Below are 230,686 nucleotides of genomic sequence, written 5' to 3' on the forward strand. Positions count from 1 at the left end.
AGATTACCCTTCCATAAAGTGGTTATGTAATTAAATGCTTTTACCGCTGATGGTATAGCAATTAAAAGCGTTGTAAATGTAAATACAGATCCTAAAAATGGATTCATTCCTGAAATAAACATATGGTGACCCCAAACAATTGTAGATAAAAATGCAATTGCTAAAATTGAAGCTACCATTGCACGATAACCAAAAATAGGCTTACGTGAGTTGGTTGCGATAATTTCTGAAGTAATACCTAATGCTGGTAATAATACAATATATACTTCTGGGTGACCTAAGAACCAAAATAGGTGCTCAAATAAAACAGGAGAACCACCTTGGTAATGTAATACTTCACCTTGAATAAATATATCTGATAAGAAGAATGATGTACCAAAACTTCTATCCATTATCAATAATAATGCTGCAGATAGTAATACTGGGAATGAAATAACACCAATTATTGCTGTTACAAAAAATGCCCAAATTGTTAAAGGTAATCTTGTCATAGACATACCCTTAGTACGTAAATTAATAACTGTAACTACATAATTTAAAGAACCTAATAAAGAAGAAGCGATAAATATAGCCATAGAAACTAACCACATTGTCATACCTAATCCAGAACCTCCTTGAGCCATTGGCAGTGCACTTAAAGGTGGGTAAATTGTCCATCCTGCTGCAGCTGGTCCAGCTTCAACAAAGAAAGAACATACCATAATAACACTTGAAGTAAAGAATAACCAATATGAAACCATGTTTAAAAAACCTGATGCCATATCTCTTGCTCCAATTTGCAATGGAATAAGTAAATTACTAAAAGTACCACTAAGTCCTGCTGTAAGTACAAAGAAAACCATTATAGTACCATGGATAGTTACTAATGCAAGATAAATATCCGCACTCATTACACCATCTGGAGCCCATTTACCTAATAAAGCTTTAAATAATGGATTTGATTCTTCAGGCCAAGCAATTTGCATACGCATCATGATTGACATTACTACTGCTATGATTCCCATGATAAGCCCAGTAATAAGATACTGCTTGGCAATCATTTTATGATCTTGACTAAATATATACTTAGTTATGAATGTTTCTTTATGATGATGACCATGATCGTCATGTCCATGTTCTTCTACGTGTGCTGACATAATCTAAAATCTTTAAATTTAATTTCTTGTTATTTAATTTTTTACTAATGAATCTACAAAAAGCTTTTGCTCTTTCATCCACTCATCATACTCCTCTTGTGTTTCCACTATAATTTTCATTTGCATGTTATAGTGAGACGTTCCACAAATCTTGTTACATAATAGTAAATAATCAAACTCATAAGGCTCTAAACCTTCTTTACCCTCAGCAATTAAAGATTGACTCTTCTCTGTTCTGATTTTGTTGATATTAGCTACTTTATCTTGAATTTCTTGCGTTTCACGCATTTCAGCAGTAGTTTTAGAAGGAGTAAAACCAAACTGAGTAATCATACCAGGAACACAGTTCATCTGAGCTCTAAAGTGAGGCATGTAAGCAGAGTGTAATACATCTTGAGAACGCATTTTAAATAAAACAGGTTTTCCTACTACTAAATGTAACTCTTTAACAATTACATCATCTTGAGCATTAGGGTCAGACTCATCCACACCTAATTCATTAGCCCTATTAATATCAATCAATCTAACATTAGCTTTACCTAAAGCATTATCAGGACCAGAATATCTAGCTTTCCAATTAAACTGTTGCGCGTATAATTCAACAATCATAGGGTCTGATTCTTCATCAATATTCATGATACTTGTCCAAGTAAATAATCCTTGAATAATTAAACCTGCCAATACAATTACAGGTATAATAGTCCATATAGCCTCTAATTTATTATTGTCAGCATAAAACAAAGCTTTTTTACCTTTTTCACCTCTGTATTTAAAAGCGAAATAATGAAGCAAAAACTGAGTAATTGTTTGAACAAAGAAGATAACAATCATAGAAATGATCATTAAGCTATCAATACCAGGTCCATGCTCTGAGGCAGAATTAGACATTAAAGGTAAGTCTCCCCATTTAACAAAACATACTATTGTAATAACATAAATGAAGATTAAAAAACCTATCATTAAGTAACCGTTTATACGGTTATCGTTATCATTTGCTACTTGATTATTATCGTTTGTTTTACCTGCTTGCGTCAAATCAAAGATTTTAACCATTTGCCAGATTGCAACGAAAATAAATACTAAAACTAAAATTGATAAGAAAGTCGTCATTGTTATCGTTCTTCTTTATTTTATTTTTTATTAATAATGGAAATGTTCACTCTCTTTGATGAACGGATTTCCTTTAGCGATTAGAGGTTGTTTAGATATTGCATAAAACACAATAAACATAAATAAACCAGCGAACAATAAAATTGCTCCTATTTCAGGCATACCAATAAACCATCTGTCTCCAACCGTAGCTGGCATAATCATGTTGAATATATCAATATAGTGTCCTGCTAAAATTACAACTCCAGCCATAATTACAAACCAAGGAATACGCTTATAGTCACTATTCATTAATAGTAAAAGAGGGAATAGGAAATTCATAGCTATCATTCCGAAGAAAGGAAGGTTATAATCTTCAATTCTAGTTACAAAGTAAGTTACTTCTTCTGGAATGTTTGAGTACCAAATTAACATAAATTGAGAAAACCATAGGTATGTCCAGAAAATACTAAACCCAAACATAAACTTAGCTAAATCATGAATATGACTATCGTTAACTTGTTGTAATAATCCTTTAGATTTTAAGTAGATAGTAATCATTGCCATAACTGTAACAGCACAAACCATCATTCCTGCGAATACATACCATCCAAATAATGTTGAGAACCAGTGAGGATCTACACTCATAATCCAATCCCATGACATCATCGACTCAGTATAAATAAAGAATACTAAAAATGCTGCAGCAATACGAAATGATTTTTTAAAGTTACTTCTATCACCTTCAGGAGCTTGATCTTGCGCTAATGAAAATTTACGAGCAAAAAATCTATATAGAGACCATCCACCAATAAAAACCAAAGCTCTAATAACAAAACCTGTTGTATTTAACCAAGCTGACTTACCAGCTACTAATTTATCAAACTTATCGCTCTCTGGATTCACCATTTCCGGATCCATCCAAATAAATATATGATCACCAGCCCAAACAGCTATAGCAACAACAATTAATGCTCCAGGTAATACATAGTAAGTAATACCTTCCATTACTCTAAATAATAAAGGAGACCAACCTGCTTGTGCAGCAAACTGAATTGCATAAAATGCTAGAGCACCTAAAGCAATCATCATAAAGAAAAATGCAGCAACATAAAGCGCTGAATAAGGTCTATTATGAATTTGATGCATTACATGTTCTGCATGCTCATCTCCATGATGTGCATCTGCTTCAGCATGCGAAGCCTCTTCACCATGAGCATCTGTATTAACGTGAGCCTCAACTTCATGAGTATCAGTAATGGTTGCATGGCTATCACCATGAGAACCATGACTTGCTTCTTCTGCTAGCATCGTTTTAACGTTATCTAAAGTAACGTGATGAGACGAGTAATAACCTGTTCCCCATAATCCCGCTCCTACAATGATTAGGATTAGTGAAACTAATTTTAGTCTATTTGAAAGTGTGTACATATCTATATATAAACTTTATCTAAATCTTATTTTTCTAAGTCTGCCTTTAATTTCTCAACATAGGCAACAACTTGCCAACGTTCTTCCTCGCTTAAAAAGTTAGCGTAAGATCCCATTGAGTTTTTACCATAATACATTACATGATAAATACTACCTGTATTAATAGCTCTACCTACATCGTCATAACTTGGTACTCCAAGAATTTTCTCTCTTTTAACCAAATTACCTTTACCGTCACCTTTGTTACCATGACATATACCACAATAAATGTTGTATAATTCTTTAGCTCTTGGCTCATCAAATTGAGTAGAATCTAAAGGCGATTTAAGTTCAGCTTTAGCTAAATCATAACCAGCAATGTCATTTGTATACTCAAAAGGTGTATAACCTCTAGGTATAGTACCATCTACAGGTAATTGGGCTTCAACTCCGTTTGCAAAAGCATCTGACTCTTGGTAAGCATCGTACGCCACAGACTCATACATGTTTGGCATGTATTGATAATTTGGACGAGAACTCTTATTACAAGAAGTAAACGAGATTGCAATTAAGGCTATTATTGATATTTTAATTAAATGTTTCATTCTATCTAATTAATGTGCTTTATCTACTACGTTAATTTCAACTGCTCCTGTTTGTGATAATAGACTTTGCAATTCAACTTCATTGTTATGAATCGGAAGTTCCATTAAGAAATGGTCATCAGTTGTTCTAGGATCTGGATTTTCAGCTTTTTTAAAAGGCCACATTTTACTTCTTAAATAAAACGTTATAACCATTAAATGGGCTGCAAAAAACACTGTAAGCTCAAACATAATTGGTACAAAAGCTGGCATGTTTTCTAGGTAACTAAAACTAGGTTTTCCACCAATATCTTGAGGCCAATCTTCAATCATAATGAAATTCATCATTAAAACTGCTACTGTTAAACCAACACAACCGTACAAAAATGCACATATAGCTAAACGTGTTGGTGCTAATCCCATCGCCTTATCAAGTCCATGGACAGGAAAAGGTGTATATATTTCTTCGATTTGATGTTTTGCAGCTTTAACTTTTTTAACTGCATTCATTAACACATCGTCATCGTTATAAATAGCGTGAATTACTTTTGAAGCTTCCATATGCTACTTTAAGTTTTTTGATTCGTTATTATTAACCTCAGAAGTTCTGGCATCTGATCCAGTACCTACTAAGCTATCTCCTCTTTCTCTGATGTTTTTGTAACGTTGCCCAGAAGATTTCAATATAGTTTTAACTTCTGCTTGAGCTATTACTGGGAATGTTCTAGAATACAATAAGAAAAGTACGAAGAAGAAACCAATTGTTCCAATAAAAATTCCAATATCGACAAATGTTGGTGAGAACATCGTCCAAGAAGAAGGTAAATAATCCCTGTGTAAAGATGTTACGATAATTACAAAACGTTCAAACCACATACCTATGTTTACTACAATCGAGATAAAGAAAGAAAACATGATACTTGTACGTAGTTTTTTAAACCACATAAACTGTGGTGAAAATACGTTACAGCTCATCATCATCCAATAGGCCCAAGCATAAGGACCAGTTGCTCTGTTCAAGAATGCATATTGTTCATATTCTACACCAGAATACCAAGCAACAAACAACTCAGTTATGTAAGCCACACCCACGATAGATCCTGTAAGCATGATTACAATATTCATTAACTCTATATGTTGCACTGTAATGTAGTCTTCTAAGTTACATACCTTTCTCATGATGATAAGTAAAGTGTTTACCATAGCAAATCCTGAGAAAATCGCTCCTGCCACAAAATATGGAGGAAAGATTGTTGTATGCCAACCAGGTATAACAGATGTTGCAAAGTCAAAAGATACAATAGTGTGTACTGAAAGTACTAAAGGAGTTGCTAAACCAGCAAGTACAAGAGAAACCTCTTCAAAACGTTGCCAATCTTTAGCACGACCTGTCCAACCAAAACTTAATAAGCTATAAATTTTCTTTTGGAAAGGTTTGATAGCTCTATCACGTAACATTGCAAAATCAGGTAATAATCCAGTCCACCAGAAAACCAATGAAACCGATAAATACGTTGAAATCGCAAATACATCCCAAAGCAATGGTGAGTTAAAGTTTACCCATAACGAACCAAATTGATTAGGAATAGGTAACACCCAATACGCTAACCATGGACGACCCATGTGGATGATTGGAAATAAACCAGCTTGAACTACCGAGAAAATTGTCATTGCTTCTGCAGAACGGTTAATTGCCATTCTCCATTTTTGACGGAATAATAAAAGTACTGCAGAAATTAATGTTCCTGCGTGACCAATACCAACCCACCAAACGAAGTTAGTAATATCCCAAGCCCAGTTTACTGTTCTGTTTAGACCCCAAGTTCCGATTCCAGTAGAAACGGTGTATATAATACAACCTATTCCCCAAAGAAAAGCTACAAGTGCGATAGAGAATACAATCCACCACTGTTTGTTAGCCTTACCCTCTACAGGTGCTGCGATATCTACAGTTACATCGTGGTAAGATTTCTCACCTGTAACCAAAGGTCTTCTAATAGGTGCTTCGTAATGAGACGCCATAATCCTTTATAATTGTTTATTAATTAATCTTTTTATGCTTCTTTCGTGTTTCTCACTTTAGTATGATACTGAACATTAGGTTTAGTACCAACACTTTCTAATAAGTGATACATACGATCGTCTTTTAAAAGTTTTGCAACTTTACTTTCCTTATCGTTAATATCTCCAAATATCATTGCTCCACTACTACATGCAGCTGAACAAGCTGTTTGGAATTCTCCGTCTTTAATCTCACGTCCATCGCGCTTAGCGTCAAGAATAGTCTTTTGTGTTTTTTGAATACACATAGAACATTTTTCCATTACACCACGAGAACGAACAGTAACATCAGGATTAATTACCATACGACCTAAGTCATTATTCATGTGGTAATCAAACTCGTCATTTCCGTTATATAAGAACCAGTTAAAACGTCTTACTTTATACGGACAGTTGTTTGCACAATATCTTGTACCCACACATCTGTTGTATGCCATATGGTTTTGACCTTGTCTACCGTGTGCTGTAGCAGCAACAGGACATACAGTCTCACATGGAGCATGATTACAATGTTGACACATTACTGGTTGGAATGCTACTTGTGGATTATCTGCAGGATCTTCTAATTCTCCAAAACCTCCTAAAGAACCATTATCTCCAAATAAACCAGAGAATCCTTCTTTTTTAGCATCATCTTCAGCAAATGTATCTTCTGATGAGTAATATCTATCAATACGTAACCAATGCATATCACGACTACGTCTAATTTCTTCTTTACCAACTACTGGTACGTTGTTTTCAGCATGACATGCAATAACACATGCTCCACAACCTGTACAAGCATTTAAGTCAATTGATAGATTAAAATGATGTCCAATTGAACGGTCAAATTCATCCCATAAATCAACCTCAGGAGATGTAACCGGAGTTTCTTGGTGATTTAAAGATACCATAGGAACTTCATTCCAATAGTGCTTATCTTTAGTATTAAAAATCTCTAATGTCGTTTCTTTTATGATATCACCACGACCCATCAATGTGTTTTGTAACTGTACACATGCAAATTCATGCATTCCAGTTGCAGGCTCAATAGATACGCTTTGAACAGTATTAAATTCTTTATAAAGTGTAAAAGCATTTACACCTGTTTTCATTTCATCTTTAAGACCAGCAGATCTACCATATCCAAATGCTAAACCAACAGATCCCTTTGCTTGTCCTGGTTGAATGATTACTGGAACATTAGATAAAGTAGTACTACCTAACTTAAGGTTAACGTAGCTACCATTTAAAGCTCCTGTAGAATCATTTTCATTGATAATATTCCAAGCTTGAGCATCAGATTTAGAAACCGTTAAATAGTTATCCCATGATGTTCTAGTAATTGGATCAGGAAACTCTTGTAACCAAGGGTTGTTGGCCTGTTGACCATCACCCATTCCAACTTTAGAATATAATGTTAATTCTGTACCACTAGTTTTTACACTTGAAGCTAATGCTCTTGCTGCATCGCTAGCAGGTAATTCATCCTGAGCAATCTCTTCAGTTACTTCTTCAACAACTGGCATTGAACTAACAAATGACCCATCATGTAAAGCTTGGTTATAAGAACTACCATTAAGAATAGTCTCTTTCCAAGTTGCTTTAATATAATCATTTAATGAACTACTATTGTCGTTCCATTTTAATAAAATATCTTGAAATTGTCTTGTATCAAATAAAGGTCTGATTGTTGGTTGCATTAACGCAAAGTGACCCTTCTTTAATTCAACATCACCCCAAGACTCTAAATAATGAGGCGTTGCTGCTATATATTGTGCAACTGAAGCAGACTCATCTTCTTTAGAAGTGAAAGCAACAGATAAACTTGTATTTTTAATTCCCTCTGCAAATTCAGAAGCGTTAGCTAAAGTATACATTGGGTTAACACCACTCATAATAATAGCACCAACCTTACCTGCTTTCATGTCAGATATTAAAGTTTGTACTGATTTATTATTTCCTTGTCGTGTTTTTATAGGTGTTTTAGGATCAAAAGCCTTACTACCTAGTTTTTTATTAATTTCTAAAGCAACAGTTTGAGCATTCACATCTTGAATACCTGTAACTAATACACCATTGCTACCAGCTTTAATTAACTCAGAAGCTGCTTTTTGAACTGCTTCTTTAATCTTAGCAGGTAAAGCGTTAGCATTTACAGATCCACCAACGATTAAACTGTGCAATTGTGCCAAAGCAAGTTTTTGCTGAGAAGGTGTTAAAGGTACACGCTTATCTGCATTAGCACCAGAAAGAGACATATTAGCCTCAAACTGAATATGACGAGACATTTTACCATCTAGTGGTATACGTCCTTTAGCATAAGCAGAGTCAAAACCTCCACCTTGCCAATCACCTAGAAAATCTGCTCCTACTGAAACAATAGTCATTGCTTTAGAGAAGTCATAATTAGCTAAACCACGCTCACCATACATTGCTTGGTAAGCATCTAAAGCTGCTGACTCTGAAATAGCATCATAAACGACATGATTTATGTTACCATATTTTTCAGTAAATTCTGCAACTAATTTTGAGGTTGAAGGACTTGCATACGTTTGAGTTAACAAAACAATTTGCTTTCCAGAATTCTTTATATTATTTAATGCTGTTGTCGTTTCAGATTCGAAATCTGACCAAGAAATAGAGGCACCACCTTTTTTTGGTCCTTGCACTCTAGTACTATCATATAAGTCTAAAACCGAAGCATTAACTCTAGCATTGGCACTACCATTAGTAGCAGCTAAAGTATTGTTTTCAATCTTAATTGGACGACCTTCTCGAGTCTTAACTAAAACACTTGCAAAATCAAAACCATTAGCAATAGTTGTTGCGTAATAATTAGCAACACCAGGAACAATTCTGTCTGGTTGTACTACATAAGGTATTGACTTAACGACTGGTCCTTCACAGGCTGCTAAAGAAGCAGCTGCTGTACTAAAACCAACATACTTTAAGAAATCACGACGTGTTGTTGAAGAAGCCTCTAATGTATCCTTATCACCTAAGAACTCATCAGTAGGAATTTCTTGAACAAATTCGTTTTGTTTTAGCGTCTCAACAATAGAGCTATCTTTTAGCTCCTCAACACTTTTCCAGTATTTCTTGTTTGATGACATATTATATAATTGAATTTATTTCTTTATTAATTATTTTAAGGTTTTCCATTTTAAAGGAAAATAAAAATCTTGTTTTTAGTAATGACACTTACCACATTCTAAACCTCCCATTTGAGCTGCAGTAAAATTATCCTTACCATACTTTTTGTATAGTTGCTCATGGATTTTAGTGTAATATGCATTGTCTTTAACTTTCACATCTGTTTCTCTGTGGCAGTTAATACACCATCCCATTGTTAAAGGTGCATGTTGATACATAATTTCCATTTCTTCAACAGGTCCATGACATGTTTGACACTCAACACCTCCTACAACTACGTGTTGTGAGTGATTAAAATAAGCGAAGTCTGGTAATTTATGAATTTGGATCCATTTTACTGGAGCTGTTTTTCCTGTGTACTTTTGTTCTGCATCATCCCAACCAACTGCATTATAAAGTTTTTTGATTTCAGCATTGTAATCCACTCCATATTCTGACAATCCTTCAGCTTGCGTTTCGGCAGCAACTTCATAAATAGATTTATGACAATTCATACAAACATTTAATGAAGGTATACCTGAATGCTTACTAACTCTAGCAGAAGAGTGACAGTATTTACAATCAATACCATTTTCACCTGCGTGAATTCTATGTGAATAATGTATAGGCTGAATTGGCTCATATCCTTGATTAACTCCAACTTGCATAAAGAAACCGTAAACAAAATAAGCACTAGATAACAATAATACGACTACTGAAACTAAAACTAAAAATTGATTTTGAACAAATGCCTTCCAAATTGGTGTACGCTTTGTAGTCTCAGACAACTCAACACCTTTTGCCTCAGCAAAATTACGAAGTGTCTTGTTAACTAAAAATAAAGCACCAGCTAACAATGCGAATAAAACACCTAATGCTCCTAAAATTATTTTATTAGAAATACCTCCTTCAGAAGTCGCATTAGACGATCCAGAAACAGTAGGGTCACCTGCAGCCACAGGAGCAGCAGTTGGCTCTGTAGCAGTATACGCTAAGATATTATCAATGTCAGCATTAGTAAGAGTAGGAAACGCACTCATTGCAGCACCATTGTACTCATTATAAATCTTGTTTGCATACGCATCTCCAGATTTAATAAGTCCTGCACTATTTTTTATCCATTTGTACAACCATTCTCTATCTAAACCTTCAGTTTCAGCTAAACGAGATTCCACTTTACGTAAAGCAGGACCAGTCATTTTTTTGTCTAGCTTATGACAAGCTATACAATTGGCGTTAAATAAAGATTTACCTGCAACTGCGTCGCCTTCTTGAGCGAACATTGAGGTTGAGAATGCTAGTAAAAAAATTAAGCTTAAACGAAGATAGTTACTACTTAACTTACGGTGAATCACCTGTTTCATATTATATATTGAATTTACTTCTAAACTTTGGTATGATTTTTTCATTGCTGCATATTGAATACAGTTAGAAAAACGTTACGCAAAAGTAATACTTAAAGTCGATTTTTAAAATCTTAAAGAAGTCTTAATTGCTAATTTAGATAAATTCTAAATAATAAATTGAGTTACTTTTTAGTTTAATACATTTACATTTGCAATAAATACTATTAAAAATGAAAAAAACACAATTTAAAGCCATTTGCTTAACTTCCTTAATTACAATATGTTTTTCAGCATTTAGTATGGCACAAAGCGGAACAGTAGTCCTTAATGAAGATCCTGCTATCTCTAAATTATTAGATATAAAAAAGGAAATGAATAAAGATGATAAAAATAGTGATCGCTATAAAATACAGATATATTCAGGAAATTTAGGTAGTGCAGAAAGCATGAGATCTAAGTTTGGAAATAGCAATGGAAACATAAGTTCTCAACTTGTTTTTGAGACTCCTAACTATAAAGTATGGGTAGGTAGTTTTAGAACACGTCTAGAAGCAGAAAGAGCTTTAGTAGATGTACAGAAGAAATTTAGTGATGCCTTTATATTTAAACCAAAAAAAGAAAAGGACTAAAATTAGTTAGTTTTAAAACATAAAAAAAGCGATTCAAATGAATCGCTTTTTTTTATAACTAAACTTAAATTTATTTAAGTTTTTTCTTAACTTCTACTTCATGGAAAGCTTCAATAACATCTCCAATGTTAATGTCATTGTAGTTCTTAATTTGCATACCACAATCGTATCCTTTAGAGACTTCTTTGGCATCATCTTTAAATCGCTTAAGCGAGTCTAAAACACCTGTGTAAGTTACAACTCCATCGCGTATTAAACGTATTTGAGAGTTTCTAAATATTTTACCATTCATTACCATACAACCTGCAATAGTACCAACTTTAGAAACTTTAAATATTTCTCTAATTTCAGCAGTACCTGTAATCTCTTCTTTAACCTCTGGAGATAACATACCTTCCATTGCGTCTTTAAGATCATTTATGGCGTCATAAATAATAGAATATGTTCTAATATCGACTTCTTCTCTATCTGCAATCGTACGTGCATTTCCAACAGGACGCACGTTAAATCCAATAATAATGGCATCTGAAGCTGTTGCAAGTAATACATCACTTTCAGTAATAGCACCTACACCTTTATGCAGAATATTTACTTGAATTTCTTCTGTAGACAGCTTCTGGAACGAGTCAGTTAATGCTTCAACAGAACCATCCACATCTCCTTTAAGGATAATATTAAGCTCTTTAAACGTACCTAAAGCAATACGACGTCCAATTTCGGCTAGCGTTAATGTTTTAGTTGTTCTTACATCTTGTTCACGTTGTAATTGTGTACGCTTAGTTGCAATTTGCTTAGCTTCACGCTCATCTGCAAATACGTTAAACTTATCACCTGCTTGAGGTGCTCCGTCTAAACCTAATACAGATACTGGTGTTGATGGTCCAGCTTCCTGTACATCATGACCACGCTCATCTTGCATCGCTTTAACTTTACCACTATTTTTACCTGCAAGTACATAATCACCTACACGCAAAGTACCAGCTTGAACTAATACTGTAGATACATAACCTCTACCTTTATCTAAAAAGGCCTCAACTACGGTTCCTACTGCTGGTTTATTTGGATTAGCTTTAAGCTCTAATAATTCTGCCTCAAGTAATACCTTTTCTAATAATTCTTTAACACCTGTACCTACTTTTGCAGAGATATCATGAGACTGGATTTTTCCACCCCAATCTTCTACAAGTAAATTCATTTGTGCTAAACCTTCTTTAATTTTTTCTGGATTAGCGTGTGGCTTATCAATCTTGTTTATGGCAAACACAATTGGTACACCTGCTGCTTGTGCATGAGATATTGCTTCTTTTGTTTGAGGCATAATATCATCATCCGCTGCTGCTACAATAATAGCAATATCTGTAACTTGAGCACCACGAGCACGCATCGCTGTAAAGGCTTCGTGACCTGGTGTATCTAAGAATGCTATTTTTTGACCATTATCTAATTGTACACCGTAAGCACCAATATGCTGCGTAATACCTCCAGACTCTCCTGCAATTACATTTTCTTTACGAATGTAATCTAATAGAGACGTTTTACCATGATCTACGTGTCCCATAACGGTTACGATTGGTGCACGTGGCTCTAAATCTTCTGGCTTATCTGCAACGTCTTCTATTGAAACATCAATATCAGCAGTAACAAATTCTGTTTTATATCCAAACTCTTCTGCAACGATCGCAATAGTTTCAGCATCTAAACGCTGATTCATTGTTACCATCATCCCTAAAGACATACACGCTGAGATAATTTGTGTTACTTGAACATCCATCATCGTAGCTATTTCGTTTGCTGTAACAAACTCTGTAACTTTAAGTATTTTGCTTTCTGCAGCTTCTATTTGTTGATCAATTTCTGATTGCTCTCTATGTTGATCTCTTTTCTCTCTTCTGTACTTAGCACCTTTACCTTTAGAAGATTTACCTTGTAATTTTTCTAAAGTTTCACGTACTTGTCTTTGTACTTCTTCCTCACTTGGTTCTGCCTTTACAACAGGACCTCCTGATTTACGACCACCTGGTTTTTTACCTTTGTATCTGTCGTTACCACCTCTTGAAGGTGATGAAGACGTTCTATTATCTCCTGGTTTAGATATACGACGACGCTTCTTTTTATTTGCGTTATCATCTTTTTTAGGATCTTCTTTTTTCTTTTTAGGCTTGTTAAACTGAGATAAATCAATTTTCTCTCCTGCAATTTTAGGACCAGAAAGTTTAGTATACTTAGTTTTTAAAGTCTCTTCAACAGGCTCTTGAGGTTTCTCTTCTTCCTGTGGCTTAGCGACTTCCTTTTTAGGCGTAATAGCAGGCTTAGCTACTACTTTAGAATCCGGTTTAGATTCTGTCTTAGCTTCAACTTTAGTTTCTACCTTAGGCGTTTCTTTAGCTTCTGGAGTTTTCTCAACTTTAACAGGCTCTTTTTTAGGCTCAGGAACTACTTCTTCCTTTTTAGCTACTTTTTTACCCGAATCTAAATCTATTTTGCCAACAGTTTTAGGTCCAGAAAGCGCCTTAGAAGCTTTGATAACTTCTTCCTCTTTTTTGAGCTGAGCAGCTTTAGCTGCCTTAACAGCTTCTTCTGCTTTTTGCTTTTCTTCTAACTCCTTTTCGCGTTTGATACGCAGCTCTTCTTTTTCTTTATTCTTTGCTTCGTTAACTTCTTGAGACGCCATTTTTTTGCTAGCATCTTTTTGAAATTCATTTGAAAGAATACTGTACGTTTCCTCTGAAATTTTGGTAGTCGGACGCTTCTCAACCTCTACACCCTTAGAATCTAAAAATTCTACAGCGCGATCAAGAGAGATGTTAAGCTCACGTAATACCTTATTTAATCTAATTGTTTCAGCCATAAATTGCCTTTAACCTAATTTCTTTTTTTCAAATATATGTTAATCTTCGAACTCTTCCTTAAGAATTCTAATAACATCTAAAATTGTTTCTTCTTCTAAGTCAGTTCTTTTGACTAGATCTGCCACATCTTGCTCTAAAATACTTTTTGCTGTATCTAGACCTGCTTTACTAAATTCTTTGATAATCCAATCCTCTATTTCATCAGAGAATTCTCTTAACTCTACATCTTCCTCAGCTCCTTCTCTTAACACGTCAATTTCGTAACCTGTTAATTGACCAGCTAATCTAATGTTATGTCCACCTCTACCAATTGCTTTACTTACTTCTTCTGGCTTTAAGATTGCTTCTGCACGTTTGTTTTCTTCATCAATCTTGATTGAAGTTACTCTTGCAGGACTTAAAGCTCTGGTAATATACAATTGTAAGTTGTTAGTGTAATTGATTACATCAATGTTTTCATTACCTAATTCACGAACAATACCATGTATACGCGATCCTTTCATTCCGACACATGCTCCAACAGGATCAATTCTATCGTCGTAAGAGTCAACCGCTACTTTAGCTTTTTCTCCAGGAATACGAACTACATTTTTAATTGTAATTAAACCATCAAATACTTCTGGTATTTCTGATTCAAAAAGTTTTTCTAAGAACTTTGGTGATGTTCTGGACATTATAATTGTTGGCTTATTACCTTTAAGCTCAACACTATCAATAACACCTTTTACATTATCTCCTTTTCTAAAAAAGTCAGAAGGAATTTGCTTATCTTTTGGTAATATGATTTCGTTTCCTTCATCATCTAACAAAATTACAGCTCTGTGACGAATATGATGTACTTCTGCTGTATATAAATCTCCAACTAATTCTTGGAACTGCTTAAATACGTTAGTATTATCGTGTTCATGAATTTTAGAAATTAAATTTTGACGCAATGCTAAAATTGCACGACGACCTAAATCTATTAATTTAACCTCTTCAGACACATCCTCTCCAACTTCAAAATCTGGCTCGATTTTTCTTGCTGCTGTTAACGAGATTTCTTGATTAGGTTCTTCAACTTCACCATCTGCAACAACAACACGATTTCTCCAAATCTCTAAATCTCCTTTATCTGGGTTTATAATAATATCAAAATTATCGTCATCTCCAAATTTTTTCTTCAATGCATTTCTAAATACATCTTCCAAAATAGCCATTAAGGTGACACGATCTATTAATTTATCGTCTTTGAATTCTGAAAAAGATTCAATTAACGCTATATTTTCCATAACTCTATTTGAATTAAAATTTTATTATAACTTTTGCTTCTACAATATCTTTGTAAGCAATATTTTCTTTTTTGTTTACTGTAACCTTACCCTTACCTACTGGTTTTGGCTCTCTAGCCTTCCATTCTAAAGTAATTTCATCCTCATTAGCTTCGGTTAAAACACCTTCAATATTTCCAGTACTTGTCTTAACACCTAAAGTTCTTCCAACATGTTTTGGATATTGTCTTGGTAATGTTAAAGGAGCAGCTGCACCAGACGACATAACCTCTAATGCAAAGTCATGTTCTTCTCTATCAATATTATGCTCGATAGCGCGACTAACAAACATGCAATCTTCAACTTTAACACCTTGATCTCCATCAATAATAATATTAATAGCATTCTCTCCATTAACACTAAAATCTATTAAAAATAAATCTTTGCGCTCTGTTAAGGCCTCCTCTAGTAAACTTTTGACTGTATTTATAAACATTTTTAAGTATAAAAAGAGGGGACTTTTAGTCCCCTCAATTTCAGTTTTTCTCTTGCAACGCTGCAAAGATACATAATTTTATTGATTTTCATAACTTTTTAAAAGTCATTTTTTATTACTAACTTTATAATAAGTTCTTTATTAACCATCTAAATCAACATTATGAAAAAACTATTAGTCCCAACTGACTTCTCCACTGAAGCAGAAAATGCAGTTAAAGTTGCTGCTCAATTAGCAAAAAAACATAATTGCGAATTAATATTATTACATATGCTAGAGCTTCCTTTAAACCAATTAAGCACTAATGGTGGTACTCCTGCTGATCTACCTGAGGCTGTTTTTTTTATGAAATTAGCACATAAAGAATTTGAAAAAATACTTGATAAAGACTATTTAAAAGGCATAACGGTTCATGAAGCAGTAGATTTTAATGAAATTTCTAAGGGTATTCTTGAAACCTGTAAAAATCATGATGTCGATTTAATTGTCATGGGATCTCATGGTGCAGAAGGACTTAAAGAACTTTTTATTGGATCTACCACAGAAAAAGTTGTTAGAACCTCCAACACACCTGTTCTGGTTATTAAAAACGAACATGACAATTTTGATATAAAAGAATTTGTGTTTGCTTCAGATTTTAAAAATGACAACAAAGAAACTTATGTACAAGCGGTAAAACTAGCTAACCTTTTTGAGGCTAAAATCCACTTACTTAATGTTAATACACCAAGTAACTTTACCACAACAGCAGCCTCCAAAGTTAGAATGAGAGATTTTATAGCCAATTCAACTTTTGATAATTACACGATAAACATATATAACGACGAAACAATTGAAAAAGGTATATTAAATTTTTCTAGAATAATAGATGCCGATTTAATAGGAATTAGCACACATGGACGACAAGGTATTGCTCACTTTTTAAACGGTAGCATCAGCGAAGATTTAGTCAATCATGCTAAACGACCAGTCATTACTTTTAAGATATAAACAAAAAGGTATTAAATAAAAAAGCTTCCTAAAAAAGGAAGCTTTTTTTTGTTGGCCCACTAGGTTTCGAACCTAGACTCTTTGGTACCAAAAACCAACGTGTTACCAGTTACACCATAGGCCAATCTCGTAATGAGGATGCAAATTTAATACAATTATTTATTCACGCAAACATTTTTTAAAAAAAATTTAAATTAAAACTTAACGTTAACTTAAAAACCGTGTCCGTTTGATAATAATTACTAAATTCGCAACACATAATAAACCTATAATTTATGATGACTTTTAACTTTAAAAAATGGAACTTAATACTTAGTTGGTTCGCTTTTTTAATTGCTCTTATCACTTACACGCTTACTGTGGAACCTACCGTAAGTTATTGGGATGCTGGAGAATATATCTTAACCTCTTCAAAATTACAGGTTGGACATCCACCAGGAGCACCACTATTTCAAATGTTTGGAGCGGTGTTTTCAGTGTTTGCTTTAGACCCTTCACAAATTGGTTATTTAATGAATATGATGAGCGCTGTTTCTAGTGCTTTTGCTATTTTATTTATGTTCTGGACAATTATTTTATTGTTAGAAAAAATAATTGGACAACCAGAAAAACTTGAAAAAGGACAACAATTTGCCATTTTGGGTAGTGCTTTTGTAGGAAGTTTAGCTTTTGCCTTCACGGATTCATTTTGGTTTAACGCTGTAGAAACCGAAGTTTATGCTATGGCTACTTTAATAATGACTGTCATGTTTTACTTAGGTTTACGCTGGGAAAAAGACATGCATAAACCTAGAGGTAATCGCTGGCTAATACTAATAGCCTTTGTTGTAGGTCTTTCTTTTGGAATTCACTTTATGGGATTATTAACCATTCCTGCGATTGGCTTAATCTATTATTTCAAAAACTATAAAACAATAACAATTAAAAATTTTATAATAGCCAATATTGTATCGGTTGCTGTATTGTTATTTGTATTTAAATTAATGTTTCCAAATGTATTAAGATACTTTAGTGCGTTAGAATTGTTTTTTGTTAATCAAATAGGATTGCCTTTTAATTCTGGCTCAATAATAGCAGGAATATTGCTTATTGCAGCATTTTACTACGGACTAAAATATACACGAGCTAAAAAATTATATCATATAAATACAGGTATTATATGCTTACTATTTGTATTAATAGGCTCTTCAACTTGGTTAATGTTACCTATTAGAGCAAATGCAAATGTTGTTATTAATGAAAACAACCCTTCTAGTGCCAGAGAACTTTTGGCTTATTATAATCTAGAACAGTATCCAGAAACACATTTATTTTACGGACCATTATTTACTGACCAATACACTGGTTTAGATGAAAACGAACCGTATGTAGATGATAAACCTAAATACGAAAAAGACGAAACAGCAGGTAAATACATTATTGTTAACGATTATAAACGTGCTAAACAAAACTTTAACTCTAAACAAGCTGCTATTTTACCAAGAATGTGGAGTGGAGAAAATGCTGAAAACTACATGCTGTTTACTGGCTTTTTGGAATTTAGTCTTAAACCAGAATACCAAGGGGAAGATCGATTAGTACAATCTATGATTGACTTTAAAAGTGATGTTGCTAAAGGTGCAATTGATTATGAAGATTATCATAACTTTTTAAAACAATTTGGACAATTTATCAATATTGAAAAACCATCATTAGCTAGCAATATCTCTTACCTATTTGAATACCAACTAGGTTATATGTATTGGAGATATTTTATGTGGAATTTTACTGGTAGACAAGATGACTTACAAGGTCGCTATGACCAACATGGTAATTGGATTAGTGGTATTAAATTTATTGATGAGTGGCATTTAGGACAATCTCAAGACAATCTACCAAGTGATGTTGCCGATAATAAAGGTCGCAATACGTATTTTTTCTTCCCATTAATTTTAGGATTAATAGGCTTATTTTTCTTATTCAATAAAGACAAAAAATTATTTTGGGTTACCTTGGTATTTTTCTTATTTACAGGATTAGCAATACAAGTATATACCAACGTTAGACCTTTTGAACCGAGAGAACGTGATTACTCAGTCGTAGGATCGTTTTATGTATTTGCAATATGGATCGGACTTGGTGTCTATGCTATTTTTGATTTATTAAAAAAATACGTATCAAACAAAGTATTAGCTCCAACTATTACTTTAGCGTGCTTACTATTAGTCCCTGTTATAATGGCGTCTCAAAACTGGGATGACCATGATAGATCAGGTAAGTATACAGCTTTAGCTATGGCTAAAAAATACTTAGATTCTTGTGGAGAAAATGGTATATTATTCTCCATTGGTGACAATGATACATTTGCCTTATGGTATGCCCAAGAGATTGAAAACTATCGTACAGATGTACGTGTAGTAAACACTAGTTTATTTCAAACGGATTGGTATATAGATCAAATGAAGCGTAAAGCTTATAAGAGTGATCCTATTCCTTCTAGCTTAACCCACGATAAATATAAGCATGGAACAAGAGAATATTTAATGAAACGTTTACGATCTAAAGACACTTTAGACATTGCTACATTTATGAATTTTATAACTAGTGATGATCCAAAGACAAAACTTAAATATGCTTTACAACAAGAAGGAGAAGATTACACACAATATCCTCAGCAATTTTTAAATGCTAACTATTTTCCTGTCGAAAATATCAGAGTACCAGTAGACAAACAATCTGTTTTGGCTAATGGTATTGTAAAAGCAAAAGATAGCGACTTAATAGAAGACTATGTTGACATAACAATAACTGACAATGCCATAACAAAAAACCGTCTATTAATGCTTGATATTGTTGCTAGCAACAATTGGGAACGACCTATATACTTTACAGGTGGAGCTTTTGGAAACGATGACTACATTTGGATGAAAGATTACTTACAACTTGATGGTATGGTGTATAAACTAGTCCCTATAAAAACACCTGTAGCTAGAGCAAATCCATTTGATATGGGACGCTTGGATACAGAGTTTATGTATAATAAGGTTGTTAATTGGGATTGGGGAAATAGTGGCAGTGATCAAATTTACCATGATCCAGAAACTAGAAGAAACTCAATTACATACAGAGGAAACTTAGCAAGATTAATTGAAAATTTAATTAATGAAAATCAATTAGATAAAGCTGAAGAAATAGCAGACATAGCTATGAAAAATATGCCTGTTAATAAGTATGGTCATTACACCTTATTAGAGCCTTATATTAGTGCCTACTATGAAGTTGACAATCAAGATAAAGCCAGACAACTATTTACAGAAGTTGCTACCAAATATCAAGAAAATTTAAAATACTACAGCACCTTAACTAGAAATAATCAAGATAACAACTTTACTGAAATACTTACAGATATTGAGCGATACAAAGCTTTAGTAGATGTTTTAGTTGAATATGACAGAGAATTTGCCAAAGAAGAATCTATGACTTTTACTAACTATCTAGAATTGTTTAAACAATATTATGATAGCGAGCCTGAGCCAGAAACTAATCCTGCACCAACAGACAAAGATTTTTTACAGCAATTAGATACTGTTTTAAAAAGCGAATAGATGCCTGTTTTTCCTGCAAAGACACCAAAATTAATACAACGCCTTTTTCCAAAATACATTTGGAAAAAGGCGTCTTTGTCTAAGACTATTTATTTAACTTTTGATGATGGTCCTACACCTAAAATCACACAATGGACTTTAGATCTTCTAAAAAAATACAATGCAAAAGCAACATTTTTTTGCATTGGAGATAATATAAAAAAGTATCCAAATATTTTTAAATCTGTTCTAAATGACGGTCACACAATAGGCAATCATACCTTTAACCATCTTAAAGGGTGGCATACAGATACTAATAGTTATGTAGAAAATGCTGAAAAAGCGCAACAGTTAATCGATCCAGACAACAAGCATCTGTTTAGACCTCCTTTTGGGAAAATCAAACGTAAACAAGCCAATCAATTAATTAAAAGAGGTTATAAAATAGTAATGTGGAGCGTTATATCTTATGACTGGGAAGTCAAAGTTACACCAGAACAATGCTTACAAAATGTTATAAAAAATAGTACTTCGGGAAGTATTATCGTATTTCATGATAGCATAAAAGCATCAAAAAACATGCAATACGCACTACCTAAAGTTTTAGAGTATTTTAGTAAAAAAGGCTATCAGTTTAAAGCGCTTTAAACAAATTGCTGTACAATACTTATCAAAGTATTAGCATCTTGTTCGCCACTTTGACGCCATTTCATTTCTCCATTTTTATAGATAATTAAAGTTGGCAATCCTTTGACACGTAAAGCTTCGGATAGTTCTTGATTTTTGTCAACATCTATCTTTATTACTTTTGCCTTATCACCTAGTGCTGCAGCTACATCGCGTAAAACTGCGTGCATGGCTTTTGATGGCTCATTCCATTCTGTAAAAAAGTCTAACAGTACAGGAATTTCGACATCTATTAATTCTCCAAATTTTGACATTTGATTTTCAGTTTAGTTCAAACTAGTCACTAAAATATAACATTTAGTTGTAATTAAGCAATTTGCGTCCCTTTTTTAAGTTCTATGACTGTTATTTCTGGCCAAATTCCTACACGTCCAGGATAAGCTAAATAACCAAAACCTCTATTAACATTAATGTATTGGCCTTTTTCTTTATAGATTCCTGCCCAATGTTTATAACGCCATTTAACAGGACTCCATTTAATCCAACCCGGAATTTCTATTCCAAACTGCATGCCATGTGTATGCCCACTTAACGTTAAGTGATAGTGATTACTATGGTCTATTACCTGTTCTGCCCAATGTGAAGGATCATGCGATAGCAATACCTTAAAATCATCTGAGGCAATATTATTTGACGCTTTATCCAAGTCTCCAGCTTTTTTAAAACCACCTATTCCCCAATTCTCTACACCTACTAATGCTATTTTTTGTCCATCTTTTTCAATGTAACGACTTTCATTTAATAATAAATCAAAACCAATCTCTTTCTGGATAGATTTTAATTCATTTAAATTATCATGTTTATCTTGCTCTGTTGCCCAATCTACGTAATCACCATAATCATGATTCCCTAATACAGAAAACACACCATCTTTTGCTGTAAGCTTAGAAAAGGTGTCTTTCCAATCATACATTTCGGATGCTTTATTATTAACCAAATCTCCTGTAAACAATATGACGTCTCCTTGTTGCTTGTTTACTAAATCGACAGCGTAATTAATTTTTTCTTTATTATCAAAACTTCCAGAATGGATATCACTAATATGTGTCATTTTATAGCCATCAAACGCGTCTGGTAAATCTTCAAAATGTAATGTGTATTTTAAAACTTTATAATTGTATCGTCCTTGATACATACCATAAAGCAACGAAGCAAATGGTATTGCTGCCAGACCTAATCCAATTTGACTTATAAATTTACGTCTAGAGGGTAGATAAAAGGATTCTTTAGTAATAAAATATTTATCATATAGGCTTATAAATGATCTAATAATGTCCTCTCCTATTAATATTGGAACAAGCACTAAATTAAAAGCCATAAAGGATAACAAAAAACCAATAGCATAACCTCTACCTCCTGATATCACTCTACCTTCAGATGGTGATGCAAATTGATACACCATATTTAAGGCAACAACAAGTGCTATTGCAAAAAACAAATAATGTACCCAACTTGATTTAAATACTGTCTTAATAGCCTGAAAACCATAAACAGTTAATAATATATATAAAAGTGAAATAATAATTAGACGTGTCATAACTTAGTTTAGACTACAAATTTAACTAATATGACAATCAATTATCTTAGCAATTTGTTAAACGTTTTGATTTTTAATTCTTTATGCCATGTCCTTTTTATTGTTATAAGGTGATTTATTATTTTATTTTTCTGTTTTAATTAAAATTAATGAAGCCTTTAAATCTGTTTATATATTAAGTACAAGTACTGGTCATAGAATTTTTTGAAGCTTCATTTTTAATTATATTAGAGGCTTATAAAAGCTATTCTTTCTAATGAAACTAAAATTAACCGTGTTTTTGATCCTATGTTTTATCATTTCTAGCTGTAATGACAAAACCGAAAATAAAAAACCAACAACTACAGAAAAACCATTAATAGCCTATGTTAATCCTTTTATTGGAACTGGAGGTCATGGTCACACGTATCCAGGAGCAACTATGCCTTTTGGAATGATGCAACTTAGTCCAGACACACGACTAGAAGGTTGGGATGGTTGTTCTGGATACCACTATAGTGATAGTTATATCTATGGTTTTTCGCACACACATTTAAGCGGAACTGGTGTTTCGGATTATGGTGATATTTTAATCATGCCAACCAATAAGGTTAATTTTAACAATGGTGCAGATGGTAAACCTGGTTATCGTGCTTATTTTTCTCATGATAATGAAATCGCTCAACCTGGTTACTACAAAGTCCATTTAGATAGCACCAATATTAATGTAGAATTAACGGTTTCTAAACGTAGTGGCATACACAAATACAGTTTTCCTTCGGCTGAAAATCAAGTTGCAATTGTAGATTTATTGCATCGTGATAAGGTTATAGATGCTAAAATTACAAAGGTTTCGGATACGCAAATTGAAGGCTATCGTTTTTCGGAAGCTTGGGCAAAAGATCAGCGTCTGTATTTTGTTATTAAAACATCACATACTTTTTCAGATGTGCTCCAATCTCCACCTCAACAAGGTCAAAAAGGTGCTCAAAAAATAGCGTTAAAATTCAATAACCCAAACAACCAACCTGTTTATTTAAAAATAGGTATTAGTGCTGTAGATATTGAAGGTGCCAGAAAAAACCTTAAAGAAGAAATAGGAGAACATACTTTTGAAAAGGTAAAAAATACAGCTCAAGATATTTGGGAAAAACAATTAAAAAAAATTGTAATTCAAGATAATGATGTTGATAACAAAACCAACTTTTACACCTCAATGTATCACGTTGCTTTAGCACCTAATTTGTATCAAGATGTCGATGGTCGTTATCGTGGTATGGACATGAAAATTCACACCACTAAAGATTTTGATTATTACACAGTTTTCTCACTTTGGGACACCTATCGTGCAGCACACCCTCTATACACCATCATAAATCAAGACAAAACCAACGATTTTATAAACACCTTTATTGCTAAATATAACGAAGGTGGTATTATGCCAATTTGGGACTTAAGTGCCAATTACACAGGTTGCATGATTGGTTATCACGCAGTACCAGTTATAGCAGATGCCTACTTAAAAGGCATAAATAATTATGATGTCGACAAAGCTTTTGAGGCCATGAAACATAGTACAACAAGAGATAAATTAGGCCTAAAAAGCTATAAGCAATTCGGTTATATTCCTGTGGAAGAAGAAAGCGAATCGGTTTCTAAAACCTTGGAATATGCTTATGACGATTGGACTATTGCTCAAATGGCAAAAAGTTTAGGCAAGTTAGACGATTATAAAACGTATTCGGAAAGAGCACAATATTATAAAAACAGTTTTGATCCCGAAACGCAGTTTATGAGAGGTCGATACAGAAACACCTGGTTTGCACCTTTTGATCCTTACGAAGTCAATTTTAATTACACTGAGGCTAACGCTTGGCAATACAGTTTTTACGTACCACAAGACGTCTCTGGTTTTACGACACTTTTAGGCGGAAAAGACAAACTAGACGCTAATTTAGACAAGCTATTTGTTGCAAAAGACCAAACCTCTGGACGACATCAAGTGGATATTACAGGCTTAATTGGGCAATACGCACATGGCAACGAGCCTAGTCACCACATGGCTTATCTTTATAATTTTGTAAATAAACCACACAAGACTCAAGAAAAAGTCTATCAAATTTTAACAGAATTATACAAAAATAATCCTGACGGAATCTCAGGTAACGAAGATTGTGGTCAAATGAGTGCTTGGTACATTTTTAGTAGCCTAGGTTTTTACCCTGTAACACCTGGTAGTAATGACTATATTATCGGGACACCTCTTTTTGAAAAAGCAACCATTAATTTAGAAAACGGTAAACAATTCACAATTTCGACCGACAATTTAAGTTCTAAAAATATTTATATCGCTTCCGCAGAATTAAATGGCAGTCCGCTAAATCAGTCTTTTATCAATCATTCAGATATTATCAATGGTGGCACACTTCATTTTAAAATGACAGATCAACCCTCTACTTGGGCTTCAAAAGATAACCAAGTACCTAAAACCGAAATTACAGAACACCTCATCACTCCTGCTCCATTTATTGCAAAAGGTGATATAGCCTTTAAAGGCGAAACTGAAGTTGTTTTGAATAATGTAGACAAACAAGTTGCAACTTATTACAGTCTAGACAATCAAAGTTTTAAACCATACCAACAACCCTTTACTATCTCTAAAGCTTCACTGTTGCAAGTCTATTCAGAAAAAAACGGAATTAAAAGTGCCACTATCCAAACCCAATTCTATAAAATAGATCCAAATATTTCAATTAATCTAGAAACCGAATATGCAAATCAATATAATGGTGGCGGAAACAACGCGTTAATAGATGGTATTTACGGAACACAAGATTTTAGAACCGGAACTTGGCAAGGTTATCAAGACAAAGACTTAATAGCAACTGTTGATTTAGGTAGCGCAAAACAAGTAAATCTTGTCACATTAAATTTTTTACAAGAACAACGATCATGGATTTTTTATCCAACCCAAGTGAGTTGTTTTGGCTCGACAGATGGTATTAATTTTAAACCAATAGATACTACTCAATTTGTTAACAACACACAACCTTCTGAAGACACAGAAATAAAAAAGATCTTCTTTAAACAAGTACCAAAACCATATCGTTACATAAAAATCATAGCAAAAAAACTAGGCAAACTTCCAGAATGGCATTTAGGTTACAAGCATAATGGTAGAAGTTGGCTTTTTGTGGACGAAATCACTATCAAATAACATTTATAACTATATTTAGGACAAATTAAAAACCAAACAATGGAAAACCAAAATAACAAATCTGCTTTAACAACCTTAGTTACTGTCTTCTTTTTTTGGGGATTTATAGCTGCTTCAAACAGTGTATTTATCCCTTTTTGTAAAACCTATTTTGATATCGATCAGTTTCAATCGCAATTAGTAGATTTTGCTTTTTATGGTGCGTATTACATTGGCGCCTTACTATTGTTTATAATATCTAGCACAATTAAAAAAGACATCTTAAATGCTTGGGGTTATAAAAACGGAATTATCTATGGATTACTACTTTCTGCAATTGGCGCTTTTGTTATGTATCCTGCAACAGCTGGAGCAGAACAAGGACAAACTAGTATTTTTTATTTTGTATTAATAGCACTTTTTATTGTTGGACTTGGTTTTTCATTACAACAAACCACTGCTAACCCATTTGCTATTGCATTAGGAGACCCTAAAACTGGCTCACACAGATTAAATCTTGCAGGCGGAATCAACTCCTTTGGGACTACCATTGGACCAATTGTAGTTGCATTTATCATTTTTGGTTCTACACCTTTATCTGGTGATGAGTTGGCTGCTATGATTAAAAATAACGAGATTACACTTAACACTGTACAGATGCTATATTTAGGAGTTGGTGTCCTATTTTTATTAGCAGCAGCATTATTTTATTTCTCAAAAAAATTACCAGCTTTAAAATCTGAAACTGCTTTTGAACCAGCTAATAAAGCTAAAAACTTATTAATTGTGTTAACCTTAATAATCATTGGCTGTTTTGGTTACATTTTTAGCACTTATACAGGTAATGAAGTTTCTTCAGAAGGTTTAGAAAATAAACGTTTAGTCTTTTTAATTATCGCATTAGCTGCTGTTGTTGGCTGTTTAGTATTTGCTTATTCTAGTTCTTCTAAAAAATCAGAAGGTTGGGGAGCAATGAAGTATCCTCAGTTAGTTTTAGGGATGCTTGCTATTTTTACATACGTTGGTGTAGAGGTTACTGTTGGTAGTAATTTAGGTGAACTACTAAAAAAAGCAGTAGACGGAACAACCCTAAACGAATTAGGCTTACCAATCCTGAACGATGCACAAATCGCACCTTATATTTCACTGTATTGGGGAGGATTAATGGTTGGTCGTTGGGTTGGAGCTATTACAGTTTTTAACCCAAGTAAAGGCTTAAAAAAATGGCTATTAATTATAGTGCCTTACGTTGCTTTTGGAGTCATATTATTGGTCAATTTTGGAAAATACTCGTCTAACCAAATCTTATTTTTCGCCATATGCGTTGCAGTACAAATTGGAGGTTTCTTTTATGCTAAAGACAATCCAGTTACAACATTAAAAACATTTAGTTTATTGGGTGTTTTAGCTATGGTAATCGGACTATTAACTTCTGGTAACGTCGCATTATTTGCTTTTTTATCTGGAGGATTGTTCTGCTCAATTATGTGGCCTTGTATATTTACTTTAAGTATTGCAGGTTTAGGCAAATACACGTCTCAAGGATCTGCATTTTTAATAATGATGATTTTAGGTGGAGCTATTATTCCGCCTTTACAAGGTAAATTAGCAGATGTTTTTGGTATACAAACGTCCTACATTATGGCTGTATTATGCTTTGGCTATTTATTATTTTATACTTTCAGGACTAAATCTATTTTGGACAAACAAGGTGTAACGTATTAATTTCATAATATGGATAGAAGAAAATTTTTAAAAAACGCATCATTAACCAGTATTGGTCTTGCAGCAGGAAGTTCTGCTCTTGCTTGCGCTAAAATTGATAAAAATTCATCTGATGTAACTCAACAAAAAGAAGACACTACTAGTATTATAGATAACACTAATTTTCCTGTATCCATTTGTACTTGGGGTTTTGTAGATGCCAATGCAAAAGCGGGTCAAACGTTGGAACAAGGTGTAAAAGCTTTAGATGCTGCAATTGCTGGTGTCGCTATCGAGGAAGAAAACCTTACCAATACAACCGTTGGTAATGGTGGTGCACCAGACAGAGATGGTCAAGTAACGCTAGACGCTTGCGTTATGGACAGTTCTGGAGATTGTGGTGCTGTTGTTTGTGTCCAAAACATTATTAATGTTGCGCTTCTTGCTAAAAAAGTAATGACAGAAACACCTCACGTTATCTTAGCTGCAAAAGGTGCCGAAGATTTTGCCTACACACAAGGCTTTAAAAAAGAAAACCTACTTACAGAAGCCTCAAAAAAAGCATGGGAAGACTGGAAAAAAACTTCAGAATACAAGCCTATTATTAACATAGAAAATCATGATACCATTGGTATGTTATGCTTGGATAAAGATGGTGACATTGCAGGAGCTTGTACAACCTCTGGATTATCTTATAAAATGAAAGGACGCGTTGGCGACTCGCCAATCATAGGCTCTGGATTATATGTTGACAATCAAGTTGGTGGTGCAGCTGCTACTGGTTTAGGTGAAGAAATTTTAAAAACCGTAGGAAGCTTTTTAATCGTAGAGCTGATGCGAAACGGAATGCATCCACAACAAGCTTGTGAAGAAGCCATAAACCGTATCGTCAATAAAAACAAAAACCACAAGGATTTTCAAGCAGCCTACATTGCGATTAACAAAGCAGGTCAAACGGGATCTTACTGCATTCATCCTGGATTTGCGTACATGAAATATCAGCATGGTAAAAACGAAAGAATCTTATCTAAAGCATTCTTAAAAGCTTAATCAATAATTTACTGTTTTAAGCACAGAAGTTGTCAAATTTTAAAGCAAACTTGCGTTAAGTTTTGTAGTTTTGGTATTCTATCAAAATTACTATTATGTCAGACAATAAACGCGTCTTTTTAGTCGATGCCTACGCTTTAATTTTTAGAGGTTACTATGCCTTTATAAAAAACCCAAGAATAAACTCTAAAGGTGAAGACACCTCTGCTATTATGGGTTTCATGAATTCGTTATTAGATGTTATAAAACGTGAGCGTCCTGATCATTTAGCAGTTTGTTTTGATAAAGGCGGAAGTGCTGACAGAGTTGAAATGTTTGAAGCCTATAAAGCCAATCGTGACGAAACGCCTGAGGGTATTAAAACTGCTGTACCTTATATCATGGAGATTTTAAAAGCCATGCATATTCCAATTATGGTTAAAGCTGGTTATGAAGCGGATGATGTTATTGGGACTTTAGCTAAACAAGCCGAAAAAGAAGGCTACCAAACCTTTATGGTAACACCTGATAAAGATTTTGCGCAATTAGTTAGCGAAAACATTTTTATGTACAGACCTGTGTTTGGTGGTGGCTATGAAACTTGGGGAATCCCAGAAGTACAGAAAAAATTTGAAGTAACAGACCCTTTACAAGTCATTGACTTTTTAGGAATGATGGGAGACGCTAGTGATAATATTCCTGGTTTACCTGGTGTTGGAGAAAAAACCGCTAAAAAGTTTTTAGCACAATATGGTAGCATGGAAAACCTTTTTGCTAACACACACGAGCTAAAAGGTAAAATGAAAGAGAAGATTGAGGCCAACCAAGAGTTAGGTTTACTTTCTAAAAAACTAGCAACCATTATGTTAGACGTTCCTGTGACGTTTAACGCTAAAGATTTTGAGTTAGACGCTCCAGATATTCCTAAAGTGACTGCCATTTTTCAGGAATTAGAATTTAGACGTCTTATAGATAATTTTACAAAAACCTTTACTTCTGGTGCAGAAGCCACATCGCTTGCTAACAACAACGCTTCGGAAAAAGCAACACCAAAAGTGACGCCTAAAGAGGCTGAAAGTGCTGGAGCTGGTCAATTTAATTTATTTGGAGGCGACCCAAATTCCGCAACAGCGACCTCTGACACAGATAGCTTAGCGCGAAAAACTGCCGAAACTACTGCTCATTTTTACCAAAGTGTAGCCTCAGGAATGGCAACTACATTATTTATTAAAAACTTAATGAATCAGACGTCTGTGTGTTTTGATACCGAAACCACAGGTTTAAATCCATTAACTGCAGAGTTGGTTGGAATTTCATTTTCATGGGAAATTGGTAAAGGCTTTTACCTACCCTTTCCGGAGGACAAAACCGAAGCACAAGCACTAATCGAAACGCTTAGACCATTTTTTGAAAGTGACACCATTCAGAAAATTGGACAAAATTTAAAATACGATATTAAGGTACTAGCCAAATACAATGTACAAGTCAAAGGTCCATTATTTGACACCATGTTAGCGCATTATTTAATTAATCCAGACATGCGTCACAATATGGATGTTTTGGCAGAAACGTACTTAAACTATACACCAATTGCTATCACAGAATTGATTGGTAAAAAAGGAAAAAATCAATTATCCATGCGTGATGTTCCGTTGGAAAAACAAACGGAATATGCGGTTGAGGATGCTGATATTACGCTTCAATTAAAAGAACATTTTGAAAAGGAATTAGGCGAAGCTAACACTCAAAAATTATTTGATGATATTGAGGTGCCTTTACTTCGTGTATTGGCTGCTATGGAATTGGAAGGTATTAATTTGGATGTTGACTTTTTAAATAGCCTATCAGACGATTTAAATAACGATATCAACACTTTAGAAAGCAAAATATATGAGGTTGCTGGAGAGGAGTTTAATATTGCCTCACCAAAACAATTAGGTATTATTTTGTTTGAAAAACTAAAATTGGTTGACAAACCTAAAAAGACAAAAACAGGTCAATATGCAACAGGAGAAGACATACTGTCTTACCTAGCTAAGGATCATGAAATTATTCGCAATATTTTAGATTATCGTGGTTTAGCAAAACTTAAAAGTACCTATGTGGATGCGTTACCACTTCAGGTAGAGCCTGCAACAAGTCGTGTACATACAGATTATATGCAAACCGTTGCTGCCACAGGACGTTTAAGTAGCAATAATCCAAACCTACAGAATATTCCGATACGTACAGAACGTGGACGTCAAGTCCGTAAAGCGTTTGTACCACGTAATGAAGATTACACACTTTTAGCTGCGGATTATAGCCAAATAGAGCTGCGCATTATTGCTGCGTTAAGCGAGGAAGAAACCATGATTGAAGCCTTTAAAAATGGAGAGGACATTCACGCTTCCACTGCATCAAAAGTCTTTAATGTACCTTTAAACGAAGTTACTCGCGAACAACGTAGTAATGCTAAAACCGTAAACTTTGGGATTATCTATGGTGTGTCAGCTTTTGGATTAAGTAACCAAACCGATTTATCGCGTGGTGAAGCCAAAGAACTTATTGATACCTACTACGAAACCTACCCTAAACTTAAAAAATACATGAGTGCACAAGTAGATTATGCACGTGATCATGGATATGTGAAAACTATTTTAGATCGTAGACGTTACTTAAAAGATATAAATAGTCGTAATGCTGTGGTACGTGGTGCAGCAGAGCGTAATGCTGTTAATGCACCAATCCAAGGTAGTGCTGCAGATATTATTAAAATTGCCATGATTAACATTTACAACAAACTAGAGGTTGGTAATTATAAAACTAAAATGTTACTACAAGTGCATGACGAATTGGTTTTTGATGTCTACAAACCTGAACTTGAGAAAATGAAAACCTTAATTAAAACCGAAATGGAACAAGCCTTTAAAATGGAAGTACCTTTAGATGTTGAAGTGGATACTGGTTTGAATTGGTTGGAAGCGCATTAGAAATTTTATTAAATAAATATTAATTATTTCAAAAATGTCCGTAATTTTGTCCGTGTACGTAAAAACGTCCGTGAATAATTATGGCAACAATTAATTTTTATTTAGACAAACCTGACAAAAAAGGGTTTGCACCAATTCATCTTAGAATAAACTGCAACGGAAGTCAAGTTAAGGTTTCTACAGGTCAAAAAATAGAACCAAAAAACTTCAATAAATCCAAACAAAAAGCAATTGGATTAAGCGTTGAATCTCACGAAATCAATCATTATTTAGATTTTCTAAGAGAAAGAGCTGATGAACTTTTACATCATTCTAATAAAAAGACTTTTGTTCAAGACGAAGTAAAAAGTGTATTAAACGAACACATTGAAAATTACAAAGAAAACAGTAATGTAAACATTGTAAAAGAGCAAGTAGCTCTCTATGGAAAGCCTTTCACATTTGTTGATTTATTTGCAGGTGCTGGTGGTTTTAGTGAGGGTTTTCTACAAGCAGAACACAATAATAAATTTTTTGATTTTATTGTAGCTAACGATATAAATGAAAACTGTGAGTTAACACACGTTGTTAGATATAATCATCAATTAGGTTTAGACGCTGAATTTTTACAACAAGATATAACAGAACCAGATTTTCTAGATAATTTATTAGAAAAAATCAAAGGAAAAACAATTGATGTTGTTTGTGGTGGACCACCTTGCCAAAGTTTTAGTCTTGCTGGTAAACGTAAAAAATTTGATAAAAAAGACGACCTTTTTTCTCACTATTTAGAAGTAATCAAGGTATTACAACCTAAATACTTCGTAATGGAAAATGTGAAAGGAATTTTAACTAAAGAGGGTGGAAAAATAAAAGAACTAATTATCAAGGAAATTAATTCTATTGTTGACACAAAAGAAATTCCTTTACTGAATTCTTTTATCAAGAAAATACGAAAAGAATCAAATTCATTTCTCTTTGATAGTATTGTAAAAAGAGTTGAACTTGAAAAACTACTTGAAAAAGATAAAGAATCTGGAAAAGAAGATTTTATAAGGTTTGTAGAAAATAGATTTAAAAAAATAACACCAAAAATCGCTGATTACAAAACAAGTAAAACAGATGAAAATATAAACACGATTCGACACGGATTTAATCTTTTAGCACGTTCTAAAGAATGGGAAAAATTAAAACGTGATATTATTAAAGAAAAAGACTTTTGCAATATTGATAGTGATGATTTTACAAATTCGTTTACAGATTTCTTAACGGAAATAGGTTCTGAAAATGTTATTTCAAAAATTGAGAATTCTTTTAAATCCTTAAAAGTACCAACTGAGTATAAAAAAGATTGTGCCGACATTGTAACTGCGTTAAAAATTTACACAACATCTTTTGATGAATCAATCGAGATATTAAAATCTTATTGTAACACATCACAAAAAAAAGAGTTAAATACCATTCTTGAAAGTATTAGACTTTATAAAATAGAGCAACCTTTTGTTGCTAACGCATCAAATTATGGTGTTCCTCAAAATAGAGAAAGAGTACTTTTCATTGGTTGTAGAAAAGACCAAGAATATATTTCAGAGATTCCAGCAACAGTTTCCGAAGAAGATAAGGTTACAATTTTTGAAGCTTTATACGATTTAGATTTTATCGGTAATAACCAAGAAGCTCATCGTTACGAGCAAGTCGACATTTCGGCTCAATATAATGGAACTGCAAAAAAAATGGCTAAGCTTCTTAAGAAAAGGAGTATTGATGGCAAACCATTATCTAAAGGCGGAAAATCATTTGCAGAATGGTCTAAAAAAGGCAGATTGATTGAACGTATTAAACCTCAAACAAAACCTTTTTATGTAAAAAACACCCAAGGTCTTGAAGATGGAGAAAAGTATTTTGATTTACTCAATAATCATAAAACAAGTAACCAAAATGAAACAGTAATTCAAAGACTTGGTGTCATTTTAAAAAATGGTAATTACAAGGAAGCTCAACCAGAGCTCAAAAAGCTAGGACTTGCAACAAACAAACGCAACTACAACGTTTTAAAACCTGACGAACAAAGTTCTACGATAATGACTATTGCAGATGATTACATTCATTATAATTCGCCAAGGTCTTTAACAGTTAGAGAAATGGCACGCTTACAATCGTTTGACGATTCTTTTGTGTTTCAAGGAAAACGCTCAACAGGAGGAAATAATAGAAAAACAGAAGTTCCACAATATACTTTAGTTGGAAATGCTGTTCCACCATTATTAGCAAGAGCAGTTGCAAGTGAAATTTTAAAACATATCAAGTGAGAAAACTTACAGACGCAGAACAAGAAAAGATAAAATTACTAACTAAAAACCAAGTTTCTCTTACTTTAATTGAACCAACCGAAACAGGATTAAAAAAATCCATAATGGATGCAACTGGTTCTGTCCGTAGTTATTTGAAAAGTGAATATATTCACGATTACGAATTACAAAAACAAGGCACAGAAAGTAAAGTAATGATTCCCGCAGTAATTCATACTGGTTTAAAGACAATAAAATCACAAGCATCTTTATATCGTCCTTCAACGAAAAAAGGAGACCCAAGAATATGGTTTTATAGCTTGACAAAGGCTGCAGCCCCAAATGATATTATTGCAATAACTTACTTTGATAGTCGATTTCAAGTTTTTAACTTGACAAAATTAGATGTCATAGAATTGATAAATTCTTCAATTTTCAATCCGTTTCAAGAGTTAATTAATGCAATTAACACGACAGAAAATGAAATAGCATTTGAACTTTTGGCAATGTTAAGAAAAATAGCAAATGCTGGCCCAATTCCTTCAATGGTTGACGCTGATACTTCTGTTGGTAGAACACTTGAAACTGCACTTGGAATCAATATCAATTCCTCAAAAGAGCCAGATTATAAAGGAATTGAATTAAAATCCTTTAGAAAAAAGAAAACTTCTAGTAGACAGAATAGAAAAAACCTATTTGCTCAAGTTCCTAATTGGAAACTAAGTAAATTCAAAAGTTCAACAGAAATATTAGACAATTTTGGTTACGACCGAGGAGATGATTTTAAGTTATATTGTACAGTTTCTGCAATTACTAGGAATTCACAAGGATTGAATTTGAGAATCGATAACGAAATCAAGCAAGTAATTGAAAACTCTGATAAACCAGAAGTCGGAGATTTTGTAGTCTGGACATTGGACAAACTGCATAATCGTTTAAAATCAAAGCATAAAGAAACGTTTTGGGTTGAAGCTGAAAGCACAAGAGTAAATGGACTAGAACACTTTCAATATAAATTCGTGGAACATACTAGAAAACCAATTACATCACAATTTGATTTATTAATTGAGCAAGGAATAATCACTCTCGACCATTTGATAAAAAGAACAGCTACAGGAAGTGGAAAAGAAAAAGGTCCTTTCTTTAAAATTGAATCGAAAGGAATTGAATTATTGTTTCCGCCAAGTGAAAAATACAATTTACTTGCATAAATTAAACAGAAAACAAATACTTTTATGAATGAATCTGCCCACTCATAATCTCAATAGCTATTTCTTTATCCAAAACAACACCAACTTCACTTAAAGATTCTTCATCACGATAAATTCCATTTTTATCATTCCAACACAACCAATCTATTAACTCTAAGCGAGACCAACTAGTTAATTCAACTAAAAGTTCTTCTTTATCCAATTCCATAATTTTGTAATATGGATGTCTTAGTTTATCTCTTTCAATAAAATTCATAAAATCATATATTTAGCTACTTAAATATATGAAAAAACGAGATTAAAACCTATTAAAAACAATACTTCACACTTTATATTTACGATATTAAAAATCAATCATTACGGTTCAAAACCTATGAGTATTAATTGGAAATTAAATGTACCTATGCCAAATTATTTATGGAAAGATGCTGCAAAACTTTCTATTGGACAAACCCTAACTTGACCTTCCCTCAAAATACTCCATACACTTTATAGCAGGATTTGTTTTTCGGTTTTTAAAGCCATGTGCAGCACTGCTTATAATTAAAATTACAGCAGCAACTAACGCAGTGTAGGCTACAGAAGTATTTACGTTGTTATTAGCCACGTAAATAGCAATTAAAGCCCAAGCACCAACTAGCGCAAACTCGCGCATGTTACGTGTCCAGGTAACCATTAAGTTTATTACTGTGGCTACCCCAATTAATAGTAAGGTCCAAACGGTTGGTGACAACCCAAAACCATCCCAATTATATTTTACTAAAACTGCTGATACATTAGCAATACATGCAACCGTAATCCAACCACTATAAATTACAAATGGCCACCACAAAAACACAATAACAGTGATTGGTGCATCAAACAATTCCATTTTGTTTTTAAGCACTATTTGTAATAACGCGATAAGTATTATAAAAATAAATACAGAGGATAGTACAGTATAACCATAAATCCAAGTGACAATCCAAGCACAATTAGCAATACATGAGATAGTAAACCACCAACCTGTTCTTAGTACAAAGTCGTCATTTCTGACCTTGACAAACAAACTACGTCCTTGATAAACAATAAATCCTGTTAAAAGCAAATAGATGATTCCCCAAATGGAAAACGCATATCCTGCAGGTGTAAATAAGGTATTGTATTGTTTAGAGACTTCGCCAATAGTTGTGTTATTTAATAAACCCGTATTGGATAAATAGTTCATTATAATCACGCAGACAAAAGCAATCCCATTGATTATTTGTAGTTGTTTTTTCATAGTTATAATATACTACATTTAAAACATCTTGAAAAAATTCTACACCAAAAAAAAGTTAATAGATTACTAATTTTTAACGACGTTTATTTTTGCTTTTAAACTTAGCCTTATTCTTACGTTGATTAAACGGAACAGCGTCATTAAAGGTGTTTTTAGCTTCACCTTTAGGTTTGTTTTTTCGCCATTTTTCCTCTTTACCAGGTAACAGCACGTCTAATAAGTCTTGACGTCCTAATTTGTTTAGGGTCTTTTTGATCCACGCTTTGTTTTCGTCTTTATACCAAAAGAAAAAACGGTGTTGTTCGTCTTTCTCTTTTCTAGTAATTGGTGTATTTACTTTTTTAAGCGTGTAAGGATGGTAGCCACTATAATAAATTACAGTAGCCACAGTCATTGGTGTTGGTGTAAAGCCTTGTACTTGCTCTAACTGGAATCCCATGTCTTTGGTTTCGGCAGCTAGATTAGCCATGTCTTCCACCTCACAAGCAGGATGATTAGAAATAAAGTAAGGTATTAATTGAAGTTTTAATCCTTTGGCAATATTAATTTTATCAAAACGCTCTTTGAACTTATGGAAGTATTTAAACGACGGTTTACGCATTAATTTTAACACAGGATCACTAGTATGCTCTGGAGCCACTTTAAGTCGTCCAGAGACGTGCTTAGTCATGACTTCTTCCGTATAAGCATCTAACTCTTTTGGATCTGCATTTTTATTAAATTCCGGGACTAACATATCGTGTCGGATTCCAGAACCTATAAACGATTTTTTAACTTTTGGATGACTATCAACCGCTTGGTACAATTCGGTTAACGGTTTATGTGATGTATCTAAATTACTACATATTACTGGCGAAATACAACTTGGTGCAACACATTTATCGCAAATAGACTGTACTTTACCCTTCATTTGATACATATTTGCACTTGGTCCACCAATATCACTTAAATACCCTTTAAAATCAGGCATATTTGCAACCGTATCAACTTCTTTTAAAATAGATTCCTTACTACGTGAAGCAATAAATTTTCCTTGGTGCGCAGATATGGTACAAAAGCTACAACCACCAAAACAACCTCTATGAATGTTGATGGAAAACTTAATCATCTCGAACGCAGGAATTGGTCCACGCTTATCATACTTTGGATGTGGTAATCGTGTGTATGGTAAATCAAATGACGCATCAATCTCTGCTTCGGTCATTGTTGGATATGGTGGATTAATCATTAACACCTTATCTCCTACTTTTTGGAAAATTCGTCTTGCAGCTAATTTGTTGGACTCTTGCTCGATGACCTTAAAATTAGACGCATATTTTTTCTTATCCTTTAAACAGGTTTCATGCGAAGCGATTTCAATATCTTCCCAATTACTGTTCTTAGGTATTTTTTCGTCTTTATTCATTAATACAGCAGTTTGATTAACTGTATTAATACTACTAAATGGTACGCCTTTTTCTAGCAAACGTATGATTTCTCGCAAGGGCTGTTCTCCCATTCCGTACACCAACATATCTGCTTTAGAAGTTTCTAAAATTGTTGGCATTAATTGATCACTCCAATAATCGTAGTGTGTTACACGTCGTAAAGACCCTTCGATACCACCAATTAACACTGGAGTATCTGGCCATTTTTCTTTTAAAATTTTAGAGTATACAGACGATGCATAATCAGGTCTAAATCCAATATCACCATTTGGCGTGTAGGCATCCTTATCACGTTTCTTTTTATTAGCATTATAATTGCTAATCATGGGATCCATACAACCACCTGTAACACCAAAAAATAATCTTGGTTTACCTAATTTTACAAAGTCCTGAAGATTATCGTTAACATTAGGTTGTGGTACAATAGCGACACGTAAGCCAAAACTTTCTAGCAAACGTCCAATAACTGCTGGACCAAACGTAGGATGATCCACGTAGGCGTCACCACTAAAAAGTATGACGTCTAGCTCTTGCCAACCACGTATCTTAACCTCTTTGTTAGTGGTAGGTAACCAATCTGATAATTTTAATTCTTGCATAACGTTGCAAAAGTATATAAAAAAAGACTGTGATGTATTTATTTTAAAGGGAATAGTTAATCTAGAAGCCTAAACTTTAACATCTAACGCATCGCGTAATGCATTACCAATTAGCATAAAAGCCATTACTAAAAGCATGATGCATAAACCTGGTAAAATAGCTAGATAGGGTTTACCTAAAATAATATAGTTGTAATGATCCTTAATCATTGCTCCCCAACTTGCCATAGGTGGTTGTGCACCAATACCAAGAAAACTAAGTCCAGACTCTATTAATATTGCTGCAGCAAAATTGGCTGCACATATTACAATCACAGGAGCCATAATATTAGGCAATATATGTTTTGTTATTATCCTAAAATCGTTAAATCCTAAAGCTCTAGCTGCTGTCACGTATTGCATTTGTTTTGCACTAATAAGTTGTCCTCTAACAACTCTAGCCACTTCTACCCACATGGTTAAACCTACTGCTATAAATACTTGCCAAAACCCTTTACCTAAGGCTAAAGTAATTGCTATAACCAACAATAACGTTGGAATGGACCAGGTTACATTTATAATCCACATGATTAAAGCGTCTACTTTACCTCCATAATATCCAGCAACACTACCCATAAATATTCCAATTACCAGAGATATAAATACTGCTACAAAGCCAATAAAAAAAGAAATACGTGCACCAACCAATAAACGACTTAATAAATCACGTCCATATTTATCGGTTCCTAGATGGAAGGTTACGTTTTTTATATATTGAGACGCTGAATTTTGAGTGATATAAGACGCATCGATTGTTTTTGTGTCGCCTTCTAAACCATCAGAAGCAAACTCGGTGTACGTTAATTGGTTATTATGTATTGAATAACTTGAAATAGGAATTTCGGAGTCTGTATTGTTTATTCCGAAGAACACTTTTTGAAAAAGTGATTGCTCGTTTTTAATTTGAGAAGGTATGGTCAACATCTTAACATTAAAACCTGGAGGTTTAGAATGAATAGACACATGCATTTGATTGGCATTTTGAGAATTGTCTGGTGCAAATAAATACGCAAATACAGACACTAAGCCAACTAATGCTACAAAACACAAACTAAAAACGCCCCAAAAGTTTTTTTTAAACTTTTGAAGCGCTAATTGTGATAAGGAGTATGTTTTTGTTGTCATTTTATAATTATCAATTCCTAAGTTTTGCAATGCTAAATATACAAATCAAAGGAATGACAAAACTACTAATTTTTTATCGTGGCTACTTTTTTAATTTCGTAAGTCATTTTTAAGTCGTTTAGCACGTTAAGCGCTTCTTCAACATAAACATCTTTACTTAAATTTTCATGCCATCTGTTACGTTTATCACGTAAGGTCGTGTCTTGATCAAACATTCTTTGCTCGTATGGTAACGACTCAAATGTTAAATTAGTTTTATAATCTGAAATCGCATCAAACTGCTTTGCTTCTTCTTCATTTAACTTTAACTCTGCTCTATATTTTTCGTAATTAAGCGAGTAGCTGTTATCATCCATTTTAGTCTTAGCCCATTTAGCACTATTTTCAATTAACTTTAATTGCTCGTTATTAGCCATACGCTCTTTACTATTAGCAATGGTACGATCGTAGTCAAAATAGCTATTCCAAACTTCAAAATCTACAGGTGTGATCTTATCCCAAGCTAATGGATTTTCTTGATCACGCTCACCTATGTCAATAAAACTGTAACGATCCGGAACAACAACATCACTTTTTACACCTTCTAACTGTGTTGATCCACCATTAATACGGTAAAACTTTTGACGCGTTAATTTTAAGGCTCCTAAATCTCCGTGAGAACTATTACGAACCATTCGGTTTAAGTCTAATACATTTTGTACTGTTCCTTTACCATAAGTTTGCTTACTACCAATAATAATAGCACGTTTGTAATCTTGCATTGCTGCAGCTAAAATCTCTGATGCAGATGCAGACAACTCGTTTACCATAATTACTAATGGTCCATCCCAAACAATGGATTTATCAGTATCACGTAACACCTCTTTTGGCTCGTCGGTTGATCTAACTTGTACAATTGGTCCGTCTTTAATAAATAAACCAGCCATATCTACAACGGTTCTTAAAGATCCTCCACCATTATTACGCAGGTCTAAAACAAGACCTTCAATACCAGCTTCTTTTAAACGCTCAATTTCTAATTTAATATCTGTTGCAGCGTTACGGTTATTATAATCTTCAAAATCTACATAAAACTTAGGCAGATTTATTATTCCGTAATTTTTATTGTCTTTTTTAACTATTGAAGACTTAGCATAAGTCTCTTCCAGCTCTACTAAATCTCTAGTCACTGCAATATCTTGGATAGTACCATCCACTTTTTTCATGGTTAAAATAACCTTAGTCCCTTTAGGTCCTTTAATTAATTTAATAGCATCATCAATACGCATTCCAACTACGCTTATTGCTTCTTTTTCTTTGTCCTGACGTACTTTCATTATAACATCACCAACTTCTATCTCTCCATCTCTCCAAGCTGGTCCACCAGAAATAAGTTCTACAATTTTGATGTAGTCCATTTTTTTCTGTAAACGTGCTCCAATACCTTCAAGTTTACCAGACATTTGCTGATCAAATCTATCTTTATCTGTTGGTGCTAAATAAGAGGTGTGTGGATCAAACTCTTCTACAATAGTATTCACATACATACCAAACCAATCCTCACGATCCATATCTTCGATATAGTCTGTAAAATAATTATCTAAAGCTTTAGACGTTTCAGCTCTAGCTTCTGCTTCAATCTCTGTAATAGTTTTTTTAACTACAGGCTCTTTTTCAATAGCTTCAGTGCCTTCCTCGTCTTCCTTTACTTTAGCTGTATCATTTTGCTCATCCATTAAAGTATCGTAACTAGACAACGTATTAAATTTTAACTGTTGTCTCCAACGCTCTTTTAATCCTTTTTTGTTTTTAGCGTATGGTAAGTTTTTATAATCTGTGTTATAATCTTCGTCTTGATTAAAATCAAAAGGCTTTGCTAAAATATCTTTATAATAAGACTTAGCTTCTTCTTGACGTTGCACTAAACGCTCATAAACCAAACTAAAAAATGAAATATCATAAGCTCTTAACTGATCATCAATTTCGGTTTCAAACTTTTTAAAATCGTCAACATCTGACTGCAAGAAGTAACGTTTTAAAGGGTCAACCAACTCTAAATAGTCCGAATAAATTTCTGCAGAAAAAGCATCATTTAATTCTTTTGGTTCAAAATGTAACTGGTCTAAAGCTAAAGTTATGATTTGTATTAAAAGTTTGTCTTTATCTGGATCGTCATCAACTTTAGTGGTAAAACTACAAGAACCAAATGCTAATAATAGTACTAGCAATATTATATTATATTTCCTTTTCATGTGTTCTGTTTAAATTTTTTCGAGAAATTTCTACTAAAGTAAAGAAAAAACCATGCCAATAAAATCTAATCCACCTAATTTTTTGTTAAACTGAAGAAATTGAGTAGATACGGGAGAATTTATGTATTTTAGCTAAGTAATTTAATAGACTACTATGAGTAAAAAACCACTAATTTTAGTGACTAATGATGATGGCATAACTGCACCAGGAATTTTAGCTTTAATTGATGTTATGGAAACCTTAGGTGATGTCGTTGTAGTAGCACCAGATAGTCCGCAAAGCGGAATGGGTCATGCTATTACATTAAACAATGTACTACACTTAGATAAAGTCTCTAAAAAAGGAGACAAAACTTTAAAATACAGCTGTTCTGGGACACCTGCAGATTGTGTTAAAATTGCAATTAACGAGGTTTTAGACAGACGTCCAGATTTGTGCGTATCTGGTATTAATCATGGCTCCAACAGCTCCATCAATGTGATATATTCTGGAACTATGAGTGCTGCTATTGAAGCAGGAATTGAAGGTATACCTGCTATCGGATTTTCTTTGTTGGATTACAAATGGGATGCAGATTTTGAAGCTTCTAAAAAATACATTAAACAAATAGCTAAAAATGCTTTACAACATGGTATTGCTGATGGTATGATACTAAATGTAAACATTCCTGCTTTAAAAAAGAAGGACATAAAAGGCATTAAAGTTTGTAGACAAGCAAGAGCTAATTGGAAAGAAAAATTTGACAAAAGACAAACACCACAAGGTAGAGATTACTACTGGCTAACTGGTGAATTTGTAAATTACGATAAAGGCACAGATACTGACGAATATGCTTTATCTGAAGGTTATGTTTCTGTTGTACCTGTACAATACGATTTAACTGCGCACCATTACATGCAAGAACTAAATACGTGGCAATTTGAATAACAAAAAACACATTATTCTTGGCTTTATTTTAGGTGTGATTTCTACAGGAATTGGTGTATTACTGTACATCGCATTCTTTTCTAGATATGGCATTGAAGAGACTTTTAAAAAAGCCATACAGTTTAAATTTGTTGATAAAATAGTTAGCTTAGGCGCTTTGCTTAACTTAGGTTTGTTTTTTCTATTTTTAAACAGAAAAAAGGATGATTTGGCAAAAGGTGTGCTAATAGCCACACTAATAATTGGATTAATTATTATAATAAATAGATTATAAATTGAAGTATTACATTATTTCTGGCGAAGCTTCTGGCGATTTACATGGCTCTAACCTAATGAAAGCGTTGCAAAAACAAGATGCAACTGCAGATTTTAGGTTTTGGGGAGGCGACTTAATGCAATCTGTTGGTGGCACATTAGTAAAACACTATAAAGCTCTAGCTTTTATGGGATTTTCTGAAGTGATCATGAATTTAAGGACTATTGCCAAAAACTTATCGTTTTGTAAAACAGATATTGCAAACTATAATCCTGACGTGATTATTTTTATTGACTATCCTGGGTTTAATCTACGTATTGCAAAATGGGCTAAGACTAAAAATTTTAAAACACATTATTATATTTCTCCTCAAATTTGGGCTTGGAAAGAAGGTCGTATTAAAGCTATCAAACATGATGTAGACCAAATGTATGTGATCCTACCGTTTGAAAAAGACTTTTACGAAAACAAACATAATTATCCTGTGCATTTTGTTGGACATCCATTAATAGATGCTATTGCAGACAGAACACAAGTGGACGATAAAACGTTTAGAAAAACACATGGTTTAACCGAAAAACCAATTATTGCCCTATTACCAGGAAGTAGAAAGCAAGAAATAACAAAAATGTTATCCGTAATGCTCAGTGTTGTAGATGACTACCCTGACTACCAATTTGTAATTGCAGGTGCACCAAGTCAGGATTACGACTTTTATAAAACTTTTATTAAACAAAGTAATGTCCATTTTATAAGCAACAAAACTTACGATTTACTAAGTCTTGCGACTGCTGCTTTAGTGACCTCTGGAACAGCAACATTAGAAACCGCTTTGTTTAAAGTGCCTCAGGTAGTTTGCTACAAAGGTAGTTGGGTGTCTTACCAAATTGGTAAACGAGTAGTAAACCTAGATTATATTAGCTTAGTAAACTTAATATTGGATAAAGAGGTTGTAACCGAATTAATTCAGGGTGACTTTAACACTAAACGTCTAAAAAAAGAGTTAGATACTATACTAGATAGCTATGAACGTACTAAATATTTTATGAGTTATTATGACTTAGAAAAAAAATTAGGTGGAAAAGGTGCTAGTGAAAACACAGCTAAATTAATATATAATTACATACACGATTAATTATTAAATGAATAAAATTGTCCTACTTTTAATATTAGCAACATTAATGTCTTGCGGAAGCAGTAAAAGCAAGCGTGTTGTCACTACAAAATCTGAATCTGAAGTTATCAGCCAAACCAACAATAAACCTGCTAGACGTGGTCCTGCTAGAAAAACCAGCACAAAATCTACTAGAGACATAGCTACTGATGATCAATTAGAAGATAATCAATCTGTAGAAGCCATAGCTGTTAACAATCCACTAATTGCAAGCATTATTAATAATGCACAAAGTTATGAAGGTGTTAGATACAAATATGGTGGTACTACAAAAAAAGGTATGGATTGCTCTGGATTAATCTATACAGCATTTCAATCTGAAGATATTAGTTTACCACGATCTTCAAGCGCTATGGCTACGCATGGTGACTGGATAGATGTAAAAGAAGTTAGAGAAGGTGACTTACTGTTTTTTGCCACAAAACGGAACAGCAGAACCGTTAACCATGTTGGTTTAGTAACGTCATCTAGATTAGGACGTGTAGAATTTATTCATGCAAGTACAAGTAAAGGTGTAATGACCTCCCTTTTATCTGAACGCTATTGGTACTTTGCTTTTGTCCAAGCACGACGATTATTGTAAGAAATTGACTATATTGAAGTATGAAATTGCTTCATTTTTCAATTATAAAATTCACAATTTGCTTAATAATTGGCATCGTACTTTCTAAGATACTAAGTATTTCGGTACTTTATAGCTGGTTTATAACTATAAGTCTTACAGCGCTTTCCGTTATTTTATATTTTATTTTCAAAAAGAAAAGTAACCACATTTATCTTTTTGGTACTATTATCTACTTAACTTTTGTAGCTTTTGGTCTTTTTATATCTAATAGTAACGAAGATTTAAATAAAACCAATCACTTTAGCAATTATATAAGTAAAGATACCACCACTAGTACTACAACTTTTAGGATTAGAGAATTATTAAAACCTAATGCTTATAGTCAGCGTTATTATATTGACTTGCTTCAGATAAATAACAATAACGTTATAGGCAAAGCATTGCTAAACGTTAAAAAAGACAGTTTACAATCTATATTACCTATAGACGCTATTTATACAACTGCCATACCATTAGTGGACGTTAAAAAGCCTTTAAATCCAGATCAATTTAGTTATAAAAATTATTTAGAAAAACAGCAAGTACACTTTCAGCTATATGCTGATCACACCAATATACTGCAGCTTCAAAATAAAACACATACCCTATTTGGATATGCAGCTAAATTAAGAAATCACATAAATAGCAAATTAGATAAGTATCAATATACAAATGACCAGCTGTCCATTATTAATGCCTTAATATTAGGGCAAAGACAAAATATAACAAAAGCAGTTTATGACAATTACACCAATGCAGGAGCCATACACATATTAGCAGTTTCTGGGTTACATGTTGGTATAATATTGTTAATACTAAATTTGGTATTCAAGCCTGTAGAACGTTTAAAAAACGGGAAGTTTTATAAAACCATAATACTCGTTATTTTATTATGGACCTATGCTTTAATTGCAGGTGGTTCTGCATCTATTATAAGAGCAACAACCATGTTTAGTATTGTTGCTATAGGTATTAACTTAAAACGTCCGACAAACATCTATAACACCTTAGCTGTTTCTGTTTTTATTTTACTATTAATTAAACCTAATTTTTTATTTGATGTAGGTTTTCAGTTAAGTTATGCTGCAGTAATAGCAATCGTTAGTTTTCAGCCTATATTAGAAAAACTTTGGACACCTAAATACAAAATTGTAACGCTGTTATGGCAAACGCTAACAGTAACCGTTTCAGCTCAATTTGGAATTATCCCTATAAGTCTATATTATTTCCATCAATTTCCTAGTTTGTTTTGGCTATCCAATCTAATTGTAATTCCATTTTTAAGTATCATATTAGGTTTAGGTTTACTAGTAATAACATTAGCACTATTTGGTTTACCTAAAACATTTTTGTCAGACACATTTGGAATGGTTATCAATTGGATGAATTCCTTTTTTGAATGGATTTCTAGTCAGGAAGATTTTTTAATAATTGATATTCCATTTACCATCGCTCAGGTGATTATATCCTATATTTTTATATTTTGCCTTTATGCACTTTACCATAATAAGAATTATAGGTGGTTACAATTAACCTTAATTTCGGTCTTGGTTTTACAATTATCCTATACCATTGTCAAATTTAATAGTAAAAGCAATCAGTTTATTGTATTTCATAAAAGTAGAAACACACTATTAGGTAAAAAACATAACAATCAATTAGCAACCTTTTCTACATTAAAAACAGCAGAAACAAATTCTATAATTAGAAGCTATGCAGTCAAAAACGCATTACAAACATCGGCTTCAAAACCTGTAACTAACATATACAAACTGGACAACAAACATGTATTAGTTATTGATAGTTTGTCCGTATTTAATGTAAAAGGAATAACAATAGATTATGTTGTATTAACACAATCTCCAAAATTAAACCTAGAGCGATTAATTGACAGCTTAAAACCAAAGGTTATAATAGCAGATGGAAATAATTATAGATCGTATGTAAATCGTTGGGAAGCTACTTGTTTAAAACAAAAACTCCCGTTTTACCACACAGGTAAAACAGGAGCTTATATTATAAACTATTAAAAACGGTTTAATCGTTTTTAAAGGTTGCTTTAAAGGCTTTGTAATAGGCATCAAAATCTGCTTGAGTTTTCATGTCTTTATGTTTATTAGACTGAAACATTTTTAAATACAACTCTAAAGCTTGTGGTGTTTGATATCCTGTAATTGGAGATATTAATTGCGCATCTTCATCAAAAAATAGCAACGTTGGATAAGCTCTAATCCCTAAACCACGTGAAAGCTCGTGACTAGAATTTCTAGTTTTAGCTTTAGCTGGATTGTAACTCGGGTTTTTATATGTTTTTCCTTTAAAGGTAATTTCTTCATTTCCCTCAGCATTAAACTTCACAGCATAATAATACTTATTTACGTAAGCAATTAGGTCTTTATTAGTAAAAGTTCTAGCATCCAAAAGTTTGCATGGACCACACCAAGCTGTGTAAGCATCCATCATTATTTTTCTAGGTTCTTTTTTTTGAAGCTCAACAGCTTCTTCAAGTGTTACCCAGTTAATTTTGTCTTGTGCAAAACTACTAACTGTTAATAACAATGTTAGGGCTAAAAATATGTTTTTCATGGTATTTATTTTATATCTTTTATAGTCGCAAATAGTGTTCCAAATTTACAAAAAAATAAAACGCCTCATGATAGAGGCGTTTATTTTAATAATATATTAAGTGTTAATTATTGTACACCATGCATCATACGCTTAATCTTACCATTTAATAAAAGCATAATTACACCTGCTCCTATTGGAATTAAAGTAAAGATTAAGAAGAATGTTGATAAACCGTAATCTTCCATAATTGGATCCATGTAACTTGCTGTCCAACCTCCAATTACACCAGCTAAGAAATTTGCAATAAACCAAATACCAAACATCATACTTACTAGTTTTACTGGAGCTAATTTACTAACATAACTTAAACCTACTGGAGACACACAAAGCTCTCCTAAAGTATGCAATAAGAAAGCAATAATTAACCAAATCATACTAACTGAAGCTGACTTTGCGCCATCTGGGATTCCTGAAGCTCCATATGCTAATGCAGCAAAACCTACTCCTACAAGAATTAACCCTAAAGCAAATTTAATTGGTCCTGATGGGTTGTATTTGCTTTCCCATATTTTAGAAAATACTGGTGCAAATAATATAATGAATAATGAATTTAATACAGAGAACCATGATGCTGCAACTTCAGTAGCTTCAGAAGTAAACTCTCTATATAACATCCAAATAACAATCACCCAAATAATTAAAAAACTAAATCCTAAGAAAAAATTTGATAAGGCATACTTTTTAAAAGTTTGCTTAAATAGCATTCCTAATACCCATGTTAACACAAATAAAGGGACTAAAGTAATAATTGAATTAACTATATTAAAAACCGTTGCAGACTCTCCACTTAAAGCACGATCTGTATAATCTGCTGCAAAAATGGTCATAGATCCACCTGCTTGCTCAAATGCCCACCAAAAGAATACTGTAAACAAAGCAAAAATACCAATTACAGTCAAACGGTCTTTTGTAACTTTAGACGACTTAGCATCGTCAATAACATCTTCTACATCATCTCCAATCGCTTCCATTGAATGTTCTAATGTATCGTCAAGGTCCTCACTATTATTTGGAGATAATCCAATATTACCAAATATTTTTTGTGCAAAGTAAAATTGCAACATTCCAAAAAACATAAATACACCAGCTAATCCAAATCCATAATGCCATCCTATTTTCTCACCTATGTAGCCACATAAAAGAATACCTAAAAATGCTCCTGCATTAATTCCCATGTAAAAAATGGTGTAACCAGCATCTTTCTCTTTTCCTTGACCTTTATATAATTGACCAACAATTGAAGAAATATTTGGCTTAAATAAACCGTTCCCTAAAATAAGAAAGACTAATCCAATGTAAAAAAACATATCTGTTAATCCCTCTAAAGCCATAGCAGCATGTCCTAAAGTCATTATTAAAGCACCAATAACAACGGACTTTCTAAAACCTAAAAATTTATCAGCTAAATAACCACCAATTATTGGTGTTAAATAAACCAATCCAATATACCATCCATACATTAAGGTTGCATCTTCACGCTCCCAACCCCATCCTCCTTCAAGGATTGACTTTGTTAAAAACAGTACTAGTAAAGCACGCATCCCATAATAGGAGAATCGTTCCCACATTTCAGTAAAAAAGAGTACAAATAATCCAGACGGATGACCCAAAACGGTCTTTTGATTGGTTTCTGAACCTCCAAATTTAAATTCCATAAGTTATAATATTAGTTAGTTTAATTAAAGTTTATCGCCTAAAGTACGATTGATAAAGTTTGTCATTTTTGTATATAAATGCAATCTTGTATTACCTCCATAAATACCATGGTTTTTGTCTGGATATATCATCCATTCAAATTGCTTATTAGCTTGTACTAAAGCTTCAACCATACGCATTGTATTTTGTACGTGTACGTTATCGTCTCCTGTACCATGTATTAATAAAAAGTCTCCTTCTAATTTATCTACATGATTTATTGGTGAGTTGTTATCGTAACCACTAGCGTTTTCTTGTGGTGTAGTCATATAACGCTCTGTATAAATAGAGTCGTAAAACCTCCAACTAGTTACAGGTGCTACAGCTATTGCCATTTTAAACACATCGTTTCCTTTAAATAACGCATTACTTGACATAAATCCACCATAAGACCATCCCCAAATTCCCATTCTGCTAGAATCAACATATGTTCGTGCTCCTAATAATTTTGCTGCTTCAATTTGGTCTTCAACTTCAAATTTACCTAATTCATTTTGAGTTACTTTTTTAAAATCTGCGCCTTTTAAACCTGTTCCTCTTCCATCAACACAAGCTATAATATAACCTTGTTGCGCCAACATTTGATACCAATAGTCATTTGCACTATGCCATTTATTAGCCACTTGTTGAGATCCTGGACCTGAATATTGAAACATAAACAATGGATATTGTTTGTTAGCATCAAAATTGGCTGGTTTAATCATCCACATATTTAAGTCGTTTCCGTTTACAGAAATAGTAGAAAACTCTTTTTCAGATATTGTATAAGCCTTTAAAGTTTCCTTTAAATCTTTATTATCTTTTATGGTTTTTAAAACTTTTCCTGTACTAGCATCATTTAAAGTGTATAAATATGGCGTTGTCGCACTTGAAAAGGTATTAATAAAGTAAGTGAAGTTAGCACTAAAGTCTGCATTGTTTGTGCCTTCGTTTTGTGTTAATCTTCTTTTTTGAGTTCCGTTTAATTTAATAGAATAAACGTCTCTGTTAATACTACCGTTTTCTACTGACTGATAAAAAATACGATCTGAAGTACTATCATAACCATAATACTCTGTCACTTCCCAATTACCTTTAGTAATCTGGTTAATTAACTTTCCTTTTTTGCTATAATGATACACATGATTGTAACCATCTTTTTCGCTAGTCCAAATAAAGGTTTTGTCCTTTAAAAACGTTAGATTGTCTGTAATATCTATGTAAGCTTTATCCTTTTCTTCAACAACCAAATACGCTTCGTTTTGACTAGCATCAATCATCCATAAATCTAATTCGTTTTGATGACGATTCATATAATTAGCACTTAACATATTAGCGTCATGAGACCATTTAATTCTAGGAATATAAAAGTCGTTGTAAGTTTTATTCACTTTTACTTCTTCTAATTTATTTTTATCTAAATCAAAAAGATGTAAGGACACTACTGCATTACGTTCTCCTGCTTTTGGATACTTAAAAACGGTTTGTGTTTGATATAAATCCTTACCATAAACGTCCATAGAAAACTCAGGTACATCACTTTCGTCAAATCTAATAAATGCTATTTTGTTACTATCTGCATTCCAATCAAATGCTCTAACAAAACCAAATTCCTCCTCATAAACCCAATCCGTAATACCATTAATTACTTTGTTTTTTTTGCCATCAAAAGTTAATTGTGTAACGTCGTTAGTTTCTAAATTTTTAACGTATAAATTATTTTGATAACCGTAAGCTACTTTTTTACCGTCTGGAGAAAAAGTTGGTTCTTGTATTTTATGATTTGCTACACTATGGATAGACTTTTCTGACACATCATACACTACATATTTACCTAACGAAGAACGTCTAAAAATAGATTCTTCTTCAAAAGCTAAAAGTATTTTGTTTTCATCCTTACTAAAGGTATAATCAGAAAAATATTTTAAATCTAAATCCTTAGAGCTAACTAACGTTTTAACCTTTTCTAAAGTCTTATAGTCGTAAATATCGATTGTAGTTGTAGCACTTGCGCGATCAAAGTTTAAAACCGAATATTGTTGACCATTACTCATAGAGTGTAAGGCGTCTAAACCTTCTGTTCTAAAAGTACCACTCCATATTTCATCAAGTGTAAATTCCTTATTTTGAGCAGTTAAAAATGTACTTGCTAAAAAGCAGAATAGGGAAAGGATTCTTAAAATCTTCATTTAAAATTAATTATTTAATAATAGGATGTCAAGTTTACTAAAAAATACCCAAAAAACCGCCAACATTAACAGATAAATCAGCAATATTACGCGTACTACTATAATTTGAAAGTGTATATAGTATCTTTGCATTTCAAAAATAATAACATGAGCACACTCGTTTCTGGATTTTCTAAATTATCAAAAGCTGAAAAGATTAATTGGCTAATTAAAAATCACCTGTCAGCCTATAAAGATGCTGAGACCATCCTAAAGCAATATTGGAATAGTGATCAAAAGCTACAACAGTTGCACGACGAGTTTATTGAAAACACAATAACTAATTATTTTTTACCCTTTGGAATTGCACCAAATTTTGTTATTAATGACAAGATTTACACCATTCCAATGACAATTGAAGAAAGCTCTGTAGTTGCTGCTGCTAGTAAATCTGCAAAATTCTGGCAAACCAGAGGTGGATTTAAAGCAACCGTTTTATCTACTACTAAAATTGGTCAAGTCCACTTTACATATTCCGGAAGTTATAGTGATTTAAAAAACTATTTTGACATTATAAAACAGCAACTTATAACTGACACCAAATCCATTACTAAAAACATGGAAAAACGTGGTGGTGGTATTTTAGATATTGAGTTAAGAGATAAAACCAGCGATTTAGATAATTACTATCAGTTGCATGCTACTTTTGAAACCTTAGATGCAATGGGAGCAAATTTTATAAACTCTTGTTTAGAACAATTTGCTAAAACATTTAAAACCGAAGCTGAACATCACTTACAATTACCAATAAATATTGTCATGAGTATTTTATCTAATTACGTACCTGAGTGCGTAGTTAGAGCTGAAGTAAGTTGTAAAGTTGAAGCTTTAGCTGAAAAAGACATAGATCCAAATACATTTGCCGAAAAATTTGTACAAGCAGTTAATATTGCAGAAATCGAACCTTATAGAGCTGTTACCCATAACAAAGGTATCATGAATGGGATTGATGCTGTTGTGTTGGCTACAGGTAATGATTTTAGAGCTGTAGAAGCTGGTGTACATGCCTACGCTGCAAAAGACGGAAAATATAGTAGCTTAACGCATGCTAAAATTGAAGATGGCATCTTTACTTTTTGGATGGAAATACCCTTAGCTTTAGGTACTGTTGGCGGTTTAACAAGCTTACATCCTTTAGTCAAACTAGCATTACAAATATTAGACCAACCTAATGCAAAACAATTAATGCAAATTGTAGCTGTTGCAGGATTAGCGCAAAATTTTGCGGCTTTAAGAAGCTTAACCACAACTGGTATACAAGAAGGACACATGAAAATGCATTTAATGAATATTTTAAATCAGTTTGAAGCAACACCTTCTGAGAAAGAACAGATTGTAAATCACTTTAAAACTAACGTAGTTACACATAGTGCTGTTGTAAAAGCTATTGAAAATCTAAGACAGTAATGCAAACCTTTTATAGTCACGGAAAATTATTACTTACTGCAGAGTATGTTGTACTTGATGGCGCTAAAGCGTTAGCAGTTCCCACTAAATTTGGTCAACAATTAACAGTGGAGTCTATTGATAAACCTCAAATTACATGGACAAGTTTGGACCACAACAACGCCATTTGGTTTGAAGATATATTTAGTTTAGATGAAATTAAAGACGGTTACCTTTCTCGTAATCCCATCTCTGATAGGCTAATTCAAATCCTAAAGGTTATAAAGCAGTTAAACCCTGAATTTTTAACTTGTAAAACAGGTTTTAAAATAACCACAATACTTGAGTTTCCTAAAAATTGGGGATTGGGTACATCCTCTACTTTAATAAATAATTTAGCGCAATGGGCTAACGTAGATCCATACCAATTATTAAACTTAACCTTTGGAGGTAGTGGTTATGATATTGCTTGTGCACAAAATAGTAAAGCTATAGTTTATCAATTAACGGACAACCTACCTGTAATAAATATATTAGACTTTAAACTTGACTTTTTTGAAAACCTATATTTTATTCATTTAAATAAAAAACAAAATAGTCGTGATGGTATTGCACATTATAAAGCTAACAAACACGACTTAGCAAATACAATAAAAGCTATTAATGCAATAACAAGTAATGTTATTAAAAGCGAAACGCTAGAAGATTTAAAAAATTTAATAGAACAGCACGAAACCATTATAAGTACTATAACACATCAAACTAAAGTTAAGGACAACCTTTTTAGCGATTTTAATGGTAGTATAAAAAGTTTGGGTGCTTGGGGAGGCGATTTTATTTTAGTCGCAAGTAAAACCAATCCAACAGACTATTTTAAAGCTAAAGGTTTTAATACTATATTAAACTATAAAGACATGGTCTTATAAAAATAATGCATAAAAAAAGCCTCTTAATAATTTAAGAGGCTTTTTTTATATGTAAACTATAGTAGTTTATTGTACCGTTTTAGCTCTAAAATCTTCAATCTCTGCAGACTCTTTTAAAGCACTGTATAATCTAGTTTGTACTGCACTTAACTTTTGCGCACTTACTTGATTAGCAAATGGTAAATAGTTTTCTAATTCTACAGCTGGTGTCTTTTTAGTAACCTGTACCATAAACACACCTGTGTTTCCTTTTATTAATTTAGAAGCTACACCTTCTTTTAATCCAAAAGCAGTACCTACAACCATTGGCTCTTTTCCTGCTCCTGCAATTGTTGGGTTTTTCATGTTTATTGCTGAAGATGATTTAACCGTTTGGTTTTCTGCTGCAGCAAAATCTGCTAATGTTGAAGCGTTAACTCTGTCCATTATCATTTTAGCTTTTTTCTCTTTTCTAATTGCTGGTAATGCTGTAACTGAAGCATCTTCAACACTCATTAATCCTTTCTCTTGCTTACCAGTTAATTGTGCAATTACAATTCCTCCTGGTACGTTATCAAAACGCTTGTAGTCTCCAACTGAAGTTGCATCTTCAAAAGCCCAACGTACAATTTGACGTTGATTTCCTAATCCAGGAATACTTTCGTCTAACTCGTTAGCTGTCATTGGACGTACTTCGTAGTTTGCATTTTTAGCTACTTCTGCAAAGTTTCCTTTAGCAATTGCTAATTCAAAATTAGATGCATCAGCAAATATTTTGTCTTCTGTTTTAGAAGAAGGCTCTATTTTTCTAGCAATTGTTGCTAATTTAGCTGCAGTTTCAACATTTTTCTTATCGTCTACTCTAATAATGTGGTAACCAAACTTTGTTAAAACCACGTCTATACTTCCAGTTTCATTAAAAAATAAGAAGTTAGCAAAGTCAGGGTCAAAACTTGCAGGATTATAAGTTGTTAATCTTGTCCAACCAATACTGCCGTCTTTACCTTTAGTTCCGTCAGAGTTAATTTCATTTGCTACTTCTGCAAATTTAGTTTTATCATTTTTTACTAAAGGAAAGATACTATCGATCATTGCTTTAGCTTCTTCTTTAGTTCTAGTAACATCAGCTGCTGCTCTTGTTGTTCCAACAAAGGGAATTACAATATGGCTAGACTCGATTGAATCTGCTAATTTTTTATAATCTAATACTTTAGTTACTTTATAATAGTTACCGTCTTTGTATGGACCGTAAGTTTTTCCAGCTTCTAAATTAAAGATAGTGTCTGCAATTGTTGCTGGTAAGCTAGATTTGTATTGGTACTTGTCTACAAACTTTAAATCATCAGAGTTACTGTTTACAAAACCTTCTACATCTTTAGTATTAACAAAACCTAATTTGTTATCTGTAGCTTTAGTCGCTTCGTTATAAACTTCTTTATCTTTAAGTAAACCATTAAGTTCATTTTTAATTTCGTTTTCATCTTCTAAAGAGGCAACTTCTTTAAAAAATACATATTGAAAATTTCTATTAGCTTCAGTTTGATAAGCTTTTTGATTTTTGTTTATGTAGTTTTTAATATCTGATTGCGATACGTTAACTTCTGTATCTGGAATAGATGTGTAAGGTACTTGCACATAATTAATATCTACTTTTTCTCCTTCTAACTTATGCTCTAACTGTCCTTCTGCTAATGTTGCAGTTGTACCAGCTTTAACCATGTTAAAGTAGTTAGATTGTAAAGCATTATTAGCTAAAGTTTGCTCTGTAGATAACCAATTTTGGTAAGCTTCAGCTGAAGAGCTTTTTAAATTATCTATAAACAACTTTAATTTAGATTCATCAAAAACACCATCTTCGTTTAAAAATGTAGGATCTGTTCCGTAAGATGTTTTGATAAGGTCACGCATCTGCTCAGACTCTACAGTCATTCCTAATTTTTCAATTTGACCGTTCATTACAGCTTCTCTAACTTTAGTCTCAAACACACTATTCATGACTTGACTAGTTGTTGCATTTGGTCCCATTTGTCTTTGTTGAAACTCTACAAGGTTAGAAAACTCTTCTCTTGAAATGTCTTGACCATTGATTGTTGCTACAACATCTGGAGATTTAGAAAATAATGCATCTTTATTATCAAATAAACTTGATAAAATAAAAGCGAATAACGCTAATGCAATAACTAAGATTAATACAACCGTTTTTTGTCTAATTTTATTTAAAATTGCCATTTTTTGTGATAAATTTTGTGAAATATAGTGGGCGAAAATACCATTTTCTATTCAATAATAAAAGCACTTTATTATAATAAATATATTAATTAAAAATACTGTTAGTAAAATAGTTAGTATTTATCTTAAAATATTAGTCTTCTTCTTTAATTTGAAGCTCTACCAAGTCAATTTTGGTGTTTGAAACTTCTAAGATTTTAAAGTTGAATTTTTCTGTCGAAACAATTTCATTTTGCTGCGGAATCTCCTCGGTATGATCTACAATTAGACCTCCTAAGGTTTCGTAGTTTTCTCCTACTGGCAAATTTAACTTGTAAGTTTCGTTTAGATAATCTACTTCTATCCTTGCTGAAAAAACATAGGTTGTTGCATCCTTTTGTTCTTCAATTAAATCAATAGTATCATGCTCATCTTCTATTTCTCCAAACAACTCTTCAACAATATCCTCCACTGTCATTATACCAGAAGTTCCACCATACTCGTCCACTACTACAGCTATACTTTTACGTTTTTTAATTAAAACGTTAAGTATATCTTTAACTAACATAGTTTCCGGAACTAACTCTATTGGCATAATCATAGAACCAATATTTTTTGGTTTTTTAAATAAGTCAAAAGAATGGACATAGCCTAAAACATCGTCTATAGTTTCTTTATATATTAATATTTTAGAACATCCTGTCTCAGTAAACAATGCGCTAAGGTCTTGGATTGTATCTTGAAGCTCTAAGGCTATAATCTCTGTACGAGGCACCATAACCTCTCTTGCTTTAACTTCGGAAAACTCTAAAGCATTTTGAAAAATTTGAATTTCGGAATCTATATCTTCATGTTCCTCGATGCTTTCCATCTGCTCACTAATATAGTGACCTAACTCTACTTTTGTAAAGGCAAGTTGTACTTGGTCGCCTTCTGTTTTAAAGAATTTTTTTAAAACCACATCACTGATCCAAATAACAAAGTCGGACACCCAACTAAACATCACATAAAAAATATAAGCTGGAAAGGCTAGTACTTTTAAGAGTGTATTAGAATATATCTGAAAAAATACTTTTGGTAAAAACTCGGCAGTAAATAAAATTAATAAAGTGGATAATATGGTTTGAGACAATAAACTTAAATCTACCAACATGTAGGAGGCAAAAGCATTGTCTGTTGGCAACATACTTTGAAACCAACCCATAAGCAAATCACCCATAAAAAAACCATAAATAACCAATGCTATGTTGTTACCTATAAGCATTGTTGCAATAAATTTTGATGGTTTAGCTGTTATTTTAGATAAAATTTTAGCTAAAAAACCATCTTGCTTTTTTTCTATTTCGATATGGATTTTATTGGACGATACATATGCGATCTCCATTCCTGAAAAAAAAGCTGACAATAATAAGCACGTAACAATTATAAGTATTGAGCTAAGCATTTACTTACGATCTTGATTTTCGAACTTTTTATTAAATCTTTTTTTGAAAAAGAACATAAACACTGCTGTTACACCTAATAAAAGAGACATATATGCTCTGGTTTCTCCCCAACTTGCAATTGCATCGTAAAGAAAAAGTACTGCAAATACTAAATAAGCGTATTGAAAAAATTTAAAAGTTTTCATTTAAATATAAATTGATAAGTAAAGATACTAAAAAAGTATTCTTTTTATTAGAAAGGAAATATTATTCTTGAACAGCAAATTGACCTGTAACACCTAAAACTTCTGCTTTTTTGAAGTCTCTGTCCGAATCAAATCCCATTCCGCTAGTTACATATCCTTTGGCTCTGTATGTTGCTGGCAGATTAGTAAATAACCATTGCTTACTTTGATCGTAATATAGTTGCTCTGCAAACAAGGTGTCATTTGTTGAAGTAGCTGCAATAACATGACCTCTTAAATCAATAAGATTAGTGTTGTCATAAAGTATTGCGTAATCTGATATAATAGTAGTCTTAGCTCTGTTTTTATCATACAAATGCAAAATAACACCTTCCGGAAACTCAGAGTAAGCAAAAGCCCTATTGCTAAAATCATACATTTTAGGACTAACCAAATTTGCTGCTAGACGACCTGAGTCTGTATATTTAACATTAATACTGTCTGAGACACCTACTGGATCATTAGCAGACATACCCATTTTTTTTACATCGTCTAAATTGTTTTTACATGCAAAAAACAAAGTCATAGCTAATGCTATGACTGAGTTTTTTATTATATGTAATTTAATGTTTAGCATTATAGGTTTGGTACTGTTACACTTCTACCTATCCAACATCCAATTTTAATACTTTGACCAGCATTACCTTCAGCAAATATTTCTGATTTGGTAGGAGCTTTAGCGTTATAGCTTTCTACATATTTAGATCCTGCTCCTCCAGCTTTAGCAGCTTCGTTAGCAGCTAACCAGAACACAGCTCTTTTGTTAAAGTTTGTATCACCACAACTGTTTGCACTACTTGCATACATTGATGCTATCTGTAAGTGAGGGTTTTTGTTAGATGGGTTAAGGTTTAAAGACTCTTGGTAATATTGTCTTGCCTTACCATAACTACCACTCTTTTTAAAGTCAGAAGCAGCTTTGTAATATAATTTAGCCTTTTTAAATGGATCTGTTTCTAAGTCCATAGTTTGGTCTAAATACTTTTGCTCTCCTGTAATAACATATAAGTAATAAGAAGTACTAGCATCTGGTTGTATTGTATTTTTTTGCTTTACAATGGTAACAAACATTGGATCTTCTTTACATCCTTTTTCATATAACTTGTTCATTGCACGTTGTAACCAAACTGCATTAGTTTTGTTTGCTTCGTAATTTTTTTGGTATAATGGAATTAAGTTTTCACAGTTAGCTCTATCTCCTAATTCTTTATCAACACCAAGTTGTACATTATCAAAAGCATCTACCATAGCACCATAATATGTTTTCCATTGACCATCCTTTTTAGTTAAGGCCACACCAGAGTCTTCCTTATTGATTAACTCATTAAGTTTTTTAGCGTTAAATGCAGTTTCTTCTTCAATTTTTTCGGCTACATCATCATACTTATCAAATAAGTCTTGTGCAGTTTTGTTTCCAGAATCATATAAGCTAACCATTAACTTAAAGTAAACATATAAACTCTTAGCACTTTTAAAGCTATCCTTATCTGCTTTATAAGCAGCATCAAAACAATCAAAAACATCTTGATCTGTTAAACCTAAAGCTTCTTTGTTATCATACTTAAGTTGACATTGCTCTGATTGGTACTCTCCAACAGGAGAAATACTTGCAAAGTTTGCCATTCTTTCATCAAACATTAAAATTAAATCATTTACATAACCTAATTTTTCTGCTCCAGTAGATTTTTTTATGTAATGATTTAGTATTTTTTCTCCATATACGTAAATCGCTTTGTTATATTTTGGACAGTCTTTTCTTAACTCCATAAAATATGGGTAAGCTGCTTCATAATTTTTAGCTTTTGAAGCCTCAGTCATTAACGACAATTTAGTCATACATTCTTGCTCATCTTGAGCAAATCCGACTGACAGACCCAAAAACAGGGCTATTAATAAAGTGATTTTAGTTTTCATAATCTTTAATTTTATGCTGTTAGTTATATTTCTTTTTATTAAACCATCTATCATTTAGTGATAAACTTAATTGGAAGTTAACAAAGTTTTCTTTTACTAAATTAGCAGTGGTTGTACCTCTTTGTCCAAACTCTACTCCTAAATTAGCATTAGAGAACCAAACTCCAACTGGTATTCCTACTCCAAAAGACATGCCAAACTCTTTTATCGACTCATCATTTATAATTAACCCTGTGTTCTCAAAACGCATACCTGCACGATAAGTAACTCTTTTCCAACCGCTTGAAAACGAATTATACTCAGGAATATAAAACCCTCCTAAAGATAATTTTGATGCATCTTCAAACGTTGCTCCAACATTATCATACAAAGGATTAAAAAATTCGCTTGTATTTTGCGAAGTATATTCTAAACCAGCAAACCACTTTCTAGGCTGACCAATACCAGATCCAATAGTAAATTTAGAAGGCAAAGTTAATTCTGTTTCTTTTAAATTAGTTGCAGATAAGTCTACATCAATTTGATTTGTTAAACCAGAAGAGACATCAATTGTAGATATTGAGCGTTGGTTTTGAGACGTCAATTTAATCTCTGGTGTGTAAGTCATAGACCCTTGATACTCTAATTTAGGCGAAATCATTTTTTGGTAATGCACTCCTAAATTAAAATTTAAACCACTTAAATCTGATCTATTACTCTCTTCTGAGTAATATTGTAGTGGCTCATCAGCGTCATTATACAATACATTAATTGTATTGTTTTGGATGTTACCAAAATCATAATCCATCTGTACACCTACACTAAGACTTTTGTTAACTTGATATCCTAAAGCTAAAAAAGCCTTATTTAGACCTCCTTCTCCTGCATATCTGTAATCAACCATATCATTAGCATTACGAGTTTCTAACTCATACCCAACAGAGGAGTAAGGTAGTAGTCCAAAACCAAAACCAAATTTCCCTACAGGAAAAGCTAAAGCTAAGTAATCAAAAGTAGTACTTGTAGCACTATCACTTCCATTATCAGATTTTAGATCAGTAGTTGTATGGCTTCCTCCAACTGTAAATTTTACTGGTCTTGTTTCATTATTAAAAGTTGCAAGATTGTTACCACCATAAGTTGCTGGATTTGAAAAATTAATATGAATACTATCTTTGTAAACACCTAACCCTCCCATGCTACGATTTTCAACCGATCCTTTAAATTTTAAGCTTCCTATACCATAAAAAGAATATGGTGAAGCTGTTCCCTCCTGTCCGTAACTTTGAATTGCAAAAACTGCAATAAAAACTAATACAAGTTTTTTTATCATCCGTTTGTGTTGTATTGTAATATGAAATTCAAACCTTCTAAAAGAAAATTTGAGTTGGCAAATATGCTACTTTTTAATTGTTTAGACAAAAAATTAGTATCTCCTCCTGTTAAAATTATTGTTAAATCTGAATAATCAGCACTATAACGTTCTATTATTCCATCTATTTCACTTAAAACACCATAAACAATTCCGCTATTTATTGCGTTTATTGTCGAGTTTCCTATAAAATGTTCCGGAAACTGTGTTTCTAACAATGGTAATTTAGCGGTTTGGTAATGTAATGCTTTATAACGCATTCTTATTCCCGGAGAAATTGAACCTCCCAAATAATCATTTGTATTAGTTATAAAATCATACGTAATACAAGTACCTGCATCAATTATTAAAACATTTTTATTAGCAAATTGTTGTACAGAGGCACAAACTAATGCTATTCTATCAATACCTAATGTTTTTGGAGTCGAATACAAATTATTAAATGGTAAAGGCGTTTCATGACTTAGTACCAATAAATTAAAATGTAGGCTCAAATAATTAACAACAGCTTGATCCATAATTCCAACCGATGATACAATTGCTAAATGCAATTGGTTATAAGACTTTCTTAATTCTTTTATACCATCCAAAACTTCTGACTGCTCAACAATAACAACAGTTATAATGTTGTTTTTATCAAATACAGCTAGTTTAGTTCGGGTATTTCCTACATCTATCACTAAATTCATTCTACATTTAAAAATGGTAAATCTACAAAACCATTGTATTAAAAAGTATTAATAATATTATAATATTATAATATTGAAATTGAGACAAATAAGCCTTCAAAAGAAACAAAAGTAAAAAAACATTGTAATTTTTTTGATTTTTTGTTTGGTAGTTCTAAAATTGAAACTATATTTGCACTCGCAATTTATTGCTACTGGTGCCTTAGCTCAGTTGGTAGAGCAAAGGACTGAAAATCCTTGTGTCCCTGGTTCGATTCCTGGAGGCACCACCACTAAAAACCCGATTCATCTGAATCGGGTTTTTTGGTTTAAAGAACTAAACCAAAGATTAATAATTCACTATAAAAAAGTAGTATATTAGCTAATGCTACATTTTTCAACTTAAAAATTTAAATTATAGTATGAGCAATAAAGATCAATTTATGAAAGAAGCTGTAAACGCAGCTTTAAAAGGAATGAACAACAACGAAGGTGGACCATTTGGTTGTGTCGTTGTTAAGGATGGAAAAATTGTAGGACGCGGAAACAATAAAGTAACCTCTACTAACGACCCAACTGCACATGCAGAAGTAACTGCTATTAGAGATGCTTGTAAAAATTTAGACTCGTTTCAATTAGATGGGTGCGAAATATACACCTCTTGCGAACCTTGCCCAATGTGCTTAGGCGCGATTTACTGGGCTAGACCTGACAAAGTATATTACGGAAGTAATCAAGTAGATGCTGCCAATATTGGTTTTGATGACGAATTTATTTACAAAGAAATCCCATTACCATACGCAGAAAGAAGTATCCCATTTGAGCAATTAGCGCGCGAAATAGCTTTAGAGCCTTTTCAAGAATGGACTAAGAAAATTGATAAGACAGAATACTAAATAAATAATGACGTCAGTTCGAGTGTTTCGGTTTTTTACCGAAATGTATCGAGAACCTTTAAAAAAAAGCTTCTCAATACAAAATTCCAAAAAAGGAATTGCACTCGAAGTGACGACATCATTACATTTTTAATTCATTTATAATTAAAAAATCAATTAAACGTACAACATGATAACCTTCATCCTAAATAACAAAACCATAAAAACCTCGGAACATTCCGGAACCACTTTATTGGATTTTGTGCGTTATCAACAACGCTTAACAGGGACAAAGATTGGTTGTCGCGAAGGAGATTGTGGCGCCTGTACCCTTTTAGTAGGAACACACAATGGTAACACAATGGAATACCAGAGTATTACCTCATGCATTTCTCCTTTAGGAAATGCACATGGCAAGCACATTGTTACCGTTGAAGGTACAAATCTTAAAGACAAATTAACCACTGCCCAAGAAGCCATGAAAGCAAATTACGCCACACAATGTGGATTTTGCACACCTGGTTTTGTGGTTGCCTTGACAGGATTTGCATTATCAAATTCGGATAAAAATTACACTAATGCAATTGACGCTATAAGCGGAAACATTTGCAGGTGCACAGGATATAAAGCAATTGAAAAAGCAGCACATCAAGTTGTAAAAAAACTAGACAACAACACTAACACCACGTTTGATTGGTTAATTGAAAACCAATTTATTCCTGAATATTTTAAAAGCATCCCACAACGTTTAAAAGATATTGAAACTAAAGATTTAAATCAACCAAAAGGGAAATTTGTTTCTGGAGGTACGGATTTATATGTCCAAAAAGCGGATTATTTAGCAGATAACGCTGTACATCTAATAGCCGAAAAGGAGTATTTAAAAGGAATTACTATTGAAAATGGTATTTGCACGATTGGAACCAACGCAACAGTTTCAGATTTATGGAATCATACGGAATTAAATAGTATTTTACCAAACTTAAGAAACCACTTAAAGTTAGTTTCTTCAGAACAAATTAGAAACATGGCTTCGCTTGGAGGGAATTTAGTAAACGCCTCGCCTATTGGAGACATGACTATCTTTTTTCTCTCGCTTGATAGTAATATTACAATATTAAATTCCGAAGAAAAAGAAAGAACCATTGCACTCAAAAACTTTTACAAAGGGTACAAAACTTACGATTTAAAAGACGACGAACTTTTAAAGCGCATTCAATTTAAATTACCAACAGAACAGTCATTTTTCAATTTTGAAAAAGTGTGTAAACGGACACATTTAGATATTGCTAGTGTCAATTCTGCAATACATCTTTCAGTTGAAAACGAAACGATATCAGAAGCGCATGTTTCCATTGGAGGTGTTGCTGCCATTCCAAAATACTTGCATGAGACCTCAGCCTTTTTAGTTGATAAACCATTGACTTTAGACACTATAATTGAAGCTAATCAAATACTTCAAAATGAAATCAGTCCAATTAGTGATGTGCGTGGGACAACTGACTACAAACGTTTGTTAGGACGACAATTATTTTTTGCTCATTTTACAACGTTATTCCCAAAGCAATTCACCTTAAACGATTTTGTACAGCATGCATAAAAACAAGCCAAATAAAGTATTAGACACTAAATTAGATGCTGTTTCAAAATCATTAAAACAAAGCATCAAAAACTTAGACTCTTACACGCATGTCCGTGGAGAATCATTGTATGTTGACGATGTTAATATTAGACAAGGGACATTTCATGCGGTTGTGTTTGATTCGCCAAAAGCGCACGGAAAAATAAAAAGTATTGATTATTCTAAAGCAGAAGCACTAGAAGGTGTACAACGTATTTTTACTTATAAAGATGTTCCTGGAGAAAATGAAATTGGTGGTATTATTCCAGACGAACCTTTATTTGCAGAACACGACGTCCATTTCTGGGGAATGCCCATTGCGTTAATTGTTGCAGAGTCAGAATTTATTGCTCGAAAAGCACGAGATTTAATTAACATTGAAATAGAAGACTTACCAGTCATTACTACAGCAAAAGAAGCCAAAGCGAAAGGCAGCTTTATTAATGCACCACGTTCTTTTAGCTTAGGAGATACAGAAAAAGCATTTGCAAATTGCGACTATATTTTTGAAGGTGAAACATTCTCTAACGGACAAGAGCATTTATATATCGAAGCACAAGGTGCTTATGCAGAACCTTTAGAAAACGGAAACATAAAAGTAACATCATCTACACAAGGTCCAACTGCTGTGCAAAAAACAATTGCTAAAGTTTTGGGCATTGCAATGCATAAAATTGAAGTTGATGTAACACGACTTGGAGGTGGATTTGGTGGAAAAGAAGATCAAGCAACACCTTGGGCTGTAATGGCAGCTTTGGCTGCGCACCATTTAAACCAATCTGTAAAACTGATTTTAAATCGTCATGACGATTTACGCATGACAGGAAAACGTCATCCTTATGAAAGCACATATAAAATTGGACTCTCAAAAGACTTAAGAATTATAGCGTATCAAACCGAGTTTTTGCAAAACTCTGGTGCAGCTGCAGATTTATCTCCTGCAATTGCAGAGCGCACTTTGTTTCATGCCACCAACAGTTATTACATACCTAATGTAACAACAAAAGTGTTGAGTTGTAAAACCAACTTACCGCCAAACACAGCATTTAGAGGATTTGGAGGTCCACAAGGTATGTTTGTAATCGAATCTGCTATTGCAAAAGCTGCTAATGAAATAGGTGTACCAACACGAACAATTCAAGAAGCAAATTTGTTAGATGAAAACGACACGTTTTCTTATGGACAAATTGCAAAAAAAGTAGAAGCCAAAAACACATGGCATTCTGCTAAAAACATATTTAATATTGAAGCTTTAGAACAAGCGGTTGAAGACTTCAATAATAACAATACAAGTTTCAAAAAAGGAATAGCGTTTATGCCCATTACTTTTGGTATTTCGTTTACAAACACACCAATGAATCATGCACGTGCATTGGTTCATATTTATTTAGACGGAAGCGTTGGTATTAGTACTGCTGCTGTAGAAATGGGACAAGGTGTAAACACCAAAATGATGCAAATTGCTGCGGATGTGTTTTCTATTCCTATTGAAAAAATCAAAATAGAAACCACCAATACAACGCGTGTTGCCAATACGTCGCCTTCTGCTGCAAGTTCTACCGCAGATTTAAACGGAAAAGCAACCTTGATGGCTTGTAATGCTTTAGTTGAAAGATTAAAAATTGTGGCTTCGGAAGACTTAAAAGCTCCAATAAAAGACATTACTTTAAATGAAGAATCTGTTTATATCAACAATAAAAAATCAGCTTTAACTTGGACAGAGCTAGTCAGCAAAGCCATGTTAAAACGTGTTGCTTTAACTGAAAACGCACATTATGCGACTCCCGAAATTCACTTTGACAAAACCAAAGAAAAGGGTCACCCTTTTGCTTATCATGTTTACGGAACCGCAATTACAACAACCACTATAGATTGTATGCGTGGTACTTATGAGTTTGACAGTGTGAAAATTGTACATGATTACGGAAAAAGCATGAGTGAAGGTATTGATTTAGGTCAAGTAGAAGGCGCCTTAATACAAGGTATTGGCTGGATGACAATGGAAGAAATTGCTTATAATAAAGAAGGGAAATTATTATCAAATGCACTTTCCACCTATAAAATTCCTGATATCTTTTCTGTACCAAAAACAGTAGAAGTGATTCCTGTAGAAACTGAAGGAAACGACATGGCTATATTAAAATCTAAAGCTGTTGGAGAACCTCCTTTAATGTATGGGATTGGTGCTTATTTTGCACTTCAGAATGCTATAAAAGCGTTTAATCCAAACTATAATTTAAAATTTCATGCACCAATGACTCCTGAAAAGGTATTAACTGGTTTATACCAAAAATAATTAAGCCTTATCGCACTACATTACAAAACACAAAACATCTTAAAAGGCGCACTAATTTATAGTGCTGGAGACACAATAGCAGCTTTAATTGTTGACGAATTTTCATGGCACAGATTACTAGGAATGGCATTTGTTGGCGCCACTTTTTACGCGTTTGAAATCCCTAACTATTTTGATTGGATAGTAAAAAAAACTAAAGATTTAAAAGGTGCACGCGCTGTATTATCTAAAACGGGTTTAGCCATAGCATACTTTAATCCACTTTGGGTTGCAAGACACTTATTGTTTATCAAATTGTTTTCGGCTCAATTTAATGCCATTGGATTTAACCTTATCCAAATTGCCTTTTGGTCCTTTTTGGTAAATATTCCTATTTCGTTTTTAGCAAATTACTTGATTCAAAATAGATTTAAGTTAAAATGGCGTTTTTTAGGAAGCGCAATATACTCGGCAATAATGGCGATTTATTACGCTTTAGGCGAAACTATTTTTAGTTAGATTAAATGTTCTAAATCTTCTGTAGTCAGAATAGAACATTCAGTTATCCCATAATGCTCCAAAACAGCATCCAACAAATAATCTCTGACTACCAAAATAAGATGTGTGTTATCTTTAGATTTAAACTGAGAAATCAAAGCTTTGTTTGAGACATGCAAGCCTTCATTTTTTAATTCTAACTTTCCAATTTCATCAATAATTAAATATTGACGTTCTGTTTTAGAAGCTTCTAGAATCAAATAGTCATTAGCTTCATTAAAAGCCGATTGCAAAAATTTAAAATTCCCTATTGCAACAATAGCTTCGGTTTCAGCTTCAGCTTCAAGCTTAAAAGTCGATTTACTTTTTAATTTCAGAAAATAGCGTTTACCGTTAATATCATCGGGACACAATAATCCATCAACATCATTCTTGTTATTAGACCAATCTAACAACGCTGTAGTCTTCCCTGATCGTATTGCTCCCGTGAGGATATAAATCATTCCGTAGGCGTTTTAAAATGAATACAGTTAGAAATACTATTCGCCATAAAAAACTTAAATCGGTTAAAACCTTTTAAATGCTGCGTTTGTTTCCAAGTATAAGAAATAATCTGCCTAAAATAAGGAAACAAATCCATCGCGTTTGTTATTTCTTGTTGATATTTAGATTCTTTTTTACTTAAGTATTTCTGAACCACTTTTAATAAAAAAGGACCAATTACTAGATACCAAAGCATTAAAATAAGAAAACTACGAAACACGATATAAATAGCCTTTTGCCACCCAAAAAGAGGACCTCCAAATATTGAAAACCCTAAAACAATTAGGCCAACCGTAATTAGCCACACCCAAACAACTTTGGTTTTAAAGGGTAATTTTCGTTTAGTGTTCTCCGATGCTTTTGGCATTGTATCTAAATAAAAATCAACCTCCGGTTTTCTTGATATTATCTTAATAATACTTTTAATAAATAAACCGGCTAATAGTCCACAAACTCCATATATCAGAAGATATAACGTCACTAAAAAAGATGTGGTAGACGTTTCTGAGACAAAGTCTAACTTTTTCTGAACCCATGAGCCATAAATATTAATAGCTTCCCAAAGACCAGTACCATAAACCACTGTTAGCACTATTAGTTTTTGCAATGCGGACTCTAAAAAAGTCACCATTCCTAAAACCAAAATCACAACACCTTTCCAAGAAAAGTTAGAAAATAAAAACGCACCAAAAAGCGCTTGAAAACTGACTGCAACATAAGCTCCGAATGGAGAATATGGACTTACTGCCATTTTAATAATCAAGACAATAACCAATGCTTTTAAAATAGCTTGCCATTTATTTTTAGCATAAAAAGCAATTAAGCTAATTAACAATATTGAAACACCACCAACAATCAAACCTGTGAATGGCGAATTAAACACATGCAAAAAACCACCCAAACCAGACTCATTTAAAGCCCAAAGCGCAGTTAATTTATCTATGATTGATTTGTTTTTTTTCATCTTTAATTGCTGCAATAATAGCCATTCTTTTACTTACAAGACACTTCGTAATCTCATAGAGGGAATATTATCATCAAATCTTAGTATTAATTAGCTAAGCTTTTATAATGCACTTGTAGTAATTGTGCAACAACACTTATAGCAATTTCTTTTGGTGTATCACCTCCAATGTCTAAACCAATAGGGCAAACGACATTAGTCATACCTTCAGGAATATTCATCTCTTTAATAAGCATATTGTTAAATCTGACTTTTTTAGTTTTACTGCCAATCAACCCCAAAAATTTAGTTTGATTTTGTAACGCCATTGCTATAACATCAAAGTCAATTGCATGATTATGTGTTAACACTAAAACGTAGCTGTTACTACCCCATTTTACAACCTCCTTAAACGTTTTGAAATCAGTTTCGTTAGTTTGATGTATTGTAATACTTGCGTCTAAATCTAAATTAGAAAACCAGTCGTCTCGAGAATCTATAAGATTAACTTTAAAAGGCGTGTCTACTAAAAGTTTGCAGATTTCTACTCCAATATGTCCTGCTCCGAATAAAAATAACTCTGGCGATTGATTCATAGGTTCTATAATAAATTCGACTTTCCCGCCACAGCACTGCTCAAACTCCGGTCCTAATGTGTAACTAGATTCTATAATTCTGTTGTCATTAATAGCAATTAATGCTTCGTCAATAGCTTTAAACTCTAGCTTCCCTCCGCCTATGGTTCCGTAAATCTGTTTGTCTTTAGTGACTATCATTCTAGAACCAACAACGCAAGGTGTTGACCCTAGACATTTGGAAACAGTAATAAAAGCAATAGGTTGTTGTTTTGCCTTAAAATCAGATAATAGACTAATCCAGTTTTGCATAAAGGCTATTTAATTTCTAGTTTTTTAACCAATTTACCAACGGTCATTCCTTGTATTAATATAGAAAAGACAACCACAACATAAGTAATTACCAAAATTAAATCACGCTCCATAACTTCTGTAAGACCTAAAGCCAACGCTATAGATATTCCACCGCGTAATCCTCCCCAAGTCATAATTAGGTTGGTTTTTGGCACAAAGTCTAACTTGTTTTCAAAGAATTTTATTGGTATTAACAACGAAATATATCTACAAACCAACACTAAAGGAATGGCTAATAAACCAGCAGTCAAATACTCAAATTTAAAGGTTAGCACTAACATTTCCATTCCTATTAAAACAAACAGAATGGTATTTAAAAGAATATCCAATAACTCCCAAAACTTATCGACATAGGTTTCTGTTGTTTTCGACATTGCACTATCTCTAACCGTATCATTCCCAACCACCAAACCAGCGGTCACCATTGCTAAAGGCGCTGATATATGCAGCTTTTGTGCTAAAACAGTTCCTCCCATAACAGCAGCTAGGGTTATAATAACTTCAATATCATAATCGTCAATAGACTTCATTAATCTATACGTAATCCAGCCCAAAATCAAACCTAATGCAATCCCTCCAAGCACCTCAACACCAAACAGCTCCACAACTTCTAAAGCACTAACATTTTCAATACCTAAATCGGCAATTTTAAAAATGGTTAAAAATATAACAACACCAACACCATCGTTAAAAAGGGATTCTCCAACAATTTTAGTTTCTAATTTTTTAGGCACACCTGCCTTTTTTAATATACCCAAAACAGCAATTGGATCTGTTGGCGAAATTAATGCACCAAACAATAAACAGTATATAAAATCTATATGTAAGCCTATAATTGGCAATGCATAAAACATAGCACCACCAACTAAAAATGTCGAAATCAAAACACCAAAGGTCGCAAATGCAAAAACAGGCCAACGCTGTACTTTAAGCTGCTCAAAATTAGTATGTAAAGCACCTGCAAACAGCAAAAAACTTAGCATTACGTCTAATAGAACACTTTTAAAATCTATTTGTGTAATTATAAACTTCTCTGCGTTTAGTAAAGTATCATCAAAATAACTTAATGCAAAAACCCCTAATGTAAACACAATGGTAATTAACATTAAACCAATGGTATTAGGCATTTTTAAAAACCGCACATTTATATACCCAAAAATGGCAGAAATAAGTACTAATATTGATGCAATCACAAAATAATCCATAGAAATATATTTATTGCTAAATTAAAATATTTAACATAAAAATCTGTTATTTGGCAAAATTTAGATTATTATACGTGTTATGAAAAACCTATGCATACTAGTTATTGTATTAACCTTTTTTTCCAGTCCAGCTCAAAACATGAAAACTTACACCTACGCCACAAAAGGATTAGACACACTTAAATTAGATGTTTACACGCCAGAAAACATTAAACCAACAGATAGCTTACCTGTTGTCATTTGGATGCATGGTGGCGGATTTTCTAGTGGTGGACGTAATGGTATTGACGAGTTGAATATCGTTAATGCTGCCAATAAAAATGGGTATATTGGAGTATCGATAACATATAGATTATTAAGAAAAGGAACAGATACTGGCTTTAGTTGCAATTGTAGTAAAGAAGACAAGATGTTCACCTTTAATCAGGCAGTTATCGACTTTTTAGATGCTACTAATTTTATCTATCAAAATAGCAAGATGCTACAAGTAGATACAACAAAAATTATTGCAGCAGGAAGCAGTTCTGGAGCAGAGACAGCACTACATGCAGCATTTATGCGACGTTTTTTTATTTCAGATTTAAGCATGTATCAAGACATTAAATTTGCAGGAGTAATTGGTTTTTCTGGTGCATTTCTGGACATAGACCACTTGACTATTGACAATGCAATACCAGTAGCACTTACACACGGTACGGAGGATCAAGCTGTACCCTTTGGCAGTGCTCCACACCACCACTGTAAACCAACAAAACCTGGTTATATTATGTTACATGGTGCCAAAACTATTACCGAAAAATTAGACACTTTAGAAAGTTCCTACTATTTAAATCTTGTCAAAAATGGAACTCATGATGCAGCTAATGTACATCCTGAAGATCTTGACGATATCTTTTATTTTTTGAATAAAACAGTCCTTAAAAACGAAGTTATTCAAACCAAAAAATACACCTTACCAAAACCTACTATCTATTAATTTATCATAAATAACAGTACTTTTGTTAGTACTACTAAAACTTTACGACAAAACGGTTTTAGATTTATATCTTTAAAAAAAATCATGATGGCAAAAACATATTACGATCCAGCGGATCTAAGAAAATTCGGAAAAATAACAGAATGGAATGAAGAACTTGGAAACAAGTTTTTTGACTATTACGGAAAAGTATTTGAAGAAGGCGCTTTAACTGCTCGCGAAAAATCATTAATAGCATTAGCTGTTGCACATACTGAGCAATGCCCATATTGCATTGATGCTTATACCAAAGATACCTTACAACGTGGTATCACAAAGGAGCAAATGATGGAAGCCATACACGTTGGTGCAGCTATAAAAAGTGGTGCAACTTTAGTTCATGGTGTACAAATGATGAATAAAGTAAACAAATTAGACGGTTAAAATAAAACCAATTTGGTATTACTTACGTAAGAATTACAAACAAGACAAATTGATTAATGGCAACAAAATCCCTTAAAAAATTAGGTAGCGATTTAGCAAAAAGCAATAAACAACTAGAGATATTATCTGGCGGAATTTTTGCTGATGGCGAATTACCAACTTTCAAAGATAAAATTTCTGAAACTAGTCAATTTCCGCTTAAAGCGAAAAAACTAGAAATACTTCAAATTAACGTTGGTTACATGTGTAATCAAGTGTGCGAGCATTGTCACGTAGATGCAGGTCCAGACCGAAAGGAAATTATGACCCAAGAGACTATGCAACAAATATTGGATGTTATTAAAACGACAGGTGCACATACTTTAGATCTTACAGGAGGTGCTCCAGAAATGAACCCAAATTTTAGATGGTTTGTAGAAGAAGCTTCAAAAATTGGAATTAAAGATTTTATTGTACGTTCTAATTTGACCATTATTCGTGCTAACAAAAAGTATTACGATTTACCACAGTTTTTCAAAAAGCATAATATTCATGTTATAAGCTCAATGCCACATTGGACAAGAGGAAAAACGGACAAACAACGTGGGGAAGGTGTGTTTGACATGTCTATAAAAGCATTGCAAGAATTAAATGCTGTTGGTTATGGTATGCCAGGAAGCGATTTAAAATTGGACTTGGTTTACAATCCTTCAGGAGCCTTTTTACCTGGCGACCAAATGGCTATGGAAAAAGATTTCAAAAAAGCTTTGATGGAAGATTTTAGCATTCAGTTTCATAACTTATTTGCAATTACAAACCTACCAATTGCTAGATTTTTGGACTTTTTAATAGCTTCAGAAAACTACGAAGATTATATGTACTCTTTAGTCGAAGCTTATAATCCTGCTGCAGTAGCAAACGTCATGTGTACTAATACATTGTCTGTAAGTTGGGATGGTTATTTATTTGATTGCGATTTTAACCAAATGCTAGAATTGCCTGTAAACAGTAAATCTAAACACATATCAGACTATAAAACCGAATTACTTGAAGGTAGAAACATTGTAATTTCACAACATTGTTATGGTTGCACTGCAGGAGCAGGAAGTAGCTGTCAAGGTGTTGTTGCTTAATATAAAACTAACTTTTTTCGCTGTCGCGGAAATCCATAAATGAAGACTAAAACTGCCATTTTAATTTTTTCTAATTCTGCTAAAGAGGATGCTAAACGCAAATCTTTTGCTGATAGTCGGTTGTTTGAAACACTTACAAACGAGACTATTAAAAAAGTTAAAAAAACAGGATTACCGTTTTTTCATTTTACCGAAACAGAGCAACAAGGTTTAAACTTTGGTGATCGTTTTACAAATGCTATTCAATCGGTTTTTGATAGAGGTTTTACTAATGTTATTTCTATAGGAAACGACACACCACATCTAAAAACCAAGCACATAAATGATGCTTACCAAAAACTAAACAACAATCAGTTGGTTTTTGGACCATCAAAAGATGGCGGATTTTATTTAATGGGTTTAACCAAAAACCTATTTAATGCTAAGCAGTTTAAAAATTTACCTTGGCAAACTTCAGCTTTAAAAAGCACTACATTACAATTCTTATCTTCGACTAAAATCACTTTTAGTACGCTTGAAACCTTAGACGACATCGATTCGTTTAAAGACTTAAAAGCTATTTTAAATAGTTATAAAACGGTTTCAAAAACACTAAAAACTATAATACTACAGCTTTGTATTTCCGCGAAAGCGATACTTAAACACATAGCATTACAATACCTATTATTACCACAACAATTACCTTTTAACAAAGGGTCTCCTAAATTAGTTTACACCAACCACTAGTGGCTTTTAGCCAATTTTATACTGAAACTAATTTAATTTAAATGAAACACATTTACTTATGTGCTTTGCTTCTTGTTTGTACATTTAGCGTTGCACAAACTACAATTACTGGTACTGTAACAAGTGCACAAGATGGACAAACTTTAGCATACGTTAATATTTTAGCAGACCAAAATAACGGAACAATATCCGATAACAGCGGTTATTATTCTATTACAATTTCTGAGAAAACGGAAACCTTAACATTCTCATTTATTGGTTACCAAACACAACAAATTGCAATTAATAATCAATCGGTTGTTAATGTTATTTTAGAAGAAGACACCTCTAATTTAGACGAAGTGGTTATAACTGCTTTGGGTCTAGAACGAGATACAAAAGAACTTGGATATGTGGTACAATCTTTAAAAAGTGAAGGTTTAACCGAAGTCAAAACGGTTAACTTTATTGATAATCTTGCTGGTAAACTTGCAGGTGTTACAGTCTCTCAAGGTGCGACAGGTGTTGGATCGTCTTCAAAAATAACGATTCGTGGTGAAGCCTCATTTTCTAACAATAATCCTTTATTTGTAGTGGATGGTGTACCAATTAACAACAATACTGTTTTTAATTTTACTAACGAAGCTGCTGCTGGTTTTCAGGAAATAGATTTTGGAAATGGAGCTATGGAAGTTAATGCAGACGATATCCAAGAGGTTTCTGTATTAAAAGGTCCGAGTGCTGCTGCTTTATATGGTACGCGTGCATCCAACGGAGTGATTGTTATTAAAACCAAAGATGGTAAAAAAACCAAAGGTTTAGGGATTAGCATTAACACGTCGTTATTTGTTGACAATGCGTTTAGATTACCAAAATTTCAAAATAGTTACGGACAAGGTAATTCTGGACAATTTGAATATGTTGATGGTCTTGGAGGCGGAATTAATGATAACATTACCTATTCTTGGGGACCACAATTGGATGCTGGTATTTACCTTCCGCAGTTTAATAGTCCGGTGACATTAGCAAACGGAACTATTGTACGTGGTGGAGATACTGCTTTATATTCTGGTGACGCTATTACACCAACCTTATTCCTGTCCAATCCTGATAACTTAAAAGATTTTTATCAAACAGGAATTACTACCATTAATAATATTGCTATTTCTAGTGGTTTTGATACTGGTGATTATAGATTATCGTTTACAGATTTAAGAAGCGAATCTATTATTCCTGGTGTAAATTTAGACCGACAAACTTTTGCTGCAAAACTAAATTTTGAGCCCACAGAAAAAACGACTATTTCAACCTCATTATCTTACACCAATTCTTCAAGTGATAACAGACCATCTAACGGTTATGGTAGCGAAAATGTAAATTACAGTTTGGTAGCTTGGGGACCACGAAGTCTTGATATTAATAGTTTAAAAAACTATTGGCAACCAGGTTTAGAAGGTGTACAACAATATAGTTTTAACTATACGTTTTTTGATAATCCTTATTTTATTTTATACGAAAACACAAATAGTTTTAATCGTGATCGTGTCTTCGGAAACGTTGCTATTACACATAAATTTACAGACCATTTAAATCTTCAGGTTAGAACAGGAATGGATTATTCGTCTGAAAAAAGAGTACTAAAACGTGCGTATTCTAGTAATCGTTTTCAAAATGGTGCTTACGCAGAACATGATGTGTTTTACAGAGAAGTTAATACCGATTTTCTATTAAATTACAATAATACGTTTGGCGATTTTAAATTAGATGCATCCATTGGTGGAAACCGATTAAACCAAACAGCATCAACCAAGCAATCACAAACGGTTAGTTTGGCACAACCTGGAATTTTTAATTTAAATAATGCTGCATCACCTATTGAAGTGTTTCAGTTTGAATCTAAAAAACGTATTAATTCCTTTTATGGAATTGCAAAACTGGGCTATAAAGATTTTCTGTTTTTAGACATTACTGGTCGTAATGATTGGTCGAGTGCTTTAGCAACACCTTTTTCGATGGATGGCACTTCTTTTTTCTATCCTTCGGCTTCAGCCAGTTTTATTTTATCTAATGTTACAGAGCTTCCTGAAGCTGTATCTTTTGCAAAAATAAGAGCCAGTGTGGCACAAGTTGGTAACGATACTAATCCATATCAAACTTCCGGAGCTTTTGTATCACAAACACCTTTTAATAGTCAACCTACTTTTAGTAATCAGGATTTTATTCCTAATTCAGAATTAAAACCAGAAAGCACCACTAATTACGAATTTGGTGCAGATTTACGTTTCTTGAAAGATCGTATTCGTTTTGACTTTACCTATTATAATGCCATAACTAAAGATCAAATAATTTCATTACCAATACCAATTTCATCCGGTTATGAACAACAAGTTGTAAATGGTGGAAAAGTAAAATCGACTGGTATCGAAATTATTGCTGGCTTAACTCCTATTAAGACGTCTAATTTTAAATGGAATACAACCTTCAATTTTGCTAAAAACAAAGCAACTATTGAAGAGTTACCTCAAGAAGATGGACGTTTAACTTTGGCTTACAGCCGAATTTATGATAGTGCCAATCAAACGGTTTGGTTTCAAGTTGAAGAAGGTGGACAGATTGGAGATATTTATGGTACAGGTTATAGTGTTAACCCAACTGGAGAATTTGTTTTAGATGACCAAGGTAATTACATCAGCAATAGTTTTTTGCAGAAACTTGGAAATTATAATCCAGATTTCACATTAGGTTGGAACAATGACTTTAGCTATAAAAATTGGACTGCAAGCTTTTTATTTGACTGGAGGCAAGGTGGCGAAATTGTATCAAGAACTAGCGCATTAGGTAATGTTGGAGGACAATTAGCCGAAACAGAATACAGACCTGACGAAGGTATTGTAGCAGAAGGAGTTAATGTTAATACAGGTTTACCAAATACTGTAGCTATATCTGCAGAAAGCTATTACAGACAATTTTATGACAGAAATCAAGAGCAAAATAACATCTACGATGCGTCTTACCTAAAATTGAGACAATTTTCTATTGGTTACAATTTTAAATTAAAAGAAGGCTTTTTAGGCTTAAAAGAAGGTGGAGACATTGCAGTGTCTTTAATTGGTAAAAACCTATTTGTTATTACTGAAAACCCACACTTTGACCCAGAACAATTAGCAGTACAAGGTAACGGTTTTGTTAGTGGTGTAGAAGATATGAGTTATGCCACATCACGCAGTTTTGGACTAAAAGCAAGTTTAAATTTTTAATAGACACATCATGAAAAACACATTATACATATTAAGCTTTTTTACGCTTCTTTTAATGACAAGTTGCACTAAAGACTTTGAAGACATAAATACTAATCCTAATACGCCAAACACAGTACAACCTAGTTTGTTGCTGCGTCAAGTTATTTATGATTTTGGAGAACAAATGAGTTATGAAGGTTTTGTTGCTGGAGATTTATTATCGCAACACAGGACTGCCTTAGATTTCAATTTATTTGACAGACACGCCTTAAAATCGCCACAATTAGGTGGAAATCCTTGGCCAATATTTTACACCAATTTACGTGATAACGAGATTATATTAACACAATCCAAAACCACCTCAACCTTTAAAGTCTATGAAGGTCCTGCTTTAATTTTAAAAGCATATATGGCAGCAGGATTAACAGATTTGTTTGGTGATGTGCCCTATTTTGAAGCCTTTAATGGAATAGAGGGAACCGTTACACCAAGTTATGACAGTCAAGAATCTATTTATTTAAATGAAGACGGGATATTAGATAACCTTGATAAAGGGATTGAAGCTATTACCAATTACGATTTAGCGATTCCGTTGGAAGGAGATATTTTATTTAATGGAGATTTAGACGCTTGGGTAAAATTTGCAAATAGTTTAAAATTGAAATATTTACTTCGTATTTCCGATCAAGTGGATGTTTCAACTGAATTACAAACCATATATAATGAAGATAATTATATTTCAGCTACAGCTGAAAATGCTATTTTCAACTTTACAAACACAGATCCAAACAGCTTTAGATTGGCTCAATTAAGAATAGGAGATTTTAATAATTTTGTTCTATCAGAAACCATGGAAAATATTTTAATTGACCTAAATGATGATAGAATAAGCACGTTTTTCAAACCTTTTGAAAACTCGTCTTCCAATCAATTTAATGGATTGATTAATGGTATTGATGCTTCATCAACATCAATTGCTTTGGCAGATTATTCGTTAGCTGGAAGTGCATTTAGAGAAGACACTTCGGTTTTAGATGCTAATTTTATAACCTCGTGGGAAGTTCATTTTATATTAGCTGAAGCTGCCTTAAAAGGGTTAATTAGTGCCAATGCACAAGAATTATATGAAACAGGAGTCGCACAAGCTTATGAGTATTGGCAAACCGATTTACCTGCAACGTACCTAACAACCAATGCTGCTTATAATGCACCTGGAACAACGCCTTTACAACAAATTATCACCCAAAAATGGATTGCTAATCTTATAAATGGCTATGAAGGTTGGGTAGACTACAGACGCACAGGTTTCCCTGAGTTTAATGCAATATCTGCAAGTTTAAACAATGGATTAATACCTGTAAGAATGCCTTATCCTGCAGAAGAAGAAGCTTTAAATGCCATAAACTATAATCAAGCAGCAAGTGCAACTAATGGTAACGATATTAACTTCCCAGTTTGGTGGGACCAAAACTAAAAAATGAGTACAGAAATTTGGCAATGGATTTTAGTAATAGCTTCAAGTTTAATCTTGTTTGCCTTATCACCTTATGCAAAAACCACTGCATCTTTTTTTAAAGCCAATCACAACAAAAAGTCGCCAAATGTTTTAGTCCTAACTGGTAGTTTAATAATCTCTTGGATTTTTGCTAAAAGCATTACTAATGCTGCTAATTTAGGATTAGATTTTGGTCTAGTTGGAGGTGTCGCTTATGCTGGATATTATTTAAGTTTTGCGGTTGCAGGATTACTAATTTATCAATTACGTACCAAAGGTGGATATACAAGTATTCATGAATTTTTAACTAGTAAATTTGGGAAAAAAGCGGTTGCTATTTTCACGTTTTTAATCATTATTAGATTATTTAATGAGGTTTGGAGTAATACCATGGTTATTGGCTCTTACTTTGGTGAAACCGGAAGTTCTAGCTATTACACTGCCATCATTGTATTTACATTACTAACATTAAGCTATGCTATAAAAGGTGGTTTGAGTAGCTCAATATTTACAGATGTGATACAAATGGTCTTATTTTCTGTACTATTAATCATTATTTTATATACTATTTTTTCAGTTGAAAATTTTAATACAAAAGACATTGTAAACTCTGGAACTTGGAGTTTTGAACTAGGTTTAAACCTGTTTTTTGCAGCCATAATACAATCTTTTAGCTATCCTTTTCATGATCCTGTACTAACTGACAGAGCTTTTATTAGTTCGCCAAAAGTGACTAGAAAAAGCTTTTTATGGGCTAGTTTATTAGGTGCTATTTGCATCATACTTTTTAGTTTAATTGGTGTGTATGCACAAACTCAAGGTTTAAAAGGACAAGCAGCTGTAGAGGTTGGAAAAGCATTTGGAGTTGTGGTATTATTAGTCATTAATTTTATTATGATTACCTCAGCAGCATCAACCTTAGATTCAACGTTTTCATCGTTTTCAAAATTATTAGCTGTCGATTTGGGATTAGGTAAAAGTCTAACATTTGGTAGACTAGCAATGGTAGCCATTGCTGTACTTGGTACAATCCCAATCTTTTTTAATGCCGAAATCCTTTCTGCCACCACAATATCTGGAACTATGGTCATTGGTTTAACACCAATATTTGTATTTTGGAATTATAAAGTGCCAAAAATCAGCTTCTATTTAAGTATTGGTTGTGGTATCCTTTTTGGATTTTTATTAGTATTCAAAGTGTTCCCAGAAGCTTTAATTTTTACAAAGGGTCGTTATTCAGATTTACTTTGGGTAAATGTTTGGGGCATTTTTAGTTGTAACCTTTTATATTTCGTTCCTAGATGGATAAAACAATAAATAATATAGGCACATTATCTGGTAAAGTCTTACTTTTTGGAGGCGTTTACAGTAATCTTCAAGCCTTAGAAGCACTTAAAGCTATTGCTGAACAGCAAAATATAGCTCCAGAGAACTGTATTTGCACAGGAGACGTTGTTGGCTATTGCGCACAACCAGAAGAAACGGTTCAGCTTTTAAAAATCTGGAATGCTAAAAGCATTTTAGGTAATGTAGAAATCCAATTAACTGAAGGTGAAGCAGATTGTGGTTGCGATTTTACAGAAGGCTCACGATGTGATGGATTTTCTAAACTTTGGTATCCTTATGCACAAAGCAAACTAAGTAAAAACTCGATAGCGTATTTAGCAACGTTTCCGGATCATATCTATTTTAATTATGCTAATAAAAAAGTAACCGTTGTCCATGGTGATTATTTTAATGTATCAGAATTTGTTTTTAAATCTACAGACTGGAATATTAAGGCAAAAACGATAGACGCAACCAAAAGCGATGTTATTATTGCTGGACATTGTGGGTTACCTTTTAGTCATGAGCAAGACAACAAATTATGGCTAAATCCAGGTGTTATTGGTATGCCTGCTAATGATGGAACGCCACAAGTTTGGTATGCCATTTTAGAAGAAATTAACGGTGAAATGAAATTTACCCATCATACGCTCGACTATAATTACAAGTTAACCAATAGCTTAATGAAAAATGGATTATTGCCAGAAGAATATGCAAGAACCATTATTACAGGAATTTGGGATAACACCGAGATTTTACCAGCTATTGAAAGTGGATTACAAGGTTTTGGACTTAATTTATAAATCACATGAAAACAGTATTATTAATTTTTATCAGTCTATTTACAGCACAAATATTTGCTCAAGACACTTTAGATGAGCTTTTAAAAAAACACAATAAAAATAGCGTTCCCTACATTACCGTTCAAGAATTGGCAATGCCAAAAACTGACGCTATTATATTAGACGCAAGAGAACCTAAAGAATTTGAAGTCAGTCACATTAAAAATGCGACGTTAGTTGGCTATGACTTTTTTGACATTAAAACAGTCACAGAACAATACACTAACAAAGATCAAAAAATAGTAGTCTATTGCTCACTTGGAATACGATCAGAAACGATTGCAAAAAAGCTAAAAGACGAAGGTTACACCAATGTACTTAATCTGTATGGTGGCATTTTCGAATGGAAAAACAACGATTTTATTGTAGTAGATTCCGAAGAAAAAGAAACAGAACAAGTCCATACCTTTAATGAAGAGTGGAGTAAATGGTTGACAAAAGGAGAACAAGTATTTGAAGTAAAACCTACAAAAAAGAACACTAAATAATGGCTCATAATAACCTAATAATAACCTTCACCAGAAACCCTGAGTTAGGAAAAGTAAAAACAAGATTAGCTAAGACTATTGGCAATATTTCCGCTTTAGCGATATATAAAAAATTATTAGAGCATACTGAAAGCGTTTTACAACAAATAGACTGTGACAAGGCAGTATATTACTCGGTTAAAATTAGAGAGAACGACCTTTGGAATACTGATATTTACCAAAAACACCAACAAATTGGTGACCACTTAGGTGTAAGAATGTCTAATGCATTTAAAACTGGTTTTAATTCTGGCTATACTAAAATAGTTATTGTTGGTAGCGATTTATATGATCTAAAACCCAAACATATTAATCAAGCTTTTGACGCTTTAGATAATAATGATGCAGTGATTGGACCTGCAATAGATGGTGGCTATTATCTTTTAGGAATGAAACAATTGCATCCAGCAATTTTTGAAAATAAATCTTGGGGAACCGAAACAGTTTTTGAAGACACCATGAAAGATTTAGTTAAGGAAAACGTATTTTTGTTAGAACCATTAAATGATGTTGACACATACGAAGATATGTCCAACAACCAAACCTTAAAAGCCTTAATTGAACATGATAAAGCAAATAAATAAAACCGTAGAATACCTAAAAGAAAAAGGATTTGATCAACCAGAAGTTGGTATTATTTTAGGTACTGGATTAGGAAAACTAACCGATGAACTTGAAGTTATCCAAGAGGTAAGTTATAATCACATTCCTAATTTCCCTACTGCGACTGTCGAGTTTCATAAAGGAAAATTAATTTACGGAACCTTAGCTGGAAAAAAAGTAATTGTAATGCAAGGTCGTTTTCATGTTTATGAAGGTTACAGCTTACAAGATGTTACTTACCCAGTTAGAATTATGGAAAAATTGGGCATCAAAACACTACTGGTATCTAATGCTTCTGGTGCTATTAATTTAAACTTTAAGAAAGGTGAATTAATGCTTATTGACGATCATATTAACCTACAAGGAAGTTCTCCTTTAGCTTTTAAAGGTGTTGCTGAGCTTGGTGAGCGTTTTGCAGACATGAGTGCGCCTTATGATTTAGACATAAATGCAAAAATTAAAGCTATAGCAAAAGCTAATAATATAAAATTACATGAAGGTGTTTACGCTAGTGTTGTTGGACCACAATTAGAAACTAGAGCAGAATACCGAATGCTTAAAATTATTGGTGCAGATGCAGTAGGCATGAGTACTGTCCCAGAAGTAATTGTAGCTAATCATTTAAATTTAAAGGTAGCTGCAGTGTCAGTTTTAACAGACGAATGCGACCCAAGTAATCTAAAACCTGTAGATATTGGTGAGATTATAGCTATGGCTAATCAAGCAGAACCAGATATGATTACGCTATTTAAAGGGTTGATAGAAAAACTATAACACGATGTAACTTTAGTTACATCAAAAAAGTAACTAAAAGGCTAATTTAGCCAGCTATGGAAAAGTATTTAGAAATAATAAAAAACGCCTACTTTGGCTATTGGAACTATTTAAAACACCAGATTATATTCCCAAATAATTGGGACAACTATTTTTATGGATTAATCATAATATCATTAGTTATTTGGGGTTTAGAAATTGTGTTTCCTTGGCGTAAAAAGCAATCTATTTTCCGTAAGGATTTTTGGTTGGATACGTTTTACATGTTTTTTAATTTCTTTTTACTAAATCTTATTGTATTAATAGCTTTATCTAATACTGCTGCAAGTTTTTTTGATGATATTTTAGGTGTTGTTGGATTATCAATTTCAAGTTTTCAACTGTTTGATGTAGATAATTTACCATTGTGGTTAGGACTATTTATTTTCTTTATAATTTCTGATTTTACACAATGGATAACTCACAATTTATTACATCGTTTTGAGTTTTTATGGAACTTCCATAAAGTACATCACAGTGTTAAAGAAATGGGATTTGCTGCTCATTTACGCTACCATTGGATGGAACCGGTTTTATATAAATCCATGTTATACATACCAATTGCCATAATTGGCGGTTTTGATGCGCAACACGTTGCAATAGTCCACTTTTTTGCAATAACTGTTGGACACTTAAATCATGCTAATTTAGGTTGGGATTATGGTGTTTTAAAATATGTATTTAACAATCCAAAAATGCACATTTGGCATCATGTAAAACACTTGCCAGAACACACAAAGTTTGGTGTTAATTTTGGTATAACGTTAAGTATTTGGGATTATATTTTTAAAACCAATTACATTCCGCATGATGGTCGTGATATCGAGTTAGGTTTTGAAGGCGACGAAACGTTTCCAAAAGATTTTATTAGTCAAGAATTATATCCTTTAAAAAAATGAAACAACTTTTAGCCTTAGCATTATTAGTCTTGTTTTGCGCTTGTAAAAGCACAAAACAAACTGTACCAAATACTCAAATAGCAACTAATACAATTAAAAAAGAAGCTATAGCTGAAATTAAAATGGATACTATCAACAAAACAAATGATAGTAGTTACATAATTAAAAAAGCAAAATACTTAATAACTGAAGATGTAAAAATTGCTGAATATGATCTTGTTGATAAACGACAAAAATTTATATCAAACAAAAAAGATTCAATTCCTAAAAATAACGAATTCAATCAGATTCTTACGAAAACAGAGCATTCTAACATTCATTTTTTATGGAATGAATTATTACAAAAACATGTTTCAGCTAACGGAAATGTAAATTATAAATCATTTAAAACAGATTATAAAAAATTACTAGAATACATAAATATTCTCGCGATACTAAAGTCTAAACCTGAATTTGATTCTATTTCCAGAGAAGAAAAACTAGCCTTTTGGATCAACGCTTATAATGCTTTAACAATAGATTTAATTATAAAAAATTATCCTGTAAAAAGCATAAAAGACATTAAAGACCCTTGGGAACAACGCTTATGGCAATTTGGTGACAAATGGTATAATCTTGAAGATATAGAGCATAAAATACTACGTAAAATGGACGAACCACGCATACATTTTGCTATTGTTTGCGCCTCTTACTCTTGCCCTAAATTACAAAACTCTGCATTTACAGCAGATAATTTAGAACAACAATTAACCTTGGCTACTCAAGAGTTTTTAAGTGATACAAACCGAAATGAAATCTCTGAAAACGCTTTAAAATTATCAAAAATATTTAAATGGTTTGATAAGGATTTTGAGCAAAACGGAAGTTTGATTGACTTTTTAAACAAGTACACAGCTATAACTATTTCAGCGAAAGCTAAAATTAGCTACAAAGATTACAACTGGGACTTAAATGACTAAAACCAACCTAATAAAACTTACGTAAATACAGCATGATAAGTATTATTATTCCGGTTTTAAACGAAGCTAAACATATTACAGAGGTATTGTATCATTTAATTGACAATGCCTCATTAAACACCATCCAAGAGATTATAGTTGTGGATGGTGGCAGTACTGATAATACTGTTTCAGTTATCCAAGCATTAGGTTTAAATATTAAAGTTTTACATTCTGAAAAAGGTCGTGCTAAACAAATGAATCTTGGTGCCAAAGCTTCAAAAGGAGATATCCTTTATTTTTTACACGCAGATTCTTTTCCGCCTAACAGATATGACCAATTAATTTTAGATGAAATTAAAAAAGGTAATAATGCAGGTTGTTTTAGATTACAATTTGATAGTAACCATTGGTGGTTACGTTTTACTAGTTGGTTAACTCAGTTTTCTTGGCGAGCAAGTCGTGGTGGTGATCAAAGTCAGTTTATAACCAAAGCGTTATTTAATGATATTGGAGGTTACGACGAAAATTATATTATTTACGAAGACAATATTTTAATTAACGAACTATATAAACGTAAAGAATTTGTTGTGATTAATCAAAAACTTAAAACCTCAGCTAGGTTATATCAAAAACATGGTGTTTGGACACTACAATATCATTACTTAGTCATTTATATAAAAAAATGGTTTGGTGCTTCTGCAAAAGAGTTGCATAATTATTATTTAAATAAAATCTGTAAGCGTTAAAAACCTTTAATTTTATTTAGAAGAATTATAAGACGTACTATTTCGTCCTGTTTCGTTTGGATATAGCTTAGGCAAATTATCGCTTTGAAAAACGGTTTTGTCATCAATATTTACATCTGAAACTTTACCAGTAAATGCAGCTCCTGTATCAATATTCCATACATTAATGGCTTGCATAGGTTGATCGAAGTTAAACCTAATCGTTGGTGTATGACCTATATAAATTTCGTGATAGTGTTTTAAACGTTTAGGATATAATACAGAGTCTTTTTTCACTCTTTTATCCATAGTTACTGCCATTTCCCAAAGGGTTCTGTCAAAATATAAAGTCTCAGGATGCACTTCATTCTCTACGCCATGCATTGATGTAAATCCAGCATGTAAAAACAGTTGATTATTAGTGTTAAGATGATACAATTTCATTTGCTTAAAAAACTGTAAATGTATGGCTTTGTCTTCGTCTGAAAACGGATTATAACTTGCTATTGTACCTTCGCCTCCATTAACAAACCAAGCTTGATTTACGGTTTTATCTTCTAACCATTGTTCACACCAAACATCATGATTTCCTTTTATAAAAATACAATTGTATTGCTTAGAAAACTCAATTAAAAACTGTATAACCTGTGCAGATTCGCTCCAACCATCTACATAATCTCCTAGAAAAATAAAACTATCATCTTCAGTCAAACCAATACGCTCTAACAATTGCTTTAACCCTTTTAGTCCTCCATGAATATCACCAATTACAAAGTTTCTGTTTAATGTCATATATTACTTTAATATTTAATTAAATTAAGACTGTTATTAAAAATATTGACCGATACCAAAGACCAAGCCTTGACCATCCTTTTCTGAAATTCCGTAACCATAATCTATTCTAAAAATAGCATTAAAAATAGATTTGTGTATAAAACGCAAGCCTACACCAGGAAACACTCGTAAGTTATCAGCATCACCAAAATCACCTAAATCTCCACCAGGATTTCGCCAACTTCCTGCATCTACAAACGCATTACCCTGTAGTGCAAACCAACCTTTTTCATATAACGTGTGTCTATACTCCGTGTTTATAACGACTGCTCCTGTACCTCTATCAATCGTATTACCAACACCTCTAATATTTAAATTATTATCCACTGAAAATGGTGCAAAAGGGGTCTCGTCATTACTGGATAAACCTAATCTAACACGTGTTGCCCAATTCCCTCTTTGCCCTACTCTTTTGTAATAATTAAAATCATTCCATCCAATTAAAAATTCAGGTAAATCATCACTAGTAGACGTTACATATTGTACATTTAATTGACTTTTAAAACCCGAAACGTATTGGTAATTGTAATCTAGATTATTGTATTCGTAGATGGCTTTATACAGTAATTTATTAACACTTAATACTTGAGGAACATCAGGATTTGTTGCTCCTGACTGATATTCATATTCTTCTAAAAAAGAATTAATACCAAACTCAAAACGGTTATTAAAGTTAGGCTGATACAATCCTAAAACTTCAAAAGATTTATTTCTGTATCTATAATCTGAAGTGGTATTATCAAAAAAAACAGGTTCTAAGGTTTGTAAATCCTGATGATTAATTGCCAAACCAAACTGACGACTAAACAAATAAGGTGCTCTAAAATTTATACCATAAGAACTGAATATGTCTTTTTGATAAAATCCACCAAAAATCATATTTTGACCTAAAAGATTAAACTCATACACTCCAAGTCTATAAGCAAACTCGCCATCATTTGAAGTATACACATTAAAAGAAGGTATTATTGTAAAATTTTCTTCGATATTATAAAATACATTATAATCTCCATTTTCCGAAGGAAACACTTGATAATACGCATGAGAAACTGAAGGTAATCGTTTTAACAACTTAATATCTTCGTCCAACTGGATACTATCTAAAACTGCACCAGGCTTAGCATTAGCTACTTTTTTGACAAAACTAGATTTTAGCTTTTTATTGCCTTGTATTTTTAAATCAGTAATGTTTTGCGATTGCGCAATTGTAACTCCAAAAAAGGTTAAAACAAATAATAAATACTTCATTTAATTTACTTTATAATGTTCTTTAATAAGGGTTTCTGCAGGTTTATTTTGTGGTGTAAAACGGTTATTATCCACACCTCCAACTTTGTCATGATTTATAAACCATTTCCAGACAAAACCTCCTGCAAACCAGTCTTCTTTCCAGAAAGCTTCAAATAAAGCTTTGGTAGTATTAACCTGTGCCTCTAGATTTACTTTTTCTTCAATTCTATCTACAGTCCATGGTGCTTTACCTGCATAATCTACACTACGGTAACCAAACTCGGTAAACAAAATTGGTTTATTATATTTTTCAGTAAACTCTACTATTGTTTTTTTATGCTTTATCCAGCCCTTTAAACACTCTTCTACAGTAGGTGTTTTACTATCACTAACCGGAAAATAGGCATCAATACCAATATAATCTAATTGTTCCCAGAAAGGTGTTTTTGTGTACTCATTCCAATTAGCTGCGTAAGTTAATTTACCTTTATAAATAGCTCTGACCTTAGTAATTAAATTAATCCAATAGTCTGGTCGCTGTTCCACAAAGTTCTCTAATTCTGTACCAATACAAAAAATTTCTGCTTTTGTATCTTGAGCCACTTGAGCAAAATCTAGAATATATTTAGTGTAAGTTTCTTCTAAGATTTTCCAATCCGCTTCGGTTTTCATTGTTATAAAACCAGTAAACTCGCCATGCCAAACCCAAAGTTGCGGTTTAAGCATGATTTTAATGTTATCTTTTTTTAAGGCATTTACATACTGTTTGCCACCTATTTTAGTCTCACCAAACCATTGTCTTTCGGCTCCATAACTAACCTCAGGATGAGCTAAATCTTTAATAACACCAAAAGGCATAATGGCAGCATAATTGGCATTAACATTTAAAAGTGGATTGATATTTTGCTGAGTAATACTATCTCTGTGCGCCACAAAACTTACTCCGTTTATTTTTTTGTCTTGTGCTGTACAAGATTGAAGTAAAATTGCAATAAGTAAAAGCTGAATAAAGCGCATCATGTTTTTTTACTAAATATAAATAAATCCCGCTTTTCAGCAGGATATATTTACTTTTAAATTACTATTTAATTATTAAAACAAGGCTCTTAAACCAATATTAAAAGATTGTCCTAAACCAGTATTGCTTCCTCTAACAAATTTAGAGTATAAAGTTTCAATATTTAACACATCACTAATTTGGTATTTTGCTCCTCCTCCAACTGCAGTAAAATCTTGTTCAAAATCATTACCTGTATCTATACGTTGTGAGTGTTGTACTAATCCTAAAACGGTAAATTTAGAACTCGGGAAATAACTTAAAAACAAACCTGGTGTTAAGCTTAAACTGTTATTAGCAAAACTATCTTCTTTTTTACCAAAGTGATATTCTGTATTAAGCTCTGTAAATAATTGCCATTTAGAGTTAAAATTATAATCATAAAAAAAACGATTTTGAAACGTAAACCCTTTTTGGTCTAAAAACACTCCGTTTTCACTTTCGTTATCTACTAAAGGAATATGAAACGCGGTCTGGATAGTAAAATTACTAACACTTTTAATAGGATTAAATTTAACGGCAGGCGCAAAAGAGGTAAAACCAGAACGTGCAGTATTTGTTTCGCCATCAAATTTAAATACATCTAAAGCATCACGATCTCCAATAACATTAGACCTAAACTCTAATAATAAACCAACATTAAAGCGGTTGTTAGCACTAATACCTGTAAACACATCTACGGTTGAAGTAAAATAAGTCTCTCTAGCTTCTGTACTTGATGTAAACGTACTTTCTGTTTGCGTATATAGGTTATTAAAAAATTTAATATCCCATTGTCCTTGGCTTAATAATTTAGAAGGTGTGTAGGTTTGAATGTTACTTCCTGAAGTGTCATCATCTTGAGAAAAACCAGTTATTGAGGTTGTAATAGCTAATAGTAGTAAAGTTAGTTTTTTCATGCTTTTTTTTGTTTTGCTTTCCGCGAAAGCGGTATATTTTTTTTTATTGTTTGTTAAGTTTCCAGTTATAAGAAAAGTACTTTAACTTATAATTTTCAGGTATTGTATTAGTTCTGTATTTATTTATAAATTCAATTTCAGTCATACCGTTTTGCACAAAATCTTCATTGTACCATTTCATGATTTCAGAAGCTTCAACCGTTTTCTTTTTATCATCAACTTTCACAAAATAATCACCATTTAACGCTAATTTTGTTTGCTGCTCTAATTGCGCATCAAGTGTTTTTGACAAATAAGCTTTAGCAATTAAAGGCGGACAACCATTGGCACCACAAACAAGTACAAAATGAAATCTTGCATCATTAAACTTGGCTCTTAACAATTCATTTTCAATGGTGTTTAATGTCACCTTTTGTCCTGCTAAACTGTACGTTGTTTTATCAAAAAAACCAGCTTTATCCAATGGTGAAGCTATCGGATAATTATCAACAATCCCTTTAATAACAGACAAATTATAAGCATTAATCCAAAAAGCTTGATAGTTTTTAGCATCTGTTTGGTCTACAATAATATGATCTGCAATAGTTAAAATTGTGTTTAAACTAACCACGTTTTCCTTAACTGCTATATAATCTACTTTACCTTTAACCACGTAGGATTTTAAAAAGGCGTCTGTTTGTGTAAAAAAGTCGTTAAGGGTTTGCGCTTTCGCGGAAAATAATCCGCTGACAACAAGGACTATTATTAGGCTATTTTTAATCATTATATTGGTTTTTAAATCTTTGTAACATTAATTAAGTCTTAACATTTAACAAAAACTTTCAAAAAAATAAAAAAAAAATTGACGTCTCAATGTTTTTCAAAACCTTACAAACACGAGTAATTTAAACCCATTCTAAACTACTAAACCAATTAAGTTTTTAACTTTAAAAACGACAGACTATCTAACAATCTCAATTTATGGAACACATCGTCATTATAGGAAACGGAATTTCTGGAGTCACTCTAGCAAGACACGTCAGAAAATTATCAGATAAAAAAATTACTATTGTTTCTGCTGAAACGGATTACTTTTTTTCACGTACAGCCTTAATGTATGTGTACATGGGTCACATGAAGTTTGAACACACTCAACCTTACGAAAATTGGTTTTGGGAGAAAAACCGTATTGAGCTTAAAAAAGGTTATGTCAATGCTATAGATACTGATAAAAAAACACTCCACTTTACTGAAGGTGATGCAATGTCGTATGATAAATTAGTAATTGCCACAGGAAGTAAACCTAATAAATTTGGTTGGCCAGGACAAGATCTAAAAGGTGTACAAGGCTTATACAGTAAACAAGATTTAGATAACATGCAGCAAACTGCACCAGATAACAAAACTTGTAAACATGCTGTAATTGTTGGTGGAGGATTAATTGGTATTGAAATGGCAGAAATGCTAAATTCAAGAGACATACCAGTTACTTTTTTAGTTAGAGAGACTAGTTTTTGGAATGGTGTTTTACCTGAAGGCGAAAGTCAAATGATTAACAGACACATTAAAAATCATCATATTGATTTAAGATTAAACACTAATCTAAAAGAAATCAAATCGGACGAAAACGGAAACGTAAAATCCATAATTATTGAAGAAACTGGAGAAGAAATAGCCTGTAACCTAGTTGGGCTGACTGCTGGAGTATCTCCAAACATTTCATTTTTAAAAGACTCTAAAATTGAAACCAAACGAGGTGTACTAGTCAATCGTTATTTAGAAACTAACATCAAAGATGTATATGCAATTGGAGATTGCGCTGAGCAACACGAAGCTATTGGTAACAGACGTCCTATTGAAGCGGTTTGGTACACAGGACGTATGATGGGAGAGACTTTAGCACAAACCATTTGCGGAAATAAACTACAATACAAACCAGGACATTGGTTTAATAGTGCAAAATTTTTAGATATCGAATACCAAACTTACGGTTGGGTTTTTGGAGAGCGTGGACGTCCTGAATATGAAAAACATTTCCATTGGAAACATGAGGATGACACCAAATGTATAACCGTAGCTTACAATAAAGACACCAGGACTTTTTTAGGCATTAACACTTTTGGTATCCGAATGCGACACGAAACTTTTGATACTTGGTTGACAGAACAACGTGATGTGGATTACGTAATAAAAAACTTAAAAGAGGCCAATTTTGATCCAGAATTTTACAAACATTTTGAGCAGGATATCCTAAAGGCATACAACAAACAACTACAAACAGTATAACAACATCCCAATATGAGTAATAAATTAAATCATAGTATGTCATTAGCATCACCAGATGCGTTTCATATATCAACAAAACAAAAATTTGCTTTAGGTATTGGTCTTGTTGGACTATTAATTTTGGCATTAGCCTTATTTAACGTCAATCTACCAAATACAGCATTATTTTTAACGCTAGCATTAGGATTGATTACAGTTGGTGTTATTATATATTCTAGAGAAGCGTATTTAACCAAATTAGAAGGTATAAAAAATGACGGAGTTTGGTATAAATCTATTTCATCCAGAGGATTTTGGGGTTGGGCTTTAGGTATCATACTAACCAGTTTTTATATTGTATTATACTTTTTTCCTGAATATTTAGGTTTAGGTAAAGATGGTGCAGCAAACACTGGTTTAATTAGATTATTCGACCCTTTAAGCAATTTATTAAGTGGTAGAAATGCTAGTCAATGGTTTGTCTATGGTACATTATATACCATTGCCATTTTAGCATTTGGTTACAAATACATTTTAAAATATAGACATAATCGCTATCAGCAAATCCGAACCGTTTCTGTTATGTTTTTTCAGTTAGGTTTTGCTTTTTTAATCCCAGAATTTATGTACGTCATGAATAATGATTTACCTTATTATGATCTTAAAAGCGTTTGGCCATTAAATTATTACATTTTTGATGAGTGGTCTGTAAAAGGCTTTTTATCTAATGGTAATTTAGGACTAGCATTAATCATTTTTGGGATAGCTTCAACCTTTATCATTACTCCTATTTTAACATATAAATACGGAAAACGCTGGTATTGCTCATGGGTTTGTGGTTGTGGTGGTCTAGCCGAAACTGCAGGAGATAGTTTTAGACATCTATCTTCAAAAAAACTTTCTGCTTGGAAGCTAGAACGATGGTTAATACATACTGTTTTGGTATTTTCTGTAGTGATGACAACAGCAATGGTGTATAGCTATTTAGGCAAAGACAGTAATAATTTTTGGTTAACACGTGATGTTTTTATCATTTCTGTAATAACATTTTTAACCATTATTTTTGCAGGTGTCATGTATTTTAGAGGGAAAGAGCTTGGTAAAGATGCTAAAGCTGGTGCAATTGGTTATGCTGTTGTAATTGCTCTGTTATTAATTATGCACTTTACATCTACAACCGATCACTTATTTTTTGTAAAAGGTAGTGCTTTAAGATCCACTTATGGAATCTACATAGGCTCCATATTTTCAGGAGTTATCGGAACAGGTTTTTACCCAATTTTAGGTAGCAGATCTTGGTGTAGATTTGGATGTCCTATGGCAGCTATATTAGGATTTCAACAACGTTTATTTTCAAAATTCAGAATCACAACCAATGGTGGACAATGCATCTCATGTGGTAATTGTTCAAACAGTTGCGAAATGGGAATTGACGTACGTGCCTATGCGCAAAAAGGAGAAAACATTGTACGTTCAAGTTGTGTTGGATGTGGTGTTTGTAGTGCTGTTTGCCCAAGAGGTGTTTTAAAATTAGAAAACGATACTATGGATGGACGTATCAATCCAACAGAAGTCTTATTAGGTAATGATGTTGACTTAATGGATTTTGTAAACAAAAAATAAAATGAAAACCTTTGTCCTATATTGCTTTATTGTTTTGGGTTATAACGCTTACGCGGAAAAAACTTACGTAAGGACGTATTTCGATAACGGTAACCTATTTTCTAAAGGTTGGACTAGCGATAATAACAAAATAGATTTTTGGATTTATTACTACCCAAACGGAAGCATTAAAGAAAAAGGAAACTATAGTTACAACCTTAAAACAAGTTATTGGATAGAGTATCATGACAATAAAACAATCAAAGCTAAAGGCAATTATAATAAAGGCTTAAAAGAAAAGTATTGGACTTACTATCACAATAACAACACCTTACACAAAGCTGGCAATTATCTTCATGGTAAAACCAGTGGTTACTGGAAAACATATTATAAAAATACCTACTTAAAAAGTCAAGGACTTTATATAAATGGAGTAAAAAATGGCTACTGGAAAACCTATTATGACAATTCAAAAACTAAAAGCGAAGGACATTATTTAAACGATTTAAAAAATAAATTCTGGAAATTCTATCATAGCAACTCAGTAATTTCTAAATTTGGAAGCTTTAACCAAAACCTAAAAGTTGGCTACTGGCAATATTTCCGCGAAAGCGGTAAAAAAGAAAAGGAAGGCCATTACATAACTGATAAAAAGGTAAAATGGTGGCTATTTTATGATCAAAACGAAAAAATTAATCATAAATGTCAACTTAAAGACAATCAAAAAAACGGATATTGTCTTATGTATAAAAACGAAGCGTTAATATCTGCAGTAAAATTTAAAGCAGGACAAAAAATAAAAGAATGGACCGATTTAAAGTCCTTTAAAAAAGAAAATAAATTAAGCGACCTTAAATGACCAAAATAAAAGTCATCATTCCTGCCTACAATGAGCAAGATTCTATTGCAAACGTTATAAACGATATTCCTAAATTAGTTGATGAGGTGATTGTAGTTAGCAACAACTCGACAGACTTAACAGAAGTTAATGCAAAAAACGCAGGCGCAACTGTTTTACAAGAAAACAATAAAGGCTACGGTTATGCTTGCTTAAAAGGTATGGATTATATCGCTAAACAAGATAGCAAACCTGATATTGTGGTGTTTTTAGATGGAGATTATAGTGACTATCCGGAAGAATTAACCAAAATTGTAGCGCCAATTATAGATCAAAATATGGATTTTGTTATTGGTGCACGTGTCAAAAACTTAAGAGAAGAAGGCAGTATGATGCCACAACAAGTGTTTGGTAATTGGTTAGCAACAACCTTAATGTCACTTTTTTTTGGTGCTAAATTTTCAGACTTAGGACCATTCAGAGCTATTAAATATGATAAGCTTCTAGCTTTAAACATGGTAGACAAAACCTATGGCTGGACGGTAGAAATGCAACTAAAAGTATTAAAGCAAAAATTAAGCTATATAGAAGTCCCTGTAAACTACAGAAATAGAATTGGTGTCTCAAAAGTTTCAGGAACAATAAAAGGTAGTATATTTGCAGGCGTTAAAATACTAACGTGGATTTTCAAATACAGTTTTAAAAAGTGATTCTCGAAACCATTACCATTATTATTTATAGCATTGCGCTAGTACTTATTTTCATGTATGCTTTGGCACAATTAAACCTACTGTTTAATTACTTAGCAGCAAAAAAGAAAGAAGAAAACGGACCAAAATTTAACTTTAATAATTCGGAAGAAATTCCGTTTGTAACTATTCAACTTCCGGTTTTTAACGAGTTGTATGTTATGGATCGTCTATTGGACAACATAGCCTTAATGGATTATCCAAAAGACAAATTAGAAATCCAAGTTTTAGACGACTCTACGGATGAGACCGTTGCTACAACCAAAGCTCACGTTGACCAACTTAAAGCAAAAGGGTTAGATATTACACATATTACCAGAACTAACAGACAAGGTTTTAAAGCAGGTGCTTTAAAAGAAGGTTTAGAGATAGCAAAAGGAGAATATGTTGCTATTTTTGATGCCGATTTTTTACCAGAACCAAATTGGCTTAAAAAAACAATTCCGTTTTTTAAAGACCCAGAAATTGGTGTGGTACAGACACGTTGGGGACACATTAACAGAGATTATTCTACATTAACAAAAATACAAGCATTTGCCTTAGATGCACACTTCACTTTGGAGCAAGTTGGACGTAGTAGCAAAGGACATTTTATTAACTTTAATGGTACAGCTGGTGTTTGGCGTAAAGAATGTATTTTAGACGCAGGAAACTGGGAAGGTGACACCTTAACAGAAGATTTAGATTTAAGTTACAGAGCGCAACTTAAAAACTGGAAATTTAAATATTTGGAAGACGTTGAAACTCCAGCAGAGCTTCCTGTGGTAATTAGCGCAGCAAGATCACAACAGTTTAGATGGAATAAAGGTGGTGCCGAAAACTTCCAAAAAATGTTTGGACGTGTGGTTAAAAGTAAAAATATTACAGCAAAAACTAAACTTCACGGATTATTACACTTACTAAACAGTACTATGTTTTTAAACGTATTAATTGTTGGTATATTAAGTATCCCAATGTTGTACATTAAAAACGAATACGCACACCTAAGACCATACTTTTACGTCATGAGCTTTTTTGTAGTTAGTACAATCATATTTTTTGTGTGTTATTGGGTTATGTATAAGCAAAGTCATGGTAACACATTTAAAGACTTTTTAAAATACATTGCACTATTTTTTACGTTTTTCTCAATAGCTATGGGCTTTTCATTACACAATTCTATTGCAGTATTAGAAGGTCATGTTGGTAAACGTAGTGAGTTTGTACGCACACCAAAATTTAATATCAGTACACTTAAAGATAGTTGGAAAGGCAATAAATATTTACGTAAAAATATATCCATTAATGTGATTTTTGAAGGTGCATTAATGCTATACTTTGCGTTTGGTATGTATAGTGCTTTTGTGGTTGGAGATAAAGGTGGAGACTTCGGTTTATTTCCATTTCACTTAATGTTAACCGTAGGCTTTGGATTTGTGTTTTTTAAATCCCTAACCTCTAAAGCATAGTATTTTGGGCGTTACCACAAGGGTCGCGTCTTCCATTATATCTTTTCTGCGACGCAGTTTTATATTAATTCAAAATTGTTTTATAACACAAACTCTTTGTAAACAGCAAAGATTTGTTGTAAACTATCGCAAAAAAGGATGCCATTTCAACCGCTAACGCAGGACGCATCATGCTTAATACATATTTTTTAAAAACTAACAAACTAACACTACTGCTAATACTAGCTAGCTTTTGTTTGTATGGCGTGTTTGCATATGGTATAGCAAGAATAGACCACACCAATCTAATATCCATATATATTGTATTATTTGGATTATTTCTTAAAATACTAAATAACAACAAAAATAGTTTTAAGCTTTTAGTTGCAATAGCAATCATTAGCAGATTAATCTTTTTAATAGCAATCCCTAATTTATCACAAGATTTTTACCGTTTTATTTGGGATGGACGCATGATATTACAAGGCTTTAATCCTTACTTACATACACCTGCAAGTTTTATAATATCAGGAAACTATCCTATTGATCAAGCACAACAATTAGTAACAGGTATGCAAGCGCTTAACGCTAGCCACTACTCCAACTATCCTCCAATAAATCAATTACTATTTACGCTAGCTAATTTATTCTCTTCTTCAAGCATTCTGGGATCAGTAATAGGATTAAGACTTATAATAATAGCTGCAGATATCGGAACCCTATATTTTGGAGCCAAACTATTAAAAAGACTAGGACTAAAACCACATAAAATATTCTGGTATACCCTAAACCCATTTATTATAATAGAACTAACAGGGAATTTACACTTTGAAGGTGTCATGATATTCTTTTTAATACTAAGCTTATACTTATTACATAAAAACAAATGGCAATGGGCTGCTGTAGTCTTTGCGCTGTCAATTTCAACAAAACTAGTCCCTCTTTTATTTTTACCGTTATTTGTAAAATGGTTTAGAGTTAAAGACAACCATTCCAAAATTGATTTCAAAAAACTAATTTGTTTCTATTTAATAATTGGCGTCTCTACATTAGTATTATTTACACCATTTTTTTCAATGGAATTTGTAAACAACTACTCCAAAACTGTAGGTTTATGGTTTGGAGATTTCGAGTTTAATGCAAGTATATATTACATCGCTCGAGAGGTTGGTTATTTAATTACTGGATACAATCAAATAGCAATAATTGGTAAAATATTACCTATAATAATTTTTACCTCAATTTGGTACATAGCACTAACCAGACAAGACCAAAACTTTATAACATTGGTAAAAAGTATGCTTATTGCTTTTACAGTATACTTATTACTAAGTACAACCGTACACCCATGGTACATTGCATCCATTTTATTGCTTTCTATATTTACAAACTACAAGTATCCATTAATTTGGAGTTTTATAATCATAATAAGTTATTTAGCATATGCCAATGCAGATAACATAGAAAATTTATGGATTATAGGCTTTGAATATCTTGTGGTTTTCACAGCACTATTGTGGGACGTATTAAAACAAAAAAAGCTTCTCTAATAAGAGAAGCTTTTTAACTTTGTACAGGCGGAGAGACTCGAACTCTCACACCTCGCGGCACTAGATCCTAAGTCTAGCGTGTCTACCAATTCCACCACGCCTGCAACTTATACCGATAATTTCGGATTGCAAATATAAACAATAGTTTGAATATTCATAATAACTTCAAACAAATAATTTTCATTTTTGTATTTTTACATAAATTCAATATTATTTTTCAATGAAAAACATAAAATCTTACGTCCAAGAAAACAAGCAACGTTTTCTTGACGAATTAATAGAATTACTTAAGATTCCGTCAATCAGTGCGGATTCTGCTTATAAAGAACATACCATTAACACCGCAGACGTTGTGGCAAAAAGCTTAAAAGACGCTGGTTGTGATGTGGTTGAAATTTGCGAAACAGAAGGCTATCCAATTATTTACGCACATAAAATAATCGATAAAGACTTACCAACCGTTTTAGTTTATGGTCATTATGACGTACAACCGCCAGATCCATTAAATTTATGGACCTCTCCTCCTTTTGAGCCTGTTATAAAAACAACAGATTTACATCCAGAAGGCGCTATTTTTGCACGTGGTGCTTGTGACGACAAAGGGCAAATGTACATGCACGTCAAAGCAATGGAGTTTATGACAAAAAACAACACTTTACCTTGTAACGTCAAGTTTATGATAGAAGGTGAAGAGGAAGTTGGAAGTGTTAACCTTGGTAAATTTGTAAAGCAAAACCAAGACAAATTATCTAACGATGTAATCTTAATTAGTGATACTGGTATGATCGCACAAGACACACCATCCATTACAACAGGATTACGTGGTTTAAGTTATGTTGAGGTAGAAGTTACAGGACCAAATCGCGATTTACACTCAGGATTATATGGTGGTGCAGTTGCCAATCCAATTAATGTGTTAACTAAAATGATTGCATCATTACACGATGACAATAACCATATTACCATTCCTGGTTTTTATGATAATGTAGAAGAATTATCTTTAGACGAGCGTGCACAAATGGCAAAAGCTCCGTTTTCATTAGACAAATACAAAGCAGCTTTAGACATTGATGCTGTATACGGAGAAGAAGGCTATACAACCAACGAGCGTAACAGCATTAGACCAACCTTAGACGTTAACGGTATTTGGGGTGGTTATACTGGAGAAGGCGCAAAAACAGTAATAGCAAGTCAAGCATTTGCAAAAATATCGATGCGTTTAGTCCCAAACCAAGATTGGGAAAACATCACAGACCTATTCAAAAACCATTTTGAAAGCATTGCACCAAAAGGCGTTAAAGTAAAAGTAACACCTCATCATGGTGGACAAGGTTACGTAACTCCAATAGACAGTGTGGGTTACCAAGCAGCAAGTAAAGCCTATCAAGAAACCTTTGGAAAAACACCAATACCACAACGTAGTGGAGGAAGTATTCCAATCGTAGCTTTATTTGAGCAAGAACTAAAAAGCAAAACCATTTTAATGGGCTTTGGTTTAGATAGCGACGCAATCCACAGTCCAAACGAACATTTTGGAGTATGGAACTACTTAAAAGGAATCGAAACTATTCCATATTTCTATAAGTACTTTACAGAAATGCATAAATAATAATTAGGGTGTCACCACCTTTTGCTTTAAAAGAGGCAAAAGGTGGTCGCGTCATCCGTTATATCTTTATTTTGCCATATATGGCAGCAAAATAAAGGATGCCACTACTACCGCTTACACAACCAACCAAAGTGAAAGACCAACATTTAAAGCACGTCTTAGCATTAACCTTTGCCACACTACTAATTAGTACATCTGGTAGTTTAGGGCGTTATATAAGCATGCCTGCACCAGTAACCATTTGGTGGCGTAGTTTTCTAGCATTATTTTTATTATTAGGCTATTGCAAATACAAAAACATTACCCTAAAAATAAACTCTAAAAGAGACTTGGGAGCTTTTGTGTTAAGCGCCTTATTTATGGCCTCGCATTGGATTACTTACTTTATAGCACTACAGTTGTCAAGTGTCGCTATTGGTATGTTAGCCTTATTTACATTTCCCATAATGACAGCCTTTTTAGAACCCTTATTTTCTAAATCAAAATTTGATTACATGCACCTTTTATTAGGCGCAATGGTCCTTTTAGGGATTTATATCCTCTCTCCAGAATTAGACTTTCAAAATGACTCCGTAAAAGGGATTCTGTTTGGACTATTTTCTGCCTTCTGTTATGCTATGCGTATTTTAATACTTAAACAATACGTAACCTCCTACCATGGTAGCAGTCTAATGTTTTTTCAATTATTAATAATTAGCATCATTTTATTACCTGCCTTATTGTTATTCGACACTTCTAATATAAGCACACAGTTTCCGTATGTTATTATACTTGCATTAGTAACTACAGCAATTGGACACACATTATTTATTCAAAGTTTAAACCATTTTAAAGTCAGTACTGCCAGTATTATTGGTAGTACACAACCAATATTTGGGATTATAATTGCCTTTTTCTTCTTAAACGAAATCCCTACTTGGAACACTTTTTTTGGCGGAATGCTAATCTTATCTACAGTTGTTATTGAGAGTTTACGCTCTAGGAAGTAGTGACTAATCCAATCCTGTCATAAAAATCACTTAATAAAAAGTCTTTATTTAGGCGTGCCTTTTTTGTGATAACGTAGTTATTTCCGTTTGGGATGAGATCCTGAAACTGGTTCAGGATGACTTGGTGTGAGTGATAATACGTGTGAGATGCTTCAGTCGGACCTCCTTCTAAATGAAACAACAACACTTCTCCTTTTCTATTTGTGTTGCTATAAGATTCTTTTTTATAATAACAATAATCACGTCGCATCTCTGTCATTCAGAGCATAGCGAAGAATCTCAAAAAATCAACATTCATTAATCATAACCCAAAATATCAAGGTTAATAATAATAATATCAAGTGTTACTACTCTCCTCTTTAGTTAAAGAGGAGAATGAATTTTATTTCCCCTGAAAAGGAATTAAAAGAAAGAGAAGTTTGAAAAACCAAAAAAAACACCTCTACATTTGTAGAATCAAATATTTATTCTACATTTGTAGAAGTTAATCTAAACTTGTAGACATGCAATTATCAAAAACGGAAGAAGAATTAATGAACCATCTATGGAAACTTGAAAAGGCTTTCATGAAAGATTTACTAGAAGCCTATCCAGAACCAAAACCTGCAAACACAACAGTCGCAACCTTATTAAAACGCATGACGGATAAAGGTTTTGTGACTTACACCAAGTTTGGTAACTCTAGACAATACCAACCAATGGTTAAGAAAAAAGACTATTTTTCTAAACACGTTAATGGCTTGATAAAAAACTTTTTTAATAATAGCAGCTCTCAATTTGCCTCTTTTTTTACCAAAGAAACCGATTTAAGTAAAAATGAATTAGAGGAGTTAAGAGCAATAATTGACAACGAAATTAAAAACAAGTAATCATGGAACTACTACTATTAAAATCCAGTGTTTGCCTTTTAGCTTTGCTATTGTTTTACAAAATAGCTTTAGAACCATTAAGCATTCATAAATTTAAACGTGTGTATTTATTGGTTGCTGTTGCAGTCGCAGCAATCATCCCTTTTATAACGTTTGTAAAATATGTCGACCCTACTTTTGACAATTCATCATTTATTTTTGATACTTCGGCAACAATACCATTAGACACAAATTTTAAAATAGTAGAAGAAACCAACTACTTATCCATCATTTTATGGAGTATTTATGCTTTAGGAGTAGGTTTATTCTTTATTAGATTTTGCGCTAATCTATTTAAAATAGTTTCAAAAATCAGAAAACACACTAAAGTCAAAAGCAGCTCTTTTATAAATGTTTTAATGGAGCAATTAGAAATTCCGCATACCTTTTTTAATTATATCTTTTTAAATAAAAACAAGTTTGAAAACAATCAAATTCCACCCGAAGTCTTACTTCACGAACAAACGCACGCTAAACAAAAACACAGTTTAGACATCATATTTATAGAGCTACTTCAAGTCGTGTTTTGGTTTAACCCATTAGTATATTGGCTAAAAAAAGAAGTGAAACTTAATCATGAGTTTTTAGCAGATCAACATGTTATAAACCAAGGAGTCAATACTAAAACTTATCAAACTATTTTATTACAATTCTCGTCCAATCAACAAGAATTAGCATTAGCAAATGCTATCAATTATTCATCAATCAAAAAACGTTTTACACTTATGAAAACACAAACACCAAAAAGAACAAAATGGACACGTAGCGTATTGCTATTACCTTTATTAGCGCTATTACTTTATAGTTTTAGTAGTACTAAGGAAGTTGAAAAAGAATTAACTCCTGCTATGCTTTTTCAAGATGAAAAAGAATTAAATACTAGCTCAAACAACTTAACAAAACAAATTGAAGATGATTTAGAGAAAATTGGACAATTAAAAATCAATTACCTTAATCAAGACACAAAACTATTAGTTAACGGAATAGCATGTAATGGCTGTACACTTAACTTATCAAAAAAAGGAATAGCAGAATTAATTTTAAGCACAACTAACCAAGAAGACATAACTAACTTTAAGTTAAAAATTCCTGGAATTAAAACAATATTTAACGAAGGTAACATGCCAAATAATGAAACTAGACAATATGTTTTAAAAACCAAAAAAGGAGATATTATTCAACTATTTGATATCAAAACTAAATCCAACAAACTTAAGCCTGTTGTTATAAAAGTTGTGGACAAAAATGATGAGAACTATTCAGAATCACCTAAAGTAAAAAAAGGAGAAGAATCTAGTATTCCGCCACCACCTCCACCACCACCTGCAAACCCTAATGCAACTCCAGAGGAAAAAGCAAAACAGGAAAAGGTTGTTAGCGAATACTATAAAAACAACAAAGTTGTAAACGGAAAAGTGTTAAGAAATCCACCACCTCCACCGCCACCTGCTAATCCAAATGCAACTCCAGAGGAAAAAGCAAAACAGGAAAAGGTTGTTAGCGACTACTATAAAAACAACAAAGTTGTAAATGGAAAGGTGTTAAGAAATCCACCACCACCTCCACCTCCGGCAAGCACATCAGAACACATTGCAGAAATGGCTAAAAAAAACACCACCTTTTTTCATAATGGTAATCCTATTACCGCTGAAGAAGCTAAACAAGTCATAAAAAACAATAAACAAGTAAATATCTCTTCACACACCAATAATGGTGTTTCGACTGTTCTTCTTTCTAATAAGCCTATAGAAACGATAAATGGAAAACAAGTTAAGAGCAATTCAAATGACTGTTTAAGTTTTAATAATACAATAAACTTTAAGCAGTCAAATACAACTTTAAAAATTAATTGTATTGAAAACTACCCAAACAACGAATTAAAAATATTTAACCGTTGGGGAAAAATGATATATAGTAAAAAAGGGTATAACAACAGTTGGAATGGTAAGGTAGACCAAGAATTTACAGATAATGAAGATGGATCTGTTACACAAGGCACTTATTATTATGTACTAAAAACAGGCACAAAAGAAGAACCAACAGCTGGACCTTTGTATATAATAAACTAAACTACTTTTAATCTTTAATTTTAAAACCAGAAAAATATTTTTCTGGTTTTTTTTTGCTCAAAACTGTAACAAAACCAGCTATTTAACGTTCTAATAGATAATCAGTCCTGAGCTTGTCTTAGAGTCATCAATCAAAATCAATCACATCATGTTAAAACAATTTTTTATAATCTGTTCTGGAGCAGATACAGACCTTCTTAAAACATCCTCCATTGGCGAACAAAATAAATACGCAGGAATAGGCGCAACCGTGTTTTTTACTGCAGTAATGGCGTTTATAGCTTCTAGTTATGCACTTTACACCGTTTTTGACAACGTATACATGTCCATTGGATTTGGATTAGTCTGGGGACTTTTAATTTTTAATTTAGACCGCTTTATTGTGTCAACAATTAAAAAAAGAGGTAACTTTTTCAATCAATTATTACAGGCAACACCTAGACTAATTTTAGCTTTAATTATAGCTATAGTCATCTCAAAACCTTTAGAACTTAAAATTTTTGAAAAAGAAATCAATCAAGTATTACTGACAGAAAAAAATGCAATGACGCTTCAAAATCAAGAGGATATTGCTTTACAGTTTTCACCAAAAGAAACGGAATTAAAACAAAAAATCACAACTTTACAGACTACTATTGACACCAAAGAAGCAGAAGTAAATACGCTTTACAACACCTATATTACAGAAGCGGAAGGTACATCTGGAACTAATACATTAGGAAAAGGACCGGTCTATAAAGAAAAACGAGACAAGCACGATACTGCATTAGCAGACTTACAACTATTAAAAACAGAGTCTAAAGATAAAATTACAGCTATTGAATTGGAACTGCTTGAGCTTAAATCAAATTACGAGTTACAAGTAGCCAACACGCAGCCTATTATTGATGGATTTGACGGTTTAATGGCCAGAATAAATGCCTTAAACACATTACCTTGGTTGCCATCCTTTTTTATATTCTTGTTGTTTTTAGCTATTGAGACGTCTCCAATAATAGCTAAACTATTGTCACCCAAGGGAGAATATGATTTTAAACTAGAAGATCAAGAAACAGCTATTAAAACGGTTGTTGAGCAACGTGTTCAAGAAAGAAAACTATCTGCGAAAGCTGACTTTAAAATAAATGATAAAATTTATACTGATTTATCTGAAGACGATGAATTGTATCAATACAAACGTAAAAAAGCACGTGCATTAATGCAACTTCAAGCAGATGCATTTTACAAACAACAAGAAAAAGCATTGTAACAAAAAAGGCTTCAATTAATAATTGAAGCCTGTTTTATATGTTGTCATTAAGATTATAGTTTCTTAACGTACTCTGTAATAATAACGGTTAGTGTTGGTCCTACTTTACCTTCAATATAGGTAGCATTTTCACGATCTAATCTAATATTTCTAACTGCTGTACCTTGTTTAGCCACTTGACTAGAGCCTTTTATTTTAAGATCTTTAACTAAAACAACACTATCTCCAGTTTCTAAAATTACACCATTACAATCTCTATGGATAATTTTATCCGCTTCATCTTTATGCTCATCAGTTAATCTAGCAATTGCTAAGTTATCATCGTCCAAGTACATCATGTCCAACAAATCTTTTGGCCAACCTTCGCCTCTTAATCGTTGTAACATTCTCCAAGCCATAATCTGAACAGCAACGTGCTCTGACCACATACTATCGTTTAAACACCTCCAATGGTTAACGTCCATCTCTGTGTTTTTTTCGATTTGGTCATAACAGTTAGCACATACCATTAAACAAGTATCAACAGTTTCGTTTAATGATGGCGGAATATTATATTGTCTTGTATCTACATTAGAAGTACACAACTCGCAATTAGAGTTACTTCTTTCTTTTAACATTTGTAAAACGCTCATATTTAATATTATTTGATGCGCACAAATATAGTAATTGCTTTGTGTTTAGCTATTAAAACTACAACTAAGATGCGTGTTGTATATTATTTACTGAGCTATCGTCAATATATACCTCTAATAGTTTAGCGTTAGTAGAATTAAAAACGACTGCATTTGCTTTAGCTGGAATTAGTATGGTTTCGCCCATTTTTAAAGTTTCATGTTCAGTACCTATGGTAACTTCTACCGTACCTTCCACACACATAAATATTACAAAAGAGTCCAAGTTGTCATATGATTTTGCTTGAAGATTAGTAATATCCAAAATATTAGTGGTAAAGTATTCGCAATTAACCAAATTAGTCCTAGTGTTAGGTTTTATGTTATAACTAGCTTTACCGTTAGTATCAAATTGTTTTGTTGCTTGCTCAGCTAACTTAGTATGCAACTCTCTTTTTTGACCATTATCATCTACTCTATCCCAATCATATACGCGATATGTAACATCTGAAGTTTGTTGTATCTCTGCAGCTAAAACACCTGCTCCAATAGCATGTATTTTTCCTGCTGGTATAAAAAAACTATCGCCTTTTTTAACTTGTTCTCTGTTAAAAATAGCATCTACATTATTTGCATTTATATGGTTTAATACCTCTGGGTTTATTGTTTTATCTTTTAATCCTAATACAATATCTGCATTTTCATCACTATCCATTATGTACCACATTTCAGTTTTACCAAAACTATTATGATGCTTTTTAGCCATTTTATTATCAGGATGCACTTGTACAGACAAATCTGTTTTGGCATCTAAAAATTTAATTAGCAATGGAAAATCAAATCCAAAATTTGCAAAGTTATTTGCACCTAACAAATCTGCTTGATGTGTTGCAATTAATTGTTTTAAACTAGACCCTTTGTATACACCATTACTAACTTCAGAAATATTTCCATTTACATCAGAAATCTCCCAACTTTCGCCAACATTATCTTTAGCAGTGTTTTTACCTAATAAAGTTCCTAGTTTGTTTCCTCCCCAAATTTTTTCTTTTAATATTGGATTGAATTTTATTGGATATACTTTCATAGTTCTGAATTTAAAATTTACTTAAATATTGTAGTTCGATAAACTGGTTTTTGACTTTTATTTTTTTTAAATAATCAATAATTGAAAACAAGCTTTGAAACAGAGATACTTTAATTTTACGTTTTTTAAGCTCTTCGATATTAAACTTAGATAGTAGTTCTTGATTTTCGTTTATGGCATCTATCAAACCATTTAAGCCATGATACTTGATGTTTAGCATATTTGCAGACACATATCCTAATTGATTTAAATTAAATTGGTTGGACATATATCTTGCTCCTGCTCTGACTGCCGAAATATCTGATTTAAACTTTTTAATATTTACTACAGACACTTCTGGACAAGCCTCTTTAATTTCGTCTAACATAACAGATGTATTATCCTTACTATCATTATCAACAAAACATAATTTTAAATTTGATGTGTTTCTTATTTTTTGAATAAAAAAAGAGGGGTTAATTTGTTTTTCGTTATTGTGAAAGATTATGATAATACCTGTTTTCATGATTTGGGGAAATTTAAAGATTAGGCTACATTAACTTTAGTTGCGACTGCAGCTTTTGAATTTTGTTTTTTATTTCTGTAAACCCAAGCAATTTGTCCTAATTGTCCAACAATTTTTACTGAGTCCTTCATTGATAATTTAGAACCATCTGCATGTATCCATCTTTTTAATGGTTGCTCGCATAGCATTGCTTTTGCTTCTTTTAATCCAAAATGGATACTCATTCTTTTAAAAATCTCTACATCAAAAATCCATTGTGTTACGAACTTTTTACCAAAAGCGATGTCAATTACATCTTTATGGAATATTTTAGCACCACATTGAGTGTCTTTAAAATCCATTTTTAAAATCTTTCTGATAATAAAGTTTATCGTTAAGCTAATTATTTTTCTTGCAGACTCTTTAGTAATATTTGCTCCCATTCTTGAAATTCGAGAACCACTTACAATTTTAAAATCTGTAGTTTCAATAGTTTTAACTAAATCATCAAAATCTGCTAAGTCTGTAGATAAATCTGCATCTAAAAATCCGATGTAGTCTAAATCTTCTTTTTTAGCCATATGCAACATTCCTAAACGTACAGCTTCAGCTTTTCCTCCGTTTTTCTCACAGTCATAAACTGTAATAAAATCTTCTCTTCCTTTTTGTAATTCTTTTAAAACTTCTAATGTTTTATCCTTACTTCCATCATTTACAAAACATAAATGATATCCTGAGTTTTTATCTATATAAGTAATAAACTCTTCACTTAGTAAACGCTCTTCTTCATTGTAACATGGGATCACAACACCTACGCAACGCTCTTGTATCATTACATCACTTTTAGTTACTATATTAGAAACTTCTGGTGCACCAATTAGACGTTTTACACGAGCACTAATTTCGTTTAAGCTTAATGGTTTTTTCATGTAGTCGTTAATACCTAATTCAAAACCTTCAGTAATAGTTTCATCTTTAGTTTCACCAGACAAAACCATTATTGGTGTTTGCGAGTTTTTAGTCAGTCTAATATGTTTTACAACTTCTAATCCAGATAATCCTGGCATATTGATGTCTACTATTACTAAATCTGGATTAAAAGATTCATATAATTCTAAACCTTTAACTGCATCTGTTTCGATTTTTACTTCGTAACCTAACTCTACTAATCTTTTTTGTAAAGGCAGTAATACTAATTGTTGGTCATCTATTGCTAAAACTTTCATAATAAGTGTATTTGTTTGTTGTTGATGGTACAAATGTACATGAGATAAGTGCCTTAAATTTGTAATTTAGTTTAACCTATAGCTAAGTGTCGACGAATGGTAGATTGCTGTAGATAATTAAAAATGGAAGCACTATTTTATTTATTTATCTTTACCATATATAATAGCGTAAGCTTTAAATGAAGGAAACCTCAAACAAATACTTAATCACAGCTATACTTTTAGCTTTAGCATTTCATGGTAGTGCCATATTTTTTACTTTGGAAACTACTTATGATGCGTTAATTCATTTGTTTTTTGCAGATCATTATGCTAATAGCTGGTTTGAACCTTGGAATTACGAATGGTATACAGGTTTTACCGTACAAAGTTATCCACCTTTAGTACATCAATCCATCGGACTACTCTCCATGATTGGTGGTTTAAAATTTGGAATGTTTAGTGTTGCGTTAATTGCTATTGTGCTGTTTGTGACTGGTACTTATCGTTTCTCTTTAATGATGACCGCTAATAAAACGGTAGCTGGTTATGCTTGTGTACTGGCAGTATTTAGCTCATCGTTTGTGGAGACGCTTCATATTTTTGGACAATTACCCAGTATTGTTGGTGTGTCTGTATTAATGCATGCCTTACCCGAAATTTACTTATGGTTAAAAACAGGTAAAAAATGGTATTTAGCAACCTCCTTATCTTTAATAGCAGTAACGGTAACTTCACATCATGTAACGCCAATTTTTGGAATGATCTTTTTTATCTTCCCTTTAATAGGAATGGTAATTATGGATGTTTCGCGAGAGCAAGTCAGCACCATGAAAGAAGTGACTTTCAAAATATTTTTGAATAGTTTTTTTAAACTTTTTAAACGTATTGTAAGTTTTGGAATGCTATCATTAGTCTTAATCGTTGGATGTATTTTTCCATATTGGCTAAACTCTAAAGCCAATCCAATTACTCAGGTTCCAATTCCGCATGGTTCTCGTGATAATTTCTTAGAAATCACATCCTCAGGATTAGTCTTCTTTTTAATTCCTTGGGGAATCTTACTAATATTATTACCCTATATTTTTTACAGATATTACAGTAAACGCTACTTGTTTTTTGGACTATCAATAACTATTTGTACCATTTTAGGAACTGGAGGAACTACTCCTGTACCACTAAAAATGTTAGGCGAAACTGCTTTTAATATTTTAACCTTAGATAGATTTACACTTTGGGCTTCTATATTATCCATTCCTTTAATGGGTGAATTTGTATATCGTTTTGTTGAAGGTGATTTAAAAGAACTTATTCAGTCTAAATTTGGTGCTGTTTACCATCGTATTATTGGCGGAATACTTGCTGGACTCATGGTATTTATGGTAGTTTTTACTATGAGTTTAAATTATTTTAGACCTTCGCAGCCACAAAAAATTAAGATGTTGCCTATTGTTAATTTTTTAAATCAAGATGACCACGATAAATGGCGTTTTTTAACGCTAGGCTTTGGAGATCAAATGGCTTGGCTAAGCGCGCAAACTAATGCCATGACAGTAGATGGTAATTACCATTCTGCACGTCGATTACCAGAATTAACCACACGACCAATCGAGCGCTTAGAAAACTCAAAATTTAAAGGAGTTGCCGGAATTGGATCTTTACAGCAATTTTTAACAACGCCAGAAAAATACAATCTTAAGTACATATTTTCTAACGATAAGTTTTACGATCCCATACTCTACTTTTGTGGTTGGCAACGTTTACGACAATTAGAAAACGGGATTATGGTATGGGAACGATTAAACATTCCGCCTGTGTCTTCAATTTTACCAAAAGAAGATGTTGCCAAATGGGTTAAAATAATGTGGGGAATTATTCCGTTTTTAACCGTTTTAGTGGCATTTGTTTTAAATATTCAAATGCTTTGGGTTAACGCTTTAAAAACTCGCATAAAACCAGTTACCGAATTTTTAAAATTCCCAACGACCTATAATAAGTTTAATAGAAACGTTTTACGTATCACACACGTTTGGGCATTAATTCTAGCCATAGCTGTGTTTTATGGTATTTATTTGTTTTACTTAAAAAACGATTCGCAACGCAGTCCAGAAAATGCCATTATTGCCTACTATGATGCGTTAGATTTTAAAGAATTTGAAAAAGCACATAGCTTAATAGATCCCGAAAACAACTTGCCAATAGCACAATATATGCTAGAGATATCGGTAACCGATGGGTTGCTAAGTAGCTACGCAAAAATGGATGCTATCGAGACTGAAATAACTAAACATAACGACAGTACAGTATCGGCAAAAGTAACCAGCCAATGGATTACACCTTTAGAAAAAATTGAAAAAGTGGATTACAAATCGCTATCAAAACGTCAAGGCAAATGGTATTTACAACCTGACGATTTAAATAACGACTTACCTCCAGACCAACTCTATTCTGATAACACAACCAAGTATTTTAATCAAGGTCGTAGACGTATTACAACAGAAGCAACACACCATGAAGATATTTTAAAACAGCCTGTTTTGGAGATCGTTTCAGCTAAATTAGTGAAGTATGATGGTAGTTATGCTATTATTGGAGAAGTCCAAAATGTAGACAATGTACCAGCAGATGTTATTTTAAAAGGCACCTTGTATAACGATAACAACAAACAACTAGCAACATACAACGCAAAATACCACGTCAAGCATAAATTAATGCCTAAAGAGTCTAGTAGTTTTAGGATTAATTTTGAAGGTATTGCTTGGTCTAGAACACAAGATTCCATTCCAGACACATTTAATCCAGATGAATTTACTCCAGTTGAGTTTGAAGAGCAACCAACAAAATTTAACTTACAAGCAGCAGGAAATGTTTCGGGATCTGACTTGTACAAAAACGTTGTACTAAGTGCCATTAGCATTAAAGACAGTATTATAAACGGAAACTTATTTAATAGTGGTATCCAAGAGATTACAATACCTCAGCTTTTAGTAACTTACTATGATGAAAACAAAAACATGGTTTGGGTCGATCATTTATTTGTAAAAGAAGGTGTAAGGCAACAACGCAAACAAGATTTTGAATATCAGATTTTAAAGGACGGTAAAGTTAAAATCATAAATAGTGATATGAAAAATATTTTTGTAAATGGTTTACCAAACGATGCTATAGCTGGAAAAGTCGTTCCTAACAGAATTGAAAACCATAGCGATGCCCAATTACAAAAAATTGATCATCCTGATTTTAGTTATATTAAAATAGAAATTAACACCTACATAGGAAGTCCAAATTAATGCCATTTAAACACACATACATATTTGTGATAGGTCTGATTTTATTATCATCGTTTGCTGTTGTACAACAAAGCGAGAAGACTAATCCTATCAAATTAGTAACAACACTAACAAATTATAATGTTGGCAAGCCAATTGTTTTAAAATTTACTACTTCAGAAGGCGAAAAACCATTATTGTATTGTTCAAACAGTTATGGATCTACTTTAGTTTCGGCTATAGCCAAAGATGGTACACTTCAATATATAATTCCGGAAAACATAACCAAAAAAATTGGTGTGGTCAATTGGATAGTATTAGACAAAAATAAATCTGCGTCTGGTCAATTTAATATAAATCCAAAAGCAGAAGTTGCAACCATGGAAACTTATATTGGACCTCCAAGTATTGAGGCTGGAGCAACAGATTACGCCATGCTGGTTGTTATACCTACAGATTCTTTAGACAATCCAGTGCCAACAAACACTAAAGTTGATGCTAAATTTCAATTTTTAGCTTCAGAAGAAAAAGAGGTCATTTTTACAAAAAATTTGATTTCTTATAAAAACATTTATTCTAAAAAAGAAAGTGGACGCATGTTAGTGTCATCAGAAAGTTTAGGAGTTAATTCCAAAGAGTTTACCATTAATGTTTGGGCTGCAATTCCTACAGATTTTAAAATTTCGGCAAAAAGACCACATAATTACGCAGACGGAAATCAGGTTACCACGTTTAACACCACAGTAATTAAAGACAAGCAAGATAATGTGGTTAGCGATGGGACTTTTGTTACCTTTTTTATTACCAACACTAGTGGAAATATTTTAAAAACTACAGGTACAACAATTGAAGGAGTGGCACATGCAAAAATTATTCATCCTGATTTTAAGGATAATTGGAGTATTAAAGCCTATGTTGATGGCATGGCAGAAAGCAATACAATTACTTTAAGTTACCAACGCGTTATTGAAGATTTTGAGGTTGCTTTTGCCAAACAAAATCGCGAAATTTTAGTAGGTCCATTACAAAGTTTTATGAAGCAAATGATTCCGGATGGCTTGCACGTCAAACTTTTAATTTACAAAGACAATGTGCTTATTGACACCATTATAAAAACATCTTTTAATGGGTATGTTACTTTTAATTTAAAGCCTGCTGTTTATCAAAACGACACCTATAGTTTTAGTGTTGAAACTGCTGGAATAAATAAAACATTTAATAACAAAAAACTATGGTAGGTCTTAACAAAAACATACTACGTACCATATTAATAATCTCATATATTATGATTGTAGCCTTAATAATATCTGGTATTAGTGGGCTTTTTAGCTACTTAAACACTGGAGCAGACAGAAGCACAATGCTACATACCGAAATACAAAAAATAGAACAATATGCTCCAAAATTAATTTGGGAACCTTTAAATAACGAAGGCAGACCAATGGATAACGAAAATCTAAATGCACTTCAAAACAACTACTTGGACGCTTGGTATGTTAAACAAATAGCATATCAAACCAATAAAACTGCTGGTATAAAAGATTATTATACTGATAGCGCTAGAGAAAACTTATATGCATTTATCGAATTAAACAAAGCTGAAAACACGACCATTGAAGCCACAACATTAAACCACAAACCCACTTTAGAGTTTTTTAGTGAAGATGGACAGTTGGCTGTTGTTACCGATAGAGATGTTGTAGAATATAAACGTGTTTTTAAAGCTGAAAAACTAGTCCTAGAAACAACAGAAACCTCAACTTATAAAATGGTGTTTTTATTAGAAGATGGTTTTTGGCGTATTAGACATCTTGTTAAAGAAAGTACTAAACCGTACTTACCAGAAATAGCAAAAATTGAAACTGATAGTTTAGTTATTAAAGGAATTAATTATTACCCAAAAGCGACACCATGGAATATGTTTGGTGACGCTTTCGCGAAAGACACAATTGCTAACGACTTTAAAATCATTAAAAATGCTGGCTTAAATTCGGTTAGGATTTTTGTGCAATATGATGACTTTGGAAAAGCTAAGGTTGATCCTAAAAAGTTAGAAAAACTAAAACACACTTTAGATGCTGCAGAAGAGCAAAACCTAAAAGTAGTAGTTACGTTATTTGATTTTTATGGTGATTATTCTGTAATGAATTGGACCTTAAACCAACGTCACGCAGAAACTATAGTGTCCACTTTTAAAGACCACAACGCTATTATTGCTTGGGATATTAAAAACGAACCTAACCTAGATTTTGAATCTAGAGGAAAAGATATGGTTATCGCTTGGTTGGACAATATGATTGACTTGGTAAAATCTATAGACAAGGTACATCCTGTAACTATTGGTTGGTCAAACACCCAAAGTGCACCAATTTTAAAAGATAAGGTAGATATTGTTTCGTTTCATTATTATGAAGGCTTAAGCGAATTGGATGCTGCAATAAAAACCATGCAAAACCAAATACCAAACAAACCATTAGTATTACAAGAGTTTGGAATGTCATCTTACAATGGTTTTTGGAAACCTTTAGGAAGCAATGAAGAAGATCAAGCTAATTACCATAAAAAAATACAAGAGATTATTGCTGCTAATAATTTACAATTTATGTCTTGGACGTTGTATGATTTTGTAGACGTACCAAAAGCTGTTGTAGGTATCAGACCTTGGCGTAGAAATACCCAAAAACATTTTGGGTTTATTGATAAAAATGGTGTAAAAAAGGCATCGTTTAAATATATTACTAACTAGTAGCAGATAGCTGTTTAAATAGTTTTATAAAAGCAAAAATCTCAAATTAAGTAGGTTAATTTGAGATTGTATAAAACTATATTTGCTAAATCAATATGAGATATTTATTTGTTTGGGACAAAAAAGGTATCGTAATTTACTAGTACTATTCTGCTGAAGCTGGCTCTAAAACCACTGCTTTTTGACTCATTTTTCTTAGGGCTTTTTTTGGTGATTTAGTTGCAATGATAGCATCAAAGTTATTAAGGTACATATCTGCAATTTTTTCCATTGGGTAGGCTGTTGCAGCTTCGTAGTTTGCTTTACCTAAAGCTATTCTGTGTGCTTCATTTGTTACTATTGCCTCAATTGCATTTGCTAAACTTTCTACAGAAGTAGGCTCAAAAAATTCACCTCTATAACCTTCATCCTTTACTAATAATGCAAGGTCACCTAAATCTGGCATAACAACAGCTTTACCATAACTTCCTGCTTGGTGTAAAACACCAGAGCTTCCTGTTGTTGACGTGTATGGAAATACAACTACTGCACTTTCTTTAAACAAGGTTGGTACTTCAAATTCTTCAACATATCCTGTAAAACGCACTTGTGGCACATGCTTATAATCTTCTTGCACTTTTGCTAAATAACCTGGTACGTTTGGGTTGTCTGTTCCTGCTATTACAACTTCTAGATCTAATCCAGTTGAAGCTCTTACTTTTTCAACCGCTTCAATCATACCCTCTACTTTTTTGTAAGTTCCAAATTTTCCAAAAGTCATAACTTGTAAAGGTCCTTGTGGCAAATCGTATTCTGGCTTTTCTTCAGAGATTTCAAAAGTTCCGTGCGGAATTAATGTCACATTTTTCACCTTATACTTTTTCTCTAAAATATCAACATATTTTTGCATTGTTACCGCAACTGTATCTGCTTGTAAGATTAGCTTTGTTAAGCTTGTTCCTATAAAACCATAAACTTTTTGCATAATTTTGCTACTTGTAAATCCAGCAGATCCTAAATCTACTTCTTCTAATATATTATGCAATAACACGATATTAGGAATTTTTTTAAGTTTACAAACTAGTGGTAACATTAATCCTAAAGCTGCAGCTATTTTTTTGTCTCCAAACTTCATGAATTGTAAGTTAAATAAAACTGCATCTGGCTTAGTCTTACTGATAGCTTTAGTTACATTTATAATGTTTGTGTAGCTATTAAACGCCCAACACTCTTTAACTGTTATTTTACAACCATCTTCTGTAAAAGCAATGTCTTTTGCGCCTTCTGTTTTATCTGTTAATAAAACAATCTCAGTTACATTTTCTTTTTGTCTAAAGTGCTTTACTAAATGGTAAGCGTACTCATTTAATGTTACTTTACTTGGTGGATATGCTGTTACGATTGCTAGTTTCATTTTTATGTGTTTTAATATGTTGTTTCTTAATTACACTACAAATTTGCGTTATTTAAGACACTAATTAAGACCTCTTTAGACAGATTGCAAGTTACTGTAGACGAATGGTAAAAAGGTGTCGTTTTACCATTTAACGTGTTGACTTTCAAAAGAAAAAAACCAACAAAACTTATACTATTATTTAAACTACTATAATATAACATTAAGATAAACATTTTAATATCCACTTGCAAAATACTTACAACAGAAAAAGCCATGGTTTAAAACCATAGCTTCTTCATTTATAATAGACTAATAAAATAAATTACTTTTTATTTTTTCATTTTAGACTCAAAAACAAAGAAGATCACTTGGATGACCAATAATGATACCATTGCTATTATTTGCATGTGTACGACTTGCTCTAAACTGTCATGAAAAAAGATAACTAATCCCATTTGCAACATTCCGAAGACTCCAGATATTACCACAGGAATATATCTATCTAATGATAAATAGTAGTATGCAAAGATGTTTGATATGGCAAACAAACCAGTTGCTAAAGCATACTTCCATAATAAAGGCGCCATAGTTAGATAACTATCTCCAAATAATATAGTAATTGCAGTTTCTGGAAATAAAGCACAACCAATAACTATTGCAGTTGCAATTGCTGCAATGTAACCAACGTATTTAAATAAAATTGGCGCTGTTGCTTTTCCTTCTTTTTTAAGTTGTACCACTGTTGGTAATGAAAGCATAATAAACATCCATGCTACAAAATATACAATACGACCTATTAAGGCTAGTGATGCATACAATCCTGCGTCGTAAGCGTCAAAGTAATGCTTAACTAATAAGATGTCACTGTTGTTGATTATAATCTGTGTAAACTCGTAAAACGCTGTGATAATAAAAAAGCTTTTTACTTGTTTAGATTGACTTGCTTCTATAGCAATAGTTTTTTTGAAGTTTAAATTTTTAAATTTAAAAGGCACTAATCCAAATCCAAAAGAAATTAAAATTCCGACTGCAATAACAACCGATGATTGTATGTCAAATAAAAAAATTAAAGCTAACGTAATAACCAATCGGCTTAGCATTTCGGCTTGATAGGTAATGGATAAAGACTTGAATTCTTTTTTACCCTGAAACACACCTCTGTTTACACTCATTAAAAAATAAAGTGGTACTCCTACTCCAAAAATGGTAAACATACTAGAAGATGATGTATTAAAAAGAGCTTGTAATTGATTTGCAAACACGATAATTAAAGCACCTAAACCTAATCCTACAATTGTCGCATTTTTGTAAATTTTTGAGATAAAATTTTTAAACGTATCGTTTTCAAAAACTACCGAGAATTTTGCAGTCACTAATTGAAACGTCATGGCTACAAAAGATAGCACTAACAAAAAGGTAATTAACACAGCTGCATCTGCAAATTGTGCTGGACCTAACACACGACCTAAAATAAGATTGTACAAATAGTTTCCTCCATTTACTGCTAATACGCTAAGCATAAATAATTGCTCTGGAGATATTTTTTTTGTTTTTAATATAGATAAAGCTTGCATCTTATTATGGTGTGTTGATTAATACTAATTAGGCTACTTGTGGATATACAAATGCTTCGTAAATTTCTTCACTTCTGTTACCTTCAACAAAAAACATTTTCTGGTTTGCTACACCTTTAACATACATTGCTTTTAAAGTTTGTAATGCACAAGCATCCATATCTGTAACCTTATCAATGTTTAGTGTTACACTTTTAAATGCGTTTAGTATAAAGCCAAAATGTGTTGTAAAATTATTGATGGTTGCAGTGTTTAAGCTTCCTTCTAAAATAATTGTGTTGTCCTGTTGTGTAATTGTTAATGCCATAATTGTTATATTTAAATTGTTATTGTCTGATTTCTGATACAAAGATGCGACGCAAACCTCTGAAGGACTGTTGAATTTCGATGAGTGGACGATTGGTGTAGATGAATGAATGGATATGAATGCCTAACTTGCAATTGATTTAAAACTGAAACATGAAACTCAAATTTTTTACCCTACTTACCTTTTTAATAACTACTGTATTTAGTTATGCTCAAGATATGCAAGAAGGCTTTACATACCTAGAAACAGGGAAGTACGCTAAAGCGGAAACGTTTTTCCAAAACATACTAAAGGAGCATCCTACCAATAAAACCGCTAGACTATGTTATGGTCGTGCAATTGGTTTAAACGGAAAACCAGAAGAAGCCAATACCCTTTTTACAAATCTTTTGGCAGATTACCCAACAGATTTTGAGGTGAAACTAAATTATGGCGAATCCCTATTATGGAATAAAAACTTTCCAAAAGCAAAAACATATTTTAAAACGCTAATAGATGAAGACCCTAAAAGTTTTCCCGCTTTACTAAGTTATGCCAACACATTATCTAATTTAAAAGAATATGAAGACGCGTTACTATATGTAAACAAAGCTTTAAACGTTTTACCTGGCAACCCAAATGCTTTAACCTCTAAAAAATACATGTATTTAGGTTATGCTTATCAAAAACAACAAGCGCAACAATATGATGAAGCTGAAGCTTTATTAAAACAAAACCTGACACTTTTTGATAACGACAAAGACACTTTATTAAACTTAGCAAACTTATATTTAATAGCAAATAGATTAGACGATGCTAAAGCAACCTATGATATTTTAGCTAAAAATCCTGAAAATAAAATCACAGCATTAAATGGTTTAGCATTAGTATCCCACTTAAACGGTAAAGAAAAAGACGCGCTACAATTAAGCCAACAAGCCTATAATAGTTTAGAGGCATCAACAGATGCAACATTAACACAACAAACTACAGAGCGTTATGCGCAAGCCTTAATTTGGAATAAAAAATATAAAACTGCAGATACGCTTATCGCGAAATTAATTGAGTCTAAACCTAACGAAAATTGGGTTTTAGCCTTACGCGCAACACTTAATATTTATAAAAGTGATTTTAAAAAGAGCGTCAAAGATTACGACCAAATTTTGGTAAATGACAGCACGTCTTTTGATGGTAACCTAGGAAACGCAAATGCATTAAAAGCCTTAGGAAAATATGAAGCTGCTTACACATCTGCAGAAAATACCTTGAAGTTTTACGACAATCAAAAAGACGCAACAAACTTTATAAAAAACCTTAATACAACCTTTACACCTTTTTACGAAGGAAAAACATCATACACCTTTGACAATGGAGATAATGAAGCGTTTGCAGTAAACAACAATCTAGAGTTTCCATTTTCTACAAAATTTAAAATATTAGGAAGCTACAATTATAGAAGCACCACTAATGCAGTAACAAATAACGAAGCAACCTCTCACGATTTTAGCGCAGGAATATCCTACCAATTATTACCAAACTTAACCTTTAAAGGAACTGCTGGTTTAACGTCTGCAAAAGCAACCACTAATGACTACACACAATTATTAACAGACTTGTCATTTAATATTAAACCTTTTAAGCTGCAAGATTTAACCGTAGGTTATAAACGCGAATTACAAAGTTTTAATGCCGAGTTATTAGATCGCGAGATTGTACAAAACAACTTTTACGCAAACTACAGTTTAAATACTAATTTTAATCTAGGTTGGTTTACGCAGTACTTTTATACTAGTCAAAGTGATAGCAATGCCAGAAACTTATTATTCACATCTTTATATTATAATATTTTACCCAAACCATCACTTAAAGCAGGTTTAAATTACCAATACATTACGTTTAAAAACCAAGTTCCATCCGTATATTTTTCGCCAGAAACCTTTAATGCTGTAGAGGTGTTTGCAAACCTTATTAAAGATGAAAACATCGCAAAGCCAAAAGAATGGTATTATGAATTAACTGCTGCAACCGGTTTACAATATATTGAAGACGACGAACAGCAAAGCACTTACAGGATACAAGCTAAATTAGGTTATAAATTCTCAGAGCGCTGTATGGCTAACCTTTTTGGTACACGAAGTAACATTGCATCTGCAACTGCTGCTGGTTTTACTTTTAACGAAATTGGATTACGTTTTAAATGGTTATTGTTTGATAAGCCAGTTTTTAGGGATTAGATAATCACTTTTTAAAACCCAACGTTTTATAAACCCATTCCATAACAAAGCAAAATAAGATAATACCTAAAGCCACCATAACACCAGTAACGTTAGTTTGAAATTGTTGGATAATAAGTGTACAAAAAGCCAATAAGCATAAAACGCTTGCTATTAAATGAATGGACTTATTAGATACTAATTCTTGATGTTTTTTAAAACCAATGTAATTAACCAAGCAAAAAATTAATAAAAAACCTGCGCTACCAGCTGTGGATATACTTTCTAAATTGAATAAATTTACCAAGATTATTGATAAGATTGCTGTCACTAAATACCCAATAGGTTTACCCCAAAACATATGACAAAAATAACGTGGTAACTCTTGATCTTCAGCAATATCATAATTTACCCTTCCGCTTCCTAATATGGTAGCATTAATTGCTGAAAAAGTAGAAATCAATGCAGTAATAGTAATTATAGTAAATCCTATTTGCCCCAAAGTAGGTGCTGCTGCTTCTGCTAAAACATAATCTTTGGCACTTGCTATTTTGTCAAAAGGTAAAGATCCTACAGTAACAATTGCAATTAAAATATATAAGACAACTACAAAACCTACTGCTCCAAAATAGGCTTTTTCAGTATTTTTTTCTCGGTTTTTTAAATCTGAAATAGAGTTTGCAATTAGCTCAAAACCTTCATAAGCAACAAAAATTACCATTCCGCCAGATAGCAATAAAAAAGGACTCTCCCAATTACTAGGTTGTAATTGATGTACATTTTCTGAATGTAAAAAAAACCCATAAAACCCAACACCTATAAATACAACTAATATTAACAGCTTGACAATCACTGCAACAGACTCAATACGACCAACTAAACTTACACTTAGATAATTAATAGCTAAGGCCAGTACAATTATTGACGTTTGACAAATACGGACATCTAGATATTTATCACCTGTAACACTAAATAACTCGGAAGCATAAGATCCAAATGCGGAAGCATACAACGCTAACATCACGATATAACTTATCCAAAGCAAATTATTTATTCCGCCAGCAAAAATCCCGCTACAATATTGTTGGTGGACAAATCTAACAGTCCCTCCATTTTCTGGAAATTTTTTAGATAATTTAGCATAGGAATATGCTGTTAATAACGCAATAATACCTGCAAACGAAAAAGCAACAGGTGTACCTCCTTTAGCTAATGACACTGCCAACCCAAGAACTGCAAATATTCCGCCTCCAACCATACCTCCAATTCCTATAGAAATAGCGTCTTTTAAAGTTATTTGTTTACTCATTTACATTTTAATTTAAGTATTAAAGATAATAAATAACAAAAAGATGTTACAAATACTAAGTAGCTAAAGTTTTAAATTCTATTAAAAAAAGCTATGAGATTAATCATTGAACGATTTTATTAATTTATATTGCTTTTAAACAAGAACATTCAACGTTGTTTTAACCAAACTTAATTAATAATCAGATACAATAAAAAGAATAAAAACTAAAAATATTGCTGTGATATGTTATTTTAACTGATAAATATTCCTTTTAACAGATGCTTATTATTATATTTACTTTAAAAAATACTTAGACACTAAAAATCAACAAATTACACTCGATAAGCCCTAACTTATTAGTACTGAACAATTACTTACATGAAAGAACTTTACAATCAGTTATTTCAAAAACATACGACTAAAGACAATATTAGTTACACCTACATGGACTCTTTACAAAGAGACATAGCTATTGGATCTTGGGAAGTTAATCTCCAAACCAATAAAGCTACATGGAGCGCCATGACTAGAACTATCCACGAAGTAGAGCCAGAATACAAACCAAGTTTAGAAGAAGGTATCAACTTTTTTTTAGAAGGTTATGACAGAGAATTAATAAGCATCCTATTTGATCGCGCTATTAAAAATCAAGAACCTTATGATAATGAGGTACAACTAAAAACTGCTAAAAACAATATTAAATGGGTACGTATTGTAGCTTATCCTGTTATAAAAAATAATAAAACTGAAAAAGTTATAGGTGTCATTCAGGATATTACCGAAAAAAACAATACACTTTTAGAACTTAAACTAAAGGAAGAACTAATTAGAACCACGTTTGACAACGCACCTAATGCTATGGCATCAATTAATTTGGATGGTCAAATACTAACATTAAACAATAGCTTTAGCGACTATTTAGGCTACAGCAAGGAAGAGCTTTCCGGCTTCCCTATTAATACGTTATCACATCCAGAAGATGTCGATTTAGTACAACAAAACTCAAAAGACTTAGTCGCAGGTAAAAGCAATAAGTTTCAGTGTGAAATACGATACATTAAAAAAGATAAATCCATAATAAACTGTTTATTGTCTGTTTCTATTTTAAGAGATGAAAACTATAAACCTGTACATTTTATATTTCACCTTATTGATATAACAAAAAGAACAATTGCTAGTAAAAAAGTGGAGTTACTGTTAAAAACCACAAAACAGCAAAATGAAAGGTTACTTAATTTTGCACATATATTATCTCATAACTTAAGATCACATTCTGGAAACATAGAAATGTTATTAGATTTAATGTATACAGAGGTCCCTGAAGCCACAAATAACGAATTTGTTCCATTAATATTAGAAGCTGTAAATAAACTAAGCGAAACCATTGATAACCTAAACGAAGTATCTACCATTAGCGCAGATAATAACGATGATTTGCAACCTTCCAATCTTTTAGATTACACAAAAAAAGCTTTAGCAAACTTTAGCGCAGAAATTAAAGAAACCAAAGCCATAATTAATATAGATATAGAAGAGGATATTTATGTATTAGCAATACCTGCTTATTTGGATAGCATTTTATTTAATTTTATATCCAATGCCCTAAAATACAGACATCAGGATAGGACACCTAAAATAAATTTAAGCGCAGAGCAAACAAAACACTATATTAAAATTGACATTGAAGATAATGGACTTGGCATTGATTTAAATTTACATAAAGATAAAGTTTTTGGCTTATATAAAACCTTTCATAATCACAAAGACGCTAAAGGTTTAGGTTTATATATTACTAAAAACCAAATTGAAGCTATGCAAGGAAAAGTAAAAGTTAAAAGCATTATAAACAAAGGAAGCGTTTTTTCTATATATTTAAAGTATGAAACAAATTGAATCAGCTTGTCTAATTGACGACGACCACATCTTTATTTTTGCTGCTAAAAAAATTTTATTAGCTACAGATATATGTCAAAATTTTACAGTTTATAACAATGGAGCTGATGCTATTTCAGGCTTAACCGAAATTATTAAAACCGGAAAAAACGTTCCTGAATTAATATTACTAGATATTAATATGCCAATAATGGATGGATGGCAATTTTTAGATGAATTTATTAAAATTAAATATCCCAAAAAAGTTACACTATACATCGTTAGTTCTTCAATCGATCCTGTAGATATTAAAAAAGCTAAAGAGTATGAAGCTATTACAGATTTTATAATCAAACCCATTACACGAAAAAACTTGATTAATATGGTGTCTACTGTATCTGCAAACGAGCAAGATTAAAGTTAAACACCTTTTTATTATCAAAGAAAAAATAACAGCAAACTTCTTAAATAAAAAAAGGGCAAAAGATTTCTCTTTTACCCTTAGTGAGTAACCAACTGTATAAAGCTATTATTAGTTATTAGGTTACCACGTATCAATCAACAAACTAAATGAAATTGTTACTTTATTAGCAACTTTAAGGGATTGTAATGTGTTTTAGCACTTGATAATTTACAGATATATAATCCAGAACTTAAATTTTGTCTGCTTAGTGCTATCTGGTTTTTACCAACTTGTGCTTTTATTGTTTTATTATAAACTACTTTACCTAACTGATTGTAAATAACTAACTGTACTGTTTCAGATTGGGTAGTAGTAAAATATAAATTTGATGTATCCACCATTGGATTTGGGTAGGCTGTAATACTATTTTCTAAACTTGTTGTCTCAAAATCATTAACAGATAATGTTGTCCCTCTAGAAAAACGCACATCTTGTAAATTCATTTCTTTAGTCACAGTACTTCCATCTTCACTAACCATAGTAAAAACAATAGTAACAATGTCATTTGCATCTAAACCTAATGATAAGGTAGATGTGAAATCAGCAAACGAAAGTGCGTAGTTTTGAAAATTATCTGTTAAAGCAATAGTGGTCTTGTATTGTTCTTCCCAATTGGTAATACTTTGCTTCACTAATGTAATCTCTAAGTTTCCTGTTCCTTTAGCTTTTAATTTAAGACTATTAAAATCTGTTAAATCAACAGCTTTAAAACGTGGTGTTATCGCTCTGTAAGCTGCAAAATAAGTGCTTGTGGTTGCATTAAGCGTCACATTACGTTCAATTGGAAAATCTAAACTATTAAATGTAGTCGTGTTTTCTGTAACATTATAATTATTGACGTTAGTAGACACCTGAGAGTCATCAAAACCCCAAGGACCATCAGACATAAATAAATCATCAGGAGTATTAATTCCATCTCCAATTCTAAATCCAATATCAAATAAATGTCCTGTTGGTACTGTTATCTCTGTAATGTAATTTTCGTTTAAATCAAGACTGCTAGACGTGTAGTTAAAATCACTAGTTTCAGTAGTTCTAAAACCAGAATCAAAAGCAACAGTGTTAGTCGCATTTGTATTTATTATTTGAAGATCTAAAGCACCATTGTTATATTTTCCTTTTCTAACAAATACAGTTGGAGGCGTTGATAGTTGATATTCCGAAATTGGCTTTACCGTATCCAATAAGTTTAACACCTCTTGAGCTAAATTATATAAATCATCAATTGAGTCTGACCAAATTTGGAAATTATAAAACGTTACATCTGATTGATATAAATCTAAATTCCAATGTGACTCTATTGCAAAATTAGCATCAGCATTGTCTAATTTAGCCGACAAACTTAACACATACTCAAAACTACCATCAGCGTTTTTAATAATTGATTTAATAAACGGTTGATCGTTGATAGCTATGGTTGACACCGAAATTAACTCGGCTCCCAATAATCTATCACAGATATATTTTGTGTGCTCATACACACCATTTTCTGTTTTTAAAGCTAAAATCGAAGCAATTGAAGCACCTCCTTGCATGTAGTCTACTGAGTATACCTCTGTAGCGTTAGTAATATTTAGTAAGTCTAAAGGTGTTGAGTCTATTGCATAATCTTCATTAATAGTTGTTAATGGTATAAAATCTTGTAATTGAAAACTAGTACTTGCTGATCTATAATTAGAATACAAATTACTTGTATCTCTTGTTACACGTTTTGCAGATTTCTGGTCAAATTTATAACTTGATTTTGCTCTATTAAAATTACGTTTATTAATTGCTTCAGACAATCTTCCGTTACTTTCTAAACCACCATCATTAGCTGTAGTTGGAGGTGCAATTACATCACAACTTCCAAATCCAGAACAAGATGGATCTTCACAATCAATTAAACCATCACCATCATCATCAATACCATTATCACAAATTTCTTGTGCTACTGGAGCAGTAGGACAACGTGCACCATCATTACTTGCACTTGAAGGACCAAAAGCAAATAAGTTAGAATCCATCATAGTTGAAGGCGTTACATCCTGTACATTTTGGATAACATATACTGTTCCTGTTTGATTAGCAGACACGTAAAAACGACCATCTGCATCAAAATAAACAGCTCCATAAGTATAATTTAATCCTGACAAAATTGGCACTTCACCTAAAGCCTGAACAGTACTTGTAGTTGGATCAATACGGTATAAAATATTTGTACTTTTTTCTACTGCATATAAATTTCCATCCACTGCATTAAAAGCCCAATCGTGAATACTAATATTTTGAGATAAGTTTTCTGTAGATAAATATTGTGTATATGTAGCTGAGCTTGGATCTAAATCTACTTTAAAATAACTAGTTCCACCTGCTTTAAAATAATAAATTCCGTCTGGACTAATATCTCCAACATATTTATTTCCTGAGGTCAACTCTGGAATAGTAAACGTTGTTGTTTGAAAATCGCTACCAATTCTTACTATTGTTTGAGATGGCGAGCTTAAATAACCCCAAATAAATCCATCAGCTGGGTTGTAAGCTGCTGCATTAATATTACCTGGAGTAATATCCTTAGCTGCTAAAAAAGCATTACCAGAAGCTAAGTCAACAGCATAAACATCATTATACTGAAATAAATACGCACTATAATCACAATTAAAAGGTGTGTCTTGTGCTAGACTAGAAACGCTTATTAATAGTATTGCTAGTGCTGATATTTGATTTTTAATAGAGTGTAATATTTTAGTCATGATGTAGTTGTTTATTATTTACAAGACAAATTTACTTGTAATTCTTGCTGGAAAACTCGTTTTTCGATTGATGCTTTGTAAGTGTAGACGAATGGTAATTAACTGTAGATAAACTAATTTTACGTTTATAGTTTTACAAAAATATTAGTAAAATAGTTTTTACCTTCTGCATCTTGTTTTGTGGATATACCAATGTTTGTTGCTTCTGGGTTTTCTATATTTTCTCTGTGACTTTCGCTATTTAACCAAGCATTAACTAAAGCTTGCGCATTACTAAATCCAAAAGCAACATTCTCTGAAACTGTCTTTGCATTAACCGTTTGTTTTAGGTTTTGAGAACGTAAATAAAAATAGTCATGACTTGGTGTACCTTGAGTAACCATATATTGATTATGATCAATAGCTTCTTTTGAAGCTTCATTTAAAATAGCCAAACTTGATAATCCTTGAGAAATTCTGTAATTATTAATCAACTCTATAATCTCATAATCCAATTGCGTGTATGATACATCTGCGATTGTAGCACTATAGCTTTCAGGTGTATTCACCTCTTCCTCTACAGAACAAGACATTAAAAAAATATTGAATAATACAATTAGGGTTACAGTTAGTTTTTTCATCTTTATTTAGTTATTTGATGACAAAACTAATTTTAAAGCTTGCTGGATTTATAGTTTTTCGATTAGTGCATTTTAAACTATCGACGAATGGTAATAATCAACAGATTAGCTATTTTTTTTTACCTTACGTCTATGATTTGTTTAAAAACAACACAAATAAAACACCACCTAACGTGTTAATAAGATATAAGTTAGGTACGATGCAAACAATTTAAAAAGATACTGTTATAGTAAATTTAAACGTTTCATTAATTCTGGTCTATTAGATCGACTTACAGGAATTACGTCTTTTTTGATTAATACACTATTGTCCTCGATATCAATAATTTTTTTAACATTAATAATGTAAGATCTGTGGACTTTTAAAAATAAATCATCGGGTAATTTATCTTCAATTTTTTTTAATGTAGAATGTACTGTATAATTTTTATCCTCTGTTTTAACTTGAATATAGTCACCTTTAGCTTCCACTAAATAAATACTTGGAATATCAATTTTAATTAAACGTCTATCAATATTAACATACAAATCATTACCAGAAGAGGTTTCTACATTTTCAGATTTTGAAACTGGTTTAGCTGTCGTTTCCTTTATTGATTCTGCTTTATCAATTGCTTTTTTAAAACGCTCTAAAGTTATAGGTTTAACTAAATAGTCAACGATACAGTCGTACTCAAAAGCTTGAATAGCAAAATTTGGATCTGATGTTGTAAGTACTATTTTAGGTGGATTTTTAAGGGTTTCGATAAAATCAAAACCAGTAAAATCAGGCATATGTATATCTAGAAAAATTAAATCTACTTCGTTTTGATTTAAATATTTTATGGCTTGCATTGCATTTGGAAACTCTTCCAAAACATTTAGACTTGGTACATTTGAGCACAATTGAGAGATAATCATCCTTGCTGTAGCTTCGTCATCAATGATAATACAATTCATATTTTTTTTATATTTAAATTTCTTCTAGATAGTTTGTTATGCTTTGCAATATCGCTTCAAACTGATCTTTAAGATCTGTAGTACCGTCTAACAAATTGTTTTCGTATGCTACTGCGACTTCATAACCTTTTTCCAGGCCTAAAATACTAATTTTATGCTTAAGTTTATGCACATTATCTGCTGCTAATTTAAAATTATTAGCTTCAAAATTATCAAAATAGACTTGTTTCTCTTCTGGATACTCTTTTTTAATAATATCAATTAGCTTTTGTTTGAAGGCTTCATCACCTCCTGATAGACTGTTAATGTAGGATTGGTTAGGTTGTTCCATTTGGGGATTTTTTTAAAGTGAAATAAAATGTTGTACCAACATTGACTTGAGATTCTAGCCAGATTTTACCACCATATAATTCGACAATTTTTTTAACTATAGACAATCCAATTCCTGTTGAGTCTGGATTGTTTTCTAATTTTATAAAGGTTTTAAATATTTTATCAAAGTAGGATTTATCAATACCCTTACCGTTATCTTTTATGTAAAATTGCCAGTAGCTGGCTTTATCTTCTGCTCCAATTTCAATAACGCCTTGGTCTTTATCATTGTATTTAATAGCATTACTAATAAGGTTTTGAAACAATTGTTGCAACCTATATTTATCACCTTTTATTACTGGTAAATTGGTTTTAGTAACACTAATATTACTTGGTACATGAATAATTTTTAGAATGTTTTCTGTTAGTAGATTAGCATCCACATCATAGGTTTCTATTTGATTTTTACCAATCGTAGAGTATTCTAAAATACCACTAATAAGCGTGTCCATTTTCTCCACGTTATCTCTTATTAGATCTAATGTGTTTTTTCCGTTACTATCAAAAACCTCAGCATAGTCTTCCGTTAACCAAGACGTTAAAGCGTCTATACTACGAAGTGGTGATTTTAAATCATGAGACACCATGTGTGCATAGTCACTAAGTTCCTGATTTTGGTGCGCTAACTCATTTAATAATGCTTGTTTTTGTTTGTTCATTTCAATAATCTCCTTGGTTTGATTATCGATAAAGTCAACTAATTTTGAACCTGTAAGTTCTATATTTTCAGTTTTTTGGTCTTCTTCTAGATTATAAAACTTAAGCGTATCTATAACACTTTTTAGTTTTTGAATAACCACTTTTTGTTCTTCAGCTTCGTTCTGTAATTTTCGATTTGCTGCATACAACTCGTCAGAACTAATAGACATTGCTCTTTGAATCATATGTGATTGCTCGTCAAAATTATTGTAAGAGCTACTTATAGCATTAAAAAACTCTGAAAGTGCGTCGTTGTTTTTTAAATCTTCACTTAAATATTTGCGTATTTGTCTTTTTAATAATGAATTCATTATTCGCTAATTAGCGTTATAGTCATGGTTTGATTATGTAATTGACACGCAACTTCGCCATGAAATGGTGCTATTTCTCCGTAGGAATAAAATCCGCTAATGACTGTATCAGTACCTATGACCTCAATAACTTCTTCAATTTCTTCTTCTACACGTTGGTCTAAAACAATTTTTCTACCAATACAACTTACTAATATGGCTAATTCTGGTTTGTTTTTTCTGTGCGTTAAGGCTTGGGTTGCTGCACGCTCTGACGCATTAGCTATGTGATCCACGTTAGTCATCATTAACTGTACTTTGGAGTTTTCTTTGATATCTCCTGCTAAAATTACAGCATTTTCTGCTTCGTTTATATTTAAAATTGAACGTACTATGGATTGATCTTCGTCTTCAGACTTTACATTTAAAGGATATAATAAAGCTGCTCCTGGAAGGTCTCTAGCTTTGTCACCTAAATACGTTTTGTATAAGTCTAAAGCTGGTTGATCATCCAACTCGTACAACACATTACCACTAGATTTAGTAACAATACGCTCTGGACCAAAAGGTGTCCATCCACCATGAATTGAAAACGAAATCTCAAGTGTGTCTCCATAAAACCCTATAGCAACTAGCTCTCCTTCTTTTGGGTTTTCATTATAAGATGCTAATGTTTTTTCAAAACGCGCATCATCACCACATAGTCCACCTGTTATTAATAGGTTGTCATTTGTAGCAGCACTCATCCCTTTTGTTAATTGGCTTCCGTTAATAAAACTACCTTCTGAGACTACAAAAGCATATTTTAATCCTTCTTCAGGAAATTGTTTTATCAATTCGTTTCCTGTTTTAAAACTATCTAAATCTTTGTTTAGAACGTTACTAGTTTTTATTAAAAACTTACTTTTTTCAAATTGTATAGCTGTAACTGTAATACTATTTTGATTAACTGTATTAGACGAAATTTCTGCACAAGAAGATGCAAAAACAATATGCCCATCAGGAAAAATTTGTCTAAGATCTTGGTATACCGTTTTTTCTTCCAACATAAATCTATTTCCAAAAACCAATACTAAAGGCTCTATTAGATCCTGTTTTTCAACAACATATTCCCAATTTTTATTTTTATGTTTTACTAATTGTACTGTTTTCATTGCTATTTTTTTAATGTAAAATAAAAAGTGGTTCCTACAGTTGGTTGACTATCTAACCAAATTTCTCCGTCATGTAAATTAACTATCTTTTTTACAATAGATAATCCAATTCCTGTAGAGTCTTTACTTTTATTAAGTGCATGGAATATTTTAAATATTTTATCATGAAACTTTTTATCAATTCCCATACCATTATCTTGAATTGAAAACTTGTAGTGACTTTTTAAATCCTCCACATCTATGATAATATGTCCTTCTGTTTTATCAATAAACTTTACTGCGTTACTAATTAGATTTTGAAATAACTGCTGTAATTTGGTTTTATCACCATTAATATTTGGTAATGTTTTAAGGCTTTTAATGTGTATATGGTCAGGAATGTAGAGCATACTAATTAGCTCACTAACCATACTATTTAAATCTACTTCAGATTTTGCTGTATTATCAGCTCCTACGCTAGAGTAATTTAAAACATCTGTAATTAGTTGCTCCATTTTTTCTAGAGTAGATTCTATCAATGCAAAATTTTGAAGACTTACATCGTCTAACTTTCCTTGATTGTCTTCTTTTAACCAACTAATTAGTGCGTCTATGCTTCGTAAAGGCGATTTTAAATCGTGTGAAACAATGTGTGCATATTCTTGCAACTCGTCATTACTTTTTTCTAATTTGGCTAAAAGTTTTTCTTTTTGAAGCTCTAAATTTTTAATTTCGGTGATGTCTAAATGGATCCCAATTGACCCTACAATGTCACCTTCTATATTATAATTAGGTGCACCACTAATTAACCAATATCTTATTTCTCCAGCTTTATTTTTAACCTTAAGCTCATAGGAATTAGACAATCCTTTTTGGCGCTTTTTATTTTGTTCTTTTATAATGTCAGAACCATCTTCAATTGGAAAAATTTGTGCTGCATTTTTTCCTTTTAATTCCTTTTCTGTATAACCTGATAATTGCTCAAAACTTTGATTTACCATCAATATTTGGTCTTGATTATCAACCTCAATCAGACCTAAATTCATGTTAGCAATTATGTTGTAATATTTTTGTTTTTGTGCTTCTAAACTTTTTCGGTAGGTACGATTTAAGGTCACATCTTTGAATGTCCACAAATACCCTTTGGACTTTTCGCCAATTATAATTGGTGTATAATTACGTTCTAAAATTTTACCATCAACCATTTCTAGTTCATCACCAAGTACCACTTGTTTAGCCTCATCAATTGCTCTCATTCTTTTTAAAAACCCATCTGGATCTTTAAATAATATTTTATTTTGCTCTGAAGCTGCTTTACAATCTATACCTATTAAATCTTTGGGAGTTGTATTTATTCCGAAAAGCTCACAAAATTTATTATTAGTTAGTACTATGTTTCTGTTTTCATCTTCCAAAACAATACCACTATCCAAATTAACAACTAGCGATGCTAATCTGTTTTCAGATTCTATTAATTTTTCTTCAGAAATTTTTTGATTGGTGATATCTCTAACAATACCTTGTGCAGCAACTGGCTTTTTATCTTTATCAAAAATAATACTAGCATTAATGTGCACCCATTTTACCTCTTTAGATTTGGTGTATACTCTGGCTTCATAACCTTTAAAAAAACCCTTAGTGTATAACTCATAAAAAGAAGTCATAGCGTATTGGTAGTCTGCCTTATATATAAGATTGGTAACATTTACTTTATCTCTAGAGACATCGTAACCAAATAATTTTGTTGCAGCTTCGTTAAATTTTATGACATCGCCTTGAAGATTCATTACGACATAGGCATCAGCTATATTCTCGAAAACGCCTTGTAGCTGTGACGATTTTTCGTCCAATAACTGCTCTAACCTTTGAGATGTAAAGTAGAGTTCTCTTGATTTTTCTTCAAGAATTTTTTCAGCAGCTTTTCTTGCTGCCTTTTCTCTAGTTAAAGCACGCTTTAATATTTCTGACTGATCTTGACTCATTAATTTTTATTAATAACAAATCTAACTTCTGTACCGTCTTCTTTAATTTTTTGTAAATCTATAGTTGCTGTTGCATTAAAATGCGCGAATGTTTTATTCATTAACCCTAAACCAAAGTGATGCATTGCTCTGCTTGAAGTATATATCATTACTAAAGAGTTTTCAGTTTTTTCCACTACTTCAAACGTTGGTAATTCTGCGTCAGGATAAATTTTTCTAACTTCTACATGAATATGATTTTCAATAGATGAAATCATCTCGATTGGATCTTTATAGGTTGCTAAAAGTCCTGGATAACTATTTTCTATTACACTAAAAAAGTGCTCTGCATAAACCAGTAATAAGTTATCTATTGAAATACCAGTATTTTCGCTTAAATGCGTTAAAAGCTGAAGCATTTCTGAAAAACTATACGTCCCAACAGCTGTGTAAACTCCATCGGATTCTAGCGTAGAGCTGGTTATTATATTGTCAACCATTTCTAGACCAAACTTGTCTTCTACTAACTCTAAAAATTCTGTAAAAACTATACCCTTCATTACTTATACTACTATTAATTCATTTATACTCCAATAGGCTAATAATCTTTCAATTTTGATTACGTAATCCTCATATTTTAAAGGCTTAATCACATATCCTGCTACACCAGTTTTATAACATTCTAACAAGTCTTTTTGGTTATTAGACGTTGTCAAAATTATTGTAGGAATATATTTTAAAACATCATCCTTCTTTAAAATTTTTAAAAACTCTATACCATTAATTTTAGGCATGTTTAAATCTAATAAAATTATGTCAGGTAAGTTGTCTTTTTTCTCTAATATTTGCAATGCAACTTCACCATTATTAGCTTCAATAATAGTATGGTCTAATTTTAGGGTAGAAATTGTTCTGTTCAATTTCATTATTTCAATCATGTCATCTTCAATTAGAAGAATTTTCAGTTTTTTAATCATCTTGAGGGTATTTGTATTAATCCGTCGAAATTTACCCCTTAATCAAGGTTTAAAATTTATATTTCGGTTAGACTTTAATAACTGTCGACGGATAGCGTTTAAGTGTCGACGAATGGAAAATCTACTTTTGTTTTTTATAAAAACGAATAGATTGTATTGTATTTAGCTTAGCAGACTGCTTAATTATAGATAGCTCTTGAAGAAAACTAAGAGAATAACTATCTACGTCTTTATTATCTAGATGCATTTCAAAATTTGAAATAAATTCTAATTGCTTTAAATTTAAATACAAACTTTTACTATACTGGTTGTCATACATATTATCTAATGTATTGTCTTTAACATTAGTTATGACTTTTATTTTGGCTTTGAAAAAATTGAGAACACTCATACTGTGAGAATATATGTTTAATGGTGTCAAAGGTAACATGGTATATAGTGTTGAATTTTTTATTTCTTTAAAAGAGAATTATATATAGATAAGTTGCAGTTAAGTGTCGATAAATGTTTTTAAGACTCTAATTCTAACCGAATTTTTTTAGTCATTCCTTTGATTACCATATCATAGGAGTGGTCTATTAATTGCTTTATAAATTCTGGTTTTAAGTCGGCTTTATGGATGTAGACCGTATTCCAATGTTTTTTATTGGAGTGCCAACCAGGTACTATGCTTTCATGAGCTTCACGAAGGTTTATAGCATATTCTGGGTCGCACTTTAAGTTTATAGATGCTAGTCCACGCTCCCATTTTTCTAGTGGTACTAATGCAAACATTTTACCTAATACTTTAAACACTAAGGTACTTTCATCAAACGGAAAAGAATTGGTAACCTTAGGCTTACTTAAGCAATAGGTACGTAATTGCTCTATATCCATATAAAGTCAAATTAATTTTATTTTTGATGTTTTGTATTAGACTTGCTAGATTGCCTCCTTAATTTTTTTAAATAATGGGCTTCTTCCTTAGTTGCGATTGGCGGAATGTCTAGGCTTAATAAAGTATCATTAATGTATTGTAAAAATTTGTTCATAACTAATAGCTTTGGTTCTATAAATCAAGGTATTAAAACATAAATAGGTTACCACAAATATACATCCTTAAAACATCAAATCTGACTAAATACTGATTTAATCGACCAAATGCGCTTTATTTTAATAACTTATCTTGTTTAGCACTAATTTTTAAAGCAGAATAGTCCAAAGTCCAACCAATAGTTTCTACAATATTTTCAACAAGAAGTAAAGATTCTAAAGCTTCTTTTTTAGCCACATTATACAATCCGCTTTCTGGAACTTTGTCTCTAATATGTTGCTTAGCTTCCTCGCTTAAATTGGTCAAATCTGTGGCTTCAAATCTATTAAAGTAGCCATCTTTTTTATCGTAATAATTAATATTAGTCTCGATAGACAAAATTTCTGGCTGCGGAAAATGACTAATAGTTACGGTCTTTTTTTTATGATTTGATGTTAATTCAATTTTATTAAAATCGTAGCCAACATAGGCTTTAGCATTAATTACTACTAAGGCTTTTTTCTTGCTTGACACTAATTTTAAAAACCGTTCTTTAACGTCTTCATAGTGATAGATTTCGGCAAAGTCCCCTTCTACAGTTATAAATTTACAGACCTTTTTTATTTTATCCAATAGTATAACAGACTGTGCTGTTACCTTTTTTTTGTTTTGTAAATGATTATAAAGCGTGTAGACACCTAACCCTAGGATTCCTCCTATAATTAAAGTAAAAAATGTTTCCATTTAATTTTCGATTTTATATAATATAGGTTTACTTGGTGTTGCATCATTCTCGATTGGAGCGATTTGAAGATTTAAAATATACTTCCCTTCTTCAATTTTGTTTGACACGTATATAAACTCTGTAATTGTGGCATCTTTTCTAATCTTACCATTAAAATCCCAAAAAGCTTTATGTGCTAATAGTTTGCCATCATCCTTCTCTTTATCAATACTTGGTAAGTCAATCAATAAGTGTTTTACTCCTATTTTTTTTATAAATAAAGCAGCCTCCTCTGTTAAATAAGGCCAGTTTGTATTGGAGTATTGTCTAGATTTTTTCTCTTTAGTATTAGGCATTGTCCTTATAACTAAAGCCTTAGGTTTACGCTGTTTTAATAAATATTGTAGTTGCGCTTTTGATATCACCTGATCCTCTCCTATTAACTCTGGTGCTACAGAAATAACTTCAGCTAAATAAAAAAACTGTTTTAAGCATTTATTTACACTATAAAACTGCTCTGTAATATGACCAACACACTCAGTATGTGTACCATGTGCATGTGGATTAAATTGAATGTTATTAAAATTTATCGATGCACCTTCTTTAACGCTTGCTGTCCAGTCGTTAACCACAACAGGTTCTATTTTAGGAGCATCAACATACCAAGCATTAGCATTGGATATTGAAGCGCGAAGTGGCATAGATATGTCTAAAGGTTGCGCTAAGTTTACGGTATATTTTTTATTGTTTATGGTTATTGTAGAAATCAAAATTAGATAATTTTAAATAAGTCCGAAGCAATTCCGTCGCTTAGAAACTTACCGGTTTTTGTTGTTTTTAAGTTGTTATCCTCAATATACAACATTTGTTTGTTTATATACTGATTAGCTTGTTGCAACAAGTATTCCAAAAAAGATTCTCCAAACTGTTTTTCAATTTTATCTAACGAAACTCCCCAAATAGTACGTAATCCAGTCATGACGTACTCATTATACTTATCATTTACAGTCAAAGTTTCTACCTCCAATGGTAATTGATTAAGATTAATTTTGGAGATATAAATCGCGTTGTTTTTTACATTCCAAGCACGCTGACCTCCATTAAAACTATGAGCAGAAGGTCCAATTCCCAAATATGGTTTACCTAACCAATAGGCACTATTGTTTTTACTATAAAAGCCTTTTTTTCCAAAATTGGATAACTCGTAATGATCAAAACCTGCTTGCTCTAATTGCTCTATTAAAATATGAAATTGCTCGTGTGCCAAATCGTCATCCACATTATCTATAATCCCTTTTGCAATAAAACTAGCTAGTGCTGTTTTAGGCTCAACGGTTAAAGCATAACTAGAAATATGTGGTACACCAAAGCTTAATGCAGTTTGTATATTATCCAACCATTCTACATTTGTACTATTTGGTATTCCATAAATTAAGTCTAAACTTATATTATCAAAATATTGGGTTGCTAATTGCAAACAGCGCTTAGCTTCTTGCGCATTGTGTGCACGATTCATTAGTTTTAAATCCTTTTCATAAAAAGATTGAATACCAATACTAAGTCTATTAATAGGACTTTTAGAAAGTTTAATTATAACCTCTTCGTTTAAATCGTCAGGATTTGCCTCTAAGGTGATTTCTGGATTATCTGTGACTTTATAGTTTAAATAGACACTATCTATCAAGTATTGCAATTCGTCTGCAGACAAAACACTTGGTGTACCTCCTCCAAAATAGATGGTTTCTACCGTTATATTTTTAAACTCGTCTTTACGTAATTCCATTTCTTTCGCTAAAGCGAAAATAAGCTGATCTTTCTTTTTCATGGACGTCGAAAAATGAAAGTCACAATAATGACAGGCTTGTTTGCAAAACGGTATGTGTATGTATATTCCTGACATTTTATTAAGCTATTAGTTGTAAAATATAAGAGTTTCTATTTTTTAACGCGCTTTTCATTCTGCTTTACAAAACTTGCCCAACCTGTATAACTTTTACCAATCTCTACACGTCCTTGATTGTAAAAATGGCACACAGCTGCTCCAAGTCCATCCATCGAATCTAGATTTTTTGGTAAGGTTTTAATACCCAACATGCTTTGTAACATTTTAGCAACTTGCTCTTTACTAGCATTACCATTACCTGTAATTGCCATTTTAATTTTTTTTGGTGCATACTCTGTTATTGGTACTTCGCGACTTAATCCTGCAGCCATAGCCACACCTTGTGCACGACCTAACTTAAGCATACTTTGTACGTTTTTACCAAAAAAAGGTGCTTCGATAGCAATCTCATCTGGATGATGAGTTTCAATTAGCTCTATGGTACGATCAAAAATTAATTTCAACTTTAAATAATGGTCATCGTATTTTTTAAGATCCAATTCATTTAATTGAATAAGACTCATTTTTTTGTTAACCACCTTTATTAAACCAAAACCCATAATGGTTGTTCCTGGATCAATACCTAGTATAATTTGTTCTTTACTCATTTAGTTACATGTATAACAACCACTTAACGATACAGCCACACCAACAGTTACAGTCAACATATTGCCATTAAAAGATCCATAACCTTCTGTAATTGGGTCAAAATTGTCTGCAAAACCTAATATATAGGAGGCATCCACAAACGCTGAAACTGTTTGACTTATTCCGTAGTGAAACTCCATGCCACCCATTGCATTTAAAAACGAGGTTTTATTATCACCATAATCTCCTAATGGTTTTATCATAGAGTAACCAGGACCAACATGAAATAACATTCCAGTTCCAAACGGTAAAAAATTAAAATCGCGTGTAGCATCATACACAAACTGTAAATTTACACGTGTGTAGTTTGTTTTAAACTCTGGTGTATTATCTGCATGTGCAAAACGGTTATAACCAAAGTCTAATTTTGCTCCTAATTGTGGCGTAAACATACGTTGAACACCTAAATTTATGGTTGGAAAATTAATACTATTAGCTTCAAAGGGAGTCACCAATCCGTCTTGTGATGGACTGTTAAAACCTACAGCAAATAAGGCTTTCCATTTACTAGTTTCTATTTGTGCGTCTGCTGTACTTAAAGTAAAAACAGCAATTAATAGTAAGCAATAGTGTTTAATAGTAGATAACATTGTGTAATATTTAGTTTAATTTGCAAACGTCAACATTGGCGCAACTTTTATGCACAGCAACTTGCCTTACAAAACTAAACAATTCTTTTTTGTACTTATTAAATTAAGTATAGTTGTTGGTGCATTTTATTTTATCTACCAAAAACTACTTTATAATGACACTTTAAATTTTAGTCATTTTATTCACTTTTTAAACCAAAACAAACTGTTTAGTCTAAAAAACATAGTGATTTTAAGTTTTTTAAGTGGTTTAAACTGGTTTATAGAAATTATAAAATGGCGTTTTTTAGTATCCAAACTTAAGGTTCTGTCGGTTTTTGAAGCTTCAGAGCAAAGTTTAGGTGCCTTAACAGCATCTTTATTAACACCTAACCGTATTGGAGAATATGGTGCCAAAGCCATTTACTACCCAAAAGCGCACCGAAAACGCATATTACTAATCAATTTAATTAGTAATATGATGCAAATGGGTATTACGGTTATTTTAGGCGTTATTGGTTTTATTTTATACCATAATACGTATGACACAACTATTGATTTTATTAAAATATCAAGAGGGTTACTTATAGTTATCACTATTATTATGATAACACTACTTGTATTAAAACAAAGCACGTATAAATTAAAGGGGTTTTCTATTCAAAAAATAACAAATTATATCAAAACACTAGGTTTACCATACATTACAATTGGCTTAGTACTATCGTTATTACGATATATAATATTCTCTTTTCAGTTTTATTATATTTTAATCCTTTTAGGAATTGAAATAAGTTATCCTAATGCTATGGTAATAATTACAACACTGTATTTACTAACATCTATTATTCCGACAATTTCAATTTTTGATGTGGTTATAAAAGGAAGCGTTGCCATTTATTTATTTGGATTTGCTAACATTGCAGAACTTCCTGTTTTAAGCTGTGCGTTAATTATGTGGTGTCTTAATTTTGCATTACCAAGCCTAATTGGAAGCTATTTTGTTTTACGCTTTAATCCAATAAAAACCAACGTTAAATGCTAATCACCTTTGTAATTATTACTATTCTGTATCTGTTTTTAATAGGCTTTTTTGTACTAGGGTTTGATAAAGTAAAACAATTTAGACTACAAGATATTACTCCAAAGACCACGTTTACGGTAATTATTCCGTTTAGAAATGAAGCCGAAAATTTACCAGAATTATTAGACTCTCTTTTAAACTTAAATTATCCTAAACATTTATTTGAGGTTGTTTTAGTAAATGACGACTCACAAGATGATTCGGTTAAAACCATTAAAAATCAACTATCTAATAGCCAAACCACTCAGTATAACATTAAAATAATAGACAATCAACGCGAAACAAATTCACCAAAAAAAGACGCTATAACATCTGCCATTAAACAAGCTAAACACCAATGGATTATTACCACAGATGCAGATTGTATTGTACCCATCTATTGGTTGGATAGTTTTGATAACTTTATACAAAGCCATACTGTAAAAATGATTGCTGGACCAGTATGCTATAATCAAAACAAAGGACTATTAAATTATTTTGAAACTTTAGATTTTTTAAGTCTAATTGGTGCTACCATTGGTGGTTTTGGCATTAATAAACCATTTTTATGTAATGGCGCAAATTTAGCTTATCAAAAACAGTTTTTTAAACAACTAAATGGTTTTGAAGGCAATACAAATATTGCCAGTGGTGATGATATTTTTTTAATGGAAAAAGCTTTAAAAACTGATAATCAAAGCATTCTATATTTAAAAAACAATCAAGCTATAGTTACCACAAAACCGCAAAGTAATCTTAAGAACTTAATATCACAGCGTGTACGTTGGGCTAGCAAAACTAGTAATTACAAGAATAATTTTGCCAAAATTGTTGGGCTACTAGTATTACTAATGAATGCTAGTCTTGTAATTGGATTACTATTAGTGGCTTTAGGACTATTTGCATTAAAACCTTTTGCTTATCTATTTTTTATAAAAGTAGCTATAGACTTTATACTAATTTATAAAGCCTGCCAATTATTTAATAAAGAAGAATTGCTTAAGCATTATTTGTGGAGCTGTTTTATTTACCCATTTTTTAGTGTTTATATTGCCTTTATATCTATGTTTACAACCTATAAATGGAAAAACCGAACATTTAAGAAATAGCTTTTTCAGCCAAAAACATTTACTTTAGCATTAAACCAAACTACAGCATTATGAAAACCCTAGTTTTATTTTTAGCCTTAAGCTTTACAACGCTTACTATTGCACAAAACTCGTATACGTTTAATAACGAAAAAATTGAACTTAAAACAGAGGTAGAGGGTGACTACGACTTGTTATGGAACACCTTTGAAGGACGTTATCGTTATTTTATTAAAGGTCAAAATGAAGTCTTAACAGAATTGACAAACACTAAAGGTGCAGACAATAAATATGATAATGCTTATCAAACTACTTTAAAGGCTACAACAGGTCAAGATGCCTCCAAAGTAAAACTAACACTTTACAGTCTAAAAAATTTTATTAACCAAGCCAATGCATTAAGCGATGCTAGTTATACATATAATAGCGATAGGCCAAAATTAAAAACTAGAGTTGGTATTTTTAGCGGTTTAACCAACCATCCTTTTGTGGTTAATCCAGACAATAAATCGGTACCCTTTTTTGGAGCAGAATTGGAAGTATTTCAGGACAATCCAACACCAAAACATTCTGGGTTTTTAAATATACGTAGTGCAGGAGATACTGACGATTTTAAATATAGCGCAACCCAAATTGCTTTAGGTTACCGATTTAGATTTTTAAACAAACCAAGCTTTAATATTTACGGACAAACTAAGTTTGCTACTTTTACTACATCCAAAACTACTATTACCTATCAAGACCCTAATAATACGGAAACAATAATTATTGATGAAGTAAAAAATTCTGGGTTTGATGTGCCTTTAATTTTTGGTTTAGGAGCTGATTACAAATTAGGAAATGGGTATATCACGCTTGTTGTGGATTCGTTATTTGCAGCTTTTATAGATAACGAAGGTAACTTTCCTTTGGATCTTGCTTTAGGCTATAAGTTAAATTTATAACATGCGTTATTTAGAAAAAACTTCTAATCCAGCATTTACAAATTACTTTTGGAAAAATCAAAATCCTGCTTCTGGTCATAAAATGACAGTTACAGGTATTATGACCAAAACCTTATTTTGTTTACTAGTTATAACAACTATTGTTGTTGCCATCTGGAAGCTTTATGCCAACGGAACCAGTATTAAATGGTTTGCTTCTGGAGGTATGCTTGCTACTATTGTTATTAGTATTGTGCTTTCTGTTAGACAACAGTGGGCTCATGTTTTAGTACCATTGTATGCTGTCGCAAAAGGCTTTTTTCTTGGTGGTATTACTGCTTATGCTCAGGCTAGGTTTCCGGATTTACCGTATCAAGCCATAGGTGTAACTATCGTAACCTTTTTTGTGGTTTTGTTTTTATATCAAACCCGTTTAATTGTAGTAACCAACACCACTAAAAGTGTTATTATTACCGTGTGCACGACTATATTTTTAGTATATATTATCTCTTGGATTTTAAGCCTTTTTGGAATTAAATCTTTTATTTGGGGAACCTCTTGGCTAGCTATTGGTTTTAATATTTTTGCAACCATTTTTGCCGCATTATCCCTTTTATTAGATTTTGATTACATAGAAAGACAAAAAAACAAAGCTTCCAAGTACAAGGAGTGGATGGCAACTTGGGGACTTTTAGTTACTTTAATTTGGTTGTATGTTGAGATTTTAAGACTAATGAAAAAGTTTGCTATTAGATTTTAATAACCACCATTAATTAACCCGTAAAACTATAGGTAATTTAAACTGAGACTTTACCTGTTGTCCACGTTTGATAGCTGGATAAATTGTAGGTAGCGTATCCAGGCTATTAGTAATTATAGTTTTAATTTCTGGAATTTCTAGGGTAGTAATACTATCTATTTCTATAGCATTTATAACTAATTCTCCTTTTTCTGAAATTAATAAGGATAATAAAATTGTGTCATTTATATCCTGAGACACAATAATAGTTTGTTCTTGCAATTTACTTGAGATATGATTAGCTAAGGTTGTCTCAAAACACTGTTTAGCATCTAATTTTAACTGTAAAGTATCGCAAGTTTTAAAACTTGGATAACTGTCTACTTCTTTCCAATTAAAAGTTTTGAGTTCTTTTTTTAAAATAGCTTCAGAAGAGGTCTTCTCTACATCAAAATATTGACAAGAGGCCAACATCAAACACAGTAAGAAAACAGCTATTTGCTTCATAATTAACTAATATAGCCGAAAAGTACAACTTTTTTAAATGACAGAAACTGGTATGTTATTAATTTCTTTTAACTACAAACAGATTAGAATAGGTTGTATTGTCTTTTGAAATTTTTAATACATAGACACCATCCTCTAGTTTATCTACATTTATGACTTCGTTTAAATCACCTTTAGTAAAGCGTTTTTTGTATTGTTTTACAAGTACACCATTAGTCATGTAAATAGCAAAATTATACTCACCTTTAAGGACCGCTTTAAAAGCCACATTTAACTGGCTTACTGCAGGATTTGGATAAAGACTAATATTTTGTTTAGATAAGGTAGTTGTTATTGCATCGCAGCACACTTCCTCTTGAACTACTTTGGATGATTTAGCACCTAATGTGATTGTTTTTACACTTATTTTTCCGTCACGTTGAATCGTTAACTTTACAGTATCAAAAGGCTGATAAGCTTTTACAGCATTCATAGCATCACCTCTTCTATTTACTTCTAAATCGTCTATTGCCAAAACTAAGTCGTAGGGTTGCAAGTTGTTTTCTGCAGCAGCAGTATTATCTATTACTTTTAGGATAATAACACCTTGATCTGTTTTACTTTCTTTATCACATGGACTACCAAACTGAACACCTAAAAAAGCAGTTTCGTATACTATTTTATCAATTGTGCAGGTTTGTTTACAATCATTAGCGGTTTGTGCATTTACTATACTTGCAAAACTTACTAAAGCAAAAATCAAGGGTAGACATCTTTTCATAATAATAGAAATTTAATACATTTCAATATATAGTATTTTTCATACAAAGTTATTAATTATACTAATAAATTTGATTTTTGATATAAATCCTAGATAAAAATCCAATTATACCGATGATCTAACAATATGAATTTATTCAGTTTTATTTTGAAATTTTTCGCTTTTGTACGTCGCTAATTTAACCTTTAATATTTCTGAATATTTACTGTCCGGAAATTGATTAATATACTTTTCAACCTCTTTTTGTTTAGCGTCAAGGTCTTTAAAATAATCCAATTTTGTAAAGGTCCTAAAAAAGTAATTAGACTCTGTCTTTGGATTTTCTTTTATTGCATTAGTAAAAGCCTGAATCGCTTGGTCTGGTTTATCTTGTAAATTGTACAAAACACCTAATTTAGCATACTGCTCATCCAAGGGTTGATCCTGCAGTTTAATTGCTTCTAAAACATGCTTTTCGGCTAAATCATATTCACGGATTTGTTCATAATTGATACCTAATAAATAATGATTATTAGCATCCTTTGGGTCTAACTTTAAAGCTAGGTCTAAATATTTTATAGCCTTACTGTAATAGTAAACTTTACCATAACAATACCCTAATTTTTCGTAAACAAACTTAGTTGTTTCGCCCAAATCTAAGAGTTTTAAAAACTGACTTATGGATTCATGGTACTCATTATTTAAATAGTATTTTTGAGCAATAAGTCCTATTAATTGCTTGTTATTAGGATAGGATTCTAACCCTTTATTTACATAATCTTCAACTTTTTTAAATGCTCTTTTTTGGAGACTGTATTTAGCCAATTCAAAAATTACTTTTTGATGTGTTTGATCAAGTTGAAAGGCTTTTAAAAAATTATTCTGAGCAGTTTCAAAATCGTTTGAAGCATTACCAACCAACCCTAAATAATAGTAGTAATTAGGGTTAGATTGATCTGCTTTTATTAGGTCCATCAAATGTTTTTTAGCTTGGACTAATTGACCATTTTGAAACAATAATTTACTTAATTCAAACTTAAATAAAAGATTATTTGGACTATTTACTACTGACTTATTATAGTAGCCTACTGCTTGGTCATAGTTGCCTAAATATTGATAGGATTTGGCTATTTTATCCGTATAATCTGCAGTATTATCTAACTGATTATAAAATTGGATTGCCTTAGTGTAATTTCCGTGATTATATAAACTATCTGCAGTTTCTAGAATGGATGTTTGAGCGTTAACACTAACAAATAAGAAAATACTGACTATGACACTAAAGGTTTTCATTTATTTAATTTTAAACGCGATTGGTAAACCGTAAACAACATCTACTGCTTTACCTTCATGCATACCAGGTGTCAATTTAGGTAAATTATTTATTACACGATTGGCTTCTACCTCAAGATCAGGATGTTCTGCTCTTGACATGACATCAATAATCTCTCCTGTTTTACTTATTTTAAAACTTACAAACACCTTAGTGATTCCTTTTTTTAAATCTAAATTATCAGCTAATTTAGTATTAAAATTGTTTAGGACATGATTAGATACTTGATCTGAAAAACATTTTTTTTGTTGGTCTTTGTCAACAAGCGTTTTACAGGCTTCAAATAAAGGGGATTGATCAATAGCAGAAAATGGCAGGTCTACACCTATTTGCTTACTGTTGTTTACATCTAATGTTTCGGTCTGCATATTTACTATTGGGTCTTTGTTTACTTCACTTTCGTTGGAACAAGATGAATAGACTAACATTCCTAAAACCATAGGAATTAATAATAAATACTTAACTAAATGTGTCTGTTTCGTTTTTGATTTTTGTAACATAATGATTCGTTTTTTGATTAATGATTGATTGAAAAATGGATTGATAAAAGCATACGTTTTAACATTAAAAACTTGCTGTAATAATTGTTGATAATACTCTGATTTATTGAATTCTACTGCATTTTGATCCGCTAAAAATTCGTGAATATTACTAATTCTGATTTGATATAAATACACTAAAGGATTAAACCATAACACAATCTTTAAGACCTCAAACCACAACAAATCAAAGGTGTGTTTTTGTTTGGCATGTATCTTTTCGTGTTCAAAAACAGATTGCCTCTGAGTGGTTGTTAATGTATCTCCTAAAAAGATATAATTAAAAAAAGAGAAGGCTGTGTTTGTTTCTTTTAAATGGACAATAGTTAAGTTATGGTATTGGCTTTTTGGATTTTGATGGATAAGTTTTATAATCTTAATTAGCTTGATAATAAATAAAATAAAAATAAATAATGTGACCAATAAATATCCATTAGTTACTGTAAATACAGTATTACTTAACGCATATGTTGGTGATTGATTATTTAAATTCCCTAAAACTAATTCTGGTAATACCATTATAGATGATGTATCTATTAGGTTATTAAACCCACTAACTTTAACTAAGGGAATAACTAATGACATTAAAGATGTAATTAACAAATACAACCTATTGTGACTAAAAAAAGTATCTCTTTTTAAAAACAAATCATAGACTATTAAAAATAATAGCTGAAATAAAATACTCTGAAACAAATAACTTATCATGACTATTCTTTTTTATTAATCTCCTTTAATACCGTTTCTAACTCGTTTAAACTAATGTCATTTTTTTTAACAAAAAAAGAGACCATACTTTTAAACGAACCTTGAAAATAATTATCCACCAATTTAGTAATCGATTGATTACTATAATCTTGTTTTTTTAAAACAGGAAAGTAAATATGTCCTTTTCCTTGTTTTTTATAATCTACAAACCCCTTAGATTCTAAAATCCTAACAATGGTGGACACTGTATTATATGCTGGCTTAGGTTCTGGTAAAAACTCAATTATTTGTTTAACATTAGCATTTTCTAGCTGCCATAAAACTTGCATAATATCCTCTTCTGCTTTGGTAAGTACTTTCATTTTTTTTAAACTAACTTTTTAGTTGAATGACTCAAATATAACTAAAAATATAGTTTAAACTAATTTTTTAGTTATAAAATTGTAACAATATTTCTTTTAATCAGTCTTATTAATAAAATAAAGAAATGGATATCTTATTTAGCCTGTTAGGTTTAATGTTTATATTATTTGGATTGGCTGGCAGCTTATTACCTATTATTCCTGGTCCTCCATTAAGTTGGATTGGCTTATTGTTTTTATATATGACTACAGCTGTACCCAATGACACGACTTTTTTAGTAATTACAGGTATTGTAGCTATAGCTATATTTACTTTAGATTATTTTATTCCTGCAATTGGTACCAAACGATTTGGTGGTAGTCGATCTGGAGTCATTGGAACAACTATTGGATTATTTATTGGCTTATTCTCGCCTATTCCAGGAGGCATAATTATTGGTCCATTTGTTGGTGCTTTTATCGGTGAAAAATATAATAATGCTAATAATAATCAGGCACTAAAAGCTGCGTTTGGATCGTTTTTAGGATTTATAACAGGAACCTTATTAAAGTTTATAGTAGCTATTGTATACTTTGGATATTTTATTGCTACGTTTTGGGAATACAAACACCTAATGGTATAAAAAGATAAAGCAACATCCTTAAATGTTGCTTTATAGTGTGTAAATGTAAATGCTATTAATCAAACAGAAGTTTGAAGGGAATGATTAACTTTATACTAAGTTATATAGCAAATATATATAATCTTACATTTACCTATTGTGGTTAAAACCACAACGTTACTGTGGTTAAAACCGCAAGTTTTAGTAATACTAAGTTGTTTGAAAGATTTTTGACAGCTAAAAAAAACTAAAATTTAACATTTAAATTTAAATATAGCCTTTCTCCTTAGCTATGCTTATAAGCGTTTCGTCCTTACCATCATCCACAATAAATAATTCTTTAAGATTTTTTTTACGCTTTTCAATTGCACTTAATGTAATGCCTAAAGGCTCTACTAAATCTTTTGTCCTAATACCTAATGACAAATAGTAAAGCATTTTGTGATTTATCTCATCCACTTCAATAGGATTAAAGATGCTTCGTTTAATAATAGTATTTATTGTTCCTGTATAAAATGGCGGTTTTGTTTGTATAACCTCAAAAGCACTAGCTAACTCGCTTGATGTTAGATCACTTTTAATTAAAAACCCTTCAGGATTTATTGTTTTAATTATATTATGTATTCTGTAAACCTCGTTAAACATGGTTAAAATAACCACTTTAGCTTCTGGTTGTGTCTGCTTAATATGTTTGGCCAAATCTTCTCCAGATTTATAAATACCATCTGAGGATTGAGGTATACTAATATCAAAAAAATAGATATCGTAGGGTTTTCCAATACTTTTTGATTTTTTTATTGCAGCTAAAGCAGAGTCACAGTCCGTAGCAATATCAATTTCTAATATTTGATTTTCTTTTTTAGTAGCTAATAATGTGTGTTGATAACCTTCAATAATCATTGGGTGATCATCAACCATTAATATTTTTAATACTTTACTTTCCATAGGTTAATTATTAATTGTAGGGACAATAATTATAATTTTAGTTCCTGTATTTTCATGGCTTTTTATTTTAAGCTCGCCATTAATTTCTTGTATTCTATCCTCTATATTTTTTAATCCAATGCCTTTTTTAGCTTTATGTGTATCAAACCCTTTTCCGTTATCCGAAATGCAAAAAACTAATGCATTAGCTTCCATTTTAAATGAAATATCCACCTTAGTTGCTTCAGCATGTTTATATGCATTTTGCATTGTTTCTTGCAAAATACGATACAGGTGAATTTTTACTTTATTATTTAATGCATCCCAATCAATACTATCGTCGCCATAAAAAGTGTACTCTATTTTATAAGCATTCATTTGTGCATCAACCAACGTCTTGACAATATCCAAAAAACCAGATTGTTTTATAAAGTCGGTATTTAGCTCATGGGATACTTTACGGATGTCTTCTTCTATATTTTTAAGCTCGCTTATATAATAGCTTCTTTTGTCAATAGCCTCTTTATTTACGCTTAAATTTAGACCATCCAAACTAAGTCTTACTCCAAAAAGTTTTCCTAATATACCATCATGAATATCTTTAGATATTCTATTTTTTTCTAAACTTCTTGCTTCATCAATTTTATCTTGCTGAGATAACATGAGCTTGTATATCTCCTCATTAGCTTCTTGCTGCTGTCTTTCTAACTGTAGTTCTTTATTTTTTTCACGTTGGGTTTTAATAATGTACAGAAAAAACAATGTAAATAATAACCCTCCAGAAACAATAAGTAACCACAAGCGCTGACGTGAGATTTGTTGATTTTCTTGTTTAATTTCTTCCGTTTCATAATCAATTCTCATAAATTTATTTCGACTTGATCGTTCTGCAAAAAGCAAACTATCATTTAGTCTAATATGTTCAAAGAGATATTTTTTAGAAGGTTCACCTTTTTCAATTTCAGACTTTATATAAAGCGCTTTTAAAATAGTCTTATTATGCTTTAACTCTTTACCCAAAGAATATGCTGTAGTAGAATATATCGCTGCAGAATCAAGTTGATTAATGGTTTTAAAATAGTCTGAAAAATTAAGACTAACAGACATCTTTATATTTTTATCTGAAATGGAGTCACTAAGCCTAAACGCTTGTCTATAAAGGGTTTCAATTTCTTTATTAGAATCCTTACCACGCAAAAATTTAGAATACGCCAAATCGTTTATTACATAAGCATAAGTCGAAGCATCCTCTGATAACAGTTTACTACTTTCTAAAATTTGATTGTACTTATCAATAGCAAGATTGTAATCCCCTTTTTTTCGATAAGTCGAAGCTATATTTACGTTAGAATAGATTTTGTAGAAATAATTATCCTTTAGTTTATTACTACTATTAATCGCTTTGTTGTGATATTCTATTGAGTTATCATATTGCTGAAGCTCTCCTGATATTATACCAATAAGGTTATATAAGGACCATTCTGTATCTACATTATAGTCGTTTTTTTGAAGTTTATCAACAACATTTATGGCCTTAATTACATTATTTTGTGCTCCAATATAATCTCTTTCAGACTCTTGGATATTTGCCATATTTAATAAAACAGCAGCATAATTTTTAAAATCTTCTAACTTATCGTAAAGCTTAACTGCGTTAAAGTAATAATAATAAGCACTATCTACTTTTTGTGTTTTACCATAAGAGTAGCCTAGATTATAGTATGCATTTGCTATTGATACCGAATCTTTTATTTTTTTAGCAAGAGATAAATTATCAAGATTTATTGATTTGATATTATCTATTTGCCCATCAATAATGTATAAAAAAGATAAGACCCTTTGACTATTTAATAAAGTAGAATCACTATCAGTTTTAGCAGATAATGTAATTGCTTTTCTAGCATAGATAATTCTATCTTCCGTAGTTATTTGGTCATTTTTGGCTAAGTTTCTGTAATAGTATATTGAGTCGGAACTCTGACTAAAACCTAGACTAGCAAAAAGTAGAATTACTAATGGAAAATATTTTATCAATCTATTTACAAAATTAAGGTAAAACCAAATTTAGGATAAAATAGATAAATATAGGTATACATAGCACTGATAATTTTTCAATGCTTAAAACACTATGCCAATAAAACAATAGACTATCCTTGAGATGGTACCTTATCTTTTTTGATACCATTAGTTGCAAGCAACTTAATATCTACTTTTTTAACTTCAGTATTAGAATTTTCTTTGTTTGGTGTTGTATCGTTTAAAGCGCTTACTCCAGTTAATAATACGATAGAAAAGATTGCTACTAATGTAATTTTTAGGGATTTCATAATAATAATTATTTAAGGTTAATTTTGAGTTATATATTAATTTTAAAATTTAAATATACTAACAGTAAGCTAATACTATAGCTTACCAAAATCACACACTAATTATTTGTATGTCCAAGAAGATTAATTAATTAGCTTTAATAGAGGTAATATTTGAGGGAAACTTTTAAAGCCCGACGAAAATATCATAACATAGAGTAAAAGTAGTAAATAATTCGATGAAAAGCAAATAACATAGACGAAGTGTCCTAAAACAAAAAAGCATCCCAATTTTCTAGAAGAAAAAAGGAAAGCTTTCCATCGGTTCAAGCTATTTGACTAGCTTTCTACCAGTTTGATAGACTACTACATCTATCAAAACAACACAACTAAATTTTATTGCCAAAAAAAGCTCCGATAAATCGGAGCTTTTAGCAATTTTCGCGGTCTGGACGGGATTCGAACCCGCGACCTTCGCCGTGACAGGGCGACATTCTAACCAGCTGAACTACCAGACCGTTGCGTTATTGCGAGTGCAAAGATACACTTCTTCATCAATGTCGCAAACTTTTTTTCACTTTTTTTTTATTTTTTTTAAATAAATTTTTCGCGCTCGATCATATACGTAGTCAAAATTTTGTCAAACGCCTGATTTACATCAGCATTAACGTATTTAATCTTGTATTGCAGACATTTCATTTTTAAATCATTAAAATAATTTAAAACTTCGTTTTTATAATTATCCTTGACTTGGTCTGCATATAAATTGACGTAGTCTCCAGTTTCTATATCAATAAACTTTTTGGGCTTATTATTAAAATCAAAAGCAACTTCCTTATTTTTATCATGCACATGAAACAAAACCACCTCATGCTTATTATGTTTTAGATGTCTTAAAGCTTCAAATAACTTCTCTTGATTTGTTGAAGCCTGAAACATGTCTGTAAACACAAATATTAAAGAGCGTCTGTGTATCTTCTCTGCTATTTGATGCAAATACACATAGGTATCTGTTTGTCTAGTCCTAGGGTCTGCTTTAACAGCTTCTTCCAATTGATGGATTAGCATTTGATGATGACGCTCGCTACCTTTTTCTGGTGCGTAAAAATCGTATGCATCACTATATATGCTTAGTCCTACAGCGTCTCGCTGTTTTTTTAAGATATGCATCAAAGCTGCTGAGGCTAACGCAGAAAAAGCAATCTTATTTAAAGTTCCTAAAGCGTAGTTGTCCATTTTTGGATAATGCATAGAACTACTATTATCCAAAATAATATGACAACGTAAATTAGTTTCGTCATCATACCGTTTGGTATACAGTTTATCTGTTTTAGCAAATAGCTTCCAATCTATATGACGTGTACTTTCACCTTGATTATAAATTTTGTGCTCTGCAAACTCTGCAGAAAAACCATGAAACGGACTTTTATGCATTCCAGATATAAAACCCTCGACCACTTGTTTTGCCAAATGTTCGAGGTTTTTAAATCCACCTGCTTTATTAAGTTCGTCTTGTAGTTTCATTACTCAGCTATACCATCAACAATACCATAAGCAACAGACTCATCTGCTCCCATCCAATGGTCACGATTAAAATCTTTCATTACTTTATCATATGTTTGACCACAGTTGTCTGCTAAAATATGAGCACTTAGCTCTTTTGTTTTAACAATTTCTTGAGCTGTAATTTCAATATCACTTGCTTGACCACGTGCACCACCACTTGGTTGATGTATCATGACTCTTGCATGTGGTTGAATAAAACGTTTTCCTTTTGCTCCAACAGATAGTAATATTGAACCCATTGATGCTGCTAGTCCTGTACATACTGTAGAGACGTCACTTTTTAAACTTTTTATGCAATCGTACATTGCAAATCCTGAGGTTACATAACCACCTGGACTATTAATGTATAATGTAATATCTTTTGTATCTAAGCTATCTAAATACAGCAATCTATCTATAACATGCTTTGCTGATTTATCATCTACCATTCCCCAAAGAAACACTTTACGCTCTTCTAAAAGCTTAGCATCAATAGCATCTTGTACTTTTATTGTTTTACTCATTTTTTATAATTTTGATCGTTTAAATCTTAAAGTTTAATATCACTATACAAATAAAGCCTTTAATTTATTTAGACATTTATTATAGTTTCAACTAAAGTAAAAAAGGTTTGCCATTACAGCAAACCTTTTATCAATACTTTAATAACATTGACTTATAATAAAGCGTCTAATGCTTCAGCGTAAGCTGTTTTTGGTGCTACACCTACCTGACGTCCTACTACTTCACCATTTTGAAATACTAAAACCGTTGGGATGTTACGTACACCATATTTTGCTGCAAATTCTTGATTTGCATCTACGTCTACTTTTCCTACGATGGCTTTACCTTCATACTCAGTACTTAATTCATCGATGATTGGTCCAACCATACGACATGGTCCACACCAGGCTGCCCAAAAGTCAACTACTACAGGCTTATCGCTTTTTAATACTGTTTCTTCAAAGTTTGCATCTGTTATTTCTAATGCCATAATATTATGTTTTAATTGTGTTTTACTACGTGTTAATATGCAATATTAGTCAAAAATATTGCCAAAGCTTACAACCAAACAATTTGTTTTAACTATTACTGCATTGGTTTGGCTTATGCTAGAATGAATTACAATTTAATCCTATCTAGACTTTTACTAAATTAAGGTTTTAACCTTTACAATTTACAAAAGTTTTTTTATTGATTAATTAAATAATGAATCTGTTGCTCTTGTAACTCATTTAACAACTCATTAGTCACTTTAATTTTTTGTTTTCTACTTATCATGGTTAGCTTAATTTTATCTCTATTGTCATAGACTAAAAAGTTTAGTGCATGATTACCTGGATGCATGGAGATTAACTCTTTTAAATACTGAATTTTCTCTGCTTCCAACTCTTTAATATTTAGCTGAATTGATATTTTACGGACGTTTTTTTCCATAACATCGTGCAGCAATTGAAAACTATTAAATTGTAATCTAGGTTCACTTTTTTTACCAGTATCTCTATTAACCCATCCTTCTCTAACAAATGCTTTAACATGAACAAATGTGTTTTGTAACAAAAAGGGACGATGTTTTAAATACTCTTCTCCAAATACCCTAAACTCAAAGGTGTCTGTATAATCTTCAATAGTAAATAATGCCCAACCTTTACCTTGTTTACTAACACGATGTTGTACATCTGTTACTACTCCTCCAAAGGTAATTTCTTTGTTAACATGCGGATTAAGATCATGAAAATCAGAAATTTTACCATTACAAAACGATTTCATTTCTGTTCTAAAATCATCCAAAGGATGCCCAGAAATATAGACACCAACCACCTCACGTTCTCTGGACAATTTTTCCATTGTTCCCCAAGTTTCGCACTCTGGAATAATAGGTTCTTCAATTTGCACATCGCTCTCACCTCCAAACAAACTAACTTGTGCCGAATTTTCGTTTTCCTGATGCTTAGCACCATATTTAATTGCTTTTTCCAAAAAGGTCAACTCGCTACCATCTTTAAAAAAGTATTGTGCACGATGTGTGTCTCCCAACTCATCAAATCCACCTGCAAGCGCTAAGTTTTCAAAAGCTTTTTTATTAGCTGCACGTAAATCTATACGTTTAGCTAAATCAAAGATTGACGTATATGGTCCATCTTCATTTCTATTATTAACAATAGTCATTACTGCACCATGACCAACCCCTTTGATGGCTCCCATACCAAATCGCACAGCATTGTCTTTATTTACTGAAAATTTATAATAAGACTCATTAACATCAGGACCAAGTACTGGTAACTTCATACGCTTACACTCGTCCATAAAAAAGGTTACCTGCTTAATATCATTCATATTATTAGACAGTACAGCAGCCATATATTCTGCTGGATAATGCGCTTTTAAATATGCTGTTTGGTATGCAATCCAAGCATAACACGTCGAGTGGGATTTGTTAAAGGCGTAACTTGCAAATGCTTCCCAGTCCTTCCAAATTTTTTCTAACTTTTTAGGGTCGTGTCCCTTTGCACTAGCTTGCTCAACAAATTTTGGTTTCATTTTATCCAAAACCGCAATTTGTTTTTTACCCATTGCTTTACGCAAGACATCGGCTTCACCTTTTGTAAAGTCTGCCAACTTTTGTGATAAAAGCATCACTTGCTCTTGGTATACTGTAATTCCGTAGGTTTCTTTTAAGTACTCCTCCATTGCTGGTAAGTCATACTCAATATCCTCATCACCATGTTTTCTGCGTACAAAACTTGGTATGTATTCCATTGGACCAGGTCTGTACAGTGCATTCATTGCAATTAAATCGTCAAAAACGGTAGGTTTAAGATCCTTTAAGTGTTTTTGCATTCCAGGAGATTCATATTGAAAAACACCAACTGTCTCTCCACGCTGGAAGAGTTCATAGGTTTTAACATCATCCAAAGGAAAAGTGTCAGGATCTAAAACTATACCATGTTTAGCCTTCACAATTTTTACAGTATCCTTAATTAAGGTTAACGTTTTTAAACCCAAGAAATCCATCTTAAGTAATCCTGCATCCTCTACTACAGAGTTATCAAATTGGGTTACATATAAGTCTGAATCTTTTGCTGTAGATACAGGTACAAACTTAGTAATGTCATCTGGTGTAATAATTACACCACAGGCATGAATACCTGTATTTCTTACAGAGCCTTCTAAACTTCTAGCAAGGTTTATTGTTTCGGCTTCTAAATTATCACCTTCCGAAATATTAAAAAGCTCGTTAATTTTTTCCAGATCTTCAGCTCTAAACTTTTGGCCTAGTTCCTTTTCATTTAAACCAAAAATCTTTTTTAATTTAGACATGGTCGGAATTAACTTCGCGATCCTATCTGCATCAAAAAGCGGTAAATCTAATACACGTGCTGTATCTCTGATACTACTTTTAGCAGCCATAGTACCATAGGTAATAATTTGTGCTACTTGATTACTTCCATATTTATCTATTACATAATCCATGACACGACTACGACCTTCATCATCAAAATCGATATCAATATCTGGCATACTTACACGATCCGGATTTAGAAAACGCTCAAAAAGTAAGTTATACAATAAAGGGTCAATATTTGTAATCCATAAACAGTAAGCTACAACAGATCCTGCAGCACTACCACGTCCTGGACCAACCGAAACATCCATTTTTCGGGCTTCGCGTATAAAATCTTCTACAATTAAGAAATATCCAGGATATCCAGTATTTTCAATTACTGAAAGTTCAAAATCTAATCGTTCAATAACCTCATCGGACAGCTCTTCTCCATAACGTTTTTTAGCTCCAACATAGGTTAAATGCCTTAAAAAAGCATTTTCTCCTCGTTTTCCTCCATCTACCTCATCATCGACATGTTTAAACTCGTCTGGAATATCAAACGCTGGCAATAATACGTCTCTAGCAAGCTCAAATCCTTCAATTTTATCTACAACTTCTTGGATATTTGTAATTGCTTCAGGAATATCTCTAAATAATGCCTTCATTTCTTCTGAAGACTTAAAATAATATTCTTGATTTGGTAAACCGTATCGGTAACCACGACCTCTACCTATTGGTGTTGATTGTTTTTCGCCATCTTTAACACACAATAAAATATCGTGTGCATTAGCATCGCTTTGTTTTCCGTAATAGGTATTATTAGTTGCAACAAGCTTAATATTGTGTTGATTAGCAAACTTGATTAACGTTGGGTTTACACGATTTTCGTCCTCTTGATCATGACGCATAAGCTCTATGTACAAATCGTCTTGAAATAAGTCTTTCCACCAAAGCAACGCTTCTTCCGCTTGACTTTCTCCAACATTTAAAACCTTACTTGGCACCTCACCATATAGGTTTCCTGTCAAGCAAATTAAGTCTTCGCGATACTGCTCGATTAATTTTTTGTCAATACGTGGTAAATAGTAAAAACCATCAACAAACGCATGCGATGACAGTTTAGCTAAATTGTGGTATCCGTTTTTATTTTTAGCAATTAGGACAATTTGATACCCATTATCCTTTCTAGTTTTATCTGTATGGTCTTCGCAAACAAAAAACTCGCATCCTAAAATCCCTTTTATTTCTTTGGCTTTAGGTGTTTCTCCTCTCGCTTCTGCTTCTGCATTTTTAGCTTTTACTGCTCTGTTATGACCATTAATAGCCTTTACAAAATGGAAGGCTCCCATCATGTTTGCATGGTCTGTAAGTGCTACTGCAGGCATATCTTGCTCTGCTGCCAAATCAACCAAATCAGTAATACTAATAGTAGATTGTAAAACTGAAAATTGCGAGTGATTATGTAAATGAACAAAATCTACAGATTGCAGATCTTTGATGTTTTCTTTAATTTCGGCAGAAGAAATCTCGTTTGTATTCTGCTTTTGTAATTGCTCTTGGATTTTAGCACTTTCCTTTTTAAGGTTAATATGCTTTAATCCAATAAGCTGTATGGTTTGCGGATTAGCCTTATTAAAATGCTCAAAATACTCTGGCTGAACGTCTAATTGCTCTTTTGTATATTTTTTTAATCTTATTAACTCTAAAAAGCAACGTGTTGTCGCTTCCACATCTGCTGTTGCGTTGTGCGCTTCTGCAAAAGGCTGATCAAATAAAAACTGATGCAACTCTGTTAAAGTTGGCAACTTAAATTTACCATAACGTCCACCTGGAATCTCGCATAACTCTGCAGTCTGCTCTGTACAAGTATCTAAAACCGGAAGTTCTTGCAATGGGTTTTCTACGCTTTCGCGAACAAATTCCGCTCCCATAATATTTAAATCAAACTTTACATTTTGACCGACTACATACTTGGTTTTACTAAGCGCAACATTAAATTTTTCTAAAACTTCAGATAACGGAATCCCTTGTTGTTGAGCTAATTCTGTAGATATACCATGGATTTTTTCAGCATCATAAGGTATATTAAAACCTTCTGGTTGTACTAAATAATCCTGATGCTCGATACAGTTACCCATCTCATCATGTAATTGCCAAGCAATTTGAATACATCTAGGCCAATTATCTGTATCTGTAATTGGTGCATCCCAACGCTTAGGTAATCCTGTGGTTTCGGTATCAAATATTAAGTACATGTTGTGATTTCTTTGAAGTTTGTGCTGAAAAATACGAGCCTATAAAAGTACGTAGAATTTATAATTCTTTAAAGCGAATTAGCAAACAGTTGTAAACAAAAAAAAAGCCAACATGTAAATGCTGGCTTTTTTTATTATATAATTATGCATTTATGAGACTAGCTCTTCATGCACTTTTTCGGTATTAATTGCTGCTTGGATTGCGTTTCTATGCTTAGCAATTAAGCTATCTATGGTTGGTGGCAAATTATTTTCTTTTAACAATTTGTCATATTCCTCAAGACTTGCTTCCTCACCTTTAATTGCTTCTTCTAAGATTGCTTCTTCATTATTTGAAGTAAAGGTTGATTTTAAGCTCATCCAATTTCTGTGCATGGTTCCTTTAAAACTTCCAGAATCTTCAGGAATTTGTCCATATTGCAAGATTTCGGTTCTTAGTTCTTTTGCAAACGCGCTACGCTCTGAGGCACGTCTTTTAAAAAACATTTTTAATTCATTGTTATCTACGTTATCAATTGCATTTAAATACCCTTTTTCGGCATCATAATTTTTAATTAATAATTCGTTTAACTTGTTTGAAATTTTTTCGCTGTAGTTCATAATATCTTTGATCATTTAAATTTCAATATTTTTTTTAAAGATGCATATTGTTTGACATCTACAATTACAATATAGCACAAATGACAGCTGTTGTCAAGCGATTTAACAGGGTTTGTGATAGCCTTAAGAGTATTTAACAAAAAAAAAGCCAACGCTAATGCGTTGGCTTAAATATTATAATTTAAAGGTGATTAATTAGTACAATCTCCTAAATCATCTATTAAGTCTTGTATCGATCCATCTGTATCACCACATTGTTGCTTTTTATTCTCTAATGCAGTTTTATAAAAGTTACATACTTGCGGATAATCTGCAGACATAATATCTACTGCTTCGTAATTAGTTTGAGTGGTCAAAGCTACTGCTGTTGCATTTTGGCAAGCCACTAAAGGATCTATCGATACTACGGTTCCGATGCTTAAAATTGGCACATTATAAAAATACCCTTTATTAAAATTTTCTGTTTGTGTACCAGAACTATCAAATACGTTAAAAGTAAACGTTCCCGAAACGGTTCTTTCAATAATATTAAAATCAGAAATATTTATTTTACCATCTGCAGGATACACTTGTAAATCTGGGTCAGGCACGTTATTAGTTGAATAAAAATCACCAAACTCATTTTCATAAGTTGCAGATGATGTTGTATTTCCTAAAAGGTACAAAGTCTCGGCAGTATCATTTGTTTTAAGTATTATAGTCTCTAAACCTCTAATACCAGTAATTGTTAAATTTCCTGAGCCATCAACATTAGCTCTATAGGTTGTTGCTTCCCATAACTCGCCATCATTATATCCTATAAATGCAGGATTATTAAAGACTAGATCCTCACTACAAGATGTCAAGGTTAATAATACAACTAATAAAATTGTTATTTTTTTCATTATCGTTACTTTTATACAAGACCAAAAATAGAATAATTTATTTTATTTGACAGATTTACTTTAAAAAGTTGAAAATTAAAAAAATATAGTATCTTTGCAGCTTATTAATAATAGAGGTCGCGTACCTTACAAATTAATTATTTATGCCAGTAAAAATTAGATTACAAAGACACGGTAAAAAAGGAAAACCTTATTACTGGATCGTAGCAGCAGATGCTAGAGCAAAAAGAGATGGTAAATACCTAGAAAAATTAGGTGCTTACAATCCAAACACAAACCCAGCAACTATCGAAATAAACGTTGATGGAGCTGTACAATGGTTACAGAATGGTGCACAACCAACTGACACAGCAAAAGCAATTTTGTCTTACAAAGGTGTTATGCTTAAAAACCATTTAGCAGGTGGTGTTAGAAAAGGTGCTTTAACAGAAGAGCAAGCTGAAGCAAAGTTTACAGCTTGGTTAGATGAAAAAGCAAGTAAAGTAGAAGCTAAAAAAGACGGTTTATCAAAAGCGCAAGCTGATGCTAAAACTAAAGCTTTTGAAGCGGAAAAAGCAGCTAATGAAGCTAGAATTGCAGCTAACGCTCCAGTTGTAGAAGAAGCTCCTGCTGAAGATGCAAAAGCATCTAACGAAGAAGAAGAATAAAAATTAATTTTTATACTTTTAAACTCCGATAATTTTTATCGGAGTTTTTTATGCAAAAAACTTTTGTTATGGATATTAAAGACTGTTTCTTTTTAGGTAAAATTGTTAAAAAATATAGTTTTAAAGGCGAGCTCCTTATAAAACTAGATACTGATGAGCCTGGACTTTATGAAAACTTAGATTCTATGTTAATAGATTTACGTGGTTCATTGGTTCCGTTTTTTGTTGAAAGCTCTCAATTACATAAATCTGAATTACTTCGTGTAAAATTTGAAGATGTCGATACCGAAGCTGATGCTGATAGTTTAATTAAAAGCAACATATACTTACCACTAAGCGTTTTACCAGAATTAGAAGATGATAAATTTTATTTTCATGAAATAATAGGTTTTAAAGTTGAAGACAAAAACTTTGGAACTGTTGGTATTATAAAAGCGGTTAATGACAGTACAGCACAATCCCTATTTGAAATTGACAGAGATGGTATTGAGATTTTAATCCCAATGAATGATGAGTTTATTTCTAAAGTGGATAAACCAAACAAAACTATTTTTGTAGATACTCCAGAAGGCTTGATTGACTTATATTTAGAAGATTAATTTTTTTGCACTGAATTTATTTAAGCATCACATCAAAACTAAAGAGATCCTCAATACATTTAGGATAACGCCATATGAGCAAGCCTTTTAAATTTAAACAATTTACTGTACAACAAGACCAATGTGCCATGAAAATTGGTACTGATAGCGTTTTACTTGGTGCTTGGTCACCTTTAGACACCAACCCATTTGCTATTTTGGATATTGGTGCAGGCACAGGTATTTTAGCTTTAATGCTTGCACAACGTAGCAACGCACAAGTAATTGATGCTTTAGAAATTGACGAACAAGCGTATGAACAATGTGTTGATAATTTTGAAACTTCGGTTTGGGCTGATCGCTTATTTTGTTATCATGCCGATTTAGCTGAGTTTACAGAAGAAATTGAGGACAAATACGACTTGATTATATCCAATCCTCCATTTTATGCTGAGGATTACAAATCTGACAACACGCAACGTGACTTAGCACGTTTTACAGATGCCTTACCTTTTGATCATTTAGTTGCTTGTACTGCTCAACTATTGTCTGAAACTGGTATTTTTACGGTTGTTATTCCCTTTAAAGAAGAAGCTCATTTTATAGACCTAGCGTCTAAAGTTAATTTGTTTCCTAATAACATCTTACATGTTAAAGGAACGCCTACTTCTGAGGTTAAAAGAAGCTTGCTAGTGTTTTCTTTCCGCGAAAGCGACATTAAAACTGAGACTTTGATTATTGAAACCTCAAGGCATCAATATACTGATGATTATATTACGTTAACTAAAGAGTTTTACCTTAAAATGTAGTGGATTGCATTGCTTTTGGATGCTGTTTACTTTTTTAAGTGGGATTGGATCCTAAAACTAGTTAAGGAGGACTTGGTAAGAGGTTTTTTTTATGCTATTGTGTTTGGTGGTCTGTAAGAGACCCTTCGACTGCGCTCAGGGAGACATTGATTTTGCTAGAAGTTTTAGTTGCTTTTTTATAGATTTTATTGTTTCGGGATGACGTGGTTTGCGTGGCTTTGTTTTTACTATTAGGTTTGATTTGTTACTCTAAGGATTTGTGCTAAAATGCTAAATATGTTATTATATCCTAGTAAATAAAAGAATTCTTAAAAATTTGCCTTAATTTTTGATATAATATTGTGTTCTGAAAACGATTTCGTTATTTTTGTGATTGAAACAATAAGCTACACGAATAGTTTATTTTTAATACAGACTTAAATGAAACCAGATTTATTTGAAGCGCCAGATTACTATAATCTTGACGAACTTTTAACTGAAGAACATAAATTAGTACGTGATGCTGCTCGTGAATGGGTTAAGCGTGACGTCTCTCCTATTATTGAAGAGTATGCTCAAAAAGCAGAATTCCCGAAGCAAATTGTTAAAGGATTAGCAGATATTGGTGCTTTTGGACCTTATATTCCTGTGGAATATGGTGGTGCAGGTTTAGACCAAATTGCTTATGGTTTAATTATGCAAGAGATAGAACGTGGTGATTCTGGTGTACGTAGTACTGCCTCAGTACAATCGTCGTTAGTAATGTATCCTATCTGGAAATATGGTAACGAGGCACAACGCCAAAAATACTTACCAAAATTAGCTAGTGGTGAATGGATTGGAAGTTTTGGTTTAACTGAGCCTGACCATGGAAGTAATCCTGGAGGCATGGTTACCAACTTTAAAGACATGGGAGACCATTACCTTTTAAATGGTGCAAAAATGTGGATTTCAAATTCGCCATTTTGTAACGTTGCTGTTGTTTGGGCTAAAAATGAAGAAGGACGTATTCACGGTTTAATTGTAGAACGTGGTATGGAAGGCTTTACAACACCTGAAACACACAACAAATGGTCCCTTCGTGCGTCAGCAACAGGCGAGCTTATTTTTGACAACGTTAAAGTACCAAAAGAAAACTTACTACCAAACAAATCTGGATTAGGTGCACCATTAGGTTGCTTAGATTCGGCACGTTTTGGTATTGCTTGGGGAGCAATTGGAGCAGCAATGGATTGCTACGATACTGCTTTAAGATATAGCAAAGAACGTATGCAGTTTGGTAAGCCAATTGGACAATTCCAATTACAACAAAAGAAGCTTGCTGAAATGATTACCGAAATTACCAAAGCCCAATTATTAGCTTGGCGATTAGGTGTTATGCGCGAAAATGGTACTGCAACCTCAGCACAAATATCTATGGCGAAACGTAATAATGTAGATATGGCACTAAAAATTGCTAGAGACGCTAGACAAATGTTAGGTGGTATGGGAATTAGTGGAGAGTACAGCATTATGAGACATATGATGAATCTTGAAAGTGTTGTTACTTATGAAGGTACACATGATATCCATTTATTAATTACTGGTTTAGATGTTACTGGATTGAATGCTTTTAAATAGATTATAGTAGATAGTGTATAACATAGCTTAAGCTTTTCTTACTTATTATATTATTTGACTGATTAGCATGCAATGTATAGATATAAAAAAAAGCACGTCGTTAAGACGTGCTTTTTTTATTTTATATTATACCATGGGCTTATGCTGTCTTGTAGGTTTTGAATTATGCTTCGGTTTATACTGTGGTTATATTTAGGCTTATTTATTTCACTTAAAACCCATCTGTAAATCGCCAGATGACACCAATATTACATTGGTAATAGCTACCTACTTCTGGACTGTTATTTTTAACTGCAACGTTAGCACGTCCAGAGATATTAATAGCCATTTTAGGAAACATCCAATAACTAATGCCTAAACCTGGACCTACAATAAGCGCGTCTGTATTAGCGTACGTGTATTTTCCTGCTGCTAAAAACACGTATAACTCCTTGTAATCTCGTGCTGTATTTGGGATAATATAATAATTAACATCTGCTTGTACTGCAAACAAACTCGCATTGGATTTGGGTGTTTTTAGCGTATTTGTGGACACATTAACACCAACACTCCAATTAGTATCCAACTGATAGTCTACGCCTAAATTAAAAGGCGTTGCAAAGTCTAACTTATCTATTGCCCAAGGTAACCTGCTGTATGGATAGTTATTAATAATGTTGACACCCAAAGCTAGCTTTACGTGTGGTTTGTCTTGTGCTACAGCTTTGTACATGACTAATGTACTAACTACAGCAATGTGTAGTAATAGCGATTTTATATTCATCAAGTTACTATTTTAACTTAGTTACTATATTGCGCTATTAATAGTTTAGGGAGTGACTTTACAAACCTTTTTAAGGCGTTATTATTGTTTTATTTTTTAAACTGATACCACTTTTTCTTAACCGTTTCGGCATGATAACCATAACCATAGCCATAATTATAACCATAACCATACGATCCTTTAAAGTCAATATCGTTAATAATATAACCCATGTTTTTAATCTTTTTCTGGTCCACTAATTTTTTAGAATATTCAATTAATGGTTTTTCTGTCACACCAGATCTAACGACATAAGCTGTATAATCAATACCATCCATAAACGTTAGCGTATCTGCTACTAATAAGGTTGGTGCTGTATCTACAATAATATAATCGTAATGTGCTTTTGCTTCGTTTAAAAATGCTTGGAAACGTGCACTTGATAATAAAACCGTTGGCATTGGCGGAATTGGACCTGATAGTAATAAATCAAATTGATTACTATTAGCATCCATATGTATTAAAATGTCTTGCCAATTACTAGTTTGATTACTTAAATAATTAGATAATCCAGCTTTGTCTTTAGAGCTTCCAATTAAGGTGTGTAATTGCGGATTACGTAAATCTGCACCAACTAATAAGACTTTCTTTTTTAAATGAAAATAGGTTTGCGCAATATTAAATGCCACTGTTGTTTTTCCTTCGCCTTTAACCGAAGACGTTACTGCAATGACTTGACCTTGATTGGTCTGTTTGTTATGCAACGTAAAGTTTAGGTTATGGATTAAAGTTCTAAACGCTTCCTCAGTTTGTGTGTTTCCTGAGGTTAATTTTATGGCTTGTTTAGCATTAGGAATTACCGGAATCTCACCAACAATTGCAGTCTTTGGGTTAATATTTTCAACATCTTTACTAGTGTAAATTTTAGTATTGGTTAAAAACTTTAAATACAAGATACCGATTGGTAAACCCAATCCTAATAATAAGGCAGCTAACAATACTATTTTACGTTTTGGCGCTACAGGAATCGAGTTAGTAATCGCGTAATCTATCACTTTTACATTCGCTGCAGTGACAGCCATAGTAATTGCTGCCTCTTCGCGTTTTTGTAATAATAGTAAGTATAGGTTTTCTTTTAGGATTTGTTGGCGCTCTATACTACGTAATATTTTTTCTTTGCTTGGTAAGGTTTTAAACGACTGTTGTGCTAAGCCTTGCGCACGTTTATTTTGCGATAAGGACTGTTGCAATTGCGTTTTATAACCAGATAATGAGCGTTGTATGTTATTATTTAAATCTGTAATAGACGCTTTTAAAATCTTAACCCTTGGGTTATTGTCTCCAGCTGTGGCTTTCCATTTGTTATATTCTAACACTGCAGCATTATAATCGCTAACCAAGGTATTTACTGCACCACTATTCAACCCAATATTAGCAGGTAATAATTTTATGTCTTGGTTACTAGCTATGCTTTTGTCTAACACATCTGCTAATAGCAATTGGGTTTCGGCTTCAAACAGTTGTTCGTCTTTAATCGATTTTTTCTGAATCATAGACGCTGCATCAGCTTCAAAAATACTTAAGTTATTGTTTTGCTTGTAGCTACCTTTTGCGACTTCAATCGAGTCCAACTCGGTTGTTAGATACGTAAACCTTTCGTCAATAAACGCAATGGTACGTTTAGACACTTCCTGTCTGTCTGTAATTCCATCTTGTGTATAGACTTCAATTAAAGTATTTAAGACCTGTTGTGCTTTTTGCTTGCTTGGATCTTCTAGACTTAATATTAAAATATCACTGTCCTTACCATCAGGTGCAATTTTTATGGCTTGTAATAAGTTTTGAGTCGCTTGTGTTTGACTACTAATTTTAACCTCATAGACTGGGTTATCATTAGCCACTAAACTTTGTGCATTTGCTGGCTGAATGGTAAACGGAAAGTCTTGCGTTGGTTTTTCAAAATAAAAGTTTGGGACTTGTAAGGTGGCTTCGGATTCTAAGTTTACTAATTGGTAGCCTTTATCCTGAAGTGTTATTTGAAACTGTAATTCGGCATCTGGTTTTGCTAATTCCGGTTCAAACACCACTTTAAAAGGTGCGTTAAAGACTTCAGATTTATTAACACGACCAGACTGAAAGTATTGTACCTGTAAGTTTAATTGATTAACGACTTGTCGGTTTAATCTAAACGATTGCAATACTGCACGTTCGTTTTCTAGGTTAACGTTTCCTTTACCTAATAATTTATCTAAATCTAGGTTTAAGGCAGTAGATTCTTTTTCAGTTAAGACCTTAATTTTTGCAGCAGTTTTGTAGCTATCTGGTGTGTAACGTAAATATAAAAAGGCTATAATTAAGGCGATTATTCCGCTTAAAGCGATCCAATACCAATAGGCTAAGTACTTATTAGCAATCCCTTTTAAATCTATTTGCTGGTCCTGTGCGTCTTGTTGTTCTAGGTAATTATCCATAGTCTGCTTATCTAGTCAATAAAATTATGGCACTTAGGGTTACCGATGCAATTGCTACTATGGTTGTTACATTACCTACGTAACCTGCTGTTTTTACTTTAGCACGATTGGGTTGTACCACTAACACGTCGTTAGGTTTTAGTCGGTATTCTGGATTGTCCATCCAATTGGTAGTGGTTAAATCTATGTGTGTGATTTTACGTGTTGCGTCCACCTCTCTGATTAACAAAATATCGTTACGCTTTCCGTTAATAGTTAAATCTCCTGCATAGCCTAACGCTTGTGGTACACTAATGTACTGCTCTGTAAAACTAAAGGTTCCAGGACGTTGGACTTCACCTAAAACAGTCACTTTTGCATTAAGCAATCTAACGGTTACAATAGGATTAATTAAGTGACCACCATTTTCTAATTGTGCCACAATTTGGCTTTCTAATTGCGAGTTGGTAAGTTGTGTGGCTTTAATTTTGCCTAACACTGGTAATGCTATAAACCCTTCTGGATTGACTAAATACCCTTGCAGTTTTAAAATATCTACACTATTATTAACAGCATTGGCATTTACGTTTTTATTATACGGAATGGCTGCTTCAGGTATGGCAGCACTTATGGTTACTGCTAATATATCGTTAGGCTGAATGGTGTTTTCTTGATACTGTACGTTAGTTTGGTTGTATTGGTTAGCATCCTGAAAGTATAAAATTTCTTTATTACTCACACAGCTGCTTAATGATATAGCCATAACTGCGACTGTGATGATTTTAACGAGATGCTGATTACATTTGGGTTGCATACTTATGATTACTATTAGCGATTATTATTTGTACCACTACTGGTTAGGTAGCTGTTTATTTTTACGTCTGAACTATAAAATGCGTGACGTTTTGTATTGGTTATTTTGTTTAACGTGTCAAAAATAGCACAAAATTATAAACTACCACTTTTATGTGGATTAAAACCATGTTTTTTAAGTGTTTAAAATGGCTGTTTTTTCACCTTTTTTAGCCTATAATTTTAATACACTATCCATACACTATCTATACCTTTGCTATACCGTTACTATACCTATGCTATAAGGTTGCTTTTTTGACTCGTTTGGGTTTTAGTATTTGGGTTGTTTTTAGTTTTAATATTACACTAAACTACGCTTTAAAAATGCGATGTTTAAAATAAAGACATCTCATTACTATTAAATTATTTTACAGACCAATCCATCCATAAATCTTGATCAAAACGATACTGATCATTTTTAGCAGATTCTAAATCCTGGTCTGAAAACACGATTAATTCTGAGTTAGCTTCCAATGCTTTAAATCCATTAGCATGACCTTTAGGTACACAAAGCACTTGATTTTTATTGGCTTGTAAAATAAATACTTCGGGTTTACTATTGACGTCTGGTGTCTTCCAATCTTTAATAGGCACAATTGCAATTACAAAACGTCCTTTACTACATTTAAAATATTTTGCCTCAATTTTATGCGCTTGCCAAGCACGCACAACCGTTGTGGATGTATGCGTGATGGTATACATGCGTTTTATTGGTGACATATTAAAATCGTTGACATAAGCTACCGTTCCACGATGATCTTTATGTACAGCACCATTTATAAGTTGATGTTTTTTCGTGCCTAAATCTATTTCCATTTACACTATATCTTTCTTAGGGTTCAGCCTTTAATTATAGATGAAAGTTGTTTTTTCCTTGATGGTTTAGAATAATTTTTATTATAATAAGCCTCTCCATTTTGACCATATTGCAGCAATAATTGCTTATTAGTTTTCATCTCTAATATAGCATCTGCAAAACCTATATAATCGCCACTATTAACAGATAACCCACAATTAGCTTCTTTGATTATTTGGTTACCTTCACCAGAAATCATACCAACAATTGGCTTAGCTGAAGCCATATAAGCTTGTAACTTAGCAGGAACCGTTTTAGAAAATATCTCTTTATCCTGTAATGAGAAAAACATCACATCTGCTTTAGAAAAAAAATAAGGCATAGTTTGCAGTGGATTATTACCATAATACGTCACTTTGTCTGATAATCCTGACTGCGACACTTTTTCTTTTAGCTGTTTTAACCATCTACCATCACCTACAATTAACCAATTAATAGCTTCATTTTTAAGAATTTTCATTGCATTAAAAACGTTTCCAAAATCTTGCGCTTCTCCAATATTACCAGCATACATGACACTAAAACCTACTGGAAATTGCGGATTATTATTTGGCTGAACTTGATTTTTTTGCGTAAAAACATCTTCTGCCCAATTAGGAAAATAATCTATTTTATAATCTGCTACTCTCTCTTTTGCTTTGGATGCAAAACTATTAGACCCTATTAGGACTTTATCGTATTGTTTATAAATCCATTTTACTAGAGTTTCTAAAAAAAGAATAACCTTTTTAGATTTTATAATATCTAACGCAACTAAAGTATCAGGCCACATGTCTAAATCCCAAAGGATCATTTTAGGTTTACGCAACCACTTATAAATAATTGGAGAAATAGCTATTAAAATAGGGCTTGTATGATGAACAAAAATAACGTCGTATTTTTTTTTAAACAGACCTATGTACAATGTATAGATAATACAAGATGCAAAATACGACAAGTAATTAATCACCAATCTTAATTTAGAACCAGACCCTCTTGGTATCAACCACAACCTTTTAACTTTAACTCCCTTAACTACGTCTGTTGTGTTTTTAAAATAACCATAACCTTTAGCAATTTTACCATCAGGATAATTAGGAAGTCCTGTTATAACCGTAACTTCTAATCCATCGTTTGACAGCATTTCCGATACCTCATTAACCTTAAAGTTTTCTGGGTAAAAATGATTGGTATATATTAAGACTCTTTGTGCCAAACTGTACGATTTATGTAATCCGTATAACTTAAAATAATGCGTACCACTTTATCACTAACATTTGGCATAGAATAATCACTTACCTGTTGTAAAGTTCTATTTTCATTACGACCTTGTGTCTCTAAAATTTTTAAAGCTTGCATGATACGTTCTGGATTTAAACCTACCATCATTACTGACGCTTCTTCCATAGCTTCTGGTCTTTCATGCGCTTCTCTAATATTTAAAGCTGGAAAATTCATTATCGATGATTCCTCAGAAATAGTACCACTATCAGACAACACTGCTTTAGCCTTTTTTTGAAGGTGATTATAATCATGAAACCCTAATGGCTTCATTAACTGAATTAATGAATGAAACGTCGCACCTGTTTCCTCTATTTTATTTCTTGTTCTAGGGTGTGTGGATACAATTATGGGCAACTTATAGGTTTCGGCTATTAAGTTTAAAGTCGTTACTAATTTGAAAAAATTTTTAGAATTTATATTTTCTTCTCTGTGTGCAGATACTAAAAAATATTGTTCCGCTTTTAATTCTAAACGTGATAACACATTGGCATTATCAATTTGTGCATTATATGCTTGTATTACTTCGTAAATTGGAGACCCTGTTTTTATAATTCTATCAGCAGGCAAGCCTTCACGTAATAAATACTCTCTAGCAATGTCGCTATATGTTAGGTTTATATCACTAACATGGTCTACAATTTTCCTGTTAGTTTCTTCTGGAACACGTTGATCAAAACAGCGGTTTCCGGCTTCCATATGGAAAATTGGAATTTTTCGTTTTTTAGCAGCTATAGCACATAAACAAGAATTGGTATCTCCTAGCACTAAAAAAGCATCAGGATTTACAGTTTCTAATACAGGCTCTATATTAATTAAAATTTGTCCAGCGGTATTTATAGCACTTCCACCAGCTGCATTTAAAAAATAATCAGGTTTTCTTAAACCTAAATCTTTAAAAAACACCTCATTTAGTTCATAGTCATAATTTTGACCTGTATGCACTAATATATGTTCTACACTTTCAGTTGCATCAAGCTTTAAAAGCACTTGAGACAATCTAATAATTTCTGGTCTTGTACCTACAACGGTTAAAACTTTTAATTTTTTCATTTTATAATCAGTGTTTCGATTTATTATACTTCGACAAAATAAGTGTCTGCATCATCTGCATTATATGGTTCGTTGATCCAAAAATTGGTATAAAGTACTTCCTCTCCTATATTTTTAATATTATGTGTGTACCATATTGGCATATCTACATATGCTGGGTTATTACCATCTAAATAAAACTCTAAAACTTTATCTGTACCAATACGTCTTAGTTGTATTAAAGCTTTTCCTTTTATTACTGAAAAACGTTCAATTTTTCTAGTATGAAAATGATTACCTCTTGTTATATTTGGTACTGTTGTAGAAAACGACACTTGTCCACCAATACCCAATCTAATAACCTCTACAAAAGAACCTCGTGGATCTGTATGCTGCGTATATTGCACTGGAAAATGTGTTTCAATATCCATATAACAGCGGAAGGTATTAAACAAATTAATTTTAAAGGTTGTATCCAAAATCGGAATTTCACCTTTATCCTGATACGTGTCTTTAAAATTAACTAACAATGCTAACACCTCAGATACTTTAGCTTCTGCTGTATGCTTAACGTTGTATTCTTGCAAATTTCTGGCTTCTTTAATACAGTTTATTATCTCTGTAACCAATTGGCCTACATATATTAATTTTAAATGTCCATCCACCTCTATTTTGGGTGTTTGGTTATTGGCTATTTGATGCGAAAATGTTGCAATCACAGAATTATAAAACGGATTACCAAATGGACCAAATACATTTGGGATAATCATACCTGTAAAGACTGCGTTATTAGCTTTTGCCCAATTAGAAAACAAGAGACGTCCTTCTTTTTTGGATTGCCCATAATGATTGTCGTTATTTTCTTGGGACGACGACGACATTATTATCTGTGGCTTACTATTGGTACGTTGCAATGCTGCAATTAATAATTCCACCAAATTTACATTAGTTTGGTATATAACTAATGGGTCGTTATGACGATTTAAGGCAGCAAGATGCACTATTACATCGCATTGACTTACAAATGTATCCAATAAATCATCTTGTAAAAAATACTGTTTCTCAAAATTTACAATCTCAAAATCCTCTGGATGTAAACCTATGGTATTGTAAAGATGTTGCCCAATAAATCCATTTTGACCTGTAATACCTACTTTAATCATACTTTATAATTTTTAAGACAATGCCTCTTTTACTTCTGGTAACTGTTGTATTAATGCTTTTACACCTGCTACATCTAGACGGTTAGTATTATGCGAGTTATAATCTTCAATGGTAGCAATAGCAGCCTCACCTTCAGAATAATATTGTGCATAATTTAAATCACGATTATCTGCTGGTATACGATAAAAGCTACCCATATCCTCTGCTTTAATCATCTCTTCACGCGTACAAAGGGTTTCATATAATTTTTCGCCATGACGTGTGCCGATAATTTTAATCTCATTATCTGACTTACATAATTGTTTAATAGCAATTGCTAAGTCACCAATAGTTGCTGCAGGTGCTTTATTAACAAACAAATCTCCTGCGTTACCGTTTTCAAACGCAAACAAAACTAACTCTACAGCTTCTTCTAATGACATTAAAAAACGCGTCATATTTGGATCTGTAATAGTAATGGGTTGGTTTTGTTTAATTTGATTTAAAAACAAAGGAATAACAGATCCACGAGACGCCATTACATTACCATATCTAGTCAAACACACTGTGGTTGATTTTAAATTACGCGATGCTGCTACAGCAACCTTTTCCATTAGTGCTTTAGAAATACCCATTGCATTAATTGGATAAGCAGCTTTATCTGTACTTAGACAAATTACTTTAGCCACATTATTTACATCTGCTGCATCAATTACATTTTGTGTTCCAAATACATTAGTACGTGTGGCTTCAATAGGAAAAAACTCGCAGGATGGTACTTGTTTTAAAGCTGCTGCATGAAACACGTAATCTACACCACGCATGGCACGTTCTATACTATCGTAATTACGTACGTCTCCTATATAAAATTTAAGTTTATCGTTTTGTAAAGCAGTACGCATATCGTCTTGCTTTTTTTCGTCACGACTAAAGATTCTAATTTCTTTAAAGTGATCTGTATGTAAAAATCGGTTTAATACTGCATTCCCGAAAGATCCTGTACCTCCTGTGATTAATAGTGTTTTATTTTTAAACATAGGCTTATATTTCAATATTGTAATGTTGCTTTATATAGCTTTTAATTTTTTGTTTATCGTTTCCACAGGCTTTTTTGATTTCAAAAATTTTAGCATCGACAAGTATACGATACCAAAAGCCTTGTAAAAAATGCCATAAAAACCCCTCCTTACCTTCCAAAAATCCTCCTTTTAATATATAACGATAAAAAAAGTATGCGCCTGCGCGCCAAAATAATGGTAGACGTGCGTATTTAGATTTTAATTTTCTTTTGCTTTTTGCTGCTTTAGTTAAAGTTTTTGTGTCATTATTACTATCTAGTAAATCAAATTGATTACAAATTAGATTAATCATTTCGCGATTACTATAGTTGTTATGCTTTGTTGTCCACCATGATAGGTTATTTAAATTATTATCTATCATTACATTTGTAAAGCTTACGGATTGTCCCTCTAGCAACACCATATGCTCATCCATAAGTTTGTTTTCACACACTGCTTTACCACGTCTAAAAAGACGCAATATTTTTAAAACACCTGTACCACGCTTTATTTGTTTACCCATAAAATAATTATAACGTGGTAACACAACTCCAGTAATATCTTTAGATAATATTGGAAGCTTTTGTGCAATCTCTTGTTGTAAAGCAGGTGTAAGGACCTCATCTGCATCAATGCGCAAAATCCAATCTGTAGTTAAAGGTGCATTTGCTAAACCCCAATTTAATTGTTTAGCATGATTGTTTTCCCACTTATTTTGTAACACAACAGCACCTAAACTTTCTGCAATTGCAACCGTATTATCTGTAGAAAATGAATCTATTACAACAATTTGAGAAGCTATAGCTTTAACACTATTTATACAACGCGCGATATGTATCTCCTCGTTAAAGGTTAAGATAATGACACCTAAATTTTTATTATCAATCATAAATTATTGTACTAGTAACTTATAAGCGTTTACCCAATCCTTAATACGTGTTTCTATTTTGTATTTAGTGTTATTTAACGTCAAAGCGTGTTTACGATACGTTAGGTAATTTAAATCACTTAAATTATAAGCTTTATCAATTATGGCAGCCATTTTCTCTGGAGAGTTTTCAATCCAAAAACCACAATTGTATGTTTCTAACTCTTGCCAAGGTGTGTTTTTAGAGGCTATTACAGGTGTACCTTGATTAAGCGCTTCAATAACAACATTTCCAAAATTCTCGCTATGACTTGGTAATATTAAAAAATAAGCATTAGCTAACAATTGCTCTTTTTGCTTACCTGCAACATGACCTAAAAACGAAATTTTTTGTTCCATTTTATTTTGTCTAATTACTGTTTTAAGACTATCTAAATACACACTATCTCTAGCATCACAAACACCTGCAATATCCAAATATACTTTATGGTTTTTAAATGTATCGCTATTACAAACACCTTGTATTAGTCCATCTAAATTTTTTATAGGATGTATTCTGCCTAAAAACAAAAATCTAATTTCAGATGTCTTACGTTCAAGTTTTATAGAAGTAGGCATCACATTAGGTATTTGTATAACTTTATTTGGAAAAATTTTATTTATTTCAACTGTTTCTTTTAAAGCAGTACTAGCAAATGTTACCTTTTTAGTTATAAGCGTATATAATTTTAAAAGCCATTTCTTTTTTTGTTTACTAATTGCCAAAGCCTTAGTATTTAACTCGCCTCTTACTGACCAAACCACCTTTGTTTTAGGATAAAAAAAGAATGCATATAAAAAGCAAATAATACTAATTGGACTAAATAAACTTGTTAAATGGATTAAGTCTGTTTTTTTTACTTCAGCCAACATGACCTTGATGGTTTTAAAATTAAGCACACCACCTTTACCATAATACACTAAACCACAAGGCTTATCCAAAAACTGATTTGAAATTATAGGGTCTGTAATACCTGCAGTTGTAGTAACAAAAGTAGGCTGTATATTGTGCTTTTTTAGATATACACCATGCCAATATAATATTGCACCTGGACCACCAAACGTTGTGGGATAAAATGAACCTATTGGGAAAAGAATTTTCATTAAATTTTATTAGAATTAATTACCTTCCAAGATGGTGTTATTGGTTGTTCTGTTTGTAATGCAGACACAAAATACTTTGCCAAAGTAGTCCCTTCAATACACGTGCTCCAGTCCTTAATAGCTGTTTTTTTATCTCTGATATGTTCAATATTTTTTATGCAATACTTAAGTGCATTATAAGTATCGTTTTTCTTTTTATGAGAAAACACTACACCATTAAACTTGTCGATTATTAATTGTTGCGCTCCACAATTACTACTACACAATACAAATAATCCAGACATTAAAGCCTCATTAATTACTGCTCCCCAACCATCGTGACGTGACGGAAGGATATGAACATCGTAATTATCAATTAAGTGCCTAATTTCATTATTATCTTTTGTTCCTAAAAAGCGAACATTTTTTAGATCATTAGCTTTACAATACGTTTCCAAATATGCTCGTTCTTGTCCATCTCCAATAATATCCAAAATATAGTCTTGCTTAATATTTATAAAAGATTTTAATAATAAATCAACACCTTTTCTATGTGTTAATCCTCCAATAAATAAAAACTTTATAACACCTGTGTTTCTTGTTGATTTTACAACTTTAACATGCTCTACGCAGTAACTAAAAGGAATAATTTGATGTTTTTTAAAACCAAATTTAGGATACCAATTTAAAGCATGACTACCAATAGCAAACACGTTACTAATATGTTTAAAATATTTATAATCCGTTAGTATTGTTTTAAAGTAATGCAGTACACGTGGATACTTATACAAAAATGGTCCTTCAACAATTAAATGTCTTTTAACTTTATAGTTTAAACTTTGCTTAAAAGCCTGTAACACCATTGGGTTAGCTCTAATCCCAGAAAAAAAATGTTGTGCTATTAGATTATGCTCAATCAATGACTTTATTTGGGTTGCGTTTGGATTTACAACAATTTTAAACCCATCCCTTTGTTGTACAGCCTCAGTTTTCCAACCCATTAATTCACGGTGTTCTGCCATTTGCTTTTCTACCACTAATAGTACTTTAATATCTGGAAACACATTACAAATCTCTTTTATGTAAGGTAATTGATGTGGTGAAATTATATTTTGCCAAAAGATTAATGTCATAAAACAGGGTGTTTCTTTTTAAATGATAAGTTTGGGATTTGATACATTACTCCTAGTAACAACCAAAAATAGAAGAATAAGCCAGAACCTGCTGACAACCCATAGCCTTCTGCCATTAAATGCACAACAAAAAATAAGAGTAAAGCTTTATTATAGTGCACAAAACTATGCTTCGCTTTAATAGAGGCAACTGTTTTAAAAAACATTATTAAAAATGTAATCATACCAAAAAGACCTGTCATGGCTAGTATAACCAACCAAGTGGTTCCAGGTTCTATTTGACCCTCTCCTATTATTAAATCGTTTTCTGTTTGACTACTATCATTTGCATAGCCAATACCAAAAACAGGTAAACTTTTAAACTCATCTAGTCGCCTTTCCCATAACTTTTCCCTAGTTGTTAATAAACCTCCTTGAGCTTCACTATACTCCATTTTCTCGATTATTTTTTCGGTATAACTTTCCCATAATGGAAACGAAACAGCTCCAATAAATAAGATTAGAATTAATACTTTAAAATATCTGGTTAAATTATTTTGGTTTTCTTTATAAAAAAAATACAACACACCCAAAATTCCCGCAAATAAAGCAACTCTAGATCCTGCTGTTACGCAAGCTATGAAACTAGATAAAGCAAATAAATACCATACTATTTTTTGGGGTTTAACAATTGTCTTATTGCCATAAAACACACAAGTTATCATACTTATTGCAGCCATAGGACTTAAAAACATAGAATGATTAAACAGACCTGTAAAACCACCACGACCTAAATAAACTAAGGAAGAATTAGCTAATAATCCTAGAAAGGAAATAAGCACCATTACAACAATTAAATTATTTAAATATTTAAATAGCAATTGCCTAAATGTAACTAAAGTAGGTGTTTTAATTAATGGTCCTATCAACCCAATAATAATTACAAAAGCAGCTAAACGCTCAAAAGGTTTATAAAAATAAGGGATATCATTTACTAAAACAGAACAATAACATGCCAAGATAAAAAACACCATTGACCAATTAACCTGTGGTCTTATAGTGCTTATTAATAATACTACAAGAGCTAAAATAAACACTGCATAATATGCATTACCCAACCCTAAGCTAATAGCAGTATTATTAGCCAAGACAGTCAAACTAACTAAAACTGCAATAAGATTTATATATGTTTTAGTTTTAAACATTATCTTTTAAAATCTTAATTACTTTAGCAGGAACACCTCCAACCATAGTATTCTCTGGAACATCTTTATTTACTACAGCTCCAGCAGCAATATAAACCCTTGGTGCAATATCTACATTTTCACCAATACTTATGTTTGAAGTTGATACCATTAAAACTTCTGGTCCAATCCATGTATCTGAACCAATACTAATATTACCAACACCTAAAAATCTAGCTGAAGAACATATTTTAATATTTTCTTTTAACTGCAAACCATAAATTTGGTATAAGCGGTTTTTAAATTTAAATAATCTAGTTTCTGGTAAAACTTTAATTATTAGCGTTATTATGTAATTAATTAAGGATCGCATTTTTTATTTTTTTATATACAAATATTAATAAGAACAAAAAACATATTTGAGTTAACAAATTACTAACCACTAAAGCCAATGCGCCATGATACACATTATTGGTTATTAATAAATATGTACTTGTAATTGTTACAAAATCTCTTAAAAATCTTAACCCTAACATATACCAATTTTTATTTAAAGACATAAATGCTTGTGCATAAACATTGGAAAGACTTACAAAAATAGACGTAAAAATAGCAATTGATAATACTAGTCCTAAATCGTCTTGAAAAGAGGTTCCGTAAAAACTTACTATCCAATCTTTAAGTATAAATATTATTAAAAAAGGAATAACAGTTGCTCCTAAATTAATAAGTAATGTTGTTTTTAATAATTTAGAATGTCCTTCTGGGTTACTTAAATTGTTGGATAAATGACTTAAAATAACATTCCTCATAATTCCAGGCACAAACAATATTATGGCACTCCATTGTATTGCTGCACTATACAAACCAACCTCTCCGTAATTTTCTAATTTTATTAAAATTAAAATTATTAACCAAGAGGTTAAGGCATATAACCCTTCTTGCAAGGCAACAGGAGTTGAAAAATTTATAATTTTTTTTACTAAGTTTTTATTATCTACTGTAGTTATATTATCCTGTATAGGAATGTTTTTTAAAACTTCAAGATAATTTAAAAACCAATTAACAACCTGTGTTAAAAGTAAAGCAACTAATGCTCCAGTTAAGCTATAATAATAAGTTAAGACAACACTACTTACAAAAGCTATTACACCTACGATAGTGTTTATTTTAGCCATAGCCTTGAAGGCATTAAAACCTGACAAAATCCCTATTTGAGCAGCTGTTAAGGCATTAAAAACAATCCAAAAAGCAACCAACCTTAAAGGCGTGTTTAAATGTGGAGCTTCTAAAACTGTATTAGCAACATAACTAGCAAAAAAAAACAACAGCAAAGCCATAACCATACTAACTAAAGCAGATATACGCATTGTTAGTGCTGCTATTTTTTTTATTAAAAGGGGTTTTTCGTCTCTATTTTCAGCAATAAATTTTGTTGCAGTATAGCCTAAACCAAAGGTGGAGAAGATGGCAACATTCATTAAAGTAGATTTTATAGTACCATATTCGCCATACATTTCTTTTCCTAAAAAACGTGCAACAATAATAGCTCCAAGTAAAGTCATTCCTTTTGCTATGACATTACCAAATAATGCCCAAAACGAATCGTTTACAAACTGATTTTGTTTTAATTTTTTAAAAGTTGATAACATATCTATATATACTCACTTTTTAGCTTAATTGATTAAAAAGTTTTCTCGTTTTTTATTTTTATTGGGTGAGGACTTAGAGACGCACTATTGCATCTGTACTGTATGAATTTCAAGTATAAATTGAGTAAAATCAGGAATAAGAAAATTTGAAAAAAGCATCTAGTTTTGTTTTTATAAAATTTATTAAATTACTTCAAATTCTCCCAATACCAATCTACTGCTTCTTCAATCCCTTGAGCAATCCCATGCGTTGGATTATAATCTAATAAGCGTTTTGCTTTATCTACTGATGCTAACGAATGTGGAATGTCTCCTTTTCGGTTTGGACCATGAACGATATTAACTTGAGCTATTTTAGGATCGTATTTAGACAAGTATTTTTTTAATAAATCTGTTAATTGTACTAAAGTGGTACGATCTCCAACTGCTGTATTATAAACTTGATTAAGTGCCTGTTTGTTTTGGGTTGTAATGGCAAGCAAATTCATTTGTACTACATTATCAATGTAAGTAAAATCACGAGAGTAACTTCCGTCTCCATTAATTACTGGACTTTGGTGATTAATAAACTGCTTTACAAATAATGGGATGACTGCTGCGTAGGCTCCGTTTGGATCTTGACGTCTACCAAAGACATTAAAATAACGTAGTCCTATGGTATTTAATCCGTAGGTTGTAAAAAAGTTTTCTGCATACAGCTCGTTTACATATTTTGTGATGGCGTATGGTGATAAGGGTTTACCAATGGTTTCTTCTACTTTAGGTAAGGCTTCGTGGTCTCCATAAGTGGATGAGCTTGCAGCATAAATAAAGCGTTTTACTTTGGCGTCTCTTGCTGCTACTAGCATGTTTAAAAATCCAGACACATTAACTGCATTACTTGTAATTGGGTCTGCGATGGATCTTGGTACAGACCCTAATGCTGCTTGATGCAATACAAAGTCTTGATCCTTGCAGGCTGTATTACACACTTCTAAATCGCGAATATCGCCAGTTATTAGTGTAAAATTAGGATTGCTTAAAAAGGGTGTAATATTGTGTTGGTGTCCTGTTGCAAAATTGTCTAAACAGGTCACTTTAACGTCTAGATTTAATAAGGCTTGACATAGGTTAGATCCTATAAATCCTGCACCTCCTGTTACTAATACTTTTTTATTTTTTAATTGTGTAAATGACTCCATACTTGGGTTTTACTGAACTATAAGTTTTTATTTGAGGTGTTTACAATCCACCATCTGCGTGTTTTAATACACCTTTTACATCGTATACAATAGCTTTGGGTGCTTTTAGTGTTTGTAAATCTAAGTCTAAAAACTGTTTGTGTGGTACTGCTACTACTACTGCGTCAAATACTGCTGTAGGTTTGTGTTGTGTTGTTGTTAATTGGTACTCGTGTTGTACTTGCTCAGGCGACGCTAATGGATCGTAGATGGTTACGGTTATGCCATAACTTTGTAAACTACGGACTACATCTACAACTTTGGTATTACGTACGTCTGGACAGTTTTCTTTAAACGTAAATCCTAATACTACGATGTTTGCTCCTTTGACTTTAACATCATTATTTAGCATTAACTTTACTATTTGTGAGGACACATATTCTCCCATGGAGTCGTTAAGTCGTCTTCCTGCTAATATAATTTCGGGATGATAGCCTACTTCTTGTGCTTTTTGAGCCAGATAATAAGGGTCTACACCAATACAGTGTCCACCAACTAATCCTGGTTTAAAGGGTAGAAAATTCCATTTTGTGGCTGCTGCTTCTAATACATCGTTTGTATTAATATCTAAACGATTGAAGATTTTAGCAAGTTCGTTAACAAACGCAATATTAATATCACGTTGCGCGTTTTCAATCACTTTTGCAGCTTCTGCTACTTTTATACAAGGTGCTAAATGTGTACCTGCTGTAATAACACTGCTGTACAATTTGTCTATTTGCTGCCCAACGTCTGGCGTTGAACCAGAGGTTACTTTTAAAATTTTATCTACAGTATGCTCTTTATCTCCTGGATTAATACGTTCTGGTGAGTAGCCTGCAAAAAAATCTGTATTAAATTTTAAACCACTTGTGGCTTCTAATACTGGAATGCAAACTTCCTCTGTTGCTCCTGGATATACCGTAGATTCATAGACTACAATGTCTCCTTTTTTTAATACGCGTCCAACGGTCTCACTAGCCTTAACTAAAGGTGTTAAATCTGGTCTATTATTTTTGTCTACTGGTGTAGGAACTGTTATAATATAATGTGTCGCGCTTGCTAAATGTGCTTGATCTGTTGTGCAATACAAGCCTTGATCTTTTTGATTAAGTTGGTCTGGACTAGTTACTACCACTGCTTTTAAAGTTGCCTGATCAATTTCTAGCGTACTGTCTGTACCTTGTTGTAGCTCTGAAACACGAGCGGAATTAATATCAAATCCTATGACCTTATATTTTGTAGCAAATAATCTTGCTAATGGTAATCCTACATAACCTAAACCTATAATAGCTATTGTCATTTTATATATATACTTATTATCTTAATTTATCTTTTTTATAGTTTCTTCCTTTTTTTTACAAGGTAGGAACAACCCATTTAACTTTACCTGATTTTACTTTTAAAATAAAAGGAAATAGTAATAACACAATTCCAGCAGGTAATATTATAAAAAAGGCTTTATTTATTGGTAAATCCCTAAGTAAAATTGCTAAACCAGTTATTATAATTGTATATAATCCAATAATTAGTGTCGCATATTTATGTTTTAAACCTAAGTCCACCAAACGATGATGGATGTGATTACGGTCTGGCGAAAATGGGCTGCGCTTGTTAATTATCCTGATAAAAAACACACGTAAGGTATCAAATAATGGATACGACACTAAAGCTAGCACTATTACTGGAGCATTTTTAAACACAATTAACTGTGACTCGCGTGCACCAAGACTTAAATATGTTACGACTTCTAAAGCTAACAAAAAGCCAACTATTAATGACCCTGTGTCACCCAAAAATATTTTACGGTGTCTGGAAAAATTAAAGACTAAAAAGCCTATTAAAGCGCCTACTAAAGACAAACAAACTAAACTATAAAAAAAGTGATTGGTCAGGTAAAATACTATGGACATATAACCAGAGATTAAAACGCCTAGCACTCCTGCTAAACCGTCTATACCATCAACCAAATTATAGGCATTTATTAAAAGGACAATAACAAAAACAGAAAAAATTATGGAATAAGTTATTGGAATATCATGCGTCCCAAATAAACCTAAAAAGGAATCTATATGCATATTTGCACCTAAAACATAAATGGCAGCAACCACTAATTGATATCCTAATTTTCGGACTGCCGAAAGTTTCATGATATCATCAAAAATACCTATCAATAATAACGCTAATATTAACGCATTAAATATTAACAAATCAATTAGCTGGCTATAATTAGCAAATAATATTGCTGTTATATTTATAGGTAATATCATACCAGTAAATACACCAATACCACCAAGTGTAGGCACAATCCCTTTATGAGAGGTCCTGTCGTTTGGTGATGCGGTTAAATTTTTGGCTTTACTAATGGCTACTACTTTTGGTGTAACAACCATGGTGGCACAAATAGCAAATAGTGTAGTACAGACCGCTACAGGAAACTTGTAGTGGTTTAACAAGGCGGTTATTTCCTCGTGATTACTAGGTAGGTTATCTAAAATCATATTAATAGCGATTGCCAAATTGGTACAAAAATGGTTACGTATAATAGGTACCAAACGTGGCTACGCCCTTACTTGTCACATGGCAAGTTGCTATTATACTGCGATACATTGTGTAAAAACAACTTGTTTTTACGTCATGAACACGACCTTAAACCTTAACTAAATGGTTTTTTAAAACATAAATATTATTGCGCCTAGCTAATTAAAACATTGCTGTTTAGATTAGGCAGTCACAAAATACTTTGAAATTTAGTTATTTAAGCTACGTAGGAGATGTCATGATTATTTTCCCTTTTGTTGTTATATAATTACGATTTGGTGAGAACCGTAACACTGTATAAAACTGTTTTTTTATTACTGATTAAGTTGCAATTTTACAACAAATCCAACAGACTTCAAAACTACCCAAACATTATTTTTTGTGGTTTTTACTATTAATCCTTCTTGATTTTCTATACCAAAATCTACCAAAGGTAGCGTTTCGCCAAGCGTTATAGCGTCCACACTATGCGACTGAATATCAAGGTTTTTTAAATTATTTTTCAGGTAATTGATTTCTTCTTCTTTGACAATTCCGGGTTTACCTTGGTCGTATAAGTAGTTTACGGTTCCTGGCAAATCAAATACTGTATTACGGTGCTCATCTGCAGCATTTACAAAAATGATACGAGGTAATAATGGGACTTTTATTTTTTTCTTACGGTCGCTCCATACACGAATTTCAGTGCGAACTGGACAAAACGCTTGGACGTCGATATCCCACTTATTTATAAGGGTTTCGACCTTATTTTCGTGATTTCGTTTAACGTATAATACGTACCAATTCTTATTCTGCATTATTATTTTTTTGGAACTCAAACAAAAGTACTGTTTATATTTTAATTTGGTTTTTTCGGTTGGATTTGAAGGGTAAGCTCCTGAAACCAGTTACTAATGAAGTGGTGGGTAGTTATTTGACTGGGTTTGGTTTTGATATTTTAATTAAAATAAATCCTATCTTGCTTCTAGAAAAATTATACTATGTTTTCAGCAAAAAAGAAATTGGATCGTGCTTATAACAACGCTAAAGTTATTGGGTTTGATGACGACTCTAAGTTTATACTATTTAGTGATTGTCATCGTGGTGATAATAGTTTTGCTGATGATTTTGCTAATAACCGAAACATTTATTACCATGCCTTAAAACATTATTATGTCCAAGGTTTTGACTATGCCGAATTAGGTGATGGTGATGAGTTGTGGGAAAATAACTCGTTTGAATCCATCCTTTACGCTCATAAAAACGTGTATGGTTTAATGCAACTGTTTCATAAACAAAACCGCTTGCATATGATTTGGGGAAATCATGATATGGTATATCGCGATCCTGACTATGTTAAGAAAAATTTACATTCTTTTTTTGACCCTAAAGTTGGCGCTGATGTAGAACTGTTTGGTGATATTGAATACCACGAAGCTATTATTTTAAAACATAAAGACACGCAACAAGAGGTGTTTTTAACGCATGGTCATCAAGCGGATTGGTGGAATTATACCTTCTGGAAATGGAGTCGGTTTATGGTACGTGTCCTTTGGAAACCTTTAAATGTTATGGGTATTGCAGATCCCACTAGTCCTGCAAAAAACTATAAGGAATTAATTAAAGTCGAACGTCGTACCAAAAAATGGATTACTGAAAACAATAATATGATTACTGTTGTTGGTCATACACACAGACCACGTTTTCCGGAACCTGGTGATGTGGCTTTTTTTAATGATGGTAGTTGTGTGCATCCCAGAAGTATTACTGGTATTGAGATTGAAAATGGCGCGATTTCTTTGATTAAATGGCAAATTGCTACTAAAGAAGATGGTACGTTACAAATTGTGCGTGTTTTGTTGGAAGGTCCTAGACGTTTGTTGGATTATAGCGGTTAGGTTTTGCTGTTTTTTTGAAACTGACTCTGTAATTATACAGATTGCTTTGCTTTTTATATGTAGAAACCTAATATTAAACAGATTGCTTCACTATGTTCGCAATGACGTGACCATTAGAATTTACTTTGTCGAGGCTACTAATAATGTAAGGTAGATTGCTTCACTATGTTCGCAATGACGTGTGGGCTGAAATTTGGATTATTCTTCAGGAGCCAATTGGACTTCCAGACCTTCTAGGTCTGGTGTCATTTGTATTTGACAACCTAATCTTGAATTATCTTTGACATTGAATGCTTCGCTAAGCATCGCTTCTTCATCGTCTTGCATTTCTGGAAGCATTGTATCACTTAACACGTAACATTGACAACTTGCACACATTGCCATACCACCACAGATTCCGATAGTACCTTCTGGAGCCAGCTCGTAACTGCGGACTACTTCCATAAGGTTCATTGCCATGTCTGTTGGTGCAAGCACTTCATGTGTTACACCATCTCTGTCTGTTATTTTTATGTTTATGTCTTGTTCCATGAGGAGAAGTAATTAGTGATTAGTTGTTACTTTATACTCGTTAGTATTTTCAATAAGAATATTAGCAATTGTTTTACCTAGATAATGCAATTTAATTGATAAATATAACATCGAGCGGACTTCGCTATTTGATGCTTAAAGGAAAAGTCTTTATTATCTTGAAATGCTTTGTAGATCTGTATCGTTAAATCCTGCGACTTTTGCCAAACTAGTAAGTCTTCAAATTTTTGTACTGCCATTCCCTCATTACTTATTACTATTTACTGACTACTGAATCGATTTTACCACTGCTTTTGGTGCTTCTTTACGTGTACCATCAAAACCATCTACTCCGCTGACTGTGGTATATTTTAATACATAGCGTTTTCCTGGATTAATAATTTGATACGCTGATTGACACATTAATGTTGCTTCGTGAAAACCACATAAAATTAATTTTAATTTTCCTGGATAGGTATTAACATCTCCAATAGCAAAAATACCTGGAATGTTAGTTTGGTAATCCAAGCTATTATCCACCTTGATTGCATTTTTTTCTATCTCTAAACCCCAATCTGCAATTGGTCCTAATTTTGGTGACAACCCAAAAAGTGGTACAAAATGATCACATTCTTTTTTAAAGGTTTTAGCATCTTGTTTTATAGTAATAGCCTCTACTTTATTAGTCCCTTCTACTCCAATAACCTCAGCTGGTGTGATTAAATTAATCTTACCTGCATTTTTTAATTCTTGTACTTTTTCTACTGAATCTAAATGCCCTCTAAACTCGTTTCGTCTATGGATTAAGGTTACTTCTGAAGCGATATCGCTTAGGTAAATACTCCAATCTAAAGCTGAATCTCCTCCACCTGCAATGACTACTTTTTTATCTCTATAAAACTCAGGTTCTTTGATAATGTATTCAACCCCTTTGTCTTCGTAATTAGCTAGATTATCAATAATAGGTTTACGAGGCTCAAAACTACCTAATCCACCTGCTATTGCCACTACAGGAGCGTGATGTTTTGTACCTTTATTAGTGGTTACTATAAAGGTTCCATCCTCTTGCTTGTCAATCGTTTCTGCACGCTCGCCAAGTGTAAAACCTGGTTCAAATTGCTTGCATTGCTCCATTAACTTATGCGTTAAATCTCCTGCAAGAATTTCTGGATAGGCTGGAATATCATAAATAGGTTTTTTAGGATATATCTCTGAGCATTGTCCACCTGGTTGTGGCAATGCGTCTATTAAATGACATTTTAATTTTAATAATCCTGCTTCAAACACAGCAAAAAGACCAGTTGGTCCTGCTCCTATTATTAGTATGTCTGTTTTAATCATTATTTTTTCTTTTCAAATTTACCTTTAGCCTTTACTTATGACTTTAAGTGTACTTGACAAAAGTAAAACAAGATTTGGTTTTGTTTTATGACTTTTGTTAGCTTTTTAACTGCATTAAGGATGGCGTACTTTGACTACGCTCAATACTTACCCACTTTGTGAGCGCCTGACCTTTGTGATAACGCCAAAACTTATGTTTTACGCCACGTTGATTACACGTTCGATTTGTGGTGCGTACTTTTTGATAGTCATCTCTACACCTGACTTAAGCGTCATTTGGTTGACACTACATGAGGTACAAGCACCTTGTAATTGTACTTTAACTTCGTTATTCTCGATAGATAAAAGCGCAATATCTCCTCCATCACTTTGTAAAAAAGGACGAATTTCTTCTAATGCTTTTTCTACGTTTAATTTTAGTTCTTGTGTTGTCATTTATTTTTTATTAACTGCAGAACATCCTGCCATAGTGGTGATTTTAATAGCCTCTGTCGCTGGAAGATTATCGTTTCTGTCCACTACTTGCTGCACTACGTTTTGTGTTATTGTTTCAAATGCTTTTTCTAGAGGTGTTCCGGTTTGCATTGCTGCTGGACGACCAACGTCTCCTGCTTCGCGTACGCTTTGCACTAATGGTAACTCTCCTAATAAAGGCACTTGTAAATCTTCAGCTAGGTGTTTAGCACCTTCTTTACCAAAGATATAGTATTTATTATCTGGTAATTCAGCTGGTGTAAAGTAAGCCATGTTTTCTATAATTCCTAAAACTGGTACGTTAATACTGTCTTGTTGGAACATTGCAACTCCTTTTTTAGCATCTGCTAAAGCGACGTTTTGTGGTGTACTAACCACTACTGCACCTGTTATTGGTAGTGATTGCATGATGCTTAAGTGGATATCTCCTGTTCCTGGTGGTAAGTCAATTAGTAAAAAGTCTAATTCTCCCCAGGCTGCATCAAAAATCATTTGGTTTAATGCTTTTGCTGCCATAGGTCCACGCCATACAACTGCTTGATCTGGTTTTGTAAAAAACCCGATTGATAATATTTTGACTCCGTAGTTTTCTACAGGTTTCATTTTTGATTTACCATCTACTGTTGTCGATAATGGACGTTCTAGCTCTACATCAAACATGATTGGCATTGATGGTCCGTAAATATCGGCATCTAACACACCCACTTTAAAGCCCATTTTTGCTAACGTTACTGCTAGGTTTGCTGTTACTGTAGATTTACCTACACCACCTTTTCCAGAAGCTACTGCTACTATGTTTTGTATTCCAGGAATGTGTTTTCCTTTGATGACGTTTGGTGCTGATTTTTCTGGTGCGTCCACTTTAATATTAACCTTAATCTTAGCTTTTTCATACACTTGTTTGTGAATGGCTTGTAAGATTTCGACCTCAGTTTTTTTACGCGCTTGTAAAGCTGGGTTTTTTATTGTTATGTCTACAATAACCTCGTCTGCAAAAGTTACTACGTTTGTTATTGCTCCGCTTTCTACCATATTTTGACCTTCTCCTGGTACTGTTATAGTTTCTAACGCTTTAAGTATGTCTTGTTTATTTAATTTCATAATTATTTAGAAAAAAAGAGTAAATTATAGCTTGAAGACTATGCCTACAGCTTAAAATAATCCACTCTGGATAATTGTTAACTAATTCAGAATGATTCTAAAATGCAAAGATACTACATAAACCTTGAAGAATGAAGCGCTTGGTTTGTTGTTTTTTATGGAACTATAAAGGGAAGTTATGATGGGTTAAACTCCAATAAGCAAAATATGTAATTATTTGTAAATTGTATAAAATGAAGAATAAATGTTAGATTTAATCATAATCGAGAAATATAAGTTTTCTCTTGTAATAAGGCTCTCCGATAATTGAATCTGGATACTTTTTCTCCATAAAAACTACTGCTTCTGTTTTTTTAAATTGAGAAAAATTTATTTCTCCTTCAAATTCATTTGAATAATATATTTTTTGTGAAGACATTAATTTGACTCGCATCTTAGTTAAATAATCTCCTGAATATTTTCTAATTGTAGATACAATAAAATGCTTTGGTTTAAGAAAATAATCTTGATGTCCAGTACCACATATAAATCCTGGAACATAATTATATTCTATTGGTTTCCATTGGTTATTTTTATCTTTTGCTTGAACTTGCATAAACAAATCACCATTAACTATAGGTTTAGAAATTACTCTACCAAATTTAGAATTATTGAAAATAAAAACTGGTAAGGTTTTATAATGTTTTCTTTCTCTTTCTGTTCGTAGCCTCTTTAATATTTGGAGATCATTCGAGTAATTATATTCTGAATTCACATCAAAAGGTTCTGAATTGTTTAAAGGTGGTGGAGGCGGAGGAATTATAGAGTAAAAATTCATTTCACTAGTATGAAAATTCAACTGTTTTGCATCTACAAAAATTAGAATACTATCTTCAGCTTTGTTAAATTCACTCCTTAATAACTCATCAAAATTATGCGATAAATAGTTGAATGAACCTGAAAATCTTAATGTATCTTTTACATTAATCCCATAAACAATAGGTTCTGAAATCATCATTTCTTTACTATTTATTTGAATAACAGTATCGTATTCCGAAGTAATTAAAACTGGAAATTTTATTTTATTATCCTTTTTACAAGATGTAACCAAAAAAATTAGCATGACTACTTTAAAAAGGGTGAGGTACTTCATGCTAAAAACGTATCAAAAATTATTCCGAAAGTAATGCAGAAGGATCCCAAAATAGGGTTTCAAAATTTTGGATTTGGTTGTCTACAACCTCAACACCTTCGCTTTCTAGTAATTGCTGCATAAGGTTAGTCCCATCAAAATGATGTTTTCCAGTTAGTAATCCCTTACGGTTTACCACTCTGTGTGCAGGCACCTCTTTATTATGTGACCCATTCATAGCATAACCTACCATTCTGGCTCCACGTGTTGCGCCTAAAAAATTAGCTATAGCTCCATAACTTGTCACACGACCATACGGAATTTGTCGTGCCACCTCATACACTTTATCAAAAAAATTAAGTGTTTCGGGTTTCATAGTTTTAAAAGTCTTTTATAATATTTATTAGTGTTACAATTGCAATTATACCTGTAATTGAACCTATAATGTAGTTCATGTTTTTTTGTGACTTTAGCTTTTTGCTTTTTATCTTTTTTAAAAAAAACACATAAATATACAACATCACAAACGTACCAGATGCTGCTCCAGCAACATAGGACGCAATATTTGGGTTGTCTAATGTTATCCAACCTAAACTAGCCAAAGTTATACTCATATATGCTTGATACGGAATTGGAAACACATTTAATGCTGACAACACCATACCATAAAAAAACTGACTGCGTTTACTTTTACGATCGGCTTCTACTTCTGGTTTTGGATCCTTGGTAGCTAATAAAAAAAAGTAAACCGTTATTAAAACAAATAATACAAATGCTACTTGTTGTAATATCCTAACTACCTCAGAATGTTTACTTAAATAGCGCGCAAAAATAACCGCTATTAATGTTTGTATAACTACAATAACACAAACCCCTAACGAGAATACTAAGCCACGACTATACCCTTCTTTTATACTAATTTTTGCTGCTGTCATGTTAAGCAATCCTGGAGGGATTACACCAACAAGTGCAATTAATAAGCTTACAAAAAAGGTAATTGTTAAATTCAATAGTTAGTTAATTTTAAATCTAATATACGTAATTGGTTTGTTTTGTTCTAAATAGATGCTTTCATAGTGTGTTTGGATGCTAGTTACTTCTTCTGGGCTTCCGTCTTGTCTATACACATCGTTATTAGAATGTAATACCTCATGACCTTCACCATGTAGTAACCCTAATGTGTAACCATGCATGAACTCTGAATCTGTTTTAAGATTCATGATTCCGTCTGGTTTTAAAATAGTTTTGTAACGTTTTAAAAACTGCGAATTAGTCATGCGGTGTTTTGTACGCTTATATTTTATTTGTGGATCTGGAAAGGTAATCCAGATTTCGTCTACTTCGTTTTCTGCAAAAACAGACTCGACCAACTCAATTTGTGTGCGTATAAAGGCAACGTTAGGCATGTTATTTTCGGTAGCAGTTTTGGCTCCTCTCCAAAAACGTGCACCTTTAATATCTATACCAATAAAGTTTTTGTTTGGAAACTTTTCTGCTAAAGCCACACTATATTCTCCTTTACCACAACCTAGCTCTAACACTAATGGGTTGTTGTTTTTAAAGACATTTTTATTCCAATTTCCTTTATGCTCGTAAACCTGGTCTACTAATTGACTTCTAGTTGGCTGAAACACATTATCAAAGGTTTCATTTTCTCTAAATCTTTTTTGCTTATTCTTGCTACCCACTTCTTAACTATTTGTTATTTCTGGCGTAAAATTAAGGAAATATACCTAAGTAACTTTATGATTATCTTTGATTTTGACATTTTACTGCGTTAAGGATGGAAGTGGCATCCTTTTTTTGCTGCCATAAATGGCAAAAAAAGATATAACGGACAGCCTGACCCTTGTGGTAACGCCCAAATTTTTATAATGAAAAAAAGAATTCTTGTTGCACCTTTAAATTGGGGAATTGGTCATGCGACGCGATGCATACCTATTATTAACGCCTTGATTGAAGCGGGTTTTGAGCCTATTATTGCTAGCGATGGTCAAGCGTTAGATTTGCTTAAAAAAGAATTTGAGAGTGTGACCTGCCTTACATTACCTGCTTATAATGTTACGTATGCGAAATCTAAAACATGGTTTAAATGGTTAATGCTTTGGCAATTACCTAAAATTAAAAAAGCGATAAAAAAAGAACATCGCGCGACACAAAAAATTATTACGGACTATAATATTAAGGGTATTATATCTGATAATAGAATGGGTGTTTTGTCCAAAACGGTACCTTCTGTATTTATAACGCACCAATTAAATGTGTTAAGTGGAAGCACTACTAAATTAAGTACTTATTTTCATGATCACTATTTAAAGGCTTTTGATGAATGTTGGATTCCGGATTTTGAAAACCAACCTAATTTAAGCGGAAACCTTGGTCATAATTTTAAAAACAAAGGTTTAAACATAAAGTACATTGGTCCTTTAAGTCGGTTAGAAAAAATTAAGGTTAAGCCGAAGTATGATATCATGGTTTTGTTGTCTGGACCAGAGCCACAACGCACTATATTAGAAGAAAAACTACTATCTGATTTAATTAACTATAAAGGAAAGGTGATGTTTGTTAGAGGAAAAATTGAAACAGAACAGACCGTTATGTTGGAATCTCCTTTTACGATTTACAATTTTATGCAAACCGAAGAATTGCAACAGGCACTTAATAAAAGTGAACTTGTGGTGTCTAGATCTGGTTATACAACTATTATGGATTTGGCCAAGTTGGGTAAACAAGCGTTTTTTATACCAACACCTGGACAATTTGAGCAAGAGTATTTAGCTGACTATTTAAACAACCAAGGGATTATTGCTAGTTGTAGTCAGGAAGATTTTACTTTAAAACAATTGGAACGTGTGACTGCCTATTCTGGTTTTAAGGCTTTTAATAACACCATTGATTTTAAGGGGTTGTTTTTGCTTTTTCAAGGGTAAAAGAAAACTCGCTACCAATATTAAACTCGCTTTCCACATAAATTTTTTCGTCGTGTGCCTCAATAATATGTTTAACTATTGCTAGTCCTAAACCAGAACCACCTTCTTTACGTGATCCACTTTTATCGACTCTGTAAAAACGCTCAAACAATCTAGAGATATGTTTTTTCTCAATCCCTTCTCCATTGTCTGTTACTCTGACAATGACTTTGTTTTTAATTAGTTTTTCTATACTAATTTCGGTCGTTCCTTTTTCGCGTCCATATTTAATAGAATTAACAATCAAGTTGGTCAAAACTTGTTGTATACGCTCTTCATCGCCTTTTACCATTATTGGATACTTGTAATCCATATCAAAGGTTAAGGTAATTTTTTTCTTGGCTGCCTTCATTTCTAAAAGCTCAAAAACGCTTTGCACTAGCGCCACAATATCAAAAGTATCGACGTTTAGACTTAAATCTCCAACTTCAAGTTTGGTTATCATGTCCAAATCCTTAACAATATAGATTAGTCGCTCCACACCTTTATTGGCTCTTTCTAAATATTTTTCTGCTACATTTTTGTCATTCATAGCACCATCTAACAATGTTTCTAGATAGCCTTGTACTGTAAATAATGGTGTTTTAAGCTCATGGGAAATATTACCCATAAACTCCTTACGGTATTCTTCTCTTACTTTAAGTGTTTCAATTTCTAGTTTTTTGTTTTTAGCATATTGGTCTATCTGTTTGGTCAGCGTAGCCATGTCTGTAGTGATGCTTTTTTTACTAAAACTAACTGCTTCTAAAAGGGTAAGATCTTTGTAAATTTTGTTAATACGTTTATAGATAAATTTTTCTACCCTAAACTGTGTTATTAAAAACGAGACGCTAAAGGTTGCGAAAGCAAAAAGCAGCAATTGTCCTACGTCCACAATATAAAACGTATATAAAAACAAACCCATAAAAAGGGTTAGGAAGATTGTTATTAAAAACGAGGTTTTTAATGCAAACTTGTAAGTCTTTTTTAACTTCAAATTATTCTACAAATTTATAACCAACACCTTTGACGGTTTTAAAACTGTCATCGCCAATTTTTTCTCGTAGTTTTCTTATATGTACGTCAATTGTACGTCCACCAACAACGACTTCGTTACCCCAAACACGATCTAAAATATCTTCTCTTTTAAAGACTTTATTAGGTTTAGAGGCTAATAAAGATAATAATTCAAATTCTTTTCTTGGTAAAATAATCTCGTCACCATCCAGAATAATTTTATATTCCTCTCTATTAATTACCAGGTTACCAATGGTCATTAAAGACTTACTAGTCTCTTCTGCTTTTAAACGACGTAACAATGCTTTAACCTTACTAACCAATACTTTTGGCTTAATAGGCTTAGTAATATAATCATCTGCTCCTGCATCAAATCCAGCCACTTGCGAGTAGTCTTCTCCTCTGGCTGTTAAAAACGTAATAAGCGATGCGCTTAATTCTGGAATTTTCCTAATAGCTTCACACGCTTCTATACCATCCATTTCTGGCATCATCACATCTAGAATAATAAGCTGTGGCTTTTCTTTTTTAGCTTTTTTGACTGCTTCTAATCCGTTTTTAGCTGTAACTACTTGATAGCCTTCATTAGTTAAATTATAACCTACAATTTCTAAAATGTCTGGCTCATCATCCACTAAAAGGATTTTAATGTCTTTTTTATTCATGTGTCTATTATATGTGTTTTTTTTATCTATCACATGGTATTTCAATAGGCAGTCAATTATTTAAAACAACCTGATGTTGTAAAATTTTTAGGGACTTTACTATTGAATTACATAATGGTTATATTAATGTAAAGATAAAACTATTACTAAAAGATTTAATTTTTAAATAATTAATAACATTAAGATAACATGCTAAATTAATCTAAAAAAATATAATAGACGCATAATCAGTCTTTAACTACAAATCTGATAACCAAAGCATTAAAATGATGTTATTTTAACATTAAGAAGCAGGATAGCCTTATTAATAATTGGGTTAAGTCAATTTTCTATGTATCTTTATTGCCTAATTTTATATCCATTAATTATGAAAAAACTTTACTTTTTAATTTTAACAATTTTAATAACTTCAGTGTCTTTTGCACAAGAAGCAGTTATTACAGGTTATGCTGACTCACCATGCTCTGGAGCTTCTGGTAGAACTGTAGAAATCTATGTAAACGGAATGATTGACTTTACAGGATGGAATTTACAAAGACAATCTAATGGTGGCGGATTTGGTTCTAACATGGACCTTTCCAGTTTAGGTACACTTACTAATACTTTTGCATACATTACAAATGATGCAGCAGTTTTATCTACTGAATTTGGTATTACTACAAATGTTGTATCGAATTCTGGTATCAGCAGTAATGGTGATGATGGTTTTCAATTAGTGGACGCATCGATGACTGTTATAGATAGATTTGGAGAAGATGGTGTAGATGGATCAAATACAGCTTGGGAACATGTAGACACTTATTATTACAGAGTTGATGGTATACCTGCCAATGCTGGAGTATTTGACCCATTAGATTTTACTTTTGGAACACAAAATCTATTAGATGGTGAGGGTACTTGTAATGGAGGTGCTGCTTTAAGCACCATTGTACCATTTGGAAGTTATACAACTACAGTCAATACAACACCAACTGTAAATATTATTGGTAGTGTTTCTAGCCTAGATTATTTTGAGGGTAACGGTCCATCTACAGAACAATCTTTTAACGTATCTGGTTTAAATTTAACACAAGACATTACTGTTACTGCTCCAGCAAACTTTGAAGTTGCAGATGCTGCTGCAGGACCTTATGGTTCATCTACGACTGTTTTTCAAATTGGTGGTACTGCCACAACAACAACTGTATATGTTAGATTAACTTCGGAACTTAGCGCAAGCACTTATACAGGAGATATTACAGCTTCATCAATGGGTACAACTGATGCTACTTTAGCGTTAACAGGAACAGTTAGTCCTGCTATACCTCAATTTAGTGTTTTTGGTACTCCAGACGCCTTAAATTATGCTGTTGGTTCTGGACCATCTAATGAGGACTCAATATCTGTAGAAGGCTTATTTTTAACAAATGATATTACTGTTACTGCTCCAATAAATTTTGAAGTATCATTAACATCAGGAACAGGTTTTTCAAATTCTGTCACAGTACCTCAAGTTTCTGGTACAGTTGCAAACACTGAAGTATTTGTAAGATTAGCTTCTGGTTTATCTGTAAATAGTTACGCTGGAGATATTACAATATCTTCTGCTCCTGCTGCTAACCAAACAGTTGCAATTACTGGTAATGTATTTGGAGCTGCAACTAACGCTTTAGTTTTAGTTGGAGCCTATGATGGTCCTTTAAGTGGTGGTACACCAAAAGGTATTGAATTAATGGCATTAGCAGATATTTCTGATCTTAGTGTTTTCGGAATAAGCTCTGTAACCAATGGTGGTGGCTCTTCTGCTGGTAATGTTGAATATAATTTTCCTGCTGATGCAATAACTGCAGGAACTAGAATATTTTTAACAACTGATGCTACAAACTTTACAAGCTTTTTTGGTTTTGCACCAACTTACACTAATGCTGTTGTAGGTATTAATGGAGATGATGCAATTGAATTATACGAAGGAGCTACAATTATCGACACTTTTGGAACTGTTGATTGTGATCCTAATGCTAGCGGAACGACATGTCCTGAATGGGATCATTTAGATGGTTGGGGTTACAGAGTAAATAATACTGGACCTGATGGAACATTTGTATTAGCAAACTGGACTTTTAGTGGTGCTAACCAATTAGAAGGAGGTACAACTAATGATGCAACAACTGTACCTTACCCAATAGCAACTTATACTAACAACGCTTTATCAGTAGACACTTTTGACAAAGTTAACTTTAACATCTATCCAAATCCAACAAATTCAGGATTTGTAAACATTACAACTAAAGCAAATACTGCTGTTAATGTTACTGTATATGATGTATTAGGAAAGCAAGTTTTATCTAAAACACTTAACAACAATACATTAGACGTTACTAGTTTAACTACTGGTGTTTACATATTAAAATTAAACCAAAACGGAACCTCTACTACTAAGCGATTAATAGTAGAATAATCCAATATTAAGGTATTGTTAAAAGAGTTATCTGTTATCAGATAACTCTTTTTTTTTGTATAGATTTGAAGCTAAATTTAACAACACATTTATATGAAAAAAATTTACTTTTTACTTTTTACTTTAACTAGCGTCTTTACTGCAAGTGCTCAACTTCAAGCAGGAGATATAGCGTTTACTGGTTATAACTCTGATACTCCAGATAGTTTTTCTTTTGTAACTTTTGTAGATATGCCTGCAGGAACCCAAATAGAATTTACTGACAATGGTTGGCAAGCAGCAGGAGGTTTTAGAGCGAATGAAGGAACATTTGTTTGGACATCTCCTAATAGTGTTTTAACAGCTGGTACAGTTGTGACATTTACTGATATTGCAGCTGATGCAGTAACACACGGAACATACACAAATAGTAATGTTAATTTGTCTGCAAGTGGTGACCAAGTTTTTGCTTATGACCCAGGTAATGTACCTAACGGAACTAATGTCTCTGGTTTTTATGCTGGTATACAAATGAATGGTGATTGGGACTCAGATTCAACGAGTTCTAACACATCTGCATTACCAAGTACTGCTAATGCAAACTTTATAGCTTTAGACCCAGAAGCAGACAGTGGTTTTTATGATTGCTCAACTACTACTGGAGATGTAGATACATTAAAAGCTGCTATAAATAATCCTGCTAATTGGATTACTAGTCAAGCTTATCAAAACCTAACAGCTTGTACATTTGTTATTCCAACACTATCAACAACAACTTTTAAACAATCAGAATTCTCAGTATTCCCTAATCCAACGTCTAACGGATTTGTAAATATCAAAACTGCAAACAACCAGCCAGTTGCTGTTGTTGCTTATGATGTTTTAGGAAAGCAAGTATTAAACACAACATTAACGACTAGTCGTTTAAACGTGTCTAATTTAAAAGCTGGTGTTTACATTTTAAAATTAACGCAAAATGGAGCGACTACTACTAAAAAATTAGTAATAGAATAAGTTTTATTATACCTCACAAAAAAAGCGTTGCAATAGCAACGCTTTTTTTATTTTATATACTTTTGTGTTTTACAATTTCATGACTACGACTAAGGACATTTTTACAATTATAACTCCTGAGCAATTTAAGGCAAAAGCCTTAGAGGTGTTTCGTTTTCAGTTTGAAAACAATACAATCTATCGTTCGTTTTGCGACTTACTGTATATTAATCCAAGTGATATCTCAGACTTGCATGAGATTCCGTTTTTACCCATACAATTTTTTAAATCTCATCAGGTATTAAGTACAACTAACCCTATTGAAACTACTTTTTCAAGTAGTGGTACTACAGGACAAATTACCAGTAAGCATTTGGTATCTGACTTAAGCGTGTATGAAACTAGTTTTAAATTAGGTTTTAAGCATTTTTATGGTAATGTAAAAGATTATACCATTTTAGCCTTATTACCTAATTATTTAGAACGCGAAGGCTCCTCTTTAGTTTATATGGTAGACCATTTAATTAAAGACTCCAATAAGCCACAAAGTGGTTTTTACTTAAATAATTTAGACCAATTAAAGGACACACTAATTGCATTGGATCATGCTGAAGAAAAGGTGCTACTTATTGGTGTATCCTTTGCGCTATTAGATTTAATAGATTTGCACACTTTTAACCTTAAACATACTATTATTATGGAAACTGGTGGTATGAAAGGACGTCGTAAAGAAGTGATAAGAGAAGAGTTACACAACACCTTAAAAGCAGGTTTTGGTGTGGATGCAATACATAGCGAGTATGGTATGACAGAGTTATTAAGCCAAGCATACTCCAAAGGACATGGTATTTTTAACTGTCCACCATGGATGCGTATTTTAACTAGAGACACTGAAGATGCTTTAACCGTTTTTAATAGTGCTAAAACTGGTGGTATTAATGTTATTGATTTGGCAAATATAAATTCTTGTAGTTTTATTGCGACCCAAGATTTAGGTAAAGCACATGATAATGAGGACTTTGAAATTATTGGTCGCTTTGATAATAGTGATATTAGAGGCTGTAATTTAATGGTATTGTAAGGACTTTAAAAAAGATACGACTAACCTAATATGAAAAAGAGAAATTAGTTTTTGGTTGGTTAACTGATTTCATAAAAAAAAGCCTGCTTATTTTAAGCAGGCTTTATTGTTTACTATGGTATTTGAGATTTACAACCTAAGCAATTTTTTAGATAGCTTTAATAATAAAGGTCGTTTTTTTACCTCTGTTAATTACAATGTACTTATCGTTAATTAAATCGTCTTTAGTAATTGTGTAATCCTCTGTTACTTTATCCTTGTTTACAGACACCGAGTTTTCTTTTAATGCACGACGTGCTTCTCCATTACTGGCTAAAAAATCAGTTTCGGCAGCTAATACAGCAATCATGTCTAAACCAGCTTCGATTTTGTCCATAGACACTTCGGCTTGTGGAACACCTTCAAAAACATCTAAAAATAAATTTTCGTTTAGCTGCTTAATTTCATTTTTAAAATCTTTACTAAACAATATTCCCGATGCTTTTTCAGCATTTTCTAATTCTTCTTTACTATGTACAAAAGTAGTCACCTCTTCTGCTAATCGTTTTTGTAAGGCTCTAAAACCTGGATTTTCTTTATGTTCTGCAATTAAAGCCTCAATGGTATCTTTATCTAAAAAGGTGAAAATTTTGATGTACTTCTCTGCATCTTCGTCTGAGCTGTTTAGCCAAAACTGGTAGAATTTATATACACTGGTTTTATCAGTATCTAACCAAACATTGCCACCTTCGCTTTTACCAAATTTACTTCCGTCTGCTTTTGTAATTAAAGGACAGGTCATCGCGTAAGCTTTAGCTGTGTCATCACCAACATTCATACGTCTTACTAATTCTGTTCCTGTGGTGATGTTTCCCCACTGATCACTTCCACCCATTTGTAATTTACAATTTAGGTTTTTGTGTAAATGGTAAAAATCGTATCCTTGGATTAATTGGTAAGTAAACTCAGTAAAACTCATACCTACATTACCTTCTTCTCCCGACAGACGTTTTTTAACGCTATCCTTAGCCATCATGTAGTTTACAGTAATACGTTTACCAACATCACGCGCAAAATCTATAAATGAAAACGATTTCATCCAATCATAATTATTAACTAAAACTGGTGCGTTTTTATCGTTAGAGTTAAAGTCTAAAAAACGAGACAATACAGACTTAATACCTGCTACGTTATGGTTAAGTGTGGCTTCGTCCAACAAATTACGCTCGTCACTTTTACCAGAAGGATCTCCAATCATACCTGTTGCTCCACCTACTAAAGCTACGGGTTTATGTCCTGCTTTTTTTAAATGTACTAGCAATATTATTGGTACTAAACTACCTATGTGTAACGAGTCTGATGTTGGGTCAAAACCAATATAGGCTGTGGTCATCTCTTTATCCAGTTGCGCTTCGGTTCCTGGCATGATATCGTGTACCATCCCTCTCCATCTTAATTCTTCTACAAATGCATTAGCCATTTTAGTGTGGTTTTATTATTGAAGACGCAAAGATAAAAATCGTGCCATAAACTACATACAATATCTAATATTTATTACCTTAGAGGTATGATTTTAGTTACAGGAGGAACAGGCTTGGTTGGTGCACACTTATTGTTTAATTTATTAAATGAAAACCAATCTGTACGTGCTATTTATAGAAATGAAAAAAAGTTTGAAACCGTTAAACGCATTTTTAGCTATTATACTGACACACCTGATGTCCTTTTTAGCAAAATTGATTGGGTAAAAGCCGACTTAAACGATATACCAGATTTAACTGACGCTTTTAATGGCATTACCCATGTTTATCATTGTGCTGCTTTTGTGTCTTTTGAACCTAATAAGTTTGAACTACTTAGAAAAACTAATATTGAAGGGACAGCAAATATTGTTAACCAATGTTTATCTAATCAGGTAATAAAACTATGCTATGTCAGCTCCATTGCTGCTATTGGTACACCAACTAATAATGCACAATTAATTACTGAAGATACGGATTGGAATCAGGAATTTGACAATAGTGTTTATGCTATAACCAAGTATGGTGCAGAGCTTGAAGTTTGGCGTGGTACACAAGAAGGCTTGGATGCTGTTATTGTAAATCCTGGAATTATAATTGGTCCTGGAATATGGAATTATGGTAGTGGATCGCTTATTACTATGATAAATAAAGGCATGACCTATTACACTACGGGAAGTACAGGTTACGTGGATGTTAATGATGTTGTAAGTTGTATGGTTACACTTATGAAAAGCAACATTATTAATGAACGCTACATACTGGTATCTGAAAACTTAAGCTTTAAAGACTTTATTTACAAAACTGCCAACTACCTAAATGTAGTCCCTCCAAAAAAGAAAGCCACAAAACTACTATTAGCTTTAGGTTGGCGATTGGATTGGATAAAACAGAAACTTACTGGTAAACGACGCTTGTTGTCTAAACAAACAGCACATTCGACTTTGTCCCAAAGTCAATTTAGTAATAGTAAAATTACAACTGCTATAGATTATAATTTTACAAGTATAGACATTAGTTTAAAACAAACTACTTTGGCGTTTGCACGCGATCAAGCTTTTGTTTAACCGTTTCTTTTAATTCTTTTTGTTTGATTTTGTCTTCCTTTTTCTCTTCGGCTTTATAAAAAGTCCTTAAACTTTCTAGACTATCTCTAACATCCTTATATATTTGAGAATATTCATCTATGTCATATGCATAGTAGTTATTACTGTCTGCAAATATGGTACTGTCAATTTTATGTTTTCTGTAAACAAATGTATCAGGTACTATCCCTTTATTTTCTAGCTCACGTTTATTAATTCCTTTAGCAGAAGACACTAATGCTAATTCTACCAGAACATCTACCATTTTATCCTTACTCATTAAATTTTCAGGTTTTTTTGGTTTTTCAATTCCGTAACAAGACACAAATAACAAGGTTATAAATATGTATATTACAATGTTCTGTTTTAACATAACTATCTATTAAAGGTTAAGCGTTGTGCGTAGTTAGTATCATAAAACTTAAAGTTTTTATAAGCTAAACCACCATTTACAAACGTATGAGTAATCCTAGATTTAAATGTTGTACCCTCAAAAGGAGACCATCCACATTTATATAAAATATTATCCTTTTTAACAGTCCAAGGGTTGTTTAAATCTACAACAACTAGGTCTGCAAAATAGCCTTCTCTGATATATCCACGTTTTTCTACTTCAAATAAAATAGCTGGATTATGGCAAAATTTTTCTACAATCTTCTCAATAGAGATATCACCATCATGATACATTTCTAGCAATGCTGGTAATGCATGCTGTACTAAAGGACCTCCAGATGGTGCAGATGTGTATACGTTTGATTTTTCTTCAAAGGTATGTGGTGCATGATCTGTAGCAATAACGTCTATCTTGTCATCTAACAAGGCTTTAAGTAGTTGCTCGCGATCTTTTTCGGTTTTAACCGCAGGATTCCATTTAATTAGCGTGCCTTTCTCGTCATAATCTTTATCGCTAAACCACAGGTGATGTATACAAACCTCTGCAGTAATTTTTTTATCTTTTAAAGGTACTTTATTGTCAAACAATTCGGTTTCCTTACCTGTAGATAAATGAAACACATGTAAACGTGCTCCTGTCTTTTTAGCTAATTCTATAGCTTTAGAAGAAGAAATATAGCATGCTTCCTCACTTCTAATTATAGGATGAAAATTTACAGGAATGTCATCTCCATAACGTTCCTTATAAATATCTAAGTTTTTTTGGATGGTTGCTTCGTCCTCACAATGCACAGAAATTAATAAATCTGTACTGTTAAATATTTTTTCTAAAACCTCTGGATTATCAACAAGCATATTACCCGTTGACGATCCTAAAAATAGTTTTAGACCTGCAACTTCCTTTTTATTTACTTTTAAAATTTCTTCTAAATTGTCATTAGTACCACCAAACATAAAGGAATAGTTAGCCCATGATTTTTTAGCAGCAATTGCAAATTTCTCGTCTAGCTTTTCAATAGTTGTTGTTTGTGGATTAGTGTTTGGCATCTCGATAAAAGAGGTAATTCCACCAGCAATAGCAGCTCTAGACTCAGTCTCTATATTTGCTTTGTGCGTTAATCCTGGTTCTCTAAAATGCACTTGATCATCAATTGCTCCTGGAATGACATATTTACCCTCTGCGTCAAAAACATTAACATCTGCAGATTTTGGGCTAATAGAATGGTCTATTTTTGTAATAAACTGACCTTCGATTAATATATCACCATTAAAAATTGTGCCTTCATTAACGATTTTTGCATTTTTAATAAGTGTCTTCTTGTTTTGCATTATTAATTGGATTTGAATAAACTTTTAATTTTCATACTTATAACACCAAATATAGCTTCGGATATTATACTTGAGCTTAATTTAGATTCTCCTTTTGTTCTGTCAGTAAATATGACTGGGACTTCTACTAATTTAAACTTTTTTAAATACGCCTTAAATTTCATTTCTATTTGAAACGCGTAGCCAACAAACTTTATTTGATCTAAGTTTAGTTGCTCTAAAACCTGTCTTTTGTAACATATAAAACCTGCAGTAGCGTCTTTAACACGCATACCTGTAATTAATCTTACATAAATAGAAGCACCATAAGACAATATTACACGACCTAGAGGCCAATTGACTACATTGACACCTTTTACATAACGCGACCCTATGGCTAAGTCTGCATTGTCTAAACGACAAGCATCATACAAACGTATTAAATCTGTTGGGTTATGAGAAAAATCTGCATCCATCTCAAAAATATATTGGTAGTGCTTTTTTAAAGCCCATTTAAAACCATGTATATACGCAGTACCTAACCCAGATTTTTCTTTTCTAACTTCTAAAAATAGCTTATTGTCAAACTCTGCTTGTAATGCTTTAACCTTAACAGCGGTTTGATCTGGCGAATTATCGTCCACCACTAACACATCAAATGCTTTAGGAAGTGCAAACACTGCACTTAAAATAGCTTCTATATTCTCAATTTCGTTGTATGTTGGTATTATAACAACAGCGTCTTGCATCAATACTAATTAAAATTTAGGCAAATGTACATTTTTATAAAATTACTTAATTATAAAAATTACTTAATTATTAGACGATTTACTATTAAAAAATAATAATTTTATGCCATGCTAAGAGACCTATATACTGTAGATATTTTAACCCTAACTTTTATAGGTTGCCTAATTATTGTAGCGCTATCTAAGACATTATTTACTAAAAGGTTTAATGAGTTTATCTTACTATTATTTAACTCCAGACATACTAACCTATATATAAAGGAACAGCGCTTTTTTGATTTATTTGAAGGTTTGTTGTTTTTAAACTTTATACTAAACTTAGGACTTTTACTGCACACCTATTTAAATGAGCAATCCTTAAACAGGTTACCACAAGTAGACGTCTTTAAATACGCTTTACTTATTGGGTTATTTTTAATATTAAAAGTGCTTTTTGAAAGATTATTATCAAGCGTATTGGATATAGAGCCTATTATAGATAAGTATATTTTTGAAAAAACTAGCTTTCAAAACTTTGTAGGATTAGTACTTCTACCAATAAATGCTTTACTAATCTATACATTAACACCTAACCAAACCCTATTAATTACACTGCTTGCCATCCTTTTAGCTTTGCAATTTTTTGGCTTGTTTTTATTTATTAAGAATAATCTTAATGTCTTTAGAAAGAGCTTGTTTTATTTTATTTTGTATCTTTGCACTCTCGAAATTGCACCTTATGTTGTTTTATATAAAATTATAACAACTAATTGGGTCTAAATAAAATTATACAACTTATGAAAGTGAAAACGATTTTAGTCTCGCAACCGGAACCTAAAATAGAAAATTCGCCTTATTTTGATCTCTCTGAAAAGCAGAAAGTAAAAATTGATTTTAGACCTTTTATTCATGTAGAAGGTGTGCCATCCAAAGATATCAGACAACAAAAAGTTGATTTAAAAAATTACACTGCTATTATTTTAACTAGTAGAAATGCTGTTGATCACTTTTTTAGAGTGGCTGAAGAAATGCGTTTTAAAGTGCCAGATTCTTTAAAATATTTTTGTCAATCTGAAGCAGTTGCTTACTATTTACAAAAATATGTAGTGTACAGAAAGCGTAAAATTTATGTTGGTAAACGTAATTTTGCAGACTTATCACCTTTAATAAAAAAATATAAAGACGAAAAGTTTTTATTACCTACAACAGACAAATTAAAGCCTGAGGTACCAGAAACTTTAAACGCATTAAATATTGATTGGAAAGAAGCTGTCTTTTATAAGACAGTTATTAGTGACTTATCAGATTTAGAAAATGTAACTTATGACATTTTAGTATTTTTTAGTCCTAGTGGTATCGAGTCTTTATTCCACAATTTTCCAGAATTTAAACAAAACGATACTAGAATTGCTGTTTTTGGTAACACGACCATTAAAGCTGTTGAAGAAAAAGGATTGCGTGTAGACATTGCTGCTCCAACACCTGAAACACCATCTATGACTATGGCTCTTCAAAAATATATTGACAAAGTTAATAAAGGTAAATAAACCTTAATCTACTATAAATTAAAAGCGCCAATTGAAAATTTCAATTGGCGCTTTTTTTATTAACACTTTATCTATTACTATTCAGCGTAACGTTGTGGTCCACCACGTCTAATTTCTTCGCTTGCATAAGATTCAAATTTCTCAAAATTCTCTCTAAAAGCATTAGCTAGTTTAAAAGCTGTCTTGTAATATTCTTTATCGTCTTTCCAAGTTGCTCTTGGGCTTAACACCTCATCAGGTACACCTGGACAAGTTCTAGGTTGTGCTACACCAAATACAGAATGGATGTGATAATCTTTATAGTTATACAATCCTAAATCTCCATTAAGTACTGCACTAATCATAGCACGCGTATATTTTAACTTAATTCTGCTTCCTACTCCGTAAGATCCTCCAGTCCAACCTGTGTTAATCAACCATACGTTTACGTTAGCGTCTTTCATTTTTTTACTTAACATCTCAGCATATTTTGTTGGATGTAAAGGCATAAAAGGTGCTCCAAAACATGCCGAAAAACTTGGTACTGGCTCAGTAATTCCAGCTTCGGTACCTGCTACTTTTGCAGTATAACCAGATATAAAATGGAAAGCAGCTTGAGCTGGTGTTAGTTTAGATATTGGAGGCAATACTCCAAAAGCATCTGCTGTTAAAAAGAAAATGTTTTTAGGATTCTCTCCTGTAGATGGTACCCTAATGTTTTCAATATGATGTATTGGATAACTTACACGCGTATTTTGTGTAATAGAAGTGTCTTCAAAATCTACCTCTCCTTTATCATTCATGATAACGTTTTCTAGGATTGCTCCTTTTTTAATCGCACCAAAAATTTCTGGTTCTTGCTCTCCTGATAAGTTAATCACTTTAGCGTAACAACCACCTTCAAAGTTAAACACAGTATTCTCTGCAGTCCAACCATGCTCATCATCTCCAATTAAGCTTCTGTCAGGATCTGTAGACAATGTTGTTTTTCCTGTTCCTGATAACCCAAAGAAAATTGCTGTGTCGCCATCCTTACCAACATTTGCACTACAGTGCATTGGTAATGTGTTTTTGTAAACTGGTAAAATAAAGTTTAGTGCTGAGAAGATTCCTTTTTTGATTTCTCCTGTGTAACCTGTACCACCAATTAAAGCAATTTTTCTAGTAAAATCTAAAATAGCAAAGTTATGCTGACGTGTACCATCAACTTCTGGATCTGCCATAAAACCTGGAGCGTTAACTACAGTCCACTCTGGAGTAAAATCTTTTAACTCTTCTTCAGTTGGTCTTAAAAACATATTGTAAGCAAACATGTTACTCCATGAATACTCATTTATAACACGAATGTTTAGTTTGTAGTCTTCATCAGCACAAGCAAAACTATCTCTAACAAAAACCTCTTTGTTAGATAAGTAATCTGTTACTTTATCGTATAGTTTTTGAAACTTATCAGCATCAAAAGGAATGTTGATATTTCCCCACCACACTTTATCTTCAGTAATACTGTCTTTTACAATAAAACGGTCCATTGGAGAACGTCCTGTAAACTCGCCTGTATTTACTGCTAAAGCTCCTGAAGAGGCTACTTTACCTTGACCTTTTTCTAGAGTTTCCTCTTGTAATTGATCTGGTGTTAATTGATATTTTACTTGGGCATTTTTGATTCCGTACTGTTCCAACGCAATCGTTTTCGTAAATTGGGTATGGTCTACCATAATTTGTGTGTGTTGTGTATGTGTTGTTTGAGTTGCAAAGTTAAAATTATTACACTAGAAACGCCAAACAATTACTAATTATTCTGTTTGATCTTTAAAATATTTATCAACAGGATAAACCATGACAAGATTAATAGTAAACCTCCTATTGGTGTCACAAACGCTATTAATTTAAAATTAAAAGCAGTTAATGTGTTAGTTGCTAATCCGTAAATAGATCCGGAAAACAAGATTATACCTGACAAAACCAAATAAAAAATTATTGTTTTAGATTTTGAGGACACCAAATTATGACTCCCAACGACTAACAACAATAATGCATGATACATTTGGTAGCGCACACCAGTTTCGTAACTTTGGACTGCTTCTGCAGACACTAAAGCTTTTAATCCATGCGCTCCAAAAGCACCTAAAACAACACTTAATAATCCCAAAATAGTTCCTAAAAGTAATAGCTTCTTATTCATATAAATACTTCATTTTCGTTTTTATCCCAATTAAAATTTTCTACATTCGTAGTTCAAAAATACTCAACAAATCCCATTATGCGAAAGATATTAGTCATAGGTTCCGGAAAATCAACCTCGTACCTTATTAAATACTTACTAGATAAATCAGAAACCGAAAAATTACATATTACAGTTGGTGACTTAAATGTTGAAAGCGCAAAAATAATGACTAGTAATCATACTAATGCCTCGGCAATAAGTTTAGATGTATTTGATCCAGCATCTAGAGAGCAAGCTATAAAAGCTGCAGATATCGTGGTGTCTATGCTACCAGCAAGATTCCATATAGAAGTTGCAAAAGACTGTATTACTTTTAATAAAAGTATGGTCACAGCGTCTTATGTAAGTGATGAAATGCAAGCTTTAGATCAAGATGCTAAAGACAAAGGGTTAGTCTTTATGAACGAGATTGGTGTAGATCCAGGACTAGATCATATGAGTGCCATGCAAGTTATTGATGGTATTCGTGATAAAGGCGGAAAAATTATATTATTCGAGTCCTTTACTGGTGGATTAGTAGCTCCAGAAAGTGATAACAATTTATGGAATTACAAATTTACTTGGAATCCAAGAAATGTAGTCACAGCAGGACAAGGTGGTGCAGCCAAATTTTTACAAGAAAACACATACAAATACATACCTTATAACCGCTTATTTAGACGTACCGAATTTTTAGACGTTGACGGTTTTGGACGCTTTGAAGCTTACGCTAATCGCGACTCATTAAAATACCAAAGCGTGTATAATCTTGACAATGTAAAAACATTATATCGTGGGACGATGCGTCGTGTTGGATTTTCCAGAGCTTGGCAAGTCTTTGTAGCATTAGGCATGACAGACGATAGTTACACTATAGATGATAGTGAGAATATGACCTATCGCGACTTTGTAAACGCCTTTTTACCTTACAGCCCAACAGACTCTGTTGAGCTTAAATTTAGACACGCCTTAAAAATAGATCAAGATGATATTATTTGGGACAAGTTTTTAGAGCTAGACCTGTTTAGCAAAACTAAAATGGTCGAACTTAAAAAAGCAACGCCTGCTCAAATATTACAAAAAATATTACTAGACAGCTGGACGTTAGACCCTAAAGACAAGGACATGATTGTCATGTACCACAAATTTGGTTATGAGCTTGATGGTAAAAAACACCAAATAGACTCTACAATGGTTACCCTTGGCGAAGACCAAACTTACACAGCTATGGCAAAAACCGTAGGACTTCCTGTGGCAATTGCAACCTTAGCCATATTAAATGGTAAGATTACAACTCCAGGCGTACAAATACCAATTACAAAAGAAGTCTACACTCCAATTCTAGAAGAATTAAAGGATTACGGAATTACTTTTAAAGAAACCGAAGTCCCATATTTAGGCTACAACCCATTAAATGTTTAATTTTTGGGCATTACCACACAACACTTACAAGGTTTTAATTAACCTTGTAAGTATTGCTTAGGTCAGGCTGTACATTATATCTTTTTTGCTTTTAATGGCAAAAAAGGATGCCATTTCCATCCTTAATGCGTGTAAAAACAATGTCTTTAAAACACCATGTTACAATTTAAAATAGATTGTTTAAATTTATCTTTTAAATTTTAACCTATTTCAACTTGAAAACTACAAACAATAACATTACTATAGATGGTATCGATAAAAAGATACTTCGTGCTTTAATGCAAGATGCCAGAACACCTGTTTTAGAAATCGCACGTCAAGTCGGTATCTCTGGAGCTGCCATACACCAACGCTTAAGAAAACTAGAAAAATCTAAATTAATAGCAGGCTCTAAATTTGTTATTAACCCAAAAGTTTTGGGCTATACCACTATGGCATTTGTAGGTATTTATTTAGACAAAGCCATGAGTAATCCGGAAGCAGTTAAACAATTAAAAAAAATACCCGAAGTTTTAGAGTGTCATTACACTACAGGAAACTGGAGTATATTAATAAAAATACTATGTAAGGACAACGAGCATTTAATGCATTTACTAAATAATGATATACAATCCATTGCTGGTGTTTCTAGAACAGAAACCTTTATATCTCTAGACCAACAAATAGAACGACAAATAAAAATATAAAAAAAGCGCCTTCAAAAAGGCGCTTTTTTTATGTATATCTAAATTACTACATTATTCTATAATTATCTTTTTAACAAGATTTCCTTTTTCTGAAACTACAGTAATAAAATACAATCCAGAAGCTAAATCTGTACTTAAATCTAAAATAGCATTTGTTGAGCTATTATTTAAATCTATTGTTTTAATTAAACGTCCATTAATATCTGTAACATTAACTGCCTTTAAATTAACTCCGTTGTTTTTAATAGTCATTAATCCATTAGAAGGATTTGGATATATAGATAACACACTATTTAAATCAAATACATCTGTACTTAGTGTCAAACCAGGAATAAAATCTATAGCATCTAAGGCCAATTGCTCTGCTCCAGAATTAGAAGAAAACTCAATTACCAATTGTGCTTTGCACGCTGCATTAGCAGATAAATCTGCAGACAATAATTGCCAAGACCCTTGCAAACCTGGCAAATCATCAATACCATTAGTTTCTGTAGTGGTATCAATTAACGTAAGCGCTGGTGAAGCACAATCTGAAAATTGAATAGTCACTCTAAAAAAGTCTAAAATATCCCAATTAGTATCATCTAAAAAATATTGCATACTAAACTGTGGATTAGATCCTACTAGATCAACTTGGTCAAAAGTCATAGTAACTGTACCATCAACATCATCCATAAAAAACGCTTGCGTCCCTTCTGGTGGCGCAAAACCTAATTCTGACTGGATGGAAGCTGCTGTAGCAACACCAAAATAATCTCCATCAGAGAAACCTACAGGACCATTAGGTGTTGTTGGATCTAATACAATAGAGTATCCCAAGGTTACACCAGAACTTGCCTCGGTAACATAAACCAAACCGCAATTGGCATTATAATTAGTTAATGTATGTGCTGTTGTAGTATTTGTGTCAAAATATTGACACGCATTACTTACAGCGTTAAATGTTACACCTGGAGTATTTTCAAAACCATTGCCTACTTGTGACATGATTAATGAGGGTAACAAAAAAATCAATGATAGTAGTTTATTTTTCATAATATATAAATTAATAGCATAACAAATTTAACATATTGATTGACACCATATAATAATTTTTGATATTAATTTTAAAAATAGTTTTATAACCAACAAACAACTATAAAACAGCAAATTACAAGTTAATTAAACCTTGTTAAAATTTAAGTTTTGACGTAAAAAAAGCACCTAAAATTTAGGTGCTTTTTTTACTATTTACTAGGATAATTTTTAGTCTCTTGACATAAATATTCTAAGGATATACCAAAATAACAACATTAAAGATGCAAATAAACCTAATGCTGCAGGTATATAATCTTCAGTTGTGTACTTATCTTTAATTTGAGACGTTTGGTATAAAATTGATCCTCCTGCTAATAAACACATTCCAACAGAAAACCATAAACCTAGTGTAAATCCACCAAAAAGTGATCCAGCAACAATTAACCCTAAAGCTATAAAGCCACCAATAGTTAAGCCTGCTTTTAAAAACGAAAAATCTGTTTTAGTCATCATTACTACAGCAGTTAAACCTGTAAATAACGCTAACGTTACCAATGCTGCTTGTTGTAACATATCTGGACCAGAATCCATGTAAAAAGCTGCAATGTATATCATTGGTACAAAAATAACAGCCTGAGCTAATATATATAATGCATAAGCTAAATACTGTTTATTTTTATCGGCAGTTTTCATTGCTGTGCTTTCAGCATAAGTTGTAACTAACATAAAACCTCCAAGTAGTAGTAACCACTTATAACCTTCTGTCATAGACAACATAAACTCCACAACAGTTTGGCTTTGTAAAAGTAGGTATTCAAATAAAATAAATACTAATACACCTACAGCAACATGACCATACGTTTTTTTATAAAATGCGACTCTATCTGCTTCAGATGCCACATTTACTAATGTATTCCCTTGATAATTGTCAAACGAATTTTCTAAATTATTTTCCATTATTATTGATTAAATTATTGGTTGCTCAAATGTAAAAAAAGAAAAACTATTATGTATTATTTTAATATAATTTAAGTGACTTAATCGCGTCTACCTAAAATTTGCATAGCCCAATATAATAAAGAGGCTAACGCTCCAATTGCTGCTACTAAGTAGGTTCTTGCAGCCCATTTAAGCGCATCTTCAGAGCCTTTATATTCTTCTGGTGTGACAATATTTTTTGCTTTTAACCAAGCCAAAGCTCTATTACTTGCATCATACTCTACTGGCAAAGTGATAAAACTAAATAGTGTAGCAAATCCCATCATGACCAAACCTGCAATTGCAACATAAAGTCCACTTGCACCTAATGCACCAGAAGCCATTAATGCAATACCACCAATAATAACCCATTGTGACATACTAGATGTTACTTGAACAACAGGTACTAATTTAGATCGCATAGTCAAATAACTATAGGCTGTTGCATGTTGAACAGCATGGCCACACTCGTGTGCAGCTACAGCAGCTGCTGCTGCATTTGCATGACTATACACGACTTCACTTAAATTTACAGTTTTATCCACTGGATTATAGTGATCCGTTAATTGTCCTTTAACAGAAATAACCTTTACGTCTCTAATACCATTATCTGCTAGCATTTTTTCTGCAATTTCTGCTCCTGTCATACCATTACGCAAATGGACTTTAGAGTAAAATGCAAATTTACTTTTTAACTTACCACTTACTAAACTACTAATTAAACCGATAGCTCCTATTAGTATATAGTAACCCATATATCCTGAAAACATATATTTTTAAATTTTAAAATTGATATTATAAATATAGCAAAAAGTAAGCCAACTTAAAGGATAGAAAAAATGTCAGACTTAGACTTTATTTTTATTGGCATAAAAATCTGTTAAACCGACCATTTTAGAGTTTTGAAAACTAAAATTAATCTGCAATTAACTTATCATAACTCAGAAAATAATCTTCCTCACAAGGTGTCATTGTGTGAGGGTAACTATAAACGTAACGTCACATCGAGTGGTTTGTGAGGCACGAGCAAATTGTATCGAGAGGTCTATTGGTTCTCGATACAATTCTCCTACGTCGAATCACTCGAACTGACGTATTCCTGATGACTCTTGATTATATCCTAAAAATAGCTCATTGAAGAAATTACATTGTTCCTGCAATGACTGTATTATTTATAATAACGTTAGCCTACAATATTTACAATTTTACCTGGAACAATAATCACTTTTTTAGGTGTACGTCCATCTAATTGAGCAATAGTTTTTTCATGAGCCATAACGGTTTTTTCTATGTCGTCTTTAGACATATCCATTGGTAACTCTAAAGTAAAACGCATTTTTCCGTTAAACGAAATTGGGTAATTTTTACTACTCTCTACCAAATGGCTAGCTTCAAACTTAGGAAAAGCTGCAGTACTAATAGACTCTGTATTTCCTAATTGGCTATAAAGCTCTTCAGTAATGTGAGGTGCATAAGGTGATAATAGTACTAATAATGGCTCTAAAATAGCTTTGCTAGTACATTTTTGTTGTGTTAACTCGTTAACAGCAATCATAAACGTTGAAACCGAAGTATTAAAAGAGAAATTCTCAATATCTTCTTCAACCTTTTTAATGGTTTTATGTAACGTTTTTAGGTTGTCTTTTGTTGGCTCAGCATCATTTACAGTAACTCCGTTTTCTCCAACATATAATTTCCATAATTTTTTTAAGAAACCATGCACACCTGTAATACCAGCAGTATTCCAAGGTTTAGCTTGCTCTAAAGGTCCTAAAAACATTTCGTATAAACGTAAACTATCTGCTCCATACTGCTCGCAAATATTATCTGGATTTACGACGTTGTATTTGGATTTAGACATTTTTTCGACTTCGCGACCTACTTTATAAACACCATCTTCTAAAATGAATTCTGCGTCCTTGAAGTCTTCTCCAAATTCTCCATCATTTTTTAATCCTTCAATATCTAATTCATCTGAAGCATTAACGTATTGCACTTTTACGTGAATAGGTGCTACTTTTTTATCATTAATTAATCCTTTAGATAGATACGTATTTGTACCATCTTCACGATAAACAAAAGCACTAGTCCCAAGTATCATTCCTTGGTTAATTAGCTTTTTAAAAGGTTCTTCTACTCCAACAAAACCTCTATCTTTTAAAAACTTGACCCAAAAACGTGAGTATAATAAATGTCCTGTGGCATGCTCACTTCCACCAATATAAAGGTCTACGTTTTCCCAGTAGTTAAGTGCATCTTTACTTGCAAAATCCTCACCTCTATTGGCTTTTTCTTCCATATAACGGAAAAAATACCAAGAGCTTCCTGCCCAACCAGGCATTGTGTTTAACTCTAGTGGGTAGATTCCGTTATCTTTAGACGTCTCGACTGCGCTCGACGAGACAAGAGTGTTAGAAACCACTGTATTTGTATTAGTATCCCAAGCCCAAACATCTGCACGACCTAAAGGTGGCTCTCCTGTTTCGGTTGGTAAATATTTTTCTACTTCTGGTAATGTGATTGGTAAATGTTGTTTATCAATCATTTGTGGCATTCCGTTAACGTAGTATACTGGAAATGGTTCTCCCCAATATCTTTGACGTGAAAATACTGCATCACGTAATCTGTAGTTTGTTTTTCCTTCGCCTTGACCTAATTGCTCCAACTCGTAAATAGCGCGTTTGGTTGCTTTTTTATAGTTCATTCCGTTAAGGAAATCGCTATTTGCAATTTTCACGTTGTCTTTAGATGTAAAAGCTTCTTGGCCTATATCTGCACCTTCAAAAATATTAGGAATATCAATATTAAAATGTTTTGCAAAGTCGTAATCACGTTGGTCACCACAAGGTACAGACATAACTGCTCCTGTACCATAACCAGCTAATACGTAATCTCCAATCCAAATTGGAATTGGTTCTTTACTAAAAGGATGCTCTGCGTATGCTCCAGTAAAAGCACCAGAAATGGTTTTTACATCTGCCATACGATCGCGTTCGCTACGTTTTGAGGTTGCTAAAATATAAGCATCAACCTCTGCTTTTTGTTCTGGAGTTGTTATTTGAGATACCAACTCATGCTCTGGAGCTAAGGTCATAAAACTAACACCAAAAATAGTATCTGGTCTTGTTGTGAAAACTTCTATTTGATGAGACGTCTCGACTGCGCTCAGAGTCACATTTGGTATAACATTAAAAGTTACACTTGCTCCAACAGATTTACCAATCCAATTACGTTGACTTTCTTTAAGCGAGTCTGTCCAGTCTATAGTATCTAACCCTTGTAGTAAACGTTCTGCGTAAGCAGAAATTCGCATACTCCATTGCGTCATCTTTTTACGCATTACAGGATGTCCACCACGTTCTGACACTCCGTTTACAATCTCGTCGTTTGCTAAAACGGTTCCTAAAGCAGGACACCAATTTACTTCTGTTTCGGCTAAATACGTTAACCTATATTGTAATAGTATTTCTTGTTGCTTTTCGGATGAAAATCCATTCCAATCGTCAGCAGAAAATATTTCGATATTATCATCGCAAGCGACATTTAAACCAGATTCTTTTGGACAATTTCCGTTTAATTTAAAAACATAAATTAACTCCTTTATATCTTTTGCTTTATTATCGTTAAAACAATAATAAGACTCAAATAATTGAATAAAAATCCATTGCGTCCATTTGTAATATTCTGGACTTGATGTGCGTACTTCGCGACTCCAATCAAAACTAAAACCAATTTGATCTAATTGACGTCTGTAGGTTTTTATGTTAGTCTCTGTCGTAATTGCAGGATGTTGACCAGTTTGAATAGCATACTGTTCGGCAGGCAATCCAAAGCTATCATACCCTTGAGGATGCAATACATTAAATCCTTTATGGCGTTTGTAACGTGCATAAATATCTGACGCGATATAACCTAATGGGTGACCAACGTGTAATCCTGCTCCTGATGGATAAGGAAACATGTCCAAAACATAATATTTTGGTTTATCACTACTGTTTGAGGCTTTAAAAGTCTGATTTTCGGCCCAATATTTTTGCCATTTGGCTTCGATGTCGTTAAAATGGTATTGCATTTTTGTGTTTTTCCGCTTAATTAAGCAACAAATTTAAACTTATTATAAGACTATTAAAAGTTTGACGTTCTAAATCAAAGGGATTTCATTTTCTTTTATATTTTTACACTATAAACTAACATCAATTTATGAGCTCTTCTTTTGAAAGATATCAAAAACGTAGATTAATTTCTTCTTACTTTTCTGTAGTACTAAGTATTGCATTAGTATTATTTTTATTGGGTATTTTAGGACTTTTGGTTCTTAACGCTAAAAAAGTAGCAGACTTGTTTAAAGAACAAGTAACGGTTACTATTTATTTAAAAGACAACGCCAAGGACGTCGAAGTTAAGCAACTTGAAAAAAGTTTAGCATTGGCAGATTATGTAAAATCTACAGAATACATCTCTAAAGAGCAAGCAGCTGAGTCTATGAAAGCTGAAAACGGTGAAGATTTTATGGAGTTTTTAGGATTTAATCCTTTACAAAATAATATTGATGTTAACCTTAAAGCAGATTTTGTGACTTCTGATAAGTTAGAAGAATTAGCTGCAACTGCATTAGAAAAAGGTTTTGTTGAAGAAGTTAGGTATGACAAAGATTTAGTAACCTTAATGAATAGTCGTGTTAAAAAAATTAGCTTTTGGGTCTTATTACTAAGTGCTATTTTTACTTTAATTGCTGTATTACTAATTAATAGTAGCATTAGATTATCTGTTTACGCTAAGCGTTTTACTATAAAAACGATGCAAATGGTAGGCGCTACCAAACGCTTTATACGTAGACCATTTGTTTGGAAAAGTATTAAACTTGGTATACTCGGTGCTATCCTTGCATTAGTAGGCTTAGGCTTTATAGTATATTATGTGGACCAAGCTTTTCCGGAATTAGTTTTACGTCAAAGCCCTATTTTAATAGGTGGTTTATTTTTAATAATCTTTTTACTAGGTATCCTTATTACTTGGATAAGTACTCATTTTGCAACACAACGTTTTTTAAATTTAAAGACCGATCAACTGTATTAATTTAACAGCTTTTAACTAAAGCGTTAACAATACTTTGCACTTTAGCGCGTTATATTTACTTAACCAAAAAATAACGCACTATTGACCAACTAATACTTTAAAATGATTAATAACTCTAAAACTAATGTTTATGAAACGAATCACATTTGTATTAATAGGTCTAGTTGCAATTATTGCTTATTTAGCGACAACAACTAATAAGTTTGAAACTAAAGTTGCACACACAGATAAAGTGACTATTAAAAAACATCAAACAAAATTTATTTACGATTAATTTAAAAAGTTTAAATTTGTCAAAAATCAACACAAATAATACTTTGGGAGAAAGCAACAAAAACAATAAAAACAGTTTAAAAACCGAAATAGTTTTTGGTAAGCACAACTATAAATTTATGTTTATTGGCTTAGCTTGCATTGCCTTAGGCTTCATTTTGATGTCTGGTGGTGGTAGTGACGACCCAAATGTATTTAGTGATGCTATTTTTAGCTGGAGACGTATCCGTTTGGCTCCTGCTTTAGTAATTATTGGCTTTGGTATACAGGTTTACGCTATACTATCTAAGCCTAAAGCCGAATAACACTTCTAGTAGTTTATTTTTATTGAAATTAGACTATTAAATTTCAACTTCATTGTATCATTTGGTCATAGTATTTTAATACTTTTGCCAACATGGATATTTTCGATTCAATTTTATTAGGTATAGTACAAGGATTAACTGAGTTTCTTCCTGTGTCTTCAAGTGGTCATTTAGAAATAGGTAAAGCCATTTTAGGCGATAAAAGTATTCCTGAAGAAAGCTTATTATTTACCGTAGTTCTTCATTTTGCAACTGCGTTAAGTACCATTGTTATTTTTAGAAAAGATATTTTAGATATTATTAAAGGCTTTTTGGCTTTTAAATGGAATGAGGACACCAAGTTTGTAACAAAAATTGCAATCTCTATGCTTCCTGCTGCTTTTGTAGGATTGTTTTTTGAAGAACAATTAGAACAACTTTTTGGTGGTAATATTCTTTTAGTAGGTTGTATGTTATTAGTCACAGCAATACTATTATTTTTTGCTGATAAAGCTAAAAACACAAATAAAAACGTATCCTTTAAAGATGCTTTAATTATAGGTGTGTCTCAAGCAATAGCTATGCTTCCTGGTATTTCCAGAAGTGGAGCAACCATATCTACTTCTGTATTATTAGGTAATGACAAAACTAAAGCTGCACGCTTTTCTTTTTTAATGGTTGTACCTTTAATATTCGGAAAAATAGCCAAAGACATTTTAGGAGGTGATTTAAATTTTGATAGTCAAAATATCACTGCATTATCCGCTGGTTTTATAGCTGCTTTTGTTGCTGGATTATTTGCTTGCACTTGGATGATTAGCTTGGTTAAAAAAAGTAAGCTATCCTATTTTGCTATTTACTGTGCTATTGTTGGTATAATTGCAATAACATTTGCACTATTAAATTAAGTCAATGACTAAAGAAGATTATTTAGCAGGACAAGTTTTACTTATAGACAAGCCATTAGATTGGACGTCTTTTCAGGTGGTAAACAAACTACGTTGGGAAATCCGTCAAGCTTTTAATATTAAAAAAATAAAAGTGGGTCATGCTGGAACTTTAGATCCATTAGCATCTGGATTGCTAGTTATTTGTACTGGTAAAATGACCAAACAAATAGACACCTTTCAAGGTCAAATTAAAGAGTATACAGGAACAATTGTTTTAGGAAGCACAACGCCTTCATACGATTTAGAAACCGAAATTAACGAGACTTTTAATACCAGCCATATTACCGAAGATTTAATACACCAAACGACTAAACAGTTTACAGGTGAAATCGACCAATTTCCTCCAATATTTTCTGCTTTAAAAAAAGAAGGAAAGCGCCTTTACGAATATGCTAGAGCTGGTGAAACCGTTGAAGTTAAATCCAGAAAAATATTAATTCAAGAATTTGAGATTACTAACATTGATGGTCTAAATATTGATTTTAAAGTGGTATGCAGTAAAGGGACTTACATACGATCTTTAGCTAACGATTTTGGAAAAGCATTAAATTCCGGCGGACACTTATCTGTTTTACGTCGCACAAAAATTGGTGATTTTGATGTAAAAAATGGTCTTTCGATAGATGATTTTATTAAAAACCTCCCAAAAAAGGACTAAAACACATCTTTTTATACTTTGCAAACGTATATACATATACTAACAATTAGTTAAAAATCGTTTGTATTACATGCTTTTAAAAAACTCTCATAAAGCGCTAGCTATAACTTTATTAATAACAGGTACATTGCTGTTGTCTGTATTAAATGTGACTGTTTTTAAAACAAATACAGCTGTAGCTGAAACATTGTACGACATAGAGCAAGTTGAAGATATTATTGAAAATATAGCCGAGCAAACACCCATTAAAAGCGCCAATAAAGCAACAAACAAAGCCTTTAACACTTCTGAAAACTATAAACACTACGCACAAGCTTACAAACCTATAGCTCCTCCTGAGGATTATATTAATCCAAAATTAGAAACCTATAAAAACGATATCAAGACTGAAGAAACTACGGAAGCAAGTCATGGTAATTCTGCAATCTCTGAAAAGACATTAACTAGTTTTAATAGCGTAAATGAAATACTTAGCAAACGGTCTAAAAACAGTAGTACGAAACAAAGTAATGTGGCCAACACTAACAGCTCTATATACTATTCTTTAAAAGGTCGGACAGATCAATACTTGCCAATTCCTGTTTATTTATGTGATGCAGAAGGTAAAATTGTAGTTAATATAACCGTAAATAGTAATGGTACTGTTATAGATGCATATATCAACAATGCTTCAACTTCTAATAATGCATGTTTACAAGAACATGCTTTACAATATGCTAAGGACGCTAAGTTTAGTACCTCAACAAAATCAAAGCAATTAGGATCTATTACATTTCAGTTTAACGGAAAATAGATATATTCTCCTTTAAATATAAAAGAGAATATATATTATTTAACCAATTAAAGCGACTAAATCCGCTATAACAGTATGACCTTTATCTTTATTATACCATTGTTGTAAGTCTTCTTTAAACTCTGGCGTTAATTTACCATACTTAGCTTTATAGTCATTTACCAATAATGTTGCTGTGCTTGGTCTTGGACCATAAGTAGCAATAACATCTTTAGTAATTGTATCTAAAATAATTAACTTAGCTATAGACCTAGAACCGTTAGTTAAAAATTGGTCCATTAACGCTTCGTTATCATCTCTTAATACAACTCTAAAATTGATACCATCGTTTAATTCTGCAATTTTATTAATAACAGGCATTACATGTGCAGCATCTCCACACCAACTTTCTGTTATTATAATCCAAGTTTGATTAAATGTTTTATGTTTAATAGCATCTGCAACGCCTTCTCCAATCTTAATCGTTTTATCCCAACGCTTCATGCGCTTATTGTTAAGCATTGTATAATTAGCTAAAGCTTCATTAACCTCATGACCTGTGTTTGAATTGTTTTCGACTTTAGTCAAAACCAAATCTCTATATTCAGCATAGCTCATGCTATTATCCAACCCATCTTGTAAAATTTGTTTGATAATTGTATCTTTAAGTGTATCCATAGTACAAAAATACAGCAACTATTATGATTTATAAGTTACTGTTGTTACATTAGTAGAAATTATTAAAACTTCCTTACAATGTTAACTTTAAGAACCATTAAACCTATTTTATTTGTTGGTTTTTTCAGCTTATTTGCTTGTAAAAGTCTTAATTTGATTCCTAATTATCATATTTTTAAAAATCTATATTTGTTTGACATAAGACATGTAATAGTGCTTATTTACATGTTAATTGCCATAAAAGAATATCGAAAAACGAAACAAAATGACTAAACATAAATGCGGTTGGTGCGTTGGAGATGATTTATATGAAGCTTATCATGATAAAGAATGGGGAACTCCTGTATATGATGATGCTACACTATTTGAGTTTTTAATCTTAGAAACCTTCCAAGCTGGACTTAGTTGGATAACTATTTTAAGAAAACGTAATAATTTTTTTGATGCATTTGACCAATTTGATTATCAAAAAATAGCTAAGTACAACGAAGAAAAAAAATCTGAATTATTACAAAATGCTGGCATTATTAGAAATAAATTAAAAGTCAATGCCACGATTACTAATGCCCAATTATTTATGGACATCCAAAAAGAGTTTGGTAGTTTTAGCACTTATTTATGGGCTTTTGTAAATAATACACCTATAAAAAATAAAGTAGCACATTATAAAAGTGCACCTGCAAATACTACAATTAGTGATGCCTTAAGTAAAGATTTAAAAAAACGAGGTTTTAAATTTGTTGGATCAACTGTTGTTTACGCATTTATGCAAGCTGTAGGCATGGTTAATGACCATGAAGTAGCTTGTTTTAGATACCATGAGGTTTAAGTTAAATACTTTAAAAACTGCACTCTAGAAATATCCATTGCACCTAAACTTTCCAAGTGATTTGTGTAAACTTGACAGTCAATAAGCTTATAGTTTGTATTTTGAATAAAACTTATAAACCCTACTTTACTGGCATTACTTACTTTAGCAAACATGCTTTCTCCACAAAAAACACCGTTACCTAAGTCTACACCATATAAGCCTCCAACAAGTGTATTATTCAGCCAAACTTCTATAGACTTTGCATAACCTAATTGATGTAATTTAGTATAGGCGTCAATCATACCTTTTGTAATCCAAGTATCATCTTGTCCTGGTCGTTTTGCTGCAGCACAAGATGTAATAACAGCGTTAAAATCTTTATTAACTGTGACCACAAAATCTGTGTTACGCAGGATTTGCTTCATGCTTTTAGACACTTTTAAATCTTTTGGAAACAATACAAATCTAGGATCTGGAGACCACCACATTATAGTATTATCGTCTTCAAACCAAGGAAAAATGCCTTTTTGATACGCAGTTAACAATCGGTTTGCACTTAAATCTCCACCAACAGCTAAAAGACCATCTTCTGTGGCTTTATCAACTTCAGGAAACACATGATTATTATTTAAAAATTCCATTTGTCGTCAATTAGTTTAAGATATTAAAGTAAGAAATTGAATTAGAAAACCTTATTATAAACTGTATTTACTTACAAAAAACACTAATATTTAATTTTATAACATTAATTACCAACGTTTTATCTTCTAATTAATTTATTTTTCAGATATTTATGTAGTCTTTATATTGATAATTAGTTTTCCACTGTTTTTAAAGTTTATAACTAAAGGCTAATAAAATCCACTATTTTAAAAAGTCTTGTTTAATTACAAGACTTTTTTTTATAAAAAAACCTCAAAACAAAAGTCTTGAGGTTTTTTATATCTAGTACAACAACTAATTTTAATAAAGTTATTGTTTAAAGATTGACTATTACTTAAAATGGTAAATCGTCGTGATCTTCATCTTTTACATTGTTAGCTGGCTCAAAAGCTTGTGCTGGTGGCACTTCTGGCATCCCTTGAGGTGCTGCTCCTGCTTGTACGCCTTCAATTCTCCAACCCTGAATAGAGTTAAAATATTTAGTTTCTCCTTGAGGATTAACCCATTCTCTACCACGTAAATTGATGTTAACTTTAACATCTTGACCTACTTGATAGTTGTTTAATAAATCACATTTATCTTGAACAAACTCTACTAAAATATGTTGAGGATATTGCTCTTCTGTAGTTACTACTAATTCTCTTTTTCTAAATCCGTTGCTACCAAAACTTTGAGTTTCTCCTACTAGCTTAACTTTACCTTGTACTTCCATTTTCTATATAATTATTAAATATTCGTCTAATTAAATATCGTAAACTTACGATAACAACACTTTCCAAGCGCTTTCCACATCACTAAAACTTAAAAAGTCTTTTGCTTTTTTATGTTTTTGTTCAGTCGACAAAGAACTTAAATTATGTTGGTTTTTAAAAGCCTGAATGCTATTTTCCTCAGGTAAGTTTTCAACATTCCCTAAAAGTCCCAAATCATTTCCTGTTAAAACAGCACTTTCTCTAACTGCTTTTGGTAAAGCGTCAACACCTATACCAAGGGTTGACAACGGTTTTGGAATTTCAAAAAATCCAGATTTTGCTCTGCTATAATAACTACCTCCTGCTCTAGATACTAAATCTAATTTATTTTGGTCAATTGCACCATTTTCATCCAAGACATCTTCAGACACATGCATTTTAACCACTTCACAAATAATTAAATTACCTGCTCCAGCGTTTTCACCAAGATGCACGATTTGATTAACTTTACATTCCATTTGTACAGGACTTTCTGCTACCCTAAATGGTTTTACCACATCTGATTTTAACATAGTCAGACCTGCTTTTTCAAATTCGTTTATACCTTCAGGATACTCTGTACTACTTAAAGACATTTGCTGTACAATATCGTAGTTGACCACATTAATTACAACCTCTTTAGTAGCTTCTGCATTAACCAATGTATGCTTAATAGTATTATCTCTAACACGTCTTGCTGGCGAAAAAATTAATATTGGTGGATTAGCACTAAACACATTAAAAAAACTAAAAGGTGATAAATTAGGTTTTCCGTCTGCATCTATTGTACTAGCAAAAGCTATTGGTCTAGGTGCAACAGCACTAAGTAAATAGCCATGTAATTTAGCTGTAGAGAATTCTTGTGGTGTAAATGATAACATAAAGGAGTATTGTTTACTACAAAAATACACAATCTGACGGTCAACTAAAAGGCAATTAGTAACCAACCTCCACTATAATATTAACAGAATTGCATTATATTAACACCAAAAACTAACAATCATGTTTTTTACAAAACATCGTCAGCTTATACGCTGGATAATAATTATTGCTTCATTTGCTATTATCTCTTTAATACTATGGAATACGTATGTGTTTTTTCAAAAATTTAAAGCAGAAGAACGCAGAAAAATGCAAACATGGTCCTATGCACAAAGTGATTTTTTAAATAGTTTTAGAAACGGGTTGGATGGCGAAGTAAACAATGTCACAACATTTATTATAACAGATTCCACCTCTACAACTCCAATGATTTTAGTATCTCCTAAAGGAGAAATAAGTAGCTTTAATAATTTAGATACTTTAGGAATAAAAAATGTTGATGCTTTTTTAAGAAAAAGTCAATTACAATTTGAAGAAGAAAACCACCCTATTGCATTATCCTATTATAATAACAAAACTAATAGCGATGAGTCCTTAGGTATGCTATACTACGGAAACTCACCACTTTTAAATAAACTAAAATATTATCCATTAGCGCTGTTATTAATTATTGTCTTATTTGGAGCAGTGGTTTACTTTTTTTATCGCAGCTCTAAAATTGCAACTCAAAATAAATTATGGTCAGGAATGGCTAAAGAAACCGCACATCAAATCGGGACGCCTTTATCATCATTAATTGGTTGGACCGAAATTTTAAAAGGTGAAAATACTAATCCTGAATACATAAAAGAAATAGAAAAAGACATTAGTCGTTTGCAAACAATCACAGAGCGATTTAGTAAAATAGGATCGCTTCCAACACTAAATAAGGTTGATATTGTTGCTGAAACCAAAGACGCTTATGACTACTTAAAAACAAGATCTTCAAGACTAATAAATTTTGATATCACTTTACCTGATCACCCTATATACGTTAATTTAAATACCCAATTATATGGTTGGACTATTGAAAATTTAGTTAAAAATGCTATAGATGCCATGAAGGGAAAAGGTGATTTGCATGTCAGTATCACACAGTTAGAACAACGTGTAAAAATAACTGTAACAGATACAGGAAAAGGAATAAGTAAAAACGAATTTAGTACTATCTTTGAGCCTGGTTATACAACTAAAAAACGTGGTTGGGGACTTGGCTTATCATTGGCAAAACGAATTGTAGAAGACTTTCATAATGGTCGTATAAAAGTTTTGCACTCTGAAAAAGGAAAAGGAACAACTATGCAGATTAGCCTAAAAACAATATAAATGTCTGATAGATTACTAACAATAAATACTGTTGATTTAAATAATAATTGCCCTGAATGCTTTAGCACTAAAGGACTGCAATTAACGTTTAAACAACGTTTTATTGAAACTTCTTTTTATAAAAGCATTACACAAGAGGTAAGTACGGAAATGAATTGCATTGTTTGTAATACTAAAATCTATCCAGCACGTTGGACGGATGACATTGAGCGCGTTTATGACTACCAGATGAAAGCTTTCCAGCCTAAAAAATCATCTAAAAAGTACAAAAGTCTGTTTTGGATTTTAATTGGTGCAGCTACCCTTTTAATTGCTGCAATACTAAGCGTTTTAGTTTACCAATTATAAATTGGCAGCAATTGCTTTTGCTAAAGCATCAAAATCTTCCTTTTGTAAAGACACTTTATTAATAAACCTTGCGTCTTCCATTGTATTTAATGGTATTAAATGCACATGTACATGTGGTACTTCTAAACCAATTACACTTACACCAACACGTTTACAAGGCACAGCTTTTTCTAAAGCTATTGCCACTTTTCTGGAAAATAGCATTAACTGAGTATAAGTGGTTTGGTCTAAATCAAAAAGTTTATTTACTTCTTTTTTAGGAATACATAAGGTATGTCCTTTAGCATTAGGATTAACATCTAAGAAGGCTAAAAAATCTTCGGTTTCGGCTACTTTATAACACGGAATTTCTCCGTTTACTATTTTTGTAAAAATGGATGACATATAGGTTTCGGTTTAGAAACTAAAGATAAAAAAAGATTCCTGCTAACCTGAAATTTGTCTCAGAATAAACAGGAATCTTAAAAAAATTTACATTTTTATATATTTCCGCTTTAGCGTTATTATTTAAATGAAATATTATCTACTAATTTCGACAATATCAAATTTAATAATACCACTTGGTACTTGTATTTCGGCAACATCACCAACTGATTTCCCTAATAAACCTTTACCTATTGGGCTGTTTACAGATATTTTACCTGAGGCTAAATCTGCTTCGCCATCTGCTACTAAAGTATAATTCATTTCCATACCATTGGTTTGGTTTTTGATTTTTACTTTAGATAGGACTAATATTTTAGAGGTGTCCATTTGTGACTCGTCAATAACACGTGCTCCAGCCATTTGATCTTCTAGCTTCGCGATACGCATTTCTAGCATACCTTGCGCTTCCTTGGCTGCATCATACTCTGCATTTTCACTTAAATCACCTTTATCTCTTGCTTCTGCTATTGCTCTAGAGGCCTTAACGCGCTCCACATCCTTAAGCTGCTTAAGCTCGTCACGCAATTTTTTTAACCCTTCTGCTGTATAATAAGATACTTTACTCATATTTTTTTCGTTTAAATAAAAAGACGCTAAAACAATTTAGCGTTAAACACAAAAATCTCGTCGACACGAGATTTTGTCTTACAAATATACAAAATATTTAACTCAACATTGTAATTGTTGTAAATTGCAATCCTAAAAAATTATTAAATTTATATGTTAAGGTCTTTAACTACAATAATATTATGCTTTGCGCTAATAACGTCATGTCAAAAAAACGATGATGCTGATAACAGCAATAATTTTATACCAAATATTAATTTTGACACTTTTAATTCCATAAACACAACTTTACCACAATATAATGACTTAGAGTTTCCTGGTGGTAGTATTGTTATTAATGGTTTTGGGTATAATGGTATTGTTATTTATTACACAGGTAACACTTATTATGCTTTAGAAATTACAGACCCTAATCACGTCCCTTCAGACTGCTCTTTACTAACTGTTGAAAGTGGTATTGCAACTTGTAATTGTGATGATGGTAATAGTTATAGTGTTGCTGGTGGAGGTGTTCCTTTTGATGGTACTAGTGGACAATATAGTTTAAAACCTTACTTTGTAGAGGTTAATGGAGATGTTATTAGAGTTTACAATAACTAAAAAAGCACCTCTAAATTAGAGATGCTTTTAAAGGGTTGTTAAAAAATTATTGGTTAAAATTTTAAGGTTACACCTGCTAAAAAGTTAGTGGTTGCTTGTGGGTAATAAAAATTTTCTGTGATTGGTGCATCATTAGAGTTTTCTGGTCTATAAAAATAGCTATACGTATAACCATTAGACACATATTTATTATTAAACACATTGTTAACCAATACATTAAAAGCGATCTCTTTAATCCAAGTTGGTTTGATACGATAAGACACATTTAAGTTATTTACAAAATAGCCATCCATACTTTTACTATCACTTGACGTGTTGTCTAAATATTGTTGCCCAACGTACTTAGATAATAAAGCGATGTTAGCATTTTTAATTGGCGAGTAGGTTAATGTACTACCAAAAATTACGTTTGGCGAAAATGAGATATCTGTATCATTATAAGTTGTCACAACAGCATCATAAGATACTGTATCAAATGTGCTAGGGTCATACTGCGTGTCATAAACGACATAATCAAACGCTTTAATTTTGTTTTGACTAAAAGTTGCATTAGCATCAATCCTAAATTGATCCGATAATTTATATCCTGTTTGTATCTCGATACCAGCTCTGTAACTATCTGCTACATTTTGTCTGATTGGATCACCAACATCATCTAAATCTCCTGTTAACACTAATTGATCTTTATAATCCATATAGTATAAATTAGCGTTTAAGTAAAACTTAGAATTTTGTAATTTATAACCAAACTCAAAATCATGTAACTGTTCCGATACTGGCTTGATTGGATTTTTTGTTAAATCGTCACGATTTGGCTCTCTGTTACCTACAGCGTAAGATCCATACACATTACTATTATTATTAATCCTGTAGGTTAATCCCATTTTTGGATTGAAAAAATTATACGTTTCTTTTACATTAATATCTAGTAAATCTGAGCTTGTTCCAACAGACTCATAATCAACCGTTCTATATTGTAAATCTAGTAATGCAAATAAATTTGAATTGATATTATACTCGGCTTTTAAGTACGTATTAAAATCTTGTTTATCTCCATAACTAAAATAATAATTGCTTCTTACAGGTATTGGTGTTTCAAATGAATCCCAGATAACTTCACCAAAATGATCCCCTTTATAAGAATTATATCCACCACCTAAATATAAATTTAACTTATCCTTTTTATAGTTAAGTGAATATACAATTGCTGTAAAGTTATTATCTAACCAACGTCTTCTAATGACATCACCTTCGTCTGAAGCATTTACATTATTTGGGAAATAGTCACCTAATTCCTCACCATCTTTATATTGTTCATAATAACCTTTACCTGTTGTAAAATTACCAGAAATATTAGCAGAAAATATAGAGTTAAATTGGTGAGAAGCATGTAATTGATAATGTGTTTGTTGATAGCTATCAATTTCATTATCATAAGTGTAGTAATTATAAGTTCTTCCTGAATTTAATAAATTTTCAGCTTCTGCATCACTTGGATAATTTCTATCAATAAAAGCCTGAATTCCTTCTAAATCGTTATTAACAACTGCTTCTGGTGTTCCGTACCAAGACTGGTAAGTCTCTTCTTTTCCTCCAAAAACAATAGCTTTTATGGATGTTTTTTCGTTAACAAAACCAGCTTCTGTATAATAACTATTTAAGTCTGCTCTAGCTCTATCAATATATCCATCACTTTGTATATTGGATAATCTAGCTTCAGCATAAAAATTATTTTTAATTCCAGAACCAATACTAATATTATGTTTTCTAGTTCCAAAACTACCTACTGCGTTAGTTGTTGTAGCATAACCATCAGTCGATGGATTAAGTGTTTTTAAGTTTAAGCTAGCTCCAAAAGCACCAGATCCATTGGTAGATGTTCCAACACCACGTTGTAATTGAATATCCTCAACAGAACTTACAAAATCAGGCATATTAACCCAGAATGTCCCTTGACTTTCTTGGTCATTGTAAGGTATTCCGTTGATAGTCACATTGACACGTGTCGCATCACTACCTCTAACTCTAATCCCTGTATAACCAACACCTGCTCCTGCATCACTTGTTGTTACTACAGATGGTAATTGATCTAATAATACTGGTAAATCCTGACCAAGATTTATAGATTCTAACTCTTCTTTTGTGATGTTTGAAAAAGCTACTGGTGTCTTATCCTTTGCTCTAGTAGCAGATAGTAACACTTCATCAAGTTTTGTGATTTTTGTAGAGTCCGACTCAACTGTTTTTTTGTCTTGTGCGTTAACACTGACCGATAACACTAATAGTGTTAAAAAAAGAAATAAATTTTTCATTACGATTAAATTACTAATCGAATAAAAAGAGGTAATTATTCTTAATTGTTATTAATTAAATTTTGTAATACATAGACTCTCTATATATTACATAGTAACACAAAAAATGTGTTTCAAATTTCCTAAACAGCATTACCTGTTCTAGGTTCAATGGGTATGATCTCAGCCGATATAGGCACCCCTTTTTTGAGAACGCTGCAAAGGTAGATTAGAATTTTGATTTATGAAATATGATTCTTGATTTTTTTTTCAAAGAATAATCTACGCAATAATTAATATTGTTAAAATACAATTAAGACTGATATAATAAGCTACTCTATTTTTGGTTTTTTTCGATTAGCTTTTATATCTGAGTTGTGTTTTTTGTTTTTTAAGCGTTTACGAATAACTGCTCTTGGGATTTTGGTTGGTTTACGCTCTGGATCTACTTGTAAAGCTTGTTGTAAAATAGCAATTGCACGTTTTATAATAATCCCTTTATTTTTTAATTGACTTCTAGTGTCTCCACATTGCAATAATAATACCTGATCTTTAGTTAGCCTAGTTGCTAATTTTGATATAATCCGTTCTTTTTGGTCGTTTGCAAGAACTACAGAATCATTAATAGAAAAACTTAACTCTATTTTAGTAGCAACCTTATTGACATGCTGTCCACCACTACCAGAACTTCTGATAGCTTTAAGGTTAAATTCTTTCTCTAAAGCTTGTTTGTCTAACACGTTATAAGACTTGATGTGTTGGTTTTAGTAAGTCATTAACCGTTTTTACTGGATTGAAGGTAACTAAAGGTACTTCCACAAAAATAGTATTCCAATTGGACATACTTCCGTTCCAAAGTCCTGGCAACTCTAACGCTTTAATATCTTTTCCAACTTTTGTTTTCATAGTAATAAAAGTTGTTTGGTGGTCAACAAATTTTTGAAGATCATACGTTTCGCCTTTATAGTTTTTTATACTACAAACAATGTCTACAGGATTAAAATGCGTCGCTTTTTTTAAGATGTTTTTTTGTTCTTTATCCTTTTTGTTAATTTGAGCAGATTCTACTATTTGCAAAGACAGATTTGCACCTTCATCTTTAACCCAAAATGGACCTCCTCCTGGCTCTCCTTCGTTTTCAACCATACCACAAATACGGATTGGTCTGTCTAGTTTATTTTTTAAATAATCTATTTGATATGCTGTAGAATATTTTTCAAATTCAGGAGAAATTACAACATTCATTTTACAAATCAAAAACTCTGCGATTTCAACTATATCCTCATGCGACAATTGCTTTGTATCTAAATCTTTGGCATACTTAAACGCTTGCTTTTTTATATTAATCAATAAACCTGCTAGCATTTTTTTAGACTTAGCGACTTCTTCTTCATATTTATAAACTACAACATTATCAATATTTTTAATAAAAATAATGTCAGCATCAAAGTCGTTTAGGTTTTCAAGTAAAGCACCATGACCAGATGGTCTAAAATATAGCTCGTGATTGTCCTCTCTAACAATTTCATTTTTTGCTGAAACTGCTATTGTATCTGTAGATTCTTTTTGATAAGAAAAAGAAATATCAAATTTAGTATTGGTTTTGCTTTCAACTATTTGTTGAATTCTAGCAAACTCAGCATCAAACTTTTCTTTATGTTTTTCTGAAATAGTAAAATGAAGAGAAGCTTTACCATTTGAGGTCGAGTACAATGCAGCCTCAAATAAATGCTCCTCAAAAGCGCTTGCTAAATGATTTTTATATTTATGAAACGGTAATAATCCTTTTGGAAAAGCACTAAAAGCTAATTGATCATCGTTTAAAATAGCTTTGATAAACGCAACCAATTTTTCATCGTTTGATAATTTATTATAGTTTTTGTTTTGTGACTTTAAATAGGTTATTACTAGATTATAAAAAGGTAGTTTTTCTAACCCAATAAAAAATAAAGATAACTCTGAAGCCTTAAATTTATTTACATAAGCATTTATACTTTGCTTTTTAGGCTTAAAATCCTTGATAAAATCAAATAAAAATTTAAACATCCTGGTCGCTGCTCCAGAAGCAGGAACAAATTTGACAATTTTGATTGCTTCTTTTTGAGCATCATAAACCTTTATTAAACCCGATTTCTCTTGCTCAGAAAACTTAAGTATTCCGTCTTCAATAGTTGCTGCTCTTTCTAAATTAATGAAGGGTAATCCTGTTTTAAGCAACTGTAATTGTTGCTCTACCTTTTTAAGTGTTAATCCTTTTTTTTCTATGAAAATTTTATCTGAACTATTAAACTGCATCATTATGTTTTGCTAATAATAAATCTATATGTTTTATGGCTAATTGTAATCTTGTTTTCTTATCTCCTTTTAATAATACATAAGGTCGATTATATTTTATTAATGTAGATTTAAACGTTTCAAACATTGCTTCTCTTTCTTCAGGCTTGTCCCTTAAATCATCCGCTTCCCAAGGTGTATCAATATACGTTAAAAAGTATAAATCATAAGTATTTTTTATAGCATATTTTTCTAAAACTGGATTGCAAGTCCCAGAGTAATAGGTTTCAGAGTATACTTTAGTCTCTAATAAATCAGTATCACAAATTAGTACAGATTCTGTCTTTTTCGCCAAACGGTTTTCCATACTCATTTGACCCATAGCTATTGGAAGTAAATCGTGAGTTTCGCAGGTTTTACGTTTGTTATTCCATTTATTTTGTAAATAATCTCTAGCGTATTCAGGTACCCAAACGGAATGATAATGCCTAGCTAATTGTTGAGATAACGTCGTTTTTCCAGTAGATTCTGGTCCAAACAAAACTATTTTTACACAGTTTGCAGGTTGCTGTTCAAGTGTTTTTTCCATTGTAAATAACCAAATATTGCAATTACTGTAAATCCTAAATACTGAAAACAAGTAAACGTAAATCCTTTATAAAAATATAAAGGAACAGAGATAATATCTCCTATAATCCAGTAAATCCAGTTTTCAATTTTACGTTTAGCCATCAACCACATACCAACAAAAAATATTGCAGTAGTAATGGTATCAACATATGCTACCCAACTAGTCCACTTATCAAATGTTTTATAAACTACAAACACAAATAACATAGTTGCTAAAAAAATAATTACACTTAATTTTTTTTCCTTTTTTGTGGTAACAGAAATAGGTGTAACGTGTTGATCGTCCACTTTTCTTGTCCATATATACCAACCATAAACACTCATTACAAAATAATAAGCGTTAATCATCATATCGCCTAACAGACCCCATTTTAATAATAAATACACAAAAATTAAGGTACTTATCATACCTGTAGGAAACACCCAAATTTTATTTTGTTTAGAAAACAATACAGATAAAAAACCAAAAATTACAGCAATAATCTCTAAAACCACATCTGTTGTTTCGTATTCAAAATATTGCCCAAAAAGGAAATCAAAAATGTGGCTCATAATCGCTTCTGTCTGTTTTTACAACTTTCATAGTTAGTACACATATGTCTTGATTTTCAAACGAAGCTTTAATCTTTTCGTTTAAAAAAGGCATCAACTGGTCAAATTCGCCAAAAACCTGAGTACTTAATGGGTTTTCTAAAACCGTAAAATTAGAGTCACGTAAAGCTTTAATAAAATCAATAACGTGCTGCTCATAATTATTACTTAATGGTGATAAAGTTAAATCTACCGATATTTTCATGGTTTATAGTTTTAATTCTTCAAAAAAGTCATGGTTTTCTTCAAAAGCAGTACCAATTACTACTAAATCTGCTCCTGCACTATAAGCGTTATCCAATTGTTGTTTGCTTCTAATACCACCTCCAACTATTAAAGGGATTGTTAAATCTTGTTTCACAAACTTAATCATTTGTAATGGTACAGGATGTAATGCTCCACTTCCAGCTTCTAAATAAATAATTTTTTTACCCATTAATTCACCAGCTTTTGCTGTATCAGCAACTAAAGTATGCAAAGCAGTTGGGATCGGTTTAGTTTTTGTTACTTTTTGGACCGCAGTTTCTTTTCCATTTTCAATCAAAATATAACCAGTTGGAATAACCTCCAAGTCGGTATTTTTTAAAATAGAAACCGCTTCAATTTGTTTTTCGATTAAATATTTAGGGTTTCGACCAGAAATTAAGGACAAAAACAAGATAGCGTCAGCATCCTTTGATATTTGCGTTACATCACCAGGAAATAGCACAATGGGTAATTTAGTTAGTGGTTTTAGAGCAGCAACTAATTTTTGCGTCACTTCCAACTCAACTGTACTACCACCAACAAAAACATGTGTTATTACAGAGTGATTAATTTTATTGGCAAATAGCGATAATAATTTAATATCAAATTTATCAGGATCAATTAGTATAGCTAATAATTTTTCTTGTTTCGCTTTCGCGGAAAGTATGTCGTTGTAAACACTCATTATTCTATAACATAAGCACAAGTAAAACCTTCAAACTCTAAGTAATTGGCAGTATAACGTTTTTTTAAACCCTTATAATCTATCCAACAAACCGTTTGGGCATCAATTATAGAAAACGGAATTACCAAAAAATGTTCCTTAAACAACATTCCTGGAGTTGCAAACAATTTGTATAAAGATTCCTTTATTCCCCAAATAACAGTTAGTTTATTAATATAATCAGAAGCTTCTTTATCCAAA

At 32.4% G+C, this 230,686-nt stretch carries 211 protein-coding genes, 4 tRNA genes and 1 riboswitch (2 of these 216 cut by a window edge); of the genes, 82 read left to right on the forward strand and 133 right to left on the reverse strand.

The genetic code is table 11. The annotated features are described in order from the left end of the window. From JM82_RS11020 to JM82_RS11055, 8 genes are all read right to left on the reverse strand, one after another. A protein-coding gene (locus JM82_RS11020) for a cbb3-type cytochrome c oxidase subunit I (RefSeq protein ID WP_145003649.1) crosses the window boundary here: on the reverse strand, positions 1–1,136 show its 5' portion. It extends 655 nt beyond the left edge of the window; the window shows 1,136 of its 1,791 coding nt (coding positions 1–1,136); it begins with the start codon at positions 1,134–1,136; its stop codon lies off the left edge, out of view. A 33-nt stretch (positions 1,137–1,169) separates the two neighbouring features. Further along, positions 1,170–2,246 (reverse strand): cytochrome c oxidase subunit II, encoded by a 1,077-nt coding sequence (locus JM82_RS11025; protein ID WP_145003652.1) that lies wholly within the window; start codon positions 2,244–2,246, stop codon positions 1,170–1,172. A 30-nt stretch (positions 2,247–2,276) separates the two neighbouring features. Continuing rightward, positions 2,277–3,656: a quinol:cytochrome C oxidoreductase gene (locus JM82_RS11030; RefSeq protein WP_145003655.1), complete on the reverse strand. Its 1,380-nt coding sequence runs from the start codon at positions 3,654–3,656 to the stop codon at positions 2,277–2,279. 26 nt (positions 3,657–3,682) lie between these two features. Further along, the gene (locus tag JM82_RS11035; RefSeq protein WP_186439213.1) at positions 3,683–4,240 is read right to left on the reverse strand and encodes a c-type cytochrome; all 558 of its coding nucleotides are present in this window, start codon (positions 4,238–4,240) and stop codon (positions 3,683–3,685) included. A 9-nt stretch (positions 4,241–4,249) separates the two neighbouring features. Continuing rightward, positions 4,250–4,780 (reverse strand): DUF3341 domain-containing protein, encoded by a 531-nt coding sequence (locus JM82_RS11040; RefSeq protein WP_145003658.1) that lies wholly within the window; start codon positions 4,778–4,780, stop codon positions 4,250–4,252. Between the two features lie 3 nt (positions 4,781–4,783). Continuing rightward, positions 4,784–6,241, reverse strand: coding sequence for an NrfD/PsrC family molybdoenzyme membrane anchor subunit (nrfD, locus tag JM82_RS11045; RefSeq protein WP_145003661.1), 1,458 nt, complete (start codon positions 6,239–6,241; stop codon positions 4,784–4,786). A 32-nt stretch (positions 6,242–6,273) separates the two neighbouring features. Next, complete coding sequence (locus JM82_RS11050; RefSeq protein WP_145003664.1) at positions 6,274–9,375, reverse strand: TAT-variant-translocated molybdopterin oxidoreductase; 3,102 nt, start codon at positions 9,373–9,375, stop codon at positions 6,274–6,276. A gap of 75 nt (positions 9,376–9,450) precedes the next feature. Beyond that, positions 9,451–10,758 carry a c-type cytochrome gene (locus JM82_RS11055; protein ID WP_145006752.1) on the reverse strand — a complete coding sequence of 436 codons (1,308 nt, stop codon included), beginning with the start codon at positions 10,756–10,758 and terminating at the stop codon, positions 9,451–9,453. Between the two features lie 212 nt (positions 10,759–10,970). Here JM82_RS11055 and JM82_RS11060 point away from each other — a divergent pair, with 212 nt between their 5' ends. Then, the gene (locus tag JM82_RS11060; protein WP_145003667.1) at positions 10,971–11,369 is read left to right on the forward strand and encodes an SPOR domain-containing protein; all 399 of its coding nucleotides are present in this window, start codon (positions 10,971–10,973) and stop codon (positions 11,367–11,369) included. Positions 11,370–11,439: 70 nt separating this feature from the next. On the opposite strand, the gene infB is transcribed toward JM82_RS11060, so the two are convergent. From infB to rimP, 3 genes are read right to left on the reverse strand one after another with little or no spacing between them, the layout of a single operon-like run. Continuing rightward, the gene (gene infB, locus JM82_RS11065; RefSeq protein WP_145003671.1) at positions 11,440–14,217 is read right to left on the reverse strand and encodes a translation initiation factor IF-2; all 2,778 of its coding nucleotides are present in this window, start codon (positions 14,215–14,217) and stop codon (positions 11,440–11,442) included. 39 nt (positions 14,218–14,256) lie between these two features. Next, positions 14,257–15,489, reverse strand: coding sequence for a transcription termination factor NusA (nusA, locus tag JM82_RS11070; RefSeq protein ID WP_145003674.1), 1,233 nt, complete (start codon positions 15,487–15,489; stop codon positions 14,257–14,259). 13 nt (positions 15,490–15,502) lie between these two features. After that, positions 15,503–15,964 (reverse strand): ribosome assembly cofactor RimP, encoded by a 462-nt coding sequence (rimP, locus tag JM82_RS11075; RefSeq protein WP_145003677.1) that lies wholly within the window; start codon positions 15,962–15,964, stop codon positions 15,503–15,505. Positions 15,965–16,126: 162 nt separating this feature from the next. Here rimP and JM82_RS11080 point away from each other — a divergent pair, with 162 nt between their 5' ends. Beyond that, a complete protein-coding gene (locus JM82_RS11080) occupies positions 16,127–16,954 on the forward strand; it encodes a universal stress protein (protein WP_145003680.1) in 828 nt (275 codons plus the stop codon). 51 nt (positions 16,955–17,005) lie between these two features. Here JM82_RS11080 and JM82_RS11085 read toward each other — a convergent pair. Next, positions 17,006–17,078: transfer RNA gene (locus JM82_RS11085), tRNA-Gln, on the reverse strand. Positions 17,079–17,229: 151 nt separating this feature from the next. Between JM82_RS11085 and JM82_RS11090 the strand changes: the two genes are divergently transcribed. Then, the gene (locus JM82_RS11090) at positions 17,230–20,538 is read left to right on the forward strand and encodes a DUF2723 domain-containing protein (RefSeq protein ID WP_145003683.1); all 3,309 of its coding nucleotides are present in this window, start codon (positions 17,230–17,232) and stop codon (positions 20,536–20,538) included. Continuing rightward, positions 20,539–21,165 carry a polysaccharide deacetylase family protein gene (locus tag JM82_RS11095; RefSeq protein ID WP_145003686.1) on the forward strand — a complete coding sequence of 209 codons (627 nt, stop codon included), beginning with the start codon at positions 20,539–20,541 and terminating at the stop codon, positions 21,163–21,165. It abuts the gene before it with no gap. Here JM82_RS11095 and JM82_RS11100 read toward each other — a convergent pair. Together JM82_RS11100 and JM82_RS11105 are read right to left on the reverse strand one after the other, a co-directional pair. Beyond that, positions 21,162–21,458, reverse strand: a complete 297-nt coding sequence (locus tag JM82_RS11100; protein WP_145003689.1) for a thioredoxin family protein — start codon at positions 21,456–21,458, stop codon at positions 21,162–21,164. The genes JM82_RS11095 and JM82_RS11100 overlap by 4 nt on opposite strands. A gap of 53 nt (positions 21,459–21,511) precedes the next feature. Beyond that, the gene (locus JM82_RS11105) at positions 21,512–22,741 is read right to left on the reverse strand and encodes a metallophosphoesterase (RefSeq protein ID WP_145003692.1); all 1,230 of its coding nucleotides are present in this window, start codon (positions 22,739–22,741) and stop codon (positions 21,512–21,514) included. A gap of 256 nt (positions 22,742–22,997) precedes the next feature. Here JM82_RS11105 and JM82_RS11110 point away from each other — a divergent pair, with 256 nt between their 5' ends. The 6 genes from JM82_RS11110 (at position 22,998) to JM82_RS11135 (ending at position 35,099) form a co-directional block, all read left to right on the forward strand. Then, positions 22,998–25,937: a GH92 family glycosyl hydrolase gene (locus JM82_RS11110; RefSeq protein ID WP_145003695.1), complete on the forward strand. Its 2,940-nt coding sequence runs from the start codon at positions 22,998–23,000 to the stop codon at positions 25,935–25,937. 39 nt (positions 25,938–25,976) lie between these two features. Beyond that, positions 25,977–27,641 carry an MFS transporter gene (locus JM82_RS11115; protein WP_145003698.1) on the forward strand — a complete coding sequence of 555 codons (1,665 nt, stop codon included), beginning with the start codon at positions 25,977–25,979 and terminating at the stop codon, positions 27,639–27,641. Positions 27,642–27,650: 9 nt separating this feature from the next. Beyond that, complete coding sequence (locus JM82_RS11120; protein ID WP_145003701.1) at positions 27,651–28,670, forward strand: N(4)-(beta-N-acetylglucosaminyl)-L-asparaginase; 1,020 nt, start codon at positions 27,651–27,653, stop codon at positions 28,668–28,670. A 95-nt stretch (positions 28,671–28,765) separates the two neighbouring features. After that, the gene (polA, locus tag JM82_RS11125; protein ID WP_145003704.1) at positions 28,766–31,621 is read left to right on the forward strand and encodes a DNA polymerase I; all 2,856 of its coding nucleotides are present in this window, start codon (positions 28,766–28,768) and stop codon (positions 31,619–31,621) included. An 80-nt stretch (positions 31,622–31,701) separates the two neighbouring features. Continuing rightward, positions 31,702–33,909 (forward strand): DNA cytosine methyltransferase, encoded by a 2,208-nt coding sequence (locus JM82_RS11130; RefSeq protein WP_145003707.1) that lies wholly within the window; start codon positions 31,702–31,704, stop codon positions 33,907–33,909. Next, positions 33,906–35,099, forward strand: coding sequence for an MvaI/BcnI family restriction endonuclease (locus tag JM82_RS11135; protein ID WP_145003710.1), 1,194 nt, complete (start codon positions 33,906–33,908; stop codon positions 35,097–35,099). The genes JM82_RS11130 and JM82_RS11135 overlap by 4 nt, the downstream gene beginning before the upstream one ends. A gap of 22 nt (positions 35,100–35,121) precedes the next feature. Here JM82_RS11135 and JM82_RS11140 read toward each other — a convergent pair whose 3' ends face one another. The 5 genes from JM82_RS11140 to JM82_RS11160 all read right to left on the reverse strand — a co-directional run bounded on the left by JM82_RS11140 (position 35,122) and on the right by JM82_RS11160 (position 41,781). Further along, complete coding sequence (locus JM82_RS11140; protein WP_145003713.1) at positions 35,122–35,355, reverse strand: hypothetical protein; 234 nt, start codon at positions 35,353–35,355, stop codon at positions 35,122–35,124. A gap of 198 nt (positions 35,356–35,553) precedes the next feature. Then, the gene (locus JM82_RS11145) at positions 35,554–36,360 is read right to left on the reverse strand and encodes a tryptophan-rich sensory protein (RefSeq protein WP_145003716.1); all 807 of its coding nucleotides are present in this window, start codon (positions 36,358–36,360) and stop codon (positions 35,554–35,556) included. Between the two features lie 73 nt (positions 36,361–36,433). After that, positions 36,434–38,386 carry a YgiQ family radical SAM protein gene (locus JM82_RS11150; RefSeq protein WP_145003719.1) on the reverse strand — a complete coding sequence of 651 codons (1,953 nt, stop codon included), beginning with the start codon at positions 38,384–38,386 and terminating at the stop codon, positions 36,434–36,436. Between the two features lie 69 nt (positions 38,387–38,455). After that, on the reverse strand, positions 38,456–39,550 hold the full coding sequence (locus JM82_RS11155) for an ABC transporter permease (protein ID WP_145003722.1): 1,095 nt from the start codon (positions 39,548–39,550) through the stop codon (positions 38,456–38,458). Positions 39,551–39,615: 65 nt separating this feature from the next. After that, the gene (locus JM82_RS11160; RefSeq protein ID WP_145003724.1) at positions 39,616–41,781 is read right to left on the reverse strand and encodes a carboxy terminal-processing peptidase; all 2,166 of its coding nucleotides are present in this window, start codon (positions 41,779–41,781) and stop codon (positions 39,616–39,618) included. A 154-nt stretch (positions 41,782–41,935) separates the two neighbouring features. On the opposite strand from JM82_RS11160, the gene surE reads away from it, so the two are divergent. Genes surE through JM82_RS11185 form a run of 5 tightly spaced genes read left to right on the forward strand, consistent with a single transcriptional unit; the run spans position 41,936 to position 46,773 of the window. Further along, the gene (surE, locus tag JM82_RS11165) at positions 41,936–42,709 is read left to right on the forward strand and encodes a 5'/3'-nucleotidase SurE (protein WP_145003727.1); all 774 of its coding nucleotides are present in this window, start codon (positions 41,936–41,938) and stop codon (positions 42,707–42,709) included. Further along, the gene (locus JM82_RS11170; RefSeq protein ID WP_145003730.1) at positions 42,702–42,983 is read left to right on the forward strand and encodes a hypothetical protein; all 282 of its coding nucleotides are present in this window, start codon (positions 42,702–42,704) and stop codon (positions 42,981–42,983) included. The genes surE and JM82_RS11170 overlap by 8 nt, the downstream gene beginning before the upstream one ends. A 1-nt stretch (position 42,984) precedes the next feature. Beyond that, positions 42,985–44,100 (forward strand): lipid-A-disaccharide synthase, encoded by a 1,116-nt coding sequence (gene lpxB / locus JM82_RS11175; protein ID WP_145003733.1) that lies wholly within the window; start codon positions 42,985–42,987, stop codon positions 44,098–44,100. 7 nt (positions 44,101–44,107) lie between these two features. After that, on the forward strand, positions 44,108–44,722 hold the full coding sequence (locus JM82_RS11180; RefSeq protein ID WP_261375359.1) for a C40 family peptidase: 615 nt from the start codon (positions 44,108–44,110) through the stop codon (positions 44,720–44,722). 20 nt (positions 44,723–44,742) lie between these two features. Further along, the gene (locus tag JM82_RS11185) at positions 44,743–46,773 is read left to right on the forward strand and encodes a ComEC/Rec2 family competence protein (RefSeq protein WP_145003736.1); all 2,031 of its coding nucleotides are present in this window, start codon (positions 44,743–44,745) and stop codon (positions 46,771–46,773) included. Between the two features lie 7 nt (positions 46,774–46,780). Here JM82_RS11185 and JM82_RS11190 read toward each other — a convergent pair whose 3' ends face one another. From JM82_RS11190 to JM82_RS11200, 3 genes are all read right to left on the reverse strand, one after another. Then, positions 46,781–47,329 carry a thioredoxin family protein gene (locus JM82_RS11190; protein ID WP_145003739.1) on the reverse strand — a complete coding sequence of 183 codons (549 nt, stop codon included), beginning with the start codon at positions 47,327–47,329 and terminating at the stop codon, positions 46,781–46,783. Positions 47,330–47,436: 107 nt separating this feature from the next. After that, the gene (locus JM82_RS11195; RefSeq protein ID WP_145003742.1) at positions 47,437–49,026 is read right to left on the reverse strand and encodes a peptide MFS transporter; all 1,590 of its coding nucleotides are present in this window, start codon (positions 49,024–49,026) and stop codon (positions 47,437–47,439) included. Positions 49,027–49,050: 24 nt separating this feature from the next. Then, positions 49,051–51,234 carry a S9 family peptidase gene (locus tag JM82_RS11200; protein ID WP_145003745.1) on the reverse strand — a complete coding sequence of 728 codons (2,184 nt, stop codon included), beginning with the start codon at positions 51,232–51,234 and terminating at the stop codon, positions 49,051–49,053. A gap of 147 nt (positions 51,235–51,381) precedes the next feature. On the opposite strand from JM82_RS11200, the gene JM82_RS11205 reads away from it, so the two are divergent. Together JM82_RS11205 and JM82_RS11210 are read left to right on the forward strand one after the other, a co-directional pair. Continuing rightward, positions 51,382–52,680 carry a hydroxymethylglutaryl-CoA reductase, degradative gene (locus tag JM82_RS11205; RefSeq protein ID WP_145003748.1) on the forward strand — a complete coding sequence of 433 codons (1,299 nt, stop codon included), beginning with the start codon at positions 51,382–51,384 and terminating at the stop codon, positions 52,678–52,680. After that, entirely contained in the window at positions 52,680–53,585 is a 906-nt protein-coding gene (locus JM82_RS11210; RefSeq protein ID WP_145003752.1) for a GYDIA family GHMP kinase, read from the forward strand. The genes JM82_RS11205 and JM82_RS11210 overlap by 1 nt, the downstream gene beginning before the upstream one ends. 66 nt (positions 53,586–53,651) lie before the next feature. On the opposite strand, the gene JM82_RS11215 is transcribed toward JM82_RS11210, so the two are convergent. The 7 genes from JM82_RS11215 to JM82_RS11245 all read right to left on the reverse strand — a co-directional run bounded on the left by JM82_RS11215 (position 53,652) and on the right by JM82_RS11245 (position 61,395). Then, a complete protein-coding gene (locus tag JM82_RS11215) occupies positions 53,652–55,793 on the reverse strand; it encodes a peptidylprolyl isomerase (protein ID WP_145003755.1) in 2,142 nt (713 codons plus the stop codon). A 133-nt stretch (positions 55,794–55,926) separates the two neighbouring features. Next, positions 55,927–57,216 (reverse strand): hemolysin family protein, encoded by a 1,290-nt coding sequence (locus JM82_RS11220; protein WP_145003758.1) that lies wholly within the window; start codon positions 57,214–57,216, stop codon positions 55,927–55,929. Then, positions 57,217–57,402, reverse strand: a complete 186-nt coding sequence (locus JM82_RS11225) for a hypothetical protein (RefSeq protein WP_028283348.1) — start codon at positions 57,400–57,402, stop codon at positions 57,217–57,219. 61 nt (positions 57,403–57,463) lie between these two features. After that, positions 57,464–58,018, reverse strand: coding sequence for an LPS export ABC transporter periplasmic protein LptC (gene lptC, locus JM82_RS11230; protein WP_145003761.1), 555 nt, complete (start codon positions 58,016–58,018; stop codon positions 57,464–57,466). Next, on the reverse strand, positions 58,018–59,355 hold the full coding sequence (locus tag JM82_RS11235) for a hypothetical protein (RefSeq protein WP_145003764.1): 1,338 nt from the start codon (positions 59,353–59,355) through the stop codon (positions 58,018–58,020). Before JM82_RS11235 ends, lptC begins: the two co-directional genes overlap by 1 nt. 19 nt (positions 59,356–59,374) lie before the next feature. Beyond that, complete coding sequence (locus JM82_RS11240; RefSeq protein WP_145003767.1) at positions 59,375–60,667, reverse strand: hypothetical protein; 1,293 nt, start codon at positions 60,665–60,667, stop codon at positions 59,375–59,377. Next, positions 60,664–61,395: a type III pantothenate kinase gene (locus JM82_RS11245; RefSeq protein ID WP_145003770.1), complete on the reverse strand. Its 732-nt coding sequence runs from the start codon at positions 61,393–61,395 to the stop codon at positions 60,664–60,666. Before JM82_RS11245 ends, JM82_RS11240 begins: the two co-directional genes overlap by 4 nt. A 196-nt stretch (positions 61,396–61,591) precedes the next feature. Here JM82_RS11245 and JM82_RS11250 point away from each other — a divergent pair. The 5 genes from JM82_RS11250 (at position 61,592) to JM82_RS11270 (ending at position 66,664) form a co-directional block, all read left to right on the forward strand. Beyond that, positions 61,592–61,667, forward strand: a tRNA-Phe gene (locus tag JM82_RS11250). A 129-nt stretch (positions 61,668–61,796) separates the two neighbouring features. Next, positions 61,797–62,270, forward strand: a complete 474-nt coding sequence (locus JM82_RS11255; protein WP_145003773.1) for a nucleoside deaminase — start codon at positions 61,797–61,799, stop codon at positions 62,268–62,270. 169 nt (positions 62,271–62,439) lie between these two features. After that, positions 62,440–63,849: an FAD binding domain-containing protein gene (locus tag JM82_RS11260; RefSeq protein ID WP_145003776.1), complete on the forward strand. Its 1,410-nt coding sequence runs from the start codon at positions 62,440–62,442 to the stop codon at positions 63,847–63,849. Then, entirely contained in the window at positions 63,842–66,166 is a 2,325-nt protein-coding gene (locus tag JM82_RS11265) for a xanthine dehydrogenase molybdopterin binding subunit (RefSeq protein ID WP_145003779.1), read from the forward strand. Before JM82_RS11260 ends, JM82_RS11265 begins: the two co-directional genes overlap by 8 nt. A gap of 123 nt (positions 66,167–66,289) precedes the next feature. Further along, complete coding sequence (locus JM82_RS11270; protein WP_198520015.1) at positions 66,290–66,664, forward strand: hypothetical protein; 375 nt, start codon at positions 66,290–66,292, stop codon at positions 66,662–66,664. Here JM82_RS11270 and JM82_RS11275 read toward each other — a convergent pair. The 4 genes from JM82_RS11275 to JM82_RS11290 form a co-directional block, all read right to left on the reverse strand. After that, positions 66,661–67,146, reverse strand: a complete 486-nt coding sequence (locus JM82_RS11275; RefSeq protein ID WP_145003782.1) for a nucleoside-triphosphatase — start codon at positions 67,144–67,146, stop codon at positions 66,661–66,663. The genes JM82_RS11270 and JM82_RS11275 overlap by 4 nt on opposite strands. After that, positions 67,143–68,150: a hypothetical protein gene (locus JM82_RS11280; protein ID WP_145003786.1), complete on the reverse strand. Its 1,008-nt coding sequence runs from the start codon at positions 68,148–68,150 to the stop codon at positions 67,143–67,145. Before JM82_RS11280 ends, JM82_RS11275 begins: the two co-directional genes overlap by 4 nt. Positions 68,151–68,236: 86 nt before the next feature. Then, positions 68,237–69,016: a xanthine dehydrogenase accessory protein XdhC gene (gene xdhC, locus JM82_RS11285; RefSeq protein ID WP_145003789.1), complete on the reverse strand. Its 780-nt coding sequence runs from the start codon at positions 69,014–69,016 to the stop codon at positions 68,237–68,239. Between the two features lie 5 nt (positions 69,017–69,021). After that, positions 69,022–70,263 (reverse strand): cation:proton antiporter, encoded by a 1,242-nt coding sequence (locus JM82_RS11290; protein WP_145003792.1) that lies wholly within the window; start codon positions 70,261–70,263, stop codon positions 69,022–69,024. Positions 70,264–70,402: 139 nt separating this feature from the next. On the opposite strand from JM82_RS11290, the gene JM82_RS11295 reads away from it, so the two are divergent. The 14 genes from JM82_RS11295 to JM82_RS11360 all read left to right on the forward strand — a co-directional run bounded on the left by JM82_RS11295 (position 70,403) and on the right by JM82_RS11360 (position 84,910). Further along, positions 70,403–71,239 carry an alpha/beta hydrolase gene (locus JM82_RS11295; RefSeq protein WP_261375360.1) on the forward strand — a complete coding sequence of 279 codons (837 nt, stop codon included), beginning with the start codon at positions 70,403–70,405 and terminating at the stop codon, positions 71,237–71,239. An 87-nt stretch (positions 71,240–71,326) separates the two neighbouring features. Then, complete coding sequence (locus tag JM82_RS11300; RefSeq protein WP_090838001.1) at positions 71,327–71,662, forward strand: arsenosugar biosynthesis-associated peroxidase-like protein; 336 nt, start codon at positions 71,327–71,329, stop codon at positions 71,660–71,662. A 56-nt stretch (positions 71,663–71,718) separates the two neighbouring features. Continuing rightward, positions 71,719–72,774: an arsenosugar biosynthesis radical SAM (seleno)protein ArsS gene (gene arsS / locus JM82_RS11305; protein ID WP_145003799.1), complete on the forward strand. Its 1,056-nt coding sequence runs from the start codon at positions 71,719–71,721 to the stop codon at positions 72,772–72,774. Between the two features lie 39 nt (positions 72,775–72,813). After that, positions 72,814–73,500: a DUF2064 domain-containing protein gene (locus JM82_RS11310; protein ID WP_145003802.1), complete on the forward strand. Its 687-nt coding sequence runs from the start codon at positions 72,814–72,816 to the stop codon at positions 73,498–73,500. A gap of 41 nt (positions 73,501–73,541) precedes the next feature. Next, a complete protein-coding gene (locus JM82_RS11315; RefSeq protein WP_145003805.1) occupies positions 73,542–76,736 on the forward strand; it encodes a SusC/RagA family TonB-linked outer membrane protein in 3,195 nt (1,064 codons plus the stop codon). A gap of 10 nt (positions 76,737–76,746) precedes the next feature. Then, complete coding sequence (locus JM82_RS11320; protein ID WP_145003808.1) at positions 76,747–78,192, forward strand: SusD/RagB family nutrient-binding outer membrane lipoprotein; 1,446 nt, start codon at positions 76,747–76,749, stop codon at positions 78,190–78,192. Between the two features lie 3 nt (positions 78,193–78,195). After that, positions 78,196–79,530 (forward strand): sodium:solute symporter family transporter, encoded by a 1,335-nt coding sequence (locus JM82_RS11325; RefSeq protein WP_145003811.1) that lies wholly within the window; start codon positions 78,196–78,198, stop codon positions 79,528–79,530. Next, entirely contained in the window at positions 79,515–80,342 is an 828-nt protein-coding gene (locus JM82_RS11330) for a metallophosphoesterase family protein (RefSeq protein WP_145003814.1), read from the forward strand. The genes JM82_RS11325 and JM82_RS11330 overlap by 16 nt, the downstream gene beginning before the upstream one ends. Positions 80,343–80,347: 5 nt before the next feature. Beyond that, complete coding sequence (locus tag JM82_RS11335) at positions 80,348–80,869, forward strand: rhodanese-like domain-containing protein (RefSeq protein WP_145003818.1); 522 nt, start codon at positions 80,348–80,350, stop codon at positions 80,867–80,869. Then, positions 80,869–81,492 carry a TIGR04282 family arsenosugar biosynthesis glycosyltransferase gene (locus tag JM82_RS11340; protein ID WP_145003821.1) on the forward strand — a complete coding sequence of 208 codons (624 nt, stop codon included), beginning with the start codon at positions 80,869–80,871 and terminating at the stop codon, positions 81,490–81,492. The genes JM82_RS11335 and JM82_RS11340 overlap by 1 nt, the downstream gene beginning before the upstream one ends. Next, positions 81,473–82,285 (forward strand): purine-nucleoside phosphorylase, encoded by an 813-nt coding sequence (locus JM82_RS11345; protein ID WP_145003824.1) that lies wholly within the window; start codon positions 81,473–81,475, stop codon positions 82,283–82,285. The genes JM82_RS11340 and JM82_RS11345 overlap by 20 nt, the downstream gene beginning before the upstream one ends. 56 nt (positions 82,286–82,341) lie before the next feature. Next, positions 82,342–83,223, forward strand: a complete 882-nt coding sequence (locus tag JM82_RS11350) for a sterol desaturase family protein (protein ID WP_145003827.1) — start codon at positions 82,342–82,344, stop codon at positions 83,221–83,223. Next, entirely contained in the window at positions 83,220–84,182 is a 963-nt protein-coding gene (locus JM82_RS11355; RefSeq protein WP_261375362.1) for a DUF547 domain-containing protein, read from the forward strand. Before JM82_RS11350 ends, JM82_RS11355 begins: the two co-directional genes overlap by 4 nt. A 32-nt stretch (positions 84,183–84,214) precedes the next feature. Further along, entirely contained in the window at positions 84,215–84,910 is a 696-nt protein-coding gene (locus JM82_RS11360; RefSeq protein ID WP_145003830.1) for a TIGR04283 family arsenosugar biosynthesis glycosyltransferase, read from the forward strand. Between the two features lie 12 nt (positions 84,911–84,922). On the opposite strand, the gene JM82_RS11365 is transcribed toward JM82_RS11360, so the two are convergent. The 5 genes from JM82_RS11365 to JM82_RS11385 form a co-directional block, all read right to left on the reverse strand. Further along, positions 84,923–85,681 (reverse strand): metallophosphoesterase family protein, encoded by a 759-nt coding sequence (locus JM82_RS11365; RefSeq protein WP_145003833.1) that lies wholly within the window; start codon positions 85,679–85,681, stop codon positions 84,923–84,925. Between the two features lie 36 nt (positions 85,682–85,717). Beyond that, positions 85,718–86,971, reverse strand: a complete 1,254-nt coding sequence (locus JM82_RS11370; RefSeq protein WP_145003836.1) for a POTRA domain-containing protein — start codon at positions 86,969–86,971, stop codon at positions 85,718–85,720. Continuing rightward, positions 86,972–87,970, reverse strand: coding sequence for a glycoside hydrolase family 113 (locus JM82_RS11375; protein WP_145006762.1), 999 nt, complete (start codon positions 87,968–87,970; stop codon positions 86,972–86,974). Between the two features lie 75 nt (positions 87,971–88,045). Beyond that, complete coding sequence (locus JM82_RS11380; RefSeq protein ID WP_145003839.1) at positions 88,046–88,909, reverse strand: transporter; 864 nt, start codon at positions 88,907–88,909, stop codon at positions 88,046–88,048. Between the two features lie 43 nt (positions 88,910–88,952). Next, positions 88,953–89,672, reverse strand: coding sequence for a DUF547 domain-containing protein (locus JM82_RS11385; RefSeq protein ID WP_145003842.1), 720 nt, complete (start codon positions 89,670–89,672; stop codon positions 88,953–88,955). Positions 89,673–89,869: 197 nt separating this feature from the next. Here JM82_RS11385 and JM82_RS11390 point away from each other — a divergent pair, with 197 nt between their 5' ends. The 6 genes from JM82_RS11390 to mptB all read left to right on the forward strand — a co-directional run bounded on the left by JM82_RS11390 (position 89,870) and on the right by mptB (position 97,319). Continuing rightward, a complete protein-coding gene (locus JM82_RS11390; protein ID WP_145003845.1) occupies positions 89,870–91,174 on the forward strand; it encodes an NAD(P)/FAD-dependent oxidoreductase in 1,305 nt (434 codons plus the stop codon). A 12-nt stretch (positions 91,175–91,186) separates the two neighbouring features. Further along, positions 91,187–92,776: a 4Fe-4S binding protein gene (locus JM82_RS11395; protein ID WP_145003847.1), complete on the forward strand. Its 1,590-nt coding sequence runs from the start codon at positions 91,187–91,189 to the stop codon at positions 92,774–92,776. 1 nt (position 92,777) lies between these two features. After that, positions 92,778–93,614, forward strand: a complete 837-nt coding sequence (locus JM82_RS16410; RefSeq protein ID WP_186439214.1) for a toxin-antitoxin system YwqK family antitoxin — start codon at positions 92,778–92,780, stop codon at positions 93,612–93,614. Then, a complete protein-coding gene (locus JM82_RS11405; protein ID WP_145003850.1) occupies positions 93,611–94,303 on the forward strand; it encodes a glycosyltransferase family 2 protein in 693 nt (230 codons plus the stop codon). The genes JM82_RS16410 and JM82_RS11405 overlap by 4 nt, the downstream gene beginning before the upstream one ends. Then, positions 94,300–95,790 (forward strand): cellulose synthase family protein, encoded by a 1,491-nt coding sequence (locus JM82_RS11410; protein WP_145003853.1) that lies wholly within the window; start codon positions 94,300–94,302, stop codon positions 95,788–95,790. Before JM82_RS11405 ends, JM82_RS11410 begins: the two co-directional genes overlap by 4 nt. A gap of 170 nt (positions 95,791–95,960) precedes the next feature. Beyond that, positions 95,961–97,319 (forward strand): polyprenol phosphomannose-dependent alpha 1,6 mannosyltransferase MptB, encoded by a 1,359-nt coding sequence (gene mptB / locus JM82_RS11415; RefSeq protein ID WP_145003856.1) that lies wholly within the window; start codon positions 95,961–95,963, stop codon positions 97,317–97,319. 22 nt (positions 97,320–97,341) lie between these two features. Here mptB and JM82_RS11420 read toward each other — a convergent pair. After that, positions 97,342–97,423 (reverse strand) — tRNA-Leu (locus tag JM82_RS11420). Positions 97,424–97,539: 116 nt separating this feature from the next. Between JM82_RS11420 and JM82_RS11425 the strand changes: the two genes are divergently transcribed. Both JM82_RS11425 and JM82_RS11430 read left to right on the forward strand, forming a co-directional pair. Further along, positions 97,540–98,928: a dipeptidase gene (locus JM82_RS11425; RefSeq protein ID WP_145003861.1), complete on the forward strand. Its 1,389-nt coding sequence runs from the start codon at positions 97,540–97,542 to the stop codon at positions 98,926–98,928. A gap of 131 nt (positions 98,929–99,059) precedes the next feature. After that, on the forward strand, positions 99,060–99,917 hold the full coding sequence (locus JM82_RS11430) for a DMT family transporter (RefSeq protein ID WP_261375363.1): 858 nt from the start codon (positions 99,060–99,062) through the stop codon (positions 99,915–99,917). Here JM82_RS11430 and JM82_RS11435 read toward each other — a convergent pair. Further along, positions 99,907–100,176, reverse strand: coding sequence for a hypothetical protein (locus JM82_RS11435; protein ID WP_145003867.1), 270 nt, complete (start codon positions 100,174–100,176; stop codon positions 99,907–99,909). The genes JM82_RS11430 and JM82_RS11435 overlap by 11 nt on opposite strands. Before the next feature lie 244 nt (positions 100,177–100,420). Here JM82_RS11435 and JM82_RS11440 point away from each other — a divergent pair, with 244 nt between their 5' ends. The 3 genes from JM82_RS11440 to JM82_RS11450 all read left to right on the forward strand — a co-directional run bounded on the left by JM82_RS11440 (position 100,421) and on the right by JM82_RS11450 (position 104,143). Beyond that, entirely contained in the window at positions 100,421–100,786 is a 366-nt protein-coding gene (locus tag JM82_RS11440) for a BlaI/MecI/CopY family transcriptional regulator (RefSeq protein ID WP_145003870.1), read from the forward strand. A 2-nt stretch (positions 100,787–100,788) separates the two neighbouring features. After that, positions 100,789–102,894 carry a gliding motility-associated C-terminal domain-containing protein gene (locus JM82_RS11445; RefSeq protein ID WP_145003873.1) on the forward strand — a complete coding sequence of 702 codons (2,106 nt, stop codon included), beginning with the start codon at positions 100,789–100,791 and terminating at the stop codon, positions 102,892–102,894. A 148-nt stretch (positions 102,895–103,042) separates the two neighbouring features. Further along, a complete protein-coding gene (locus tag JM82_RS11450) occupies positions 103,043–104,143 on the forward strand; it encodes a DUF4407 domain-containing protein (protein WP_145003876.1) in 1,101 nt (366 codons plus the stop codon). Between the two features lie 53 nt (positions 104,144–104,196). Here JM82_RS11450 and JM82_RS11455 read toward each other — a convergent pair whose 3' ends face one another. The 4 genes from JM82_RS11455 to JM82_RS11470 all read right to left on the reverse strand — a co-directional run bounded on the left by JM82_RS11455 (position 104,197) and on the right by JM82_RS11470 (position 107,551). Continuing rightward, positions 104,197–104,775, reverse strand: a complete 579-nt coding sequence (locus JM82_RS11455; RefSeq protein ID WP_145003879.1) for a PhnA domain-containing protein — start codon at positions 104,773–104,775, stop codon at positions 104,197–104,199. Positions 104,776–104,839: 64 nt separating this feature from the next. Further along, positions 104,840–105,841, reverse strand: a complete 1,002-nt coding sequence (locus JM82_RS11460; RefSeq protein WP_145003882.1) for a type I phosphomannose isomerase catalytic subunit — start codon at positions 105,839–105,841, stop codon at positions 104,840–104,842. A gap of 10 nt (positions 105,842–105,851) precedes the next feature. Next, positions 105,852–106,346 (reverse strand): glycosyltransferase, encoded by a 495-nt coding sequence (locus JM82_RS11465; RefSeq protein WP_145003885.1) that lies wholly within the window; start codon positions 106,344–106,346, stop codon positions 105,852–105,854. Positions 106,347–106,366: 20 nt separating this feature from the next. After that, positions 106,367–107,551 carry a response regulator gene (locus JM82_RS11470; protein WP_145003888.1) on the reverse strand — a complete coding sequence of 395 codons (1,185 nt, stop codon included), beginning with the start codon at positions 107,549–107,551 and terminating at the stop codon, positions 106,367–106,369. Positions 107,552–107,730: 179 nt separating this feature from the next. Here JM82_RS11470 and JM82_RS11475 point away from each other — a divergent pair, with 179 nt between their 5' ends. From JM82_RS11475 to JM82_RS11485, 3 genes are read left to right on the forward strand one after another with little or no spacing between them, the layout of a single operon-like run. Then, positions 107,731–110,820, forward strand: a complete 3,090-nt coding sequence (locus tag JM82_RS11475; protein WP_145003891.1) for a hypothetical protein — start codon at positions 107,731–107,733, stop codon at positions 110,818–110,820. After that, the gene (locus tag JM82_RS11480; RefSeq protein ID WP_145003894.1) at positions 110,820–112,037 is read left to right on the forward strand and encodes a hypothetical protein; all 1,218 of its coding nucleotides are present in this window, start codon (positions 110,820–110,822) and stop codon (positions 112,035–112,037) included. The genes JM82_RS11475 and JM82_RS11480 overlap by 1 nt, the downstream gene beginning before the upstream one ends. Continuing rightward, a complete protein-coding gene (locus JM82_RS11485) occupies positions 112,031–113,545 on the forward strand; it encodes a glycoside hydrolase family 2 TIM barrel-domain containing protein (protein ID WP_145003897.1) in 1,515 nt (504 codons plus the stop codon). The genes JM82_RS11480 and JM82_RS11485 overlap by 7 nt, the downstream gene beginning before the upstream one ends. A 145-nt stretch (positions 113,546–113,690) precedes the next feature. Here JM82_RS11485 and JM82_RS11490 read toward each other — a convergent pair whose 3' ends face one another. The 3 genes from JM82_RS11490 to JM82_RS11500 all read right to left on the reverse strand — a co-directional run bounded on the left by JM82_RS11490 (position 113,691) and on the right by JM82_RS11500 (position 116,801). After that, positions 113,691–114,938, reverse strand: coding sequence for a glycosyltransferase (locus JM82_RS11490; RefSeq protein ID WP_145003901.1), 1,248 nt, complete (start codon positions 114,936–114,938; stop codon positions 113,691–113,693). 311 nt (positions 114,939–115,249) lie between these two features. Next, a complete protein-coding gene (locus tag JM82_RS11495; protein ID WP_145003904.1) occupies positions 115,250–116,494 on the reverse strand; it encodes an oligosaccharide flippase family protein in 1,245 nt (414 codons plus the stop codon). Between the two features lie 28 nt (positions 116,495–116,522). Next, positions 116,523–116,801, reverse strand: a complete 279-nt coding sequence (locus JM82_RS11500) for an STAS domain-containing protein (protein WP_145003907.1) — start codon at positions 116,799–116,801, stop codon at positions 116,523–116,525. 152 nt (positions 116,802–116,953) lie between these two features. Here JM82_RS11500 and JM82_RS11505 point away from each other — a divergent pair, with 152 nt between their 5' ends. Next, entirely contained in the window at positions 116,954–119,014 is a 2,061-nt protein-coding gene (locus JM82_RS11505; RefSeq protein WP_145003910.1) for a tetratricopeptide repeat protein, read from the forward strand. Positions 119,015–119,018: 4 nt separating this feature from the next. Here the strand turns inward: JM82_RS11505 and JM82_RS11510 are convergent, their stop codons facing one another. Then, positions 119,019–120,302, reverse strand: coding sequence for an APC family permease (locus tag JM82_RS11510; protein WP_145003913.1), 1,284 nt, complete (start codon positions 120,300–120,302; stop codon positions 119,019–119,021). Positions 120,303–120,662: 360 nt separating this feature from the next. Between JM82_RS11510 and JM82_RS11515 the strand changes: the two genes are divergently transcribed. Beyond that, on the forward strand, positions 120,663–122,177 hold the full coding sequence (locus tag JM82_RS11515; protein ID WP_145003916.1) for a sensor histidine kinase: 1,515 nt from the start codon (positions 120,663–120,665) through the stop codon (positions 122,175–122,177). Then, positions 122,164–122,574: a response regulator gene (locus JM82_RS11520; RefSeq protein ID WP_145003919.1), complete on the forward strand. Its 411-nt coding sequence runs from the start codon at positions 122,164–122,166 to the stop codon at positions 122,572–122,574. The genes JM82_RS11515 and JM82_RS11520 overlap by 14 nt, the downstream gene beginning before the upstream one ends. 161 nt (positions 122,575–122,735) lie before the next feature. Here the strand turns inward: JM82_RS11520 and JM82_RS11525 are convergent, their stop codons facing one another. From JM82_RS11525 to JM82_RS11600, 17 genes are all read right to left on the reverse strand, one after another. Then, on the reverse strand, positions 122,736–125,351 hold the full coding sequence (locus tag JM82_RS11525) for a DUF6923 family protein (protein WP_145003922.1): 2,616 nt from the start codon (positions 125,349–125,351) through the stop codon (positions 122,736–122,738). A 125-nt stretch (positions 125,352–125,476) separates the two neighbouring features. Further along, a complete protein-coding gene (locus JM82_RS11530; RefSeq protein WP_145003925.1) occupies positions 125,477–125,971 on the reverse strand; it encodes a CAP domain-containing protein in 495 nt (164 codons plus the stop codon). Positions 125,972–126,196: 225 nt separating this feature from the next. Then, positions 126,197–126,910 (reverse strand): LytR/AlgR family response regulator transcription factor, encoded by a 714-nt coding sequence (locus JM82_RS11535; RefSeq protein WP_145003928.1) that lies wholly within the window; start codon positions 126,908–126,910, stop codon positions 126,197–126,199. Between the two features lie 13 nt (positions 126,911–126,923). Next, complete coding sequence (locus tag JM82_RS11540) at positions 126,924–127,241, reverse strand: Hpt domain-containing protein (RefSeq protein ID WP_145003931.1); 318 nt, start codon at positions 127,239–127,241, stop codon at positions 126,924–126,926. Further along, positions 127,228–128,292 (reverse strand): sensor histidine kinase, encoded by a 1,065-nt coding sequence (locus tag JM82_RS11545; RefSeq protein WP_145003935.1) that lies wholly within the window; start codon positions 128,290–128,292, stop codon positions 127,228–127,230. Before JM82_RS11545 ends, JM82_RS11540 begins: the two co-directional genes overlap by 14 nt. Then, entirely contained in the window at positions 128,292–129,425 is a 1,134-nt protein-coding gene (locus JM82_RS11550) for an FIST signal transduction protein (protein WP_145003938.1), read from the reverse strand. The genes JM82_RS11545 and JM82_RS11550 overlap by 1 nt, the downstream gene beginning before the upstream one ends. Positions 129,426–129,427: 2 nt before the next feature. After that, a complete protein-coding gene (locus JM82_RS11555; RefSeq protein WP_145003941.1) occupies positions 129,428–131,386 on the reverse strand; it encodes a PAS domain-containing sensor histidine kinase in 1,959 nt (652 codons plus the stop codon). Beyond that, positions 131,386–131,925 carry a heme NO-binding domain-containing protein gene (locus JM82_RS11560; protein ID WP_145003944.1) on the reverse strand — a complete coding sequence of 180 codons (540 nt, stop codon included), beginning with the start codon at positions 131,923–131,925 and terminating at the stop codon, positions 131,386–131,388. The genes JM82_RS11555 and JM82_RS11560 overlap by 1 nt, the downstream gene beginning before the upstream one ends. Before the next feature lie 3 nt (positions 131,926–131,928). Beyond that, a complete protein-coding gene (locus JM82_RS11565) occupies positions 131,929–132,342 on the reverse strand; it encodes a response regulator (protein ID WP_145003948.1) in 414 nt (137 codons plus the stop codon). Between the two features lie 121 nt (positions 132,343–132,463). Beyond that, entirely contained in the window at positions 132,464–132,733 is a 270-nt protein-coding gene (locus JM82_RS11570) for a hypothetical protein (protein ID WP_145003951.1), read from the reverse strand. A gap of 119 nt (positions 132,734–132,852) precedes the next feature. Beyond that, the gene (locus JM82_RS11575) at positions 132,853–133,218 is read right to left on the reverse strand and encodes an MmcQ/YjbR family DNA-binding protein (RefSeq protein ID WP_145003954.1); all 366 of its coding nucleotides are present in this window, start codon (positions 133,216–133,218) and stop codon (positions 132,853–132,855) included. A gap of 17 nt (positions 133,219–133,235) precedes the next feature. Next, complete coding sequence (locus tag JM82_RS16415) at positions 133,236–133,373, reverse strand: hypothetical protein (RefSeq protein ID WP_186439215.1); 138 nt, start codon at positions 133,371–133,373, stop codon at positions 133,236–133,238. 116 nt (positions 133,374–133,489) lie between these two features. Beyond that, positions 133,490–134,098, reverse strand: coding sequence for a DUF4230 domain-containing protein (locus JM82_RS11580; protein ID WP_145003957.1), 609 nt, complete (start codon positions 134,096–134,098; stop codon positions 133,490–133,492). After that, positions 134,099–134,848, reverse strand: a complete 750-nt coding sequence (locus JM82_RS11585; RefSeq protein ID WP_145003960.1) for a cyclase family protein — start codon at positions 134,846–134,848, stop codon at positions 134,099–134,101. 2 nt (positions 134,849–134,850) lie between these two features. Next, the gene (gene hemW, locus JM82_RS11590) at positions 134,851–135,978 is read right to left on the reverse strand and encodes a radical SAM family heme chaperone HemW (protein ID WP_145003963.1); all 1,128 of its coding nucleotides are present in this window, start codon (positions 135,976–135,978) and stop codon (positions 134,851–134,853) included. A gap of 35 nt (positions 135,979–136,013) precedes the next feature. Further along, complete coding sequence (ruvC, locus tag JM82_RS11595) at positions 136,014–136,568, reverse strand: crossover junction endodeoxyribonuclease RuvC (RefSeq protein ID WP_145003966.1); 555 nt, start codon at positions 136,566–136,568, stop codon at positions 136,014–136,016. Beyond that, entirely contained in the window at positions 136,569–137,198 is a 630-nt protein-coding gene (locus JM82_RS11600) for an outer membrane beta-barrel protein (RefSeq protein WP_145003969.1), read from the reverse strand. 49 nt (positions 137,199–137,247) lie between these two features. Between JM82_RS11600 and JM82_RS11605 the strand changes: the two genes are divergently transcribed. Genes JM82_RS11605 through JM82_RS11620 form a run of 4 tightly spaced genes read left to right on the forward strand, consistent with a single transcriptional unit; the run spans position 137,248 to position 141,011 of the window. Then, the gene (locus tag JM82_RS11605; protein ID WP_145003972.1) at positions 137,248–138,222 is read left to right on the forward strand and encodes a hypothetical protein; all 975 of its coding nucleotides are present in this window, start codon (positions 137,248–137,250) and stop codon (positions 138,220–138,222) included. Further along, entirely contained in the window at positions 138,216–139,349 is a 1,134-nt protein-coding gene (locus JM82_RS11610) for a glycosyltransferase family 2 protein (RefSeq protein ID WP_145003976.1), read from the forward strand. Before JM82_RS11605 ends, JM82_RS11610 begins: the two co-directional genes overlap by 7 nt. A gap of 50 nt (positions 139,350–139,399) precedes the next feature. Then, positions 139,400–140,272, forward strand: coding sequence for a hypothetical protein (locus JM82_RS11615; RefSeq protein WP_145003979.1), 873 nt, complete (start codon positions 139,400–139,402; stop codon positions 140,270–140,272). A 1-nt stretch (position 140,273) separates the two neighbouring features. Further along, positions 140,274–141,011, forward strand: a complete 738-nt coding sequence (locus tag JM82_RS11620; protein ID WP_145003982.1) for a Bax inhibitor-1/YccA family protein — start codon at positions 140,274–140,276, stop codon at positions 141,009–141,011. Between the two features lie 9 nt (positions 141,012–141,020). On the opposite strand, the gene JM82_RS11625 is transcribed toward JM82_RS11620, so the two are convergent. The 5 genes from JM82_RS11625 to JM82_RS11645 all read right to left on the reverse strand — a co-directional run bounded on the left by JM82_RS11625 (position 141,021) and on the right by JM82_RS11645 (position 145,178). Next, entirely contained in the window at positions 141,021–141,497 is a 477-nt protein-coding gene (locus JM82_RS11625) for a hypothetical protein (protein WP_145003985.1), read from the reverse strand. A gap of 58 nt (positions 141,498–141,555) precedes the next feature. Further along, entirely contained in the window at positions 141,556–142,257 is a 702-nt protein-coding gene (locus tag JM82_RS11630; RefSeq protein WP_145003988.1) for a PDZ domain-containing protein, read from the reverse strand. A gap of 132 nt (positions 142,258–142,389) precedes the next feature. Next, positions 142,390–143,529: a tetratricopeptide repeat protein gene (locus JM82_RS11635; RefSeq protein ID WP_145003991.1), complete on the reverse strand. Its 1,140-nt coding sequence runs from the start codon at positions 143,527–143,529 to the stop codon at positions 142,390–142,392. Continuing rightward, positions 143,530–144,693, reverse strand: coding sequence for a M56 family metallopeptidase (locus JM82_RS11640; protein ID WP_261375367.1), 1,164 nt, complete (start codon positions 144,691–144,693; stop codon positions 143,530–143,532). A 125-nt stretch (positions 144,694–144,818) separates the two neighbouring features. Continuing rightward, positions 144,819–145,178, reverse strand: a complete 360-nt coding sequence (locus JM82_RS11645; RefSeq protein WP_145003998.1) for a BlaI/MecI/CopY family transcriptional regulator — start codon at positions 145,176–145,178, stop codon at positions 144,819–144,821. 125 nt (positions 145,179–145,303) lie between these two features. On the opposite strand from JM82_RS11645, the gene JM82_RS11650 reads away from it, so the two are divergent. Beyond that, a complete protein-coding gene (locus JM82_RS11650; protein ID WP_145004001.1) occupies positions 145,304–145,801 on the forward strand; it encodes a DUF456 domain-containing protein in 498 nt (165 codons plus the stop codon). 246 nt (positions 145,802–146,047) lie between these two features. On the opposite strand, the gene JM82_RS11655 is transcribed toward JM82_RS11650, so the two are convergent. From JM82_RS11655 to JM82_RS11700, 10 genes are all read right to left on the reverse strand, one after another. Next, positions 146,048–146,725, reverse strand: a complete 678-nt coding sequence (locus JM82_RS11655) for a response regulator (RefSeq protein ID WP_145004004.1) — start codon at positions 146,723–146,725, stop codon at positions 146,048–146,050. 3 nt (positions 146,726–146,728) lie between these two features. Next, entirely contained in the window at positions 146,729–148,738 is a 2,010-nt protein-coding gene (locus tag JM82_RS11660) for an ATP-binding protein (RefSeq protein ID WP_261375368.1), read from the reverse strand. Positions 148,739–148,851: 113 nt separating this feature from the next. Next, a complete protein-coding gene (locus JM82_RS11665) occupies positions 148,852–149,031 on the reverse strand; it encodes a hypothetical protein (protein WP_028283267.1) in 180 nt (59 codons plus the stop codon). Positions 149,032–149,454: 423 nt separating this feature from the next. After that, a tRNA-Asp gene (locus JM82_RS11670) sits at positions 149,455–149,528 on the reverse strand. Between the two features lie 76 nt (positions 149,529–149,604). Then, the gene (locus tag JM82_RS11675) at positions 149,605–150,534 is read right to left on the reverse strand and encodes a DUF58 domain-containing protein (protein ID WP_145004007.1); all 930 of its coding nucleotides are present in this window, start codon (positions 150,532–150,534) and stop codon (positions 149,605–149,607) included. Continuing rightward, complete coding sequence (locus tag JM82_RS11680; protein ID WP_145004010.1) at positions 150,534–151,079, reverse strand: ClpP family protease; 546 nt, start codon at positions 151,077–151,079, stop codon at positions 150,534–150,536. The genes JM82_RS11675 and JM82_RS11680 overlap by 1 nt, the downstream gene beginning before the upstream one ends. Before the next feature lie 152 nt (positions 151,080–151,231). Then, on the reverse strand, positions 151,232–151,588 hold the full coding sequence (gene trxA, locus JM82_RS11685) for a thioredoxin (RefSeq protein ID WP_261375478.1): 357 nt from the start codon (positions 151,586–151,588) through the stop codon (positions 151,232–151,234). A gap of 158 nt (positions 151,589–151,746) precedes the next feature. After that, a complete protein-coding gene (dnaE, locus tag JM82_RS11690) occupies positions 151,747–156,138 on the reverse strand; it encodes a DNA polymerase III subunit alpha (protein ID WP_145004017.1) in 4,392 nt (1,463 codons plus the stop codon). 150 nt (positions 156,139–156,288) lie between these two features. Further along, positions 156,289–156,738, reverse strand: coding sequence for a ferritin-like domain-containing protein (locus tag JM82_RS11695; RefSeq protein WP_145006768.1), 450 nt, complete (start codon positions 156,736–156,738; stop codon positions 156,289–156,291). A gap of 191 nt (positions 156,739–156,929) precedes the next feature. Then, positions 156,930–157,622 (reverse strand): DUF6252 family protein, encoded by a 693-nt coding sequence (locus JM82_RS11700; RefSeq protein WP_145004020.1) that lies wholly within the window; start codon positions 157,620–157,622, stop codon positions 156,930–156,932. 143 nt (positions 157,623–157,765) lie between these two features. On the opposite strand from JM82_RS11700, the gene JM82_RS11705 reads away from it, so the two are divergent. The 4 genes from JM82_RS11705 (at position 157,766) to JM82_RS11720 (ending at position 161,255) form a co-directional block, all read left to right on the forward strand. After that, the gene (locus JM82_RS11705; RefSeq protein WP_145004023.1) at positions 157,766–158,269 is read left to right on the forward strand and encodes a 30S ribosomal protein S16; all 504 of its coding nucleotides are present in this window, start codon (positions 157,766–157,768) and stop codon (positions 158,267–158,269) included. Positions 158,270–158,337: 68 nt separating this feature from the next. Beyond that, positions 158,338–158,868 carry a ribosome maturation factor RimM gene (gene rimM / locus JM82_RS11710; protein WP_145004026.1) on the forward strand — a complete coding sequence of 177 codons (531 nt, stop codon included), beginning with the start codon at positions 158,338–158,340 and terminating at the stop codon, positions 158,866–158,868. 74 nt (positions 158,869–158,942) lie between these two features. Next, on the forward strand, positions 158,943–159,656 hold the full coding sequence (locus tag JM82_RS11715; RefSeq protein ID WP_145004029.1) for a tRNA1(Val) (adenine(37)-N6)-methyltransferase: 714 nt from the start codon (positions 158,943–158,945) through the stop codon (positions 159,654–159,656). 420 nt (positions 159,657–160,076) lie between these two features. Continuing rightward, positions 160,077–161,255, forward strand: coding sequence for an acyl-CoA dehydrogenase family protein (locus JM82_RS11720; protein ID WP_145004032.1), 1,179 nt, complete (start codon positions 160,077–160,079; stop codon positions 161,253–161,255). A 211-nt stretch (positions 161,256–161,466) separates the two neighbouring features. Here JM82_RS11720 and JM82_RS11725 read toward each other — a convergent pair whose 3' ends face one another. From JM82_RS11725 to JM82_RS11810, 18 genes are all read right to left on the reverse strand, one after another. Continuing rightward, positions 161,467–162,018 carry a DUF3575 domain-containing protein gene (locus tag JM82_RS11725; protein ID WP_145004035.1) on the reverse strand — a complete coding sequence of 184 codons (552 nt, stop codon included), beginning with the start codon at positions 162,016–162,018 and terminating at the stop codon, positions 161,467–161,469. Positions 162,019–162,107: 89 nt separating this feature from the next. Further along, positions 162,108–164,468: a polysaccharide biosynthesis tyrosine autokinase gene (locus JM82_RS11730; protein WP_145004039.1), complete on the reverse strand. Its 2,361-nt coding sequence runs from the start codon at positions 164,466–164,468 to the stop codon at positions 162,108–162,110. A 7-nt stretch (positions 164,469–164,475) separates the two neighbouring features. Continuing rightward, the gene (locus JM82_RS11735; protein WP_261375370.1) at positions 164,476–165,186 is read right to left on the reverse strand and encodes a polysaccharide biosynthesis/export family protein; all 711 of its coding nucleotides are present in this window, start codon (positions 165,184–165,186) and stop codon (positions 164,476–164,478) included. Between the two features lie 476 nt (positions 165,187–165,662). Continuing rightward, positions 165,663–166,115 (reverse strand): dTDP-4-dehydrorhamnose 3,5-epimerase family protein, encoded by a 453-nt coding sequence (locus JM82_RS11740; protein ID WP_145004044.1) that lies wholly within the window; start codon positions 166,113–166,115, stop codon positions 165,663–165,665. 23 nt (positions 166,116–166,138) lie between these two features. Continuing rightward, positions 166,139–167,350 (reverse strand): glycosyltransferase family 4 protein, encoded by a 1,212-nt coding sequence (locus JM82_RS11745; RefSeq protein ID WP_145004047.1) that lies wholly within the window; start codon positions 167,348–167,350, stop codon positions 166,139–166,141. Continuing rightward, positions 167,332–168,468 (reverse strand): non-hydrolyzing UDP-N-acetylglucosamine 2-epimerase, encoded by a 1,137-nt coding sequence (gene wecB / locus JM82_RS11750; RefSeq protein ID WP_145004051.1) that lies wholly within the window; start codon positions 168,466–168,468, stop codon positions 167,332–167,334. Before wecB ends, JM82_RS11745 begins: the two co-directional genes overlap by 19 nt. A 23-nt stretch (positions 168,469–168,491) precedes the next feature. Then, positions 168,492–169,610 (reverse strand): NAD-dependent epimerase/dehydratase family protein, encoded by a 1,119-nt coding sequence (locus JM82_RS11755; RefSeq protein ID WP_145004054.1) that lies wholly within the window; start codon positions 169,608–169,610, stop codon positions 168,492–168,494. Positions 169,611–169,622: 12 nt separating this feature from the next. Next, on the reverse strand, positions 169,623–170,627 hold the full coding sequence (locus tag JM82_RS11760; protein WP_145004057.1) for a polysaccharide biosynthesis protein: 1,005 nt from the start codon (positions 170,625–170,627) through the stop codon (positions 169,623–169,625). 4 nt (positions 170,628–170,631) lie between these two features. Further along, on the reverse strand, positions 170,632–171,537 hold the full coding sequence (locus JM82_RS11765; protein ID WP_145004060.1) for a glycosyltransferase family 2 protein: 906 nt from the start codon (positions 171,535–171,537) through the stop codon (positions 170,632–170,634). A gap of 3 nt (positions 171,538–171,540) precedes the next feature. Beyond that, positions 171,541–172,659: a glycosyltransferase family 4 protein gene (locus JM82_RS11770; RefSeq protein ID WP_145004063.1), complete on the reverse strand. Its 1,119-nt coding sequence runs from the start codon at positions 172,657–172,659 to the stop codon at positions 171,541–171,543. Beyond that, positions 172,659–173,771, reverse strand: coding sequence for a glycosyltransferase (locus tag JM82_RS11775; RefSeq protein WP_145004066.1), 1,113 nt, complete (start codon positions 173,769–173,771; stop codon positions 172,659–172,661). Before JM82_RS11775 ends, JM82_RS11770 begins: the two co-directional genes overlap by 1 nt. After that, complete coding sequence (locus tag JM82_RS11780) at positions 173,768–174,955, reverse strand: O-antigen ligase family protein (protein WP_145004069.1); 1,188 nt, start codon at positions 174,953–174,955, stop codon at positions 173,768–173,770. Before JM82_RS11780 ends, JM82_RS11775 begins: the two co-directional genes overlap by 4 nt. Continuing rightward, on the reverse strand, positions 174,948–175,307 hold the full coding sequence (locus tag JM82_RS11785) for an acyltransferase (protein ID WP_145004072.1): 360 nt from the start codon (positions 175,305–175,307) through the stop codon (positions 174,948–174,950). The genes JM82_RS11780 and JM82_RS11785 overlap by 8 nt, the downstream gene beginning before the upstream one ends. Continuing rightward, on the reverse strand, positions 175,291–176,586 hold the full coding sequence (locus JM82_RS11790; RefSeq protein WP_145004075.1) for an oligosaccharide flippase family protein: 1,296 nt from the start codon (positions 176,584–176,586) through the stop codon (positions 175,291–175,293). The genes JM82_RS11785 and JM82_RS11790 overlap by 17 nt, the downstream gene beginning before the upstream one ends. Positions 176,587–176,774: 188 nt before the next feature. Beyond that, positions 176,775–177,767, reverse strand: a complete 993-nt coding sequence (locus tag JM82_RS11795) for an SDR family oxidoreductase (protein WP_145004078.1) — start codon at positions 177,765–177,767, stop codon at positions 176,775–176,777. Between the two features lie 40 nt (positions 177,768–177,807). Beyond that, positions 177,808–179,088 carry a nucleotide sugar dehydrogenase gene (locus tag JM82_RS11800; protein ID WP_145004081.1) on the reverse strand — a complete coding sequence of 427 codons (1,281 nt, stop codon included), beginning with the start codon at positions 179,086–179,088 and terminating at the stop codon, positions 177,808–177,810. Positions 179,089–179,143: 55 nt separating this feature from the next. Further along, positions 179,144–180,286, reverse strand: coding sequence for a glycosyltransferase family 4 protein (locus tag JM82_RS11805; protein WP_145004084.1), 1,143 nt, complete (start codon positions 180,284–180,286; stop codon positions 179,144–179,146). Between the two features lie 354 nt (positions 180,287–180,640). After that, positions 180,641–181,123 (reverse strand): transcription termination/antitermination protein NusG, encoded by a 483-nt coding sequence (locus JM82_RS11810; protein ID WP_145004087.1) that lies wholly within the window; start codon positions 181,121–181,123, stop codon positions 180,641–180,643. A gap of 183 nt (positions 181,124–181,306) precedes the next feature. Here JM82_RS11810 and JM82_RS11815 point away from each other — a divergent pair, with 183 nt between their 5' ends. Next, positions 181,307–182,203, forward strand: coding sequence for a metallophosphoesterase family protein (locus JM82_RS11815; RefSeq protein ID WP_145004090.1), 897 nt, complete (start codon positions 181,307–181,309; stop codon positions 182,201–182,203). A gap of 198 nt (positions 182,204–182,401) precedes the next feature. Here JM82_RS11815 and JM82_RS11820 read toward each other — a convergent pair whose 3' ends face one another. From JM82_RS11820 to trmB, 9 genes are all read right to left on the reverse strand, one after another. Further along, the gene (locus JM82_RS11820) at positions 182,402–182,734 is read right to left on the reverse strand and encodes a 2Fe-2S iron-sulfur cluster-binding protein (protein ID WP_145004093.1); all 333 of its coding nucleotides are present in this window, start codon (positions 182,732–182,734) and stop codon (positions 182,402–182,404) included. A 77-nt stretch (positions 182,735–182,811) separates the two neighbouring features. Next, on the reverse strand, positions 182,812–182,973 hold the full coding sequence (locus tag JM82_RS16605; protein ID WP_145004096.1) for a four helix bundle protein: 162 nt from the start codon (positions 182,971–182,973) through the stop codon (positions 182,812–182,814). A 28-nt stretch (positions 182,974–183,001) separates the two neighbouring features. Further along, complete coding sequence (locus JM82_RS11830) at positions 183,002–184,054, reverse strand: NAD(P)/FAD-dependent oxidoreductase (RefSeq protein ID WP_145004098.1); 1,053 nt, start codon at positions 184,052–184,054, stop codon at positions 183,002–183,004. A 198-nt stretch (positions 184,055–184,252) separates the two neighbouring features. Continuing rightward, complete coding sequence (locus JM82_RS11835; RefSeq protein ID WP_145004101.1) at positions 184,253–184,489, reverse strand: NifU family protein; 237 nt, start codon at positions 184,487–184,489, stop codon at positions 184,253–184,255. Beyond that, complete coding sequence (locus JM82_RS11840) at positions 184,490–185,629, reverse strand: Mrp/NBP35 family ATP-binding protein (RefSeq protein ID WP_145004104.1); 1,140 nt, start codon at positions 185,627–185,629, stop codon at positions 184,490–184,492. It lies immediately after the preceding gene. A gap of 253 nt (positions 185,630–185,882) precedes the next feature. Next, a complete protein-coding gene (locus JM82_RS11845; protein WP_145004107.1) occupies positions 185,883–186,761 on the reverse strand; it encodes a hypothetical protein in 879 nt (292 codons plus the stop codon). 19 nt (positions 186,762–186,780) lie between these two features. Further along, positions 186,781–187,116 carry an MGMT family protein gene (locus JM82_RS11850; RefSeq protein WP_145004109.1) on the reverse strand — a complete coding sequence of 112 codons (336 nt, stop codon included), beginning with the start codon at positions 187,114–187,116 and terminating at the stop codon, positions 186,781–186,783. Between the two features lie 4 nt (positions 187,117–187,120). After that, positions 187,121–187,750, reverse strand: a complete 630-nt coding sequence (locus tag JM82_RS11855; RefSeq protein ID WP_145004112.1) for a LysE family transporter — start codon at positions 187,748–187,750, stop codon at positions 187,121–187,123. A gap of 3 nt (positions 187,751–187,753) precedes the next feature. Further along, a complete protein-coding gene (gene trmB / locus JM82_RS11860) occupies positions 187,754–188,428 on the reverse strand; it encodes a tRNA (guanosine(46)-N7)-methyltransferase TrmB (RefSeq protein WP_145004115.1) in 675 nt (224 codons plus the stop codon). Between the two features lie 186 nt (positions 188,429–188,614). Here trmB and JM82_RS11865 point away from each other — a divergent pair, with 186 nt between their 5' ends. Continuing rightward, positions 188,615–189,670 (forward strand): glycosyltransferase, encoded by a 1,056-nt coding sequence (locus tag JM82_RS11865; protein ID WP_145004118.1) that lies wholly within the window; start codon positions 188,615–188,617, stop codon positions 189,668–189,670. Here the strand turns inward: JM82_RS11865 and JM82_RS11870 are convergent. Further along, complete coding sequence (locus tag JM82_RS11870; protein WP_145004121.1) at positions 189,639–190,613, reverse strand: sensor histidine kinase; 975 nt, start codon at positions 190,611–190,613, stop codon at positions 189,639–189,641. The two genes, JM82_RS11865 and JM82_RS11870, sit on opposite strands and share 32 nt — an antisense overlap. 73 nt (positions 190,614–190,686) lie before the next feature. Further along, on the reverse strand, positions 190,687–191,370 hold the full coding sequence (locus JM82_RS11875) for a response regulator transcription factor (RefSeq protein WP_145004123.1): 684 nt from the start codon (positions 191,368–191,370) through the stop codon (positions 190,687–190,689). A 367-nt stretch (positions 191,371–191,737) separates the two neighbouring features. Between JM82_RS11875 and JM82_RS11880 the strand changes: the two genes are divergently transcribed. From JM82_RS11880 to JM82_RS11890, 3 genes are all read left to right on the forward strand, one after another. Then, the gene (locus JM82_RS11880; RefSeq protein ID WP_186439216.1) at positions 191,738–193,807 is read left to right on the forward strand and encodes a T9SS type A sorting domain-containing protein; all 2,070 of its coding nucleotides are present in this window, start codon (positions 191,738–191,740) and stop codon (positions 193,805–193,807) included. A gap of 93 nt (positions 193,808–193,900) precedes the next feature. Continuing rightward, a complete protein-coding gene (locus JM82_RS11885; protein WP_145004128.1) occupies positions 193,901–194,800 on the forward strand; it encodes a T9SS type A sorting domain-containing protein in 900 nt (299 codons plus the stop codon). A 79-nt stretch (positions 194,801–194,879) separates the two neighbouring features. After that, on the forward strand, positions 194,880–195,860 hold the full coding sequence (locus tag JM82_RS11890) for an acyl transferase (RefSeq protein ID WP_145004131.1): 981 nt from the start codon (positions 194,880–194,882) through the stop codon (positions 195,858–195,860). A gap of 148 nt (positions 195,861–196,008) precedes the next feature. Here the strand turns inward: JM82_RS11890 and tyrS are convergent, their stop codons facing one another. Next, positions 196,009–197,319 (reverse strand): tyrosine--tRNA ligase, encoded by a 1,311-nt coding sequence (tyrS, locus tag JM82_RS11895; protein WP_145004134.1) that lies wholly within the window; start codon positions 197,317–197,319, stop codon positions 196,009–196,011. An 87-nt stretch (positions 197,320–197,406) separates the two neighbouring features. On the opposite strand from tyrS, the gene JM82_RS11900 reads away from it, so the two are divergent. Beyond that, positions 197,407–198,426: an NAD-dependent epimerase/dehydratase family protein gene (locus tag JM82_RS11900; RefSeq protein WP_145004137.1), complete on the forward strand. Its 1,020-nt coding sequence runs from the start codon at positions 197,407–197,409 to the stop codon at positions 198,424–198,426. Here the strand turns inward: JM82_RS11900 and JM82_RS11905 are convergent. The 3 genes from JM82_RS11905 to JM82_RS11915 are packed head-to-tail and all read right to left on the reverse strand — an operon-like array spanning position 198,389 to position 200,894. Further along, complete coding sequence (locus JM82_RS11905; protein WP_145004140.1) at positions 198,389–198,817, reverse strand: DUF4296 domain-containing protein; 429 nt, start codon at positions 198,815–198,817, stop codon at positions 198,389–198,391. The genes JM82_RS11900 and JM82_RS11905 overlap by 38 nt on opposite strands. Positions 198,818–198,819: 2 nt before the next feature. Beyond that, positions 198,820–200,166 (reverse strand): dihydroorotase, encoded by a 1,347-nt coding sequence (locus JM82_RS11910; RefSeq protein ID WP_145004144.1) that lies wholly within the window; start codon positions 200,164–200,166, stop codon positions 198,820–198,822. 2 nt (positions 200,167–200,168) lie between these two features. Beyond that, entirely contained in the window at positions 200,169–200,894 is a 726-nt protein-coding gene (locus tag JM82_RS11915; protein ID WP_145004147.1) for a polyprenol monophosphomannose synthase, read from the reverse strand. 108 nt (positions 200,895–201,002) lie between these two features. On the opposite strand from JM82_RS11915, the gene JM82_RS11920 reads away from it, so the two are divergent. Together JM82_RS11920 and JM82_RS11925 are read left to right on the forward strand one after the other, a co-directional pair. After that, complete coding sequence (locus JM82_RS11920) at positions 201,003–201,653, forward strand: DUF4271 domain-containing protein (protein ID WP_145004150.1); 651 nt, start codon at positions 201,003–201,005, stop codon at positions 201,651–201,653. Between the two features lie 17 nt (positions 201,654–201,670). Beyond that, the gene (locus JM82_RS11925; RefSeq protein ID WP_145004153.1) at positions 201,671–202,420 is read left to right on the forward strand and encodes a uroporphyrinogen-III synthase; all 750 of its coding nucleotides are present in this window, start codon (positions 201,671–201,673) and stop codon (positions 202,418–202,420) included. 77 nt (positions 202,421–202,497) lie between these two features. On the opposite strand, the gene pckA is transcribed toward JM82_RS11925, so the two are convergent. After that, on the reverse strand, positions 202,498–204,114 hold the full coding sequence (pckA, locus tag JM82_RS11930) for a phosphoenolpyruvate carboxykinase (ATP) (RefSeq protein WP_145004156.1): 1,617 nt from the start codon (positions 204,112–204,114) through the stop codon (positions 202,498–202,500). 74 nt (positions 204,115–204,188) lie between these two features. Then, the gene (locus JM82_RS11935) at positions 204,189–204,581 is read right to left on the reverse strand and encodes a DUF423 domain-containing protein (RefSeq protein ID WP_145004159.1); all 393 of its coding nucleotides are present in this window, start codon (positions 204,579–204,581) and stop codon (positions 204,189–204,191) included. 78 nt (positions 204,582–204,659) lie between these two features. Here JM82_RS11935 and JM82_RS11940 point away from each other — a divergent pair, with 78 nt between their 5' ends. Together JM82_RS11940 and JM82_RS11945 are read left to right on the forward strand one after the other, a co-directional pair. Beyond that, the gene (locus JM82_RS11940) at positions 204,660–206,024 is read left to right on the forward strand and encodes a saccharopine dehydrogenase family protein (RefSeq protein ID WP_145004162.1); all 1,365 of its coding nucleotides are present in this window, start codon (positions 204,660–204,662) and stop codon (positions 206,022–206,024) included. Between the two features lie 215 nt (positions 206,025–206,239). Beyond that, positions 206,240–206,710 (forward strand): Lrp/AsnC family transcriptional regulator, encoded by a 471-nt coding sequence (locus JM82_RS11945; RefSeq protein WP_028283223.1) that lies wholly within the window; start codon positions 206,240–206,242, stop codon positions 206,708–206,710. A gap of 51 nt (positions 206,711–206,761) precedes the next feature. Here JM82_RS11945 and JM82_RS11950 read toward each other — a convergent pair whose 3' ends face one another. From JM82_RS11950 to leuS, 4 genes are all read right to left on the reverse strand, one after another. Next, positions 206,762–207,745 (reverse strand): T9SS type A sorting domain-containing protein, encoded by a 984-nt coding sequence (locus tag JM82_RS11950; protein ID WP_145004166.1) that lies wholly within the window; start codon positions 207,743–207,745, stop codon positions 206,762–206,764. A gap of 210 nt (positions 207,746–207,955) precedes the next feature. Next, complete coding sequence (locus JM82_RS11955) at positions 207,956–208,684, reverse strand: Bax inhibitor-1 family protein (protein ID WP_145004169.1); 729 nt, start codon at positions 208,682–208,684, stop codon at positions 207,956–207,958. Positions 208,685–208,764: 80 nt separating this feature from the next. Then, positions 208,765–209,475 carry a zinc metallopeptidase gene (locus JM82_RS11960; RefSeq protein WP_261375373.1) on the reverse strand — a complete coding sequence of 237 codons (711 nt, stop codon included), beginning with the start codon at positions 209,473–209,475 and terminating at the stop codon, positions 208,765–208,767. A gap of 413 nt (positions 209,476–209,888) precedes the next feature. Beyond that, complete coding sequence (gene leuS, locus JM82_RS11965; protein ID WP_145004172.1) at positions 209,889–212,777, reverse strand: leucine--tRNA ligase; 2,889 nt, start codon at positions 212,775–212,777, stop codon at positions 209,889–209,891. 128 nt (positions 212,778–212,905) lie between these two features. Between leuS and JM82_RS11970 the strand changes: the two genes are divergently transcribed. The 6 genes from JM82_RS11970 to JM82_RS11990 all read left to right on the forward strand — a co-directional run bounded on the left by JM82_RS11970 (position 212,906) and on the right by JM82_RS11990 (position 216,739). Next, a complete protein-coding gene (locus JM82_RS11970; RefSeq protein ID WP_145004175.1) occupies positions 212,906–213,781 on the forward strand; it encodes a cell division protein FtsX in 876 nt (291 codons plus the stop codon). Between the two features lie 130 nt (positions 213,782–213,911). Further along, on the forward strand, positions 213,912–214,055 hold the full coding sequence (locus tag JM82_RS16420) for a hypothetical protein (RefSeq protein WP_186439217.1): 144 nt from the start codon (positions 213,912–213,914) through the stop codon (positions 214,053–214,055). Positions 214,056–214,098: 43 nt separating this feature from the next. Continuing rightward, complete coding sequence (locus tag JM82_RS11975) at positions 214,099–214,359, forward strand: DUF3098 domain-containing protein (protein ID WP_145006776.1); 261 nt, start codon at positions 214,099–214,101, stop codon at positions 214,357–214,359. A 92-nt stretch (positions 214,360–214,451) separates the two neighbouring features. Continuing rightward, positions 214,452–215,246 carry an undecaprenyl-diphosphate phosphatase gene (locus JM82_RS11980; RefSeq protein WP_145004178.1) on the forward strand — a complete coding sequence of 265 codons (795 nt, stop codon included), beginning with the start codon at positions 214,452–214,454 and terminating at the stop codon, positions 215,244–215,246. A 4-nt stretch (positions 215,247–215,250) separates the two neighbouring features. Next, positions 215,251–215,946, forward strand: coding sequence for a tRNA pseudouridine(55) synthase TruB (gene truB, locus JM82_RS11985; protein WP_145004181.1), 696 nt, complete (start codon positions 215,251–215,253; stop codon positions 215,944–215,946). A gap of 70 nt (positions 215,947–216,016) precedes the next feature. After that, the gene (locus JM82_RS11990) at positions 216,017–216,739 is read left to right on the forward strand and encodes an energy transducer TonB (RefSeq protein ID WP_145004184.1); all 723 of its coding nucleotides are present in this window, start codon (positions 216,017–216,019) and stop codon (positions 216,737–216,739) included. 39 nt (positions 216,740–216,778) lie between these two features. Here JM82_RS11990 and JM82_RS11995 read toward each other — a convergent pair whose 3' ends face one another. Next, entirely contained in the window at positions 216,779–217,396 is a 618-nt protein-coding gene (locus tag JM82_RS11995; RefSeq protein ID WP_145004187.1) for a thioredoxin family protein, read from the reverse strand. Positions 217,397–217,661: 265 nt separating this feature from the next. Here JM82_RS11995 and JM82_RS12000 point away from each other — a divergent pair, with 265 nt between their 5' ends. After that, positions 217,662–218,225, forward strand: coding sequence for a DNA-3-methyladenine glycosylase I (locus JM82_RS12000; protein ID WP_145004190.1), 564 nt, complete (start codon positions 217,662–217,664; stop codon positions 218,223–218,225). Here the strand turns inward: JM82_RS12000 and aat are convergent. The 3 genes from aat to JM82_RS12015 form a co-directional block, all read right to left on the reverse strand. Then, positions 218,222–218,848 carry a leucyl/phenylalanyl-tRNA--protein transferase gene (gene aat / locus JM82_RS12005; protein WP_145004192.1) on the reverse strand — a complete coding sequence of 209 codons (627 nt, stop codon included), beginning with the start codon at positions 218,846–218,848 and terminating at the stop codon, positions 218,222–218,224. The two genes, JM82_RS12000 and aat, sit on opposite strands and share 4 nt — an antisense overlap. Positions 218,849–219,204: 356 nt before the next feature. Beyond that, positions 219,205–219,582, reverse strand: coding sequence for a DUF3127 domain-containing protein (locus JM82_RS12010; RefSeq protein ID WP_145004194.1), 378 nt, complete (start codon positions 219,580–219,582; stop codon positions 219,205–219,207). Between the two features lie 45 nt (positions 219,583–219,627). Continuing rightward, positions 219,628–220,482 (reverse strand): flavin reductase family protein, encoded by an 855-nt coding sequence (locus JM82_RS12015; protein WP_145004196.1) that lies wholly within the window; start codon positions 220,480–220,482, stop codon positions 219,628–219,630. 121 nt (positions 220,483–220,603) lie between these two features. Here JM82_RS12015 and JM82_RS12020 point away from each other — a divergent pair, with 121 nt between their 5' ends. Continuing rightward, positions 220,604–221,788, forward strand: a complete 1,185-nt coding sequence (locus JM82_RS12020; protein ID WP_145004198.1) for a sensor histidine kinase — start codon at positions 220,604–220,606, stop codon at positions 221,786–221,788. Further along, positions 221,789–222,136 carry a hypothetical protein gene (locus JM82_RS12025; protein ID WP_145004201.1) on the forward strand — a complete coding sequence of 116 codons (348 nt, stop codon included), beginning with the start codon at positions 221,789–221,791 and terminating at the stop codon, positions 222,134–222,136. On the opposite strand, the gene JM82_RS12030 is transcribed toward JM82_RS12025, so the two are convergent. Both JM82_RS12030 and greA read right to left on the reverse strand, forming a co-directional pair. Further along, positions 222,131–222,520, reverse strand: coding sequence for an HIT family protein (locus JM82_RS12030; protein WP_145004204.1), 390 nt, complete (start codon positions 222,518–222,520; stop codon positions 222,131–222,133). The two genes, JM82_RS12025 and JM82_RS12030, sit on opposite strands and share 6 nt — an antisense overlap. A gap of 135 nt (positions 222,521–222,655) precedes the next feature. Beyond that, entirely contained in the window at positions 222,656–223,129 is a 474-nt protein-coding gene (greA, locus tag JM82_RS12035) for a transcription elongation factor GreA (protein ID WP_145004207.1), read from the reverse strand. 153 nt (positions 223,130–223,282) lie between these two features. On the opposite strand from greA, the gene JM82_RS12040 reads away from it, so the two are divergent. After that, a complete protein-coding gene (locus tag JM82_RS12040) occupies positions 223,283–223,729 on the forward strand; it encodes a hypothetical protein (RefSeq protein WP_145004209.1) in 447 nt (148 codons plus the stop codon). A 53-nt stretch (positions 223,730–223,782) separates the two neighbouring features. Here JM82_RS12040 and JM82_RS12045 read toward each other — a convergent pair whose 3' ends face one another. The 8 genes from JM82_RS12045 to JM82_RS12080 all read right to left on the reverse strand — a co-directional run. Continuing rightward, on the reverse strand, positions 223,783–226,041 hold the full coding sequence (locus JM82_RS12045; RefSeq protein ID WP_145004212.1) for a TonB-dependent receptor: 2,259 nt from the start codon (positions 226,039–226,041) through the stop codon (positions 223,783–223,785). 102 nt (positions 226,042–226,143) lie between these two features. Further along, a riboswitch (TPP riboswitch) is annotated at positions 226,144–226,234 on the reverse strand. A gap of 118 nt (positions 226,235–226,352) precedes the next feature. After that, positions 226,353–226,760: an alternative ribosome rescue aminoacyl-tRNA hydrolase ArfB gene (gene arfB / locus JM82_RS12050; protein WP_145004215.1), complete on the reverse strand. Its 408-nt coding sequence runs from the start codon at positions 226,758–226,760 to the stop codon at positions 226,353–226,355. A gap of 1 nt (position 226,761) precedes the next feature. Then, a complete protein-coding gene (locus JM82_RS12055; protein WP_315897456.1) occupies positions 226,762–228,318 on the reverse strand; it encodes a DUF4301 family protein in 1,557 nt (518 codons plus the stop codon). Further along, complete coding sequence (locus JM82_RS12060) at positions 228,305–228,883, reverse strand: AAA family ATPase (protein WP_145004218.1); 579 nt, start codon at positions 228,881–228,883, stop codon at positions 228,305–228,307. The genes JM82_RS12055 and JM82_RS12060 overlap by 14 nt, the downstream gene beginning before the upstream one ends. Continuing rightward, positions 228,844–229,476: a nicotinamide riboside transporter PnuC gene (gene pnuC, locus JM82_RS12065; RefSeq protein ID WP_145004221.1), complete on the reverse strand. Its 633-nt coding sequence runs from the start codon at positions 229,474–229,476 to the stop codon at positions 228,844–228,846. Before pnuC ends, JM82_RS12060 begins: the two co-directional genes overlap by 40 nt. Continuing rightward, positions 229,460–229,720 carry a hypothetical protein gene (locus JM82_RS12070; protein WP_145004224.1) on the reverse strand — a complete coding sequence of 87 codons (261 nt, stop codon included), beginning with the start codon at positions 229,718–229,720 and terminating at the stop codon, positions 229,460–229,462. The genes pnuC and JM82_RS12070 overlap by 17 nt, the downstream gene beginning before the upstream one ends. Before the next feature lie 3 nt (positions 229,721–229,723). Next, a complete protein-coding gene (locus JM82_RS12075) occupies positions 229,724–230,446 on the reverse strand; it encodes a geranylgeranylglyceryl/heptaprenylglyceryl phosphate synthase (protein ID WP_315897457.1) in 723 nt (240 codons plus the stop codon). Next, positions 230,446–230,686 carry the final stretch of a 4'-phosphopantetheinyl transferase family protein gene (locus tag JM82_RS12080; RefSeq protein WP_145004227.1) on the reverse strand. The gene runs 386 nt beyond the window's last position, so the window shows 241 of its 627 coding nt (coding positions 387–627); its start codon lies beyond the right edge, outside the window; it ends in the stop codon at positions 230,446–230,448. The genes JM82_RS12075 and JM82_RS12080 overlap by 1 nt, the downstream gene beginning before the upstream one ends.

It is taken from the genome of Olleya sp. Hel_I_94, from assembly GCF_007827365.1.
Lineage (GTDB): Bacteria > Bacteroidota > Bacteroidia > Flavobacteriales > Flavobacteriaceae > Olleya.

Bases quoted from the DNA above. Each gene is read 5' to 3' on its own strand.
- JM82_RS11025 (WP_145003652.1), bottom strand. From the start codon at position 2,246: ATGACGACTTTCTTATCAATTTTAGTTTTAGTATTTATTTTCGTTGCA.
- JM82_RS11030 (WP_145003655.1), bottom strand. From the start codon at position 3,656: ATGTACACACTTTCAAATAGACTAAAATTAGTTTCACTAATCCTAATC.
- JM82_RS11035 (WP_186439213.1), bottom strand. From the start codon at position 4,240: ATGAAACATTTAATTAAAATATCAATAATAGCCTTAATTGCAATCTCG.
- JM82_RS11040 (WP_145003658.1), bottom strand. From the start codon at position 4,780: ATGGAAGCTTCAAAAGTAATTCACGCTATTTATAACGATGACGATGTG.
- nrfD (WP_145003661.1), bottom strand. From the start codon at position 6,241: ATGGCGTCTCATTACGAAGCACCTATTAGAAGACCTTTGGTTACAGGT.
- JM82_RS11050 (WP_145003664.1), bottom strand. From the start codon at position 9,375: ATGTCATCAAACAAGAAATACTGGAAAAGTGTTGAGGAGCTAAAAGAT.
- JM82_RS11055 (WP_145006752.1), bottom strand. From the start codon at position 10,758: ATGAAACAGGTGATTCACCGTAAGTTAAGTAGTAACTATCTTCGTTTA.
- JM82_RS11060 (WP_145003667.1), top strand. From the start codon at position 10,971: ATGAAAAAAACACAATTTAAAGCCATTTGCTTAACTTCCTTAATTACA.
- infB (WP_145003671.1), bottom strand. From the start codon at position 14,217: ATGGCTGAAACAATTAGATTAAATAAGGTATTACGTGAGCTTAACATC.
- nusA (WP_145003674.1), bottom strand. From the start codon at position 15,489: ATGGAAAATATAGCGTTAATTGAATCTTTTTCAGAATTCAAAGACGAT.
- rimP (WP_145003677.1), bottom strand. From the start codon at position 15,964: ATGTTTATAAATACAGTCAAAAGTTTACTAGAGGAGGCCTTAACAGAG.
- JM82_RS11080 (WP_145003680.1), top strand. From the start codon at position 16,127: ATGAAAAAACTATTAGTCCCAACTGACTTCTCCACTGAAGCAGAAAAT.
- JM82_RS11090 (WP_145003683.1), top strand. From the start codon at position 17,230: ATGATGACTTTTAACTTTAAAAAATGGAACTTAATACTTAGTTGGTTC.
- JM82_RS11095 (WP_145003686.1), top strand. From the start codon at position 20,539: ATGCCTGTTTTTCCTGCAAAGACACCAAAATTAATACAACGCCTTTTT.
- JM82_RS11100 (WP_145003689.1), bottom strand. From the start codon at position 21,458: ATGTCAAAATTTGGAGAATTAATAGATGTCGAAATTCCTGTACTGTTA.
- JM82_RS11105 (WP_145003692.1), bottom strand. From the start codon at position 22,741: ATGACACGTCTAATTATTATTTCACTTTTATATATATTATTAACTGTT.
- JM82_RS11110 (WP_145003695.1), top strand. From the start codon at position 22,998: ATGAAACTAAAATTAACCGTGTTTTTGATCCTATGTTTTATCATTTCT.
- JM82_RS11115 (WP_145003698.1), top strand. From the start codon at position 25,977: ATGGAAAACCAAAATAACAAATCTGCTTTAACAACCTTAGTTACTGTC.
- JM82_RS11120 (WP_145003701.1), top strand. From the start codon at position 27,651: ATGGATAGAAGAAAATTTTTAAAAAACGCATCATTAACCAGTATTGGT.
- polA (WP_145003704.1), top strand. From the start codon at position 28,766: ATGTCAGACAATAAACGCGTCTTTTTAGTCGATGCCTACGCTTTAATT.
- JM82_RS11130 (WP_145003707.1), top strand. From the start codon at position 31,702: ATGGCAACAATTAATTTTTATTTAGACAAACCTGACAAAAAAGGGTTT.
- JM82_RS11140 (WP_145003713.1), bottom strand. From the start codon at position 35,355: ATGAATTTTATTGAAAGAGATAAACTAAGACATCCATATTACAAAATT.
- JM82_RS11145 (WP_145003716.1), bottom strand. From the start codon at position 36,360: ATGAAAAAACAACTACAAATAATCAATGGGATTGCTTTTGTCTGCGTG.
- JM82_RS11150 (WP_145003719.1), bottom strand. From the start codon at position 38,386: ATGCAAGAATTAAAATTATCAGATTGGTTACCTACCACTAACAAAGAG.
- JM82_RS11155 (WP_145003722.1), bottom strand. From the start codon at position 39,550: ATGACAACAAAAACATACTCCTTATCACAATTAGCGCTTCAAAAGTTT.
- JM82_RS11160 (WP_145003724.1), bottom strand. From the start codon at position 41,781: ATGAAAAGGAAATATAATATAATATTGCTAGTACTATTATTAGCATTT.
- surE (WP_145003727.1), top strand. From the start codon at position 41,936: ATGAGTAAAAAACCACTAATTTTAGTGACTAATGATGATGGCATAACT.
- JM82_RS11180 (WP_261375359.1), top strand. From the start codon at position 44,108: ATGAATAAAATTGTCCTACTTTTAATATTAGCAACATTAATGTCTTGC.
- JM82_RS11185 (WP_145003736.1), top strand. From the start codon at position 44,743: ATGAAATTGCTTCATTTTTCAATTATAAAATTCACAATTTGCTTAATA.
- JM82_RS11190 (WP_145003739.1), bottom strand. From the start codon at position 47,329: ATGAAAAACATATTTTTAGCCCTAACATTGTTATTAACAGTTAGTAGT.
- JM82_RS11195 (WP_145003742.1), bottom strand. From the start codon at position 49,026: ATGGAATTTAAATTTGGAGGTTCAGAAACCAATCAAAAGACCGTTTTG.
- JM82_RS11200 (WP_145003745.1), bottom strand. From the start codon at position 51,234: ATGAAGATTTTAAGAATCCTTTCCCTATTCTGCTTTTTAGCAAGTACA.
- JM82_RS11205 (WP_145003748.1), top strand. From the start codon at position 51,382: ATGAGCACACTCGTTTCTGGATTTTCTAAATTATCAAAAGCTGAAAAG.
- JM82_RS11210 (WP_145003752.1), top strand. From the start codon at position 52,680: ATGCAAACCTTTTATAGTCACGGAAAATTATTACTTACTGCAGAGTAT.
- JM82_RS11215 (WP_145003755.1), bottom strand. From the start codon at position 55,793: ATGGCAATTTTAAATAAAATTAGACAAAAAACGGTTGTATTAATCTTA.
- JM82_RS11220 (WP_145003758.1), bottom strand. From the start codon at position 57,216: ATGCTTAGCTCAATACTTATAATTGTTACGTGCTTATTATTGTCAGCT.
- JM82_RS11225 (WP_028283348.1), bottom strand. From the start codon at position 57,402: ATGAAAACTTTTAAATTTTTTCAATACGCTTATTTAGTATTTGCAGTA.
- lptC (WP_145003761.1), bottom strand. From the start codon at position 58,018: ATGCTAAACATTAAATTACATATAATAAAAAACTCAGTCATAGCATTA.
- JM82_RS11235 (WP_145003764.1), bottom strand. From the start codon at position 59,355: ATGAAAACTAAAATCACTTTATTAATAGCCCTGTTTTTGGGTCTGTCA.
- JM82_RS11240 (WP_145003767.1), bottom strand. From the start codon at position 60,667: ATGATAAAAAAACTTGTATTAGTTTTTATTGCAGTTTTTGCAATTCAA.
- JM82_RS11245 (WP_145003770.1), bottom strand. From the start codon at position 61,395: ATGAATTTAGTGATAGATGTAGGAAATACCCGAACTAAACTAGCTGTA.
- JM82_RS11255 (WP_145003773.1), top strand. From the start codon at position 61,797: ATGAGCAATAAAGATCAATTTATGAAAGAAGCTGTAAACGCAGCTTTA.
- JM82_RS11260 (WP_145003776.1), top strand. From the start codon at position 62,440: ATGATAACCTTCATCCTAAATAACAAAACCATAAAAACCTCGGAACAT.
- JM82_RS11265 (WP_145003779.1), top strand. From the start codon at position 63,842: ATGCATAAAAACAAGCCAAATAAAGTATTAGACACTAAATTAGATGCT.
- JM82_RS11270 (WP_198520015.1), top strand. From the start codon at position 66,290: ATGGCATTTGTTGGCGCCACTTTTTACGCGTTTGAAATCCCTAACTAT.
- JM82_RS11275 (WP_145003782.1), bottom strand. From the start codon at position 67,146: ATGATTTATATCCTCACGGGAGCAATACGATCAGGGAAGACTACAGCG.
- JM82_RS11280 (WP_145003786.1), bottom strand. From the start codon at position 68,150: ATGAAAAAAAACAAATCAATCATAGATAAATTAACTGCGCTTTGGGCT.
- xdhC (WP_145003789.1), bottom strand. From the start codon at position 69,016: ATGCAAAACTGGATTAGTCTATTATCTGATTTTAAGGCAAAACAACAA.
- JM82_RS11290 (WP_145003792.1), bottom strand. From the start codon at position 70,263: ATGGATTATTTTGTGATTGCATCAATATTAGTACTTATTTCTGCCATT.
- JM82_RS11295 (WP_261375360.1), top strand. From the start codon at position 70,403: ATGAAAACTTACACCTACGCCACAAAAGGATTAGACACACTTAAATTA.
- JM82_RS11300 (WP_090838001.1), top strand. From the start codon at position 71,327: ATGGCAAAAACATATTACGATCCAGCGGATCTAAGAAAATTCGGAAAA.
- arsS (WP_145003799.1), top strand. From the start codon at position 71,719: ATGGCAACAAAATCCCTTAAAAAATTAGGTAGCGATTTAGCAAAAAGC.
- JM82_RS11310 (WP_145003802.1), top strand. From the start codon at position 72,814: ATGAAGACTAAAACTGCCATTTTAATTTTTTCTAATTCTGCTAAAGAG.
- JM82_RS11315 (WP_145003805.1), top strand. From the start codon at position 73,542: ATGAAACACATTTACTTATGTGCTTTGCTTCTTGTTTGTACATTTAGC.
- JM82_RS11320 (WP_145003808.1), top strand. From the start codon at position 76,747: ATGAAAAACACATTATACATATTAAGCTTTTTTACGCTTCTTTTAATG.
- JM82_RS11325 (WP_145003811.1), top strand. From the start codon at position 78,196: ATGAGTACAGAAATTTGGCAATGGATTTTAGTAATAGCTTCAAGTTTA.
- JM82_RS11330 (WP_145003814.1), top strand. From the start codon at position 79,515: ATGGATAAAACAATAAATAATATAGGCACATTATCTGGTAAAGTCTTA.
- JM82_RS11335 (WP_145003818.1), top strand. From the start codon at position 80,348: ATGAAAACAGTATTATTAATTTTTATCAGTCTATTTACAGCACAAATA.
- JM82_RS11340 (WP_145003821.1), top strand. From the start codon at position 80,869: ATGGCTCATAATAACCTAATAATAACCTTCACCAGAAACCCTGAGTTA.
- JM82_RS11345 (WP_145003824.1), top strand. From the start codon at position 81,473: ATGATAAAGCAAATAAATAAAACCGTAGAATACCTAAAAGAAAAAGGA.
- JM82_RS11350 (WP_145003827.1), top strand. From the start codon at position 82,342: ATGGAAAAGTATTTAGAAATAATAAAAAACGCCTACTTTGGCTATTGG.
- JM82_RS11355 (WP_261375362.1), top strand. From the start codon at position 83,220: ATGAAACAACTTTTAGCCTTAGCATTATTAGTCTTGTTTTGCGCTTGT.
- JM82_RS11360 (WP_145003830.1), top strand. From the start codon at position 84,215: ATGATAAGTATTATTATTCCGGTTTTAAACGAAGCTAAACATATTACA.
- JM82_RS11365 (WP_145003833.1), bottom strand. From the start codon at position 85,681: ATGACATTAAACAGAAACTTTGTAATTGGTGATATTCATGGAGGACTA.
- JM82_RS11370 (WP_145003836.1), bottom strand. From the start codon at position 86,971: ATGAAGTATTTATTATTTGTTTTAACCTTTTTTGGAGTTACAATTGCG.
- JM82_RS11375 (WP_145006762.1), bottom strand. From the start codon at position 87,970: ATGCGCTTTATTCAGCTTTTACTTATTGCAATTTTACTTCAATCTTGT.
- JM82_RS11380 (WP_145003839.1), bottom strand. From the start codon at position 88,909: ATGAAAAAACTAACTTTACTACTATTAGCTATTACAACCTCAATAACT.
- JM82_RS11385 (WP_145003842.1), bottom strand. From the start codon at position 89,672: ATGATTAAAAATAGCCTAATAATAGTCCTTGTTGTCAGCGGATTATTT.
- JM82_RS11390 (WP_145003845.1), top strand. From the start codon at position 89,870: ATGGAACACATCGTCATTATAGGAAACGGAATTTCTGGAGTCACTCTA.
- JM82_RS11395 (WP_145003847.1), top strand. From the start codon at position 91,187: ATGAGTAATAAATTAAATCATAGTATGTCATTAGCATCACCAGATGCG.
- JM82_RS16410 (WP_186439214.1), top strand. From the start codon at position 92,778: ATGAAAACCTTTGTCCTATATTGCTTTATTGTTTTGGGTTATAACGCT.
- JM82_RS11405 (WP_145003850.1), top strand. From the start codon at position 93,611: ATGACCAAAATAAAAGTCATCATTCCTGCCTACAATGAGCAAGATTCT.
- mptB (WP_145003856.1), top strand. From the start codon at position 95,961: ATGCTTAATACATATTTTTTAAAAACTAACAAACTAACACTACTGCTA.
- JM82_RS11425 (WP_145003861.1), top strand. From the start codon at position 97,540: ATGAAAAACATAAAATCTTACGTCCAAGAAAACAAGCAACGTTTTCTT.
- JM82_RS11435 (WP_145003867.1), bottom strand. From the start codon at position 100,176: ATGACAGAGATGCGACGTGATTATTGTTATTATAAAAAAGAATCTTAT.
- JM82_RS11440 (WP_145003870.1), top strand. From the start codon at position 100,421: ATGCAATTATCAAAAACGGAAGAAGAATTAATGAACCATCTATGGAAA.
- JM82_RS11445 (WP_145003873.1), top strand. From the start codon at position 100,789: ATGGAACTACTACTATTAAAATCCAGTGTTTGCCTTTTAGCTTTGCTA.
- JM82_RS11450 (WP_145003876.1), top strand. From the start codon at position 103,043: ATGTTAAAACAATTTTTTATAATCTGTTCTGGAGCAGATACAGACCTT.
- JM82_RS11455 (WP_145003879.1), bottom strand. From the start codon at position 104,775: ATGAGCGTTTTACAAATGTTAAAAGAAAGAAGTAACTCTAATTGCGAG.
- JM82_RS11460 (WP_145003882.1), bottom strand. From the start codon at position 105,841: ATGAAAGTATATCCAATAAAATTCAATCCAATATTAAAAGAAAAAATT.
- JM82_RS11465 (WP_145003885.1), bottom strand. From the start codon at position 106,346: ATGAAAACAGGTATTATCATAATCTTTCACAATAACGAAAAACAAATT.
- JM82_RS11470 (WP_145003888.1), bottom strand. From the start codon at position 107,551: ATGAAAGTTTTAGCAATAGATGACCAACAATTAGTATTACTGCCTTTA.
- JM82_RS11475 (WP_145003891.1), top strand. From the start codon at position 107,731: ATGAAGGAAACCTCAAACAAATACTTAATCACAGCTATACTTTTAGCT.
- JM82_RS11480 (WP_145003894.1), top strand. From the start codon at position 110,820: ATGCCATTTAAACACACATACATATTTGTGATAGGTCTGATTTTATTA.
- JM82_RS11485 (WP_145003897.1), top strand. From the start codon at position 112,031: ATGGTAGGTCTTAACAAAAACATACTACGTACCATATTAATAATCTCA.
- JM82_RS11490 (WP_145003901.1), bottom strand. From the start codon at position 114,938: ATGAAACTAGCAATCGTAACAGCATATCCACCAAGTAAAGTAACATTA.
- JM82_RS11495 (WP_145003904.1), bottom strand. From the start codon at position 116,494: ATGCAAGCTTTATCTATATTAAAAACAAAAAAAATATCTCCAGAGCAA.
- JM82_RS11500 (WP_145003907.1), bottom strand. From the start codon at position 116,801: ATGGCATTAACAATTACACAACAGGACAACACAATTATTTTAGAAGGA.
- JM82_RS11505 (WP_145003910.1), top strand. From the start codon at position 116,954: ATGAAACTCAAATTTTTTACCCTACTTACCTTTTTAATAACTACTGTA.
- JM82_RS11510 (WP_145003913.1), bottom strand. From the start codon at position 120,302: ATGAGTAAACAAATAACTTTAAAAGACGCTATTTCTATAGGAATTGGA.
- JM82_RS11515 (WP_145003916.1), top strand. From the start codon at position 120,663: ATGAAAGAACTTTACAATCAGTTATTTCAAAAACATACGACTAAAGAC.
- JM82_RS11520 (WP_145003919.1), top strand. From the start codon at position 122,164: ATGAAACAAATTGAATCAGCTTGTCTAATTGACGACGACCACATCTTT.
- JM82_RS11525 (WP_145003922.1), bottom strand. From the start codon at position 125,351: ATGACTAAAATATTACACTCTATTAAAAATCAAATATCAGCACTAGCA.
- JM82_RS11530 (WP_145003925.1), bottom strand. From the start codon at position 125,971: ATGAAAAAACTAACTGTAACCCTAATTGTATTATTCAATATTTTTTTA.
- JM82_RS11535 (WP_145003928.1), bottom strand. From the start codon at position 126,910: ATGAATTGTATTATCATTGATGACGAAGCTACAGCAAGGATGATTATC.
- JM82_RS11540 (WP_145003931.1), bottom strand. From the start codon at position 127,241: ATGGAACAACCTAACCAATCCTACATTAACAGTCTATCAGGAGGTGAT.
- JM82_RS11545 (WP_145003935.1), bottom strand. From the start codon at position 128,292: ATGAATTCATTATTAAAAAGACAAATACGCAAATATTTAAGTGAAGAT.
- JM82_RS11550 (WP_145003938.1), bottom strand. From the start codon at position 129,425: ATGAAAACAGTACAATTAGTAAAACATAAAAATAAAAATTGGGAATAT.
- JM82_RS11555 (WP_145003941.1), bottom strand. From the start codon at position 131,386: ATGAGTCAAGATCAGTCAGAAATATTAAAGCGTGCTTTAACTAGAGAA.
- JM82_RS11560 (WP_145003944.1), bottom strand. From the start codon at position 131,925: ATGAAGGGTATAGTTTTTACAGAATTTTTAGAGTTAGTAGAAGACAAG.
- JM82_RS11565 (WP_145003948.1), bottom strand. From the start codon at position 132,342: ATGATTAAAAAACTGAAAATTCTTCTAATTGAAGATGACATGATTGAA.
- JM82_RS11570 (WP_145003951.1), bottom strand. From the start codon at position 132,733: ATGAGTGTTCTCAATTTTTTCAAAGCCAAAATAAAAGTCATAACTAAT.
- JM82_RS11575 (WP_145003954.1), bottom strand. From the start codon at position 133,218: ATGGATATAGAGCAATTACGTACCTATTGCTTAAGTAAGCCTAAGGTT.
- JM82_RS16415 (WP_186439215.1), bottom strand. From the start codon at position 133,373: ATGAACAAATTTTTACAATACATTAATGATACTTTATTAAGCCTAGAC.
- JM82_RS11580 (WP_145003957.1), bottom strand. From the start codon at position 134,098: ATGGAAACATTTTTTACTTTAATTATAGGAGGAATCCTAGGGTTAGGT.
- hemW (WP_145003963.1), bottom strand. From the start codon at position 135,978: ATGTCAGGAATATACATACACATACCGTTTTGCAAACAAGCCTGTCAT.
- ruvC (WP_145003966.1), bottom strand. From the start codon at position 136,568: ATGAGTAAAGAACAAATTATACTAGGTATTGATCCAGGAACAACCATT.
- JM82_RS11600 (WP_145003969.1), bottom strand. From the start codon at position 137,198: ATGTTATCTACTATTAAACACTATTGCTTACTATTAATTGCTGTTTTT.
- JM82_RS11605 (WP_145003972.1), top strand. From the start codon at position 137,248: ATGCACAGCAACTTGCCTTACAAAACTAAACAATTCTTTTTTGTACTT.
- JM82_RS11610 (WP_145003976.1), top strand. From the start codon at position 138,216: ATGCTAATCACCTTTGTAATTATTACTATTCTGTATCTGTTTTTAATA.
- JM82_RS11615 (WP_145003979.1), top strand. From the start codon at position 139,400: ATGAAAACCCTAGTTTTATTTTTAGCCTTAAGCTTTACAACGCTTACT.
- JM82_RS11620 (WP_145003982.1), top strand. From the start codon at position 140,274: ATGCGTTATTTAGAAAAAACTTCTAATCCAGCATTTACAAATTACTTT.
- JM82_RS11625 (WP_145003985.1), bottom strand. From the start codon at position 141,497: ATGAAGCAAATAGCTGTTTTCTTACTGTGTTTGATGTTGGCCTCTTGT.
- JM82_RS11630 (WP_145003988.1), bottom strand. From the start codon at position 142,257: ATGAAAAGATGTCTACCCTTGATTTTTGCTTTAGTAAGTTTTGCAAGT.
- JM82_RS11635 (WP_145003991.1), bottom strand. From the start codon at position 143,529: ATGAAAACCTTTAGTGTCATAGTCAGTATTTTCTTATTTGTTAGTGTT.
- JM82_RS11640 (WP_261375367.1), bottom strand. From the start codon at position 144,693: ATGTCATTAGTTATTCCCTTAGTTAAAGTTAGTGGGTTTAATAACCTA.
- JM82_RS11645 (WP_145003998.1), bottom strand. From the start codon at position 145,178: ATGAAAGTACTTACCAAAGCAGAAGAGGATATTATGCAAGTTTTATGG.
- JM82_RS11650 (WP_145004001.1), top strand. From the start codon at position 145,304: ATGGATATCTTATTTAGCCTGTTAGGTTTAATGTTTATATTATTTGGA.
- JM82_RS11655 (WP_145004004.1), bottom strand. From the start codon at position 146,725: ATGGAAAGTAAAGTATTAAAAATATTAATGGTTGATGATCACCCAATG.
- JM82_RS11665 (WP_028283267.1), bottom strand. From the start codon at position 149,031: ATGAAATCCCTAAAAATTACATTAGTAGCAATCTTTTCTATCGTATTA.
- JM82_RS11675 (WP_145004007.1), bottom strand. From the start codon at position 150,534: ATGAAACTACAAGACGAACTTAATAAAGCAGGTGGATTTAAAAACCTC.
- JM82_RS11680 (WP_145004010.1), bottom strand. From the start codon at position 151,079: ATGAGTAAAACAATAAAAGTACAAGATGCTATTGATGCTAAGCTTTTA.
- dnaE (WP_145004017.1), bottom strand. From the start codon at position 156,138: ATGTACTTAATATTTGATACCGAAACCACAGGATTACCTAAGCGTTGG.
- JM82_RS11695 (WP_145006768.1), bottom strand. From the start codon at position 156,738: ATGAACTACAGCGAAAAAATTTCAAACAAGTTAAACGAATTATTAATT.
- JM82_RS11700 (WP_145004020.1), bottom strand. From the start codon at position 157,622: ATGAAAAAAATAACAATTTTATTAGTTGTATTATTAACCTTGACATCT.
- JM82_RS11705 (WP_145004023.1), top strand. From the start codon at position 157,766: ATGCCAGTAAAAATTAGATTACAAAGACACGGTAAAAAAGGAAAACCT.
- rimM (WP_145004026.1), top strand. From the start codon at position 158,338: ATGGATATTAAAGACTGTTTCTTTTTAGGTAAAATTGTTAAAAAATAT.
- JM82_RS11715 (WP_145004029.1), top strand. From the start codon at position 158,943: ATGAGCAAGCCTTTTAAATTTAAACAATTTACTGTACAACAAGACCAA.
- JM82_RS11720 (WP_145004032.1), top strand. From the start codon at position 160,077: ATGAAACCAGATTTATTTGAAGCGCCAGATTACTATAATCTTGACGAA.
- JM82_RS11725 (WP_145004035.1), bottom strand. From the start codon at position 162,018: ATGAATATAAAATCGCTATTACTACACATTGCTGTAGTTAGTACATTA.
- JM82_RS11730 (WP_145004039.1), bottom strand. From the start codon at position 164,468: ATGGATAATTACCTAGAACAACAAGACGCACAGGACCAGCAAATAGAT.
- JM82_RS11740 (WP_145004044.1), bottom strand. From the start codon at position 166,115: ATGGAAATAGATTTAGGCACGAAAAAACATCAACTTATAAATGGTGCT.
- wecB (WP_145004051.1), bottom strand. From the start codon at position 168,468: ATGAAAAAATTAAAAGTTTTAACCGTTGTAGGTACAAGACCAGAAATT.
- JM82_RS11755 (WP_145004054.1), bottom strand. From the start codon at position 169,610: ATGATTAAAGTAGGTATTACAGGTCAAAATGGATTTATTGGGCAACAT.
- JM82_RS11760 (WP_145004057.1), bottom strand. From the start codon at position 170,627: ATGTTTAAAAATAAAACACTATTAATCACAGGAGGTACAGGATCTTTC.
- JM82_RS11765 (WP_145004060.1), bottom strand. From the start codon at position 171,537: ATGATTGATAATAAAAATTTAGGTGTCATTATCTTAACCTTTAACGAG.
- JM82_RS11770 (WP_145004063.1), bottom strand. From the start codon at position 172,659: ATGAAAATTCTTTTCCCAATAGGTTCATTTTATCCCACAACGTTTGGT.
- JM82_RS11775 (WP_145004066.1), bottom strand. From the start codon at position 173,771: ATGACATTAATCTTTTGGCAAAATATAATTTCACCACATCAATTACCT.
- JM82_RS11780 (WP_145004069.1), bottom strand. From the start codon at position 174,955: ATGTTTAAAACTAAAACATATATAAATCTTATTGCAGTTTTAGTTAGT.
- JM82_RS11785 (WP_145004072.1), bottom strand. From the start codon at position 175,307: ATGCGATCCTTAATTAATTACATAATAACGCTAATAATTAAAGTTTTA.
- JM82_RS11790 (WP_145004075.1), bottom strand. From the start codon at position 176,586: ATGTTATCAACTTTTAAAAAATTAAAACAAAATCAGTTTGTAAACGAT.
- JM82_RS11795 (WP_145004078.1), bottom strand. From the start codon at position 177,767: ATGGAGTCATTTACACAATTAAAAAATAAAAAAGTATTAGTAACAGGA.
- JM82_RS11800 (WP_145004081.1), bottom strand. From the start codon at position 179,088: ATGACAATAGCTATTATAGGTTTAGGTTATGTAGGATTACCATTAGCA.
- JM82_RS11805 (WP_145004084.1), bottom strand. From the start codon at position 180,286: ATGATTTTAGATAACCTACCTAGTAATCACGAGGAAATAACCGCCTTG.
- JM82_RS11810 (WP_145004087.1), bottom strand. From the start codon at position 181,123: ATGCAGAATAAGAATTGGTACGTATTATACGTTAAACGAAATCACGAA.
- JM82_RS11815 (WP_145004090.1), top strand. From the start codon at position 181,307: ATGTTTTCAGCAAAAAAGAAATTGGATCGTGCTTATAACAACGCTAAA.
- JM82_RS11820 (WP_145004093.1), bottom strand. From the start codon at position 182,734: ATGGAACAAGACATAAACATAAAAATAACAGACAGAGATGGTGTAACA.
- JM82_RS16605 (WP_145004096.1), bottom strand. From the start codon at position 182,973: ATGGCAGTACAAAAATTTGAAGACTTACTAGTTTGGCAAAAGTCGCAG.
- JM82_RS11830 (WP_145004098.1), bottom strand. From the start codon at position 184,054: ATGATTAAAACAGACATACTAATAATAGGAGCAGGACCAACTGGTCTT.
- JM82_RS11835 (WP_145004101.1), bottom strand. From the start codon at position 184,489: ATGACAACACAAGAACTAAAATTAAACGTAGAAAAAGCATTAGAAGAA.
- JM82_RS11840 (WP_145004104.1), bottom strand. From the start codon at position 185,629: ATGAAATTAAATAAACAAGACATACTTAAAGCGTTAGAAACTATAACA.
- JM82_RS11845 (WP_145004107.1), bottom strand. From the start codon at position 186,761: ATGAAGTACCTCACCCTTTTTAAAGTAGTCATGCTAATTTTTTTGGTT.
- JM82_RS11850 (WP_145004109.1), bottom strand. From the start codon at position 187,116: ATGAAACCCGAAACACTTAATTTTTTTGATAAAGTGTATGAGGTGGCA.
- JM82_RS11865 (WP_145004118.1), top strand. From the start codon at position 188,615: ATGAAAAAAAGAATTCTTGTTGCACCTTTAAATTGGGGAATTGGTCAT.
- JM82_RS11870 (WP_145004121.1), bottom strand. From the start codon at position 190,613: ATGGGTTTGTTTTTATATACGTTTTATATTGTGGACGTAGGACAATTG.
- JM82_RS11875 (WP_145004123.1), bottom strand. From the start codon at position 191,370: ATGAATAAAAAAGACATTAAAATCCTTTTAGTGGATGATGAGCCAGAC.
- JM82_RS11880 (WP_186439216.1), top strand. From the start codon at position 191,738: ATGAAAAAACTTTACTTTTTAATTTTAACAATTTTAATAACTTCAGTG.
- JM82_RS11885 (WP_145004128.1), top strand. From the start codon at position 193,901: ATGAAAAAAATTTACTTTTTACTTTTTACTTTAACTAGCGTCTTTACT.
- JM82_RS11890 (WP_145004131.1), top strand. From the start codon at position 194,880: ATGACTACGACTAAGGACATTTTTACAATTATAACTCCTGAGCAATTT.
- tyrS (WP_145004134.1), bottom strand. From the start codon at position 197,319: ATGGCTAATGCATTTGTAGAAGAATTAAGATGGAGAGGGATGGTACAC.
- JM82_RS11900 (WP_145004137.1), top strand. From the start codon at position 197,407: ATGATTTTAGTTACAGGAGGAACAGGCTTGGTTGGTGCACACTTATTG.
- JM82_RS11905 (WP_145004140.1), bottom strand. From the start codon at position 198,817: ATGTTAAAACAGAACATTGTAATATACATATTTATAACCTTGTTATTT.
- JM82_RS11910 (WP_145004144.1), bottom strand. From the start codon at position 200,166: ATGCAAAACAAGAAGACACTTATTAAAAATGCAAAAATCGTTAATGAA.
- JM82_RS11915 (WP_145004147.1), bottom strand. From the start codon at position 200,894: ATGCAAGACGCTGTTGTTATAATACCAACATACAACGAAATTGAGAAT.
- JM82_RS11920 (WP_145004150.1), top strand. From the start codon at position 201,003: ATGCTAAGAGACCTATATACTGTAGATATTTTAACCCTAACTTTTATA.
- JM82_RS11925 (WP_145004153.1), top strand. From the start codon at position 201,671: ATGAAAGTGAAAACGATTTTAGTCTCGCAACCGGAACCTAAAATAGAA.
- pckA (WP_145004156.1), bottom strand. From the start codon at position 204,114: ATGGTAGACCATACCCAATTTACGAAAACGATTGCGTTGGAACAGTAC.
- JM82_RS11935 (WP_145004159.1), bottom strand. From the start codon at position 204,581: ATGAATAAGAAGCTATTACTTTTAGGAACTATTTTGGGATTATTAAGT.
- JM82_RS11940 (WP_145004162.1), top strand. From the start codon at position 204,660: ATGCGAAAGATATTAGTCATAGGTTCCGGAAAATCAACCTCGTACCTT.
- JM82_RS11950 (WP_145004166.1), bottom strand. From the start codon at position 207,745: ATGAAAAATAAACTACTATCATTGATTTTTTTGTTACCCTCATTAATC.
- JM82_RS11955 (WP_145004169.1), bottom strand. From the start codon at position 208,684: ATGGAAAATAATTTAGAAAATTCGTTTGACAATTATCAAGGGAATACA.
- JM82_RS11960 (WP_261375373.1), bottom strand. From the start codon at position 209,475: ATGTTTTCAGGATATATGGGTTACTATATACTAATAGGAGCTATCGGT.
- leuS (WP_145004172.1), bottom strand. From the start codon at position 212,777: ATGCAATACCATTTTAACGACATCGAAGCCAAATGGCAAAAATATTGG.
- JM82_RS11970 (WP_145004175.1), top strand. From the start codon at position 212,906: ATGAGCTCTTCTTTTGAAAGATATCAAAAACGTAGATTAATTTCTTCT.
- JM82_RS16420 (WP_186439217.1), top strand. From the start codon at position 213,912: ATGAAACGAATCACATTTGTATTAATAGGTCTAGTTGCAATTATTGCT.
- JM82_RS11980 (WP_145004178.1), top strand. From the start codon at position 214,452: ATGGATATTTTCGATTCAATTTTATTAGGTATAGTACAAGGATTAACT.
- truB (WP_145004181.1), top strand. From the start codon at position 215,251: ATGACTAAAGAAGATTATTTAGCAGGACAAGTTTTACTTATAGACAAG.
- JM82_RS11990 (WP_145004184.1), top strand. From the start codon at position 216,017: ATGCTTTTAAAAAACTCTCATAAAGCGCTAGCTATAACTTTATTAATA.
- JM82_RS11995 (WP_145004187.1), bottom strand. From the start codon at position 217,396: ATGGATACACTTAAAGATACAATTATCAAACAAATTTTACAAGATGGG.
- JM82_RS12000 (WP_145004190.1), top strand. From the start codon at position 217,662: ATGACTAAACATAAATGCGGTTGGTGCGTTGGAGATGATTTATATGAA.
- aat (WP_145004192.1), bottom strand. From the start codon at position 218,848: ATGGAATTTTTAAATAATAATCATGTGTTTCCTGAAGTTGATAAAGCC.
- JM82_RS12010 (WP_145004194.1), bottom strand. From the start codon at position 219,582: ATGGAAGTACAAGGTAAAGTTAAGCTAGTAGGAGAAACTCAAAGTTTT.
- JM82_RS12015 (WP_145004196.1), bottom strand. From the start codon at position 220,482: ATGTTATCATTTACACCACAAGAATTCTCTACAGCTAAATTACATGGC.
- JM82_RS12020 (WP_145004198.1), top strand. From the start codon at position 220,604: ATGTTTTTTACAAAACATCGTCAGCTTATACGCTGGATAATAATTATT.
- JM82_RS12025 (WP_145004201.1), top strand. From the start codon at position 221,789: ATGTCTGATAGATTACTAACAATAAATACTGTTGATTTAAATAATAAT.
- JM82_RS12030 (WP_145004204.1), bottom strand. From the start codon at position 222,520: ATGTCATCCATTTTTACAAAAATAGTAAACGGAGAAATTCCGTGTTAT.
- greA (WP_145004207.1), bottom strand. From the start codon at position 223,129: ATGAGTAAAGTATCTTATTATACAGCAGAAGGGTTAAAAAAATTGCGT.
- JM82_RS12040 (WP_145004209.1), top strand. From the start codon at position 223,283: ATGTTAAGGTCTTTAACTACAATAATATTATGCTTTGCGCTAATAACG.
- JM82_RS12045 (WP_145004212.1), bottom strand. From the start codon at position 226,041: ATGAAAAATTTATTTCTTTTTTTAACACTATTAGTGTTATCGGTCAGT.
- JM82_RS12055 (WP_315897456.1), bottom strand. From the start codon at position 228,318: ATGATGCAGTTTAATAGTTCAGATAAAATTTTCATAGAAAAAAAAGGA.
- JM82_RS12060 (WP_145004218.1), bottom strand. From the start codon at position 228,883: ATGGAAAAAACACTTGAACAGCAACCTGCAAACTGTGTAAAAATAGTT.
- pnuC (WP_145004221.1), bottom strand. From the start codon at position 229,476: ATGAGCCACATTTTTGATTTCCTTTTTGGGCAATATTTTGAATACGAA.
- JM82_RS12070 (WP_145004224.1), bottom strand. From the start codon at position 229,720: ATGAAAATATCGGTAGATTTAACTTTATCACCATTAAGTAATAATTAT.
- JM82_RS12075 (WP_315897457.1), bottom strand. From the start codon at position 230,446: ATGAGTGTTTACAACGACATACTTTCCGCGAAAGCGAAACAAGAAAAA.